The sequence below is a fragment of the Pseudomonas sp. MWU15-20650 genome (assembly GCF_023242475.1).
GTDB lineage: Bacteria > Pseudomonadota > Gammaproteobacteria > Pseudomonadales > Pseudomonadaceae > Aquipseudomonas.
On the sequence record NZ_JALJFG010000005.1, the window covers coordinates 1 to 209542 of the forward strand.

Below are 209542 nucleotides of genomic sequence, written 5' to 3' on the forward strand. Positions count from 1 at the left end.
AGGGCTTGCCCGCTCTCACATTGGATCTTGGCTGATCTTAAAGGCGCTCGAGCAACTCACGGGCGCGAGTGCCGAAGATCGCCAGCAGGTTGGCCAGCATATGCGGCGGCGGTTCATCGGCACGGGTCAGGGCGTACAGGGTGATGGGCAACGCTGGCGTGAGCGTACGGATGCAGGTGGTGGCCGTTGAGGCGCCCAGCGCCGTGAACGGATCAATCACCGTCAACCCTGCGCCCGACTCCACCATCGCCCGGGCCAGGGAATAGGTCTGCACGGAAATGGTCACCCGCGGCGGTGGCTCGACGTTTTCCAGGTAGCTGTCGAGCTTGGCTGCCAACGGGTCGGCGCTGGAAAGGCCGATCAGCGCTGCACCGGCCAGATTTGCCAAGGGCAATGGCCTGCTCAGTTCTGCCTCAGGCCAATACCCCTTCGAGGCCAAGGCGACCAGCACACCACTGGCCAGCACCTGGGTGGTCAACCCAGGGTGGCCCGAGAAATTGAGGGTCAGCGCCAGGTCGATTTCGCGCATCAACAGCTTCTGGACCAACTCACGGCTATGGTCGCTGGACAGCTCGCAGGCCATGTCGGGGTAATCGCGCTTCCATTCCAGAATCGCCGGTGGCAGCAGCGACAGCGCCAACGCGGGGATCGCGCCAATGCGTACGCTCTGCCCGGGTTCGCGACGCAAACTCTTGGCCAGGCGCCGTACGCCCTGCAGGCTCTCGGTGACTTTCTCGACTTCGCGTTCCAGCGCCAGGGCTTCCGGCGTGGGCTGCAATTTGCCGCGCACCCGTAGAAACAGCGGAAAACCGAGCTGTAATTCGGCGTGCTGCAACACCTTGGTCACCGCTGGTTGCGAGACGTGCAGCAACTGCGCGGCGGCGCTGATGGAGCCGGTCTGGCGGATGGCCTGGAAGATTTCGATATGACGCAAGCGCATGACAAGTCCATAACCTTTGTTTATAGGTGACCCATCTTTATTCATTGTCGGTGAGCTGTCACCTGGCCCTAGGCTTGGCCTCTATTAATCAACGGCGGGAGGCTGGGATGGCCACGCAGGTTTGCATCATCGGTGGTGGAGTCATCGGCTTGGCCAGCGCATACGCGTTGGTGCGGGCCGGCCATGAGGTGACCGTGATTGAAGCGCGCGATACGTTGGGCAGCGAAACCAGTTTCGCCAACGGCGGGCAGTTGTCCTACCGCTACGTCGCTCCGCTGGCGGATAAAGGCGTGCCTCTACAAGCGATTGGCTGGCTGCTGCGAGGCGATTCGCCGTTGAAACTGCGCCCACGGCTCGACCCTCAGCAATGGCGCTGGATGGCGGCCTTTATCGGCGCCTGCCGAAGTTCGGTCAACCAGCGCAATGCCGCGCATTTGCTACGCCTGGCCACCCTGAGCCAAGGCACGTTGCAGCAATGGCGCGAGGATGATCGCCTGGACGGCTTCGACTGGCGGCGCAATGGCAAGCTGGTGACGTTTCGCAATGCCAACACGTTTGAGTATGCCCGTAGCAAGGTCACGAATGTCCTGCAGCAGCAGGTGTTGACGGCGGCTGATTGCGCCCGCCTGGAGCCGGCATTGGCCACCGATGGCTTTGTGGGCGGGATCTACACACCGAACGAGGAAGTGGCCGACTGTCATGCCTTTTGCCAGCGTTTAGCGGCGCGGCTTGACGCGTCAGGGCGTTGTCGTTTTGTGCTGGGGCGCAAGGTCACCCGCATACGCCATGTCGAAGGGGCGGTGCAGGCCATCGAGTTGGGTAATGAGGTGATGCCGGTCAAGCAACTGGTACTGGCGGCGGGTCATCGCAGCACGCAACTGAGCTTGCCGGGGCTGTCGCTGCCGCTGTACCCGCTCAAGGGCTATAGCCTGAGCGTGCCGATTGGCGCGCAGCACCAGGCGCCGAATGTGAGCATCACCGATTACGACCGTAAAGTTGTCTACGCCCGTATTGGCGAGCAACTGCGGGTCGCCGCCATGGTCGACATCGTCGGTTTTGACGCTGGCCTTGAGCCTAAGCGCCTGGCGTTGATCAAGCGTCAGGCGCTGGAGACGTTTCCTCAGGCCGGCGATTACACCCACGCGCTTGAGTGGGCCGGCATGCGTCCCGCCACCCCGACTGGCGTGCCGCTGATCGGCGCCAGCCTCTATCGCAACCTGTGGCTGAATGTCGGTCACGGTGCCCTGGGCTTTACCTTGGCCTGCGGCAGCGGCCAACTGCTGGCCGAACTGATCGGCCAACACGCGCCTTCCATTGATATGCAGGGCCTGACGCCCCGCGCCGCTTGAGGATGCCCCATGACGATTACCCGAATCAGCAGCAATGAACGTCTTAGCGGTGCCGTGACTTTCAAGGACTGGGTGTTCCTCTCGGGCCAGGTACCGGGCGAGGGCCAGGACGTGGCGACCCAAACGCGCGAGGTCCTGGCCAAGATTGATGGGCTGTTGGCCGAGGCGGGCAGCGACAAGGACCACCTGCTCAATGCAACCATTTACCTGAAGGACATCGGCGCCGGTTTTGCTCCGATGAATGAAGTGTGGTCCGCCTGGCTGTCACCGGGCATGGCGCCCACCCGCACGACCCTGCAAGCGGAGCTGGCGCGGCCAAGCGTGCTGGTGGAAATCAGCGTGATTGCTGTCCGTAAATAATTTGAACACCAACGGAGAATAACAATGAAAAAAATCCTGTTGACCGGCTGCACCCTGGGGCTTTTGTTGGGCGCACAGGTTCAGGCAACTGAAACCGCGCTGGACGGCACGTTGAGCAAGATCGCGACTGCCAAATCCATCACGCTGGGCTATCGCGATGCTTCGGTGCCGTTCTCCTACGTGGGTGACCACAGTGGCAAGCCCATGGGCTATTCGGTGGACCTGGCGAACAAGATCGTCGAGCGTATCCAGCAGAAAACCGGGGTAACGAACCTCAACGTGAAGTACAACCTGGTGACTTCCCAGACGCGTATCCCGTTGGTGCAGAACGGCACCGTGGACTTGGAATGCGGTTCCACCGGGGTCACCGCCGAGCGGCAGAAGCAGGTAGCGTTTTCCTACGGGTTTATTTATGTGAAAGGCCAGTTGCTGACCGCCAAGGATAGCGGCATCCAGGGCTTTGAAGACCTCAAGGGCAAGAATGTGGTGACCACGGCGGGCACCACCAACGAGCGCTTTCTCAAGAGCTACAACGCTGAACACAAGGCCAATATGTTTGTGATCAGTGCCAAGGACCATGGCGAGGCGTTCAAGATGCTTGAGACTGGCCGTGCGGTTGCGTTCTATATGGATGACGCGTTGCTCTACGGCGAACGCGCCAAGGCCAAGGACCCGCACCACTGGGTGGTGGTGGGCAAGGAGCAGTCGCGGGAGATCTACAGCTGCATGGTGCGCAAGGACGACCCGCAGTTTCTCGCGGTGGTCAACGAAACCTTGGGCGATCTGTACCGTTCGGGTGAGATCAACGGGATTTACCAGCGCTGGTTTGAACAGCCGATTCCGCCGAAGGGCTTGAACCTGGAGTTCCCGATGACCCAGGAGTTGAAGGCGATCATTGCCAAGCCGGTGAGTGATCCGGTGGAGTGATCACCTCATCCAAATGTGGAAGGGGGCTTGCCCCCTCCCAGATTAGAAGTCGCCCCACAGTTGTTGGGCGACGGCCAACGCCACCACCGGAGCTGTCTCGGTACGCAATACCCGTGGCCCCAACCGCGCAGCATGGAAGCCAGCGCCTTGGGCGGTGTCGACTTCTCCATCCGTCAAGCCACCTTCCGGCCCGATCAGGAACGCCAGGCTCGATGGCTTGGCATGGCTGATCATCGGCTCGGCCACCGGGTGCAGCACCAGCTTCAAATCCGCCTCGGTCTGTTTCAACCAATCGGCCAGCAACAGCGGTGGGTGAATCACCGGCACCGTCGAACGCCCGCATTGCTCGCACGCGCTGATCGCCACTTGGCGCCAGTGCAGCAGGCGTTTGTCGGCGCGTTCATCCTTGAGGCGCACTTCGCAGCGCTCGCTGAAAATCGGCGTGATCTCGTTGACCCCGAGCTCAGTGGCTTTCTGGATCGCCCAATCCATGCGTTCGCCCCGGGATAAACCCTGACCGAGATGGATAGCCAGTGGCGATTCGGCCTGGCCGGCGAAGCTTTCCGTCAGTTGCACGGTGACGCGTTTTTTACCGACCTCCAGCAACGTGCCACGAAACTCCTGGCCGGAACCGTCGAACAGTTGCACGGCGTCGCCTTCGCCCATGCGTAGCACGCGGCTGATGTAATGCGCCTGGGCTTCGGGCAGTTCATGATCGCCGAGGCTCAGCGGGGTGTCGGTGAAAAAGCGGGACAGTCTCATCTCTGTTCTCTGAAGAGGTTATGTAGGCGCGAGCTTGCTCGCGAAAAGCGTACATGCGACGCAGCGATGCGCCGGGAATGCCTTCGCGAGCAAACTTGCTCCTACAAGGATTTCGGCAATCAGCCCGGGTCGCGAAAGCCTGGGTGAAAATCTTTTGGCACCGCCACACTGACGCTACTGTTGGTGGCGATATCAATGCCTTCACTGGCGACTTCGGCGAGGAAGTCGATCTGCTCCGGTGTGATCACATACGGCGGCAGGAAATACACCACGCTGCCCAGCGGCCGCAACAGCGCACCGCGCTCCAGGGCATGCTCGAATACCTTCAGGCCGCGGCGTTCCTGCCACGGGTAGGCAGTCTTGGTGGCTTTGTCCTGCACCATCTCGATGGCCAGCACCATGCCGGTCTGGCGGACTTCCGATACATGGGGGTGATCAACCAGGTGAGCAGTGGCGGTCGCCATGCGTTGGGCCAGGGCCTTATTGTTTTCGATGACGTTGTCTTCTTCGAAAATATCCAGGGTCGCCAGGGCCGCCGCGCAGGCCAGCGGGTTGCCGGTGTAGCTGTGGGAGTGCAGGAAGGCACGCAGGGTCGGGTAGTCGTCGTAGAAGGCGCTGTAGACATCTTCGGTGGTGACCACGGCCGCCAGCGGCAGGTAACCGCCGGTGAGGGCCTTGGACAGGCACAGGAAGTCCGGGCGGATGCCGGCCTGTTCGCAGGCGAACATGCTGCCGGTACGGCCGAAGCCCACGGCGATTTCGTCATGGATCAGGTGCACGCCGTAGCGGTCACAGGCTTCGCGCAGCAGCTTGAGGTAGACCGGGTGGTACATACGCATGCCGCCGGCGCCCTGGATCAGCGGCTCGACGATGACGGCGGCGACGGTGTCATGGTTTTCGGCCAGGGTCTGCTCCATGGCCAGGAACATGTTGCGCGAGTGTTCTTCCCAACTCATGCCGTCGGGGCGCAGGTAGCAATCGGGGCTTGGCACCTTGAGGGTGTCCAGCAGCAGCGCCTTGTAGGTTTCGGTAAACAGCGGTACGTCACCTACCGACATCGCGGCGATGGTTTCGCCGTGGTAGCTGTTGGTCAGGGTGACGAAGCGTTTCTTGTCGGGCAGGCCACGGTTGAGCCAGTAGTGAAAGCTCATCTTCAACGCGACTTCGATGCACGACGACCCGTTGTCGGCGTAGAAACAACGGGTCAGGCCCTCAGGCGTCATCTGCACCAGGCGCTCGGACAACTCGATCACCGGCTGGTGGCTGAAACCGGCCAGGATCACGTGCTCCAGTTGGTCGACCTGGTCCTTGATGCGCTGGTTGATGCGCGGGTTGGCGTGACCAAACACGTTGACCCACCAGGAGCTGACGGCGTCGAGGTAGCGCTTGCCTTCGAAGTCTTCCAGCCACACGCCTTCACCGCGCTTGATCGGGATCAGCGGCAGTTGCTGGTGGTCTTTCATCTGGGTGCAGGGATGCCACAGCACCGCGAGGTCGCGCTGCATCCACTGGTTATTCAAGCCCATCGTCTATCTCCTCGAAGCGGTCCTGCGGCAGGCGCAGGCGAAACAATCGCGCAAGCCTATGCAATGGGCGGCTGTGTCACAACCCATTACGGATGAATTGGCAGTAAACACAGGACGATCTGTCACGTTTCTTGGGAATAGTCCTTAATCCATTGTTAACGTACTGTGCATAACCTCTTGATCGTATTTCTCGATATTTCAAAGCGAAATTTTCCGCTTTAATTCGATAGATAAATCGCTAGTCTTGGTCACAGTTCTTACGGGATTAAGTACATGCAGCTACGTAATTCACCCGCCCGCTATGGTTGGGTCAGCATGGTTTTGCACTGGGGCGTCGCCCTGGTGGTGTTCGGTCTGTTCGCCCTGGGCTTGTGGATGGTCGGCCTCGACTACTACAGCGCCTGGCGCAAAGACGCGCCCGACCTGCACAAGAGCATTGGCATCACGCTGTTCGCCATCATGCTGGTGCGTATCGTCTGGCGCATTGTCAGCCCGCCGCCACCGCCGTTGGCCAGCTACAGTCGTTTGACCCGTATTGGCGCTGCATTCGGCCACGCGTTCCTGTATCTCGGGCTGTTTGCCGTGATGATTGCCGGTTACCTGATTTCCACCGCAGACGGTGTCGGTATCCCGGTGTTTGGTCTGTTTGAGATTCCTGCCGTGGTTTCCGGGCTACCGGACCAGGCAGACACTGCTGGCGTGGTGCATTTGTATCTCGCCTGGGTGTTGGTGGTCTTTGCCGGCTTGCACGGCGTGGCTGCGTTGAAACACCACTTTATCGATCGTGATGCGACCCTGACGAGAATGCTGGGGCGCAAAGCCTGATGTTCAACCTCGACTCACAAGGAATAGAAAGCATGTTGAAAAAGACACTCGCCGCTCTGGCAATCGGTTCTGCCCTGCTGTCCGCTGGTTCGGCGATGGCTGCGGATTACGTTGTCGACAAGGAAGGTCAACACGCCTTCGTTGACTTCAAGATCAGCCACTTGGGCTATAGCTTCATCACCGGTACTTTCAAGGACCTGGACGGCAAGTTCAGCTTCGACGCTGCCAAGCCTGAAGACAGCAAGATCGAGTTCAACGTACGTACCGCCAGCGTGTTCACCAACCACGCCGAACGTGACAAGCACATCTCCAGCAAAGACTTCCTGGATGTTGGCAAGTTTGCCGATGCCAAGTTCGTCTCCACCAGTGTTAAAACCACCGGTAAAAATGCTGCGGGCCAAGTCACTGCCGACGTGACCGGCGACCTGACCTTCCACGGCGTGACCAAGCCGATTGTCGTCAAGGCCACTTTCCTGGGCGAAGGCAAGGATCCTTGGGGCGGCTACCGTGCCGGCTTTGAAGGCACCACCAGCTTCAACCGTCAGGACTTCGGCAAGCAGATGGACCTGGGCCCAGCGTCCAACACTGTTGAGCTGTACGTGACGTTTGAAGGTGTGAAAGCGAAGTAATTTTCGCCGCGCACACAAAAATGCCCCGCATCTTTCGATGCGGGGCATTTTTTATGGCGCTTTGAAACTCAGCGGTTGCGGGTCAGCAGCGCTGGTTTTTCACCACGAGGACGGCCTGGCAGTTGGTCCAACTGCTCGGGTGTCGGGAAGCGATCAGCTTTCGACTCCTTGTGGATGATTTTCGGCGCCGGGCCACCGCGTGGGTTCTGCACGGCGGGTTCGGACAAACGTGGCTGGTCGTCACGGGCCGGGCGGCGGTTGTTGCTACGCGAATCTTCACGACGGGACTGGCCGTCACGTGGTGCGCCATTACGCGGGCCATTGCGCTTGGCAGGCGGTGTACCGGTGGTACCGCCGCTGCTGTTGCGTGGGCCATTCTGACGACCGCCCTGTGGCTGGCCGCCACGGGGTGCGCCTGAGCCCGAGCCCGCGCCTGCGCCCTGTGCCGGAGCACCTGGACGACGGCCACGGCCCTGGGCCGGCTTGGCCTGGGGCACGTAGTCGACGCGGTTGCCGAAGTTGTCCACGTCATCGTCGAGGAACTCGTCCGGGGCACGGTCAGCAGCAGCGCGTGGTGGCTGGCTCGGCTGGCGCTGTTCGCGGGCCGGGGTGCCTTCACGGGGTTTCTGCTCGCGGGCTGGGCGTTCGCCACGGCCGTTGGCAGGCGCTTTTTCCTTGCCGCCCTTGTCTTTGCCTTTGTCGCGACGACCACCGCCACCACCGCCGCCGTTCGGGCCATCGCCCTTCGGACCGCGCGGGTTGCGTGGGTTACGCACATCCGGACGCTCGCGCACTTCAGGCTTCTCAGCTTCTACGGCGCTGGCATCGAAGCCCATCAAATCGCCATCGGCGATTTTTTGCTTGGTCATGCGCTCGATGCTTTTCAGCAGTTTCTCTTCGTCCGGAGCGACCAGGGAAATGGCCTCGCCAGAGCGACCGGCGCGGCCGGTACGGCCGATACGGTGTACATAGTCTTCGTCGACGTTTGGCAGCTCGAAGTTGACCACATGGGGCAACTGGTCGATATCCAGGCCGCGGGCGGCGATATCGGTGGCTACCAGGATGCGCACCGAGCCGGCCTTGAAGTCGGCCAGGGCCTTGGTGCGCGCGTTCTGGCTCTTGTTGCCGTGGATGGCGACGGCGGTGAGGCCGTGTTTGTCCAGGTACTCGGCCAGGCGGTTGGCGCCGTGCTTGGTGCGGGTGAACACCAGCACCTGTTCCCAGGCACCGGTGGTGATCAGGTGGGCCAGCAGTGAACGCTTGTGGCTGGCGGCCAGGCGGAAGACGCGTTGCTCGATACGCTCGACCGTGGTGTTCGGCGGGGTGACTTCGATGCGTTCGGGGTTGTGCAGCAGCTTGCCGGCCAGGGCGGTGATGTCGTTGGAGAACGTTGCCGAGAACAGCAGGTTCTGACGTTTGGCCGGCAGGCGGGCGAGGACCTTTTTCACGTCATGGACAAAGCCCATGTCGAGCATGCGGTCGGCTTCGTCCAGCACGAGGATTTCCACGTGCGACAAATCGACGCTGCCTTGGCCGCACAGGTCGAGCAAACGACCGGGGCAGGCGACCAGCACGTCAACACCACGGGACATGGCCTGAACCTGTGGGTTCATGCCGACGCCGCCGAAGATGCAGGCACTGACGAACTTCAAATCGCGGGCGTACAGCTTGAAGCTGTCATGCACCTGGGCGGCGAGTTCGCGGGTTGGGGTCAGGACCAGTACGCGCGGCTGGCGCGGGCCGTGACGCTGGGATTTGTCCGGGTGACCATTGGGAAACAACCGCTCCAGAATCGGGAGGGCGAAACCGCCGGTTTTACCAGTACCTGTCTGAGCCGCAACCATGAGGTCGCGACCTTGCAACACGGCGGGAATAGCCCGCTGTTGCACCGGAGTAGGCTCGGTATAGCCCGCCGCCTCGATGGCGCGGACTAAAGCCTCGGAGAGACCGAGGGAAGCAAAGGACATGAGTAATCCTGTTTTAGTTAGGGCTTGGCCCAAAGGGATAATCTTGCCGGGCGTGAATGGCGCTTAGGGGAGCGCAATCCCGTCCGGTCCTGCTGCGTCTGGCGGGCACTCCACCGGCTCGCGCGGGCGGTAAAGCTGCGCAGTAGCTGGGTTAGGTGCCTTTTTCAAGACCTCAGCGGCCGGGCGTAAGCCTGGCGGAAAGGCCGGAGTATAACAGAGCAATCACGGCGCGCTGCTTTCCTGCTGCTCAACGGTGTGTTCGGAAGCTGTGATCGTGGTGGTTTGCGGGTGCCCCGCGCCATATTTGGCGCTCAAGGCCGCGTAGGCCGGCTCTTGCTTGAAGCGCCTGAGCTCGGCGGCAAAGCGTTGTACCAGCAGGTCCATGCCCGCGCCAGGGCGTACCGCCAGAAACTGCTGCTGGCGGCTGATCACGACCGATGCCTGGCTGACCTTGCCCTCCAGGCCCAGCTCCCTGATCACGTGTTGCCCCACACGGCGGTCAGTGACTACCAGGTCGATGCGCCCCAGCATGAGTTTGCCGAAGTTGGCCTCATGGCTGGGCGCGGGCTCACGGTTGAAGGCGTCGGACTGACTGAAGGCGTCGCCATAGAGATAGCCGGGTGAAATACCGACAGTCAGGCCGCGCAGGTCGTCCAGGGTGTGGGCGAGGTGTGGGCGTTCGTTGGCATAGAACAGCACGAACTCGACCTCCGACAACGGCTCGCTGGGGTAGAGCAGCAGGGCGTCGCGGTCGTGGCTGTGGAAGATATCCAGTGCGCCATCGGCGTGGCCTTGGTCGAGCATCGCCAGGCAACGCTTCCAGGGCAGGAGCTGCCATTGCACCTCCACTCCCAGGCGCTGGAACACGGCCATCGTGGCTTCATAATCCAGCCCGCGCAGGGTGCCGTTATCGTCATAGACATAGGGCACCCAGGGCTCGGTGACAATGCGCAATTTCTCGCCATAAGCGGCCAGGCTCAGGCAAGTAAAAAGCGCAACGGTCAACAGCTTGAAAAGGACGGGCATACCCTGAGGTTACGATGCTCCTGCGATAAAGAGAAGCTCTGGCGCGCGCATTGGCAGGGGGAGTTACTTCGCGGGTACATCCATCAGATGTGCATGGATTGCAGCGCGGCGCTCGCCGAGAATCAGGCGCACCACAGGGTTGGCGAACCAGTGTTCCAGCTGGTGGGCGTCAATCGGGTGTTTCTGGCGCTCTTCCTGATTTTGTCGAGCCTTGTCCCACCAAACCGGGCCGCATGCTTGGTCGAACTCGTTCTCGTGTTCGTAGCAGCCATAGAGGATTTCGCGGATGAACTGCTGCTGGTGCCTGGGCAGCAGCAGGGTGATCAGCTTGTACATCAGGCGTTGCAAGCGCGGCGGGCGTGGCAGGTGAGAGGAGACTTGGCGAGTGTCGGCCAGTGCCGGTGCGCTGGTGGGGGCGGCGGCATGCTTGGCGATCCACGCCTTGACCTTGGCCCGGAACAACTGCTTGCGGCTCCAGTAATGATGGATCAGGTCCGGACATTCGCGCACGTTGACGGTGCGGTAGGCGGCGATGGACAGGCAGAACTCTTCCAGGGTGTACGCGCCCTGGGCGTGGGGGAACAGCTCATCCATCAATTCGATCGAGCGATCAAGGATGTGCGCATCCTGTTGGGTCAGACCCATGACGCCGGAGTTGAGGGTCATCATGTCGTCGTCGGCCACGCCCATATCCAGCAGGCGCTGGCGCAGGGCGGTGTACAGGATGCTTTCGTGATTGTCGCCGTATTTGGTGTAGAAGGCGTTGCACAGCAGCGTACCGGGCTGGACGCGTTCGAACAGGGCCATGGGCGACTGGTGGAAAAACGTGTCGGTGTCGATCAGCAGCGCCACCGGGGACTCTTCCAGCACTTGGCGCAGTACCACGTGTTTGGTTCGGAAGTGATAGCCGTAGGGTTCACTCCAGCGTTTGCGGGTGGCCTCGTCCAATGGGCGTACGCGCACCGGCAACAGGCGATAAGGCTCGGGATTGTCAGTGAATACCTGGATGTCCACGGCCGCGTCCGGGGTGTCCTGTAGGAACGCCAGTGCGCTGGCGATGCTGAATACGGCTTCCTGGTGGTAGGTCTGGGCACCGAAGACGAGGTAGACCAGCTGTGGGCGGGAAGTCGGGGGCACTGTATTCATGGACTGCGGGATTCCGTGGGTACGTAAAACGACAAAGGCCCTCGTCTGAACGAGGGCCTTGGTACAACCGGCAAGCCTTAGCGTGGCAGCTTGAGGTTGTTCCAGATAGCAAGGCTGGGTTCAGCCTGGTTCAGGGTATAGAAGTGCAACCCTGGGGCGCCACCTTGCAATAATTGCTCACACATCTCGGTGATGACCTGCTCACCGAACGCCTGGATGCTTTTGACATCGTCGCCATAGGCTTCCAGTTGTTTGCGTACCCAGCGTGGGATCTCGGCGCCGCAGGCATCGGAGAAACGTGCCAGCTTGCTGTAATTGGTGATCGGCATGATGCCCGGCACGATTGGAATGTTCACGCCCATCGCCTGTACGCGCTCGACGAAGTAGAAGTAGCTATCGGCGTTGAAGAAGTACTGGGTGATTGCGCTGTCGGCGCCAGCGTTGGCCTTGCGTACGAAGTTCTGCAAATCATCTTCGAAATTACGCGCCTGGGGGTGCATTTCCGGATAAGCGGCCACTTCGATATGGAAGTGATCGCCGCTTTCTTCGCGGATGAAGCTCACCAGGTCGTTGGCGTGGCGCAGCTCGCCGCTGGCCATGCCCATGCCGGACGGCAGGTCACCACGCAGGGCGACGATGCGCTTGATGCCGGCTTGTTTGTACTGGGTCAGCAGGCTGCGAAGGTCGGCCTTGCTGTCGCCCACGCACGACAAGTGCGGAGCGGCGGGAACTTTGACTTCGCTTTCCAGCTGCAGCACGGTGTTGATCGTGCGATCACGGGTCGAACCGCCGGCGCCGTAGGTGCAGGAGAAGAAGTCGGGATTATAGCTGGCCAACTGCTTGGCAGTGGCCATCAGTTTTTCATGCCCAGCATCGGTCTTGGTCGGGAAGAACTCGAAGCTGTAGCGACGGTCTTGGGACATGGTCATACCCTTTGAAACCCAGAATTGCGGAGTGTGTACACCGTCGATGTGGGAGGGGGCTTGCTCCCTCCCACATTAAAGCCCGTTCCCCCACAGGAGAGTGGGCAGCAGGTGTATCAGTAGCGGTAAGCGTGCGGCTTGAACGGGCCTTCGACCGTCACGCCGATGTAGTCGGCCTGGGTCTTGGTCAGTTGAGTCACTACGCCGCCGAAGCCGCGGACCATTTCCAGGGCCACTTCTTCGTCGAGTTTCTTCGGCAGTACTTCCACGGTCAGGCGCTCGGCTTTCTGGGCTGGCGACAGGTCGGCGTATTTCTGGCCGAACAGGAAGATCTGGGCCAGTACCTGGTTGGCGAACGAGCCATCCATGATGCGGCTTGGGTGGCCCGTGGCGTTGCCCAGGTTTACCAGGCGGCCTTCGGCCAGCAGGATCAGGTAGTCATCGTTCTGTGGGTCGAAATCACCAGCGCCGGTACGGTGAACCTTGTGTACCTGCGGCTTCACTTCTTCCCATGCCCAGTTCTTGCGCATGAAAGCGGTGTCGATCTCGTTGTCGAAGTGGCCGATGTTGCATACCACTGCGCGCTTTTTCAGGGCCTTGAGCATGTTCGCGTCGCAAACATTCACGTTGCCGGTGGTGGTGACGATCAGGTCGATCTTGCCCAGCAGGGCCTTGTCGATGCTTGCTTCGGTGCCGTCGTTCTGGCCGTTGATGAATGGCGAAACCACTTCGAAGCCGTCCATGCAGGCTTGCATGGCGCAGATCGGGTCAACTTCGGAGACTTTAACGATCATGCCTTCCTGACGCAGGGACTGGGACGAGCCCTTGCCCACGTCGCCGTAACCGATCACCAGGGCTTGCTTGCCCGACAGCAGGTGGTCGGTGCCGCGCTTGATGGCATCGTTCAGGCTGTGACGGCAGCCGTACTTGTTGTCGTTCTTGCTCTTGGTCACCGAGTCATTGACGTTGATGGCCGGGATCTTCAGCTCGCCCTTGGCCAGCATGTCCAGCAGGCGGTGTACGCCGGTGGTGGTTTCTTCGGTCACGCCGTGGACGCGGTCGAGGATCTGTGGGTACTTCTTGTGCAACAGCTCGGTCAGGTCGCCGCCGTCGTCGAGGATCATGTTGGCATCCCAAGGCTTGCCATCCTTGAGGATGGTTTGCTCCAGGCACCACTCGTACTCTTCTTCGGTCTCGCCTTTCCAGGCGAATACCGGGATACCGGCGGCAGCGATCGCGGCGGCGGCCTGGTCTTGGGTCGAGAAGATGTTGCAGGACGACCAACGCACTTCGGCACCCAGGGCAACCAGGGTTTCGATCAGCACGGCAGTCTGGATGGTCATGTGGATGCAGCCGAGGATCTTCGCGCCCTTGAGCGGCTGCTCAGCGGCATACTTGCGACGCAAACCCATCAGGGCAGGCATTTCGGATTCGGCGATAAAGGTTTCGCGACGGCCCCAGGCAGCGAGGGACATGTCGGCGACTTTGTAGTCGTTGAAATCTGCAGGCGTGTTGACAGCGCTCATGAAGAGCCTCCATTCGTAGTGTGCGAATGGGCGCCGTTGTGCGTTTAGTATCCAGCCAGGTCAACCAGGCCAGACAACGCCCCATCCGAGCCTGACAGGTTGAACCTGCTGCAGCGCCCCTCGGACAGGTGGCGGGAGAACGGTATCAACTGAAGATGACCGTTTTGAAGCGGGGGCGATTATAGCCGTGTATGCGGTACTTCCCAAGCCTTTCTGTCGGCCATATGAAGATCGCTCATGGGGTTGATAGGCAATGGCTCATAGAGCTTGGGGCCGGGCTCTGCCATGATGTTTGCCATCATTGGCCAACACGCTTTGGAGTGACCATGAACTTTCACACCCGCAAATGGGTAAAACCTGAAGACCTCAACCCCAATGGCACCCTGTTCGGCGGTAGCCTGCTGCGCTGGATCGACGAAGAGGCGGCCATCTATGCGATCGTCCAGCTGGGCAACCAGCGCGTGGTGACCAAGTACATCTCTGAAATCAACTTTGTCAGCGCCTCGCGCCAGGGTGACATCATCGAACTCGGCATCACTGCCACTGAGTTTGGCCGCACCTCCATCACCTTGACCTGTGAAGTGCGGAACAAGATCACCCGTAAAAGCATCCTGACCGTGGAAAAGATGGTCTTCGTCAACCTCGGTGAAGACGGTTTGCCGGCCCCTCACGGCCGTACCGAAATCAAATACGTGAAGGACCAGTTCCAGGAAGATGGCAGCAACGAATAAACCCGTGCGGGAATGATTGTTAACCAAATCGTTCCGGCGGGATCTTATTTGGGCTCTCTCCTCACTCAAGGGTTACACCCCGGAGAGAGATCACAGATGGAACTGAAAAAACCTGCGTTGTTTGTTCCGACTTCGTTGTCTCAAGGCAACACAAATGACGTCGTTGGCAGTGGCCAGGCAGCGGCGTTGAGTACCGCCTTGGCGCCGGTTACCCCGGGTCTCTTGGCCTCTGGACCCCAGCCGCAAGGTGTGGCGACCACGCTGGTGGAGGGTGCAGGCGATCGCAAGCTGAGCCTTGCCCGCTATAGCAATGGCGTCGTGGACGTCGGGTTATCACGGCCGCCGGTTACCCAGCTTGTCCTCAGTGGCGGCGGGGGCAAAGGTGTTGCTTACCCCGGCGCGATCCAGGCGCTTGAAGATAAAAATGCATTAAAGGATATTCGGGTTATCTCCGGTTCTTCCGCAGGGGCGCTCTCTGCTGCAGTGCTGGCCAGCGGCATGGAGGCCAAGGCGTTCGACAACCTCTTGGATGGCCTTGCGCTGCCGGAACTGCTGAACAGCCAGAATGCCGTGCTGCAGTGGGTGCAGAACGTCAGTTCGTCGCTGGGTAAGGTCGCCGGCCACTTGCCTGGCCAGGTGGGTGCTTTGTCACCATTGCTGTTCACCCTGTTACCGCGGCTCCAATCCCAGGCTGAGCCTCTTGAGCAACGGGTGCGCGACGAGTCACGCAAGGCGCTGCTTGCCCGGATTGCCGACACATCCAGAGAGACCCGGCCCGCCGAGGTGATGGCCATTGCCGATAAGCTCAGCGCGGGAGCGGCGGCGACCTTTGCGGACTTGGAGGTCTTGAGCCGGCATATCCCGCACATCAAACAACTCAACATCACAGCCACCGCGATGTTTGCCGGCAGGCCACAGCTTGTGGTTTTCAATGCCAGTTCGACCCCCGACATGGACATTGCCCGTGCCGCGCGTATTTCAGGTTCGCTGCCGGTGGTGTTCCAGGTACCAACGGAGCAGGGGCATCCCTTTCAGGTAAGTGGCGAGCAAACGTCTTTCCAGGATGGCGGGCTGCTGCTCAATACCCCTGTGAGCGACGTTTATCAGCGCAGGTTTCCCACCCATGCGCTGGCTGGCATCGAACAGCTGGTGCTGATGTTTGATGAAGAGCAGCCCGCAGCCGTGCGTGGTGGTGTGGAGACCGCACTGACGGATGGGTTTCTTGGCATGGAGAGAACGGCCAATAATGAGTTGATGTTGGCCAGGCTCAAGGCGTTCAAGGACCAGACAGTGGTCCTGCCATTGAAAACGCGGATGGGCGACTTCAGTGGCCTGCTCAGCGGAACGGTTAACTTCAACCTGTCGAACGACGTAAAAAACCACCTGCAGCACCTTTCTCGCGTGGCGGTGACGAACCATCTGGAAGCGCGCGCCGAGGTGCGTGAGCATCATGCATTCGATTCGATTGAGGCCGCCGTTCTGGCCATGGACGATGACATGCTTGCCGCTGCAAGAGCCGCGCTTGAGAAGGTCGGTGAGGCGGGCGACGTGCTGCGCTTTCGTCGGGAAGCCCAGCACGGGCTGGCAGCACTGGACAAGGCGATAGCCTCAGCCAATACCGGCAGCACACTCGCGATGACGCCTGAGCTGGCCTCGGCATTGCGTAACCTGGACAGGCTCGCCAGCCGCCCGGAGCATGTTGAGTGGCTGGGCGTTCGACTCAACGAGGCCAACAGGCCCAATTTCCAGCAACTGTTGCAAGCGTCCCACCAGGCCCCTTCAAGAGTCATGCTCAGTGCCATTGCTGAAATGCAGAAACGCGACGTCGCCGTGATCGCTGACAACTTCACCCGCGAAGTGCTTTACCCAGCACTGTTCCGTCCAGGGCAGCCGGACTCCAATGTCGCCCTGTTGCGGCGGGTGGAACATAACCTGGCCCGGGCAACCACCCCGCTCCAGATTAACCAGGCCCTGGATGACCTCATCGACCACTACGTCGCGCGGAACAAACCCTGGGCTCGGCCAGCGGGTTCCACAACGATCGACAATGCCAAGGCTTGGCGTTTGCCGGCTTCGTTGCCTGGGCAGTGAACAGCCCCGAGCCCTGCGTTTCATCGCTACAGGCGCCCCCAGGACTGAGGAATACCATGGCCACTCAAACAGACGGCAAGACCCCTGGCCTGTCGCAGGAAGAGCAGCAGGATGTGGATAAAAACCGGCCGTCCCGCGCAATGCCAGTCGGTTAAGCGCTAGAACGAGCAACCGCTCGCCACAGTGATCGTGTGTCTTCGTAACTGACTGGCATTGGGCCCACCCTGGCGGGCAATTCATCGGCGGCAGCTTTATCTTTGCACTGATCAACCATGCGCAGATTCGCAGTGAAGGTAGCGTGCCTGGCAAGGCTGCTGACTCGCGTCATCCTCCGCGGGTCAGCAAGGAGCGATAAGCGGATTCGTCATAAATGGATGGCACAGTCGCTATGCGGTTTCCATTCATGAAAGAAGGATCTTTATGCGCATTTCCCCTTGTTTGCTGGCGCGTCAGTTGTGCGTGCTGGCTGTGGCTGTTGGCGTGTGCGGTATGGCACAGGCCAAGGATGACGCGGCGGATCGCGCCGTGACCATCGAGAAAGACACGCAAACGTATGTGGTCAACGCCGACGGCAGTTATGTGCTGGAAGCCGATAAGGTCGTGCGGATCAACGAAGAGCGCGCCATCAAGTTCAGTGCGCAGCGGGCGGTCAGTTACAACCGTTCCCTGGACACGCTGGAGATCGTCGAGGCGTTCACCCAGAAGCCCGATGGGCGCAAGGTGATGGTCAATGCGGACCGGATCAGGGAGCAACAGGAGCGTGCCTCGGCCGATGCCCCGATGTTTCAGAATTCGCGGGTCAAAGTGGTGATTTTTCCCGAGGTGGCGGTAGGCGATCGCCTGAGCCTGCGTTACCAGCGGATACGCAAGACCGCATTGTTCCCGGGGGAGTTTATGGACTTCTCCACCGCCAGCGTGAACCCGACCGAGCGGTACAGCCTGACCTATGACTTACCGGCCGACAAACCCTTGTATGCCGAGGCGCGTGGGTTTGCGGCATCGACACCGGCTGCTGCACCCGGCCGCAAGGTGTATCGCTGGGATTATGTGCCGGCGGATAAAACCCGACCTGAACAAAGTGCGGTGGCCTACACCGACTATGGTCAAATCCTCGCCGTATCGACGTTTGCAGACTACAAAGCCATGGCCAAGGCTTACCAGGTACGTGCCACGGTGCAGGTCACCCCCCAGATCACCCAATTGGCGCAGAAGCTGACCGCCGACCTGCCAACACCCAGGGCCAAGGCCCTGGCACTGAGTGACTGGGTACGCAAGAACATCCGCTATGTGGCCGTGTATATCGATGCCGGTGGTGTGGTGCCGCACCCGGCGCAGTCGGTGCTGGAAAATCGCTACGGCGATTGCAAGGACCATGTGGCTCTGTTGGAGGCCCTGCTCAAGGCCGTCGATATCGAAAGCTCGCCGGCGTTGATCAACTTGGGCAATGCCTACACCTTGCCTGTCGCGGCGGCGCTACGAGTGATCAACCATGTGATCACCTATGTGCCCAGCCTGGATCTGTACCTGGACTCCACCGCCAGCGCTATTGCGCCGGGCTACCTGCCACCTCAAGACCTGGACAAGCCGGTGCTGCTGACTCGTACCGGCGAGTTGGCGCGCACCCCGGCGACCCAGCCTGGCAAGCTGTCCAGTGAGCTGGTGTTCAAGATCGATGACAAAGGCGCCGCAGACTTTACCCAAATCTCACACGCCGAAGGGTGGCGTACGGAAGCGATGCGGGGTGCGATCAGGTCGCTTCAACCGATGGAGCGTGAACAGATCATCCAGAAAACCCTGCGCAGCTATGGGCAAACGGGGGGCGGTACGCTGCAAACAGATGCGTTGGAGGGGGATGCGCTTATCTTCAAGAGCACGCTGGCCGGGCGTACGGAAAATCTCGTCAACCTGCCAGGGCCGATGGGTGTGCAGGCGCTCAGCCGGCTGGGGAGCAACATCGCCCTGGATGTGCAGGCGCTGGCGGCGGAAAAGGTCCGGGCGCAGGGTTTCACCTGTTTTGCCAATGAAAATGTCGAAACGGCCCGTTTCGAGTTTCCCGCGTCGGTGAATATCTTGGCGGTTCCGAAGACGGTCTCGCTCAAAGGCGCGGACGTTACCTACGAGGCTCGCTATGAACAGGACGGGCATACCGTGCTGGTTTCCCGCACGCTCACGTTCAGCCACCCCACCGCGGTGTGCAGCCCTGACTGGTTCAAGGCGAATCAGCCGATGATCGAGGCCATGTTCAATGACCTGAAAGGTCAGATCATCGTGCAGGCTATTTAGCGACAAGCGCCGGCGGCGAAGTGAACTCGCCGCCGGTTGCCGTCAGTGGGCGTCGGTTGGGTGTGGCTGAGCCGGTTCGTCTTTGGTGACGTGCTTGACCAGCTTGCCGATGCTCAAACCTTGCAGCAGGATCGACGACAGCACCACGATGTAGGTGATACTCAGCAGCAAGTCACGCTCCGGGCCCAGCGGTAGGGCCAAGGCCAGCGCCACCGAGACGCCGCCGCGCAAACCACCCCACGTGAGGATGCGGATCGTGCCGCGCGGCACTGTACGCCAGCGCCGCAGCAGCAGGATCGCCGGGGCCACCGTCAACAGGCGCGACAGCAGGATCGCCACCGCCAGCAGGCTGGCCGCGAACACGTGCAGCCAGTTGAATGGCAACAGCAGCAGCTCCATGCCGATCAGCGCGAACAGCAGGGCATTGAGCATGTCATCAAGCAATTCCCAGAAACCGTCCAGGTAGCGCCGGGTCATGTCGTTCATCGCCAGCTTGCGCCCCAGGTTGCCGATGATCAGGCCCGCCACCACCATCGCAATCGGGGCGGAGACGTGCAGCTCGGAGGCCATGGCCGAGCCGCCAATCACCAGGGCAAGGGTCAGCATGACTTCGATCTGGTGCTGTTCGATGCTCTTGATCATCAGGTACACGAGGTAGCCGATCAGCCCGCCAAAGACCACGCCGCCAATGGCTTCGTGGGCAAACAGCATGGCGGTGGCGCCCACGGTGGGGGTCTCACCTAGCTGCGCGATACCCAACAGCACGGTAAAGACCACCACCGCTGTGCCGTCGTTGAACAGCGACTCGCCGACGATGGTGGTTTTCAACGGTTTTGACGCATTGGCGGTACGCAACACGCCGAGCACCGCGATCGGGTCGGTGGGGGAGATCAGTGCACCGAACAGCAGGCAGTAGAGAAAGCTCACGTGCCAGCCAAACAGGGCAAAGATGTAGTACGCCAGGCTGCCGATCACCACGGTGGCGATCAATACGCCCAAGGTCGCCAGCAGGCCGATGGGCCAGCGGTAGCTGCGCAGGTCGTTCAAGTTGACGTGCAAGGCGCCGGCGAACAGCAGGAACGAGAGCATCCAGTTCATCAGCAAATCGCCGAAGTCGATCTGGCCGATCAGTAGCTGGATACGCTCTTCCAGGCCCGGGTAGCCGAGCACGCTCAGCCCTTGCAGGATCAGGGAAAACAGCAGTGCGGTGACCATCACTCCGATGGTTGGCGGTAGGCCGATAAACCGGAAGTTCACATAAGTGAGCAAGGTGGTGAGGCAAATGAAGGCGGCAACAAGTTCAAGCATCCGGGGTCCTTTGGATAGAAGAGTGGAATGAGGTTGGTCGCTCCCACGCTGACTCATGTAGAAAAATGGCGTCCGGTACCGGCGTAGCGGGTGCGCCAAAGCGGTGTTTAGTATAAACAGGTGCAGTTACATGACGAATCAATTAGGGAGGTTCGGGTGGTCGCGAGAGTCCTGGTACTGATCGCAGCGCTGTTGCATGCGACGTGAAATACCTTGCTTAAGTTCAGTGGCGAGCGCCTGTTGGTGATTGCCTGCATGGACAGCGTGGCGTTGCTGTTCGTGGTATTTGCGGTGGGATTTGTGTCCTTGCCGCCACTGGAAATCTGGCCGTGGATCATCGCCTCGGCGTTGTTTGAGTTGCTCTATCGTTATGTGTTGATCTGGCGGGGCGGGGGCGGCGACCGGTTGTCCTGGTCAATGTTGCCGGTGATGTTGTTTGGCATGCGTTACCTGAAAGAACCTTTCGGCCGGCCACGGCTCATAGCCTGTGGGTGGGTGTTGATCGGCATGTTCGTGATGAAACTCTAACCGTCGGATAAAACAACAAAGGAATAGGTTATGACAGTCGCTTTCTGGTGTGTGTTGATCGCAATCTTCCTGCCTTACGTGTGTACCGCTGTGGCCAAGTTCAGCGGTGGCAAGTTCGGGCCACGGAATAACCACGACCCGCGTGCCTTCCTGGAAACCGTCGAAGGGGCCGCCAAGCGCGCCCATAATGCACAACTCAACAGTTTCGAAGTCACCCCGGCATTTGCAGCAGCGGTGATTATTGCGCACCTTGCCGGCACGGCGTCGCTGGTGACCATCAACGTACTGGCGGTGTTGTTTATCACCAGCCGCCTGCTGTACATCATTTGCTACCTGGCGGACTGGGCGATGCTGCGCTCGCTGGTATGGGCGGTGGGGATGGCGTTGATTGCGAGTTTCTTCTTTGTCTCGATCTAAGCGCTGACGCACGCCTTGTGTGGGAGGGGGCACGCTCCCTCCCACAGTTGATCTTCAGCGTCTGTCAGGTTCCAGCGGGCGCATCCGGCACGTGCGGCAATGCCGTGCCCTTGGGCCACAACATCCAGATCTGCCCCTGTTGCTTCATGTTCCCCGCCAGCTCGCCCGCGGCATCACCCGTCCCCCAGAACAAGTCTGCACGCACTTCGCCGGTGATGGCGCCGCCTGTGTCCTGGGCCGCGACCGGCCTTGCGATCGGCGAACCATCGGGTTTGGTGGTCGACAGCCACAACAGGCTACCCAGTGGTATCACCTTACGATCCACGGCGACGCTGTAGCCGGCGGTCAATGGCACGTTCAGCGAACCGCGCGGGCCTTCGTTACTGTCGGGGCGGGCGCTGAAGAATACGTAGCTGGGGTTGCTCGCCAACAGCTGCGCAATGCGCTGCGGGTGCGCCTTGGCCCAGGCGCTGATGGCGCCCATGGTCACGTCTTCTTTTTTCAACTCGCCTTGCTCCACCAGCCAACGGCCGATAGGGCGGTAGGGGTAGCCGTTCTGGTCGCCATAGCCCACGCGCAGTTGGCGCCCGCCGGCCAGTTGAATGCGCCCCGAACCCTGGATTTGCAGGAATTGCAGGTCCATCGGGTTGGTCAGCCAGGCAATCGGCTTGGCGGTCGAGCCTTGACCATTGATGGTGCTGGCATCGTCATAGGGCTTGAGCACTCGACCTTCCAGGCGCCCCCGCAGGCGCTTGCCCTTGAGTTCCGGGTAGATGCTTTCCAGGTTGACGATAATCAGGTCGTCCGGCACGCCGTACACCGGTACGTGGGCGCTGGCGGTTTCGGTCAGGCTGCCGGGGTAGACCGGTTCGTAGTAGCCGGTGATCAAGCCGTTCGGTGTGTTGTCGGCCGAACGCAGGCCGAATACATCCAGGCGCTCTTTGAGGAAACTGCGAACTGCCACGGCATCGCCTGGCACGGTGGTCGCTGCCGCGCAGGTCGTGCCCCATACAGGGTCGGCCTTGAGGCGCTGGCAGGCGCTGCGCCAGGATTCAAAACCGGCCAGCAAATCGCTGTCGGCAACAGCGGGCAAGGCTTCCCACGGTGCACTCACGTAGGTGGCGACGGCGTGAGGCTTCGAAGTTTCATGTTGGCCGGCGTCCTTGCCTGCATCGCAGCCAGCCAGCAGTGCGAACATTGGCAGAGCCCACGCCAGGCGGCGGCTCCAAGGTTTCAATGGGACATTCATACACGTTATTCCTGAAGCGATTGCCCGCACGCCAACGTATTCGGGCAACCCTTGTTATTAATAGGGCTATTGGTCTTTGTGGGCGGGGCGAGGATACTGGCCGCCGTTTCCCGTGACCTTGAAGCCATCATGATTCTAAAAAAACTGACCGTTGTATTGCTGGCCTGCCTGACCTTGTCCGCCTGCGGCGGTGTTGATCCCAATTCCCCGCTGGGCCAGCGCAAGGCGATCTTCAAGCAGATGCTCAAGACCGGCGAGGACCTGGGCGGCATGTTGCGTGGGCGTATCCCGTTCGACGGCGCCAAGTTCGCTGACGGCGCGGTCAAGCTGGATGCGTTGTCCCATGAGCCGTGGAAACACTTCCCCAGCGTGCGCGAAGAGGACCACACCAGCGCCAAGGACAATGTGTGGCAACAGCAGGCACGTTTCCAGGAGCTGGCCCGCAACCTTGAAGCGGCCACCGGTGAGTTGGTGACCGTGAGCCAGGTTCAGCCCTACAAGGCCAGTAACCTGGGGCCGGCGGTGCAGAAAGTCGAAGATGCCTGCACGGCTTGTCATAAGCAGTTTCGCGACCACTGACCGGTTTTACTGGTCGAGCTCTTCCACCGCGTCCTGCAGTTCTTTGCGGGACTGGGCGAGCTTGTCTTTACGCTTGTTGATTTTGTCTGCGTCGCCTTTTTTCATGGCCTTGTCGAGGTCTGCCTGACGGCGGCTGACTTCATGCTTGGCGTCCAACACCTTGTTCTCGCGCTCTTTGCGCAAGGATGCATCGGTGCAATGGGCGGTGACTTCACTCAGGGCTTTTTCCAGGCCGGCTTGCTGTTCGCTATTGCCATGGGCCTTGGCCTGTTCGATCTGGGTGCTGATGGCTTGGCGCTTGGCGGCGCAGCCGGTGAGTGGTTGGGCTTCTTCGGCGGCCAGCAGCGGCGTGGCCATGAAGCTTGCGATGGTCAGCAAGGCAAAGGGGGCGAGAAATTTCATATAAAGCTCCAAGGTCGCAATCAGGTGGCCGGTTCGGGTTCAAAACCCATCTATCCCTGCCTCGCGTAATGTTTCTGCCAAGGCTTGTACCTGCGGATCGCGAAAAAAAGCGCTGAGTTGCGCCGCACGTCCGGGGCCGATGCCATCTGAGGCCAGCCAGGCTTGGGTGTCTTTGGCGGCCAGCGTTTGCCAGCCGCCTTCCAGGTTGTTGCGCGCCGCAGGGGGGACGCCCAGGGCTTTAAGCCACTGTGAAAAAGGGCGTTGCCGGGCGCTTTGAATGCTGTCGAGCACGCGCGCACGGGTGCGATCACCGAAGCCGTCAATGTTAGCAAGCTCTGCCGCATCCAGGGTTAACCAATCGAGAAAGCCTGCGATTAGACCGGCCTGGATCAATACGTTCCAGGTCTCACGCCCCATGTGTGGCAGGGCCAGGCCCTGTTTGCCACTCAGCCAGGTGAGGCGGGCAAGCAGTTGATCTTCACAGCCAGGGTCCAATTGCCAGCAACTCAGGGCGTGAAAGGCCCGAGTGTCGGGTATTGCCACCTCGACTCTGGTCTCATTGCGCATGATGACCTCATCCAGCCGCGGTATAACCTGGCCTGCAAGGCTGATGGACACTTGGTCGCCGGGGCGGATGTCCAGGGTTTGCCAGCGTTTCAGGGAACTGGCGCTGACGCGGCTGATCTGCCGATCATCCAACCGCACGGGCTCCAGTCCGAGGATGGGAGTAATGCGCCCGGTGCGTCCGACGCTGAACTGCACCTTGCGTACCAGGGCCAGGGCTTTGACGGCGGGGTACTTCCAGGCAACGGCCCAGTAAGGTGCACTGGCTTGCCAGCGCTCGGCGGGTGCACGCGTGGCCTGGTGCAGCACCACGCCATCGCTGGCGAAGGGCAGGGGGGCGCTGTACCAGTGGGAGCGCCAATACGCGGCTTCGCTGATGTGCTCGATGGGTTGGCTATAACGTTGGCTGTCGGTGAAGCCCCAGCGCGCCAGCGTCGCCAGGCGTTCGGGGAAACCCTCCGGGCCATCGGGCCAGGCCCAGATGAATAATCCGATCCCGCTTGCCTCGGTGTCGTTCAATTGCAGGCGGTTCATCAACCCGGCCACTTTGCTTCGCGCATTGAGCCCACCCTTTACCGATTGCACGTGGTTTTCGAGACGCCAATAGAGCTCGCCTTGCAGCACCACATCCACGGCGTCCGGCAGTTGCTGGACGACGCCGGGGATCTTGCGCGCCGAGGCCGACCAGTCGTGACCGAGCAGGCCATCGCCGCGGCTGATGAGTTGCTCCAATCGGCCCTGGCGATACACCAGCGTGACCGCCACCCCGTCGACCTTGGGCTGAATCCAGACGTCTTGTCGGGTACTGAGCCAGTCGCGTACCGCCGACTCACCCGGCAGTTTTTCCAGGCCGGTGTGTGCGACTGGGTGGCGCAGTGTGCCTCGTGAACTGGCCAGGGGATTGTCAGCTTTCGGAGTGGGGTGCCGGGCACACTTGTGCCAATGGGCCAGGCGCTGACGGGCCTGGTCGTAGAGTTCATCGCTGATGGGCGATTGGCCTTGGCGGTGGTAACTGTCATCCCACTCGCTGATTTGCCTGGCCAGGGTGTCGAGCTGTGAACGAGCGTCATCGGGACAGGCTTCTGCCAGGGCCCCAGCTGGTAGAGCGCTGACGAGAAGAACCATTAGCCGGTGCATCATGAGCCTCCTTGCTCCGAAAAGGGGGCCCAGCCTAAGTGATTCACACGGCCACAAAAAAGCCCCGAACGAGCGGGGCTTTTTACTGGGTGTTTCTGTTTACTTGAACAGGCCACCCAAGGCTTTCACTGCATCATTGTTTTGAACCTTGGCCTGCTGCTTTTGCTGGCCGGCGTCGACTTTGGCCTGGGACTCGGCGAGTTTGTTACAGCCTTTGTTGACCTGCTCCAGCGCGGCCTCAAACGCCTTTACTTTCAAGATGTCGTTTTTGGCGTTGGCCGCATCGATCTTGGTTTGCAGGTCTTTGGCTTGTTGCTGGCAGTCGCCGGTATTGCCGCTACCCAGTTGGGAACCCAGGGCACCGCTCAGGGCGCTCAGGTCTGCGGCGTGAGCCGGCAGAGTGAACAGGCTGACCAGCAGGGCGACAGGGGCGAGCGTGGAAATGCGCATGAAAAACCTCAATGTTCGATTGCCTGCGCGTTTATCGGTCCCAGGCGGGCGCAGTGCAATATCCAAATTAAGGTGAGCGGCCCGGGAGGGCGCGGATTCTAGAGGGCCATTATTTGGCCTGCAAGGTTTGGATCCAAAAAATGTGAGCTCGCTGCAAATTTTCCGGCAATAAAAAGCCCCGCCGGGAAAACCCGGCAGGGCTTTGGGTGCTGCGAACGATTACAGGCCGGCGGCGATACGCAGGTCGTTGGCGCGGTCGGTTTTTTCCCAGGTGAAGGTGCTGAAGGTGTCGTCGCCGACAGTCTTCTGCGCAGGGGTACGACCGAAGTGACCGTAGGCTGCGGTTTCCTGGTACATCGGGTGCAGCAGGTCGAGCATGGTGGTGATCGCGTAAGGGCGCAGGTCGAAGATCTCACGCACCAGCTTGACGATCTTGTCATCACTGATCTTGCCGGTGCCGAAGGTGTTCAGAGAGATCGACGTAGGCTGGGCTACACCGATCGCGTAGGAAACCTGGATCTCGCAGCGCTCGGCCAGGCCGGCCGCAACGATGTTCTTGGCCACGTAACGACCGGCGTAGGCCGCAGAGCGGTCAACCTTGGATGGGTCTTTACCGGAAAACGCGCCACCGCCGTGACGGGCCATGCCGCCGTAGCTGTCGACGATGATCTTGCGACCGGTCAGGCCGCAGTCGCCCACCGGGCCACCGATGATGAACTGGCCGGTCGGGTTGATGTGGAACTGGGTGTCTTTGGTCAGCAGTTCGGCAGGCAGTACGTGCTTGACGATCAGTTCCATCACGCCTTCGCGCAGGTCGGCGTAGGACACGTCCGGGTTGTGCTGGGTCGACAGTACAACGGCGTCGATACCCACGACTTTGCCGCCTTCGTAACGGCAAGTCACCTGAGACTTGGCATCCGGGCGCAGCCAAGGCAGCACGCCGGATTTGCGCGCTTCGGCCTGCCTTTGCACAAGCTGGTGCGAGAAGGTGATGGGGGCTGGCATCAGCACATCGGTTTCGTTGCTGGCGTAGCCGAACATCAGGCCCTGGTCGCCGGCGCCCTGATCTTCAGGCTTGGCACGGTCAACACCCTGGTTGATGTCGGGGGACTGCTTGCCGATGATGTTCATCACGCCGCAGGTGGCGCCGTCGAAACCGACGTCGGAGCTGTTGTAGCCAATCTGGGTGATGACGTCACGAACGATCTGTTCCAGATCGACCCAGGCGGTGGTGGTGACTTCGCCGGCGATGATCGCCACGCCCGTTTTCACCAGAGTCTCGCACGCCACACGGGCGAACTTGTCTTCAGCAATGATGGCGTCCAGCACCGCGTCAGAAATCTGGTCGGCGATTTTGTCCGGATGCCCTTCAGACACGGACTCGGAGGTGAAAAGGGAGTATTCGCTCATCTCGATGTTTTCCTGATATTTACCGATGGTGAGTGTCGCCAGCCGGTCGCTGAAAATGGCGGACCTGGATCTGGAAACCATTACGTAAACCTACATAGAGGCTTTCCCCGGGAACGAGTCCCGCAGCGGTGGCCCAACGGGCCAAATCGTCCTGTTCAAAACCCAACCAGAGATCACCGCAGGCCTCCTTGGCCCAATTCTGGTTGTGGCTGCATAAATCCGTAACCAGCAGGCTACCGCCGGGGTGCAGCAACCCGGCCATTTGCTTGAGGGCGTCGGCGGGGGCGGCGAAATGGTGCAAGACCATGTTCAGCACCACGCAATCGGCCCGCAGGCTGGTGTCACTCAAGGCGTCGGCCAACTGCAGGCTGACATTGCCCAGGGCTTCGCGCTCACAGAGCTGGCGTGCCAGTTCCAGCATCGCCGGGCTGTTGTCCAGCGCCGTCACCTGCGTAAAACGCCGCGCCAGCTCCGGTAGGAAACCGCCATCGCCAGGGCCGACTTCCAAGGCCGTGGCCCCCTTACTGAAGCTCAGCTTGTCCAGCAGCGCCAGTACGCTTTCGCGGTACTGGGCCAGCCCGGCAATCAGGTCCTGTTGGGCGCGAAACTTCTCGGCGGTCCGTGAGAAAAAGTCCTGGCTGGCGGCGGCACGTTGTCCGTGTACCTGGCCGATACGCGACTGCACATCGCTGGGCAGGCCCAGGTTGTCCACTTCTTCGAGCAAGGCGGCGTGCAGCTTGCCGCCCAGCAGCTCGGTATGGGGCAGGGCGCGGCGGTAAAAAATGGCATTGCCTTCGCGACGGGTGGCCACCAGGTCGGCCTGGGCCAGCACCTTCAGATGATGGCTCATGCCGGACTGGCCGATCGCGAAGATCTGCGCCAGTTCCAGTACGCCGAACGAGTCGTTGGCCAGTGCGCGCAATACGTTCAAACGCAACGGATCACCAGCGGCCTTGCATAAGGCAGCCAGTTCATCGCCGTCGTCGGGACGCAGGGAGGGCACGGGTAGGTTCATAAGGCCAGCAGTCTAGTGACGGCTGGAAATCCCTGCAAGGTCAATATCAAAAAGTTTTGATATTGATCGATAAGTGGTGGTTATAAGGCGTTGCTATAACCTTTAGACGAACCAGTGAAAGGTTTCTGCAGGCGATTGCCGGCCAAAGCACAGGAAAAACACCCTCAAGTGACTATCTGTCATTGCCCGCAGGCGGTGGCTGAGGGAAAATGCCGGTCCTTTTTTCCGTTTCTTTTCAGCAAACTCCAGGAGATCAGCGATGCCCAGCCGTCGTGAGCGTGCCAACGCCATTCGTGCCCTCAGCATGGATGCCGTGCAAAAAGCCAACAGCGGCCATCCCGGTGCCCCGATGGGCATGGCGGATATCGCCGAGGTACTTTGGCGTGACTACCTGAAACACAACCCGAGCAACCCATCGTTCGCCGACCGTGACCGCTTCGTGCTGTCCAACGGCCACGGCTCGATGCTGATCTACTCGCTGTTGCACCTGACCGGCTACGACGTCACCATCGATGACCTCAAGAGCTTCCGCCAGCTGCACAGCCGCACCCCGGGCCACCCGGAATTCGGCTACACCCCAGGCGTAGAGACCACCACCGGCCCACTGGGCCAGGGCCTGGCCAACGCCGTGGGTTTTGCCCTGGCTGAAAAAGTCCTGGGCGCGCAGTTCAACCGCCCTGGCCACGACATCGTCGACCACCACACCTATGTGTTCCTGGGTGATGGCTGCATGATGGAAGGCATTTCCCACGAAGTCGCTTCCCTGGCCGGTACTCTGGGCCTGGGCAAGCTGATTGCCTTCTACGATGACAACGGTATCTCCATCGACGGCGAAGTCGAAGGCTGGTTCACCGATGACACCCCCAAGCGTTTCGAAGCCTACAACTGGCAGGTGATCCGCAACGTCGATGGTCACGATCCGGAAGAGATCAAGACCGCGATCGACACCGCTCGCAAGAGCGCGCAGCCGACCCTGATCTGCTGCAAGACCACCATCGGTTTCGGTTCGCCGAACAAGCAGGGTAAAGAAGACTGCCACGGCGCCCCGCTGGGTGACGCGGAAATCGCCCTGACCCGTGAAGCCTTGAAGTGGAACCACGGCCCATTTGAAATCCCGGCCGACATCTATGCCGAGTGGGATGCCAAGGAAAAAGGCCTGGCGACCGAAGCCGAGTGGGACCAGCGTTTTGCTGCCTACTCTGCTGAGTTCCCTGAGTTGGCCAACGAACTGGTACGCCGCCTGGCCGGCGACCTGCCTGCCGACTTCTCGGAAAAAGCCTCGGCCTACATCGCCGAAGTCGCGGCCAAGGGCGAGACCATCGCCAGCCGTAAAGCCAGCCAGAACACCCTGAACGCCTTTGGCCCTCTGCTGCCTGAGATCCTCGGCGGTTCGGCTGACCTGGCCGGTTCCAACCTGACCCTGTGGAAAGGTTGCAAAGGTGTCTCGGCCGAAGACGCCAGCGGCAACTACATGTACTACGGCGTGCGTGAGTTCGGCATGAGCGCCATCATGAACGGCGTGTCCCTGCACGGTGGCCTGGTGCCTTACGGCGCGACCTTCCTGATGTTCATGGAATACGCACGCAACGCCGTGCGTATGGCTGCGCTGATGAAGAAGCGTGTGATCCATGTGTACACCCACGACTCCATCGGCCTGGGCGAAGATGGCCCGACGCACCAGCCAGTCGAGCAACTGACCAGCTTGCGTACCACGCCAAACCTGGACACCTGGCGCCCAGCCGACGCGGTTGAATCCGCTGTGGCCTGGAAGCACGCCATCGAGCGCAAGGACGGCCCTTCGGCGCTGATCTTCTCGCGCCAGAACCTGCAACACCAGGTTCGCACCGACGCGCAGATCGCCGACATCAGCCGTGGCGGCTATGTGCTCAAGGACTGCATCGGCGAGCCGGAGCTGATCCTGATCTCCACCGGTTCCGAAGTGGGCCTGACCGTTCAAGCCTACGACAAGCTGACCGAGCAAGGCCGCAAGGTCCGTGTGGTATCGATGCCTTGCACCAGCGTGTTCGAAGCTCAGGACGCAGGCTACAAGCAATCGGTATTGCCGCTGCAGGTCAGCGCGCGTATCGCCATCGAAGCGGCTCACGCCGACTACTGGTACAAGTACGTGGGCCTGGAAGGCCGCGTGATCGGCATGACCACCTACGGTGAGTCGGCGCCGGCGCCAGCGTTGTTCGAAGAGTTCGGCTTCACCCTGGAAAACATCCTGGGTCAGGCTGAAGAGCTGCTGGAAGACTAAGGCTGTAGATTGGGGTGGTTGTACCGGCCTCTTCGCGAGCAAGCCCGCTCCCACATTGGAATGCAATCTAATGTGGGAGCGGGCTTGCTCGCGAAGGCGGCGGCACATTCACCCCATTATCCATTGGTAATCGAGAACCCCATGCCTCTACCGCGTCCCTACAAAGTTGCACTCAACGGCTACGGCCGCATTGGTCGTTGCGTCTTGCGTGCTCTGTTCGAGCGAGGGGCGGCGGCCGGGTTTGAAATTGTTGCGATCAACGATTTGGCCGACATGGCCAGCATCGAATACCTGACACGCTTTGACTCCACCCACGGCCGGTTCCCCGGTGAAGTGCGAGTCGACGGTGATTGTCTGCATATTAATGGCGACTGCGTGAAGGTGTTGCGCAGTTCCACCCCCGAGGGCATCGACTGGGCGGCGCTGGGCGTCGACCTGGTGTTGGAATGCTCCGGTGCCTATCACACCCGTGCCGACGGCCAGCGATTCCTCGACGCCGGCGCACCGCGTGTGTTGTTTTCCCAGCCGATGGCCAGCGAGGCGGATGTCGACGCGACCATCGTCTACGGCATCAACCAGGATTGCCTGACCGGCGATGAGCGGCTGGTGTCCAACGCTTCGTGTACCACCAACTGCAGCGTGCCGCTGTTGCGCCTGCTGGATCAGGCGATCGGCCTGGATTACGTGTCGATCACTACCATTCACTCGGCCATGAACGACCAGCCGGTGATCGACGCCTATCACCATGAAGACCTGCGCCGCACACGCTCGGCGTTCCAGTCGGTGATTCCGGTGTCCACCGGCTTGGCGCGTGGCATCGAGCGTCTGTTGCCGGAACTTGCCGGGCGAATCCAGGCCAAAGCCGTACGGGTGCCGACGGTGAACGTGTCCTGCCTGGATATCACCATGCAAACCGTCAGCGACACGGATGCGACGGAGGTCAACCGGATCTTGCGCGACGCCGCCACCAGCGGCCCGCTCAAAGGCTTGTTGGCCTACACCGAGTTGCCGCATGCCAGCTGTGATTTCAACCATGACCCACATTCGGCGATTGTCGATGCCAGCCAGACCCGCGTTTCCGGCCCGAGGCTGGTGAACATCCTGGCCTGGTTCGACAACGAATGGGGCTTTGCCAACCGCATGTTGGATGTTGCCGAACACTATCTGCACATTGCTTCTAAACAACCTCAACAGTAATTCAGGAACTGCGACCCATGACCGTGTTGAAGATGACCGACCTCGATCTGCAAGGTAAGCGCGTACTGATTCGCGAAGACCTCAATGTCCCAGTCAAGGACGGTGTTGTCACCAGCGATGCGCGAATCCTGGCCTCGCTGCCGACCATCAAGCTGGCCCTGGAAAAAGGCGCGGCCGTGATGGTCTGCTCCCACCTGGGTCGCCCGACCGAAGGTGAGTTCTGCGCCGAAAACAGCCTCAAGCCTGTGGCTGAATATCTGAGCAAGGCCCTGGGCCGTGACGTGCCATTGGTTGCAGACTACCTGGGCGGCGTGTCTGTTGCGGCCGGCGATATCGTGCTGTTCGAAAACGTGCGCTTCAACAAGGGCGAGAAAAAGAACAGCGACGAACTGGCCCAGCAATATGCGGCGCTGTGCGACGTGTTTGTGATGGACGCCTTCGGCACCGCGCACCGCGCCGAGGGTTCCACCCACGGCGTGGCCAAGTTCGCCAAGGTGGCGGCGGCTGGCCCGCTGCTGGCCGCTGAGCTGGATGCGCTGGGCAAGGCCCTGGGCGCTCCTGCGCAACCCATGGCCGCCATCGTTGCCGGTTCCAAAGTGTCCACCAAGCTGGACGTACTCAATAGCCTGAGCCAGATCTGCAACCAACTGATCGTCGGCGGTGGCATTGCCAACACCTTCCTGGCCGCCGCAGGCCACCCGGTGGGCAAGTCCCTGTACGAGCCGGACCTGCTGGACACCGCTCGCGCCATCGCCGCCAAGGTCAGCGTGCCGTTGCCGGTGGACGTGGTCGTTGCCAAAGCGTTTGCTGAAAGCGCCGCCGCCACCGTCAAGCTCGTCGCTGACGTGGCCGCTGACGACATGATCCTGGATATCGGCCCGCAAACTGCGGCCCACTTCGCGCAACTGTTGAAGTCGTCCAAGACCATTCTGTGGAACGGCCCGGTTGGCGTGTTCGAATTCGATCAGTTCGGCAACGGCACCCAGGTACTGGCCCACGCCATTGCTGAAAGCTCGGCATTCTCCATCGCTGGCGGCGGTGACACTCTGGCTGCGATCGATAAATATGGCGTTGCTGATCAGATCTCCTACATTTCTACCGGTGGTGGCGCGTTCCTTGAGTTCGTCGAAGGCAAAGTCCTGCCGGCCGTAGAAGTATTGGAAACCCGAGCCAAAGGCTAAGGCTCGTGATCCGGAAAAGGAGTATTCCCATGATCAAGTCGTTGGCACTGGTGATTGCGGCGGGCCTGTTGGCCGGTTGCGGCAGCACGCCAAGTGCGGCGCCCGAGGCCGGTAAAGCAAAGGCTGCGCTGAAAAAGAGCTGCTACCAGGCCGATTGGCAAGCCGAGACCATGCCGGTGATCAACAAGCGCATCGGCCCCGAACGGCTGGAGAAATACGACTCCGCGCCCAACGGTCAGGAACAGGGTTGCCCATGACGGGTCTGATCCATTAACCGACAGCATTGGCGGCTCTGGCCGCCCTGCGAGGATTGGCAATGAAAGGCGTTTTCGCCCTGGCAGCATTGGCCTTGTTGGCCGGCTGCAGCAGCATGAACATGTTCAATAAGGCAGAGCCTGCCGATAAGTGGACCACCTGGACCTGCGACAGCAAGGCCGAGGTCAACTGGCGCTTTGCTAATCAGGCCCGCACCGAGGTGGATGTCCGCCTCGGCGGTTCGGACCATGTTTACCGCCTCAAGCAGGACGTGGCGGCTTCGGGCGTGTTGTACAGCAACGACCAGTTGGCGTTTCACACCAAAGGTGAGGAGGGCCTGGTTTACTGGGTTGCCACCGATGATTTGATCGGGCGCGGCTGCAAAGCCCAATAAGATTTCACATTTGATGAGATCCAAATGTGGGAGGGGGCTTGCTTCCGATTGCAGAGTGTCAGCTAGCACACAGGTGTCAGGATGACCGCTATCGGGAGCAAGTCGAATCGTCGTACCGCCCCTCCCACATTGATTCGGTTTCAACTTGGAATTTGAGTCGGCTACATCAGCAATAACGATTCAGCAGTACAAGGTTCAACCCCTTGATCTGCAATAACTTGAATAGCAGCCGCCGCTACGGCAGGCTTGCACGATTAACGACCCTCGACCGGGAGAGATAACACAATGGCACTTATCAGCATGCGTCAAATGCTGGACCACGCAGCCGAGTTCGGCTACGGCGTCCCAGCCTTTAACGTCAACAACCTTGAGCAGATGCGCGCCATCATGGAAGCCGCTGACAAGACCGACTCCCCAGTGATCGTCCAGGCTTCGGCCGGTGCGCGCAAATACGCAGGTGCCCCATTCCTGCGTCACCTGATCCTTGCCGCGATCGAAGAATTCCCACATATCCCGGTGTGCATGCACCAGGACCACGGCACCAGCCCTGACGTGTGCCAGCGCTCCATCCAACTGGGCTTCAGCTCGGTGATGATGGATGGTTCCCTCGGCGAAGATGGCAAGACCCCGACCGACTACGAGTACAACGTACGCGTGACCCAGCAAACGGTAGCCATGGCTCACGCCTGTGGTGTTTCGGTTGAGGGCGAGTTGGGCTGCCTGGGTTCGCTGGAAACCGGTATGGCCGGTGAAGAAGACGGCATCGGCGCCGAAGGCGTGCTGGATCACAGCCAGATGCTGACCGACCCGGAAGAAGCCGCTGACTTCGTCAAGAAGACCCAGGTTGATGCCCTGGCCATCGCCATCGGCACCAGCCACGGCGCTTACAAGTTCACCAAGCCACCTACCGGTGACGTGCTGGCCATCGACCGTATCAAGGAAATCCACAAGCGCATCCCTAACACCCACCTGGTGATGCACGGTTCTTCCTCGGTACCGCAGGAATGGCTGGCGATCATCAACCAGTACGGCGGCGACATCAAAGAAACCTACGGCGTACCGGTTGAAGAAATCGTCGAAGGCATCAAATACGGCGTGCGCAAGGTCAACATCGACACCGACCTGCGCCTGGCGTCCACCGGCGCAATGCGTCGCCTGATGGCCACCAACCCGAGTGAATTTGACCCACGTAAATTCTTCGGCGCTACCGTGACGGCGATGCGTGATGTGTGTATCGCTCGCTATGAAGCGTTTGGCACTGCCGGTAATGCTTCGAAGATCAAACCGATCTCGTTGGAAGCGATGTACCAGCGGTATTTGAAAGGTGAGTTGAACGCTAAGGTGAACTGAGCCTCAAGCGTCTAACAAAGAAGCCCGCAGCGATGTGGGCTTTTTTGTGGGTGCCTATTTCTCCAGGCGTAAGGTAATTGAAATGTCCGTCATAAGGGACATCATCAGATTAATTTAGTTAAAAGTTCGATATAGGTGACATTTTTGCTCATCACGACCCCTCCAGCTTTTGGCGAGCGGCTCAGGCAACTACGCCGGGCGAAGCAGTACAGCCAGCAGCAACTCGCGGAAAAAGCGCGGTGCAGTCGCAAGACCATCATCGACCTTGAGGCAGGGGAAAATGTCGCGCTGTACACCGCCTTCAGGGCGATTACTGCGCTAGGCATGGCCCTGGAAGTGGTTGATCGGCGTATTGATCTCAAATCGCTTGCCGAACTGATAGAGCACGATGAGTAAGATCAAAAGGCTCAACGTCACTACTCCCCAAGGCATTAGCGGCGAACTGTCCAAAGGATCGCAATTTTCCTTCGGTGAAGGCGTACCCCGATCGTCAACAACTGATTGAGTTTGGGCGTAAGCACTGTGGTATCGCAGCCCCTGGCATCATTATTGAACGCATCGCCCAAGCCATGTCCCAGGCGCTGAGTGCGCATAGGGCGCGTATTGATACCGAGCTTTTTTCAACGATGCAGAAGGAGTGGGACGCAGGCCGTACCATGGCGCTTCACGACTCGGTGACACCGGCTATGCGACGCAGACCGGTGGTAAAACCGTTGCACTGAAGTCTGTGAAAAACCCGCACGAATGCGGGTTTTTTGTCGTTGGGATCAGACGGCGACGGGTATATCGAATCCACGGTGTTCAATCACTCGAAACACATCACTCACGTCCTGCACCAGAATGCGGGCGGTATTGGCCACGTTGTTAAGGTCGCGCTCGGCAAAGTCCGGCAGGCTGGAGCAAGCCATCAGGTTGAGGTGTTCGAGGGCGGCGTTGAGGCGTTCGCGCAGGCAGGCGTGGAGGTCGGGCAGTGGGGCTTCGCTGTCGATCAACAGCACGGGGTAGTCGGTGGCGGTTTCCGTGCAGGGGCTAAAGCGGCGGGGTGGAAGCTGTTGGGTCATGGCAAGTATTCCTCGTATCTGAAAAGGACTACCGCTATTCGCTGCGAAACGAATTGGGTGGTAGCTGTGTGCGGGTTCGCAGACCGAGGATACGAGGAACCCGGCAGACCCGAAGGTCTCCCACACACAGCCACCATAAAACAGACGACGGGCGCCGAAGCGCTCATCGTTGTATTCATGATGCTTGGTTACACACGTATCGTTAGGGCTGCGAAACCCTATCGCTGTTCAGCCAGCGACGGGGCGAACTATAAGCGGCGAATTGACTGGCCGCAACGGTCCTGTAGGACCAACACCGGCCCCTCAGGCCACACAAAACAAGTGTGGGAGCAAGCCCCCTCCCACAGGGGATTTGATCGTCTGGATCTATCGGTGAATGATCCTCGTGCTTATCGGACGTTGCCTACTCAGAATAGGCCAATCCATTTACTCGTGATCAATATCCAACTTCGCAAATGTCACCTTCGCGCCTTCCTTGCTGTCCCCCCTGTTGTCCTGTACATACGCCCCCGCCTTGAAGTACAGCGGCTTTGCCCCCCACGCTGCGCCAATGCGCTCGTTCCACTCGCCGTCTGCGGCATACACATTGAGCAGCCCGGCCTTGTTGAGGTTGATCACGTAGGTAAAGCTTTTATTGAGCGGCACATTGGAGGCGACGGTGACCGTGCGGCCTTCGCCGTCATCCGGGCGCATGCGCACTTTGGCGATGATATTGCCGGTCTGGGTCTTTTCCTTGAATTGGTATTCCAGCTTGATCAGGGGTTTCTGGCTGTCATAGGCGTGAATCTGGCCGATGACCACTTTGCCGCTGGAGGGCACCTGGTTAACCGCCACGGTGGCGCGCAGGAAGTTGTTGGCTTCGGCGTAAGTCCAGTTGCGCAGGCGACCGTCAGCATAGGTTTCGCGCAGTTCGCTGCGCGGGTAGATGGCGTTTTCGGTGCGGGTGCCGGTCACGGGTGTCCAGAATTGCACGTTGCTGCCTTCGGCCTGGAAGTATTGGTCGTTAAAGCCGCTCAGCAGCTTTGGGGTGTCGATGGTGGTGGGCGGAGAACCGACCGGAATGCTCAGGTTCCAGGTGGAAAGGTCGATCATGGTGTTGGCCTTTTACAGAGGGTGAAGGCTTTAGCCCGAGGGCTGTACAGGTTCTTTATAGGCGGTACACCGCCTGATGTTAAACGGGGATTGGCAAATTATTGGCGCCAGAGGAATGCCAAAAAGCCATGTTTCCCGTGGGCCGTGGCCTCTGGCGCTAGACCGTTAGTCGGCTACCTGGGCTTTGGTGCTTGGATGGCATTCACGTCACTTCTGCTTTTTTAGAACCGGGGCTAGAGTGAGCCCTCAGTGTTTGTCCGGTTTTAGTATTAGAGGTGACCGGTGCAGCCCCTCAAGGAAGAGACGTAGCATGGATTGCGCTCCACAACCCGGTGATGGAAGTTCGATTCTTTTGGTGGTCGATGACTACCCGGAAAACCTCGTCAGCATGCGTGCGCTGTTGCAGCGCGAAGACTGGCGCGTGATAACCGCTGCTTCCGGCCTGGAAGCCCTGGAATTACTGCTGGCTCATGAGGTCGACCTGGTCTTGCTGGACGTGCGCATGCCGGGCATGGACGGCTTTGAGGTCGCGCGCCTGATGCGTGGCAGCCAGCGTACGCGCATGACGCCGATTATCTTTCTCACGGCCAACGCCCAGTCGCCCGCCGCCGTGCTCGAAGGGTATGCCAGTGGCGCGATCGATTACCTGTTCAAGCCCTTTGACCCGCATATCCTCAAGCCCAAGGTGCAGGCGTTGCTGGAGCATCAGCGCAATCGCCGCGCCTTGCAGCGTTTGAGCCACGACCTGGAGCTGGCCCGCGCCTTTAATGCTTCGGTGCTGGACAACGCCGCCGAGGGCATTCTGGTGGTAGGCGAGGCCAGCGTGATCCAGTACGCCAACCCGGCCATGACACGGCTGCTCAACGCCACGATGGCGGAATTGCAGGGTGAGAGCTTCTTGAGTTTCCTGCAGAAACCTCATGTGCCTGCGTGGCTGGGGTTCCCGATGTACGAGGCGTATCGCAGGGGTGATACCTGGCGCCAGCATGACGCCATTCTACGTACGGGTCGCGGCCAACAGGTGCCTGTGGCTTTGTCTTGCGCACCTTTGCCCGCCGAGCAGAAGGCGATGGTGGTGACCGTGCTGGACATGTCCGAGGTGCGCCACCTGCACCAGCAACTGGAGTTCCAGGCGGTTACCGACCCATTGACCGGGCTGCTCAACCGGCGTGGTTTTTACCAGGCCGTGGAGAACACCCTGCTGCGCAGTGAACGTAATGAGCAGTCGCTGGTGTTGTTGTACTTGGACCTCGATGGCTTCAAACGGGTCAATGACACCTTGGGCCACGATGCCGGCGACCGTGTGTTGCGTTGGGTGTCCGAGCAAATGCAGGCGTGTTTGCGTTCCTACGATATTCTCGGGCGCATGGGCGGGGACGAGTTCACCGCCTTGCTGGCGCTGGAGTTTCCGGAGCAGGCCGCGAAGATCTCGGAAAAGCTGATCGAGCGGGTGTCTGTGTGCCAACAGGTGGACGGTTTGGATGTGATGCTGGGGGCCAGCATCGGCATTGCGACGTTTCCCGATTGTGGTTCCGACCTGAGTGGCCTGTTGCGCGCGGCGGACATCGCCATGTACGAGGCCAAGCGCGCGGGCCGTCAGCAGTATCGCTATTACGATCAGGAAATGAACGGCCGTGCCCGCTCGCGCCTGATGCTTGAAGACAGCGTGCGCACGGCAATTCACAACAAGGATTTCACGTTGGTGTTCCAGCCCCAGGTATCGCTGGAGGATGGGCGTTTGCGGGGCGTCGAGGCGCTATTGCGCTGGCAGCATCCGAGTGTCGGCGATGTGCCGCCGGGTTTGTTTTTGCCACTGCTTGAAGAGGCGCGGCTGATCAGCCAGTTGAGTACATGGATCTACCAGCAAGTCGCTGCCCAGCTTCAAGCTTGGCAAGCCCCGTTCGATAATGCGCTGGTGTTGAGCGTGAGCCTGAGCAGCAGCCAGTTCAATATGCCCAACTTGGCGAGTCAGTTGCAGCAGGTACTTGAACGACATGGCTTGCAGGGGCGGCAGTTGGAGGTCGAAGTCAGTGAAGACTGCCTGATGAGTAACCTTGTGGAGTCCACCAAACAGCTCAAGCTACTGCGTCAGATTGGGGTGCGTATTGCGCTGGATGACTTTGGCTCAGGCCACTGTTCCCTGGCCCATTTGCGCGACCTGGAGTTCGACACCCTCAAGCTGGACCCGCAACTGGTGGCCCGTCTGCCAGGTTCGACGCGGGATGCGGCGATGGCGCGGAGCATTATTCAACTGTGCGGGCATTTTGATGTGCTGGTGATTGCCGAGGGCGTGGAAACCCTTGAACAATCAAAGTGGCTCAAGGCCAATGGCTGCTCGTTTATCCAGGGCGCGTGGGCGGCGGCGCCGTTGATGGCCGAGGACGTCGTCGGCTGGTCGTACCCTCGGGTGCTGTGAATTCGCTACACTGGCGTCCGTCCGAATTGCGTTGCAGCCCCCATGACCGCGTTGAAATACCTCCAGGCTTATCCCGCTACGCTCCAGGAGCAAGTACGCCAGCTGATCGCCAAGGACCAGTTGGGTGCGTACCTGGAGCAGCGTTACCCCGAACGCCACGCCGTGCAGAGCGACAAGGCCCTGTACAGTTATGCCCTGGCGTTGAAGCAGGAACACCTGCGTAACGCACCGTCTATCGACAAAGTGCTGTTCGATAACCGGTTGGACCTGACCCATCGCGCGCTCGGTTTGCACACCACGATTTCCCGCGTGCAGGGCGGCAATCTCAAGTCCAAGAAAGAGATTCGCATCGCTTCGCTGTTCAAGGAGGCTGCGCCCGAGTTCCTGCGCATGATCGTGGTGCACGAGCTGGCACACTTCAAGGAGTCGGACCACAACAAGGCGTTCTACAAACTCTGCCAATACATGATGCCGGGCTACCATCAGGTGGAATTCGACCTGCGGGTCTACCTCACCTATCGCGATTTGCAGGGCAAGCCCTAACCACAAGGCGACTGACCATGGATGTGAGCAAGACCAAAAGCAGTTTCTACCGCCGCCTGTACGTGGCGTATTTGATTGATAGCCAATTGGCCAGCAGCGTCCCGGCGCTCACCGAGGCGACCGGCATGCCTCGGCGCACCGCGCAGGACACAATTGCGGCGTTGGCCGACCTGGACATCGTGTGCGAGTTCGAACAGGAAGACGGTGCCCGCAACCACGCCGGGCATTATCGAATTCGTGACTGGGGGGCGATTGATCGCGGGTGGATCGCGGCCCATCTTGCGTCGATCAAGCAAGTGTTGGGTTACCCCTGAAACAGGGGGTGGCTGGACTGGCGCCATCGGGGACAAGCCCCCTCCCACATTTGATCTGTGAATACATTCAAGTGTGGGAGGGGGCTTGCTCCCGATGAGGCCCTCAAGCTCGGCGCATACCAATATGGGGAATATCGTCTTCCAGGTATTCCTCCCCGGCCACCACAAACCCGTACCGACCGTAATAGCCCTGCAAATGCGCCTGGGCCGACAGAAAGATCGGCATTTGCGGCCAGATATCTTCAATACGCTTGAGCGCCTCGATCATCATCTGGTGTCCCAGTCCGGTACCCCGTGCCGTTGGTGCAACGATCACGCGGCCGATCACCACATCACCGCCCTGGGACTCCGGGTCCAGTAATCGCAGGTAGGCCACCAGGGCATCGTCTTTCCAAGCCATCAGGTGGTGGGTATCACCTGCCAGGTCCTGCCCATCAATGTCTTGGTAAGCGCATTTTTGCTCGACGACGAACACTTCGCTGCGCAGCTGCAGGATGGCGTATAGCTGTTCCTTGCCCAAGTCGTCGTGGTGTTTGCAGACCCAATCAACCGTCATGATGTGTGCTCTTAAAAAGACTGGTCATGGATAGTAAGCGCGGCGGGCGCTGCTGTCTAAAAACCGGATTTTTGTGAATGGCGTCAATTTGCCATCATTCTATGCATGCGCCACTGGCTTCTTTGTGTAATCTGCAATGCAAGCTCATTGATGAGCTACTGTTATCAGGCCATCGCCTGCCCGCCAAGGACTTTGAGCATGCCGCGATTTTCTCGTGCCGTTGCTTTGATCGCAGTGTTGTTGCTGGCCCAGCCGGCGTTAGCACAACGTCTGCGTCTGGTGGCGGATGCCTGGCCACCGTTTACCGATGCCACGTTGATGAATGGCGGGCTGGCCACTGATATCGTCAGCACGGCCTTGGCTCGTGCGGGGTACGCCAGTGACTTCGAACAGGTGCCCTGGGCCCGTGCGCTGATGGGCGTGGGCGATGGGCGCTACGACGTGTTGATCAATGCCTGGTACGACGATGCGCGCACGCAGCTGGGGCAGTTTTCTGGCGAATACCTGCTTAACCGCGTGCGCTTTATCAAGCGCCGCGACGATCCCATCGACTATCAGAACCTGGAGCAACTGCGCGACGAATCCATCGCCGTGGTGCGTGGCTATGCCTATTCGGCGGCATTTGACCAAGACACGCAGTTGCAGAAAGTGCCTGTGCATAACTTCGCCATGGCCGTGCGCATGCTGGCGGCGCAGCGCGTACGGCTGACGCTGGAGGATGAATATGTGGCGCGTTATTACCTGGCGCGCGAGTCGCCCCGGGTGCGCAATGCCGTGGAGTTCTTGGACAAGCCGCTGAGCGAGAACAGCCTGCATATCCTGGTCAGCTTGAAGAACCCTGATCACGCGCAGATCGTCGCCGGCTTTGATCGCGAGATTGCCAAGATGAAGGCCGACGGCAGTTATGCGCAGTTAATGAAAGAGCATGGGATGTAGTGATCCTGCGGGCCTCTTCGGGGGCAAGCCCCCTCCCACAGTTGAGTGCATTTTCATGTGGAGCTTGCTCCCGATAGCGGTCTACGCCGCGCGGGTGTCTTTGATCAGATGCGCCGCCAACGTGCGCAACGGTCCCAACTGGCGACAGATCAACGCCAATTGCGTCTGCACCAATCGTTGCCCCTCATCGATCTCATCCGGCATTTGCTCCAGCTCTGCCGCCAAGGCTTCTTCGGCATCACTCTGAATCGCAATCGGTTGTTTGTTGGCCAGTCCGGTGGCGATCTCGTCGATGCTCGCCGCCAGGGTGTTGCCGGCACCGTCGATCAGATGCTCACGCACTTCGGCGGGCAACAGGGTTTCGCGATGCGCGCCCAGCCCCGACAAATAGCTGAGCAGGGTATGCGACAGCACCAGGAAGCGGAAACCCACATCGGCTTCCTTACGGAAGTGCCCCGGCTCCATCAGCATGTTGGCCAGGGTAGTGGACAGCGCTGCATCGGCGTTGTGCGCGTTGCGCCGGGCCAGGCGGTACGCCAGGTCGTCGCGCTTGCCGGCGGCGTATTGCTGCATGATCTGGCGCAGGTAGATGCTGTTGCAGGTCAAGGTGTTGGCCAGCACTTTGTTCAGGCGACGGCCCTGCCAGTCCGGCAGGAACAGGAACACCGTCAGGCCCGCGATCAAGCTGCCGAGCAAGGTATCGAACAAGCGTGGCAGGAACAGCCCATAACCATCACCCACCTGGTTGAAGCAGAACAGCACCATCAAGGTGATAGCCGCCGTGGCCAGGGTGTAGCGGGTGGTGCGGTTGATAAAGAACACCAGGCCCGCGGCAATGGCGAACATCGATTGCACCAGTGGGCTTGGGAACAGGTCGAACAGTGCCCAGGCCACGGTGAGCCCGATGGCGGTACCGACGATTCGCTGGCCGAGCTTGCGCCGGGTGGCGCCATAGTTCGGTTGGCAGACGAACAGCGTCGTCAGGATGATCCAGTAGCCCTGGGACGGGTGAATCAAGTGCAGCATGCCGTAGCCGATACTCAGCGCCAGAGGCAGGCGCAGGGCATGGCGAAACAGCAGTGAGGTCGGCGTGAGCTGAGTGCGCAGGCGCGTCCACATTTCCTTGAGGTTGCGGGGCGAGCGGTCCAGCAGGCTGCTGTCGGTGGCGTCGGCCAGGGCGTCAGGGTTGCTGGCGTCGCTGAGCAGGCGGTCGAGGGTGGACAGGTTGGCCGCCAACGCGCGCAACGAACGCAGCAGGCCGCGCCAGGCCGGGTTGCTTTGGATGCGCAGGTGTTCCAGGGACGCGTTCAGGTCGCCCAAGGCTTCGGCGAAGCTGTCGTCATAAATGAACGGCTGGCGCAGTTGGATCGATTCGGCGAGGGTCTGGCACGCCTTGCCTTGCTGGCGCAGCAGGCGCTGGCAGCGGAACAGCACATCGCTGTGGAAGAAGGCTTCGGCCAGGGCGTTGTAGGGGTAGTGGGAGGAGCTGGCACGCTCGTGGATGTCCTGGGCCAGGAAGTACAGCTTCAAGTAGCGGCTGACCTTCGAACCCGGCCGACCATTGCCGACGCGGTGCAGGATGATTTCCTTCGCGGCGTTCAAGGCGGCGACGACCCGGCCGTTCTGCTGGGCCAATTCCAGGCGCCGTGCTTCCACATCCAACTGGCGAATCGGTTCGAATAATGACGACTTGAGCTTGAGGTAACGCCCCAGCTCGCGGAACAACCGCGCCAGGCTCTGTTGCACCGGCTGGTTGGAGAACAGCGCCTGCCACAGCACTGACAGCGCGCCATACCAGGCAGCACCGGCTACCAGCAGCAGTGGCTCATGCCAGAAGTCAGTAACGGCGCCGCCGCGCTGGTCCACGCCGATCATGGTGTAGACCGACAGAATCAAGGTCGCCGAGGCAATCGCACCATAGCGCTCGCCCAAGGCGCCGAGCATGGTCAGGCCGAAACTGGCCAGGGCCAGGGCGATCGCAAAGATCCACGGGTAGGGAAAGAGCAGCTCCACCGACAGCGCGGCAATGCTGAAACACACCAGCGTCACTGCCAGGGCATTGAGCCGGCCTTGCCAACTGTCATCGGTCTCGGCCAGCGCACTGGCGATAATCCCCAGGAACAGCGGGATCAGCAGCGTCATTTCATCCTGATACCAGCACAGCGCCATGCTGCCGGTGAGGGCGATGAATACCCGTACGCTGTAGCTGAATTTATCCAGCGCCCACAGGCGCCGCATGGACTGCTTGAACGAGGTCGATGACATGAAGTCTGGAGTCTTCCGGGACGATGCCGCTAAATTGAGCCAGTAATGACGTCACGGCAAGCGTGGCGATCACATCGGTGCGCGAAAATATTGCGCATACACCACAAATCAAATGTGGGAGGGGGCTTGCTCCCGATGGCCGTGTGTCAGTCAGAACATCTGTTACTGATACACCGTCATCGGGAGCAAGCGCCCTCCCACATTGTTTACTGTATTGGGTCAGACAAACTGTGCGGCTGCGTAGCCCGACGCCCAGGCCCACTGGAAATTGAACCCGCCCAGGTGGCCGGTCACATCCAACACTTCACCAATGAAGTACAAGCCCGGGCTTTTCAGCGATTCCATGGTCTTGGACGACACTTCCCGTGTATCCACTCCGCCCAACGTCACCTCGGCCGTGCGGTAGCCTTCCGTGCCTGCCGGTACCAGTTGCCAGCTTCCCAGCTTCTGGGCGATATCGGCTATTTCGGCGTGGGTGTACTGCTTCATGGGCTTGGACACAAACCAGGTTTCCGCCAGCAGGTTGGCCATCTTCTTGGTGAAGATCTCCCCTAGCAGGGTTTTCAGCTCGCTGTTGGGGCGCTCGGCCTGCTGCTGTTGCAGCCAGGTGTGGGCGTCATGGTCGGGCAGCAGGTTGATTTCAACGGTGTCGCCGGGTTCCCAGTACGAGGAAATCTGCAAGATCGCCGGCCCGCTCAGGCCCCGATGGGTAAACAGAAGGTTCTCGCGAAAGCTCTGGTCGTTGCAGCTGACCAGGCAATCGACCGAGGTTCCGGACAACTCGCCGCACAGGTCCTTGAGTTGGTCGGTGATGGTGAACGGCACCAGCCCGGCGCGGGTCGGCAACAGTTCATGGCCGAATTGCCTGGCCACTTGATAACCGAAACCGGTGGCGCCCAGGGTCGGAATCGACAGACCGCCAGTGGCGATCACCAGGGATTCGCAGCGCAGCTCACCCAAGGTGGTCTGGAGTTGATAGCCGCCGTCGACTTTGGCGATTTCTACGATCGAGGTGTCCAGGTGCAAACTCACGCCGGCCTGGATGCATTCATCCAGCAACATGCCGAGAATGTCGCTGGATTTGTTATCGCAGAACAGTTGGCCAAGCTTCTTCTCGTGATACGGCACGCCATGCTTGGCCACCAGCCCGATAAAGTCCCACTGGGTATAGCGGGCCAGGGCGGACTTGCAGAAGTGTGCATTGTGCGAGAGGAAGTTGGCCGGCTCCGTGTACATATTGGTGAAGTTGCAGCGGCCACCGCCGGACATCAGGATCTTTTTGCCGGCCTTGTTCGCATGGTCGATCAACATCACCTTGCGCCCACGCCCGGCGGCGGTCAGCGCGCACATCAAGCCTGCGGCGCCGGCGCCAATGATCACAACTTCGGTCGAGCGCACAGCCACGTCCTCATACAAATTCTGAATTGAAATACAGTCAAATGGATTAACGGTCGTGTTACAGGATCCGCACGCGCAGCGATCGGCCCTTGATCTTGCCATCATTCAAACGCTGCAACGCCTGCTTGGCGATCCCGCGCTCCACGGCCACGAACGCCTGGAAATCAAAGATCGCGATCTTGCCGACCTGGGCGCCCGGGATGCCGGCCTCACCGGTCAGCGCGCCAAGGATGTCGCCCGGACGGACTTTATCTTTACGCCCGGCGGCGATGCACAGGGTGCTCATCTGCGGCAGCAGCGGGCCACCGCTTTGCGGCTTGAGGTTGTCCAACTGGTCCCAATTCAATGGCGACTTTTGCAGTTGCTCGATGGCTTGGGCGCGGTGGGCTTCGGACGGCGCCACCAGGCTGATCGCGATGCCGGTCTCACCCGCGCGGCCCGTACGGCCTACGCGGTGGATGTGGATTTCCGAATCGCGGGCCAGCTCGACGTTGATCACCATGTCCAGCGAGTCGATGTCCAGGCCACGGGCGGCAACGTCGGTGGCCACCAGTACCGAGGTGCTGCGGTTGGCGAACATCGCCAGTACCTGGTCACGGTCGCGCTGTTCCAGGTCGCCATGCAGGCCGACCGCGGAAATGCCCTTGGCGGTCAGGTGATCGACCGTTTCCTGCACTTGCTGCTTGGTAAAGCAGAACGCTACGCAGGAGGCCGGGCGGAAGTGCGCCAGTACCTTGGTCACGGCGTCCATACGCTCTTCCGGCGAGATCTCGTAGAAGCGTTGCTCGATCTGGTCATCGGAGTGGAACGCCTCGGCTTTCACTTGCTGCGGCGCACGCATGAACTTGGAGGCCAACTGCTTGATGCTCACCGGGTAAGTGGCCGAGAACAGCAGGGTCTGGCGGCGGGCCGGGGTCTTGCTGATGATGTCTTCGATGGCGTCGTAGAAGCCCATGTCGAGCATGCGGTCGGCTTCGTCGAGGATCAGCGTGTTCAAACCGTCCAGCACCAGCGAGCCCTTGCGCAAGTGCTGTTGGATGCGACCCGGGGTGCCGACGATCACGTGGGCGCCATGTTCCAGGGAGGCGATCTGCGGGCCGAGGGACACGCCACCGCACAGGGTCAGCACCTTGATGTTGTCTTCGGCCCGGGCCAGGCGACGGATTTCCTTGGCGACCTGGTCGGCCAGCTCACGGGTCGGGCACATCACCAGGGCCTGGCAGCCGAAGTAACGCGGGTTGATCGGGTTCAACAGGCCGATGCCGAATGCAGCGGTCTTGCCGCTGCCGGTCTTGGCCTGGGCAATCAGGTCCAGCCCTTTGAGGATCACCGGCAAGCTTTGCGCCTGGATCTGCGTCATCTCGACATAACCCAGCGAGTCGAGGTTAGCCAGCATGGCGGCGGACAGGGGCAAAGTATTAAAAGCGGTGGCGATGGTAGTCACGGGACTGGCTCTGCAAAACAAAATGTCGCGCAGTGTACCAGTCTCGTGGGATTTTCCCTGCAAGTTCTAGACGAGACGCTTGTTAATGCTCAAGGTCGTGCTCGCGGCTGACCGTCCGTTTACCGTCGGTTGGCGACAATTGGAGGAAGATCGCTGCAGCCAGCATGGCCATGACGCCAACCGTGAGGAAGGTCAACTGGAACGCGCCGAGCACGGTACTCACGCCGTCGTTGCCTGCCTCGGCGGTAAAACCGCCAAGCAGTGCGCCGGCACAGGCAACCCCCAGGCTCAGGGACAATTGCGCCACCACCGATAACAAGCTGTTGCCGCTGCTGGCCTGGGCGTCGTCGAGGTCAATCAGGGTCACGGTGTTCATCGCGGTAAATTGCAGGGAGTTGATCGCTCCCAGCACTGCCAGCATGCACAGCAGCAGCGGGTAGGGCGTGTGTTCGCTGACCAGGCCCATGCTGGCGAGCATGATGCCAAGCAACAGCGTATTGCCGGTCAGCACGACGCGATAGCCCAGGCGCTCGATCAACGTACGGGCGATGGATTTGGCAAACATCGCCGCCGCCGCCAGCGGCAGCATGCTCATCCCGGCTTCCGACGGTGAATAACCCAGCGCCACCTGCAACAGCAGCGGCACCAGGAACGGCAAGGCGCCGCTGCCCAGCCGTGCAAACAGGTTCCCGAGAATGCCCACGGCAAAGGTGCGCGTCTTGAACAGTACCGGCGAAAACAAGGGACTATCGATATGCCCGGCCCGCAGCCAATACGCCGCCAGGCAGGCCAGGCCACCGAACAGCAGCAGCATGACGCGCAGGTGCGGCAGGTGCAGTTCGCCCAAGCCTTCCATCGCGATGGTGATCAGCACCATCGCCGCGCCAAACAGCACAAACCCCATGCTGTCAAAGCGCGTGCGCTCGCTGCCACGCAGGTCGGGAATCAGCTTCCACACGGCATAGCAGCCGATCATGCCCACCGGCAGGTTGATCAGGAAGATCCAGTGCCAGGTCAGGTATTGCACCATCCAGCCGCCCATGGTCGGGCCAAGCAGCGGGCCGAGCAGGCCGGGAATGGTAATGAAGCCCATGATTCGCACCAGCTCGGAGCGAGGGTAGGCACGCAGTACGACTAAACGCCCGACCGGCAGCATCAATGCGCCGCCCAACCCCTGGATCACCCGGGCGCCGACCAACATGGTCAAGCTGCTGGACAGGGCGCAGAGCAGTGAGCCGATGCTGAATAGCATGATCGCGCCAAAGAAGATTTTTTTGGTGCCGAAGCGGTCGGCGACCCAGCCCGAGGCTGGGATCAGCAAGGCGACGGTGAGCATGTAGGCGATGATCACGCCTTGCATGCGCAGTGGGTTTTCCGCGAGGTCCCGGGCCATGGCCGGTAGTGCTGTGTTGAGAATCGTCCCATCCAGCGACTGCATGAAGAAGGCAATCGCCACCACCCAGGGGAGCCAGCGGGCGGTCTTGGCATCGAGAGGGGCGCGAGTTGGCATGGGAACCCTTTTGTTAGCAGGCTATGTGTCGCGATTATGCGCCATTCGTCGCTCCTTTTCCCACTGGCTGTTCGTCTAAATCTGATAACGCTGCGTGCTTTCCTACCAAGAAATCCAGTAGCGCACGGTGCACCGCCAACGCCGCCTCGCGGGACTCCAAGTCCAACAAATGGCCGGTATGTTCGGCGACGGCAAAGCTGCTGCGGCCCACGTTGTGTTTGAACAGCCGGGCCTCGGCGGCCGGCGTGTACTCATCCAGTGCGCCGTTGAGGAAATGCACCGGCGTTTCGATTTGGGTGAGCGCCGGCAGGTAGTTGCCATCCCCCAGTGCCAGTACCTGATGGATATGGAAACGCGCCTGGCGGTATTCGGTAGTGGCCATTGTCGACAGGTGCCGATGGTTATTGCGCTTGAGGCGCGGTGACAAGTATTTGCCGACCGTCTCGTTGAGCAAATGGCCGACGGCAGATTTGTCGTCGGCCTCGATCAGCACGCGCACACGTTCCACGTAGTCGAGCATTGCCTGGTTGAGGTTGGGCGCCAGGGCCATTACCACCGAGCTTTCGATGGAGGGCGGGTTGTGGGCCAGGGTCAGCAGCGTGGAGATGCCGCCCCAGGAGGCCGACACCAGATGGTTGACCTCAAAGCGCTCCACCAGCGCGCGGAGCATTTGCACCTCGTCGTCCTTGGTCACCAGGTCGAGGTCGGTGTTGTGCTCGCGTGAATAGCCGGAGAACGGCAGGTCGAACAGCAGCACATTGAAATGCTCGGCCAGGCATTTGCTGGTACGGGCGAATGAACGCGTGGTGGACAGTGCCCCATTGACCATCAAGAGGGTCTTCTTTTCCGAATCCTTTCCTAGTTGCTCAACATGAACGTTGTAGTGCTTGAACAGCCTTTCAATGACAAAACTTCCATGGTTCATGTCAACGCTCCAGCTTGCCTTTCCCGGGCAAGGTCATGCTCTCGTGGGTGAGGTGGCGTGGTGCCACTAACCGTTATAACGAGGTTTTTTGCAGACGACAACAGGCTGCCCGTGCAGACTGGGAGGAAGAGAATTTACGGTAGGGCGGGTCGAAACCGAGATGTCTGAAATCAGCACAAGACAATGTGGGAGGGGCAAGCCCCCTCCCACAGGGGGGTATTTACAACGTCAGGGTCAGGCGTTTAACCAGGGCGCCCGGCAACAGGTTGGATGCGGTGTTGCGCTGGCTGTAGGTGCTGGCCGACAACAGCAGTTCACGCTCGGCGGTCAGGGCTTCGAGCTGCGAACCGAGCAAGTTGTAGACGCTGTCATCAAAGCGCATGGTGCTCACCGGCGCCTTGATCTCACCGTCTTGCACCCAGAACGTGGCGAAGCGTGTCATGCCCGTCAGGCGCGCAGCGGGCAGGTCGGAGTAGTTCAAGTACCACAGGTTGCTGATGTACAGCCCGGTGCCCAATTGCTTGAGGATATCGGCCTGGGCGAGGTCGCCGGCCGCCATCTGCAAAGCGCTGGGTGACTCGTCGCTGCTGGCACCGTTGGTGCTCAGCCCGTATTCGGCTGCGCTGCGTGAGTTGATCAACTGGCCGCAGGCGGTGCCTGCACTGATCAGCGTGACATCACCACGCGGGTAGCCTTCGGTGGAAAACGCCTGGCTCAGGGAGCCGCTGATCTGCTCATCGATCGTCACCAGCGGGCTCAACGATTGTTCACCGGCATAGAGCTTTTGCAGCGAACTGCCTTTGCTGGCTATCGCTTGGGCAGAAAACCCACCCCAGGTAATGATGCCGATGATTTCTTCCAGCGCTGCCGGCGCAAGGTAGGCGCGGTATTGGCCGGGCGCCAGGGGGTGTAACGGGCGACCGAGAAACGCCAGTTGCTCGCGCGCCTGCTGAAAACGCGCAGCGAACTCGGCGCTGTTCCAGGTGTGCCCGGCGTAGCTGGCTTTTACCGCTTCCCCATTGGCGTGGAACAGGCTGAAATCGAAGTTGAAGCTATTGGCCTGGTGCCAGCCGAACGCACCGTCCGAACTGGCAAAGCCACGGCTGATCGGGCCGGCGGCGTAGAAACCGACCAGGTCCACGCCTTCTGCGGCCTGGCTGATGTCTTCCAGCACGTGCGCCAGTTCCGGCAGCGGGCGCAGTTGTTCGTTGTGGTTTTGCCAGGCTGTGTGGTTGAGCAGCAAGTACGGGTCTTGCGGCAGCAAGGGCAGGGTCTGGCGTAACTGGTGCAGGCCATCGGCGAGGCGCTGGCGGTCCAGTTCCGGTTCGCCGGCCAGGGTGATGCCAAGGTCGGCGTGGCGGCCATCATTGATCAACTTGAGGCTCAGGCTGGCCTGTTGTACCTGGCCGGCCTGGCGTACCCGTGCGTGGTTGAAGCGCACGAACTCGGACGATTCAGCAGCAAAGCCGAGATGAAATTGTTCCTTGTCGGTGATGGCCTGCTTGAGCCAGTCCACCAGTGCCTTGAAGTCGTTCATCAGGCATCTCCCCCAAAAACGTCGACATCACTGAACACGCACGCGGGTGAGGCATGGCCCACGCGAATCACCTGGTTGGGCTCGCCTTTGCCGCAGTTCGGCGTACCCAGGACCTTGAAGGTGCTGGCGTCGCCGACGGCGCTGAGCTTGCGCCAGAACTGCGCGGAAACGGCGCGGTAGTTGGGGTTCTTCACCACGCCCTTGAGCTCGCCGTTTTCGATCAGTTGGCCCCACTCGCAGCCGAACTGGAATTTATTGCGCGCATCGTCGATGGACCAGGAGCGGTTGGTGCTCATCAGGATGCCGTGTTCGATACCGCCGATCAGCTCGGCCTGGGTCTTGTCTGCGGCTTCGATATTCAGGTTGGCCATGCGGTCGATGGGCGGGCGGTTCCAGCCGCAGGCACGGCTGTTGGCGACGCCTTGCAAGTTGGCGCGAAATTGCGACAACGCACCGCCCAATGGCTTGAGCAGCAGGCCGTTGCGGATCAGGAACTGTTTGCTGGCGCGCGTGCCGTCATCATCATGCCCGTAGCTGGCGAGCTGTTCGGGTATCTCTGGGTCGAAGGTCACGTTGAGCAAGGGCGAGCCGTATTGCAGGTGGCCGAAGTCGCTGGCCTTCACAAAGCTGGTGCCGGCGTAGTTGCGCTCATCGCCCAGGATACGGTCCAGCTCCAGAGGGTGGCCGATGGATTCATGGATTTGCAGGATCATCTGGTCCGGCATCAGCAGCAGATCGCGCGGGCCCTGGGGCGTGTTTGGCGCCAGCAGCAGTTGCAGGGCCTCATCGGCCACCTTGCTGGCGGCGCCCACCAGGCCAAAGCGGCGAATCACGTTCGCGCTGCCTTGTTGGCCGAAGTTGGTGCCGCCCAGGGTGCGGGTCTGGCTGTCGTTGCCGTCGAAGGCGGTGACGCTCAGGCCGGGGTAGACAAAGCGCTGGGCCTGACGCAATTGCGCGCCGGCACTGTTGAGGTAGATCTGTTCCACGCGGGTGGTGCCAAGGCTGACTTCCCAGGTTGCCAGGCGCTCGTCCTTGGGCACGGCGGCGGATTCGTCACCGAGCAATTGGTAGCAGTCGCTCAGGGACGGGAAGGGCTGGTCGAGGTCGGGCGACAGGTAGTCGGCGACGTCGCTGGACACCGGTTGCTGGCGCAGGTCGAGCAGGGCGTGGGGCAAAATCCGCCGGGCTTGCTGCTCGGCGCGCTCGAGGGCGGCTTGCAGGCCGGACAGCGAAATATCGTGGGTCGCGGCATAAGCTTCCACGCCGTTGAGACGCACGGTGAGCATAGCGCCTTCGTCATGGCCCAGGTGCGGCGGCTCGGCGACGTTCTTGCGTACCGACAGGTATTGGCCGGATTCGCGTACGTAACGCAGGGAGAAAAACTCGGCGGTGGTGCGCAGGGCACTGAAGTGCTTTTTGAGTGTGGCGTGGTGTTCGAACATGGGGCCTTCCTTGTGGGCGGCTCAGCGCGGGCAGGCAAACAGAGTAGGCCCGGGCTGGGGAGCTGATCAAGGAGAGGCGATTCTTTGTGGCACGTGCCCCGTTGTGGCGAGCGGGCTTGCCCCGCGCAGCGGCCCCAAAAATCTTGGGAGCGCTACGCACTCCAACGCGGGGCAAGCCCGCTCGCCACGTACAGGGATGGGTTATTGCGCAGTCGGGCCCACTTCACGCAACGGCTTGCCACGCACCGGCGCATCGCCTGCCACGTAGTAATCCGCAGTGCTGCGCGGCAATGGCTTGCGGCCACGGATCTTGTCGGCGATTTTCTCGGCGATCATGATCGTCGGCGCGTTCAGGTTGCCGGTGGTGATGATCGGCATGATCGACGCATCGACCACACGCAGACCCTGCATGCCATGTACGCGGCCTTCGCCATCCACGACCGCCATGTCATCGGTGCCCATCTTGCACGAGCAGGACGGGTGGAACGCGGTTTCGGCGTGCTCGCGGATGAACTTGTCCAGTTGCTCATCGGTTTGCACGTCGATGCCCGGGCTGATTTCGCGGCCACGGTATTTGTCCAGTGCCGGCTGTTGCATGATTTCACGGGTCAGGCGGATGCCGTCGCGAAATTCCTGCCAGTCCTGCTCGGTGGCCATGTAGTTGAAGAGGATGCTCGGGTAGTCCCGTGGGTTCTTCGACTTCAGTTGAATGCGACCACGGCTCGGCGAACGCATGGAACCCATGTGTGCCTGGAAACCGTGCTCTTTCACGCCATTGCTGCCGTTGTAGTTAATCGCCACCGGCAGGAAGTGGTACTGGATGTTCGGCCAATCGAATTCTTCGCGGGTGCGGATGAAACCGCCGGCTTCGAACTGGTTGCTGGCGCCGATGCCGGTGCCGTTGAACAGCCACTCGGCACCGATGGCCGGCTGGTTGTACCAGAGCAGCGATGGGTACAGCGACACTGGTTGGGTGCAGGCGTATTGCAGGTACAGCTCAAGGTGGTCCTGCAGGTTTTCGCCGACGCCGGGCAGGTCGTGGACCACCGGGATGTCGAGGCTTTCCAGCAGTTTGGCCGGGCCGACCCCGGAGCGTTGCAGCAGTTGCGGCGAAGCGATTGCGCCGCTGCACACCAGCACTTCTTTACGGGCGCGGGCTTCAACACGTTCTTCGGCCGCGCCGATCAGGTAACGCACGCCGACCGCACGTTTGCCTTCGAACAGCACTTTGTCGGTGAGGGCGTGAGTGACGATGGTCAGCGTCGAACGCTTCTTGGCGGTGTCCAGGTAACCGCGAGCGGTACTGGCGCGACGGCCTTTGGGCGTGACGGTACGGTCCATCGGGCCGAAGCCTTCTTGCTGGTAGCCGTTCAAGTCGTCGGTACGCGGGTAACCGGCCTGTACGCCAGCTTCAACCATGGCGTGGAACAGTGGGTTGTTGCCGGCTTTGGGGGTGGTCACGCTGACCGGGCCGTCGCCACCGTGGTAGTCGTTCGGGCCGATATCGCGGGTTTCGGCTTTACGGAAATACGGCAGGCAGTCGAGGTAGGTCCAGTCTTCAAGACCTGGCAGCTTCGACCAGTTGTCGTAGTCCATCGCGTTGCCACGGATGTAGCACATGCCGTTGATCAGGGAAGAACCACCCAGGCCCTTGCCGCGACCGCATTCCATCCGGCGGCCATCCATGTGTGGCTCTGGGTCGGTTTCGTACGCCCAGTTGTAGCGGCGGCCTTGCAGCGGGAACGCCAGGGCGGCCGGCATTTGGGTACGGAAGTCAAAACGGTAGTCCGGGCCACCGGCTTCCAGCAGCAGGACGGTGACGCCTTCGTCTTCGGTCAGACGGGTCGCTAATGTGTTGCCCGCAGAACCTGCGCCAACAATGATGTAGTCGTATTCTTGAGTCATGGGGGCTCCTTGAGAGCTGCAAGCTTTAAGCTTCAAGCTGCAAGAAAAGGCAGCGAGCGGTGTATCTGGGAGGTGCGGCAAACCAAGCTGCTTTTACTTACAGCTTGAAGCTTGCCGCTTGGGGCTCATCAGAACACTGATGCGTAGTCGCCCAGCTCAACCTGTACCGATTTGATGCGGGTGAAGTTGTTCAGCGAGCTGATGCCGTTCTCACGGCCTACACCGGATTGCTTGTAGCCACCGACCGGCATCTTCGCGTCGGACTCGCCCCAGGCGTTGATCCAGCAGATACCCGCTTCCAGCTGATGAATCACGCGGTGGGCGCGGTTCAGGTCGCGGGTCACCAGGCCAGCGGCCAGGCCGAAGTCGGTGTCGTTGGCACGACGGATCACTTCTTCTTCGGTCTCATAGGTGAGGATGCTCATCACTGGGCCGAAGATTTCTTCGCGCACGATGGTCATCTCGTCGGTGCAGTCGGTGAACACGGTCGGGGCAACAAAGGCGCCTTTGGCGAAGTCGCCATCGGTCAGGCGGGCGCCGCCGCACAGTACGCGGGCGCCTTCTTCCTTACCTTTGGCGATGTAGCCGAGCACGCTTTCCATGTGGGCAAAGCTGACGAGCGGGCCGAAGTTGGTGTTGTCGTCTTGTGGGTTGCCAACGCGAATACGCGCAACACGCTCAACGATCTTGGCTTCGAAGGCCGCTTGCAGGTGCTTGGGCACGAACACGCGAGTGCCGTTGGTGCAGACCTGGCCGGAGCTGTAGAAGTTGGCCATCATCGCGATGTCGGCCGCGCGATCCAGGTCGGCGTCTTCGAACACGATCAATGGCGACTTGCCGCCCAGTTCCATGGTCACTTCCTTGAGCGAGGAGCTCGAAGCGCTGGCCATGACTTTCTTGCCGGTGTCGGTGCCGCCGGTGAACGAAACTTTCTCGATGCGCGGGTGCTCGGTCAGCCAGGTGCCGACTTCACGGCCGCTGCCGGTCAGTACGTTGAACACGCCCGCTGGAACGCCGGCTTCGGTGTAGATCTCGGCCAGTTTCAGGGTGGTCAGCGAGGTGACTTCGCTTGGCTTGAAGATCATCGCGTTACCGGCAGCCAGGGCCGGTGCGGATTTCCACAAGGCGATCTGGATCGGGTAGTTCCACGCGCCGATGCCGGCGACTACGCCCAGCGGCTCGCGGCGGGTGTAGACGAACGAGGTGTCGCGCAGGGGGATCTGCTCGCCTTCGATAGCAGGCACCAGGCCGGCGTAGTATTCCAGCACGTCAGCGCCAGTGACGATGTCGACGTACTTGGTTTCGGAGAAGGCTTTACCAGTGTCCAGGGTTTCCAGGGCGGCCAGATCGTCGTTGCGCTCGCGCAGAATGTCGACGGCACGACGCAGGATGCGCGAACGCTCCATGGCGGTCATCGCGGCCCAGATTTTCTGGCCTTTCTCGGCGCTGACCACAGCACGTTCAACGTCTTCTTTCGTGGCACGTTGCACTTGGGCGAGAACTTCACCGTTAGCCGGGTTGATGGCTTCGAAGGTGGCATCGCTGCCAGCGTCGCTGTAGCCGCCGTCAATGTAGAGTTTTTGCAGGTCGAAACGGGCCATAAAGTCCTCGCAAGTGCATAAGTGGTTGGCGTTACCTGCCGCAAAGTGGGCCATAAGGGGGTGGCAACACTGAGCGACAGACGTTCAGGGGTTGAGCGTTTATAAGGGCTCTAACTCACCTGCTTGGCCAATTGGAAATCCATGTATTCGTAAGCGATCCGTTGCGCTTGCGCCGTGTCGAAAGCGTCTCCCGACAGGGCACCGCGCAACCACAAACCGTCGATCAAAGCCGCCAGCCCCCGTGCCGCGCTGCGCGCTTCAGGCAGCGGCAGCTCCCGGCGGAACTGGCAGCACAGGTTGGAATACAGACGTTGATCGTTGATCCGCTGCAACCTGTGCAAAGACGGGTGGTGCATGCTGGCGGCCCAGAAGGCCAGCCAGGTTTTCATTGCCGGTCCATTGACCTGGCTGGCATCGAAGTTACCTCCGATGATCACCTGAATGTGTGCCCGTGGGCTGTCATCCTTCAGCGCCAGCCTGCGTTCATGGACGTTCTCGATCAGCGCATTCATCAGGTAGCGCATCGTCGCTGCGATCAGGCCGTTCTTGTCCTGAAAGTAGTGACTGATGATGCCGTTCGAGACGCCGGCCAAACGGGCGATCAGCGCAATGCTGGCATCTCCCATTCCAACCTGATCGATGGCCGTTAGCGTGGCTTCGATCAACTGCTGGCGGCGTATGGGTTGCATACCGACCTTGGGCATGTAGCACCTCTCCTTAGGCCTGCCGACTGGCGATAAACGTCCGTCGGCTTGAGGGCCAGTCTATTTTGTTTTGATTGAACGTTCAATCAACAAAGAATAAGATCTGCGACAAATGGTCGCTGCCTACAGATATTTCCTACCTGTGAGCCTCGGCACATGACACCTGCAAAAACCCTTGAAACAGGCCGTATCAGGGCCTGGCCAGCGCTTCGGCGCGGCTCAAGCATTTTCGGGGTGTCTTTATAACACCCGTCCGTCGACTGCCGAAAAATCGATGTCCCGGGATAACCGCTGCCTTGTGTTTCTCTCTCGCACTGCCTGGAGCATCTGCGCCATGAGTTCTGCCTCTCTTATAAAGACCCCGCCAGAAAAGGTCCGGGTCAACGGTTGGGTGTTCTACACCTCCACCGCGCTGATTCTGTTGTTGACCGCCATTCTGATCATCGCCCCGCAGGAGGCCGGGCGCTTGCTCGGCGTCGCCCAAGCCTGGCTTTCGAAAAGCTTTGGCTGGTACTACATGGTGGTCATCGCCGCCTACCTCGTGTTTGTGGTGGGCCTGGCGTTTTCCTCCTACGGCAAGTTGAAACTGGGCAGCAAGGACGACACCCCGGACTTCAGCTACGGCGCCTGGGCCGGCATGTTGTTCTCGTCGGGCATCGGCATCTCGCTGCTGTATTTCGGCGCCTCGGAACCTCTGGACCACTACTTCAACCCGCCGGAAGGCGCCGCCGCCAGCAACGGCGCGGCACGCCAGGCGCTGCAACTGACCTTCCTGCACTGGGGCCTGCATGGCTGGGCGATCTACGCGCTCGTCGGCCTGGCCGTGGCGTACTTCGCGTACCGTCATAACCAGCCGCTGGCCTTGCGTTCGGCGCTGTATCCGCTGGTTGGCGAGCGCTGGGTCAAAGGCGCGGCCGGCCACGCAGTGGACGGTTTCGGCATGTTCGTGACCTTGCTGGGCCTGGTCACGAACCTGGGGATTGGTTCGATGCAGGTGTCGTCCGGGTTGGAAAACCTGTTTGGCATGGAGCACAGCAACACCAACCTGCTGATCGTGATCATCGTGATGAGCACTGTGGCGACCATCGCCGCCGTGTCGGGTGTGGAAAACGGCATTCGTCGCCTGTCCAACCTCAACATCGTGTTGTTCAGCGGTTTGCTGATCTTTGTGCTGCTGTTTGGCCCGACCCTGCACCTGCTCAATGGCTTGGTGCAGAACACCGGTGACTACCTGAACGGGATCGTGCTGAAAACCTTCGACCTGTATGTGTACGAAGGCGATGCTAACAAGACCGAGCGCTGGATGGGCCTGTGGACGCTGTTCTATTGGGCGTGGTGGATTTCCTGGGCGCCATTCGTGGGCATGTTCATCGCGCGTATTTCCCGTGGTCGTACGGTGCGTGAACTGGTGGCCGGCGTGTTGTTGATCCCGCTGGGCTTTACGCTGGCGTGGCTGTCGATCTTCGGTAACTCGGCCCTGGACCTGGTGCTGAACCACGGTGCGGTGGAGTTGGGCAAGACGGCACTGGAACAACCTTCCATGGCCATCTACCAACTGCTTGAGCATTACCCCGCGTCGAAAATTGTGATCGGTGTGTCGATCTTTGTGGGTTTTGTGCTGTTCCTGACCCCGGCGGACTCCGGCGCGGTGATGATGGCCAACCTTTCCTGCAAAGGCGGCAACGTGGACGAAGATGCACCGCACTGGCTGCGCATCTTCTGGTCGGCGGTGATCACGCTGGTGACCATCGGCCTGCTGTTCGCCGGTAACTTCGAAGCCATGCAAACCATGGTGGTACTGGCGGGGCTGCCGTTTTCGGTGGTGCTGATTTTCTTCATGTTCGGCTTGCACAAGGCCATGCGCCAGGATGTGGCGATCGAGCAGGAACAGGCGCAATTGGCTGAGCGTGGCCGCCGTGGTTTCAGCGAGCGTTTGACCGCCCTGGACCTGCAGCCGAGCCAGGCGACCGTGCAACGTTTTATGGACAAGCACGTTACGCCGGCGCTGGAAGAAGCGGCGACGGCATTGCGTGATCAAGGGCTGCAAGTGCAGACCTTGCTGGGCAAATCCAAGCGCTGTATCGGTGTACGTATCGAGATGGAAGAGGGCAACCCGTTTGTCTATGAAGTGAGCCTGGATGCTTACTCGTCGGCATCGAACGACTTGCCCGAGGAAGAGCGCACGCGTTACTACCGGGCCGAGGTTTACCTGCACAACGGGCCTCAAGAGTACGACCTGATGGGCTTTGCCCAGGAGCAGATTACCCGGGATGTGCTCGATCAGTTTGAAAGCCATCGGCAGCTCCTTGGCCGTGTCTATAGCTGATAGTTGAAGCCCAGGGGGTGTCCGCACCGACACCACTGGGACCAAAATGTGGGAGGGGGCAAGCCCCTTCCCACATTTTGACCCCGTTCCTACAGTTGGTTTTGCGGTGTTGGCTAGCCGAGGTTTTTGCCTAGCAGGGCATGGTAGAGCTCACTGTCGCCCAAGATCCCCACCACCTTGTTGTTGTCATGCAACACCAGCTTGTTCCCCGTCTGATAACGAATCTGCAACGCATCGCGCATGCCGATGTTCGAGTCCACCAGCGTCGGTACCCGGCCCAAACCTTCCACGGCTTGCCCCGGTGCCCAGTTCTGCAGGTTCATCACCGCGCCATTCTGGCGAGCGCCCTTGATGGTATTGCCCTCGGCCAAGTCCAGCCATGAGTCGCCACCTGGGTCCAGGCACACAGAGCCGTTAATGCGCTTGCAGTTGTCCAGGGTGCGCATCAGGCTGCGGCCGCACAGTACGTTCAGCGGGTTGGTGTGGGCGACGAAGGTGCGCACATAGTCGTCCGCCGGGTTCAGCACGATCTCTTCCGGCACGCTGTACTGGATGATCTTGCCGTCTTTCATGATCGCGATACGGCTACCCAGCTTGAGCGCCTCGTCCAGGTCATGGCTGACGAACACGATGGTCTTGCTCAACTTGCGTTGCAGTTCCAGCAGCTCATCCTGCAGGCCCTGGCGAATCAAGGGGTCGAGGGCCGAGAAGGGTTCGTCCATCAGCAGGATATCGGCGTCCATCGCCAGTGCGCGGGCCAGGCCGACACGCTGCTGCATGCCGCCGGACAGCTCGTCGGGCTTCTTGTTGCGCCATTGGCTCAGGCCCACCAGTTCGAGCTTTTCATCAACCAACGTACGCCGCTCTTTCTCCGGCCGGCCCTGCATTTCCAGGCCAAAGCTGATGTTCTCGCGCACGGTCAGCCAGGGCATCAAGGCGAACTTCTGGAACACCATGGCGATGCGCTTGGTGCGCATCATTTTCAGCTCGGCGGGCGTGCAGGACGCGATGTCGATCTGGCGCCCTTCATGCTCCACAAACAGTTGGCCACGGCTCACGGTGTTGAGGCCGTTGATGCAGCGCAGCAGGCTGGATTTGCCGGAGCCGGACAGGCCCATCAACACGCAGATCTCGCCTTTCTCGATATCCAGGCTGGCCTTTTCAACGCCGACAATCTGCCCGGTCTTTTTCAGGATCTCGTTACGGCTCATGCCCTGGTCCAGCAGCTTGAGCGCTTCGCGTGGGTCTTTGGAGAAGATCACGTCGACTTTGTCGAATCGGATAATGCTCATGCATCACCCCCTACTTTAGCGTCGGGTTGTTTGCAAATACGGTCGAGCATGATGGCCAGCAACACGATTGCCAGGCCCGCTTCAAAGCCCAGGGCGATGTCGGCGGTGTTGAGTGCGTTGACCACGGGCTTGCCGAGGCCGTCGGCACCCACCAGGGCGGCAATCACCACCATCGACAACGACAGCATGATGCATTGGGTAATACCGGCAGCAATGCTCGGCATGGCGTGTGGCAGTTCAATCCGCGAGAGCAACTGACGGCGTGAGCAGCCAAAGGCTTTGCCTGCATCCATCAACTCTTGGGGAACATCGCGGATACCCAGGTAGGTCAGGCGGATAGGCGCGGCAATCGCGAACACCACCGTGGAAATCAGGCCGGGTACCACGCCCAGCCCGAAGAGGGTCAGGGTAGGGATGAGGTAGACGAAGGTCGGTACGGTCTGCATCAGATCGAGCACCGGCCGCATCAGGGTGTAGAACATCGGTTTGTGCGCGGCAACAATGCCCAGCGGCACGCCGATGACCACGCAGACCAGGGTGGCGAACAGCACCTGCGCGAGGGTTTCCATGGTTTCCTGCCAGTACCCCAGGTTCAGGATCAGCAGGAAGGAGGCGATGACAAAAACGGTCAGGCCCCATTTGCGTTGAATAAAGTGAGCGAGTAGCGCAATCAGACCGATCAATGCCAGCGGATTGAACCAGGTCAGCGCAAACGTCACACCGTGGATCATCGTTTCCAGGGTCGATGCGATTGCGTCGAAGTAGTTGGCACCGTGTTTGGTCAACCATTCGACGAAGGCAGCGATGTACTGGCCTAGTGGGATTTTCTGTTCAGTCAGCATGGTAGTGAATGTCCACATGCGAAGGGGAAAACATCCCGGGGCAGCGTACCGCCCCGGGGTCAGCAGTTACTTGTCGAGGTAAGCTTTGACGGCCTCCAGGCCAGGTTTGCCATCAACCGTGGTGACACCGGCCAGCCAGGTATCGAGCACTTGCGGGTTCTTCTTCAGCCACGCCTTGGCAGCGGCGTCCGGCTTCATCTTGTCGTCCAGCACGTTACCCATCAGCGAGCTTTCCATGTTCAGGGTGAACGACAAGTTCTTCAGCAACTGGCCCACGTTGCTGCATTCCTGGGTGTAGCCCTTGCGGGTGTTGGTATAGATGGTGGCCTGGCCGTAGTTGGGGCCGAACGAGTCGTCACCCCCGGTCAGGTACTTGATCTTGAAACGGGTGTTCATTGGGTGCGGTTCCCAGCCAAGGAACACAATGGCCTGGCCGCGCTTGGTGGCACGTTCTACCTGCGAGAGCATCCCGGCTTCGCTGGATTCCACCACTTTGAAGCCCGCGTCTTTCAGACCGAACTGGTTCTTGTCGATCACGGTCTGGATGGTGCGGTTGCCGTCGTTACCCGGCTCGATACCGTAGATCTTGCCGCCCAGCTCATCCTTGAACTTGGCAATGTCGGCGAAGTCTTTCAAGCCCTTGTTATACAACTCCTCCGGTACCGCCAGGGTGTACTTGGCGTTCTCAAGGTTGGCGCGCACGGTTTCCACGGTGCCGGCATCACGGTACTGCTTGATGTCGTTTTCCATGGTCGGCATCCAGTTGCCGAGGAAGATGTCCATGTTCTTGCCATCGGCCAGGGACTTGTAGGTCACCGGTACCGAAATCATCGTGGTGCGTGGCTTGTAGCCCAGGCCCTTGAGAATCTCGCTGGTGGTGGCGGTGGTGACGGTGATGTCGGTCCAGCCGACGTCGGAGAAGTTGACGGTCTGACATTGTGCCGGTTCTGCAGCGTGCGCCAGGACTGGCAGACTCAGCATGGCGGCCAACAACAACGAGGGTGAACCTTTCATGGGGCTAGACTCCTGTGTTTTTTCTGGCGGCATTCGCCGCGCTTTATAAGGGTTGCGGTTGGAGCGTGCTTTGAGGCGGCGGCACGGTGCCTTGTAAGCGAGTCGAGACTGATCATGTACCAGTGAAAATCTGACGCCTACAGGGGGCGTCGTATCCAGTACAGGGATGGTCGTATCCAGTGTCGGTGACGTCGCTTACAGATTTTTCCAGCGGCAAAACTGCAGTTTTTATCCATCTGCACCGCTAAAAACGGCCAAAACGCCTGATCGCTCGTGCGCGACGCTCGTGAGCATGGGTGCGTCGGTGTGAGACGCCGTGAGGGGCAACAAAAGCTTGATGATGCCCCTATTCGGGCGGATTGAGCGTAGCAGCTGGCCCGTGTTTATCTAGGAGTTTCACGGCAATGGCTATCAGTGTTTTCGACCTGTTCAAGATCGGCATCGGGCCTTCGAGCTCTCACACCGTCGGCCCCATGCGCGCCGCGGCGTTGTTCGTACAAACGTTGCGTGAGCGTGAACTGTTGGAACAGGTTCGGCGCGTTGAAGTGCAGCTGTACGGTTCGCTGTCGGCCACCGGCATCGGCCACGGCAGCGACACCGCCACCCTCATGGGGCTGATGGGCGAGTGGCCGGACGCGATCGACCCGTCGCAAATTGGCCTGCGCATTCATACCTTGCGCGAGACCGACACGCTATTGCTCGACGGTCGCCTGCCGGTGCCCTTCGTCTGGGCTCGGGACATGCGCCTGCTCGACGAAAACCTGCCGTTCCACCCCAATGCCATGACTCTGGTGGTGTATGGCGATGACGGCGAGTTGCATCGTGACACCTACTATTCCGTCGGTGGCGGTTTCGTGGTCGATGAGGCCCAGGCCCGAAGCGGCGTAGCCGACATGGATCGCACTGAGCTCCCTTATGATTTTTCCAGTGCGGTGGAGTTGTTGCAGTTGTGCAAGACCCACAACCTGCGTGTCGCCGAGTTGATGCTCGCCAATGAGAAAGTCTGGCGCAGCGAAGCAGACATCCGCAGCGGCCTGATGAAACTCTGGCGTGCCATGCAAGATTGCGTGGAGCAGGGCCTCAAGCACGAAGGCATCCTGCCCGGTGGCCTGAACGTGCGCCGTCGTGCCGCCAAGTTGCACCGCAGCTTGCAGGAATTGAACAAACCCAATGTGATCGGTTCGACCTTGAGTGCCATGGAGTGGGTCAACCTGTTCGCCTTGGCGGTCAACGAAGAAAACGCCGCAGGTGGGCGCATGGTGACGGCGCCGACCAATGGCGCGGCGGGGATCATTCCGGCGGTGTTGCACTACTTCATGAAGTTCAGCGACGACGTGACCGAAGCCAACGTGGTCGACTACCTGCTCAGCGCGGCAGCGGTGGGGATATTGTGCAAGAAGAACGCATCGATCTCCGGGGCTGAGGTGGGCTGCCAGGGGGAGGTGGGTTCCGCGTGCGCGATGGCTGCCGCCGGGTTGGCGGAGATCCTGGGCGCCACGCCCGAGCAATTGTGCAACGCGGCGGAAATTGGCCTGGAGCACAACCTCGGCCTGACCTGCGACCCGGTGGGCGGGTTGGTGCAAGTGCCGTGCATCGAACGCAACGCGATTGCAGCGGTGAAGGCGATCAACGCTGCGCAGATGGCCCTGCGGGGTGACGGCCAGCACTTCATCTCCCTGGACCGGGTGATCCGCACCATGCGCGATACCGGGGCCGATATGCACGACAAGTACAAAGAGACATCGCGCGGTGGGTTGGCGGTCAGCGCGGTTGAGTGCTGACCTGCTTTTGTGGCGAGGGAGCAAGCGCCCTCGCCACAAAGGATCGACACTGCTCATAAAGTGAACACTCGGATCCCAGCGCGCCACCTTTTAGCGCGTCGCAAACAGATAAGTAGCTCCCAAACGATTTTTTGCCCCACGGACCCTTCCCCGTGCTTTGGGTGACAGACTTTCCCTACGCTCTCAAAGCGCCTTCCCACAAGTGCTACCGATCTGCTCACACCCCCTTGAGCGGGCTTGTTCCTACATCCTTTTAGGGTATATCCCGCACTTACCGCGCGGGCTTATATAGACGCGTCATCAGGTCGTTTTCAGGAGTTATTGAATAGCCATTCAATTTTAGGCATGGCATTTGCTCTATCAATTCAAAGCCTCTCTCCTCGCTGGAGCGGAGCGCAATAACAAGAGCCTCGCCTGAGGCCATCACCCGCTTTGTGTGAGGAGATACCGCGATGACGTCGTTCAACTCCGGGGCCCAACCCCAGAACCGTGCGCCTCAATCCATCGGCTTTTTGCTGCTGGACAATTTCACGCTGATTTCCCTGGCGTCAGCAGTCGAACCCCTGCGCATGGCCAACCAGCTGTCCGGTCGCGAGCTGTATCGCTGGACAACCCTGAGTGTCGACGGCAACCAGGTATGGGCCAGCGATGGCCTGCAAATCACTCCCGATGCTTCCATGCACAAAGCCCCGGCCCTGGACACGGTGATTGTCTGTGGCGGCGTGGGTATCCAGCGTACGGTCACCCGTGAACACGTGTCGTGGCTGCAAAGCCAGGCGCGCCAGTCTCGCCGCCTCGGCGCCGTGTGCACCGGCAGTTGGGCACTGGCCTGCGCCGGTTTGCTCGATGGTTTCGATTGCAGCGTGCACTGGGAATGCCTGGCGTCGATGCAGGAAGCTTTCCCGCGTGTGTCGATGAGCACCCGACTGTTCACCCTCGACCGCAACCGCTTTACCAGCTCCGGCGGCACCGCGCCGCTGGACATGATGCTGCACCTGATCAGCCGCGACCACGGCCGTGAATTGTCGGCGGCGATCTCCGAAATGTTTGTGTACGAACGCATCCGCAACGAACAGGATCACCAGCGTGTGCCGCTCAAGCACATGCTCGGCACCAACCAGCCGAAGCTGCAGGAAATTGTTGCGTTGATGGAAGCCAACCTGGAAGAGCCGATCGACCTGGATGAACTGGCGGTCTACGTCGCCGTGTCTCGTCGCCAGCTGGAGCGGCTGTTCCAGAAATACCTGCACTGCTCGCCGTCGCGCTACTACCTCAAGCTGCGCCTGATCCGTGCACGGCAGTTGCTCAAGCAAACGCCGATGTCGATCATCGAAGTGGCGTCGGTGTGTGGGTTTGTCTCCACGCCTCACTTCTCCAAGTGCTACCGCGAATACTTCGGCATTCCGCCGCGGGATGAGCGCGTAGGCTCCAACACCACCCAGCAAGTGGCGATGATGCCGATTCCTCAGGCGCTGGTGTTGTCACCATTGTCGGGGCCGATGTCGGCGTTGAGCCAGGCTCGGAATGAGTCGACTTTTGCCAGTGTAAGGCTCTAAGCCGAAGTGCTGCTATCGGGAGCAAGCCCCCTCCCGCATTGACTGTGTTCACACGTTCAAATGTGCGAATACAGTCAATGCGGGAGGGGGCTTGCTCCCGATCAGCGGCGCCTCAGGCGCCAGAGTTCTGCTTGAACTGCACCAGGGCCGGTAACAGCTGCTTGTCGATCGCCTGGCGAACGGCCGGCAGAATCGTCGCACTACCGGAGTACATCTGCTCAACCATGCCCTTGAGTGCCTTGGCCCGGATAGCGCTCAAACCACGCACCGCACATTCGCACGCCTGCTCGGCGCTGGCGCCGCTGGACACTTCAAAGCCCAGCGAGCGCAGTTGGCCCAGCAGGTCATCCTGGTCAATCAAATCCGCGTGCATCATGACGTTTATCCTGGTGTAGGGAACGGAGATCGACTTGGATTCTGGTAGGCCCTCGGTCGGTCGGCAAGGGCAGAATCAACGAATGGCTCAGATGGCTATGAACAGGTCGTTTTCGGGTCATTTACCGATAGCAGTAATAGGCACACTGAAGGCCAGGCAAGCAACTTGAAGGTTTGGTCACCCTCGGGATGTGATGCTTACACAAAGCGCTCTGCCCCGATCCAGTCACGGCTGGACCGGGGCTTTTTTTGCCCGAGATTGTGGGTGGCCACACCGTGGTCTAGCGCTGCAACACCAGAATCCGCGAGAGCAGCTCATCCCGGTCGATGTAGCACCCCTGGAAATGCCGCGCGCCGGAGGCGGGATCAAACGCATTGCGCGCATGCAAGGTGCGGCGGTTATCGAAGCACCACAGTTCACCCGGGTTCAGGCGCCTGACCAGGCGAAAACGCGCCTCGCGTGTCATGGCGATAAAACGTCGATAAGCGCGATACAGCAACGGCATCTGCTCGACCGGCGCATCAAACGGCCCGCGTAAGAAGTTGGCCATGCGAATTTCCGCCACGTCCCCCGAGGCATCCAGCGCAATGATCGGTGCAAGGCGGCGGTAGTCGCTGTGCCGATCCTTGTTGCGAAACTCCACCGGGATCTCACACAGGGCGTCGAACGCCTCAGGGTCTTCGGCACGCAGCACGTTGGCGATGGCAAACCCGTCGACAAAAATACTTTCGCCGCCGTCAGCCTCATTCACCAGGCAATGCAGAAACTGCAGCCCCGGTTGCAGCTCTCGTGTGGGTAAGTCGCTGTGCAGCGGCAGGTTGAAAGCGGTATAGGCATTGCTGTCGGCATCGGCCTTGGATTGCACATTGAACAGCACACCGAAATTGCTCTCACGAATAAAGGCAATGCGTTTGGCGACCAACGCCAGGGAGCCCGGCTCGGTGGGCACCCCACGGATTTGCGTCAGCCCCACGTCACGCAAGGCCAGCAGCCATTGCAGCAGGGCATTGGGGTCTTCCATCACCGCCGCGTAGTCGAAGACCGGCAGCTTGAGCGTGTGATTCCACAACTGCGGCTTGGGCTTTTTGGCGTGGCGTTCGTGACGGGATGCATCGTCGTAGGCGTGGGCCCGCAACCAGCCGGGATCGTACTGGCTGCGATGGCCACCGCTCCATTCCACACTCAGAAAACCCTGATCAATACGGGCGGCGATGGCGCTGAGGTTTTCATCCACATCAACGATCTCCAGCACCTGCTCGCGGGTCACGCTGTACACACATTCCGCGCACGGGCAGTTGTCCCGCAACCACGGGTGATGGAATGGGCTGATGCGACCATCGGCCCATTCCACGCGAATATGATCGTTCAGTACCTGCACATCGGCGAGGTCGCAGGTCTTCGGGTACGTACGGAAGTCGGCAACAGCGGCGGCGGTTTGCATGGCGATTCCTTATGGTTTTTGGGGCGGCAGTCCAATCACTCGGCCAAGCAGGGCGGGTCTTGGCAGGTCCGTCTGTTCAGCGCTGATGGCGGCAAGTTTTTCCAGCGTGGCCTCGGTGAACGGTGCCGAGTGCGGGCCGGCGAGATCGACATGCAACAGCATCTGTTCGTTACCGGCCAGCGCTCGCTCTTCGCCCACACGATGCAGGCTGTGATAGAGGTGCAGGCGCTTGGCGTCGTAGGCGATGAGTTGGGTGTGTACCTGGACCTCGGCGCCGAGCTTTACTTCATGCAGGTAGTTCAGGTGCAGTTCCAGAGTGAACAGCGAATGGCCGCTGGCTTCGCGGTTTTCGCTGTCCAGGCCGAGGGTGTCCATCAGCGCATCGGTGGCGTAGCTGAAGATCAGCAGGTAGAACGCGTCGCGCAGGTGGCCGTTGTAATCCACCCAGCCCGGCAGGACTTGGGTGGTGTAGGTGGTCAGTGCAGGCATGGTGGGGTTCCTGTTATTCGGCAAAGGCCATGCCGTGCTTTTGCTTGGTGGTTTTCACCGCCTCCAGCACCGCCAGCAGGCAATCATCACGATAGCGCTCCAGCGCCGAGATGCTGTGTGTGCCCAGCTGATCGCGGGTGCCATCGACCACATCATCGATCAGCTTGTCGGTCAGTTCCGGTGCCGGCAGGTAGGTCCACGGCAACTGCAACGCCGGGCCGAACTGCGCCATGAAGTGCCGCATCCCGGCATCGCCGCCCGCGAGGGTGTAGGTCAGGAATGTGCCCATGAACGACCAGCGCAAACCAGCGCCAAACCGAATGGCGTCGTCGATTTCACCGGTCGTTGCCACACCGTCATTGACCAGGTGCAACGCCTCCCGCCACAACGCTTCGAGCAAACGGTCGGCGATAAAGCCGGGCACTTCCTTGCGCACATGCAGCGGGCGCATGCCCAGGGATTCATACACCTTGATCGCCGCCTGGATCGCTTGCGGCGCGGTGTTTTTGCCGCCCACCACTTCCACCAGCGGCAGCAGGTAAACCGGGTTGAACGGGTGGCCGACCACGCAGCGTTCCGGGTGGGTCGAACCTTCGTAGAACTCACTTGGCAACAGGCCCGACGTGCTCGAACCAATCAACGCGTTGGGCTTGGCCGCCGCGCTGATCTTACTGTGCAGCTCCAGCTTCAACGCCAGGCGCTCGGGGGCGCTTTCCTGGATGAAGTCGGCGTCTTTTACGCATTCTTCGATGGTGGCGACAAAGCGCAGGCGGTCCTGGGAGGCACCGGGCGCCAGGCCCTGTTTCTCAAGGGCTCCCCAGGCATTGGCGACGCGTTTGCGCAGCGCTGCTTCGGCACCGGGCGCCGGGTCCCAGGCGACCACATCCAGGCCGTGGGCCAGGGCGCGGGACACCCAACCGCTGCCGATAACACCGCTGCCGAGGGCGGCGAAGGTTTTGATCTCAGTGATAAAGCTCATGTCGACAATCCTGAATAATGTGAAGAACCCTGTGGGAGCGAGCAAGCCCGCTCCCACATTTTTGATCCGGTTTCGGCAGGAGGGTTAGCCGCGCTTGGTGAGGCCCATCTTGATTCGGCCTTCGGCCGGGGTCATGACCCGTGCACCCAGGCGGCTGAGGATTTCACTGGCGCGTTCAACCAGTTGGCCGTTGGTGGCGAGCACGCCTTTATCCAGCCACAAGTTGTCTTCCAGGCCGACGCGCACGTTGCCGCCCAGCAGCACCGCTTGTGCGGCCATTGGCATCTGCATGCGGCCGATCCCGAAACCGGCCCACACCGCGTCGGCGGGCAGGTTGTCGACCATGGCTTTCATGGTGGTGGTATCGGCCGGCGCGCCCCATGGAATGCCCAGGCACAGTTGGAACAGCGGGTTATCGAGCAGTCCCTCCTTGATCATTTGCTTGGCGAACCACAGGTGGCCGGTGTCGAAAATTTCCAGCTCGGCCTTTACCCCCAACTCTTGAATACGCTTGGCTCCCGCACGCAGTTGCGCCGGGGTGGACACGTAAATGGTGTCGCCATCGCCGAAGTTCAGGGTGCCGCAATCGAGGGTGCAGATTTCCGGCAGCAGTGCCTCGACGTGGGCCAGGCGAGTCAGTGGGCCGACCAGGTCGGTATTGGGGCCGAACTCCATCGGGTTCTCGCCGCCACCGATCTCCAGGTCGCCACCCATGCCGGCGGTGAGGTTGACGATGATGTCGATATCGGCCTCGCGGATGCGCTCCATCACCTCGCGATACAGCGCGACGTCACGGCTGAACTTGCCGGTCTGCGGGTTACGCACATGGCAGTGCACCACGGTGGCGCCGGCCTTGGCGGCTTCTACGGCCGCCGCGGCGATTTGTTTGGGGGTGACCGGCACGTGCGGGCTTTTGGCGGTCGTGTCGCCAGCACCGGTGAGTGCGCAGGTGATGATGACGTCATGGTTCATGAGGCAGGTTCCTTGCAGGCGTGGTGATGCCGTTCGCGATCGGAAATGACCGCGAAACGGTGATTCGAAACAGGTTATTTGCTCGTCAATTGCAGGTTGGCCGCAGCCGGTTTGCCGTCGACGGTCGTCACACCTTCCAGCCAGCGGGCCTGGTCTTGCGGGTGATCCTTGAGCCACTGCCTGGCCGACTCGATGGCGTCTTTGTGATCCAGCAACGGCTGCATCATCCGGCTCTCGTCGGCGGCGGTGAAGGTCAGGTTGGTCAACAGTTTGTGCACGTTGGGGCACTGTTCGGCGTAGTTCGGCGAAGTGACGCTCCACACCGTGGCCATGCCTTCGTTCGGCCCCAGCGCGTCATCGCTGCCGGTGAGGTAGGTCATCGCAACGTTGACGTTCATCGGGTGCGGCGCCCAGCCGAAGAACACCACGGCCTCCTTGCGGCGCACGGCGCGGTCCACGGCGGCCAGCATGCCGGCCTCGCTGGACTCCACGAGCTGGAATTTACCCAGGCCGAACTGGTTCTTGGCGATCATCGCCTTGATCTGGGTATTGGCGCCGGAGCCCGGTTCGATGCCGTAGATCTTGCCGCCCAGTTCTTTTTCGAACTTGGCGATATCGGCGAAGGTTTTCAGGCCCTTGTCCGCCAGGTAAGTCGGCACGGCCAGGGTCGCGCGGGCGTCTTCCAGGCTCGGTTTCTCAAGGACCTTGACCTGCTTGGCATCGATGAACGGGGTGATGGTCTGGGTCATCAGCGGGTTCCAGTAACCGAGGAACAGGTCCAGGCGCTGGTCGCGGATGCCGGCGAAGATGATTTGCTGGGAGGCACTGGTCTGTTTGGTCTTGTAGCCGAGGCCATCGAGCAATACCTGGGTCATGGCGCTGGTGGCGATCACGTCGGTCCAGTTCACCACGCCCATGCGTACGTTCTGGCAAGACGCCGCGTCGGCCGCCAGTACATTCGTGCTCAAGATGGCGCTGGCGCTGAGTGCAAGCACACAGCGGCTGATCAGTCGGTTCATGGTGGATCCCTCGGCAGGTCGTTATTGTGGGAGCCGGCGTCTTTATGCGCCGTGCGATCAAGTTACGCAGCTTGCGGGGCAACAAAACGCACGGCGGCGACTCGCTCTTGCACTGCAGCGACCTGTGCTCTTGAATGGCCCGTAGAACTGGCGTATCACAGTGACCACGCTGCCCGTCCGACGAGAGCGCCACCATGTCCCAGGATTTCTACTTTTTGCTGATGCCGGGGTTCTCGGCCATTGGCTTTATCTCTGCGCTGGAGCCGCTGCGGGTGGCCAACCGCTTTCGTGGCGAGCTGTACCGCTGGCACATATTGAGTGCCGACGGCGGCGCGGTGCTGGCGAGCAATGGCATGTCGGTCAACGCCGACGCCGCGCTGGAGCCGTTGAAGAAAGGCGCGACCTTGATGGTGGTGGCCGGCTTCGAGCCGTTGCAGTCCGCCACGCCGGCCCTGGAGCACTGGCTGCGCCGTCTCGACCACGACGGCGTGACCCTCGGCGCCATCGACACCGGTGCCTGTGTGCTGGCCGAGGCGGGCCTGCTCGACGGCTACCGCCTGACCCTGCATTGGGAAGCCATCGACGCCTTCAAGGAGTCGTACCCGCACCTGAGCGTGACCCAGGAATTGTTCGAAATCGACCGCCGTCGCATCACCTGCGCCGGCGGTACCGCCTCCATCGACCTGATGCTCGACCTGATTGCCCAGGCCCATGGCCCTGAGTTGGCTATCCAGGTGTCCGAGCAATTTGTGCTCGGGCGCATCCGTCCGCGCAAAGACCACCAGCGCATGCAGATCGCCACGCGCTACGGCATCAACAACAAAAAGCTGGTGCAAGTGATCGGTGAAATGGAACAACACACCGAACCGCCGCTGACCACCCTGGCACTGGCCGAGGCGATCAAAGTCACCCGGCGCCAGTTGGAGCGGTTGTTTCGTCTGCATTTGAACGACACGCCAAGCAACTTCTACCTCGGCCTGCGCCTGGAGAAAGCCCGGCAGCTATTGCGTCAGAGCGACATGAGCGTGCTGGAGGTGAGTATTGCGTGCGGGTTTGAGTCGCCTTCTTACTTCACGCGCAGCTATCGGGCGCGGTTTGCCAAGTGCCCAAGGGAGGATCGGCGACGAGAGGTGGTTTGACGGGCAATTATAGTTAATTATACTAGCTACTATAATTTATAGTCATTTCCATAATTGAGTATAAAAGCATGTCGAAGAACAGCGGCTTCGTGTTTCGCCGCCCCGCCCTGGCAAGCAGTATCGCCGATGGTTTGGTGGGGGCCGGTATTCAGGATTTTACCTCTGGCCTGTTTCTCGCGGCGCCGCGCCGCACCGGCAAAAGCACCTTTTTGCGTGAAGACCTGATCCCCGAGTGTCAGCTGCGGGGTTGGCTGGCGGTGTATGTCGATCTCTGGGCCGATAAAGAGAAAGATCCGGCGGAATTGATCGCCAGCGCCATTGCCGCTGCGCTGGTTCCCTTTGAGAAGGGCATTCGCAAATTGGCCAAGAACATCGGCATCGAGAAACTAAGCTTTCTGCGCACCCTGTCCTGGGACTTCACCAAGCCACAATTGCCCGTCGGTGCCACACTGACCCAAGCCCTGGAGTTGCTGCACAGCGCGGCGGAAAAACCTGTGGTGCTGGTGATTGACGAAGCCCAGCATGCTTTAACCACCGAGTCCGGTATCAACGCGATGTTCGCGTTGAAGGCCGCCCGGGATCAGCTCAACCAAGGCCGTGACGAGGAGGGCAGCGGCTTGCATCTCGTGTTCACCGGTTCTAATCGTGACAAGCTTGCGCATTTGGTGTTGGGCAAAAGCCAGCCGTTCTTCGGCTCCAGCATCACGCCGTTCCCCTTGCTCGGCAAAGCGTTCACCCAGGCTTACACCGCGCACCTCAACGCGCACTTGGCCGAAACCAATCAATTCAACGCTGCAGATATCGATGAGGCGTTTGAGTTGGTAGGGCGTCGTCCCGAGATGCTGCGCACCATCATCGGTGAAGTGGCGTTGGAACTGGGTGAGGCCAGCAACCTGGGCCAATTGCTGCACAGTCGCGCCGAATTCCTGCGCGCGGGCGTATGGACGGAGTTCGAAAGTGCCTGGAACAACCTCACCGTCCCCCAGCGCGCTGTGCTGGAGGTGATGGTGGCGCGTTCACAAAACAATGAACCCTTCGCGCCCTTTACCGACAGCACACTCACGGCGGTCAGCAAGGCGCTGGAAGACATGGGCAGCGATGTGGTGCCGGGCACCCAGACCATACAGGCGTGCATTGATGCGCTGCGCGACAAGGAGCTGGTGTGGAAGTCGAGCCGTGGCGGGTATGCCCTGGAAGACAAGTCATTCGGGGATTGGCTGCTGCACAAGCGCTGAAGCGCACCACAAAACCAATGTGGGAGGGGGCTTGCCCCCGATAGCGGTGGGTCAGCAGCCTATCAGTGACTGACACCCCGACATCGGGGGCAAGCCCCCTCCCATATTTGATATGCGTCGTGGTTTATTTCTTTACCAGCGCCGAGCACGCCGCTTTGTAAGCCTCGTGCTGATACTTGTTCAGCGAAGCCGGCAACTCAACGTTGTGCTTCTTGTTCTGCGCATTGATGGTCTGCGGCGACAGCAGTGTCACCTCAACCCCCTCCAGCAACTGAAACACGCCTTCAATCTTGAACGTGGTCGGGCCACCGGCAAATTCGCCTTTCTTGCTGCGCTTCTTGATCGCGATGCGGGTGATGGCGTTTGCCTGCACAAACGCCTTCACCTGGGCGGCGAAGGCTTTGACGTTCGCCGCTTCATCGTCATCTCCAAGCGCGATTTTCTTGGTGGCCAGGGCGACGTGGGTCAGCGCCTGGTTGTCCTGAGAGGCGACAGCAATGATGGCTTCGCTGCCTTTGATTTCGATGCCGCAGATAGTCATTCAATGGCCTATTAAAATGGGGCTGAGTGGCGAGTATCAGTAATGCCGGTCTTCTTCTTGATGTTGATAGATCTGATGCGCCGTCCAGAACATCAGTATCGAGAACACCACCATCAGGCCGGCGCTTACGCTCATAATGTAGAAGTTAGGCGAACTCGATTTAAAGTTCGCCTTGATGTTATGCACCGTCGGAAACCATTTTGAGTACACCACGGGGACCGGGCCGCCCACTTCGTAGCCAGGGTCGTCGACGTAGCTGCTGTTGTTCACCATGCCTTCCATGCGTTGGCCTTCATGCTCGAAGGCGTAATACACGTTGATGCTGGAGGCCCAGGCGCTGAGGCGTTCCAGTTGGGTGATGTGCCCGATGGTTTCGATGGGCGCCGCCTTTATCAGTGCAAAAGGTGCGCCCCGGCTCACCGACAAACTCAGCATCAGCGACAGTATCAGCATGGCTAAAAACAGCAGGGCGGCGCGCGTGTAGAGGAAATCCCTCTGCGCTTCGCGTGGGTAATACATGTGAATTCCTTTTCAATAATCCTTGGCGCTTGCAACCGGCTTATTCCTGGCCGATCGACTCCAAAAACTCCGACCGCTCATCACTCATCCGCGCCAGGCAGTCATTCTGCTGGATCGCATAGTCTTTGCTGCCGTTCACCGCCGGGAAGGTGTCCACCGCGCAATCGGCGTCACGCAACTTCTCCCATTTCTGCTGGGCGTCCTTCAGACGAGCGGTAATGTCGGCCAACTGCGACTTGTTGCTGCCATAGGTCGACCCCATGCGTTCGAGCAGCCCCTGGTAGTTGTCCTTGAGCAATTGCTCGGCAGTGGTCTTGTTGAACGTGGCGCATTCCAGGGTTTGCTTGTCGTTCTCGATGCCATCGCAGGGCGTGTTGTCGGTGTCTTCCGCCGCGTGGACGCCGGTTGCGATGAGTGCCAAAGCCAGGAAAATTGATTTCATTGCGCCGTCTCATATCAAGTGATGGGGCAAATTCTGGCTCAAGCGTGGGACAAAGAACAGACGTCAGCCAGAGATGTCATGTTGGCCTTTGTCGTGGATTGACGCTTTCGGCAATTCCCCTGTCGTTTTTGCACCCGGCTCCGTCGGCCCCTGGGCATATGCTGGCCCCAAAGCGCCGGCAGACGATTCGGCGCATGAATCGCCAATAAGGGGACGCCTGATGAGCCCAGCGCAATTGCACGCCGACAGCATCGTTATCGACGGGCTGATCATTGCCAAGTGGAACCGCGAGCTGTTCGAGGACATGCGCAAAGGCGGCCTGACCGCCGCTAACTGCACCGTGTCGGTGTGGGAAGGGTTCCAGGCCACCATTAACAATATTGCCGCCAGCCAGAAACTGATCCGCGAGAACAGCGACCTGGTGATCCCGGTGAAAACCACCGCCGATATCCACCGCGCCAAGGAGCAGGGCAAGACCGGCATCATCTTCGGCTTCCAGAACGCGCATGCGTTTGAAGACCAGCTCGGCTATGTCGAGATCTTCAAGCAGCTTGGCGTGGGTGTGGTGCAGATGTGCTACAACACCCAGAACCTGGTGGGCACCGGTTGCTATGAGCGGGATGGCGGCCTGTCGGGCTTCGGGCGCGAGATCGTCGCCGAAATGAACCGTGTCGGCATCATGTGCGACTTGTCCCACGTTGGCTCCAAAACCTCCGAAGAAGTCATCCTCGAATCGAAAAAGCCGGTGTGTTACTCCCACTGCCTGCCCTCGGGGCTTAAAGAACACCCGCGCAACAAGTCCGATGAAGAACTCAAGTTCATCGCCGACCACGGCGGTTTTGTCGGCGTGACCATGTTCGCGCCGTTCCTGGCCAAGGGCATCGATTCAACCATCGACGACTACGCCGAAGCCATCGAATACACCATGAACATCGTCGGCGAAGACGCCATCGGTATCGGCACCGACTTCACCCAGGGCCATGGCCAGGATTTCTTCGAAATGCTGACCCATGACAAGGGCTACGCCCGCCGCCTGACCAGCTTCGGCAAGATCATCAACCCGCTGGGCATCCGCACCGTGGGCGAGTTCCCCAACCTCACCGAGACCCTGCTCAAGCGCGGCCACAGCGAGCGCGTGGTGCGCAAGATCATGGGCGAGAACTGGGTCAACGTGCTCAAGGACGTCTGGGGCGAATAAGCCAGCGCTGACACTTCTTTTCCTCCGGTCATCCGTACCGGGGGCATCAAAACGAATTTTCCGGAGTTAAGTTTCCATGGCCAAGATCGCCCCGCAATTGCCTATCGAAGTTGACAGTGAAACCGGTGTCTGGACCTCCGACGCCCTGCCGATGCTGTACGTGCCACGCCATTTCTTCGTCAACAACCACATGGGTATCGAAGAAGTGCTGGGCGCAGACGCCTATGCCGAGATCCTCTACAAGGCCGGCTACAAATCTGCCTGGCACTGGTGTGAGAAGGAGGCCGAGTGCCACGGCCTGGAAGGCGTCGCGGTATTCGAACACTACATGAAGCGTCTGTCGCAGCGCGGCTGGGGCCTGTTCAAGATCCAGGACATCGACCTCGACAAGGGCACCGCCAGCGTCAAGCTTGCGCACTCGGCGTTTGTCTATGTGTACGGCAAGGTCGGGCGCAAAGTGGACTACATGTTCACCGGTTGGTTTGCCGGCGCCATGGACCAGATTCTGGCCGCGCGCGGCAGCAAGGTTCGCACCGTGGCCGAACAAGTCTACGGTGGCTCCGAAGAGGGCCATGACGACGGCCTGTTCACCGTCAAGCCGTTGTAAGCCGAGGACCCAGCCATGGCTTTCGAAGCAATGTTCCAGCCGATCCAGATCGGCAAACTGACCATCCGCAACCGCGTGCTCAGCACCGCCCACGCCGAGGTGTATGCCACCGACGGCGGCATGACCACCGACCGCTATGTGAAGTACTACGAAGAGAAAGCCAAGGGCGGCATTGGCCTGGCGATCTGCGGCGGCTCCTCGGTGGTGGCGATCGACAGCCCCCAGGAGTGGTGGAGTTCGGTGAACCTGTCCACCGACCGTATCATCCCGCACTTCCAGAACCTGGCTGACGCCATGCACAAGCATGGCGCCAAGATCATGATCCAGATTACCCACATGGGTCGCCGCTCGCGGTGGGACGGCTTTAACTGGCCCACCCTGATGTCGCCGTCCGGTGTGCGTGAGCCGGTGCACCGCGCCACGTGCAAGACCATCGAGCCGGAAGAGATCTGGCGTGTGATCGGCAATTACGCCAGCGCCGCCAAGCGCGCCAAGGCCGGTGGCCTGGATGGCGTGGAACTGTCCGCCGTGCACCAGCACATGATCGACCAGTTCTGGAGCCCGCGGGTCAACAAGCGTACCGACGAATGGGGCGGCACCTTCGAAGGCCGCATGAAGTTCGGCCTGGAAGTCCTGAAAGCCGTGCGCGCCGAGGTCGGTGATGACTTCTGTGTGGGCATGCGCCTGTGTGGCGACGAATTCCACCCGGACGGCCTGTCCCACGAGGACATGAAGCAGATCGCCAAGTACTACGACGACACCGGCATGCTCGATTTCATCGGCGTGGTGGGCTCGGGTTGCGACACCCACAACACCTTGGCCAACGTGATCCCCAACATGAGTTACCCACCGGAGCCGTTCCTGCACTTGGCGGCCGGTATCAAGGAAGTGGTCAAGGTTCCGGTGCTGCACGCGCAGAACATCAAGGACCCGAACCAGGCCACGCGCATTCTCGAAGGCGGCTATGTGGACATGGTCGGCATGACCCGTGCGCATATCGCCGACCCGCACCTGATCGCCAAGATCAAGATGGGCCAGATCGACCAGATCAAACAGTGCGTCGGCGCCAACTATTGCATCGACCGCCAGTACCAGGGCCTCGATGTCCTGTGTATCCAGAATGCCGCGACTTCCCGTGAATACATGGGCGTGCCGCACATCATCGAGAAATCCACCGGGCCCAAACGCAAGGTGGTCGTGGTGGGCGCCGGCCCTGCCGGGATGGAAGCTGCGCGCGTCGCCGCCGAACGTGGGCACGACGTGACCCTGCTGGAAAAGAAAGCGTTTATCGGTGGGCAGATCACCACGGCCTCCAAAGCACCGCAACGCGACCAGATCGCCGGGATCACCCGTTGGTTCCAGTTGGAGCTGGCGCGTTTGAAAGTCGACTTGCGCCTGGGTGTGGCCGCCGATGCCGAGACCATCCTGGACCTGCGTCCGGACGTGGTGGTGCTGGCGGTCGGCGGGCATCCGAATGTCGAGCAAAACGAGCACTGGGGCGCTGCCGAAGGCCTGGTGGTCAGCAGTTGGGACGTGCTCGACGGCAAAGTGGCACCGGGCAAGAACGTGCTGGTGTACGACACCATCTGTGAGTTTACCGGCATGTCGGTGGCCGACTTCCTGGCCGACAAAGGCAGCCAGGTGGAGATCGTCACCGATGACATCAAGCCTGGGGTGGCCATCGGCGGTACGTCGTTCCCGACTTACTACCGCAGCATGTACCCCAAGGAAGTGATCATGACCGGCGACATGATGCTGGAAAAGGTCTACCGCGAGGGCGACAAACTGGTGGCGGTGCTGGAGAACGAATACACCGGCGCCAAAGAGGAGCGGGTGGTGGATCAGGTGGTGGTGGAAAACGGCGTACGCCCGGATGAAGCCATTTACTACGCGCTCAAGGAAGGCTCGCGCAACAAGGGCCAGATCGACGTTGAAGCGCTGTTCGCGATCAAGCCGCAGCCGTGCCTGAGCGAGCCGGGCGAGGGGTACTTGTTGTTCCGCATTGGTGACTGTGTGGCCCAGCGTAATACCCACGCTGCGATCTATGACGCCCTGCGCTTGTGCAAGGATTTCTGATACCGCAGGGCCAAAAATGTGGGAGGGGGCTTGCTCCCGATAGCGGTGGGTCAGCCAAAGCTGCATGAACTGACAGCCCGCCATCGGAGGCAAGCCCCCTCCCACATTCAAGGCCAGTTTCACAGTAGACCTGTGTGGTCTGTGGGAGCTTCACCATGTTGAACACCTTGCTGCCAATTCTCCTGTTTGCCGCCCTGGGCCTTGCGCTTCTTGGCGCACTGCGGCGTGTCGCAATGTGGCGCCGTGGCCGTGCCGCCAAAGTCGACCTGCTGGGTGGCCTGCTGGCCATGCCCAAGCGCTACATGGTCGACTTGCACCACGTGGTCGCCCGTGACAAATACATCGCCAACACCCACGTAGCGACTGCGCTGGGCTTTGTGCTGTCGGCGTTGCTGGCGATCCTGGTGCACGGCTTCGGCCTGCATAACCGCATCCTCGGCTACGCCTTGCTGCTGGCCTCGGTGCTGATGTTTGTCGGCGCCACCTTCGTCTACCTGCGTCGGCGCAATCCGCCATCGCGCCTGTCAAAAGGCCCGTGGATGCGCCTGCCGAAAAGCCTGATGGCCTTCTCGGTGAGCTTCTTCCTGGTGACCTTGCCGGTGGCCGGGATTTTGCCCGCCGACTTCGGCGGTTGGTTGCTTGCAGCATTGCTGAGCGTGGGCGTGTTGTGGGGCGTGTCCGAGATGTTTTTCGGCATGACCTGGGGCGGGCCGATGAAACACGCCTTCGCCGGTGCCCTGCACCTGGCCTGGCACCGCCGCGCCGAACGCTTTGGTGGCGGCCGCTCCACCGGTTTGAAACCGCTGGACTTGAGCGACAAAACCGCACCGTTGGGGGTAGAAAAACCCAAGGATTTCACCTGGAACCAACTGCTCGGCTTCGACGCCTGCGTGCAGTGCGGCAAGTGTGAAGCGGCATGCCCGGCGTTCGCTGCCGGGCAACCGCTGAACCCGAAAAAACTCATCCAGGACATGGTGGTCGGCCTGGCCGGTGGCACCGACGCCACGTTCGCCGGTAGCCCCTATCCCGGTAAACCGATTGGCGAACATGCTGGCAACCCGCATCAGCCCATCGTCAACGGCCTGGTGGACGCCGACACTCTGTGGTCGTGCACCACCTGCCGGGCCTGCGTGGAAGAGTGCCCGATGATGATCGAGCACGTGGACGCTATCGTCGACATGCGCCGCCACCTCACCCTGGAAAAAGGCGCCACCCCGAACAAGGGCGCCGAAGTCCTGGAAAACCTGATCGCCACCGACAACCCCGGCGGCTTTGCCCCGGGTGGCCGCCTGAACTGGGCGGCGGATTTGAACCTGCCGTTGCTCAGCGACAAGGGCAACTGCGAAGTGTTGTTCTGGGTCGGCGACGGCGCCTTCGATATGCGCAACCAGCGCACACTGCGCGCGTTCGTCAAAGTGCTGAAAGCGGCCAAGGTCGACTTCGCGGTGCTAGGCCTTGAGGAGCGCGACAGCGGTGACGTGGCGCGACGCCTGGGTGATGAAGCCACCTTCCAGTTGCTGGCTACGCGCAATATCCAGACCTTGGCCAAGTACACCTTCAAACGTATCGTCACCTGCGACCCGCACAGCTTCCACGTGCTGAAAAACGAGTACGGCGCCTTCAACGGTCACTATGCCGTGCAGCACCACAGCACCTTCATGGCCGAGTTGATCGGCGAGGGCGTGCTGAACCTGGGCCAGCACAAGGGCAACAGCGTGACCTATCACGATCCGTGCTATCTGGGCCGCTACAACGGCGAATACGAGGCACCGCGCCAAGTGCTGCGCGCGCTGGGTATCGAGGTCAAGGAAATGCAACGCTCCGGTTTCCGTTCACGCTGCTGCGGCGGGGGGGGCGGCGCGCCGATTACCGACATTCCAGGCAAGCAACGGATCCCGGATATGCGCATGGATGACATCCGTGAAACCGGTGCCGAACTGGTGGCTGTGGGTTGCCCCCAGTGCACGGCGATGCTTGAAGGCGTGGTCGAACCGCGGCCCTTGATCAAAGACATTGCCGAGCTGGTGGCCGATGCGTTGCTTGAAGACGCCACGCCGGCCAAAGCGCCTAAACGTGAACCTGCGGAGGTGCACTGATGAGCGACATTATCCGCCGCGACCCACGGGCTGAATGGATCGCCCGTAACCGCCTGCACCCGCTGCATGCGGCGATGCAGCCGGTGCAACACAGTTGGATGGGACCTAACGGGGTCCTGCGCAAGAACGTGCATGGCGTCGGCTTTATTGGCCCCAACGGCATCAAGCGTATCGACCGCAGCGGCGCCCAGCAAGGCGGTACGGCCAAGCGCACGGCGGCGGTGGAGGTGCAACTGCCGTTGCATCAAGTGCCGGCGCCTGCGTTCTACATCAACGTGGTACCGGACATGGTCGGTGGCCGCTTGAGCAGCCACGACCGCGATTTGCTCGGCCTGGCGCGGCAACTGGCGGGCAGCAATGGGGCCGTGCTGGCCGTGGTGTTCGGCGAGCACAAGGAAAGTGCGTTTGCCACGGCGGGTGTCGATCGCTTGTTAGTGCTGCAAGGACCTGAGTTCGACGGTTATTCACCGGAGCAACGCGTCCAGGGCCTGCGGGCTGTGGATAACCAGTTCAACCCACGCCATTGGCTGCTGCCGGACAGCCGCAGTGGCGGTGGTGAGCTGGGCCGGCGTTTTGCCGCCAGCCTCAAGGAGCGCCCGGCTACGCGGGTGTGGCAGATCAAGGGCAGTGAATGCATCGGCCGCGCGGGTGCCGGCCAGGAAGACTTGGCCCGGCCATTGCCGCGCCTGATTCTCGCCGCTGCCGAATGTGCCGACCCGGTCAGTGACACGCGCCATGAAGTGTTGCCTGTGGAGTTATCCACACCCTTGGCTCGCAGCTTGCCGCGCATCGAAGACCTCGGCGCGGTGGCGGTGGACCCGGCGGCGATTCCCATGGCCGAAGCAGAGTTTATTTTCTCCGGCGGCAACGGCGTGAAGGACTGGACCCTGTTCCACCAGACTGCCGCGGCCCTGGGCGCCACCGAAGGCGCGTCGCGGGTGGCGGTGGACGATGGCTTTATGGCGCGTGATCGCCAGGTCGGCGCCAGTGGCACTTGGGTCACGGCGCGGGTGTACGTGGCCGTGGGGATCTCCGGGGCGATCCAGCACCTGCAAGGCATCGGCGCCTGCGACAAGGTGGTGGCAATCAACCTCGACCCGGGCTGCGACATGATCAAGCGTGCCGACCTGTCGGTGATCGGCGAAAGCGCTGCGATCCTGCAAGCCCTGATCGCGGCGGTCGAGACTTACCGCAACGGCGCCAAGCGCGATGCAGCTTAAGGAAATGGCCATGACCATCAATGTAATCAGCCTGGTGTCCATCGGCGCCCACCCTACCTCCGGGCGCCCGCGCCGTGCCGAGCAGGATGCCCGCGCCGTCGAGCTGGGCCTGCAACTGGCTGGGGATAAGTTGCAGGTGCTGCACGCCGGCAACATCGCCGAACCCACCCTGCGCAGCTACCTGGGCATGGGCCTGCCACAACTGCAGGTACTGGAACAGCCGGCCGGCGCGGATGCCTTGCCGGTACTCAGTGACTATCTGCGCGACGCCGGCGCCCACGTGGTGCTCACCGGCAGCCAGGCGGAAACCGGTGAAGGCTCGGGTATGTTGCCGTTCCTGTTGGCCGAGCAACTGGGCTGGCCGCTGATTGTCGGGCTGGCGCACGTGGAGTCTGTCGAGGGCGGTGTGGCCCATGTGCTGCAAGCCCTGCCACGTGGGCAGCGGCGGCGCTTGAAGGTGCGCCTGCCGTTTGTGGCCACGGTGGATAACGCTGCGCCCAAGCCCCGCCAGAGTGCCTATGGCCCGGCGCAGCGGGGTGAGCTGGCGGCCCATGAGGTCGAGGTTGAACAGGACGAGTTATTCACAGGCGCCTTGCTGCAACCGGCCAAGCCTCGCCCCAAACGCCTCAAGGTGATCAAGGCCAAGAGCGGAGCCGACCGCATGAAGGCTGCAACGGCCAAGGCCAGTGGCGGCGGTGGGCAAGTGCTCAAGGGCCTCACTCCCGAGGCGGGCGCTGAAGCTATTCTCAAGCTGCTCGTAGAAGAAGGCGTGGTGCGCTAACCAATGTGGGAGGGTGCTTGCTCCCGATGGCGATGGTTCAGTTGTTGATAGGCTGACCGACACACTGCTATCGGGGGCAAGCCCCTTCCCACATTGTCATGCACTGCCAGCGGCTTACCCACAATCCCTGTTGACCCGTCTGTGGATAACCTGTTCGCGCTTGTCCACACCCCATGTAAATCAAGCCCTACAGCGCCCTGTACGAAAAACAACCAAGCTAAGCGACGGTTTTTGCTTGGTTTTTTCCGTGGGCGTGGGCCTTTTCCTGTGCAGACTTGCCCCCAAAGTCTGTTGGCGCTTCTGTGGATAAGATGTTTGCTATCAGCTACAGCCCATATAAACCAAGGCTTTCATGGGTTTGGTCGAAATTTGATCAATCTCGGCGTTTTGCCGTCTGAAACGCCTGGATAGCCCGATTTATGACGCTTTGGCGGCCTTTTCCACAGCCCGGGAAAAGTTGCCCCCAAAGTCTGTTGGTGTATCTGTGGATAAGGTGTTCGCGTAGTGCTACAGGGCACGTGTTTCATGGTCTGCAAGCAATTGATCAATAAATGATCGGTGGTGTGTAAATCCCGTCGACTTGAATAAGTCACGGAATTTCTTCATTTATTTATAGGCTGGGCGCGCACTTGCCCACAATTGCTGTGGGTGGCTTTGTGGATAAGTTGTTGGGTGATGGCTGGAGGGCAGGCTGGCAGTGGGCTGCGAGAGATTCGATCAACTATTAAGCAGTGTGAGGTTCAAGTGTGGGAGGGGGCTTGCTCTAACAGGCCGTCAGTTAAGGGTGAGCGCTGTCTTTGTCGCCTTTCACCTTCTTAACTGACGGGCATTAGAGCAAGCCCCCTCCCCCCTGTTTGAGCTGTGGGTATCGGTTATTCGTGTGCAGCCACGCCTTTGAGGTAGGGGGCTGGGGCTGCGCCGAGGTTGTTCAACATGCGCTCGCTGTACCAATCCACAAAGTTCACCACGCCGAACTCATAGGTCTTGGAATATGGCCCAGGCTGGTAAGCGGTGGAGTTGATCCCGCGCTGGTTTTCTTCGGCCAGGCGACGGTCCTGGTCGTTGGTGGCATCCCACACCTGGCGCATGCGCTCCACGTCGTAGTCCACACCTTCCACGGCGTCCTTGTGCACGATCCACTTGGTGGTGACCATGGTTTCCTGGGCGCTGATCGGCCACACGGTGAACACGATGATGTGGTCGCCCATGCAGTGGTTCCAGGAGTGGGGCAGGTGCAGGATGCGCATCGAGCCCAGGTCCGGGTTTTTGATACGGCCCATCAGCTTGGCACAGCCTTGTTTGCCGTCCAGGGTCATCGACACGGTGCCCTTGAGCAGCGGCATGCGCACGATGCGGTTACGCAGGCCGAAGCTGGCGTGGGCGTAAGGGATTTTTTCGGCATCCCAGGCGGCGGCGGAAGCCGCCACATGGTCCTTGAACGCCTGGTCGGCGCGCGGGTCGGTGACGTCGTCCCATTCCAGCAGGGTTTTGAGCAACTCGGGGTGCGACGCGTTGCAGTGGTAGCATTCGCGGTTGTTTTCCAGCACCAGTTTCCAGTTGGCTTTTTCGAACAAGGTGGTCTGGATCGCCACCTTGGTGTTCTCCATGTCGTAGGGTTCCATGTAATGGTTCAGGGTCGACAGGAAATCATCGATGGCCGGCGGGTTCTCGGCCAGGCTGATGAAGATGTAGCCGCCAGCGGTCTTAACATTGACTGGCTTGAGGCCGTATTGCTTCATATCGAAATCGGCGCCCATCTCGGTGCCGGCAAACAACAGGCGACCGTCCAGCTCATAAGTCCACTGGTGGTAATGGCACACCAGCTTGGCAACCTTGCCCTTGTCGCTGGTGCACAGGCGCGAACCACGGTGGCGGCACACGTTGTGGAACGCATGCACCACGCCGTCGGCACCCCGGATCACGATGATCGGGTTCTTGCCCACTTGCAGGGTCAGGTAGTTGCCTTTAGTGGGGATTTCGCAGGTCATGCCGGCGATCAACCACTCTTTCTGGAAGATCTCCTGCATGTCGATATCAAACAACCGCTCATCAGAGTAAAACGGCTGCGGCAGCGAAAAGGTGCGCTCGCGCTCTTGCAGCATCTGCGCGGTGGCCTTGCGTGCGGGTTCCAGCGGATCGCCCAAGCTTAAGGTTGCGGTGACGTCCATCGTGTGTGTCCTCATGGCCATTCAGTGTGGCCGGCGAAAGTGACTAATCAGGTTTTGCAGCAAGGCGTAAAGAAAGCGTCGTTGTTGGGAGCGAGTGTGGGCCCGCCGATGCGCCGAACCTTGTCCATTAGCGACACGGCCCACTCTGTTCCCGACGCGCAACCCCCGTGGTATGGGGGCTGGTCGCGATAAGTATGTGAATGTCGCAGATAGGTAAATGGGTGGTTCTCGCGTTACGCAGAATCGCCACCATAAGGCCGACGTCGGCGGTGGAGAACAACATGTCCAATAATTTCCTGAATCCGGTAACCACCCAGACCTGGGCCAATGGTCGGCACATCGTCCGTTGCGTCAAAGTCATCCAGGAAACCTGGGATGTGCGCACCTTCTGCTTCATGGCCGATCAGCCAATCCTGTTCTTTTTCAAGCCTGGGCAATTCGTCACCCTGGAGCTGGAAATCGAAGGCCAGCCGATCATGCGCTCCTACACTATTTCCAGTTCGCCGTCGGTGCCCTATAGTTTTTCGGTGACGATCAAGCGCGTGCCGGGCGGGCGGGTTTCCAACTGGCTGCACGACACGTTGCACGAAGGCCAGGAGTTGGCAGTGCACGGCCCGGTCGGGCTGTTCAACGCCATCGATTTCCCCAGCCCGAAAGTGCTGTACCTCAGCGGCGGCGTCGGCATCACGCCGGTCATGTCCATGGCGCGTTGGTTCTACGACACCAATGCCAACGTCGACATGACGTTTATCCACAGCGCCCGCTCACCCAAGGACATCATCTACCACCGCGAGCTTGAGCATATGGCGTCGCGGATCGACAACTTCAGCCTGCACCTGATTTGCGAAAAACACGGCCTGGGCGAACCCTGGGCCGGGTATCGCGGCTATCTGAACCACAAGATGCTGGAATTGATGGTGCCCGACTTCCTTGAGCGCGAAGTGTTCTGCTGCGGCCCGACGCCCTACATGAATGCGGTGAAGCGCCTGCTGGAAGCGTCGGGTTTCGACATGGCGCGTTACCACGAGGAATCCTTTGGCGCGACGCCACCGGAAGCGCGTGCCGACGCGGTGGAACAGGCCGAACAAGCCGCCGAGGCACCGGAAATCGACCTGGCGGACCTGCATCAGGTGGAATTTATCGCGTCCGGCAAGAGCATTCGCGTGGCCCCTGGGGAAACGGTGCACGCTGCGGCCGCCAAGCTTGGCCTGCTGATCCCCAAAGCCTGCGGCATGGGTATTTGTGGCACGTGCAAGGTGATGAAGCTGGGCGGGGAGGTCGAGATGGAGCACAACGGTGGGATCACCGAGGAAGACGAAGCCGAGGGCTACATCCTGTCGTGCTGCAGTGTACCGAAGGGGGATGTGCGGATTGAGTTCTGACCCCTCACCCTGATCGTTCCCACGCTCCGCGTCCCGCTGTGTGACGCAGAGCGTGGGAGCGATCAGTTAGAGGTTATTGGGCGTAGATATGCACGACGAAGTGCTGACCTGAAGCTGTCAATTCGTAGGCTTTATCGTAGATCCTCAGCGTCCTCGATGGCTCGCGGATGGTATCCCCGACTTTGGCGTACTTCCTGAACTCATCCCAGTCAATCACTGTGGTGCTGACAGTGCCATCGCTTTGCAGGGTGTTGCCGTTGCTTTGATATTCCATGGTTTTTGCTCTCTTCTGGATGTCCGTTTCCAGCCGACTGTTCGGCAGGCGGTTATCCCGAAAGGGGAAGTCTCTGCAGCGGCTTTTCCTTCCGGGTTCCAAGAGGCTAGTCAATGAAAACCCAGTGTGCTGCTGTCAGAAATATCAAATGACAGACTCGGCAATCAGCCAGTATTCGCTACGTTCAGGCACCCATCACTGTCCGAATATCCGCAGCCAATTCTCTTACACGTTCTTCCTCGGTATCCCACGCACACATGAAGCGCGCACCGCCTTTGCCGATGAAGGTGTAGAAGCGCCAGCCCTTGGCTGTCAGTGCGGCGATGGCCGGTTCAGAGAGTTGCAGGAACACGCCGTTGGCCTGGACCGGGAACATCAATTCCACGCCGGGAATATCCGCTACCAGGCTGCTCAGCAGTTGTGCGCAGTGGTTGGCGTGGCGTGCGTGTTTGAGCCAGGCGTCATTTTCCAGCAAGCCCACCCAGGGCGCAGACAGGAAGCGCATTTTCGACGCCAGCTGACCGGCCTGTTTGCAGCGGTAGTCGAAGTCTTCGGCCAGCTTGTGGTTGAAGAACAGGATCGCCTCACCCACGGCCATGCCGTTCTTGGTGCCGCCAAAGCACAGCACGTCCACGCCGGCTTTCCAGGTCAGGTCGGCCGGTGAACAGCCGAGGAACGCGCAGGCGTTGGAGAAGCGCGCGCCGTCCATGTGCAGGTTCAGGCCCAGCTCTTTGCACGTGGCGCTGATGGCGCGGATTTCCTCGGGGGTGTACACGCTGCCGACTTCAGTGGCCTGGGTCAGGGTCACGACGCGGGGTTTGGGGTAGTGGATATCCTGGCGCTTGAGGGCGATCTCGCGGATCGACTCCGGGGTCAGCTTGCCGTTTTCGGTGCGGGCAGTGAGTAGCTTGGAACCGTTGGAGAAAAATTCCGGCGCGCCACACTCGTCGGTTTCGACGTGGGCGGTTTCCGAGCAAATCACGCTATGGTAGCTCTGGCACAGCGAAGACAGCGCCAGGGAGTTGGCTGCGGTACCGTTGAAGGCGAAAAACACTTCGCAGTCGGTTTCGAACAGGTTGCGGAAACCGTCGGCGGCGCGGTGGGTCCATTCATCATCGCCATAGGCGCGTTGATGGCCCTGGTTGGCGAGTTCCATGGCGGCCCAGGCTTCCGGGCAGATGCCGGAATAGTTGTCGCTGGCGAATTGTTGGCTCTTGTCGGTCATGGCCCATTCCTGTGGTCGATGTTGGTGCGCACTTTAACCAAGATTGTCGGGCGCGCGCACGCACTGAAAATGCAAAGTCACTGGGGAATTATGCACAGTACTGAAACGATTCCTGTCAGCCCCTTCCGAGATGGCGCTTTGGATCTGCTCAAGTGGCTGGCGCTGTTGAGCATGGTGCTCGATCACCTGCGCTATGTGGGGTTAAGCCTGGATGGGTTGTATGTGCCTGGGCGCCTGGCGTTTCCGTGGTTTTGCCTGGCGATTGCGGCGAATTTGCATCGCGTGCGAAACACACCCGTGACAGGCCAATGGCGCTATCTGGGCTGGTTGCTGCTGTTCAGCGTGATCAGTGAGGTGCCGTATCGGATGTTCATCGAAGATGCCGATACCTTGAACGTGCTGCCGACCCTGGCGCTGGGCCTGCTGGTTGCCCGAGGTTGGCAGCAGAAGGCGTTGGTTGATCGAGGATTGGCGCTGATCGCCGTCGCAATAGCGGCCGTGTTCTCAACCCAGTTGATGTTCGGTTTCTTTGGTGTGTTGCTGCCCCTGGCAATGCTGCTGGTGTTTCGCCAGCCCTGGTATTTCAGCGTGCTGCCGGGTTTGGTCTGCGTCGCCGCCAATCAATGGCAGATTCTGCTCAATAGCGGCACGTTTGTGGCGCTGTTGGGATTAGTCGCATGTCTGATTGCGCCGCTGGCCGGGTTGGTCTTATTGCGACATGGCAAAAACGCTGCCTCGCCAGCCATGCGCCGCTGGGCTTATGCCCTTTATCCAGCGCACTTCTTCCTGCTGCTACTCGTCCGCAAGCTCCTCGCCTAACCCCTGTGGGAGAGGGCTTGCCCCCGATTGCGGTATATCAGCCACTGCATAGGCAAGCTGATCCACCCCATCGGGGGCAAGCTGCCTCCCACATTTGTTCTGCGTCGCTGAGGAATGTCGTAAACGCACCTTTGCGTGGCGTGCGCAGGCATTTGACCTGGCAGCGCCAGCCCTACCATCGCATCAAAGGGCCCTGCACGGGCCTCAACAATACGAAAGGCTGGGAGAGACGCGATGTTCAGCAAAAAAGACCAGATCCAGGGATATGACGACGCACTGCTGGCGGCGATGAATGCCGAGGAACAGCGTCAGGAAGATCATATCGAGCTGATCGCGTCGGAGAACTACACCAGCAAGCGCGTAATGCAAGCCCAGGGCAGCGGCCTGACCAACAAATACGCCGAAGGCTACCCGGGCAAGCGCTACTACGGTGGCTGCGAGCATGTGGACAAAGTTGAAGCCCTGGCCATCGAACGCGCCAAGCAACTGTTCGGCGCCGATTACGCCAACGTGCAGCCGCACTCCGGTTCATCGGCCAACAGCGCCGTGTACCTGGCGCTGTTGAACGCCGGTGACACCATCCTCGGCATGAGCCTGGCCCATGGCGGCCACCTGACCCACGGCGCCAAAGTGTCGTCCTCGGGCAAGCTGTACAACGCGGTGCAGTACGGCATCAACACCGACACCGGCCTGATCGACTACGACGAAGTCGAGCGCCTGGCCGTGGAGCACAAACCCAAGATGGTGGTGGCCGGTTTCTCCGCCTACTCCAAGACCCTGGATTTCCCACGCTTTCGTGCGATCGCCGACAAGGTTGGCGCGCTGCTGTTCGTCGACATGGCTCACGTCGCCGGCCTGGTCGCCGCCGGCCTGTACCCGAACCCGCTGCCCTACGCCGATGTGGTCACCACCACCACCCACAAGACCCTGCGTGGTCCCCGTGGTGGCCTGATCCTGGCCAAGGCCAACGAAGAAATTGAGAAGAAACTCAACGCCGCCGTTTTCCCCGGTGCCCAGGGCGGTCCGCTGATGCACGTCATCGCCGGCAAGGCCGTGTGCTTCAAGGAAGCCCAGGAGCCCGGCTTCAGGGCCTACCAGCAGCAAGTGATCGACAACGCCCAGGCCATGGCCGGCGTGTTTATCAAACGCGGCTACGATGTAGTGTCCGGCGGCACCGACAATCACCTGTTCCTGGTCAGCCTGATCCGTCAGGGCCTCACCGGCAAAGAGGCGGACGCTGCCCTCGGCCGCGCCCATATCACCGTCAACAAAAATGCCGTGCCGAATGACCCGCAGTCGCCGTTCGTGACGTCGGGCCTGCGCATCGGTACCCCGGCGGTGACCACGCGTGGTTTCAAGGTGCCGCAATGCATCGAGTTGGCGGGTTGGATCTGCGACATCCTTGACAACCTCGGCGACGCCGATGTCGAGGCCAACGTGGCCAAGCACGTGTCTGCCCTGTGCGCTGATTTCCCGGTTTATCGCTGAGCGCGGTTTTGGAGTAATGACTATGCAACGCTACTCGGGCTTCGGCCTCTTCAAGCACTCACTCAGCCATCACGAAAACTGGCAGAAGATGTGGCGCACGCCCACCCCTAAAAAGGTGTACGACGTGGTCATCGTCGGCGGCGGCGGGCATGGCCTGGCGACGGCCTACTACCTGGCCAAAGAGCACGGCATCACCAATGTGGCCGTGGTCGAGAAGGGGTGGTTGGGTGGTGGTAACACCGCGCGCAACACCACCATCGTGCGTTCCAACTACCTGTGGGACGAGTCGGCGCACTTGTATGAACACGCGATGAAACTCTGGGAAGGCTTGTCCCAGGACCTGAACTACAACGTGATGTTCTCCCAGCGTGGCGTCTACAACCTGTGCCACACCTTGCAGGACATCCGTGACTCCGAGCGCCGCGTCAGCGCCAACCGCCTCAACGGCGTGGACGGCGAACTGCTCAACGCCAAGCAAGTGGCCGACGAGATCCCGTACCTGGATTGCTCGAAAAACACCCGCTACCCGGTGCTCGGCGCCACCGTGCAACGGCGCGGTGGCGTGGCCCGTCACGACGCCGTGGCCTGGGGCTTTGCCCGTGCCGCCGACGCCTTGGGCGTAGACCTGATCCAGCAAACCGAGGTCATTGGTTTCCGTAAGGAAAACGGCGTGTGCATCGGTGTGGAAACCAACAAAGGCTTTATCGGCGCCAAGCGCGTCGGTGTGGTCACCGCCGGTAACTCCGGGCACATGGCTTCGCTGGCGGGCTTTCGCCTGCCGATCGAATCCCACCCGTTGCAGGCGTTGGTTTCGGAACCGATCAAGCCGATTATCGACAGCGTGATCATGTCCAACGCCGTGCACGGCTACATCAGCCAGTCAGACAAGGGCGACCTGGTGATCGGCGCTGGTATCGACGGCTATAACGGCTATGGCCAGCGTGGCTCGTACCCAGTGATCGAACACACCATCCAGGCCATCGTCGAGATGTTCCCGGTGCTGTCGCGCGTACGCATGAACCGCCAGTGGGGCGGCATCGTCGACACCACGCCGGACGCTTGCCCGATCATTTCCAAGACGCCGGTACCGAACATGTTCTTCAACTGCGGTTGGGGTACCGGTGGCTTCAAGGCCACACCGGGCTCAGGCAACGTGTTTGCTGCCAGCCTGGCCAAGGGTGAAATGCACCCGTTGGCGGCACCTTTCTCCATCGACCGTTTCCACAACGGTGCGCTGATCGACGAACACGGCGCTGCGGCCGTCGCCCACTAACAGGAGAAATTCCCTATGTTGCATATCTTCTGTCCTCACTGTGGCGAACTGCGCTCCGAAGAGGAATTCCACGCGTCCGGCCAAGCGCACATCCCGCGCCCGCTGGACCCGAATGCCTGCACCGATGAAGAGTGGGGCGACTACATGTTCTTTCGCGATAACCCCCGTGGCCTGCACCACGAGTTGTGGATTCACGCCGCCGGTTGCCGCCAGTATTTCAACGCCACCCGCGACACCGTGACCTACGAAATTTTTGAAACCTACAAGATCGGTGAGAAACCGCAATTCACCGCCAAGGCCTCTGGAGAGAAGGTATGAGCCAGATCAATCGCCTGTCCAACGGTGGCCGGATCGACCGTAATAAAGTCCTGACCTTCAGCTTCAACGGCCAGAGCTACAAAGGCTTCGAAGGCGACACCCTGGCGGCCGCCTTGCTGGCCAACGGCGTTGACATCATCGGTCGCAGCTTCAAGTACTCGCGCCCACGGGGCATCTTTGCCGCAGGCGCCGAAGAGCCGAACGCGGTGTTGCAGATCGGCGCCACCGAAGCCACCCAGATTCCCAACGTGCGTGCCACGCAACAGGCGCTGTACCAGGGCCTCGTCGCCACCAGCACCAACGGCTGGCCGAACGTCAACAACGACGTGATGGGTATTCTCGGCAAGGTCGGCGGCAAGCTGATGCCGCCGGGTTTCTACTACAAAACCTTCATGTACCCGCAGTCGTTCTGGATGACCTACGAGAAGTACATCCGCAAGGCGGCCGGCCTGGGTCGCTCGCCGACCGAGAACGACCCGGACACCTACGACAACTTCAACCGTCACTGCGACGTGCTGGTGGTGGGCGCGGGCCCTGCCGGCCTCGCTGCAGCATTGGCCGCCGCCCGCAGTGGCGCTCGCGTGATCATCGCCGATGAGCAGGAAGAGTTCGGCGGTTCGCTGCTCGACTCCCGCGAAAGCCTCGACGGCAAGCCGGCCACAGAGTGGGTCGCCAGCGTCATCGCCGAATTGAAAGCCTTGCCGGACGTGGTGCTGTTGCCCCGCGCCACCGTCAACGGTTATCACGACCACAACTTCCTGACCATTCACGAACGCCTCACCGACCACCTCGGTGATCGTGCGCCGATTGGCGTTGTGCGCCAGCGTATCCACCGTGTCCGCGCCAAGCGCGTAGTGCTGGCAACGGGTGCCTGTGAGCGTCCGCTGGTGTATGGCAACAACGACGTGCCGGGCAACATGCTGGCCGGTGCGGTCTCTACCTACGTACGCCGTTACGGCGTGGCGCCGGGTAAAAAGCTGGTGCTGTCGACCAACAACGACCACGCCTACCGCGTTGCCCTGGACTGGCTGGATGCCGGCCTGCAAGTGGTGGCCGTGGCCGATGTACGCCATAACCCACGCGGCGCGCTGGTAGAAGAGGCCCGCGCCAAAGGCATTCGGATCCTCACCGGCAGTGCCGTGATCGAAGCCCGTGGCAGCAAGCACGTGACCGGCGCCCGCGTCGCCGCGATTGATGTGAAGGCCCATAAGGTCACCAGCCCCGGCGAGTGGCTGGACTGTGACCTGGTGGCCAGCTCCGGTGGCTACAGCCCGGTGGTTCACTTGGCTTCGCACCTGGGCGGCAAGCCGACCTGGCGTGAAGACATCCTCGGTTTTGTACCGGGTGAAGCCCCGCAGAAACGCGTGTGCGTCGGTGGCATCAACGGCGTCTACGGTCTTGGCGATTCCCTGGCCGATGGCTTTGAAGGCGGCGTGCGCGCGGCCAGCGAAGCCGGTTTTGCGCCAGTGGAAGGCACCCTGCCAAAGGCCCTGAGCCGCTTGGAAGAGCCCACCCTGGCGCTGTTCCAAGTGCCTCACGAAAAAGCCACTGCACGGGCGCCGAAGCAATTTGTCGACCTGCAGAACGACGTCACCGCCGCTGCCATCGAACTGGCGACCCGCGAAGGCTTCGAGTCGGTCGAGCACGTCAAACGCTACACCGCGCTGGGCTTCGGCACCGACCAGGGCAAGCTGGGTAACGTCAACGGCCTGGCCATCGCTGCGCGTTCGCTGAACGTGACCATCCCGCAGATGGGCACCACGATGTTCCGTCCCAACTACACGCCGGTGACCTTCGGCGCGGTAGCGGGCCGTCACTGCGGGCACATCTTCGAGCCGGTTCGCTACACCGCGCTGCAAGCCTGGCACGTGAAAAACGGCGCCGAGTTCGAAGACGTCGGCCAATGGAAACGCCCGTGGTACTTCCCTCGTAACGGTGAAGACCTGCATGCCGCGGTAAAACGCGAATGCCTGGCCGTGCGCGACAGCGTCGGCCTGCTGGACGCGTCCACCCTCGGCAAGATCGACATCCAGGGCCCGGATGCCCGCGAGTTCCTCAACCGTATCTACAGCAACGCCTGGACCAAGCTCGACGTGGGCAAGGCCCGCTACGGCCTGATGTGCAAGGAAGACGGGATGGTCTTCGACGACGGCGTCACCGCCTGCCTGGCCGATAACCACTTCCTGATGACCACCACCACCGGCGGCGCCGCCCGCGTATTGCAGTGGCTGGAAATCTACCAACAGACCGAATGGCCGGACCTCAAGGTGTACTTCACCTCGGTCACCGACCATTGGGCGACCATGACCCTGTCCGGCCCCAACAGCCGCAAGCTGCTGGCAGAAGTCACCGACATCGACCTGGACAAGGACGGCTTCCCGTTCATGACCTGGAAAGAAGGTTTGGTCGGCGGCGTACCGGCGCGGGTGTTCCGTATCTCGTTTACCGGTGAGCTGTCGTACGAAGTCAACGTGCAAGCCGACTACGCCATGGGCGTACTGGAAAAAATCGTCGAGGCCGGCAAAAAGTACAACCTGACCCCGTACGGCACCGAGACCATGCACGTGCTGCGCGCCGAGAAGGGCTTCATCATCGTCGGCCAAGACACCGACGGCTCGATGACCCCGGACGACCTGAACATGGGCTGGTGCGTGGGCCGTACCAAACCGTTCTCGTGGATCGGCTGGCGCGGGATGAACCGTGAAGACTGCGTGCGCGAAGAGCGCAAGCAACTGGTGGGCTTGAAGCCGATCGACCCGACCGTGTGGCTGCCGGAAGGCGCGCAATTGGTGTTCGATCCGAAGCAGACGATCCCGATGAAGATGGTCGGACACGTCACCTCAAGCTATGCGCACAACTCCCTGGGCTATTCGTTTGCCATGGGCGTGGTGAAGGGCGGCTTGAAGCGCCTCGGCGAGCGGGTATTCTCACCGCAGGCCGATGGCAGCGTGATCGAAGCGGAGATTGTGTCTTCGGTGTTCTTTGACCCGAAAGGCGATCGCCAGAACATCTGATAGACCGAGTCGCTCCCATCGGGAGCAAGCCCCCTCCCACAGGGGAATGCATTCCAAATGTGGGAGGGGGCTTGCCCCCGATGAGGGCAGAACAGTCACCACAGAATTCAGACAGGTGCTTTATGACAGCCGCCAATGTTTACCAACAACGCCCCACCACCGGTGCCAAGGCCGAGTCGTCGCTACACCATGCCGACCTCGCCAGCCTGGTGGGCAAGGGCCGCAAGAACGCCGGTGTGACCGTGCGTGAAAAGAAACTCCTCGGCCACCTGACCATTCGTGGCGATGGCCACGATGCCGCATTCGCCGCCGGCGTGCACAAGGCCCTGGGCATTGAATTGCCTGGCGCCCTGAGCGTGATCGTCAAAGGCGAAACCAGCCTGCAATGGCTCGGCCCGGACGAGTGGCTGCTCATCGTCCCAAGCGGTGAAGAGTTCGCTGCCGAACAGAATCTGCGCGCGGCCCTGGGTGACTTGCATATCCAGATCGTCAACGTCAGCGGCGGCCAGCAAATCCTCGAACTGAGCGGCCCGAATGTGCGCGATGTGCTGATGAAGTCCACTAGCTACGACGTCCACCCCAACAACTTCCCGGTGGGCAAGGCGGTGGGCACGGTGTTCGCCAAGTCGCAACTGGTGATCCGTCATACGGCTGAAGACACCTGGGAGCTGCTGATTCGTCGCAGCTTCTCGGATTACTGGTGGCTGTGGTTGCAGGATGCCTCGGCCGAATTCGGTCTGAGCGTCCAAGCCTGAGGAACGACCCATGAGCCGCGCACCCGATACATGGATTTTGACCGCCGACTGCCCCAGCGTGCTCGGCACGGTGGACGCGGTCACTCGCTATCTGTTCGAGCAGGGCTGCTACGTCACCGAGCATCACTCGTTCGATGATCGCCTCTCGGGCCGTTTTTTTATCCGCGTGGAATTCCGCCAGCCGGAAGGTTTTGATGAGCAGGCTTTTCGCGATGGCCTGGCCACCCGCGGCGAAGCCTTTGGCATGATCTTCGAGCTGACGGCGCCGAACTATCGGCCAAAAGTGGTGATCATGGTCTCCAAGGCCGATCACTGCCTCAACGACCTGCTGTACCGCCAGCGTATCGGGCAACTGTCGATGGATGTGGTCGCGGTGGTGTCCAACCACCCCGACCTCAAGCCGTTGGCCGACTGGCACCAGATTCCCTACTACCATTTCCCCCTTGACCCTAACGACAAGCCCTCCCAGGAGCGTCAGGTGTGGCAAGTGGTGGAAGACACCGGCGCCGAACTGGTGATTCTTGCGCGCTATATGCAAGTGCTGTCGCCGGAGCTGTGCCGCAAGCTCGATGGTAAAGCCATCAATATCCACCACTCGTTGCTGCCGGGGTTCAAGGGCGCCAAGCCGTATCACCAAGCGTACAACAAGGGTGTGAAGCTGGTGGGCGCCACGGCGCATTACATCAACAACGATCTGGACGAAGGCCCGATCATTGCCCAGGGGGTGGAAGTGGTGGATCACAGCCACTACCCGGAAGACCTGATTGCCAAGGGGCGGGATATCGAAGGGCTCACATTGGCGCGGGCGGTGGGGTATCACATCGAAAGACGTGTGTTCTTGAACGCTAACAGGACGGTCGTTCTTTAGTGGCAAGTTGCAAGCTTCAAGCCGCAAGACAAAGCGGTACTGCACACTTCTTGCGGCTTGTAGCTTGCCGCTTGAAGCTCATTCCACTCTCTCAACAACGATAAATATAGAGGTGACTGACATGTCTGATAATCGTGGTGTCGTGTATCTCGGCAACGGCAAGGTCGAAGTACAGAAAATCGACTATCCCAAAATGCAGGACCCCCGTGGCAGGAAGATTGAGCACGGCGTCATCCTGCGCGTGGTCTCCACCAACATCTGCGGCTCCGACCAACATATGGTACGCGGCCGCACCACTGCCCAGACCGGCCTGGTGCTCGGTCATGAAATTACCGGCGAAGTGATCGAGAAGGGCAGCGACGTCGAGAACCTGAAGCTTGGCGACCTGGTCTCCGTGCCCTTCAACGTTGCCTGCGGCCGCTGCCGCTCGTGCAAAGAACAACATACCGGCGTGTGCCTGACCGTCAACCCGGCCCGTGCCGGTGGCGCTTACGGCTATGTCGATATGGGCGACTGGACCGGCGGCCAGGCCGAGTACGTGCTGGTGCCATACGCCGACTTCAACCTGCTCAAACTGCCGGACCGCGACAAAGCCATGGAGAAAATCCGTGACCTGACGTGCCTCTCCGACATCCTGCCGACCGGTTACCACGGGGCTGTGACGGCCGGCGTTGGCCCTGGCAGCACCGTGTATATCGCCGGTGCGGGCCCTGTCGGCCTGGCGGCGGCTGCGTCGGCACGTTTGCTCGGCGCGGCGGTAGTGATCATTGGCGACGTCAACCCGATCCGCCTGGCCCATGCCAAGGCCCAGGGTTTTGAAGTCGTCGACCTGTCCACCGACACCCCTCTGCACGAACAGATTGCCGCGTTGCTCGGCGAGCCCGAAGTGGACTGCGCCGTTGACTGCGTGGGCTTCGAAGCACGCGGCCACGGTCACGACGGCGTCAAGGCCGAAGCCCCGGCGACGGTGCTCAACTCGTTGATGGGCGTGGTGCGCGTGGCCGGCAAGATCGGTATTCCGGGCCTGTACGTCACCGAAGATCCAGGCGCTGTCGATGCCGCTGCCAAAATGGGCAGCCTGAGCATCCGCTTTGGCCTGGGCTGGGCCAAATCCCACAGCTTCCACACTGGGCAAACGCCGGTGATGAAATACAACCGCCAATTGATGCAGGCGATCATGTGGGACCGTATCAACATTGCTGAAATTGTTGGCGTGCAGGTCATCAGCCTGGATGATGCGCCACGTGGGTACGGTGAGTTCGATGCGGGTGTGCCGAAGAAGTTTGTGATTGACCCGCATAAGTTGTTCAGCGCGGCGTAAAAGCGCAGGGCAATAAAAAGGGCGACCTGTGCAGGCTGTGTGAAAACACAGCCTGTTGAAGTCGCCCTTTTTGCCTTGATCAAGCCACTCAGGCGCAGAAGATCAAATGTGGGAGGGGGCTTGCTCCCGATGGCGGTAGGTCGGTCACAACAGTACTGACTGAACCACTGCTATCGGGAGCAAGCCCCACTCCCACAGGCGTTTTGTGGTGTTTGCAGGTCAGCGGTTAGCCAATGCGCCTTGATAGACGGTCGGCCCGGTTGGCTGCTTGCTCAGCGAACCGCCCTTGGTTTCCGAACTCACCATCAACTCCACCGGCTTGCTGATCGATTCCTGTTGGCGGGGGTTCAAGCCGATGATGCCTTTGCCGTCTTCCGGCAACAGGCCAAGGGAAACCGGCGTGCCGCCTTCGGGGATTGCCCAGAGTTCCAGGCTCTGGTCTGGCGCGGGCGCCGTGGCAGCGATCGGCTGCACTTCAAGGTAGTCCTTGTGGGCCATGATCTGCGCGGCAGGCTGTTGCTCGGCGGTCACCAGTGTGGCCGCGGATTTGACGCTGTCGTGGGTGTAGAGGGCGCCGCCGATACCGGCAACTACCACGGCGCAGGCGCCGATGAACAGGCGAGGGCCGCTCCAGAATGAGGGTTTGTGCTCAATGACTTGGGGTTGGGTCGCGCTCATGGGTCTCTTCCTGACAAATTTTGTAGTCAGTTCATGGACCTTGCCAAGGGCAATGGGTTCCTGGGCCCATCGCCAGTGAGCGTCGCTAAAGTGATGCCAATTGGCCTTGATACAGCACGGGCCCCGTAGGTTGGCCGGTTGGCGAACCCCCTTGGGGTTCCAGGCTGACGGCGAGGGTCAGCGGTGTGTTGAGCAAGGTTTGCTGAGCTTTACTCAACGAAATTCGACCCTTGCCAGTGGTCGGTAGCAACCCCAGGGAAACGGGTTTTCCGCCGGTCGGAATGGCCCATAATTCCAAGGCACGCGTCGGCGCCACTGCTGCCAAGGCCAATGGCTCGACTTGCAGGTGATCAGCGAAGGCTTTGATCTGCAGCGCCGGTTGCTGGCTGGCGCTGACCAATGTGGCGTTGTATTCCACCCCGATATCACGCTGGTACAGCACGCCGACAAACAACGCGACCACCACCGCACACGCGGCGGCCAACACTCGCACGTTCATCCAGAACGGTTTCTTCGCCGGCACATGCAGCACCTGCGGCTCGATCCGCGCCTTGATGCCTGCCCACACGGGCTCCGGCACTGGGCGTTCAGGCACGGTGCCGGTCAGGCTGGCGAGCGCATCTTGCCACTGGCCGAGTTCGGCACGTAGCGCGGCATCCTCCAGCAACAGGCTTTCAAAACGCCGACGGGCGGTAGCCGGCATCATCCCGATGGCATAGTCGGCGGCGAGGGCACGGCGCAGGGCGGTGGTTTGGTAATTCATGATTCAAGGCACCTGCGCAGGCGCTCCATGCCCCGACGAATCCAGGATTTGACCGAGCCCAGGGGCGCGGCCAGGTGGTCGGCCAACTCCGAGCACGACAGGCCCTGGAAGTAAGCCACGGTGATCGATTGACGTTGCATGCCGTCGAGGGTATCCAGGCAGCGGTTGAGCGCTTGGGCTTCGCGCTCGCTGCCGAGTTGGTCATGGGCGCTGGGGCTGTCGTCGAGCAGGGCCTCTTGCTGGCCGTCGGCCAAGGGCTGTTCACGATGTTTGCGTAACTGGTCTATGGCCAGGTTGCGCGTGATGTTCACCATCCAGGTCATTGGCGCGGCCAGGTGCGCTTCGTAGCGCGATGCGTTGTACCAGATGCGTACAAAGGCTTCCTGGAGGACTTCTTCGGCCAAGTCCGCACGCCCCATGAATCGGTATGCAACACCGTGCAGCCGCGGTGAGACGCTGCGGTAGAGGGTTTCGAACGCCTGGCGGTTACCCAGGGCGCACTGGGCCAGCAAGGGCCGCAACGGGTCAGCATCGTGGATGGAAATAGGGCTTCTCCAAGCGCTCGGACGAGGGCGACGGGATTGCGCACGGTAGGCAGAGGGTAGACCAGCTTGGGCATTCATTCCATCCAACTCCGGGCGGTGCATGGGAGAGATACGTTCGCGCAGGGCATTTGGATGCGGCATTATCTGAACTAATCTGTAGGTGGGAACATTCCTTAGGGACTGTCAGTCAAACGTCCGCTTTTAGCTCCTACATTTCAGAGGTTGTCTTGATGAAGATTTCACGCGGTTTCGCCCTTTCCTGCCTGATGACCCTGGTGGCCGGCCCGGTATTCGCTGCCGGTTTCAGCCTTGGTGACGTGACCAACGCCGTTAACGCGGCCCAAGGCAACAAGGCGGCGGCTGCTGCGCCGAGTTCCCAGACCGCCGGCCTGCTGGGCGCCTTGACCTCGCAACTGAACGTCACCCCGGAGCAAGCCGTTGGCGGTACCGGCGCTATGCTTGGCCTGGCCAAGAACCAACTGAGCAGCACCGACTATTCGCAACTGGGCAAAAGTGTGCCTGGCCTGGATCAGCTGTCGGGCAGCAACTCCCTGGGCAGCCTCGGTGCCTTGAGCGGGATGCTCGGCCAGAGCGGCGGCAGCAAGACCAGCGGCCTGGACAGCGTGCTGGGTAATGTGAAGAACACCAGCGACTTGAACACCGCGTTCAGCGCGCTGGGCATGGACAGCGGCATGGTCGGCAAGTTTGCGCCGGTGATCCTGCAATACCTGGGCGGCCAGGGCGCCAGCAACTCCGTACTGGGTAAACTGGCTCAGGCCTGGGGCACCGGCAGCTAGTTGCCTGTGCAAAACCGGACGCAAACCCTGGCAGCGCTGAAAGCAAGATGCGGGTGGCCCATGAAGGGAATGATATTTTCAGCCTTCTTCCTAAAGAGCATCAACCGACGGACTGCGGTATGGGTGGCGGCTAAGCCCGTGGCCTGATGCGTCGCTTGCCGTATCCCTTTTTTGCAACAGGGAATACGGCAACCGCGACGCGCCGTAGGCAGGGGGCCTGGCCCTCATCGTTGGCCCTCCTGCCGCCCCCCGACGTTTTCCAGCAGTTCGTGGATTCGACGGTCCTTTTCCGTCCAGAGCTGGTTCACCCAGTTCTGGACGGTCTGGCGAAACGCCGGATCATTCTCGTAGTCTCCCTGCCACAGCGCCGGGTCCAGTTCTCGGGTGCGGATATCCACGATCACTTTCGGCACCGCGCCGCTGATCAAGTCCCAGAACCCCGGAATTTTTTGCTGCGGATAGACCACGGTCACGTCGAGGATCGCGTCCAACTGTTCGCCCATCGCCGCCAGCACAAATGCCACGCCGCCCGCCTTGGGCTTGAGCAACCGGGTAAACGGTGAAGCTTGTTGCTTGCGCTTGGCCTCGTTGAACCGCGTGCCCTCCAGATAATTGACCACCGTGACCGGCTGGCGCTTGAACAGCTCACAGGCTTCTTTGGTGATCTTCAAGTCCTGCCCCGCGAGCTCCGGATGCTTGGCCAGGAACGCCTGGGTGTAGCGCTTCATGAACGGGTAATCCAGCGCCCACCAGGCCAAGCCGAGGAAGGGCACCCAGATCAGTTCTTTTTTCAGGAAGAACTTGAAGAACGGCGTGCGCCGGTTGAACGCCTGGATCAGGGCGGGAATATCGACCCAGGATTGGTGGTTGCTGATGACCAGGTAGGAGGTATCGCCTCGCAGGTCGTCGCCGCCGCGAATGTCCCATTGGGTCGGGATGCACAGCGAGAAGATCAATTTGTCGATTTCGGCCCAGGTTTCGGCGATCCACATCACCGCCCACGAGGCATAGTCGCGGTAGCGACCGGGGGCGACCAGCTTGAGCAGGGCGAACACCATCAGTGGCCCGAACAGCACCAGTGTGTTGAGTAATAACAGCAGTGTGACCAAACAGCCGGTGAGCAGGCGGCGCATAAGTAACTCTTGGAATCCTGTGGGCGGGCCATGATAAGCAAGCCGAGGCTAGAGGCCAAATCGCAAATCACCGTACGAATGTTTCACAATGTGCCGGTTATGCTCGGTCATCCAACTAAGTGTTGTGTTTGCGGTCTAGAATCCGCCCACTTCTTTTGAGGAAATCACGCCGTGAAATTGCTCCTTGCCGCATTCGCCCTGGTAGCCCTGCCCGTCATGGCCGCCGAACCGACCCTTTACGGTCGCTACGAATACATCCAGTTGCCGGAGATCGGCCAGACCTTCAAGGCCAAGATGGACACCGGCGCACTGACGGCGTCGCTCTCGGCCCGTAACATCGAAACCTTCCAGCGTGACGGCGATGACTGGGTCCGCTTCCGCCTCGGTGGCAAGGATGCGAGCGACAAGGTCTACGAGCACAAAGTCTCACGTATCAGCAAGATCAAGAGCCGTGCCGATGAAGACGAAGACAAGGACGAAGCCACTGTGGCCAAGCGCCCGGTCATCGACCTGGAAATGTGCCTGGGCAGCGTCAAGCGCACCGTCGAGGTCAACCTCACCGACCGCAGCAGCTTCAACTACCCGCTGCTGATTGGCGCCAAGGCCCTGCGTGAGTTTGGTGCAGCGGTGAACCCGGCGCGTCGCTACACTGCCGACAAACCTGACTGCTGATTGAGCTCATGCCGCACATCCTGATTGTCGAAGACGAAGCGGCGATAGCCGACACGCTGATCTTTGCGCTGCAAGGCGAAGGCTTTACCACCACCTGGCTGAGCCTCGGCCAGGAGGCGTTGGCCCATCAGCGCCAGACGCCGGCCGACCTGATCATCCTCGACATCGGCCTGCCGGACATCACCGGTTTTGAAACCTGCAAGCAACTGCGCCGGTTCAGCGAAGTGCCGGTGATGTTCCTCAGTGCCCGGGATGCCGAGATCGACCGCGTGGTGGGGCTGGAGATCGGCGCCGACGATTATGTGGTCAAGCCGTTCAGCCCTCGGGAAGTGGCGGCGCGGGTCAGGGCGATTCTCAAGCGGGTGGGCCCAGGTGTTGCGCCGGCGGTGTTCCAGGTGGACCTGGAGCGCATGCAGATCAGTTATCGCGGCCAACCCTTGAGCCTCACACGCCACGAGTTCCGACTGCTGCAGAGCCTGCTGGAACAGCCCGAGCGGGTGTTCAGCCGCGAGCAGCTGCTGGACGCCGTCGGTGTCGCGGCCGATGCCGGCTACGAGCGCAATATCGACAGCCACATCAAAAGCCTGCGCAGCAAACTGCGTAGCGTGATGGCGCAGGCCGAACCGATCCAGACCCATCGCGGCCTGGGCTACAGCTACAGCCCGAGCCATAGCTGATGCGTCTGGGGCTGCGGATTTTCCTCGTGTACGCGCTGTTTATCGGCCTGACCGGCTACTTCGTGCTCAGTACGGTGATGAAGGAAATCCGCCCCGGCGTGCGCCAGTCCACCGAGGAAACCCTGGTGGACACCGCCAACCTGCTGGCCGAGATCCTGCGCGAGGATGTGAAGAACGGCACCCTCGGGCAGAGTCATTGGCCGCAGTTGCTCAAGGCTTATGGCAACCGCCAGCCGGGCGCGACGATCTGGGGCCTGCCGAAAAACCAGGTCAACCACCGTATCTACGTCACTGATGCCAACGGCACGGTGCTGCTTGACTCAACAGGCGAGGCGGTGGGCCTGGACTATTCGAAATGGAACGATGTGTACCTGACCTTGCGCGGTGAATACGGCGCACGCTCCACCCGCAGCGAGCCGAATGACCCCGCCTCGTCGGTGATGCACGTCGGTGCGCCGATTCGCGACAACGGCCAGATCATCGGTGTGGTCACCGTGGCCAAGCCCAACAGTTCACTGCAGCCTTACGTCGACCGAACCGAGCGCCGCTTGCTGTGGTATGGCGCGGGGCTGGTGGTCCTCGGTTTGCTCCTGGGGGCCGTGTTGTCATGGTGGTTGAGTGTTGCGCTACGCCGGCTGACGGCATATGCCGAGGCCGTCAGCGAAGGACGACGGGCCGAGTTGCCGCATTACCGTGGCGGCGAGTTGAAGCAGTTATCCACCGCCGTGGAACACATGCGCACGCAATTGGAGGGCAAGGCTTACGTCGAGCATTATGTGCACACCCTGACCCACGAACTGAAAAGCCCGTTGGCGGCGATTCGCGGCGCGGCGGAGTTGTTGCAGGGCGACATGAGCCGTGAGCAACAGCAGCGCTTCGTCGGCAATATCGACAGTGAAAGCGCACGGTTGCAGCAGTTGATCGAGCGTTTGCTGAACCTGGCTCAGGTGGAGCAACGCCAGGGGCTTGAGGAACAATCGAGCATCCCACTGGCGGCCTTGGTCGATGATGTCCTCAAGGCCCAGTGTGCGCGCATCGAAGGTGCCGGGCTGCATGTCGAACAGGCCATTGCCGCAGATGTGAAGGTATTTGGCGAACCGTTCCTGCTGCGCCAGGCCCTGGGTAACCTGCTGGACAATGCCCTGGATTTCACCCCGCCCGGTGGCGTGTTGCGCTTGCGTGCACAGGTGCGGCATAACGATGTGCACGTCAGCCTGTTCAACCAGGCGGCACCCATTCCCGACTACGCGTTGCCGCGTCTGAGCGAGCGCTTCTATTCGCTGCCACGCCCCTCCAGTGGGCGCAAAAGCACCGGCCTTGGCCTCAACTTTGTCGAAGAGGTGATGAAGCTGCACGGTGGCTCGCTGCAGATCGGCAACGTGCCCGGCGGGGTGCAAGCGGTGCTGCATCTCCACACAGTCTCCACATTGCCCACATAAATCCCCCACACGGGCTGCGCAGACTCTCCTTATCAAAACAGGGAGAGACCCATGAACCGCAGCCTGCTTTTCAAACTTGGCGCGATTGCGCTGCTGATCCTGCTGTTGCTGATTCCGTTGCTGATGATCAACGGCATCATCAGCGACCGTCAGCAACTGCGCGACGGCGTCTTGATGGACATCGCCCGCAGTTCCAGCTACGCCCAGCGGCTCACCGGCCCGGTGATGGTGGTGCCGTATCGCAAGACCGTGCGTGAGTGGAAACTCAATGAAAAGCTCAACAAGCGCTACGAGGTCACCCGTGAAGAACGGGGGCGTCTGTATTTCCTGCCGTACCGCTTTGAACTCGGCGGCAAGGTACAAACCGAGCTGCGCGCACGGGGCATTTACCAGGCGCGGTTGTTCCACGCCGACAACCGTATCAGTGGGCGTTTTGAGCTGCCTGCACAACTGGGTATCACGGAAGATTTTGCCGATTACCGTTTTGAACCGGCGTTTCTGGCAGTGGGTATCAGCGATATTCGCGGCATTGAAAACGCGCTGAACCTGGAAGTGGGCAGCCAGCGACTGGAGTTTGCACCGGGCTCCCAGGTGGACTGGCTGGGTCAAGGCGTGCATGTGATGCTGCCGGAGCGGGACAGCAAAAAGCCCAGTGTGCTGGATTTCGCCTTCGACCTGCGCCTGCAGGGCACCGAGCAGTTGCAAGTGGTACCGGTGGGCAAGGCCAGCCAGGTTTCACTCACCTCCAACTGGCCGCACCCAAGCTTTATCGGTAACTTCCTGCCGGTTCAACGGGAAGTCACCGATAAGGGATTTACCGCCAGCTGGCAGACCTCATTTTTTTCCACCAACCTCGAACAAGCCCTGCAAACCTGCCTGGACGAGCAGGGCTGTGAAGAGTTCACCCATCGCAGCTTCGGCGTGAACTTCATCGACCCGGTGGATCAGTACCTCAAGAGTGACCGCGCGATCAAATACGCACTGCTGTTTATCGCCCTGACCTTTGCTGGCTTCTTTCTGTTCGAGGTGCTCAAGAGCCTGGCGGTGCACCCCATCCAGTACGCACTGGTAGGCGTCGCGCTGGCGTTCTTTTACCTGCTGCTGTTGTCGTTGTCGGAGCACATTGGTTTTGCCTTGGCGTACCTGATATCGGCCAGCGGCTGTGTGCTGTTGATCGGCTTCTACGTGTGCCATGTGCTGCGCAGCGTTGCCCATGGCCTGGGTTTTTCCGCGGGGTTGGCGGCGTTGTATGCCTTGTTGTACGGGCTGCTGAGTGCCGAGGATTACGCGTTGTTGATGGGCTCGTTGTTGCTGTTCGGGCTGCTGGGCACGGTGATGGTGCTGACACGCAAACTGGATTGGTATGGCGTGGGTAAGCGCAAGGTGGAGGCGGTGCAATGATTGGGTTACGCGAAGATCAGCAAATGAAGGCGAGGATGGTCGACTTCCTCAATCACACCGCTGCTCGCTGTAGGAGCGAGCTTGCTCGCGAAGAACGCAAGGACACCGTTAACCAGGTGACCCGCGTCATCGTTGACGATTTTCGCGAGCAAGCTCGCGCCTACAGAGGACTCGTCAAACCGGTGGTTGGGTCTGCTGCATCGAAGGCCGCTGGCTGACCTCGGCGTACCAATCGGCAAGCTTGGGGTTTGCGGTGCGCCATTGCAGGTCGGGGTGGCGGAAGTCGAGGTACCCCAGGGCACAGGCCACGCTGATCGAGGCGATGTCGAAGTGGCTGGTCAATTCGGCAATGGCGTCCTGTTCCAGCTCGGCGAGGCTACGACGGATTTTGTTGCGTTGCTCATCCAGCCACGGGGCCCAGTGCTTGTCTGCTGGACGCATGGCGGTCTCGTAACGCACCAGGACGGCGGCATCCATGATGCCATCGGCCAGCGAGGCCAGGGTCAGGCGTCGCCAGCGGGCCGAGCCATCACGGGGAATGAGCGGGTTGCCGACGTGCTGGTGGTCGAAGTAGTCGAGGATCACCCGGCTGTCGTGCAATACCGACCCGTCGGCCAGGCGCAGGGCCGGGATCTTGCCCACGGGGTTGTCCTGCACCAGTTGTGCATCGGGGTTGACCGGTGTCGGCATGCAGCCGTGCAGGGCTACGCGGTCCTGCTGACCCGTTTCGGCCAGCAGCACGCGGACTTTGCGAACAAAGGGCGAAGCGGGGTTATGGAACAAGGTCATGCTGGGGGTGGACATGGGCATTCCTCCAAAAAGGCAGTGGTTAGCCTAGAAGGTTACGGCGTGGCTGGCGAGGGAGTTTGTGGGGGGGCCTCATCGGGAGCAAGCCCCCTGCCACATTTTGAGAGGTGAATGCCATCCGCTGTGGGAGGGGGCTTGCTCCCGAAAGGGCCCTTAGCCGCGCCGCTTGAACAACGCCCAAGTTCCGATTACCGCAGGGATGCCCAACCCGACCCAACTCAACGAATCCCACAGCCCATCCCCCAGCAACGCCGCAAACAATCCGACGGCACTGAGCACACCAATCCCCAGCGGAATGCCAAACACTCTCCAGAAATTCGACTGACGTGGCTTCATGCTTTGGCCGCCTTGCGCTTGACGATCCACAGGTAAACGCCGCTGCCCAACACGACGATGGTCAGCACATCCAGCACTGCCCACAGGATCTTCATCGGCATGCCGCCGTAATCGCCGAAATGCAGCGGTTGTGACATGCCCATGGCGTCCATGTACCACGGCCGCTCGGCAGTCGCGGTGACGGCCAGGGTGCTGGCGTCGATCAACACTGGCGTCAGCAGGTGGGCGGTCAGGTGGGTGCCGCCCTTCATGAACACCGCGTAGTGATGCTCACTGGAGAAGCGTGTGCCGGGGAAGGCGATAAAGTCCGGTTGCATGCCGGGCGCGGCCTTGGCGGCAATCGTCAGCAGCTCGGTCGCCGGTGCGCGATGGGTCAGCGGTGGCGCGTCTTTGTAGGGTTCGATCATGGCGCTGAGGCTGTCTTGGCGCCAGGCGGCGATGATCAGGTCGGCACAGGCGCTGATCACGCCGGTGACGCCCACCACCAGCGCCCAGGTCAGGGTGACCACGCCAATCAGGTTGTGCAGGTCGAGCCAACGCAGGCGGTCGGACTTGTCCTGGCGCACGGTGGCGAACTTCAAGCGGCGCATGAACGGCAAGTAGAGGACCGTACCCGAGACAAGCGCCAGCACAAACAAAATACCCATGAACGCCAGCAGCAACTTGCCTGGCAGGCCAGCGAACATATCCACATGCAGGCGCAGCAGGAATAACGTCAGCCCGCCATTGGCCGCCGGGGTTTCCACGGCTTCGCCGGTGCGCGCATCGAGCATGAAGGTGTGGGACGCGTTGGGTTCGGTGCCGGCGGTGGCGGCCATGATCGCGATTACACCGTTCTGGTCGTCTTTGTCCCAGGCCAGGTATTGCATGGCGTCGCCGGGGCGATGGGCCTGGGCTTTGGCCACCAGTTGCTCAAGGTTCAGCTGGGGCGTGTCGGCGGGCATCTGCGCAAGTTCAGGCTCGTTGCCCAGCAGATGATCGATTTCATGGTGGAAGATCAGCGGCAGGCCGGTGAGGGCAAGCAGCAGCAGGAATACCGTGCAGACCAGGCTGGTCCAGGTGTGGATAAAGGACCAGCGGCGGATGGTTTTGCTTTTCATTTTCTAGCCTTCAGGCACGCCAAAGCCGCCCACAGGGGCGGCTCGGTTGCTAACTCAGCGGGTTACCACTGGTAGGTGGCGCTGGCGACGACGCTGCGTTGGTCGCCGAAGTAGCAGTAGGAACCATCACAGGTGGACAGGTAGTCCTTGTTGAACAGGTTGGTGGCGTTCAACTTCACCGACGCACCCTTCAGGCTGTTGTCCAGGCGGCCCAGGTCGTAATGCACTGCGCCATCGAACACGGTGTAGGCGTTGGCCTTGCCGGTCCAGGTATTGGCCTGGTCGCCGTAGGTATTGCCGGTGTAGCGGGCGCCGAAGCCGATGCCGAAACCGTCGAGCACGCCGGAGTGCCAGGTGTAGTCGGTCCACAGGGAGGCTTGTTGGTTCGGCATCAGCTGCAGGCGGTTGCCTTGGTATTGGCCTTTTTGCACCTCGGACTTGGCCAGGGTGTAGGCCGCGATGACCTTGAGGTTTTCGGTCACGTCAGACACGGCTTCCAATTCCAGGCCCTTGACCTTCACCTCGCCGGTCTGGTCGGTGACTGCGACACCGCCAGACTGGAAGCTGGTAACCAATACGTTTTTCTGGGTCAGGTCATAGACCGCTGCACTGAGCAGCGTGTTGGAGCCCGGTGGCTGGTACTTGATCCCCAGTTCCCATTGTTTGCCTTCGGTTGGCTTATACGACTTGAGCGGGCCCACGCTGGCGTTGCTCGCCGGTTGGAACGATTCGGCGTAGGACAGGTACGGCACGAAGCCTGAGTCGAACACATAGCTCAGTGCCGCGTTGCCACTGAAGTTCTTGCTGCGGTCGGTGTTGGTGGCGTCGTTCTTGTTGAAGTACGTGGTGCCCTGGTGCACCCAGTCTTCACGACCGCCCAGGGTCAGGCGCCATTGGTCCAAGGCCATTTGGTCCTGGACGTAGAGGCCGGTCTGGACGGTTTTCTGGTTGTAGTCGTAATAGGCCGTCGAGCGCGCCGGACGCAGGACTGGCTGGGTGTTGATCGGGTTGAAGATGTTGACCGTGCCGGCGTCACCGAAGATTGAGAGGTACGAGGTATCGGTGCGCTGATGATCCAGGCCAAGCAGCAGGGTGTGGGTGACGTCACCGGTGGCGAAGTCCGCCTGGAAGTTGTTGTCGACCGCGAACTGGCCGATGTTCTCGTTCACATTGGTGGACGAGCGGCTGATGTTGCCGTCAGCGTCAGCCGGGGAGTAGGCATAGGAACCCACGGTCAGTTGCTGGAAGGCCAGTTCCGACTTGGTGTAACGCAGGTTCTGCTTGAACTGCCAGGTATCGTTGAAACGATGTTCGAAGGCATAACCCAATGCGTAGTAGGTGCGGTCGTAGTACTCGTAGTCCGGGTCGCCCAGGTTTTTGTGATGGGACACGTTGCCCAGGGGCGATTTGATCTTGGTGCCCTGAATGGGCATGAACTGACTCGTGGCACCGGTATCGTCACGGGTGAACTGCGACAGCAAGGTCAGCTTGGTATCCGTGTCGATATTCCACGTCAAACTCGGCGCAATGTTGTAGCGCTTGTTATCGATGTGATCGACCTGAGTTCCAGCATCGCGCAGCACGCCGCTGATGCCATACAGGAACTGGCCTTCATCATCGATCTTGCCGGTGCTGGCGAAGTTGATCTGGCGGTAGTTGTCACTGCCGTATTGCACTTGGAGGGCATTGCTCGATTCGGCGCTGGGACGGCGGCTGACCATGTCCAGCAGACCACCCGGTGGCGTCTGCCCGTAGACCGAAGAGGCTGGGCCGCGCAGTAGGGCCAGACGATCAAGGTTCCAGGTTTCCGCTTTCGGGTTGGCATAAACGCCGCGCGGCAGCGGCAAGCCGTCGAGGAACTGGGTGGGTTCAAAACCGCGCACGCGCATCCAATCGTAACGGGTGTCGCTGCCATAGCTGGCGGACACAATGCCGGGCATGTATTTGACGGCGTCGTCGAGGTTCTGGACGTTGCGGTCTTGCATCTGCTCGCGGGTGGCCACCGAGATCGAGCGCGGTGCCTCGACCAACGCGGTATCGGTCTTGGTGCCGGCGGCGGTGCGCGTTGCCAGGTAGCCGTCCACCGGGCCCCAGGCACTTTCATAACTGCCTTGGGCAATGATGCTGGTCTGCGGCAACGCCACGACCCCCTCGGGAATCGCCACCAGTGTGTAGGTGCCCGCGCTGCCCTGTTCCAGTTGCAACCCCGTGCCACGCAAGGCTTCACGCAATGCGCCTTGGGCATCGAACTGGCCCTTGACCGGTGCCGAGGTTTTGCCCGAAGCGAGCGAGGGGTTGAGCGTCAGCGCCAGGCCGGCCTGGCTGGCGATCTGGTTCAGGGTGCTCGCCAGCGGCGCGGCCGGCAGGTTGTAGGCGCGCACGCTGGAGGCTTGTTCAGCGGCCACCAGCGCGGTGCTGGCCAGCGGGGCGCTGAGGGCGATGGCCATGGCTAACAGGCTGGGGCGCAACAAGGTGTCTAGCGTGCGGGACATAAGGGCGGCTCCTGAATGGAAATATTTCTCAATTGCCTAGGTGCCGAGCGAGAATCAAAAAGTGATAGGGCAGGCTGAGAATATTTTTAGGGGGACGCTGGAGCCTTGGCGGCCACGGTCACCCACCACGGGGTGTGTTGTTCGATCTGCACGGGCAAGGTCGGCAGCAGCGCATTGAGCGCCAGGGTGGTGTCGTGCAGTGGGAAGCTGCCGGTGATGCGCAGGTCGGCGACGTTTTTATCCACACCCAGATAGCCGCTGCGGTAGCGGCCCAGTTCTTCGACCACATCGCCCAGGCGGGCGTTGTCGACCACCAGCATGCCGCGGGTCCAGGCATCGGTGGCCGCGGTGACGGCGAGCAGAGGGCCGAGGCCGTCGCTGCGCATCAGCACTTGTTGGCCTTCCTTGAAGACCTGTTCCAAGTGCGACGCCTTTGGCTGGGCGGCCACGGCCGATTGCAGCACACTCAGGCGTGTGGCGCCGTCTTCGCGCTTGACGATAAACCGCGTCCCCAATGCCCGCAGGCTGCCGTCGCGGGTTTGCACATAGAATGGGCGGGCATCGTTGTGGCCGGTTTCGACGAGTATTTCACCGGCTTGCAACACGATCAGCCGGCGTTTTTCGTCGAAGCGCACATCAATGGCGCTATGGGTATTGAGGTTGATCAACGTACCGTCCGCCAGCTTCAGCGTGCGTTGCTCGCCGGTAGCGGTGCGTTGGTCGGCCAGCCAATAGTGGATCGGCACATAACGCTCGCCGGCAAACAACACCAGCCCACACACCAGGGCGAGACTTGCCAAGCCGCTGCCCAGCTTGCGTACACGCCGGGCAATGCCTGCGCGCGACTGCAGCAACGCCGCCCGCGCCGGGCCCGAGGCCACGCTGAAGCGCTGGTCGAGCATGCCCAGTTGGCGCCAGGCCCGTGCGTGCTCTTCATCACTGGCCAGCCATTTGGCGAATTCTTCCCGGGCCACGAAGTTGCCGTCGCCTGAATCGAGGGACAGTTGCCAGGCAATCGCGGCATCCAGCACGCGGGCCGACACCGGTTTTGAGCTGATCGCGCTCACAGTGGCTCGCCATACAGCGCGATATAGCACTGGCGAATACCCTGGGCCAGGTACTGACGCACGCGCGGCACCGACACGCCAAGGCACTGGGCAATTTGTGCGTGGCCCAGGCCGTCGAGGCGGTTATAGAGGAAGGCCGCACGTGCCTTGCTCGACAGCTTGCCGAGCAGGCGGTCGATGGCCTTGAGGTCTTCGAGGATCAGTTGCTGCTCTTCCGGCGAGGGGTGTTCGCTTTCCGGGATCAGCATCAATTCGGTGAGGTAAGCCTGCTCCAGGGCGGCGCGACGGAAATAGTCGAACAGCAAGCCCTTGGCGATGGCGACCAGGAACGCCCTGGGTTCACGGGGTTCGCGCAACTCGTCACGGCCCAGCAGGCGCATGAAGGTGTCCTGGCTCAAGTCTTCGGCGCGGCTTGGGCAGGCCACGTTACGTCGCAGCCACGCCAACAGCCAGACGCGATGGTCGCGATACAACGCGCCAACCAGCTCACTGTGTGGGTTTGGGACCGACGACAAGGCATCACCGAATAAATAAGTTGTTTAAACTAACGAGAATTATTCGCGATTGTGTCAGAGGCGTCGGGTGGGCGCAATTGGCGTCTGTCGGGTGGTGGCCGAATAATATCCACGGTGACCGCGCACCTACAGGGAAGGGGATTGTTTGCGGCGTTTCCATTGTGCCAAACGCTCTTGCAAGGCGTGGGGCGTGTCGATCTGCTGCTGTCGGGCACGGCTGAGCAGGATCAGCATCAGCTCCGCCGTGGCCAGCGCGTCGGCGCTGGCATGATGGCGCTCACCGACGTGCAGCTTGAAGTGGTTGACCCAGTCGTCAAGCCCGGCTTCGCGCAGAGTGGCGTCTGGGTACAACATCGGCGCCAGGTCGGCGACATCGAGAAACGGATGGGCCAGGCGATAGCCCAGGGTCTCTTTGAGCGCCCGGCCCAGCATGTGTTGATCGAACGGCGCATGAAACGCCAGCAACGGGCTGTCACCGACAAACGCCATGAAATCCAGCAGCGCTTCAGCCGGGTCGCTGCCGGCGGCGATCGCGCTGGGCCCCAGGCCATGGATCAGCACGCTGGGGCTGAGTTTGGTGTCGGTGCGTTGCAGGGTGCGTTCGAACAGTTGGGAAAAGTCCACCGCGCCATCCTCGATCACCACGGCGCCGATGGACAGCACTTGATCGCGATGGAGGTTCAGGCCGCTGGTTTCCAGGTCGACCACTACCCAGCGTTGGTCGCGCAAAGCGCCATCGCCCAGCACGGCGGGCTTGGGCAATCGTGCCAGTTGCTGCTGTTGCGCCACATCCAGGCCGGGTTTTGTCTGGCGCAGCCAGCCGAGCAGGTTCACAGCTGGTACCGCAAGGTCAGGCTGCTTTGCAGGCGCTGGGCCTGGCGCAGGGACTCACGCAGGATGCGCCGGTCCAGGTGGTTGAGGCTGTCGGGGTCGACTCGATTGGAGTACGGCTGGTTTTCCCGGGTCTGCAACTGGTGCTGCTGCATGCGGGTTTGCTGGATAAAGTGGTACGCCTCTTCATAGGCCGCGCCGTCCAGCGGTTGGATCACTTCCTTGGCCACCAATTGGCGCAGGCGTTCCAGGGTGTTGTTGGCGTGGATGCCGTTGGCCAGGGCCAGCAGGCGTGCACCGTCGACAAACGGCGTGAGGCCCTGCACCTTGAGGTCGAGGGTGGCCTTTTCGCCGCCTTTGCGGGTCAGCACGAATTCGCGCAAGCGCCCGACGGGCGGACGCTGGCGCAACGCATTTTCGGCCAACATGCGCTGGAACAACCGGTTATCCGCCACCTGGTCCAGAATGCCCTGGCGCAGTTGCTCGCAGCCTTGTTCATCACCCCACACCACACGCAAGTCGAAATAGATGCTCGAGCCCAGCAGGTTCTGCGGTGTCGCTTCGCGAATAAACGCAGCAAACCGGCGCGCCCATTCGGCCCGGGACAGGCACAGTTGCGGGTTGCCCGCCATGATATTGCCCTTGCACAGGCTGAACCCGCACAGCGCCAGGCTCTGGTTGATCTGCTGTGCCAGCGGCAACAGGCGGCCACGAATCTCGGCCGCCTCAACGGCGTCCTTGGCCTCGAACAGGATGCCGTTGTCCTGGTCGGTAAACAGCGTTTGCTCACGGCGGCCTTCGCTGCCGAAGCACAGCCAACTGAATGGCACGCCGGGGTCGCCTTTTTCGGCGAGGGTCAACTCGATTACCCGGCACACGGTGTGGTCGTTGAGCAGCGTAATAATGTGGGTGATCTGGGTGGACGACGCCCCGTGGGCCAGCATGCGCTCCACCAACTGGCCGATCTCGCCGCGAATCGCCACCAGGTTTTCGATGCGGGGCGCGTTACGGATGGTGCGGGCCAGGTGCACGAGGTCGACCCGTTGCAAGGAAAACAAGTCGCGCTCGGACACCACGCCGCACAGGCGCTGATCTTTCACCAGGCACACATGGGCGATATGCCGCTCGGTCATGGCGATGGCGGCGTCGAACGCACTGTGATCCGGGGTCAGGAAAAACGGCGCCTGGGTCATATGGCGGTCGATGACCTGATTGAAATCACTGGTACCGTCGGCCACCACTTGGCGCAGGTCGCGCAGGGTGAAGATCCCTAGAGGTGCCTTGTGCTCGTTGACGATCACGATACTGCCGACCTGCTGCTCATGCATCAGCGTCACCGCCTCACGCAGGGGCGTGTTCGGGCTACAGGTGACCGGGTGGCGCATGGCCAACTCCCCCAGCCGGGTGTTCAAGGAATATTGAGTGCCGAGGGTTTCCACGGCTTTTTGCTGCACCTGCTGGTTGATCTGGTCGAGCAGGCTGCTGACACCGCGCAGGGCAAAATCACGAAATGGGCTGGACAGCGCGAACAGCTTGATAAACGCCGGTTTGTTCAGTTGCAGGCAGAACGTGTCTTCGGCGGCCTTGTGTTCGGTGCGGGTGGCGCGCTCACCCAGCAGCGCAGCCAGCGGAAAGCACTCGCCGGTGGTGATTTCGAAGGTGGTTTCAGTCGAGTCCGGTCGTTCGCCGACCACACGGCCCTGCTTGACGATATAAAAGTGCTCAACCGGCCCGCCCGACGGCTTGAGGATGCTCTCGCCGGGTGCGTAGAAACGTAATTGGCACTGTTCCACCAGAAACGCCAGGTGCGCATTTTCCATCTGGTTGAACGGTGGGAAGCGTTGCAGGAATTGCAGGGTGCCGTGGATGTTCTGCAATACGGCGTTTTTACCCGCCTGGGTGAAAGCATCAGCTTTACTCATAACAGTGACCGCAGTTTTTTTGTCGTTATCGTGCTGCATGGTCGACTCCTGCGCCGCGGGTGCCCATTGGACGTAAGTCTAGGTCGATAAACGCAGCGCAAAACTAGGGAAAAACCTTACATGACAACCGTCCAAACCCCGTAGAACGCCCACTAGGCAAACTTTCCGACGAAGTGCACATTGTTCGCCCTTGCGCAGATGTCTGACGAGTGTGCTGGGAGATTGATTTAGAACTGCTGAGAAACGTATGTCCGACCACGATATTTTGAGTGATGCCGAGCGCGAGGCGCTGAGCGCCGTGATGCTGGAGCCCGACTTACCGCCACAACGGGTGTTGATTGTCGACGATGACAAAGATGCGCGTGAACTGCTGGCAGAGATCCTGGGGCTGGACGGTATTCGCTGCATGACTGCCGACAGTGGTGAGGCGGCGTGGGATTTGTTGAAGTCGAGCAGTTCGATCGGTCTGCTGATCACCGACCTGCGCATGGCGCCGAGCAATGGCTTGGAGTTGATTCGCCAAGTACGAGAGTCGACCCGGGCGGCGTTGCCGATCATCGTCATGTCAGGGGACGCGGAAGCGCCGGATGTGATTGAAGCGATGCATTTGAGCGTGGTGGATTTCCTGCTCAAGCCGATTGATATCGAGAAGCTGGCGAAGTTGGTGAAACGGGAATTGGGAATTGGGGATGGTGCCCTGAGTGTGGGGTGACGGTCCTGGCCTCATCGCGGGCAAGCCCGGCTCCCACATTCAAGCGCATTCAGTCAGGTGAAGCGCGGTCGAATGTGGGAGGGGGAGTCAATGATGCTGTAACTGACCCCGCGCCATCGGGAGCAAGTCGAATCGTCGCACCGCCCCTCCCACAGGTTGTTCTCGGTTGATTTCAGGCCCAGAGATGCTCGTAGAGAATAGTCGCCCCCACCAGCGTCAACGCCACGCTACCTGAAAATACCCTCAGACCCATGTGGGAGGGGGCTTGCTCCCGATATCAGTGGACCAGTCAATGATGCTGTAACTGACCCGGCGCCATCGGGAGCAAGTCGAATCGTCGCACCGCCCCTCCCACAGGTTGTTCTCGGTTGATTTCAGGCCCAGAGATGATCGTAGAGAATAGTCGCCCCCACCAGCATCAACGCCACGCTACCTGAAAATACCCTCAGACCCATGTGGGAGGGGGCTTGCTCCCGATATCAATGGACCAGTCAATGATGCTGCTACTGACCCGGCGCCATCGGGAGCAAGTCGAATCGTCGCACCGCCCCTCCCACAGGTTGTTCTCGGTTGACTTCAGGCCCAGAGATGATCGTAGAGAATAGTCGTTCCGATCTGAAGACCGTTTTTAGCCTTGAACGCCCAGGCGTGTTAGCCGAGCCATTGATACCTTGGCGGCGCCGGGCCTCACTTGGTTTTAGGGTGCGTTGCAAACGCAGTTCCAGATTAGATATCGCCAACCCTTAAATCCTGGCCATTACGCACTCGATGCATCGGACCTGATTTTGGCTCTTCTTTGTAGAGACAATAGACAGCAGCTTTACGCGCGCGATGAAGGGGCCAAAGGTAAAGCCCACGTGTGGGTCGAGCGTACGGGTATAAATTGGGTTTATAAGGGCGGCCTGGATATAACGTTCCCTTGTCCTGAACCAGTAATTCAGGTAAATGGCAACTTTGATGTTTCGTTTGTATATGAATAGCATTGACTCACAAAAAAGCCCTGATCTTGCGATCAGGGCTTTTTCATTTACAGGCCGTTCTTAGCCTTGAACTCCCGACGCCTGCGGTGCAATACCGGCTCGGTATACCCATTAGGCTGCTTGGTCCCTTCAATCACCAACTCCACCGCCGCCTGGAACGCGATGTTGCTGTCGAAATCCGGCGCCAGTGGGCGGTACAACACATCCCCGGCATTCTGGCGGTCTACCACGGGCGCCATGCGCTTGAGGCTTTCCATTACCTGGTCTTGGTTGACGATGCCGTGGCGCAACCAGTTGGCGATGTGCTGGCTGGAAATACGCAGGGTGGCGCGGTCTTCCATCAGGCCGACATCGTTGATGTCCGGCACTTTCGAGCAGCCGACGCCTTGGTCGATCCAGCGGACCACGTAGCCGAGAATCCCCTGGGCGTTGTTGTCCAGCTCGTTACGGATCTCTTCCTCGGACCAATCGGTGTTGCTGGCCAAAGGAATGGTCAGGATGTCGTCCACCGACGCTCGCTCGCGTTTGGCCAGTTCGGCCTGGCGCGCGAATACGTCGACCTTGTGGTAGTGCAAGGCGTGCAGCGCAGCAGCGGTAGGCGAAGGCACCCACGCGGTGTTCGCGCCAGCCAGTGGGTGCGCGATTTTCTGTTCAAGCATCGCGGCCATCAGGTCGGGCATTGCCCACATGCCTTTACCGATTTGTGCACGACCTTGTAGGCCGGTGCTCAAGCCGATATCGACGTTCCAGTTCTCATACGCGGCGATCCATTTCTCGGCTTTCATGGCCGCCTTGCGCACCATCGCGCCGGCTTCCATGGAGGTGTGGATTTCATCGCCCGTACGGTCGAGGAAACCGGTGTTGATAAACACCACGCGCTCGCTGGCCGCCTTGATGCAGGCTTTGAGGTTGACCGTGGTGCGGCGCTCCTCGTCCATGATCCCGACCTTGAGAGTGAAGCGCGGCAGGTTCAGGACGTCTTCGATGCGGCCGAACAGCTCGTTGGTGAACGCCGCTTCTTCCGGGCCGTGCATCTTCGGTTTCACGATATACACGGAACCGGTGCGGCTGTTCTTGCGCGTGCTGTTGCCATTGAGGCTATGAATCGCCGCCAGGCTGGTGAGCAGGCCGTCGAGAATGCCTTCCGGCACTTCGTTGCCCTCTTTATCGAGGATGGCGTCGATGGTCATCAAGTGGCCAACGTTACGCACGAATAGCAGCGAGCGGCCGTGCAACGTCACGTCCTGGCCATCTACGCCGGTGTAGACGCGGTCGGCGTTCATGGTGCGGGTAAAGGTCTTGCCGCCCTTGGCCACTTCTTCGGCCAGGTCGCCCTTCATCAGGCCGAGCCAGTTGCGGTAGATCACCACTTTGTCATCGGCATCCACAGCGGCGACGGAGTCTTCGCAGTCCATGATGGTGGTCAGCGCAGCTTCCATCAGCACGTCTTTGACGCCGGCGGCATCGGTCTGGCCGACCGGGGTGCTGGCGTCGATCTGGATTTCGAAGTGCAGGCCGTTGTGTTTCAGCAGGATCGCAATCGGCTGCGCCGCGGGGCCCTGGAAACCGATCAACTGGGCATCGTCACGCAGGCCGCTGTTGCTGCCACCTTTAAGGCTGACGATCAACTTGCCATCGACGATCTTGTAGCCGGTGGAATCGACGTGGCTGCCGGCGCTCAGCGGTGCGGCTTCGTCGAGGAACGCTCGGGCGAAGGCGATGACCTTGTCGCCACGCACTTTGTTGTAGCCCTTGCCCTTTTCGGCGCCGCCGGCTTCGCTGATGGCGTCGGTGCCATACAACGCGTCATACAGCGAGCCCCAACGGGCATTGGAGGCGTTGAGGGCGAAACGGGCGTTCATGACCGGCACCACCAACTGTGGGCCGGCCATGCGCGCGATTTCGTCGTCGACGTTTTGGGTCGAGGCTTGGAAGTCTGCGGCTTCTGGCAGCAGGTATCCGATGTCTTGCAGGAAGGCTTTGTAGGCCACCGGGTCATGGGCCTGGCCGGCGTGCGTCTGGTGCCAGGTGTCGATCCGCGCTTGGAAATCGTCGCGTTTGGCGAGTAGGGCTTTGTTCTTCGGTGCCAGGTCATGGATGACCTTGTCGGCACCGGCCCAGAACTGGTCGGCCGTAATGCCGGTACCGGGAATGGCTTCGTTGTTCACGAAGTCGAACAGGACTTTGGCGACCTGCAGGCCACCGACTTGAACGTGTTCAGTCATTGCTTGCCTCACTCTGCGGAGCTTATGCGCTTTTTCAGATTTTCATTATGTAGTGCACGGTTGGGCATACTACATGATGACTTGCGGTTGTGAAAATTAGACTAAATACGTCGTTTAGCGACCCACTTTGGTCGTACGGTCACAGCGGAGAACGAGATGTTCTCAAAAAACTATTGGATTGTTCCAGATAAATATAAAAATGGTACACGATTTGTTTTCGCGGGCTACCGAGTCCACCTTGTAGATTGAATTCCAGAGGGCTTCGCCATGGACCATCTTGTACTCACTATTATCGCTGCCGACAAACCCGGCCTGGTTGAACGCATCGCGCAGAGCATTGCCACCCACGGTGGCAACTGGCTGGAAAGCCGAATGGCGCATATGGCCGGGCAGTTTGCCGGGATACTGCGGGTCAGCGTTCCGACTGAGAGTCGTCAGGCTTTGGTGGGGGCTCTGGAGGATTTATCCACACACGGTATTCGCGTGCTGGTGGGCGAGGGCAGCACCGGGCAGGCATTGGCGTCCAAACCGATCCTGATGACGCTGGTGGGCAATGATCGCTCGGGCATCGTGCGAGAGATCACCGCGTTGTTGAGCAAGCAGGGCGTCAACCTGGAGCGCTTGAGCACGGATGTGAACCCGGCCCCCATGAGTGGTGATCCGCTGTTTAAGGCCGAGGCGCTATTGCAGGTGCCGGCGAACGTGTCGCTGGAGCGCTTGCAGGAATCCCTGGAAACCCTGGCGGACGATTTGATGGTGGAACTGCGTCACGAGGACTGATCTGTCCACAAGGTTATGCATGGAAATCTTGCATGGGCCTGTGGATAACCTGTAGAGACCCGGCCCCAGGCCACGTCGGCCGGGACTCTCCGTCAGCTGAGCAAAAAACGAGCAGTTTCAACGGCTTGTGCACAAATGGCGGGGATCAGGTTGTGGATAACCTTGGGGTGGATCGCTGCAAGCCACGAAACGAGTGGCTTGCAGGGGGTTGTATGTTATTTGATCAGCGTCTGCGGATAGTCAGCCAGGCGTCCAGGCTGTACACCACCAGGCCGGCCCAGATAAAGGCGAAGGCGATCAGTGTGCTCGGCGCCAGATGTTCGCCAAACAGCAGGACTGCTTCCAGCAGCACCAAAGTCGGTGCCACGTACTGCAAAAAGCCCAAGGCGGTGTAGGGCAAATGCCGTGCGGCGGCGTTGAAGCACACCAAGGGGATCAATGTCACCGGGCCTGCCGCTACCAGCCACCAGGCTTCGGAGGTGCTCCAGAAGGCGAGCTGCGCACTGTGGGCTGTGGGGTTGAACAGCAACCAGGCGATGGCAATCGGCACCAGCATCCAGGTTTCCACCACCAGCCCCGGCAATGCCTTGACCGGCGCCTGTTTGCGGATCAGGCCATAGAAGCCGAAGGTCAACGCCAATACCAGCGACACCCATGGCAAACTGCCCACCTGCCAGACCTGTTGCGCCACACCTACCGCTGCCAGCCCCACGGCGACCCATTGCAGGCGGCGCAGGCGTTCGCCAAGGATCAGCATGCCCAGCAGCACATTCACCAGCGGGTTGATGTAGTAACCCAGGCTTGCCTCAAGCATGCGACCGCTGTTCACCGACCACACGTAGGTCAGCCAGTTAGCCGCGATCAGCGAGCCGCTCAGTGCCAGGATCGCCAGGCGCTTGGGGTTGTCGCGCAACTCACGGAACCAGCCTGGGTGTTTCCACACCATCAGCAACACGCCACCGAACAACGCCGACCACAAGACGCGGTGCACGATGATCTCGGCGGCAGGCACGCTGGCGATGGCTTTGAAGTAGAGCGGGAACAGACCCCAAATGACGTAGGCACTCAGGCCCAGGATGTACCCCTTGCGAGGGTTGGCGGCTTGCATTGCAGAATCCTTGCTTAGGCAGCTAACAAAGCGCAATTGTAAGGACATTTGTCAAACAATGGGGACCTGCTTTGCACCATGTGGGTGTGTTCAGAACAGCTTCAGGGGTTCTTCGTTGAGCGCCGACAACTGCTCACGCAACGCCAGTACCTGATCGCCCCAATACCGCTCGCTGCCAAACCACGGGAAGCTATGGGGGAACGCCGGGTCATCCCAACGGCGTGCCAGCCAGGCGCTGTAGTGCATCAGGCGCAAGGCGCGCAGAGGTTCGATCAGGGCCAGTTCGCGGGGGTCGAAGTCGTGGAATTCCTGATAGCCATCCATCAGTTCCGAGAGTTGGCCAAGGCATTCCTGCCGGTCACCGGCGAGCATCATCCACAGGTCTTGTACCGCCGGGCCCATGCGGCAGTCGTCGAGGTCGACGATATGGAACATCTCATCGCGGCACATCATGTTGCCGGGGTGGCAATCGCCATGCATGCGGATGTTCGTGTGCGGGGTGGCTTTGTACACCTCTTCCACGCGCTTGAGCAGGTCGCGTGCTACGGACTCGTAGGCCGGCAACAGGCTTTTGGGAATGAAGTTGCCTTCGAGCAGCGTGGTGAGGGAGTCGTGGCCGAAGTTCTTCACGCCCAAGGCTTCGCGATGTTCGAACGGGCGGGTGGAGCCCACGGCATGCAAACGGCCGAGCAGTTGCCCAAGGCGATAGAGTTGGTCGAGATTGCCCGGCTCCGGCGCACGGCCGCCACGGCGGGGAAACAGGGCGAAACGAAAGCCCGCGTGTTCGAACAGGCTTTCGCCGTTGTGGATCAACGGGGCAACCACCGGCACATCACACTCAGCCAGTTCGAAGGTAAAGCGGTGCTCTTCGAGGATGGCCTCGTTGGTCCAGCGCTGGGGGCGATAGAACTTGGCGATCAGTGGCTCGCCGTCTTCGATGCCCACCTGATACACGCGGTTTTCGTAGCTGTTGAGCGCCAGCACACGGGCGTCGCTGAGGAAACCGATGCTTTCGACTGCGTCGAGGACCAGGTCAGGGGTGAGTGTTTCAAACGGGTGGGCCATGCGAGCTCCTGCGCGCAGCAGGGCGCCGCGTCCGGCCGGGTATGGTAACGCACCAGGCTTGAGATAGGGGGCGGCTGTGTCATTGCTATCGGGAGCAAGCCCCCTCCCACCACGCATCAACATGTGGGAGGGGGCTTGCCCTGATGGCGGCCTGTCAGGCGCCGACGATGCCGCCGTCATCCCTCTGAATGGCGATCACAGACGAGCGCGGCTTGCCGTTGGGCAGATGCTCCGGCCAGGTCGAGCCTCCGGTTTCGCCGGGGTGTTGAATACCCACGAACAGCGTCTTCTGGTCCGGCGAAAAGCTGATCCCGGTGACTTCACACGCCACCGGCCCGACCATGAACCGGCGGATTTCGCCGGTGCTCGGGTCGGCACACAGCATCTGGTTATTGCCCATGCCCGCGAAGTCGCCGGCATTGCTGTAGTCGCCGTCGGTCAGGATCCACAAGCGCCCGGCTTTGTCGAAACCCAGGCCGTCGGGGCTGTTGAACATGTTCTGCGGGTTGATGTTGGACGAGCCGCCCTTGGGTGTACCGGCGTGCACGCCCGGGTTACCGGCCACCACGAACAGGTCCCAACTGAAGTCCGATGCGCCATGGTCGGAGGCGTTGGCCTTCCAGCGCAGGATCTGGCCGTAGACGTTTTTCTCCCGTGGGTTGGGCCCACCCACCGGCTGGCCGTCTTCGCCGCGCTTGGCGTTGTTGGTCAGGGTGCAATAGACCTGGCCGTCGGTCGGGCTGACCACGATCCATTCCGGGCGATCCATGCGCGTGGCTTTTACCACGCTGGCGGCCAGGCGTGCGTGAATCAATACCTCGGCCTGGCTGGCGAAACCGCTGCTGGCGTCAATGCCGTTCTTGCCGTGGGTGAGCTCAACCCATTGGCCTTTGCCCTTGGGGTGGTCGGCGTTACCGTCGCCCGCGTCGAAGACCGCGACATACAAGGTGCCGTGGTCGAGCAGGTGTTTGTTGGCCTTGGCATTGTGGTGGTTGATCTGATCGCGGCTGACGAATTTGTAGATGAATTCACCGCGCTCGTCGTCGCCCATGTACACCACGGCACGACCGTCACGGGTTTCAGCGAGGGCGGCGTTTTCGTGTTTGAAGCGGCCCAGGGCGGTGCGTTTGACCGGGGTGGATTGCGGGTCGAACGGATCGATTTCCACCACCCAGCCATGGCGATTGAGCTCGTTGGGGTTCTTGGCGATGTCGAAGCGTGGGTCGTGCGGGTGCCAGTTGATGTCTTTGCTGGCGGCCACCACCCCGTAGCGTTTCTGCCCGGCGTCGAAACTGTGCTGCGGGTTGCTGCTGCCGAAGCAGTCGGTGAAGTTTTCTTCGCAGGTCAGGTAAGTGCCCCACGGGGTCTTGCCATTGGCGCAGTTCTGGAACGTACCGAGGGCTTTTTTGCCGGTTTTATCGGCACTGGTTTTCAGCCAGTCATGGCCGGCGGCGGGGCCGCTCAGGCGGATTGGCGAATTGCCGTGGATACGTCGGTTGTAGCGCGAGTCCTGGACGAACTGCCAAGTGGTGCCCTTACGCCGTACTTCGATCACCGACACGCCTTCGCTGGCTTGGGCCTTGCGCACATCTTCGGCCGATTGCGGCGCGCCACCGTGTGGGTAGAGGTAGCGGTAGTTGGTGTACTCGTTGTTGATCGCCATCAGCGCGCGGTTATTGTCGCCGGGGAAAGGGAACAGGCTCATGCCGTCGTTGTTGTCGCCGAACTGTTGTTCCTGGGCCTTGGCGGTGCCGTTGCCGGACGGGTCGAAGGCCGGGGCGTTCTTGTGCAGCGGTTGCCCCCAACTGATCAGCACCGAGGCGGTGTAGCCGGGCGGCAGAGTAATGCTGTCGCTGGTGGCGGCGGCGATGCTGGAGAAACCCAGCAGTGGGCTGGCGCTGGCGGCGCTCACGGCCAGGGCGCTGCGGCTCAGCAGGTTGCCGCCGAGGAACATGGCGGCACCGCACAGGGCGCCAGCACCGATAAAACGACGGCGGGTGAGGCCAACCATCTGTTCAAGGTCGGTGGCTTGGTTGTCTTCTAATAGGCTCATTTCAGGCTCCCTGCGGTTTTTGCAGACACCTTAAGGAGCGCGGGTGACGAATTTGTTGCAGTTTGAATAGGCCGGCCCGCTACACCGGCGTGCCGAGCAACACATGGCTGGGCGCGAACTGCACCTGGATCGGTTGGCCTTCGGCAGCGTTCAGGGCTGTAAGCGCGGCGGGCTGCGCCAGGGCGCATAAAACCTGGCCGTTGGGCAGGGTGACGCGCACCTCGCTGGGGCCGTCTTCGGCGTCGAGAATCGTCTCGATTATGCCGCGTACACAATTGTGTCCGGGTGTTGCGGCTTGCTCGGTCGCCAACAACTCCAGCCATCCGGCCTTGATCAGGGCAACCACCTCCACACCGGTTTCGAGCTCCAGACGCTGGGTGCTGTCGTGGGTAATCTGCGCATCCAGGCCAAGGCCACCCGACAGCTGCAGGCGGATCAGGTCATTGCGGCCATGGCGGTCAATGGCAATGACCTGGCCATGCAACTGGTTGCGCGCGCTGGTACGCAGCATCAAACGGCCCAGGAGGCTGAAGTCGCGGGCGTCTTCATCCGAACCGAGTATTTCGGCTTGCAACACTTGCAGGCGCTGGTAAAGGCGCAGCACGCGTTCACCTTCGGCGGTCAGCTTGGCGCCGCCGCCGCCCTTGCCGCCGATGCTGCGTTCAACCAATGGTTTTTGCGCCAGATTGTTCAGTTCATCGATGGCGTCCCAGGCGGCCTTGTAACTCAAGCCGGCGCTTTTGGCGGCGCGGGTGATGGAACCCTGCTCGGCGATATGCCCCAGCAAGGCAATGCGCTGGGGGCGGCGGATGATGTGTTGGCTGAGGGAGGTGGGCAGAGACATGTTGATACGCTTCGATGAGATGAGTGGACGTTGCAGCCCTGGCGCATGGGAGTCAAGTCAGTCGCCGGGTTTGGGCGTGCGTGCCAGGCAGTACACATCGACTTGGCGCGCCCCGGCGCCCATCAATAGACGCGCCAGGCTATGGGCCGTTGCGCCGGTGGTGAGTACGTCGTCCACCAATGCGAAATGCTGGCCTTGCACCTGTGCACCGGGGGCCAGGCGAAAAGCGCTGAGCAGGTTGTGTTTGCGGGACTTGGCGTCGAGTGCCTGTTGCGCCACGGTTTCATGGGGGCGTAATAACAGTTGTTCATCGTGGGTGATGTCGAGGTCGTTGCTGAGCCAGCGGGCCAGCATCAACGCTTGGTTAAAGCCCCGCTCACGCAGGCGCTTGGGAGCCATAGGCACCGGTAGCAGGCAGTCAGGGCGTATGAGTTCGGCGTTGTCGAAGCGGTGTTGCAGGTGCTGCCCCAGCAGGCGCGCGAGCATTTGCCCCAGTGGCCAGCGCGCCTGATGCTTGAAACGGCTGATCAAGGTGTCGACGGGAAAGTGGTAGGTCCAGGGGGCAATGACCTGTTTAAACGCGGGTGGAAATTTCTGGCATTGGCCGCAGATCAGGCCCTCCATCGGCAAGGGCAAGGCGCATACACCGCATTGCTCCATCAGCCACGGCAGCTCGGTTTCGCACGCGTTGCACACACAATCGGCCGACTCGGTGCATTCATCGCAGATTAAACAGTTCTGTGTGTTTTTTAGCCAGATGTAAACTTGGCGATTGTACTCAGGTTGACAGTGCATGAATCTTCCTTAAATATGCCGAGCATCCGTGTCGTGCCTGTGGGTATTGCCCTTCCCACAGCGCTTGCCAAAGCATAATCAAGGAATCGCCCATGAGCGCCAGCACCTCTGCCACCCTGCGTCACGATTGGTCCTTAGCCGAAGTCAAAGCACTGTTCGTGCAGCCGTTCAATGACCTGTTGTTCCAGGCGCAGACCGTGCACCGCGCGCATTTCGACGCCAATCGCGTACAGGTGTCGACCCTGTTGTCGATCAAGACCGGTGCCTGCCCGGAAGATTGCAAATATTGTCCGCAGTCGGGCCACTACAACACTGGCCTGGAAAAAGAAAAGCTGATGGAGGTGCAGAAGGTCCTCGAAGAGGCCGCTCGTGCCAAAGCGATCGGCTCGACGCGTTTCTGCATGGGCGCCGCCTGGAAACACCCGTCGGCCAAAGATATGCCCTATGTGCTGGAGATGGTCAAAGGCGTGAAGGCCATGGGCCTGGAAACCTGCATGACCCTCGGCCGTCTCGACCAGGACCAGACCCAAGCCCTGGCCCAGGCGGGCCTGGACTACTACAACCACAACCTGGATACGTCGCCGGAGTTCTACGGCAGCATCATCACCACCCGTACCTACAGCGAGCGCCTGCAAACCCTGGCCTACGTGCGTGATTCGGGGATGAAGATCTGCTCGGGCGGTATCCTCGGCATGGGGGAGTCCCTCGATGACCGTGCCAACCTGCTGATCCAACTGGCCAACCTGCCGGAACACCCGGAGTCGGTGCCGATCAACATGCTGGTAAAGGTTGTCGGTACGCCGCTGGAAAACGCCGATGACATCGACCCGTTCGATTTCATCCGCATGCTGGCCGTGGCGCGCATTCTGATGCCGCAATCCCATGTGCGCCTGTCCGCCGGGCGTGAAGCCATGAACGAGCAAATGCAGGCCCTGGCGTTCTTCGCCGGTGCCAACTCGATCTTCTACGGTGACAAACTGCTGACCACCGCCAACCCGCAGGCTGACAAGGACATGCAACTGTTCTCACGCCTGGGCATCCTGCCGGAAGCGCGCGAAGAGCACGCTGATGAAGTGCACCAGGCGGCGATTGAGCAGGCATTGGTGGAGCAGAAGAGTAGCGCGCAGTTCTATAACGCCGTGGTTTGACGCCCCTTTCCACATTTGGAGTGCAATTTAAATGTGGGAGCGGGCTTGCTCGCGAAAGCGGTGGTTCAGTGACGGATATGTTTGCTGACACACCGCATTCGCGAGCAAGCCCGCTCTCACAGTTGATCGCATTCAGTCTCAAGTTCTTTGATCTGCCGAGGCCAGCATGTCTTTCGATCTCGCCGCGCGCCTCGCTGCCCGCCGTGCCGAACACCTTTACCGCCAACGCCCCTTGCTGCAAGGCCCCCAAGGCCCGGACGTGGTGGTGGACGGCCAACCGTTGCTGGCGTTCTGCAATAACGACTACCTGGGCCTGGCCAACCACCCGCAGGTGATCGAAGCCTGGCGCGCCGGTGCTTCTCGTTGGGGCGTGGGCGGTGGTGCTTCACACCTGGTGGTCGGCCATGCCACGCCACACCATGAGCTGGAAGAAGCCCTGGCCGACCTCACCGGTCGCCCGCGTGCCTTGCTGTTTACCACCGGCTACATGGCCAACCTGGGGGCGGTCACGGCGTTGGTGGGGCAGGGCGATACGGTGCTGGAGGACCGCCTCAACCATGCGTCGTTGCTGGACGCCGGTTTGCTGTCCGGTGCACGTTTCAACCGCTACTTGCATAACGATGCCGACAGTCTGGCCAAGCGCCTGGAGAAGGCGACCGGCAATACGCTGGTGGTCACCGATGGGGTGTTCAGCATGGACGGCGACCTGGCCGATTTGCCCGCCTTGGCCCGCGAAACCAAGGCCCGAGGTGCCTGGTTGATGGTGGATGATGCCCATGGTTTCGGCCCGTTGGGCGCCAACGGCGGTGGCATCGTTGAACATTTCGGCCTGAGCCAGGAAGACGTGCCGGTGCTGGTCGGCACCTTGGGCAAAGCCTTTGGCACCGCCGGGGCGTTTGTGGCAGGCAGTGAAGACCTGGTCGAAAGCCTGATCCAATTTGCCCGGCCGTATATCTACACCACCAGCCAACCACCGGCACTGGCCTGTGCCACCCTCAAAAGCCTGGAGCTGTTGCGCACTGAACATTGGCGGCGTGAGCACCTTAACGGTTTGATCCGTCAGTTGCGCAGCGGGGCCGAGCAGATTGGCCTGGCGTTGATGGACAGCTTCACGCCGATCCAGCCGATCCTGATTGGCGATAGCGCCCGGGCAGTGCGCCTGTCGCAAATGCTGCGCGAGCGCGGCCTGATGGTGACGGCCATCCGCCCCCCAACCGTACCCGCCGGCAGCGCGCGTTTGCGCGTGACGTTGACGGCGGCCCACAGCGAGGCGCAGGTACAGCTATTGTTAAACGCGTTGGAGGAGTGTTTCCGCTTGTTAGGCGCCACGGAGCCCGACCATGCGTGATCGACTGATATTGCTGCCCGGCTGGGGCCTTGGCGTGTCGCCGCTGGAGCCTCTGGTTGCCGCCTTGCACGGCCTGAACGAACACCTGCACGTACAGGTCGAGCCCCTGCCGGCGCTAAGCAGCAGTGACCTCGATGAATGGCTCGACGAACTTGACGCAACGCTGCCGGACAACGCCTGGCTGGGTGGCTGGTCCTTGGGTGGCATGCTCGCTTCAGAGCTGGCTGCACGGCGCGGCGAGCGTTGTTGCGGTTTGCTGACCCTGGCGAGCAACCCGTGTTTCGTCGCCCATGACGGCTGGCCGAACGCGATGCCTGCCGAGACGTTCGATGCGTTCCTGGCCGGATGCCACGCCGATTCTCACGTCACCCTCAAGCGTTTTGGCCTGCTGTGTGCCAAGGGCGCCGAAGACCCTCGTGGCCTGTCGCGGTTGCTGGTCAGCGGTGCGCCGAACACTTCCCCCAGCGTATTGATGCCTGGCCTGGAGCTGCTTGCCCAATTGGATACCCGAGCTGCGCTGCAGGCGTTCCGTGGGCCCCAGTTGCACCTGTTCGCGGGCCTCGATGGGCTGGTGCCTGCCGAAGCTGCCGCTGACCTGCTGGCGTTACTTCCCGATGTAGAAATCGGCCTGATTGAACAGGCCGGTCACGCGTTTCTTCTGGAAGACCCCCACGGTGTGGCGGGGGCCATCCAGGCTTTTTTGCATGAGTGTGTCGATGACTGATTTATCCCATCCTCCCGTGCCGGGCGCCTTGCCGGACAAGCGCCAGGTGGCGGCGTCGTTTTCTCGTGCGGCCGCCAGTTACGACAGCGTGGCCGAGTTGCAGCGGGCGGTGGGGCATGAATTGCTCAGCCGCTTGCCGGCCACCCTGGCGCCACCGCGATGGTTGGACATGGGCTGTGGCACGGGCTATTTCAGCCGTGTATTGACCGAACGTTTGCCCGCCAGCCAAGGGGTGGCGCTGGATATCGCCGAAGGCATGCTCAAGCATGCTCGGCCATTGGGCGGCGCCGAGCATTTCATTGCCGGCGATGCCGAGCGCCTGCCATTGCAGGCGAACAGTTGCGGGCTGATCTTTTCCAGTCTGGCGGTGCAGTGGTGTGCACATTTCGAGGCAGTGCTCAGCGAAGCCCGTCGTGTGCTGCAACCGGGTGGCGTATTGGCGTTCGCAAGCTTGTGTGTGGGCACCCTGGATGAGCTGCGCGAAAGCTGGCGCGCAGCGGATGGCATGGTTCACGTCAATCGCTTCCGCCCGTTCGAGGTGTATCAGCAGTTATGCGCGAACAGCGGCCTGCGGGTGGTGAGCCTGGAGCGGCAACCCCACAGGCTGTATTACCCGGACGTGCGCAGCCTGACCCACGAACTCAAGGCACTGGGCGCGCATAACCTCAACCCAGGCCGTCCAGGAGGGTTGACGGGGCGCGCGCGGATTGTTGCACTGATAGACGCCTACGAGCAGTTCCGTCAGGCTCAGGGCCTGCCCGCCACTTATCAAGTGGTGTACGCCGTACTGGAGAAACCGCTATGAGCGCCGCCTACTTCATCACCGGCACTGACACCGATGTTGGCAAAACCACCATTGCTGCCGGCCTATTGCATGCCGCCAGGCTCGCGGGCAAAAGCACGGCAGCCGGCAAACCGGTGGCGTCGGGTTGCCAGGTGACGCCCAAAGGTTTGCGCAACGCCGATGCCCTGGCATTGCTGGCTGAATGCTCATTGCCACTGAGTTATGCCGAGGTCAACCCGGTTGCCTTCGAACCGGCTATCGCACCGCATCTGGCGGCACGCGAGGCGGGTGTCGCATTGACTGTGCAATCGCTGCTCAAGCCGATGCAGCAGATTCTGGCGCGTAAAGCCGATTTCACGTTGATCGAGGGCGCGGGCGGTTGGCGCGTACCCCTGGCCGACCAGGCCAACCTGTCGGACCTGGCCAAGGCGCTCAAGCTGCCAGTGATCCTGGTGGTCGGCGTACGCCTGGGCTGCATCAGCCATGCGTTGCTCACCGCCGAAGCTATCGCCCGGGACGGCTTGCCGCTGGCAGGCTGGGTGGCGAATATCCTCGACCCCAAGACCTCTCGTCTGGAAGAGAACCTCGCTACCCTGGCCGAACGCTTGCCGGCACCTTGCCTGGGGCGGGTGCCGAAACTCAAGCACGCCGGGGCCGAAGCGGTGGCCGAGTACCTTGAATTGGACCTGCTTGACTGATTTTGGCTATCACTAAGGCAATATGCCATTAGCGTTTTTGACGGGTCTTTTGCCAGGATGTCTGCTTCAATTCAACTTCACGATTCTCTAAAGGCAGGCTTACGCCATGGAAATCTCTGGAAGCAGCGCGTTTTATTCGGGCCTGAGCACGATCCAGGCCGGGCAGAACCGCGTCGACCAGGCCGCCGGCAAGATCGCCAGCGCTGCGACGACCCAGCCATCGGACGCGCAAAGCGACCGTCTGCAAGCCAATGATCGCGCCCAGCCGTCCAACTCGGCGAGCAATATGGTCGAAATGGCCCAAGGCAAGTTTCAAGTGGAGCTGGGGGTAAAAGTTGCCAAGGCTTCGAATGAAATGCTCGGCACGTTGATCGACACTTACGCTTAATTTCTCTGCACACCGGCCTCTTCCCGAGGTCGGTCGCGCGTGCGCAATGCTTAATCCTTCCCTGAACGCCTTGTGGCATCACGCCGCAGGCTTTGCCGTGCGCGCCATTGATCCGCGTCATGACAAATGGCGTCTGGACGATGCTTGACAACCCTAGGTCGTAAACGTATGTTTCAAACACCTGTTTGACCGCCACAATACATCCACGCGGTTGTTCATCCCAGATACATCAGCAGAGGTTTATCGCTATGCCTGACTACAAGGCCCCCTTGCGTGATATTCGCTTCGTTCGTGACGAACTGCTCGGTTATGAAGCGCACTATCAGAGCCTGCCGGCTTGCCAGGACGCTACCCCGGACATGGTTGACGCCATTCTCGAAGAAGGCGCCAAGTTCTGTGAGCAAGTGCTGGCACCGTTGAACCGTGTGGGTGACATCGAAGGGTGTACCTGGAGCGAGTCAGGCGTTAAGACCCCTACCGGTTTCAAAGAAGCCTACAAACAGTTTGTTGAAGGCGGCTGGCCAAGCCTGGCCCACGATGTGGCGCACGGTGGCCAGGGCCTGCCGGAGTCCCTGGGCCTGGCAGTCAGCGAAATGGTCGGTGAAGCCAACTGGTCGTGGGGCATGTACCCAGGTTTGTCCCATGGCGCGATGAACACCATCTCCGAGCATGGCACTCCTGAGCAGCAAGACGCTTACCTGACCAAACTGGTGTCGGGCGAGTGGACCGGCACCATGTGCCTGACCGAGCCGCACTGCGGTACCGACCTGGGCATGCTGCGCACCAAGGCCGAGCCTCAGGCTGACGGTTCCTACAAAGTCTCCGGCACCAAGATCTTCATCTCGGCCGGCGAACACGATATGGCCGACAACATCGTCCACATCGTATTGGCCCGCCTGCCGGATGCACCGGCCGGTACCAAAGGCATCTCGCTGTTCATCGTACCCAAGTTCCTGCCGAACGCCGACGGTTCGATCGGCGAGCGCAACGCGGTGACCTGTGGTTCCCTGGAACACAAGATGGGTATCCACGGTAACGCCACCTGCGTGATGAACTTCGACGCGGCCACCGGCTTCCTGATCGGCCCGGCGAACAAAGGCCTGAACTGCATGTTCACCTTCATGAACACCGCTCGCCTGGGCACTGCGCTGCAAGGCTTGTCCCACGCTGAAATCGGCTTCCAGGGCGGCCTGAAATACGCCCGTGATCGCCTGCAAATGCGCTCCCTGACCGGCCCGAAAGCACCGGACAAAGCGGCTGACCCGATCATCGTGCACCCTGATGTACGCCGCATGCTGTTGACCATGAAAGCCTTCGCTGAAGGTAACCGTGCGATGGTGTACTTCACCGCCAAGCAAGTGGACATCGTCAAGTACGGCACCGATGACGAAGCCAAGAAACAGGCCGATGCCCTGCTGGCATTCATGACGCCGATCGCCAAGGCGTTCATGACCGAAGTCGGTTTTGAATCCGCCAACCACGGCGTGCAGATCTACGGTGGCCACGGCTTCATCGCCGAGTGGGGCATGGAGCAGAACGTTCGCGACAGCCGCATTTCGATGCTGTACGAAGGCACCACCGGCATCCAGGCGCTGGACTTGCTCGGCCGTAAAGTGCTGATGACCCAGGGCGAAGCGCTCAAGGGCTTCACCAAGATCGTGCACAAGTTCTGCCAGGCCAACGAAGGTAACGAAGCCGTTAAAGAGTTCGTTGCACCGTTGGCGGCGCTGAACAAAGAGTGGGGCGAGTTGACCATGAAGGTCGGCATGGCGGCGATGAAAGACCGTGAAGAAGTCGGTGCCGCTTCGGTGGATTACCTGATGTACTCCGGCTACGCCTGCCTGGCTTACTTCTGGGCCGACATGGCACGCCTGGCAGCCGAGAAATTGGCCGCCGGTACCACCGAAGAGGCGTTCTACACTGCCAAACTGCAGACGGCACGCTTCTACTTCCAGCGTATCCTGCCGCGTACCCGTACCCATGTGGCAACCATGTTGTCGGGCGCCGGCAACCTGATGGACATGAAAGAAGAAGACTTCGGCCTGGCTTACTAAGCCTTACCGGTAGTACTTGAAAACCGCCGCGCCCATTGGGGAGCGGCGGTTTTTTTTGGACGAATAAAAAACACAGCACAGCGCTCAGGGATTGCGACTGGCTGCCGTTACAGTGATGGCAATGTGATACAGGTCACATTGAATGTGCTTAACTGTGTGCAGTGAAGGCACTGTGCCATCTTTCTCGGCGGGTCGGAGCTTTACCCTTGTCACGCGTGTCCGCTGTACGTTTCAGCCATTTTCTCCCTTCATTGCTGCTATTGCTGGCCGGGCTCTCGGCTGCGTACGTCAAAGATCTCAACGTCTTCTTCACCTCGCTGTTCAATGTGCTGCCGACCTTGGTGTTGCTGCTGGGTGGTTCGTATTGCGCGGTATATCGGCGCCAGCGTGAGCTGTTCTTGATGGTCACGGTGTATGTCGTCTACTTCCTGCTGGACACCCAGACCGACTACTACCGCGACAACGGCCGTGTTCGCGAAGATGCGGCCGTGGTTTTTCATTTGTGCTGCCTGTTGCTGCCGCTGCTGTTCAGCATCTATGCGCTGTGGCAGGAAAAAACCCATCTGTTCCGAGACTTCGTTGCCCGCTGCGCCGTGCTCTTTGCTGTTGGCAGCGTGGCGCTGGCGCTTGAGCAAAGTTTCCCCCTGGCCGTGTTGAACTGGCTGGCGGAAATTCGTTGGCCTTCCTTGCATGGCCACTGGATGAGCCTGATCCAGCTGTCATACCCCATGTTCCTGATCGGTTTTGTCACCCTGGCGGCGCAGTACTGGTACCAGCCGCGGCCGTTGCACGCGGCACAATTGGTGGGGCTTTTGGGGTTGTTCTGGATGTTGCCGAAAACCTTCATCTTGCCGTTCACCCTGAACATCATGTGCAGCCAGGTCATGCTGATGATTGCTGCCGGTGTGGCCCACGAAGCCTATCAAATGGCGTTCCGTGACGAGCTGACCGGCTTGCCGGGGCGTCGCGCCCTGAACGAGCGCATGCAGCGGCTGGGGCGCAACTATGTGCTGGCGATGAGCGACGTTGATCACTTCAAGCGTTTCAACGACACCCATGGCCACGACGTGGGTGACCAGGTGCTGCGTCTGGTGGCGAGCAAGCTGTCCAAGGTCAACGGTGGTGGCCGCGCTTACCGTTACGGCGGTGAAGAGTTCGCCGTGGTGTTCGCCGGCAAGACCCTGGACGAATGCATGCCGCACTTGGAAGAAATTCGCGAGATCATCGCCAGCTACGACATCAAACTGCGTAACCCGGACCGTCCCCATGACGATCAGCAGGGCCGCCAACGCCGTGCGGGCAGCGGCGCGTCCAGCGTGTCGGTGACCATCAGCATCGGTGTGGCCGAGCGCCAGGCCGAACAGCGCAGCCCTGAAGAAGTACTCAAGTCCGCCGACCAGGCGCTATACGCCGCGAAGGGCGCAGGGCGAAACTGCGTGGTCGCCTCCGGGCAAACCCGGCGTGGCGCCGTGCGCATGGAGAGCGCTGCCGGTTGAGTAATGGCGGTGTATTCAGCAGCGCTACAGTGATTGTCCGAGGGTGTGGCCGGCAGTAGGTTGAAACCATCTGCTGCCGGAGACATTGCCATGCCTGAGTACAAAGCTCCCCTGCGCGACATGCGCTTTCTGATCGATAACGTGTTCGACTTCCATGGCCACTACGCGGCTCTGGGGGCGACGGATGCCAGCCCGGACATGGTCAGCGCGATCCTCGAAGAAGGCGCGAAGTTCTGCGAGAACGTGCTCGCGCCGCTCAACCGCAGCGGCGATGAAGAAGGCTGCCATTTCGATCAAGGCGTGGTGACCACGCCCAAGGGCTTCAAAGAAGCCTTCGCCCAGTATGTGCAAGGCGGTTGGCACGGTGTGGCAGCCGACCCGGCCTACGGTGGCCAAGGCTTGCCGCACTCTTTGGGGTTGGTGCTGAGCGAGATGATCGGTTCCAGCAATACCTCCTGGGGCATGTACCCGGGCTTGACCCACGGCGCGATGTCCGCGATCCACGCCCACGGTACTGACGAGCAGAAAGCCACCTACCTGAGCAAACTCACGGCCGGCGAGTGGACCGGCACCATGTGCCTGACCGAAGCCCACTGCGGCACCGACCTGGGGTTGATCAAGACCCGTGCCTTGCCTCAGGCGGATGGCAGCTATGCGGTCACCGGCAGCAAGATCTTCATCTCGGCCGGCGAGCACGACATGAGCGCCAATATCATCCACTTGGTGCTGGCCAAGTTGCCGGATGCGCCGGCCGGCACCAAGGGCATCTCGCTGTTCATCGTGCCTAAGTTCCATGCGGACTCGGGCGAGCGCAACGCGGTGCACTGCGGCTCCATCGAGCACAAGATGGGTATCAAGGCTTCGGCCACGTGTGTGCTGAACTTCGACGGCGCCAAGGGCTTTTTGATTGGCGAGGCGAACAAAGGCCTGAACTGCATGTTCACCATGATGAATCACGCGCGGCTTGGTACCGGCATGCAGGGCTTGTGCAATGGTGAAGCGAGCTTTCAAGGGGCGATCAAATACGCCAACGACCGCCTGCAAATGCGCTCGTTGACGGGCGCGAAGGCTCCGGAGAAAGCCGCCGACCCGATCATCGTGCACCCCGATGTACGCCGCATGTTGCTGACCATGAAGGCTTTCAACGAGGGCAACCGCGCGCTGACTTACTTCACCGCGCAACTGCTCGATACCGCGCACCTGAGCAACGACCCCGGCCAGCGCCAGGAGGCCGAGGACCTGTTGGCCTTCCTCACACCGATCTGCAAAGCCTTCATGACTGAAACCGGTCTGGAGGTGACCAACCACGGCATGCAGGTATTTGGCGGCCATGGCTACATTCGTGAGTGGGGGATGGAGCAGTTGGTACGCGACTGCCGGATTGCGCCGATTTATGAAGGCACCAACGGCATCCAGGCACTCGACTTGCTGGGCCGTAAAGTGCTTGGCAGCCAAGGCAAGCTGCTGCGTGGGTTTACCAGGATTGTGCACACGTTCTGCGCCACCAACGCCGAGCATCCGCAACTCAGCGCCTATGTGGCCCAGCTCAACCGGCTGAATCAGCAATGGGGCGAGCTGACGCTCAGCGTGGGCACTGCGGCGATGAAGAACCCCGACGAAGTAGGCGCTGCGGCGATGGATTACTTGATGTACAGCGGTTACATCATCCTGGCCTACCTGTGGCTGCGCATGGCGATTGCGGCCCAGGCCCAGGACGACGCGGCGTTTGCCAAGGCCAAGCTGGCCACCTGCGAATTCTATTTCAAGCGCTTGCTACCGCGCACCGCGACCCATCGGGCTGCGGTGGAAGCGGGCAGCGAGTGCCTGATGAGTCTGCCTGGGGCGGCATTTGCCTTTTGATGACCTAAAAATACCAGCCAGTCACAAGTGGACCCTATGTGTCTTAAAAGTTGTTCGGTTACACTCGGGGCCTGTAAAACCGATCCTATCGAATCACTTTTCACGTTCTCACGAGGTTTGCCATGGCTGATTACAAAGCGCCGTTGCGTGATATGCGCTTCGTCCTCAACGAAGTGTTTGAGGTCGCCAAGACTTGGGCCCAATTACCGGCATTGGCAGACACTGTCGACGCCGAAACCGTTGAGGCGATCCTCGAAGAGGCCGGCAAAGTGACCGCCAAGTCCATCGCCCCGCTCAGCCGTGGCGGTGATGAACAAGGGTGCCATTGGGCGGACAACGCGGTCAGCACGCCGGAGGGTTTTCCACAGGCGTACCAAACCTACGCCGAAGGCGGCTGGGTGGGCGTCGGCGGTGACCCGACCTATGGTGGCATGGGCATGCCCAAGGCGGTGTCGGCCCAGGTCGAGGAAATGATCAACTCGTCGAGCCTGGCGTTCGGTTTGTACCCGATGTTGACCTCCGGCGCCTGTGTGTCGATCAACACCCACGCCAGTGAAGCACTCAAGGCGACCTACCTGCCGAATATGTACGCCGGTAGCTGGGCAGGCTCCATGTGCCTGACCGAAGCGCACGCGGGCACCGACCTGGGAATGATCCGCACCAAGGCCGAGCCTCAGGCGGACGGTTCCTACAAGGTCAGCGGCACCAAGATCTTCATCACGGGTGGCGAACACGACCTGACCGAAAACATCATCCACCTGGTGCTGGCCAAGCTGCCGGATGCGCCGGCAGGTCCCAAGGGCATCTCGTTGTTCCTGGTGCCGAAGTTCATGGTGAATGCCGACGGTAGCCTGGGCGCGCGTAACCCGGTGACCTGTGGCTCGATTGAACACAAGATGGGTATCCAGGCGTCCGCTACCTGCGTGATGAACTTTGACGAGGCCGTGGGTTTCCTGGTGGGTGAGCCTAACCGTGGTCTGGCGGCGATGTTCACCATGATGAACTACGAGCGCCTGGGGGTGGGTATCCAGGGCCTGGCATCCGGTGAGCGCTCCTATCAGAACGCGATTGAATATGCCCGCGACCGCCTGCAGAGCCGCTCCCCATTGGGCGCACAGGCCAAGGACAAAGTGGCAGATCCGATCATCGTGCATCCGGACGTGCGCCGCATGCTGCTGACCATGAAGGCGGCGAACGAAGGCGGTCGTGCGTTCTCCACGTACGTGGCCACGCAACTGGACATTGCCAAGTTCAGTGAAGACCCTGCCGCCCGCGAGCGTGCAGATAACCTGGTGGCGCTGCTGACCCCGGTCGCCAAGGCGTTCCTCACGGACCTGGGCCTGGAAACCACGGTGCTCGGCCAACAAATATTCGGCGGCCACGGCTACATCCGCGAGTGGGGCCAGGAGCAGTTGGTGCGTGACGTGCGCATCACCCAGATCTACGAAGGCACCAACGGCATCCAGGCACTGGATTTGATGGGGCGCAAGATCGTTGGCAGTGGCGGTGCGTTCTACACCCTGTTCGCTGATGAAATCCGTCAGTTCATCGCCACGGCAGATGCGTCACTGGCTGAATTCACCCGCCCGCTCAGCGCAGCGGTGGATGACCTGGATGAGTTGACGGCCTGGGTACTGGACCGGGCCAAGACCAACCCGAATGAAATCGGCGCGGCGTCGGTAGAGTACCTGCATGCGTTTGGCTATATGGCCTACGCCTATATGTGGGCGCGCATGGCCAAGGCGGCGTTGGGCAAAGAGGCGCAGGATGACTTCTACGCCAGCAAACTGGGGACTGCACGCTTCTACTTTGCGCGTCTGTTGCCGCGTATCCACTCGTTGAGTGCATCGGTAAAAGCCGGTAGCGAATCCTTGTTCCTGATGGATGAAGCACTGTTTTAAGGACGAGGCGGGCGTGTAAGCATTCTCTTACATGACGTGCTGCTATTCGTCCTCTATCGCCAAATTGGATCCACGGATAATCTACTTCACATGGACGTCGCGCAGGAAGCGCAAAGCAACAACACGGACACGTAGGATTCTGCCAGGACGGCGGAGTGAAATGGATGTCAGGGAAACAGTCTGCAAAGCCCCGCTTCGGCGGGGTTTTCTTTTGCCCGCGAAAAAGTCAGGCCACTGACGTTCAGGGCTGCGCCTGTGGCGCATTCATTACGTCCTCCAGCAAGGTACGCAGCAACGCCATCGTCGCTTGCTGGCGTTGCACATCGCGGCAGACCAAGCCTACTTTCAGCGGCACCCGGGGCTCACTCAAGGGTTTCCACAACAATGCCTTGCTGTTGTGTTCGTCCTGGGAGCGCCCTGGCAGCACGGTTGCCAGCTTGGTATGGGGCAGGCTGTCGAGAATCCCGACCATCGTGTTGAGTTCGGCCTGCACCTGCGGCCGCCGCCCGAGGTTGGACAGTTGCCCCTGCCAGATCTGTCGAACCTGAAACTCCTCCCCCAGCAGCAACATCGGCAGCTCTGCCGCCTGTTTCAGCGAGACTTTCTTGAATGCGCGCAAGGGGTGGTCTTCGGGGATCACCACCTTCAATTCATCTTCATACAGCAGCACGCCGTTCAGCCCCGGCTGGCGTGGCGGCAGGTAGCTGATGCCAATGTCCAGTGAGCCGTTGAGCAGCCGTCGCTCAATCTCAAGCCCCGTCAATTCGTAGATCTGCACCACCAAGTGTGGCTGGGCCTTGCGCACCCGTTCCAGCATTTGCGGCACCAGGCTGGTGTGCACGGTTTGCAGCACGCCGATAGCCAAGGTTCGCATTGCCTGGCCCTTGAAGTTGCGCAGCGACTCTACGGCTTGCTGCAGGCCATCAATCAATGGCAACGCATGGTTATAGAGCGTATGTGCCGCCAGGGTCGGTAGTAGCCGCTTGCTGCTACGTTCGAACAGGCTCACATCCAGGTTCTGTTCCAGTTGGCGAATCTGTTGCGACAAGGCCGGCTGAGAGATCGACAGACGCTCCGCCGCGCGGCCTACGTGGCCTTCCTCATACACCGCGACGAAATAACGCAGTTGCTTGAAATCCATAAGACATACTTATCGAAAAAGCTGGAAAATCGAAATGGCCGATGGCCCGCGAGACGCCTAGTCTAGCGCCTATTCGCAGGGCTTACAGGGCCGGATCGGGCAATGAATAACGTTTATATTTATAGCGTTTACATAGGCAAGACAAAAAATCTCAAAGCGGTGTTTGCACCGGGCACCGACCAAGGTCAGGTTGCTATTGGGGGTGAGCTGTGAACCTGTTTCGTCGCCCTGCGCCGAGCCTGGACGATCTGATCCTGGCGACGCCGCATGATCTGTCCAGTGAATGCCTGATGCCCACGGTGGCGCGACCCGCGCAGGTCTTCGTGCGTGGCCAGGGCTCCTGGCTCTGGGACAGCGACGACCGGGCCTACCTCGATTTCAGCCAGGGCAGTGCCGCCAATAGCCTCGGCCATAGCCCACAGGTGTTGATCAAGGCCCTGGCCGATCAGGCTCAGGCGTTGATCAACCCTGGCAACGGCCTGCATAACCGCGTGCAACTGAACCTCGTCGATCGGCTGTGCCATCACACCGGCAGCGAGCAGGGTTACCTGCTCAACAGTGGTTCGCAAGCGTGTGAAGCGGCGATCAAGTTGGCGCGCAAATGGGGGCAACTGTATCGCGGTGGCGCCTATCACATCATTAGTGCCAGTAACGCTTGCCATGGCCGCAGCTTTGCGGCGCTGGCGGCCTCGCCCGGCGCGGGGGGCAACCGTTTTGAGCCGCAATTGCCAGGCTTCAGCCATGTGCCCTTCAACGACCTGCCGGCCCTGCATGCCGCCGTAGATGCACAGACCGTGGCCATCCTGTTGGAGCCGATCCAGGGCGATGCCGGCGTGATCCCGGCCACGGAACATTACCTCAAAGGTGTTGAACGGCTGTGCCGGGAGTTGGGAATCCTGCTGATCCTCGATGAAGTACACACCGGTATCGGCCGTTGCGGTAGCTTGCTCGTTGAACAGCAGTACGGCGTGCGTGCCGACATCATCACCCTCGGCAAGGGCTTGGGTGGCGGCGTGCCGTTGGCGGCGCTGCTGGCGCGAGGCAAGGCTTGCTGCTTTGAAGTGGGCGAGCTGGAAGGCACCCATCATGGCAATGCGTTGATGGCGTCGGCCGGGGTGGCGGTGCTCGATACGGTGCTGGAGAGCGGCTTTCTTGAACAGGTCCGAGAGTCTGGCCTTTACTTGGGCGAAGGTCTCGCCCGCCTGGCTTATCGCTACGACCACGGCCAGTTGCGCGGTCATGGCCTGATGTGGGGCCTGGTGCTATCGGATGATTCAGCAGATGCCGTTGTAAAAGCTGCCCTGCACGAAGGCTTGATCCTCACCGCCCCGCAACCCAATTGCTTGCGCTTCACGCCGGCGCTTACGGTCAGCCAAGGCGACATTGACGAAATGCTCCTGCGCCTGGCTCGCGCCTTTTCCCGCGTGCGCACCGCCCAACTGCAATGCCGCAAAGGCATCGCCGTTTAATCCTGTATTCCTGAACCGTCTCGCGGCATACGCGGCGCCTCCAGCCTGATTTGTTTGGCTGGGGGCGTTTTTTTGTCTGTTCATTAAAGGGTGGCCCAGTGCCAGATCCCACTGAACCCTTACCCCCTCCAAAAGGTCGATTAGCTACACGGCTCGCACGAGCCGACTTTCTGGAGCTGACCTATGGATATCATTCGTATCATCATCGCCATTCTGCTGCCGCCACTGGGTGTGTTCCTGCAAGTGGGCTTCGCTGGCGCGTTCTGGCTGAATATTCTGCTGACTTTGTGCGGTTACTTCCCCGGCATCATTCACGCGGTGTACATCATCGCCAAGCGTTGAGAGCCTCAGCCTTTTGCGATGAGCCGTGAGTTGCGCTCGTTGCGAAAGGCCAGTTGCTCAATGGTCTGGGTGGCCTGTTCGGCCTCTTCTCGCGCTTGCAGGATGATGCCGTGTTGCTCGGACTTGCTGCACACCGGGTCGGCATTGCTGGCGTCACCCGTCAGCATGAACGCCTGGCAACGGCAGCCGCCGAAGTCCTTTTCCTTTTCATCACATGAACGGCACGGCTCGGGCATCCAGTCATAGCCGCGAAAGCGGTTGAAGCCAAAGGAGTCATACCAGATGTGTTGCATGCTGTGGTCGCGCACATTGGGAAACTGCACCGGCATTTGTCGGGCGCCGTGGCAGGGCAGGGCAGTACCGTCCGGGGTGACGGTGAGAAAGAGGCTGCCCCAGCCATTCATGCAGGCTTTCGGGCGCTCTTCGTAGTAATCCGGGGTCACGAAGATCAGCTTGCACGGGTGGCCTTCGGCTTCGAGTTTGGCGCGGTATTCATTGGTGATGCGTTCGGCGCGCACCAACTGTTCCCGGGTCGGCAGCAACCCCACACGATTGAGCTGCGCCCAGCCGTAGAACTGGCAGGTGGCGAGTTCGACGAAGTCCGCTTCCAACGCGATGCACAGCTCGATGATGCGGTCGATCTTGTCGATATTGTGCCGATGGGTGACGAAGTTCAGCACCATCGGGTAGCCGTGTGCCTTCACCGCGCGGGCCATTTCGAGCTTCTGCGCAAAGGCTTTTTTCGAGCCGGCCAGCAGGTTGTTCACTTGCTCGTCGCTGGCTTGGAAGCTGATCTGGATATGGTCCAGGCCGGCTTTCTTGAAGTCGCTGATCTTCTGCTCGGTCAGGCCGATGCCTGAGGTGATCAGGTTGGTGTAGAACCCCAGCTTGCGCGCCTCGGCGATCAGCTCGGCGAGGTCCTGGCGCACCAGCGGTTCGCCGCCGGAAAAACCCAGCTGCGCGGCGCCCATCTCGCGGGCTTCGCGAAATACCTTGAACCACTGCTCGGTGCTCAGCTCTTTGCCCTGCTCGGCGAAATCCAGCGGGTTGGAGCAATACGGGCACTGCAGAGGGCAGCGATAGGTCAGCTCGGCCAGCAGCCACAGTGGCAAGCCGATGGCGGGCTTTTCAGGCAAGGGTGATCCAGTGCTGAGCACGGGCGACCTCCATGAATTGCTCGATGTCGTCACCCAGCTCAGGTACGCCGGGGAATTGCTTATCCAGCTCGGCGATGATCGCCGCTACGTTGCGCTCGCCGTCGATCAAGCCACCAATCAACGCCGCACTGTCGTTGAGCTTGATCATGCCCTCGGGGTAGAGCAACACATGGCCTTTTTGCGCGGGCTCATACTGGTAGCGATAGCCCTGGCGCCAGGTCGGTTTTCTGCTGCGATCAAAGCTCATAGTGTGATCCCTTTATGCCAGACCCGCCGCTCGGTCACGCTGTGATAGGGCGGGCGGTTCAGTTCATAGGCCATGCTCATGGCATCCAGCATGCTCCACAGGATGTCCAGTTTGAACTGGAGAATTTCCAGCATGCGCTCCTGGCCTTCGCGGGTGGTGTAGTGCTGCAAAGTGATTGCCAGGCCGTGCTCCACATCACGACGGGCTTGGCCCAGGCGGGTGCGGAAGTATTCGTAGCCAGACGGGTCGATCCACGGGTAATGCTGTGGCCAGCTGTCGAGGCGCGACTGGTGGATGTGTGGCGCGAACAGCTCGGTCAGTGAACTGCTGGCAGCCTCTTGCCAGCTGGCGCGACGGGCGAAGTTGACGTAGGCGTCTACTGCGAAGCGCACGCCAGGCAGTACCAGCTCCTGGGAGCGCAGTTGGTCCGGGTCGAGGCCGACCGCTTGGCCCAGGCGCAGCCAGGCTTCGATGCCGCCGTCTTCACCTGGCGCGCCATCGTGGTCGAGCAGGCGCTGGATCCACTCGCGGCGAATTTCGCGGTCCGGGCAGTTGGCCAGGATCGCGGCGTCTTTCAGCGGAATATTGACCTGGTAGTAGAAACGGTTGGCGACCCAGCCCTGGATCTGCTCGCGGGTGGCGCGGCCTTCGTACATCGCCACGTGGTACGGGTGATGGATATGGTAGAAGGCGCCTTTGGCCCGCAGGGCGGCTTCGAATTCGGCGGTGGTCAAGGGCGTATCAGTCATGTCGTCAGCTCCTACAATTCAATGCTCATGCCGTCGTAAGCCACTTCAACATTACGCCGCACCAGCTCCGCCCGCTCGGGGGAGTCTTCATCGAGGATCGGGTTGGTGTTGTTGATGTGGATAAGCACTTTGCGCTGTTTGGGCAGGTGTTCCAGCACTTCGAGCATGCCGCCGGGGCCATTCTGTGCCAGGTGCCCCATCTCGCGCCCGGTGCGCGTGCCGACGCCACGGCGTTGCATTTCATCGTCGTCCCACATCGTGCCATCCACCAGCAGGCAGTCGCTGCCGGCCATGATCTCCAGCAACGGCGCGTCGACCTTGCCCAGGCCCGGGGCGTAAAACAATTTGCCGCCGGTGCGCAGGTCTTCGACGATCAGACCGATGTTGTCGCCCGGGTGTGGGTCGAAACGGTGCGGTGAGTAGGGCGGTGCGGCACTGCGCAGCGGTAGCGGCGTGAAGCGAAGGTTGGGACACGCCGGGATGGTGAAGCTGGCATCCAGTTCGATGCGGTTCCAGGCCAGGCCGCCGTTCCAGTGGGTCAGCATGGTGAACAGCGGGAACCCGGTGCTCAGGTCTTCATGGACCATGTCAGTGCACCACACCTGGTGCGGGCAGCCTTCGCGCAGGCTCAGCAGGCCAGTGGTATGGTCGATCTGGCTGTCCATCAGGATGATTGCACTGATGCCGGTATCGCGTAGGGCCCGGCCGGGTTGCATGGGCGCGAAGCCCTGAAGTTGCGCACGGATGTCGGGGGAAGCATTGCACAGCACCCAGTTCACGCCATCGTCGGAAATCGCGATGGACGACTGAGTACGCGCCTGGGCCCGCAGGCTACCGTCGCGAAAGCCTGCGCAATTCACGCAGTTGCAGTTCCACTGCGGAAAACCACCGCCGGCGGCGGAACCTAGAATCTGGACAAACATGGTCGCTCCATCAAGCAAAGCTCAAAACAAAAACGCCCCGGGCGAACCGAGGCGTTGTATTACCCAGCAGATTAACGACTGGCGAAGTACATGGTGACTTCGAAACCGATGCGCAGATCAGTGTAAGCAGGTTTGGACCAGGTCATATTCATACTCCTACCGAGGGATGGGACTTTCACTACCGAGTAATACATATAGTCCACCTCCAATTGGAGATGTTCAGATATTGCTAGGGAATATTACTCAATTCTTTCCAAGTTAGCGCTGTCTTGATGGAAAAAGGCTGTTGCAGGGTTGGCAATGATCAGCGCGCCGTTTGCCAGGAATCGCTGATGCGTGGGCCATTGGCTACACAGTGCCAACCGCCTGCCGCGTCGTTCAGTTGCTGGGCCGCGTGCTGCAAGTCCTCGCGTGTGCGGGTTTGAATCAGGTGTTGCAGTTGATCCAGATAATCCGACGGGTGGCCAGACAGCCGGGCGTGCCAGAGCAGGTCGGCCGCTTGGGCGATGGGCAATGCCTGGACCGTGAATTGCTGCGCCAGGGCCTGGCTGCCCAAGTCTGGGCTGCTCTCGATCAGGGACGGCAGTTGTCCCAGGAAGGTTTGCACCTGCTCGACGATGCCGTCCAGAGCCAGGCTGGGCGATTGCACGCCAAACAGCAGGCCGGTTCTTCCGTTGATTTGTCGGATGCCGCTGAACACGGCGTAGCCGATTTGCAGTTCGACTCGCAGGCGCTGGTAGAACGGGCCCTGAAGTACATGCCCGAGCAACCGCCACCTGGCTTCATCGACCAGGGATTGACTCGGCGTCGGGCAAAACAGCAGCAGGGCGGCTTCGCTGGACTCGGTTTTTACCGCGTGCCAGCGCTTCTGGCCGTGGAGGTTTTGAGAGGTGTAGGGCATGTCTGCCGGTTGCCCTGGCAACCGGGCGGCTGTGGCTTTGATCGCGGCTTCACACGCAGCGGGCAGGCCAGCGCCCAGCCCCTGCCAGCGTGCGGTAGCCCATGATGCTTTCGTTTCTTGGGGCTCGAGCTGAATACCGGCACAGCAAACAGGCAACGCCTTGAGCAATGCCCGGATGGCGATCATCGGCGCTGGTGCGGGGGGTGACAGCTGTTCATCCAAGCGGCTCAGGCAACGCGCCAGTTCTTCGAGCACGGCCGGCATGGGTTGGTGAAGGCCGTGAATGTTCACCAGCCAATCATGGGCGATGGCCTCGCAAGACAACTCGACACCCGCTTGATGAGCCTGTTCGCGCAACGGCTGCAATGCACTTTCAAGGCCGACGGGTACGGCGGTGTCAAACCGCCAATGCAGGTACAGGGCGCCTTCGTCGGTATCTTCCCCCAATGCCTGGCTGAAGGTCAGCGCCGATAGCTCCCGTCGACCCCGTGAGCGATCTTGGGCAAAGGTGCGCAAGCCGCGGTGGGCGCTGGTCTGGCCGCGGATCAGACCGGCGCGTTCTTCCTTGGCGGGTGGGCGAAGAAAGGGGTTGCTCGGTGGGAGCTGCCAGGTGAGCCCGGGGGTGGGCAGATGCAGTGAATCGAGCATGGCCTTGAGGGCTGCGGCGCCTTGCTCCGACAGGTCTTCGGCGTCGTTGCGCGCCAAGGCCAGGGCGCCTTGGACCTGCTGCTGACGAGCGTTGAGCAAGGCGAACTCTTCGCGTAATAGCGTCCAATCGCTGTGTGCGAAAAAACTCAGCCAGTCGTACAACAATGCTTCGATCTGCGTCGCCGGTTCATCCAGGCTATCGAGGGTGAAGTCGATATCCAGCACCGCTTGCCCGGCGAAGTGATACAGCACGGACGCCTGCACCTCTGTGGCCAGTTGTCGTGCTTTCAGTTCCGCGAGCAACCCGCCTGGCGCCGAAGCGTTGAGCCAGGTGCAGAGAAATTCCAGCGCTTGGCGAGGGGCCTCACAGGTAATGACCTGATGCAGGTGGTGATTGGCGGCGTGTTGATAGCTGCGTATTTGGCCCTGCATCAAGGCCGGTGGTGCGGCCTGCGGGTGCAGTGGTCCCGGAATCAGTGCGTCGCTGAACTGCTGGGCCAAGGCTTGCAGGTCTGTCAGCGATTGTGGGCCGGCAAGGCTCAAGGTCATCTGCCCGCTTTGATAAAAGTGCCCGTAATACTCCCGCAAGGCGTGCTGAAACGCCTCACGTTCTACCGGCAGGCTGTCGCGATGACCGGCATGGAACCCTCGCAGCGGATGATCAGCGGCCACGCCTTCCAGCAACGCAACGTACTGCTGCGCCTTGGCATCTCGGGACCAGGCCACATACTCCGCGTGCAACACTTCGCGTTCGCGCAGTTGATCGTCGAGTGTCAGGCGTGGGTGGGTCAGCATGTCCGCCAGGCGCGTTAGCCCATGGGCAAAGGCCGCCTCAGGGAGCTCGAAGAAGTAGTCCGTGGTGCGTTCCCGGGTACTGGCGTTGACTTGCCCGCCGTGACGTTGCACGTAGGGCATCAGCCCTTGGTCTGACGGAAAACGCTCGGTACCGAGAAACAACAAGTGCTCAAGAAAATGCGCCAGCCCCGGCCACGCCAATGGCACATCATGACTGCCGGCAGCCACCCGTAAAACGGCGGCGCAACGCTTCAAGCGCGGCGCATGGCGCAGGGAAACCCGCAGGCCGTTGGCCAGGGTCAGGTGAAGGTGGTGAGGGTGAACCGGCGCAGGCATGGGCACTTCCGAAGCGTGGGAAGTGCCTATGCTAGCAAACCCGCTGGATCAGGGCTTGTGCAGTGAACCGTAGAGCTCAGGGCGACGGTCTTGCAGGTAATGATTCGCGGCGCGGGCGTCGAGGATCAATTGACGATCCAGCGTGCCGACGATCAACGCTTCATCCAGGCCGGCCTTGGCGATTCGATGACCGTTAGGTGCAGCAATGCTGCTTTGCCCGCAGTAGTGAATCTCGCCTTCGTGCCCGCAGTAGTTGGCATACGCCACGAAACATTGGTTCTCGAACGCCCTGGCTCGCACGGTGACATCGGCCACAAAGTCGAACGGCACCATGTTAGCGGTGGGTACCAGGATCAGTTCGGCACCGGCCAGGGCCAGGCGACGGGTATTTTCCGGGAACTCCAGGTCGTAGCAGATCAGGAAGCCCAGCTTCCATCCGTTCAGCTCCACCAGCGGGAAATCATCCTCCCCGGCACTGAACATCGAGTGATCCAGGTCGCCAAACAGGTGGGTCTTGCGGTAGTTGCACAAGCGCTGGCCATGGTTGTCGATCAACTGTACGGCGTTGTAGACCTGGCCATCTGCGGCCCGCTCCGGGTAACCGTACAGGATCGCCAGGCCGGTGCTCTGGGCCAATTCGGCAATCGCCTGCGCCGACGGCCCATCCTGTGCCTCGGCCAGGGCGCCCACAGCTTCGGCGCCGATGTTATAGCCGGTAAGGAACATCTCCGGCAGCACCAGTACATCGGCGCCGGACGCTTCATGCGCCAGTTGGTGCAAGCGCTTGAGGTTGCCGGCCACATCCAGCGGGTGGGGCGGGCATTGATACAGGGCGACACGCATGGTCAACTCCTTACTCGGCGAGGGCAATCGGCCCGATTTCATCGAATACATCGCCCGGGCCCGGGTTCTCTGGGTGGGTGCTGCCACCGAAGTGGGTCATGATGCCCCACACCGCGTTGAGCGAGGTTTGCACTGCGCCCTCGACCCAGGCCGGGGTCCAGGAGACGTCGTCACCAGCAATGAAAATCCCACGCTGTTCGGCAGGCATGTCCTTCTGCATGAAGTGTGCATACATCCGCTGGTTGTAGCGATAGTGGCCGGGCAATGCACCTTTGAAGGCCCCGAGGAAATGCGGGTCGGCTTCCCACGAGACGGTGATCGGATCGCCGATGATGCGCGCCTTGATGTCGACTTTCGGGTAGATTTTCTTCAGCGCGTCGAGGGCCAGTTTTACCCGTTTGTCGATAGGCTGCGGCAGCATTTTCAGCGCGTCGCTCATCCATGAGTAAGACAGGCAGATAACCCCGGGCTTGTCGTCGCCGTTGTCGAACAGATAGGTGCCGCGGGTCAAGCGGTCAGTGAGGGTCATGCTCATCAGGTCGCGGCCGGTTTGCGGGTCTTTGTCTTTCCAGAACGGACGGTCGACCATCACGAAGGTTTTCGATGACTGCATGTAGCGCGTGCGGTCCAGGGCCATCCACATTTTCTGTGAGAACAGGGTTTCGTCGCATTCGATCTGGGTGGTCAGCAGCCAGCTTTGGCAGGTGGTCAGTACGGCGGCGTATTCGCGGGTGTCACCGTAGTTATCGGTGACCGCGAAACGACCCTCGGCGGCGTGGGCAATGCGCTTCACGCCAGCGCGTGGCGCGCCTCTATGCAATGAACTGAGGCTGGTACCGGCCGGCCAGTGCGCGCAGCGTTCCGGCACGTGACGCCAAATGCCCATGGGCACCTGCGCCACGCCGCCGACAACCAGGTGCTGATGGTCATCGCAGTTGGTCATCACCACGCGGAAGATTTCCAGCATGGAGTTGGGGAAGTCCGAGTCCCAGCCGCCGGTACCGAAACCGACTTGGCCGAACACTTCGCGGTGCAGGAACGACAACTTGGCGAAAGCTTTGGAGCTGGCGACGAAATCGTAGAAGGTGCGGTCGTCCCACAGCGGTACCAGCTTATTCCACAGCTCTTTGAGGCGGGGGACGTCGCGGTCGCGGATCGCTTGCTGGATATCACCGAACTGCGAGCCGGCTTCCAGGGCATCGGCCCAGGCATCGGCCACTTCCTGGAACAGTACGGGCAAGTCGGAGAGTTTTTGCGCGTAGTGGGTCTGGCCTTCCAGATCGATCACGGTACTGCCGGATGCCGGGGTCAGCGGGTTGGGGAAGGGTTTGGTTTCCAGGCCCAGCTTGTCCACATAGTGGTAGAACGCGGTGGACGACACCGGGAAACGCATGCCGCCCAACTCGGCGATGATGCCCTCGGCGCCTTCAAACGCTTGGGAGCGCAAGCGCCCACCCATTTTCGAGGCTTCATACACCACGGGCTTGAGGCCCAGCTTCATCAGCTCATAGGCCGCGACCAGGCCGGCGATACCCGCACCGACGATCGCCACTTCGGCGCCATGGTGGACGGCGGGGATGCTGCCCAGACCAGCGGGGTGTTCGATCCAGTCATCAAAGGCAAACGGGAAGTCCGGGCCGAAGATGGTGATGGGTTTTTTACCGTCTGCAGGGTGGCGATTGTTTTTGTTAAATGTGTTCATGGCTGACCTGGCTGGCAACTCGGCGGGGTAAGACCCACTGAGTATAGGAAAAGATGGCAGCCAGTTTAGGGAGCATGGTGCTCGTTAATAAGACGCAAAGTGTCGTCGAATTGAATTGTTTTTAGTCAAAGTGACGAGCTGCGTGGTCAGATTGGTTGGCCGCGGTCCAGCTTGTTGCTGAGAATGATCGACGTGGTGGTTTTTTCCACGCCATCGACACTGCCGATCTGGTCCAGCAGTTGGTCCAGCTGTTCCGGCGAATCGGTGCGTAGCCAGGCGACGTAATCGAACTCACCGCTGACGGCACAGAGCTGTTGTACCTGGGCCATGGCACTCAGCCTGCGCAGCACTTCCTTGCCCGAACGCGGTTGTACCTTGATGCCCACATAAGCCTGCAAACCACCCCCCGCGACGCGTTGACCCAAGCGTACGCCATAACCGGTGATCACTTGGGTTTTCTCCAGGCGTGCCAGGCGCGACGTCACCGTGGTACGTGCGATGCCTAGCTGCCGAGCCAGCATCGCCACGCTTTCGCGGGCATTGATCTGCAGGGCAGCGATCAGTTGGCGATCGATTTCATCTAGGGCGGGCAAGGGGAGCTCCAGTGCGGATGGCAGTGGGCAAGCATGTTACAGGCTTGGTCCTGCGGACAAAACCGCTACGCCAGACACGCAAAAGCCGCGCAATGCGCGGCTTTCTTGTTTGGTGGGCCCAGCAGGACTCGAACCTGCGACCAAGAGATCATGAGTTGCTGGGCGAGCTGATATGCCTAGAGAAATCGTTCGTAGGTGAACGTAGGTTGGCATAGCGGGAGGCCCCGTAGTACGTGGTGTTAAGCGTGATTTTGAGAGAGTTACGCAAGCTGAGTACTGTACTGTGGTTGTACTGATTTTGAAGCCTTTGAGGCTCGCTCAACTATGCAGTCACCCGAAACCAAGGGGAAGCAGCTGGACTGATCGATCCCGATGCTCCGGCTCTTAAGCCGGAGCATTCCCCTGAGGCCAACCGTGTCCCTTGGCAGACGTAAGCACATGTTCAATGAAGCGCGCGGTTCACGGAGTGCTGGAGGGCACCACCTGTGGCATATGTGCATACCCCGCTGCTGCCACGAACTGCGGAAGTCGCCACAACTGACCGTTCGCGCCCCACGTCCCATCCTCTACGTCGCTGACGATGATGGAGGTCACCAGCCGCTGTGCTTCAGGTACCGGCGCGATGTCCACGATCGCCTGATGCACTGCTGCGGCATAACGCGCACGATGCGCGTCATCCAGCACACCGGCTGGGGCCAGGATCTGCACCAGGCATGGTACAAACTGGCTGAAGTCGTCGCTGCCGCCACAGCGCCACAGGCCCGCCGGAATCTCCTCGGCGATGACCCAGCATAGACGGCGCTGACGCGGGTCCGGTCCCAGCCCACTGCACTGTGTGGCTGCCGCGTCGACGGCGGTGAGCATCCGTTCACGCTGCTGCGCACTCAGTGCGCCGGCAGGGGTCTTGATGAAAATAGTCGGCATTGATCACAGCTCCTGTGGGAAAGAACCTCCATTAAAGAGCACGACCACCGCGAGCAACAGTGGCCGATTTGCCGTAAATCATGCACTATCAGCCAATGTACGATTTTACTCTGGTGGTGCCCCAAGGCGCCTTCGCTTCTAGCGTCACCCTGACCCTGGATCTACTGGCCACCGCCGCCAAGCTTGCGTCCCGGGTAGGTGTGGTCGCGCCACGCTGGCGCGTGTGTGGCATTAGCGCCGGTACCCTAGAGTTGGCCGGCGGCCTGCAACTACAGGTCGCAAACCTGCCCCTCCAAACGAACAAGCACGACTGCTGGATCCTGCCTGGGCTGGATGTAGACGACGCCGCGCAACTTAGAGTACGCATGGCCCAACCGGACGTTGCACCACTGGCTGCAGCCCTGCGTCGTCACGCCGAGGCTGGCGGCAAGATTGCTGCTTCGTGCTCGTCCGTGTTCTTGCTCAACGCCGCCGGACTGCTGAATGGGCGCTGCGTCACCACCACCTGGTGGCTGGCATCCGCGTTGCGTCACGCGGCTCCTCAGGCACGCGTGGAACCGGACCGCATGGTGCACGCCGATGGTCCGCTGATCACCGCAGGCGCAGCGCTGGCCCACGTGGACCTGCTGCTGTATGTACTGCGCCAGAGCTTCGGTGAGCGGCTGGCCGCGATGATCGGTCAGGCACTCCTGGTGGAGCGTCGACGCCTGCAGTCGCCCTATATGTCCCCGACGATGATGGCGCCCGAGAACGGTCTGATTGCCCAACTGACCGCGCATATTGCGCAGACAATTCCAGCGCCGGTGACAGTGGGCGCGCTGGCTCTCAAGGCGAACGTATCCACGCGCACGCTCAACCGGCAAGTCACCAAAGTGCTAGGCTACGGGCCGCAGCACCTGATCCAGTCGGTGCGATTGAACAAGGCGCGGGTGCTATTGGAAGGTAGCGGACTTTCGGTAGAGGAAGTGGCTGCCGAGGTGGGTTTAGGCGATGCGGCGACCCTACGACGGTTGCTGCGCAGGTGGCTGAATGTGATGCCGAGTCAGATTCGTGGGGAGGGGATTGCCGTTGGCAGTTCCAGGCCTTTGTCGCGTCAGTGAACAGCCGAGGAGATCCTGGAAACCAGTCTCGCAGTCATAGACAAGCAGCCCTGGCCGACCAGCAGTCGTAGCTGGAAGAAGCCGAACACTGAGAGGGAGCAGAGAACCAGCACTGTACCTAATTTGTCCCCTTGGACCATAGGACTGTATCTGCGGTGGTCCATCCAGATACACGAAAGCCGCGCAGTGCGCGGCTTTGAGTGTGGTGGGCCCAGTAGGACTCGAACCTACGACCAAGGGATTATGAGTCCCCTGCTCTAACCAACTGAGCTATAGGCCCTCAGTAGGTCGCGGATTATAGCGATGGTTTCTCCGCTGTGCTATCCGAAAAATCCTCCAGACGCGTATGAAGGAAGGTTGCGGCAAAAAGCTCCGGCGGCAGCGGCAGGCTGACGATGTAGCCTTGCATCTGCTCACACCCTTCGGCGGCGAGGAATGCTTGCTGTGCCGCGTTCTCCACGCCTTCGGCGATGATAGTGAACTGCATGCTGTGGCCGAGGGCGATGATCGCGCGCACGATCGCTGCATCGTGGGGGTCGTCGGGCAGGCCACGGACGAAGGACTGGTCGATTTTGAGGAAGTCCAGCGGCAGGCGCTTGAGGTAGCTGAGGGACGAATAGCCGGTGCCGAAATCGTCGATCGCCAGTTGTACACCGAGTTGCTTGAGTTGGTGCAGCACCTCCAGCGCCTCTTCGGCCTGGCTCATGATGAAGTTCTCGGTGATCTCCAGTTGCAGGCAGCCGGGGTCGAGACGGTAATCGCGCAGCAGTTGTTCGATGCGTGACAGCAGGTTGGGATGGCGCAATTGCGCACCAGCGAGATTGACCGACAGGGGGCCGAAATCATCGAAAGCGCCTTGCCAGGTGTGCATCTGCCGGCAAGCCCGTTCCAGTACCCAGTCACCAATCTGCAGAATCATGCCGTTCTCTTCGGCCAGGGCGATGAAGTGTTCGGGGGGCACTTCGCCAAAGGTCGGGTGGTGCCAGCGGATCAAGGCTTCTGCACCGATCAGTTGTTGGGTCACCAAGCTTCGCTTGGGTTGGTAATACAGGCTCAATTCATCACGTTCGATGGCGCGCCGCAACTCGTGCTCCAGCGCCACGCGTTCGTTGGCCTGGGCCGTCAGATCGCGGGTATAGCTTTCGACCCGGTTGCGCCCCTTGGCTTTGGAGCGGTACATCGCGGCGTCGGCATTTTTGACCAGCGTGGCAACGTCGTTGCCGTCCTGTGGGTAGAGGCTGGTGCCGATGCTGGCGCTGATAAAGAACTCGTGTTCACCGGCTTGGAACGGTGGGGTGAAACAGTCGAGCAGTTTATTGGCCAGGTATTGGGCATCGCTGGCGTGTTGCAGGCCGGGCAGCAGGATGATGAATTCATCACCGCCCAGGCGGGCCACGGTGTCGACGTCACGCAGTTGTTCCTTGAGGCGCACGGCGATGTCTTTGAGCAACAGGTCGCCGATCGGGTGGCCGAGGCTGTCATTGATGTGTTTGAAGCGGTCCAGGTCGAGAAACAACACCGCGCCCTGTTTGCCGCTTTCTTGTTGGCCGTTGAGGGCCGCCTGCAGTCGGCTTTCAAACAGGGTACGGTTGGGCAGGCCGGTCAACGGGTCGTGATGCGCCTGATAGTCGAGGCGTGCCTGGGCCAGCTTGAGGCTGGAGATGTCGGCAAACACAGCCACGAAGTGTGTGATCAATTGGTCATGATTGCGTACGGCGCTGATGGTTAGCCAACTGGGGTAAAGCTCGCCGTTTTTGCGGCGGTTGGAAATCTCGCCCTGCCAGTGACCGTGGGCCGTCAATTGGTGCCACATCGCGGCGTAGAACGCGCTGTCATGCAGGCCAGAGGCAAGCAGACGCGGGGTATGGCCCAGCGCTTCGGCCTCGCTGTAGCCGGTAATCTCACTGAAGGCGCGGTTGACGGCGCTAATGTTCTGCCGAATATCAGTGATCAATACACCTTCGGCGGTGCTTTCGAATACGGTGGCAGCCTGTTGCAGTTTTTCCTGCATTAACTGGCGTTCGGTGATATCTCGGGCGATGGTCAGCATGCAGTTTTCTTCGCCGATGGGCAGCGGGCGGCTGGACACTTCGCACAGACGAATCTGGCCATCGGCACGGCGTATATGGCAGACGAAATCACGGACAAAACCGTCGCGCTGCATCAACTCCAGCAGGTGCTTGCGTTCGTTGAGATCGACCCAGATGCCGAGGTCGAGGGTTGATTGGTCAAGCGATATTGCGCTGGTGAAGCCGGTCAGGCGGGTGAAGCCTTCGTTCACCTCGATCAGTAGACCATCACTTTGGCGACTCAGCAGCAAGCCGTCGGGGGAGGCATGGAACGCCTTGGCAAACTTCTCTTCAGAGGTTTGCAGCCGCTGCTGGGTTTCTTTGAGTTGGGTGATATCCCGCACGACCACCACCAAGGCTTCGGTGGTATCGAGTTGGAACGGCTCAGCTGAGATAAGCCCGATAAACGCTTGGCCATTGCTGCGCAGAAAGGGCATCTCCAGGTTGCGGACGCTCGTGGTCTGTATGCGTTGCAGCAAATCCGGACCGACGCCTTGAATGCCCCAGATATTCAGCTCGGTGGCCGTTTTGCCAACCACCTCGTCGGCTCGGAGGCCAATCTGGTCCTCAAATGCCTTGTTGACTTCAAGCAGGCAGCCATCGGACATGCGGGCAATCACCAGGATGTCCGGGCATTGCTGGAACACTGAAGCAAACTTTTGTTCGGAAAGTTGCAGTGCTTCTTCAGTGCGTTTGGCTTCGCTGATGTCGATCATCAAGCCGCGCAGCACCGGCTCATGGCCGTGTTCGATCAGGCTGACAATGTCGCGTACCCACAGGCAGCGGCCGTCAGCCGTGATAACCCGGTAGTCGAGGCTGTGATCGCGGTTGGCACGGGTTTCCCGGTAGCAAAAAGCTTCGGCGCGTGTCAGGTCGGCGGGGTGGATGATGTTTCGCCAGAAGCCCGGAATCAGCCAATGGGCACGGGGATAGCCGAGTAACTCTTCGGCGTGGGGCGATACATAGCTATAGGTGAAATCGCTGATGCTGGCTTCCCAGGCGATGGCGGATAGGCTCTCCACCAAGCCGCGATAGTGGTACTCACTGCTACGCAGTTCTTGCTCAAGGGCGACTCGGCGCGAGATTTCTGAACTGAGCCGGCGATTGATCCGAATCACAATGGCCAGCACGGTGCTCAGCAGTAACACCGCTGGCAGGCCGTACTTCAGTAGGTCTACCCAGAACGTACGGTGATCGGTGAGGCTGCCGACCCAGTGTTGCTGGATGGCATCGGTTTCGTCCGGGCTGAGGTCAGCGATGACTTTGTCCAGGATGCCCACCAGCATCTTTTCGTCCCGTGGTACGCCCATTGCCAACTGATAGCGGTAGGGCGTTTCGCCGCTGACGTATAACCCATCGAGCTTGAGTTGGCGCAGGCTCCAGACGCTGGAGGCCAGGTCCCCGACGACCGCATCGACTTCATCGGTGGCCAGGGCTTGTAGTGTCGAACTGACGTTGGGCATCGCCACAAGATTGAGATCTGGATGGTGGGTACGCAGCAACTCATGGGGCGCGTAATTTTCCACCACAGCAATTTTCAACCCGTACAAGTCCTGGAGGTTGCGCGGTTTCGCGCCACCTTCGTGGGCAAGTATGACGATGGGAAAGTCGAGATAGGGGCGTGTGAAGGCGAGGAAACCCTGGCGCTCCGGTGTGGACATGATGCCGGGTAGCAGGTCGAGTTGGTTAGTTTTGGCCTGTTCGAGCACGGCGGTCCAGTTGGCCGGCTCGATCAGCTTGATCTTGACGCCCAGGCGGTCCTGGATCAGGCGTACATAATCGGCTGCCAGGCCCTGGTAACGGCCATTTTCATCACGGTATTCGAAGGGTGGCCAAGAGGCGTCCACCCCCAGGCGCAGCTCCTGATGGTCCGCCAGCCAGCTACGCTCATCATCAGTAAGAGTCAACGCGCCAGCCGTTGCGGTCCAGGTCAGCAGCGACAGCAGTATCACGGTCGGCAATCTGGGCATAACGGTCTCGTTATGGCACGGGGAATGTCTCGAGTGTAGACGGGCATTGCGGGGGAGGGAGATTGCGGGGCAGTTAATCTATAGAAAGTGATCTACGGAAAGCAAAACCCCCGGCCTGGGCCGGGGGTTCTGGTATCACTCGTCGAGGAAGGAGCGCAGATGCTCGCTTCGCGTCGGGTGGCGCAACTTGCGCAGCGCCTTGGCTTCGATCTGACGGATCCGCTCACGGGTCACGTCAAACTGCTTACCAACTTCCTCAAGGGTATGGTCGGTATTCATGTCGATGCCGAAACGCATGCGCAGTACCTTGGCTTCACGGGCAGTGAGGCCGGACAGTACGTCGCGAGTCGCTTCTTTAAGGCTCTCAACGGTGGCGACATCGATTGGCGACTGCATGGTCGAGTCTTCGATGAAGTCACCCAGATGGGAGTCTTCGTCATCACCAATCGGCGTTTCCATGGAGATCGGCTCTTTAGCGATCTTCAATACCTTGCGGATTTTATCCTCAGGCATTTCCATGCGTTCGCCCAGCTCTTCCGGGGTCGGTTCGCGACCCATTTCCTGCAACATCTGCCGGGAAATACGGTTGAGCTTGTTGATGGTCTCGATCATGTGCACCGGAATACGGATGGTGCGGGCCTGGTCGGCGATCGAGCGAGTGATCGCTTGGCGGATCCACCAGGTGGCATAAGTCGAGAACTTGTAGCCGCGACGGTATTCGAACTTGTCCACAGCCTTCATCAAACCGATGTTGCCTTCCTGGATCAAGTCAAGGAATTGCAGGCCACGGTTGGTGTACTTCTTGGCGATGGAGATCACCAGACGCAAGTTCGCTTCAACCATCTCTTTCTTCGCACGGCGGGCCTTGGCCTCACCGATCGACATGCGACGGTTGATGTCCTTGATTTCGGCAATCGTCAGGCCGGTTTCGGTCTCAAGCGCAGTCAGCTTCTGCTGGCAACGAATGATATCGGGCTGCAGGCGACCAATGGCTTCAGCGTATTTCGCCTTGCCTTTGGCCAGTGCATCACTCCAGCTTTCGTCAACTTCGTTGCCCGGGAACTGGCGCAGGAAGTCGGCACGCGGCATGCGCGCATCACGCACACACAGCTGCATGATTGCACGCTCTTGGGCGCGCAGACGCTCAAGGGCACTGCGAACGCGTTCAACCAGGCCTTCGAATTGCTTCGGCACCAGCTTGATCGGCATGAACAGCTCGGCCAGGGCAACCAGTTCGGCAATGGTCTGCTTGTTGGTGCGACCGTGCTTCTTCAGGGCCTTGCGGGTGATTTCCATTTGATCGGAAACCGCACCGAAACGCTGGGCTGCGATGATCGGGTCGGGACCGCTTTCGACTTCATCTTCGTCATCGCCGCTGGCTTCAGCGTCGTCGTCTTCGGAATCGTCGTCGGCTTTCGCGGCTTTCGCATCGACTGGCGGCGGTACTTCGGCAGCAGGGGGCGCAATGCCGTCGTCCGGGTCGATATAACCGCTCAGAACGTCGGACAGGCGACCACCTTCGGTGGTAACGCGGGTGTACTCGGAGAGAATGTGGTCAACCGTGCCTGGGAAGTGCGCAATAGCGCCCATCACTTCACGGATACCCTCTTCGATACGCTTGGCGATTTCGATTTCGCCTTCACGTGTCAGCAGCTCGACGGTACCCATTTCACGCATATACATGCGCACAGGGTCGGTGGTACGACCGATATCGGTCTCCACAGCAGCCAGCGCGGCAGCAGCTTCTTCAGCGGCGGCCTCGTCGGTATCGGCGTCCGCCAGCATAAGGGAATCCTTATCTGGCGCAGCTTCGAATACGTTGATCCCCATGTCGTTAATCATGCGGATGATGTCTTCCACCTGCTCTGGATCTGAAATATCCTCAGGCAGGTGGTCGTTGACCTCCGCGTAAGTCAGGTAACCCTGCTCACGACCGAGAACGATCAACTCTTTGATACGAGACTGCTGTTGCGCTTTTCCGGACATAACACCCTATCCACTGAAGGTCTTGGCGGGCAAAAAACAAGCCGAGGATTATACCCGAGCTATGACCTCACACGCCAGCTGAGGTCGGGTTTGATGCGGAAACATTCTGTTTTAAGAGGTCGCGCATCTGTTTTGCTATCTGAATTTGCTCTTCAGCCGATAATCCCGGCTGTCTTGCTCTCTTGATGAGCTCGTCAAGGGTCTGCGTGTGCTGACCCGCAGATAACCTTGTAATGGTGTCTAAAAATTGTTGTTCAAGGTTTTCACCGTCAATTAGCCACTCCTTTTCTGCGAGTGCTTTCAATAAGCGGCCCTGTTCGGTGCCATGCCAGCGAGCCATCAGCTGAATTGAGTTTAGCTTAGGATTTTTCTGCACCGCCTCGATCAGGGCGATCAGCACCTGAGCGTAGGTGTTGCTCTCGTTGGCAAAATGATCGGCACTCTCGACCTTGCCCGCCAATTGCGGGTGGTGGATGAGCGTGCGCAGGGCAATCAGGGTCGGCGCTTCGACGGCAACCGGTGTGCGTGGGGCATAGGCTTCATCGCGATCACCGCGCTTGCCATTCTTGCTCCATGGCTTCTTGTCCCATTTCTTGCCGCCGGCACCGGGCTTCTTCGCTGTCCATTCCTGCTGGGGCGCATAGGCCTCCTGCGCTGGGTGGAAGTCGGAATAGTCCGGCATGGCGTCGTAATCCATGCCTGGATCGTAAGCCGGTGGCGCATCCTGTGGTGCGCTGTGTACCAGCTGGCTGACGGCTTCACCGCTCAGTCCGGTGATTTCCAGCAGGCGCTGACGCATCAAGGTGCGCAAATTCGCGCCTGGAACCTTGTCGATCAGCGGTGCTGCAAGAGTGGCCATATGGGCCTTGCCTTCGAGGGAGCGTGGGTCGGCTTCTTCGGTCAGCTGTTGGAAGAAATAATCTGCCAATGGTTGTGCGTGTTGATTGATTCGCGCGCGAAACGCATCGGTGCCTTCGGAGCGGACCAGTGTGTCCGGGTCTTCGCCTTCGGGCAGGAACAGGAAGCGTGCACGGCGCCCATCCTGCAGGCTCGGCAGCGTGGCTTCGAGTGCGCGCCAGGCCGCGTTGCGACCGGCTTGGTCACCGTCGAAGCAGAACAGCACGCTGGGCACGACGCGGAACAGGCGCTTCAAATGTTCTTCGCTGGTGGCCGTGCCGAGGGTGGCCACGGCATTGCGCAGGCCCTGCTGGGCGAGGGCGATCACGTCCATATAGCCTTCAACCACGATGATTTCGTCGAGGTTGCGGTTGTTCTTGCGCGCTTCGAACAGGCCGTACAGCTCCTGGCCCTTGTGGAACACCGGCGTTTCCGGCGAGTTCAGGTACTTGGGCTTGTCGTCCCCTAGCACTCGGCCACCAAAGGCGATGATGCGGCCACGGCTATCGCGGATCGGAAACATCACGCGGTCGCGAAAGCGGTCGTAGCGCTTGCCGGTCTCGGCGTTTTCCACCAGCAGGCCGGCATCGATCATGGCTTTTTGCTGCAGGGTGTCGCTGCTCAGGTGCTTGTACAGATTGTCCCAGCCGGGTGGCGCGAAGCCGAGGCCAAAGTCACGGGCGATTTCACCGGTGAGGCCACGCCCCTTGAGGTAATCGACGGCCGCTTTACGCTGCGGATGGCTTTTCAGGGCCTGGCGATAAAAGTCGGCAGCGGCCGTCAGCAGCGGGTACAGCGGCGAATCGGTGGGTTGGCGTGGCTTGTGCGGCCGGCCGTTCTCTTCGCGGGGGATTTCCATGCCGGCGGCTTTGGCCAGTTCTTCGACGGCCTGGGGGAAGTCCAGGTTGTCGTGGTCCATGATGAAGCCGAGGGCATTGCCACCCGCGCCGCAGCCGAAGCAGTAGTAGAACTGTTTGTCGGGGCTGACGCTGAACGACGGGGTTTTTTCTTTGTGGAACGGGCAGCAGGCGGTGTAGTTCTTGCCCGCCTTCTTCATTTGCAGGCGCGAGCTGACAACATCGACGATGTCGGTGCGGTTCAGAAGGTCGTCAATAAAGCTCTGGGGAATCAGCCCGGCCATGGCGTTCTCGTCATCACTGCGTGTAAATGAGGGCCCGTGAAGTGCTCAAGCGTACGTATTGAGTCGTTCGATCATCAATCGTCTGCTTGGGCTGTCAGGAAGTGTATCTGCCGAACATTTACTGACGTTAGTTTCTATCAGTGTTCGGCGAAGAAAAGTTGCCCTGGCGTCCGGTCTTGGCCTACGGGTGGCCTCGGAAACGCATCGATGGGCACAGCCGACACAGTTGATCGCCTGTTTGTAGAAATAGGTGTGCTCGTCAGTAGCCTTGTTAGGCTCGTCAGAAGAGACGTGCACCGCTGGCAGAAGAGCCAGTCCTGACGTTTGAAGCAGTGTCTCGGTCGCGTGTGCGGCGTCGACGATGAAGCATCAAGCGATATCCGCAAATGCCAACAGCCCGGCTGAGGGCCGGGCTTGGCAGAAGCTTGCTACGAACGTCTGTGTATTAGTACAGACGAACGGCGCGGCGCTGTTCGCGCTGAACTTTCTTGGCGTGACGCTTAACAGCGGCTGCTGCTTTGCGCTTACGCTCAGAAGTTGGCTTCTCATAAAATTCGCGGCTACGAACTTCAGCCAGAACACCGGCTTTTTCGCAGGAGCGCTTGAAACGACGCAGAGCTACGTCGAAGGGTTCGTTCTCTTTTACTTTGACGGCTGGCATCCAGAGCTACCTTCTTTCATTACCGGGAATCAACGTTCTCGTCGCAAAAAATTCGCGGCTGAGGTCGTCGGTTTTTAAGGGTTGCGGATGTTAACCCCTCATTGCCCGGAATGCAAAGCCTCTGATCGAAAACCGCTAGTCGGGAGGGGGAGTGGCGACTATTATGCGCGCCTTCGAATTCAGCCTCTACAAGGCGCAAACCCATGCTAGTACTGGGACTTGAAACCTCCTGCGACGAAACCGGTGTCGCACTTTACGACAGTGAACGCGGGCTTTTGGCCGATGCACTGTTCAGTCAGATCGACCTGCATCGTGCCTATGGTGGCGTGGTGCCGGAGCTTGCCAGCCGCGATCACGTCAAGCGCATGCTGCCATTGATTCGCCAGGTGTTGGATGAGGCCGGCTGCGTGCCGACCGAGATCGATGCCATTGCCTACACGGCAGGTCCTGGATTGGTCGGAGCCCTGCTGGTTGGGGCTTCTTGCGCTCAGGCGCTGGCGTTTGCCTGGGGTATTCCAGCCCTTGGTGTGCATCATATGGAAGGCCATTTATTGGCGCCCATGCTGGAAAAAACGCCACCAGCGTTCCCGTTCGTCGCTTTGTTGGTTTCTGGCGGTCACACACAGCTGGTTCAGGTCGATGGGATCGGTCAATACACCCTGTTGGGAGAGTCACTGGACGATGCCGCCGGCGAAGCGTTCGACAAGACCGCGAAGATGATGGGCCTCAACTACCCAGGTGGTCCGGAAATCGCTCGTCTTGCCGAAAAGGGCGTTCCTGGCCGCTACACCTTCCCGCGCCCAATGTGTGATCGTCCTGGCCTGATGTTCAGCTTCAGTGGCTTGAAAACCTCTGCGTTGAATACCTGGCAGCAGAGCGTCAGCGCCGGGGACGACGGCGAACAAGCCCGTTGCGACATCGCGCTGGCGTTCCAGCAGGCCGTGGTAGAGACTTTGACTATCAAGTGCAAGCGCGCCCTCAAGCAGGCCGGTATGAAGCGGCTGGTGATTGCAGGCGGCGTCAGTGCCAACAAGGCCCTGCGCAGCTCTTTGGAAAAAATGCTCGGTGACATGAAGGGCGATGTGTTCTATGCGCGCCCTGAGTTCTGCACCGATAACGGCGCAATGATCGCTTATGCCGGTTGCCAGCGCCTGCAGGCCGGGCAGCACGAAAGCCTGGCGATCAGCGTGCAGGCACGTTGGCCGATGGAGCAGTTGCCACCGTTGTAAGGCCCCAGGTGAGCCGGGCGTGTCGAGCGCATTTAAAAATGCCGTTCGCGCCCGGCAAAGAGGTCGCGTAAATTGCCGCGGTGGCGCCAGACGATCAGCAGCGTCAGTACGGTCATTGGCAGCAATGCTGCAGGTTCCTGCCAAGCCAGCAATGGCAGGGTCAGCGGAGTGGCAATCAGCGCAGCCAGCGAGCTTGTGCGAGTCAGGTAGAAGGTCAGCAGCCAGGCCAGCATGGCCAGAAGCGCTGCCGGTGGGTAAACCGCCAGCAGCATCCCGGCCGCCGTGGCGACACCTTTGCCCCCGCGAAAGCGGAAGTACAGCGGGAACAGATGGCCCAGGACGGCACACACGCCCACCCAGGCCTGCTGTTGCAGGGAAAGGCCGAGGAGGCTGGCGATCAGCACGGGCAGCAGGCCCTTGCAGACGTCGCCCAGCAGCGTCAGTACGGCAAGTTTCTTGCCGGCCAGGCGCAGCATATTGGTGGCGCCGGCATTGCCTGAACCACTCATTCGCGGGTCGGGATTTCCCGTCAAGCGGCTGAGCAAAATGGCGAAGGACAGCGAGCCGAGCAGGTAGGCGAGAATCGCCAGTGACCAAAACATGCTAACTATTCCGGGCGAGGACGCCCTGATTCTAACGGGGCATCGCGCCCTTGTCGTGCAGCGGAGAAGAGTGCTTGGACAGAGTGTTTATCGAAGGCCTGGAAGTCGACACCGTGATCGGGGCCTACGACTGGGAGCGCGGCATCAAGCAATGCTTGCGCCTGGACCTGAGCTTCGCCTGGGATAATCGCCCGGCTGCTGCCGGTGATGACCTCACCCTGGCGCTCGATTACGCCAGTGTGTCCGTGCGTATCCAGGCATTTGCCGAACAGTCCCAGTACCAGTTGGTGGAAACCTTTGCCGAGCGTTTGGCTGAAGTGCTGATGAGTGAATTTCAGATTCCTTGGCTGCATCTCAAGTTGACCAAGCCAGGTGCCGTGCCGGCTGCCAAGGGCGTGGGCGTGGAGATCGAGCGCGGATGTCGCTAACTCAGATTTACCTCGGCCTTGGCAGCAATATCGAGCGCGAAACGCATTTGCGCGCGGGTCTTGACGCGTTGGCAAGCTTGCTGACGCAAGTACGGTGTTCGGCTGTATTCGAAAGCCAGCCGGTGGGGATCAAGAGTGGGCCGTTTTTCAATCTGGTGGTGTCGGCTTATACCGACCTGCCGTTGATGGAGCTGGATCGCCGCTTGAAATCCATCGAGGCCGACAACGGCCGTTATGCGCCGGACCGCAAAGGCTTGCCGCTGGATATCGATGTGCTGTTGTATGGCGATCTGGTGGGCAATTTCGATGGATTGATCCTGCCGCGAGCCGAAATTCTGAAAAATGCCTTTGTATTGTGGCCGCTGTCGATGATGGCGCCGGACCGTAGGCATCCGGAGGCGGGCAAGACAATGGCCGAGCTGTGGCGAGACTCGCAGATTGATCAGGTGCTGGCGCCTGTCGGTTTTGAATGGCAGGGCCGGCAACTCACGCCACAAGCTCTTCTGTAGGCGCCGAGCTTGCTCGCGAAAAACCTGAGGGCGCTGCGTCATCGTTGAGGTTCTTCGCGAGCAAGTTCGCGCCTACAATGGTTTTTGTTGTTCCTTGTAGGCGTTCAGCGCACTGAGCCGTTCGCGCTTGAGTGCCTCGCCCAGTTCGGGGCCTTTGAAGCCTTTCTCCAGCAATGGCGCCACCGCGACCGAGCGGGCTACCTTTGCCGCTCCACGCAAATACTGCGCCTGTGGATAACTGCGTTGCTCAAAACCTTGGCGGCCACGAGCGTCCATTTCGCAGGCCACCACAAACTCTTCAAAGCGTTGCGGCCGACGGTACACGTCGAAGTTTTGCAGCAACTCCAGCAATGTCGAGGCCTTGAGCTCCAGCGCACGATGACCATGGGTGTGATATTGGCCCACCAGCAAGGCCAACTCCTGGCAATCCCTTGGCACCTTGAAGCGCTCGTTCACCGCCTTGATCAGCTTCAGGCCGCGATGCTCGTGTGCAATGTGCTGCGGCAACTTATCCACAGGCGTGAGGCCTTTGCCCAAATCGTGCAGTAGGCATGCCCAGCGCACGGTCAGCGGTTGTGTGTGCAAGGCTGCCTGTTCCAGCACGCTCAAGGTGTGCACGCCGGTATCGATTTCGGGGTGGTGGGCCTCGGGTTGCGGTACGCCGAACAGTGCGTCCACTTCCGGTATCAGGGTTTTCAGTGCGTCGCAGTCGCGCAGCACCTGGATAAACACCTGGGGCTGGTCTTCCATCAGCGCTCGTGAGATTTCCTTCCAGCTGCGTTCCGGCGTCAAGGCTTTCAATTCGCCGGATTCGCTGAGCTGGCGCATCAGTTCAAGTGTTTGCGGCGCCACGGTAAAACCCAGGTGCGCGTAACGCGCAGCAAAGCGCGCAACACGGAGTACGCGCAGGGGATCTTCGGCGAACGCGGGGGAAACGTGACGCAAAATGCGGGCTTCAAGATCGCTCTGGCCGCCATAGGGGTCGGTCAAATTGCCGTGGTCGTCCTCGGCGATGGCGTTGATGGTCAGGTCGCGACGGATCAGGTCTTCTTCCAGCGTCACCTCGGGGCTTGCGTGAAACACAAAGCCGCCGTAACCCCGGCCGCTCTTTCGTTCGGTACGGGCGAGGGCATATTCATCGCCATTTTTCGGGTCGAGGAATACCGGGAAATCAGCGCCCACCGGCTTATAGCCTTTGGCAAGCATCTCTTGGGTGGTTGCACCCACGACGACGCGGTCGATATCAGTGACCTTGATGCCCAGAAGGCGATCACGCACCGCACCGCCAACTTTGTAGATTTTCATGAAAAAGCCTCCATTAGCGGCACAGGATAACGCCTGAGCCTGGCCAATGGAGGCTTTGCTGGTTCAGAGATGAACGACGGCCAGGTCCAGGCGGCCGTAGTCGTTGTCGTTATGGTCGGTGCGCGGTGGCACATGGTGGGTTTTCATCACTTGGTCGCCCTGCAGGGTTTCCAGGTGGATATCGAAGCCCCATAGCCGGTGCAGGTGCTTGAGCACCTCCTCGGTGGATTCGCCCAGCGGCTTGCGGTCATGTTGCTGGTGACGCAAGGTCAGCGAGCGGTCGCCGCGCATATCGATGCTGTAGATCTGCACGTTAGGTTCGCGATTACCCAGGTTGTACTGGGCGGCCAGGGTTTCGCGAATGACCCGGTACCCGGGTTCATCGTGGATAGCCGGTACCACCAGGTCGTCCTTGAGGTCGTCGTCCAGGATGCTGAACAGCTTGAGGTCGCGAATCACCTGGGGGGACAGGTACTGCAGGATAAAACTCTCATCCTTGAAGCTGCTCATGGCGAACTTGATGGTGGACAGCCAGTCACTGCCGGCAATCTCCGGAAACCAGCGACGGTCCTCTTCGGTGGGGTTTTCGCACATGCGTCGGATATCGCGGTACATGGCAAAGCCCAGGGCATAGGGGTTGATACCGTTGTAATACGGGCTGTCGAAGCCGGGTTGGAATACTACGCTGGTGTGTGAGGTCAGGAACTCCATCATGAAGCCGTCAGTCACCAGGCCCTCGTCGTACAGGTCGTTCATCAGGGTGTAATGCCAGAACGTCGCCCAGCCTTCGTTCATCACCTGGGTTTGGCGCTGTGGATAAAAATACTGGGCGATCTTGCGCACAATGCGCACGATTTCCCGCTGCCATGGCTCCAGGAGCGGTGCGTGTTTTTCCAGGAAATACAGGATGTTTTCCTGAGGTTCGGCGGGGAAGCGGGCATTATCCTTATCGCTGTTTTTGCCGGCGCGCTTTGGAATGGTGCGCCACAGGTCGTTGATCTGCTTCTGCAGGTGTTCCTCGCGTTCCTTCTGACGCAGGCGTTCCTCCTCGGCCGAAATCGGGTACGGGCGCTTGTAGCGGTCAACGCCGTAGTTCATCAGGGCATGGCAGGAGTCGAGCAGGTCTTCCACCGCATCGATGCCATGACGTTCTTCGCACTGCATGATGTACTGCTTGGCGAACACCAGGTAATCGATGATCGAACTGGCATCAGTCCAGGTGCGAAACAGGTAGTTGCCTTTGAAAAAGCTGTTGTGCCCGTAGCAGGCGTGGGCGACGACCAGCGCCTGCATGCAGATGGTGTTCTCCTCCATCAGGTAGGCGATGCACGGGTCTGAGTTGATGACGATCTCGTAGGCCAGGCCCATCTGTCCTCGGGTGTAGGATTTTTCAGTGCTGAGGAAGTGTTTACCGTAGGACCAATGGTGATAACCCAACGGCATGCCCACCGAGGCATAGGCATCCATCATCTGTTCGGCGGTGATGACTTCGATCTGGTTGGGGTAGGTGTCCAGGGCATAACCCGCCGCGATACGGCTGATTTCCCGGTCATAGGCCTGGATCAGTTCAAAGGTCCACTCGGACCCCGTGGATATGGGTTGGCGCTTATGCTCTTTTTTGGCGGTCATGTCACTAACCTGCGCTGGAAGAGTTCACGGAAGACCGGGTAGATATCGCCGGCCGAGACCAGTTGCTGCTGGGCGAATGTGTCGGCAAAGGCTTCGCCGATGCGCTCATATTCGAACCACAGTGCCTGATGCTCACGGGGGGTGATCTCGACGTAAGTGTAGTACTGCACGAACGGCATGATCTGGTTGATCAGGATGTCGCGGCAGATCGGCGAATCGTCGTTCCAGTTGTCACCGTCGGATGCCTGGGCGGCGTAGATATTCCAGTCGTTGGCTGGATAACGTTCGGCCATGATCTCCTGCATCAGCTTCAAGGCGCTGGACACGATGGTGCCGCCGGTTTCCCGCGAGTAGAAGAACTCCTCTTCGTCCACTTCCCGGGCGCTGGTGTGATGGCGGATGAACACCACATCGATCTTGTCGTAGTTGCGCTTCAGAAACAGGTACAGCAGGATGAAGAATCGCTTGGCGATATCCTTGGTCGCCTGGGTCATGGATCCGGACACATCCATCAGGCAGAACATCACGGCCTTGGAGCTGGGGTTGGGTTGCTTGACCAGCAGGTTGTATTTCAAGTCGAAAGTATCGAGGAAGGGCACGCGATGAATACGCGCGCTGAGTTTTTCTATTTCAGCCTCTATTTTCTGGATATCACCGAAGTTGTCCGGTTCTTCGCGCTTTAAGCGCGCCAACTCTTCCTTGGCTTCCTTCAGCTTGGCGCGGCTGCTGCCTGAGAGGGCGATGCGTCGGGCGTGCGCCGAGCGCAGGGTGCGGATGATATTGATCCGGGAAGGGTTGCCTTCGTTGCTGATCCCCGCACGTACGGTCTTGAACGTGTCGGTGCCGGTCAGGTTGCGCTTGACCAGGTTGGGCAGTTCCAGGTCCTCGAACATGAATTCGAGGAATTCTTCCTGGGTAATCTGGAAGACGAACTCATCCATGCCTTCGCCGGAGTTACCTGCCTTGCCCGGGCCTTTGCCACCGCCACCGCCCTGGGGGCGCTGGATGTGCTCGCCGGTGGTGAACTCCTTGTTTCCGGGGTGCACGACAGTTTGCTTGCCGCCTCGGCCGTGGTGCAGCACCGGTTCGTCGATGTCCCTTCCCGGTATGCTGATTTGTTCGCCATGCTCCATGTCGGTGATGGAGCGGCGGCTGACGGCCTCTTCTACGGCCTTTTTGATGTGGTCACGGTAACGCCGCAGGAAACGCTGACGGTTTACCGTGCTCTTGTTCTTGCCATTGAGGCGTCGGTCGATCACATAGCTCATAGGCCCCTCCGGGGAGCTTCAAGTCGTAAGCTGCAAGCTACAAGAAAGAGCCCGTACGTGCCGGGCTCACTGGCTTTTCTCTTGCGGCTTGTAGCTAGAAGCTTGCAGCTGCTTCTCTCACTGCGATTTCCGGACCCGTAGGTACCATTCCGAAAGAAGGCGTACCTGTTTGTCGGTGTAGCCGCGCTCGACCATTCGAGTAACGAAGTCGTTGTGTTTTTGCTGATCCTCTTTGCTGGCCTTGGCGTTGAAGCTGATGACCGGCAGCAAATCCTCTGTGTTCGAGAACATTTTCTTCTCGATGACCACCCGCAACTTCTCATAGCTGAGCCAGGTGGGGTTCTTGCCGTTGTTGTTGGCGCGGGCGCGAAGCACGAAGTTGACGATTTCGTTGCGGAAATCCTTCGGATTGCTGATACCCGCCGGTTTCTCGATCTTTTCCAGTTCCTCGTTGAGGGCAACACGGTTGAGGATCTCGCCGGTTTCCGGATCGCGATATTCCTGATCCTGGATCCAGAAGTCGGCGTACAGCACATAGCGGTCGAAGATGTTCTGGCCGTACTCGCTGTAGGACTCCAGGTACGCGGTCTGGATTTCCTTGCCGATAAACTCGATGTAGCGCGGTGCCAGGTATTCCTTGAGGAAGCGCAGGTAGCGTTCGCGGGTTTCGGCCTGGAATTGCTCCTGTTCGATCTGTTGTTCCAGCACGTAGAGCAGGTGCACCGGGTTGGCGGCGATCTCGTGGGGGTCGAAGTTGAACACCTTGGAGAGGATCTTGAACGCGAAGCGCGTCGACAGCCCATTCATGCCCTCATCAACGCCGGCTGTGTCGCGGTACTCCTGGATCGATTTGGCCTTGGGGTCGGTGTCCTTGAGATTTTCGCCGTCGTACACGCGCATTTTCGAGTAGATGTTCGAGTTTTCCGGCTCTTTGAGGCGCGACAGCACGGTGAACTGGGCGAGCATCTTCAAGGTGTCGGGTGCACAGTGGGCCTTGGCCAGGGAGCTGTTGAACAGAAGCTTGTCGTAAATCTTGATTTCATCGCTGACCCGCAGGCAGTACGGCACCTTGACGATATAGATCCGGTCAATGAAGGCTTCGTTGTTCTTATTGTTGCGGAAGGTGTGCCATTCCGATTCGTTGGAGTGCGCCAGCAGGATCCCGGTGAACGGAATCGCGCCGAGCCCTTCGGTACTGTTGTAGTTACCTTCCTGGGTGGCAGTGAGCAGTGGGTGCAGCACCTTGATCGGCGCCTTGAACATCTCCACAAATTCCATCAGGCCCTGGTTGGCCCGGCACAGCGCGCCCGAATAGCTGTAGGCGTCGGCGTCGTTCTGCGGGAATTCCTCCAGTTTGCGAATGTCGACCTTGCCGACCAGTGCCGAGATGTCCTGGTTGTTTTCGTCGCCCGGTTCGGTTTTTGCCACGCCGATCTGGTTGAGGATCGAGGGGTAGAGTTTCACCACGCGGAACTGGCTGATATCTCCGCCAAACTCGGCCAGGCGCTTGGTGGCCCACGGCGACATGATGGTGTTGAGGTAGCGGCGTGGGATGCCGAAGTCTTCTTCGAGGATTGCGCCATCTTCCGTGGCGTTGAACAGGCCCAGGGGCGACTCGAAGACTGGAGAGCCCTTGATCGCGTAGAAGGGCACCTTCTCGATCAATTGTTTGAGCTTTTCGGCCAGGGACGATTTGCCACCACCGACCGGGCCGAGCAGGTAGAGGATCTGTTTCTTCTCTTCCAGGCCCTGGGCGGCATGGCGGAAGTAGGAGACGATCTGGTCGATGCATTCTTCCATGCCATGGAAGTCTTCAAAGGCCGGGTAGCGGCGGATCACCTTATTGGAGAATATTCGCGACAGGCGCGAATTGTTGGCGGTTTCCACCAGCTCCGGCTCGCCGATCGCCAATAGCAGGCGTTCAGCGGCAGAGGCATAGGTGCTACGGTCCTGCTTGCACAGCTCGAGATACTCTTGCAGCGTGAGTTCTTCCTGCTGTGTGGACGCGAAGCGTTGTTGGAAGTGGCTGAAAATACTCATGACGTCGTCACCTCGCTCGATACGTGGAGCCGACGCCGGATCAGTCAGTCGATGCTGGCAGTCATTGACGGACGCCAATGGCTGTTTTCCCCCCAGAACACCCTCAAACGCTACCGATGACCCGTACGCCGGTGTACCGGCTCTCCCCTGATTCGGATGGCCTGCGCTTAAGGATAGTTCGGAATCCGGGAGTTCAAGGTGCGATGCGCAATTAGTTGGCCTGCGCCGTTCGTCAGAAACGGCGCGAACCCAAGCATCACGCGGGGTAGCGGGGTGTGAAAAAAATTATTACGGCTTGCTTGGGGAAATTTCATCGGGATAGGTCGTACGCCACAGCTCGAAGCCACCGTCCAGGCTGTAGACGTCGGAGAAACCCTGGCTGATCAGGTAGGCGGCCGCGCTCTGGCTGGAGTTGCCGTGGTAGCAGGCCACGATTAACGGCGCGTCGAGGTCGGCTTGGCGGATGAAATCGGCGATGTTGACGTTGTCCAGGTGCTGGGCGCCGGTGATGTGGGCAACGGCGTAAGTAGGCTGCTCACGGATATCGACAACCACGGCACCGCTTTTGCGCAGGGCCTGGGCTTGTTCGGGAGGGATACGTTTGAATTCGCTCATGGCGGGCTCCTATGGCTTGGCGGCCGGCAGTGTCACAGAAAGGGGAGATTCGCACTGGCAGCTCAGGCGCTCGCCAGTGTCGATGTTCATCAGGGTCATGGTGCCACCCCACACGCAGCCGGTGTCGAGGGCGAATACGCCGGGCTCATCGCACTTGCCTTCGAGGGCTGCCCAATGACCGAAGATGATCTTCGTGTCACGGGTCTTGCGTTCCTTGTGGGCAAACCACGGTTTGTAGCCAGGCAGTGCCGTGTCGGCGCCTTCCTTGCTCTTGAGGTCCAGTTTGCCTTCGGCGGTACAGAAGCGCATGCGCGTGAAGTAGTTGGTGATCACGCGCAGGCGGGTCACACCGCTGAGGTCGTTGTCCCACTTCACGGGTTCGTTGCCGTACATCCCGTCGAGGTAGGCGGTGTACAGGTTGTCATCGGTCAGTGCATTTTCAACTTCGGCGGCGCACTTGAGGGCTTTTTTCAGCGTCCACTGTGGTGGGATGCCTGCATGGACAAGTGCCATGTCGCGGCTTTCGTCGTAATGCATGAGCTTTTGCTGGCGTAGCCAATCGAGCAGTTCGGCGCGATCCGGCGCTTCGAGGATTTCCCGCAGCGTGTCGCCCTTTTTCAGACGCTCGATGTTATTGCCCGCCGCCAGCAGGTGCAGGTCATGGTTGCCGAGCACGCACACCAGCGAGTCCCGCAAGTGATAGAGATAGCGCAGGGTTTCCAGGGACTGCGGGCCGCGGTTGACCAAGTCGCCCACCAGCCAAAGGCGGTCGTGCGATGGGTCGAACGCCACGCGCTCCAACAGGCACTTGAGAGGCTCCAGGCAGCCTTGCAGGTCGCCGACCGCGTAGGTTGCCATCAGTGCAGGGCTCCGGGCACCGCGAGGCGGAAGGGCGCGATGATTGCGTCGAACAGTTGACCGTCGGTTGCCTTCATCTGATACGAGCCTTGCATGGTGCCAACCTTGGAGGTCATTACCGTGCCGCTGCTGTAGGTGTGGCTGGCGCCGATGTCGATCAACGGTTGCTGGCCGACAACACCGGCGCCGCGTACTTCCTCGACCTGGCCGTCACCGTCGGTGATGACCCAGTGGCGCGACAGCAGCTTGGCCGGCACCTGCCCGTTGTTTTTCACCGTGATGGTGTAGGCAAAGGCAAAACGATTCTGTTCAGGTTGCGATTGTTCCGCCAGGAAGCGGGTGACGACGCTGACGTCGATCTGGTAGCGAGGATCGGACATGCAAGAGGCCTTAAGAGCAAAAGCGGAGGACAGCAGATGCGGATCAGTCTAGGCCAAGAGGTGGGCACTAGGCCAGACATGCTGTCTGGCCTGGCACAGCAGGTTTCACTGCGCAGCGGGCGCCGGCTGGATAGCCAGTTGGTCGGCCAGGCGTACGAAGGCGGCCAGGTCCAGTTGCTCGGGGCGCAGGCTGCCATCAACGCCGGCAGCTTCGATTTCGGCGTTGCTCAGCAGGGCCTTGAGCGTGTTGCGCAGGGTTTTGCGGCGTTGGTTGAACGCTTCGCGTACCACGCGTTCCAGCAATTTATGATCCTTGGCCGGGTGTGGCAGTACGGCGTGAGGTACCAGTCGCACGATGGCCGAGTCGACCTTCGGTGGCGGGTTGAACGCACCCGGGCCAACGTTGAACAGGTGTTCGACGCGGCAGTGGTACTGAACCATGATCGACAAGCGACCCCAATCGCCGCCGCCCGGGCCGGCAGCCAGGCGCTCTACCACTTCTTTTTGCAGCATGAAGTGCATGTCGCGGATGATCCCGGCGTTGTTCAGCAGGTGGAAAATCAGCGGTGTGGAGATGTTGTACGGCAGGTTACCCACAACGCGCAGGCTGTTGGGCGCGGCATTGAGGCTGTTGAAGTCGAACTTCAGCGCGTCGCCCTGGTGCAGGTTGAAGTTGGGCTTGTCGGCGAACTGCTGGTTGAGGATCGGGATCAGGTCCTTGTCTAGCTCCACCACGTCCAATTGGCCGCCGCTGGCCAGCAGGCCTTGGGTCAGAGCGCCCTGGCCCGGGCCGATTTCCAGCAGACGATCTTCAGGCTTGGCATGGATGGAGCGCAGGATACGATCGATCACGCCAGCGTCGTGCAGGAAGTTTTGCCCGAAGCGCTTGCGCGCCCGGTGTTGGTAATGCTCGGTCATATACGGGTCTCGGCCATCTGATAGGCGGTTTCCAGGGCGACGTGCAGGCTGCCGGTATCGATCTTGCCACTGCCTGCCAGGTCCAGGGCGGTGCCATGGTCGACGGAGGTGCGGATGATCGGCAGGCCCAGTGTCACGTTGACTGCGGCGCCGAAACCTTTGTATTTCAGCACGGGCAGCCCCTGGTCGTGGTACATCGCCAGCACTGCGTCGCAGTGCTCCAGATATTTGGGGGTAAACAGAGTGTCTGCTGGCAATGGGCCGCGTAGGTCCATGCCTTCTTGGCGCAGGCGCTCTAATGTCGGTTCAATGATGTCGATTTCTTCACGGCCCAAGTGTCCGCCTTCACCGGCATGAGGGTTGAGCCCACACACCAGGATTCGCGGTTGGGCAATGCCGAATTTTTGTTGCAGGTCGGTGTGCAGGATGCGCGTGACGCGCTCAATGCGCTCGGCGGTGATGGCATCGGCGATTTCACGCAGCGGCAGGTGCGTGGTCACCAGGGCTACGCGCAGTCCGCGGGTGGCCAGCATCATCACGACTTGGGCGGTGTGAGTCAGCTCGGCCAGGAATTCGGTATGGCCGGAAAAGGCGATGCCGGATTCGTTGATGACGCCTTTGTGCACGGGGGCCGTGATCATGCCGGCGAAGTCGCCGCTGATGCAGCCTTGGCCTGCGCGGGTCAAGGTTTCCAGCACAAATGCTGCATTGGCCGTGTTCAGTTGCCCTGCAACGACCTTGGCCTGCAGCGGGGTATCCCACACATACAGGCTACCCGCTGGCGCCGGCAGGTCGGGCCAACGGCCCGGTGCCACGTCCAGCAGGTTGACAGCCACGCCCAGCTGCGCGGCCCGCTCAAGGAGCAGGTCGCGGCTGGTAATAGCAATCAGGGGGTGTGGCTGGGGTTGCGAGGCGAGCAGCAGGCACAGGTCTGGACCAATGCCGGCCGGCTCGCCGGGTGTCACCGCAAAACGCTGGGGTTTCACTTGGGTGCCTGGTCGGTGCCTGTTTGCTCGGCGCCTGGCAGCTTGTTTTCCACATAGGCTTCGTCACGGATCTGACGCAACCAAGTCTGCAGCTCTTCGTCGTATTTGCGGTTACGCAGTACGGTCAGAGCTTGTTGCTCGCGGGCCTGGGTGGTGTTGTCGGTGGCGCGACGGCCAAGGACTTCCAGGACATGCCAGCCATATTGGGTCTTGAACGGTTTGGACAGGACGCCTTGCGGGGTCTTGGCCATTACGTCCTGGAACTCCGGCACCAGTGCTTTCGGGTCGATCCAGTTCAGGTCACCGCCGTTGAGGGCCGAGCCAGGGTCTTCCGAGAAGCTCTTGGCCAAGGTGGCGAAATCTTCACCGCCTTCGATACGGTCATAGATCTTCTGGGCCAGCTCTTTGGTTTGTGCCTCGGTGCGGATTTCGCTCGGTTTAACCAGGATGTGACGAACGTGTACTTCGTCTTTCAACGAGGTCTCGCCACCGCGCTTGCCCAGCAGCTTGAGGATGATAAAGCCGCCCGGTGTGCGTGCAGGCTGGGTGATATCACCCACGCTCATGGCACTCAGTTCGCGGTCGAACGGAGGAGGTAATTGCGCGGCTTTACGCCAGCCCATATCACCACCGTCCAGTGCGTTATCGCTACCGGATACGGCGATGGCGGTCTGAGCAAAGTCAGCCCCGGCCTTCAGGCGATCGTAGACTGCTTGAGTCTTGGCGGCGGCTGCATTGAGCTGTTCGGCGCTGGCGCTGTCAGGCGTCGGGATCAGGATATTGGCCAGGTGCAGTTCTTCGGAGAGCTGCATCTTGCCAAGGTCCGAGGCCAGGAAGTTCTTCACTTCCTGTTCGGACACCTGAACCCGCTCGGCCACACGACGCTGGCGCACACGGCTGATGATCATTTCACGCTTGATCTGGTCGCGGGCGTCCTCATAGGACAGGCCATCGTGAGCCAGGGCGGCGCGGAACTGATCAATGCTCATGTTGTTGCGCTGAGCAATAGTGCCTACGGCCTGGTTCAGCTCTTCGTCCGAGATACGGATGCCGGAGCGTTCGCCGATCTGCAGCTGCAGGTTTTCGACAATCAGGCGTTCCAGCACTTGAGGTTCCAGGACGCTGGTCGGCGGTACACCACCGCCACGCTTGGCGATGGTTTGCTGAACTTCCTTGACCCGTTGGTCCAGCTGGCTCTGCATGATCACGTCGTTATCGACGATGGCCGCTACTTTATCCAGCTGTTGAACGGCAGCGTGTGCCGATACGGTGCCCAGGAACAGCGCGCCCAGCACTAGCGGGCGCAGACAATCAGAAAGCTTGATCTTCACGTTCACGATAACCTTGAATGCCTTTGTCGAGGAAGCTCTCTACCTTGGCGCCGGTCAGGCCGCCGAGTCCTTTGAGGACGATCTGGAAGAAGAGCCCGTGGTCACCCTTTTCGTTCAGTGGGGCGAGCTGAGTGTATTCGTCGTTGGAGACCCAATAACGGTTGATCACGCGCAGTTTCCAGCAGCAGTTGTCGTACTCGAAACCACCAAAAGCTTCCAGGGTGCGGTTGCGGGCGTAGTCATACTGCCAGCGGGTGATCACGTTCCACTGGGGAACGATCGGCCACATCATCGAGAAGTCGTGTTGCTGGATTTTGTAGTAATCCTTGATGAAGGTGTCAGTGCCAGGGGTGCCGTAGTCGCCGCCGAACTGCCACTTGCCGGTCAACTGGTTGTAGACCACCTGGTCGTTGCGATAGCGGTAACCGACGTTGATAACCTTGTTCGGGTTATCTTCCGGCTGGTAGTGGAACATCGCGCTGCCGGAACGTGGGGAATGGCTTTCAGTGTCCCAGTTGTAATCAGCAGTTGCACGCCAGTCGCGGTTGAAGCGGAACTCGTAGTCCAGGGCGATAGGCGATACGCTCGACTGTGCATCGGCACGGTCGGCAGCCACGATACCTGGCAATTGCACCTGGCGATCCTTGAAGTACAGCGCCTGGCCCACGGCTACACGCTGACGTTCGAAGCCGTTGTCTTCGATCCAGCGGCTGGTCACGCCCAGGGACAGCTTGTTCTCGTCGCCGATCCGGTCGCTACCACTGAAGCGGTTGTCGCGAAACAGAGAGGCATAGCTGAACGTGTATTCACTGGTATCGAATACTGGAATATCGCTTTGGTCCTTGTTAGGGACATAAAGGTAGAACGCGCGCGGCTCGAGGGTTTGGCGATAGTCTTTGCCGAACCAGTTGGTATTGCGGTCGAAGTACAGGCCGCTGTCAACGCTGGCGATAGGCACAGCGCGATCTTGCGAGCTTTTAAATGTCTGGCCTGCGGCCAGTTGCGACTTGCCTGTACCATCCAGATCCAAATCGTATTTGGTGTAGACGTACTTCAACTTCGGCGTGATAAAACCGTAGGACCAGTTCATCGGGTAATCGACTGCCGGTGCTGCATTCAGGCGGGTACCGTTTGCACGTGTCAAACCTGTGACGTTAGTGTCCAAGCGAGGCGATACGAGACCGTTCTCATCAGTAAACGTGCCATTTTCCAAGCTACGCTCAAATCGAACCGCTTCAGTCTCATAGGTGAAGTTCAAACCACCCGGATGGTACGGTAGCGTCCCGTTGAAGGTGATTTGCGGCAGTCGGTCGTACGGGGTGATCTGGGAAATCGTCGCCAGTTGAAAGGCCTGTACGTTCAGACCGGCGGTGTAGGAGTCGCCCCGGTACGTCAAGGAACCTTGCTGGTTAAGGAAGTCACGACTCTGAATACCTTCTTCGTAGGACTTCAAATCCTGGAAGTAGTAAGGGTCACTGATCTTGGTGTAGTCCACCTTGGTCGACAGGCGCGAATCCAGCCCGCCCTTATGCTGCCAATTGAGCATATAGCGAGTTTTTTCGTAATCGGTCTGCTTGGTACGCTCGTTGCTGTCATCGTTAAGATACGCCCCCCCAAACTGCCCTTCACTGGACTTGGTGAGGTAGCGGAATTCGCCTTCCATCAACAAGCCGCGCTTGGTCATGTATTGCGGGTACAACGTGGCGTCGTAGTTCGGTGCCAGGTTGAAGTAGTACGGCGTTACCAGCGTGAAGCCCGTTTCGCTGCCGGTGCTGAAGCTCGGCGGCAGGAAGCCGGATTGACGACGGTTGTCGATCGGGAAGTAGATGTAAGGGGTGTAGAGGATCGGGATGTTCTTGATCCGCAACGTCGCGTTGGTGGCTGTACCGAAACCGGTGGCCGGGTTCAACGTGATGTTGTTGCCCTTGAGCTGCCAGGCATTGCTGTCTGGCTCGCACGTGGTGTACGTACCGTCCTTGAGGCGGATGATCGCGTTCTCGGCACGCTTGGCGTACAGCGCGTTACCGCGCACACGTGACTTGTGCATCACGTATTCGGCGTTGTCGATCTGGGCGGCGCCGGTATCGAGCTGGACCTGGGCATGGTCACCCACGATCAGGGCGCCGTTGTCGCGCAGACGCACGTTGCCGTTCAGCTCGCCACGGTTCTCGGCCTGATACAGGCTGGCTTCCTGGGCTTCCATCTGCATGCTGCCCTGGCGCATGACAACGTCACCGGCCAGGGTCGCAATCTGTTTTTCCTGCTCATAACGAGAAGCTTTGGCGCCGATGAAGGTCGGTGCATCGCTCTTGTCCGTCTTGTCATTCATGCCAGGACGAATCGGCTCGATATATGCGCCGGAGCAATAAGGGCCGGTTTCGGCCAGCTGGGCTGCGGTCAGCTTCTCGCGAGGCACCCAGTCCAGGTGGCTGTAGTCGGCGCTGCGCGAGCGCAGGCCGCGGCCCTTGGCTTCGGTGACCAGCATGGTCTTGGGTTCGGCGTCGGCGCTGCCACCGGCTTCGCCTTGCGGCGTAGCATTGGCGGAGCTGACAGCAGAGCCGTCATGCACTGGGCGCGGTGGTAACGGGGCAGCGGCGGTTTTCGGCGCGCAATCCCAGGCACCCGAAGCAGAGACTGAGCAGTCATACTGTTCCGCGGCGACCACGAATGAGGTGGCGAAAGGTTGCATGGCCAGCAGACTGCCGGTTACCAGCAACGGAAATTTTCTACGAAACGCGGGGGATTTCAATGCCATCTTATTAGTCCGGGCTTCCTGCGTGCCATCTGCCCGCGGTGTGGGCCGCACGCCTCTCGATGGTCTGAAAAAGATGCGTGATAATAAAGCATGACCCGCTTGACGGCTAGCGCCGTCGGAGACCCTTGTAATGCCCGAGCAAGATCTACGTTTACAACAGCTGAAAGTCTGGTTGGATGAGCAGTTGCCGATCCTTTTCAACGCCCGGGACTGGGGCGCCGTCCCCCCGGCCACATTGACTGCGGCCAGCAGCGACGCGAGTTTCAGGCGTTATTTTCGATGGGAAGGTGGTACGCATACGTTCATCGTGATGGACGCGCCACCCCCCCAGGAAAACTGCAAACCATTCGTCGATATCGCTGATTTACTCGCGAAATCGGGAATAAATGTGCCAAAAATTTATGCAGAAGATTTGCCGCGAGGCTTTCTTTTGCTTAATGACCTGGGCAGGAAAACTTATCTGGACGTGATTGACGACAAAAACGCCGATCAATTGTTTGCCGATGCCATCGACGCGCTGCTGGCTTTCCAGCAGTTGCCGATGGATGCGCCACTGCCCAGTTACGATGTCGCCTTGTTGCGTCGCGAGCTCGAATTGTTTCCGGAGTGGTACGTACGCCGTCACTTGGGTATCGAGTTTGACACCCGGCAACAGGGCCTCTGGCAGCGCGTCAGCGCACAGCTGATCGACAGCGCCCTGGCGCAGCCCAAGGTGTTGGTGCACCGCGACTACATGCCGCGCAACCTGATGATCAGCGAACCTAACCCCGGCGTGCTGGATTTCCAGGACGCGGTCTATGGCCCGGTCACCTACGACATCACGTGCTTGTTCAAGGACGCGTTCCTCAGCTGGCCCAAGGCCCGCGTGCAGGAATGGCAGCGCGGCTATTGGGCGCGTGCCGGGCAGTTGGGGATTACGGTACAGGACGACTTTGAGGATTTCCTGCGGGCCAGCGACCTGATGGGTGTACAGCGTCACCTCAAGGTGATCGGCATCTTTGCGCGCATTTGCCACCGTGACGGCAAGCCACGCTACCTGGCGGACGTACCGCGCTTCTTTGCCTATATAGAGGCGGTGCTCGCAGATCGGCCTGAACTGAGCGAGTTGGGCGAACTGTTCGCCAGCCTGCGCCAACCCGTTGAGGCGAGCGTATGAAGGCCATGATCCTGGCGGCGGGCAAAGGCGAGCGCATGCGCCCGCTGACGTTGCACACGCCCAAACCGTTGGTGCAGGCGGGCAGTAAACGGTTGATCGAGTATCACCTTGAAGCGCTGGCGAAGGCCGGCTTCACCGAGATCGTGATCAACCATGCCTGGCTCGGCCAGCAGATCGAAAGCTACTTGGGCGACGGTGCTCAGTTTGGCCTGCGGATACGATACTCGGCCGAAGGTGAGCCCCTGGAGACCGGCGGCGGGATCTTCAAGGCGTTGCCGCTGCTGGGGGACGAACCCTTCCTGTTGGTCAATGGCGACATTTGGACGGACTTTGACTTTGCCAGCCTCCTCGACAAGCCGTTGCAAGGGCTCGCCCACTTGGTCATGGTCGACATGCCCGAGCATGCCCCGACCGGTGGCGACTTCTATCTGGAGCAGGGGTTGCTTCATGATGCCGCGCCCGGTGCCGATAACTTGACCTTCAGTGGTATCTCGGTGCTCGACCCCCAGTTGTTTGCGGGTTGCAGTGCGGGAGCCTTCAAGCTGGCGCCGTTGTTGCGAGCGGCCATGGCCAAAGGTCTGGTAACGGGGGAGCACATGACGGGACGCTGGATTGATGTGGGTACGCTGGAGCGACTGGCGCAGGTCGAAACCTTGCTGACTGCGGAGCAATAAGATGTTGTGGCCAGGGACACTGATAGGTGCCGGGGCTGGCTTTGCCATTGCCAGTATTCCGGGGGCCTTGTTGGGGGCATTGCTGGGGCAGGCGCTGGATCGACGCCTGCAATTACACAGTTGGGCACAGTTGCGCGAACGCCTTGGCGGGCGCCCTGCATTGCGCAATGACGAGTTGCTATTCGTGCTGCTGGGGCGGCTGGCCAAAAGCAATGGCCGGATTGTGGATGGGCATATCCAGCAGGCCCGCCAGGAAATGCGCGCGCTGGACATGAGCGAGCCGGCCCGGCGTCGGGCCATCACGGCGTTTAACCGTGGCAAGTCCGGGGCCGATCGAATGCGCAGTTATCTGCGCGTACTCAAGGCACAGCCCCATGCGGCAGAAGGCGTCTTGCGCGCCTGTTGGCGCATGGCCTGGGCGGACGGCAGGGCGGATGACGCCGAGCGCGATCTGATCGATCTCTGGGGTAAATGGCTGGGCTGGACCCCGCAACAGCTCCAGGCGCTGGCGTCCGATTACGCGCCGGAGCGCAAGCCGTTGGCGAATCGTGGCGGCGCCTATCAGGAAGCGTTGCGAATTCTGGGCGTGACGGCGACCACTGAGCCTTCCGTGATCAAGCGTGCCTATCGCCGCCTGCTCAGCCGCCACCACCCAGACAAGATCGCCGGCAGTGGCGCCACCCCTGCGCAAGTGCGTGACGCGACCGAGCGGACGCGCGAATTGCACAACGCTTATGCATTGATTCGCGAACGGCGGGATTTCAGATAGCCCTCACCCTTTGGAAGTGAGCCCCCAATCCACTGTGGGAGCGGGCTTGCTCGCGAATGCGGTGGATCAGCCGATGAATTTGTAGACTGACACACCCTATTCGCGAGCAAGCCGGCTCCCACATTAGGTCTGCGGCGCTTTTGAGATAGGCGGTCAGCCCTCTTTCGGCTGCGGGCTCAGCCACCCGCGTACCCGACGATACAACTGCTCTTGCTCGGCCGAGCTATTGCCGGGCAGGGTTTTGAGTGACACCTGTTTGTAGCTGTCATTCTTCGCACGCTTGGCGGCTTGCATGCGCTCCAGTGCGTTTTTGCGTTCTTGGGCGCCGTCCTGGTAGAAGACATCCGCCGTAGGCACTTTCAGCGCTGGGGCCAGTTGTTGCAGATTCGGCTGCCGACCCGTAGGCGTCTTGCCAGCCACCATCACCCACTTTTGCACTTGGGACGGCTGCTTCTCGCTCAGGTAACGCGCGGCCCACCAGGCGCCAGTGCCATGGCCGAGCAGCACCACGCTGCGCGCGCTCTGGGTTTGGGCGAAGGCGACGGCGGCGTCGATACGATCAAAGATGCGCTTGGCGTCGGTCTTGTCCTGTTGCTCCGCACCGGGCACCACCGCCGGGTCTGTCCCTTCAGCTTCGGCGCTGGCGGCTTGTTCGATGGGTTTGGCGGCGGTGCTGCCTTCTTTGCTGCTGGTGTCGACCGCCGCCTTGGGTGCTTCCATGACCCGTGGCGGCAAGGTGTCCATGTTCACGTCCGGCAATGACAGGCTCAGGGTACCCCAGGCTGCGTCCGGTAACTTGCGCCGCAAAGGCGCGATTGCTTGCGGCCAGTCAGCACTTTCCCCGGCGCCAGGCACGATAATCACCACACCTTGGGGCTCGGCGCTGTTGGCCGGTTTCCACAGGGCCAGGAAGGCATCGCTGCCGGCCTGCAACTGTTGCTGTTCTTGTTGCGGAAGTTGCCGCTCAAGGGTGTGGGCCTCTTCCTGGCTGCGCTCGGGCAGGGGTTGGCGCTCAACCGGTTTTTCGGCGGTGGGCGCAGGCGCGTCGGCGGCCTGCACAGAAAAGGCGCTGGTAAATAGCAGCGACAGGCACAATGCTGGCAGTGCCGAACGGTGGAGAAAGAGCATCGTTAATTCCCGGCAAGAAGTCATTCCAGCAGCCTAATGGGTTGGTCAGTAATTGTCAGTGATGTGAGACGTGGATCATGGTTTTTCGCTGTCTGCTGGTTATCGGCTGTTGGTGCTTTGCCTTGATGGCAAGTGCCGCGCCTGCGCCTGCTGCACCACAGGCGCAACTGAATGCACAGCAGCGGGAGTGGCTGGCCCAGCATCCGCAGTTGCGCGTGGGCCTGGTATTGCAGGCGCCTTACGCGCAATACGACCGGCGCTTGCAGCGGTTGTCCGGGGCCAATGTCGAGTTGATGCATTGGTTGGCCAAGGCGCTGAACATTGAGCTGACTTGGCGCAACTTTCCCACCCAGGAGCAATTGGAAGCCGCCGTGCGTGATGGCGAAGTGGATATCGCCCCCGGCCTGCAGCAAACCCCCGCCGGCCTGCGCCTGTGGTTATTCACCGACCCGTACATGCGCGTGCCCCAGCATATCGTCGGGGTCCGCGAAGGCGGCGCCGCCGTGGAGCTGGAAAAACTCGATGAGCAGTCTCGCGTTGCCGTGCGCATGCCCAGTGCCGTGGCGGATTACCTGCGCAGTAATTATCCCAACCTGAATGTGCAAGGCGTGCCTATGGAGCGTCAGGCCTTGCAGTTGCTGGTCAGCCAGCAGGCGCGTTATGCCGTGGTGGATGAGGCGCAGTTGAGTCGGTTGTCCGGCGAGGCGGAGTTTGCCGGGTTGGCGGTGGTGGGGGATATCGGCTTGCCGCAATTGCTGCGTGTGGCCACCCGCCGTGAATGGCCTGAACTGGCGGCCATCATGCAAAGCGCCTTGCGTGTGATACCCGCCCGCGATCTGGATCAACTGCATAGTCGCTGGTTGCAACCCAAGTACCCGCGTCTGTCGGAGTCACCCGCCTTCTGGAAAAACCTCAGCCTGCTCTTGGGGTTGTTCCTGATCGCCAGTCTCGCCGTGGTGGTCTGGCAACGTCGCCAGCAACGTGGGCTGGAACAGCGCCTGCTGGCGGCTCGGGAAGAAAGTGCCGCGCGCGCCGCCAGTGCCGAAGCCTTGCGGTTGACGCAGTTTTCCATCGATCAAAGTACGGTCGGTATCCTGTGGGTCAATTGGGACAGCCATGTGCGCTACGCCAACCTCGCCGCCGAAACCATGCTCGGTTATGGCGCCGGTGCATTGATCGAGCGACCGCTGATCGATTTTGACCCGACGTTGAACATGGACCGCTGGCTCAACCTGTGGAAGCGCGCCCGCGCCAGCGAAGAAGGCCCGCAAAACTTTGCTACCGATTGTGTGCGCGCAGACGGCACGATCCTCCCCGCTGATGTGTCCTTGAGCTTTCTGCGCTTTGCCGATGGCGAATACCTGGTCGTGTATCTCAATGACGTGACCGAACGCCGCCGTTATGTGGCCGCCTTGCTGCAAAGCGAGACACAGTTGCGCGAATTGTCCGCCCACCTGGAAACCGTGCGCGAAGAAGAGAAGGCCCGTATCGCCCGCGAGGTGCACGACGAACTCGGGCAGATGCTCACGGTGCTCAAGCTGGAAACCTCGATGTGCGAGCTGGCCTATGCGCAATTGGACCCGGGCTTGAACGAGCGCCTGAACAGCATGAAGCGCCTGATCGCCCAGCTGTTCCAACTGGTGCGCGACGTGGCAACCGCATTGCGCCCGCCGATTCTCGACGCGGGCATCGCCTCGGCCATCGAGTGGCAAGCCCGCCGCTTTGAAGCCCGCACGCAAATCCCCTGCCTGGTACAAGTCCCGGACAACCTGCCCGCCCTGAGCGACGCCAAGGCCATCGGCCTGTTCCGCATCCTGCAGGAGGCGTTGACCAATGTGATGCGCCATGCCCAGGCGCATACTGTCGAGCTGACCCTGGTGGTTGAGGGCGGCGACCTGCAGTTGACCATCAGCGATGACGGTGTCGGTTTCGTTGAGTCCCAGGGCCGGCCCGTCTCCTTTGGTGTAGTGGGTATGCGCGAGCGGGTGTTGATGATGGGCGGACAACTGGGCCTGCACAGCGAGCCGGGGGAGGGCACCACCTTGAGTGTCAGGGTGCCGTTGGATACATAACTATAAGAGGAAACCCCTGTGATCCGCGTATTGGTAGCCGAAGACCACACCATCGTCCGTGAAGGCATCAAGCAATTGATCGGCCTGGCCAAAGACCTGCAAGTGGTGGGCGAGGCGAGTAACGGCGAGCAGTTGCTGGAGACCTTGCGCCACGTGGCGTGCGAGGTTGTGTTGCTGGATATCTCGATGCCGGGTGTGAACGGGCTGGAAGCCATTGCGCGCATCCGTGCTCTGAATAACCCGCCGGCGATCCTGGTGTTGTCCATGCACGATGAGGCGCAAATGGCCGCCCGGGCCTTGAAAGTCGGTGCGGCGGGGTATGCGACCAAGGACAGCGACCCAGCCCTGTTGTTGACGGCGATTCGCAAAGTCGCGGCGGGCGGGCGCTATATCGACCCGGACCTGGCTGACCGCATGGTGTTTGAAGTTGGCTTGACGGATGCGCGGCCGCTGCATTCGTTGCTCTCGGAGCGCGAGTTTTCGGTGTTCGAGCGCCTGGCCCAGGGCGCCAACGTCAATGACATCGCCCAGCAACTGGCGCTGAGCAGCAAGACCATCAGCACGCACAAGGCGCGCCTGATGCAAAAGCTGAACATTACGTCCCTGGCCGAGTTGGTGAAGTACGCCATGGAACATAAGCTGTTGTGACGACATGCCTGTTTACGACCTCCCGTAAGTTCTGCTGGGGCCATTCCCCGCGTGCAGAGCCCTGACACTGTTCCATCCCCGCCATCGTTGTAGGGCAATCCTTACCCCCAGGCTTCCATCCGGCTGATGCAATTCTCTCCTGGCCCCCGATTTCCGCGGTCTCGCGCCTGGACTACGCTTGTGCCACAGCAGTCCAAAATACAAAGGTGCGGGTATGAGCGAGGTGGATTCAAATGATGTGCTGGTCAGCTTTCGTGGCGTGCAGAAGAGCTACGACGGCGAGAACCTGATCGTCAAAGACCTCAACCTGGAAATTCGCAAGGGCGAGTTTCTCACCCTGCTCGGGCCATCCGGTTCGGGCAAGACCACCAGCCTGATGATGCTCGCCGGTTTCGAGACGCCAACCGCCGGTGAAATCCTGCTGGCCGGACGCGCGATCAACAACGTGCCGCCGCACAAGCGCGACATCGGCATGGTGTTTCAGAACTATGCGTTGTTCCCGCACATGACCGTCGCCGAAAACCTGGCGTTCCCATTGTCGGTGCGAGGCTTGAGCAGAACCGATGTCAGCGAGCGGGTCAAACGTGTGTTGAGCATGGTCCAGCTCGATGCCTTCGCCCAGCGCTATCCGGCGCAACTCTCCGGGGGGCAGCAACAGCGCGTGGCCCTGGCCCGTGCACTGGTGTTCGAACCGCAGCTGGTGCTGATGGACGAACCCCTTGGCGCACTCGACAAACAATTGCGCGAACACATGCAGATGGAGATCAAGCACCTGCACCAGCGTCTCGGTGTGACGGTGGTGTACGTGACCCACGACCAGGGCGAAGCCTTGACCATGTCCGACCGCGTGGCGGTGTTCCACCAAGGCGAAATCCAGCAGATTGCCGCGCCGCGCACCTTGTACGAAGAACCTAAAAACACCTTTGTCGCCAACTTCATCGGTGAGAACAACCGCCTTAACGGGCGTTTGCACAGCCACAGCGGCGAGCGCTGCGTGGTGGAGCTGGCGCGCGGCGAAAAGGTCGAGGCGCTGGCGGTGAATGTCGGCCAGATCGGTGGCCCGGTGACCCTGTCGGTGCGCCCGGAGCGCGTGAGTCTCAACGGCTCCAGCGAAAGCTGCGTCAACCGTTTCTCCGGCCGCGTGGCGGAGTTTATCTACCTGGGCGACCACGTGCGTGTGCGCCTGGAGGTTTGCGGCAAGGCCGATTTTTTTGTGAAACAACCGATTGCCGAGCTGGACCCGGCCCTGGCGGTCGGCGACGTGGTACCGATTGGCTGGCAAGTCGAGCACGTTCGCGCACTCGACCCACTTCTAGAGGCGAACTAATCGCCCCATGGCTTCACCAACCCTGCATGTGGAGAGAACAACAATGTTGAGATCCCTTAAATATTCCGCCCTGGTTTTAGGCCTGATGGGCGCGACACAAGCCATGGCAGGCCCGGACCTGACGGTCGTGTCCTTTGGCGGCGCGAACAAGGCGGCCCAGGTCAAGGCGTTCTACGCACCGTGGGAAAGCGCGGGCAACGGCAAGATCGTCGCCGGCGAGTACAACGGTGAAATGGCCAAGGTCAAAGCCATGGTCGACACCAAGAGCGTGTCCTGGGACCTGGTGGAAGTGGAGTCGCCGGAACTGTCCCGTGGCTGTGACGAAGACATGTTCGAGCCGCTCGACCCCAAACTGTTCGGCAATACCGCGGACTACGTGAAGGGCGCGATTCAGCCCTGCGGCGTGGGCTTCTTTGTGTGGTCCACCGTGCTGGCCTACAACGCCGACAAATTGACCAGTGCACCGACCAGTTGGGCGGATTTCTGGGACACCAAGAAATTCCCCGGAAAGCGCGGCCTGCGCAAGGGCGCCAAGTACACCCTGGAATTCGCCTTGATGGCCGACGGCGTGGCACCCAAGGACGTGTACAAAGTGCTGGCCGGCAAAGATGGCCAGGACCGTGCATTCAAGAAGCTGGATGAACTCAAACCGTCGATCCAATGGTGGGAAGCTGGCGCACAACCACCGCAGTACCTTGCTTCTGGCGACGTGGTAATGAGCTCTGCCTACAACGGTCGCATCGCCGCTGTGCAAAAAGAAAGCAACCTGAAAGTGGTCTGGAACGGCGGCATCTACGACTTCGACGCGTGGGCCATCCCTAAAGGCTTGGCCAAGGACCGCGCGGAAGCGGCGAAGAAGTTCATCGCCTTCTCGGTGCAGCCGCAACAGCAGAAGACCTATTCGCAAAACATCGCCTACGGCCCGGCCAACACCCAGGCTGTGCCGCTACTGGCCAAGGATGTGTTGAAGGATATGCCGACCACTCCGGAAAACATTGCCAACCAGGTGCAGATCGACGTGAGTTTCTGGGCGGACAACGGTGAGCAATTGGAGCAGCGCTTCAATTCGTGGGCTGCCAAGTAACCAGCAACGCAGCTCGACCTTTGTGGGAACCGGTAAGTGTGGGAGCACGCCTGCTCCCACATGGGGTCTGCTTTGTTAGGCCGATTGCATTCATTTTCAAGTTCCGGAGTCAGTCATGGCCATCGCCGTTCCCTCGAACGAGGTCAACAGCCCCACCCTTAAGCAGCGCCTGGCGCGTGCCGAGCGGCTCAACCGCTGGAAGGCCCAAGCTTTGATTGCGCCATTGGTGCTGTTTTTGCTGCTGGTGTTCCTGGTGCCGATTGTTGCGCTGCTTTACAAAAGCGTCGGCAACCCGGAAGTGGTGGGTGGTTTACCGCGTACCGTGGTGGCGGTAAAGACCTGGGATGGTCGTGGTCTGCCGGGTGAACCGGTGTATCAGGCCCTCAGCGACGACCTTGGCGAAGCGCGTAAAAACCAGACACTGGGCGATCTGTCCAAACGTTTGAACATGGAACTGGCCGGCTATCGTAGCCTGCTGACCAAAACCGCGCGGGCGCTGCCGTTTACCGAAGCGCCTGCCTCTTATAAACAGGCGCTGGAAACCCTCGACGAGCGCTGGGGCGACCCGGCGTACTGGCAGGCAATCCGGCGCAATACCAGCAGCCTTACGCCTTACTACCTGTTGGCGGCCGTCGATCACCGCATCGATGACCTCGGCGAAGTGGCCCCGGCAACGCCGGACCAGGCGATCTACCTGGACATCTTCGCCCGCACGTTCTGGATGGGTCTGGTGATTACCTTCATCTGCCTGCTGCTGGCGTACCCGTTGGCCTACTTGCTGGCCAACCTGCCAGCACGTAAAAGTAACTTGCTGATGATCCTGGTGTTGCTGCCGTTCTGGACCTCGATCCTGGTGCGCGTGGCAGCGTGGATTGTGCTGCTGCAATCCGGTGGGCTGATCAACAGCGCGCTGATGAGTGTGGGCCTGATCGATAAGCCGTTGGAATTGGTGTTCAACCGCACCGGGGTGTACATCTCCATGGTGCATATCCTGCTGCCGTTCATGATCCTGCCGATCTACAGCGTGATGAAAGGCATCTCGCCCACGTATATGCGGGCGGCGATCTCCCTGGGATGCCACCCGTTCGCCAGCTTCTGGCGTGTGTACTTTCCGCAGACCTATGCGGGTGTGGGTGCCGGTTGCCTGCTGGTGTTCATCCTGGCGATTGGTTACTACATCACGCCGGCGCTGCTGGGCAGCCCGAACGACCAGATGGTCAGCTATTTCGTGGCCTTCTACACCAACACCAGCATCAACTGGGGCATGGCCACGGCGTTGGGCGGCTTACTGCTGCTGGCGACCGTGCTGCTGTACCTGATCTACAACCGGCTGGTAGGCGCCAGTCGCCTGCGCCTGAGCTGAGGAGGCCATGCGATGCTGAGCCCTTATATGTCACCGGTAGAACGGGTGTGGTTCTACAGCTTGCGGATCTTGTGCGGCTTGATCCTGCTGTTCCTGATATTGCCGGTGCTGGTGATTATCCCGCTGTCGTTCAACAGTGGCAGTTTCCTGGTGTACCCGCTGCAAGGTTTCTCGCTGCATTGGTACCAGGACTTCTTCGCCTCGGCCGAATGGATGCGCGCACTGAAGAACAGCATCATCGTTGCCCCGGCGGCCACCGTGCTGGCGATGGTGTTCGGCACCCTGGCAGCGATTGGCCTGACCCGCGGCAACTTCCCCGGCAAGGCGCTGGTGATGGCGCTGGTCATTTCGCCGATGGTGGTGCCGGTGGTGATTATCGGCGTGGCCAGTTACCTGTTCTTCGCGCCGTTGGGGTTGGGCAACAGTTTCTTCTCGCTGATCGTGGTGCATGCGGTGCTGGGCGTGCCGTTTGTGATTATCACGGTGTCGGCGACCTTGCAGGGCTTCAACCATAACCTGGTGCGAGCTGCCGCCAGCCTGGGCGCCTCGCCGTTGACTGCGTTTCGTCGGGTGACCTTGCCGTTGATCGCGCCGGGGGTGATTTCTGGGGCACTGTTTGCGTTCTCCACGTCATTCGATGAAGTGGTCGTGACGCTGTTTCTCGCCGGCCCTGAGCAAGCGACCTTGCCTCGCCAGATGTTCAGCGGCATCCGTGAAAACCTCAGCCCGACGATTGCTGCAGCGGCGACCTTGCTGATTGCCTTCTCGGTGCTGTTGTTGCTGACCCTGGAATGGCTAAGAGGCCGCAGCGAAAAACTGCGCACCACGCAGGTCTGAAGCCAAACCGAGATCAAAAGGTGGGGGCAAGCCCGCTCTCACATGGGGGTGTGTTTATTCAGATAATGACCATTCAGCCGCTGAATGGCAGACAACCCCTTTGCCTCAGCTACTCTTGTGCAAGCCCATTATTAACAAGAGGCCGCGCACATGAGCACTTCCTCATTCAAGATCGCCCACAAACTGCTGACCGGCGCTGGTGCCATCGAGCAGTTGGCCGCCGAGCTCACGCGTCTGGATGTGGATAACCCACTGATCGTGACGGACGCCGCGCTGGTCAAGTCCGGCACCGTGGCGCTGGCGCTTGAGCATTTGGGTGAGCGCACCTACGAAATTTTTGACCGCGTGCTGCCCGACCCGGAAATTGCCATCGTGGAAGACTGCATGCGTGCGTACCGTGAAGGCGGGCATGACGGCCTGATTGGCCTGGGCGGCGGCAGCGCTATCGACATTGCCAAAAGCGTCGCGGCCTATGCCGGTTACCACGGCGCCCTGGCGGATTTGTTCGGCGTCGACCAGGTGCCGCGTAAAGGCCCACCGCTGATCGCTATCCCGACCACGGCCGGTACCGGTTCGGAAGTGACCAATGTGGCGATACTCTCCGACAAGGTGGCACAGCTGAAAAAAGGTATCGTCAGCGACTACTTGCTGCCGGATGTTGCTCTGATCAGCCCGCAAATGACCCTGACGTGCCCGCGCAGTGTCACCGCCGCCAGTGGCGTGGACGCGTTGGTGCATGCCATCGAATCCTATCTGTCGCTGAATGCCTCGCCTGTCACTGACGCCTTGGCCATCGGCGCGATCAAGCTGATTGCCAGTGCGTTGCCCAAAGCCTACGCCAACCCGGCCAACCTGCAGGCCCGTGACGACATGGCGACGGCGAGCCTGATGGCCGGCATGGCCTTTGGTAATGCGGGGGTAGGCGCGGTGCATGCGTTGGCGTACCCGCTGGGCGGACGTTTCAATATTGGCCACGGTGTGAGCAATGCGCTGTTGCTGCCCTATGTGATGCATTGGAACAAGCTCGCCTGCGTCGAGCGCATGCGCGACATCGCCCAGGCCATGGGCGTGAATGTCGCCGGTGTCAGTGTCAATGATGCAGCCGACCAAGCCGTTGATGCGATGACGCGACTGTGTGCCGCAGTGGAGATCCCATCCGGCCTGCGCAGCTTCGGGGTTCCCGAGGACGCCATCCCCGCCATGGCCACGGAGGCGGCGGGCATTGAGCGCTTGATGCGCAATAACCCGCGTCAGCTCAGTGCCGCCGATATCGAGAAAATTTACCGGGCGGCTTACTAGCGGTTGAGTCAGGTCACGGTGCGCGGGGCAAAGCATGAGGTATACAATGCGCACCATCGTGATTTAGCTCAAAAAGGTGCGTCATGCAGCCCTTCGTCATTGCTCCATCGATTCTCTCCGCCGACTTTGCCCGCCTGGGTGAGGAAGTGGACAAGGTGTTAGCCGCCGGTGCCGACTTCGTGCACTTCGACGTCATGGATAACCACTACGTGCCCAACCTGACCATCGGCCCGATGGTGTGCGCTGCGCTGCGCAAGTACGGCGTCACCGCCCCGATCGATGCGCACCTGATGGTCAGCCCGGTAGACCGCATCATCGGCGACTTCGTGGAAGCCGGCGCGACCTACGTCACCTTCCATCCGGAAGCCTCGCTGCACGTCGACCGCACCCTGCAATTGATCCGTGAAGGCGGCTGCAAGGCGGGCCTGGTGTTCAACCCGGCGACTCCGTTGAGCGTGCTCGAGTACGTGATGGACAAGGTCGACATGATCCTGCTGATGAGCGTCAACCCAGGCTTTGGCGGGCAGAAGTTCATCCCCGGCACCCTGAACAAGCTGCGCGAAGCGCGCGCGCTGATCGACGCGTCTGGCCGTGATATCCGCCTGGAGATCGACGGTGGGGTCAATGTCAACAATATCCGTGAGATTGCCGCTGCGGGTGCCGACACGTTCGTGGCCGGCTCGGCGATCTTCAATGCCCCGGACTATCAGGCCGTCATCGACACGATGCGCGCCGAACTGGCGCTGGCGCGTCCATGAGCGGCTTTGAGCAGCTGTTCCCCGGCAAATTGCCACGGCTGGTGATGTTCGATCTGGACGGTACCTTGATCGACTCGGTGCCAGACCTGGCGGCGGCGGTGGACGAGATGCTGCTCAAGTTGGGGCGCAAACCGGTCGGGATCGAGTCGGTGCGTGAATGGGTGGGGAATGGCGCGCCGATGTTGGTGCGGCGGGCCCTGGCCAACAGCATCGACGCCGACGGTGTCGATGAGGTCGAGGCCGAACACGCCCTGGAATTGTTCAACGCCGCCTATGAAGACGGCCACGAACTGACCGTGGTGTACCCAGGCGTGCGCGACACCCTCAAGTGGCTGCACAAACAAGGTGTGGAAATGGCCTTGATCACCAACAAGCCGGAGCGTTTTGTCGCGCCGCTGTTGGACCAGATGAAGATCGGCCGTTACTTCCGCTGGATCATCGGCGGCGATACGCTACCGCAGAAGAAACCCGACCCTGCGGCGCTGTTTTTCGTGATGAAGATGGCCAATATTCCCGCCTCTCAATCATTGTTCGTCGGCGACTCACGCAGTGATGTGCTGGCCGCGAAAGCGGCGGGCGTGCAGTGCGTGGCCCTGAGTTATGGTTATAACCACGGTCGGCCGATTGCAGAGGAATCGCCGGCATTGGTGATTGATGACCTGCGGCTGCTAATCCCCGGTTGCTTGGGAGCGGGTGCTGAGATAACGTTGCCCGACATTGATCCGTCCCCTTCTGGAAATTCCATCGTGGTGGTCACTCGCAAACTCTGGATGAAAGTCATCAAGGCCCTGGCCCGCTGGCGTTGGCGCGCCTGACTGATCCTGGCCGCGTAGCGGCACGTTTGCTTACCTGACCGTTTGACCCTCAAGCCACGAGGCACCTCATGATCCGCGAAGAATTCCTGCGTTTGGCCGCTGCCGGCTATAACCGTATTCCCCTGGCCTGCGAAACCCTGGCCGACTTTGACACGCCGCTGTCGATCTATCTGAAATTGGCTGATGAGCCCAACTCCTATCTGCTCGAATCCGTACAGGGCGGTGAGAAGTGGGGCCGTTACTCGATCATCGGCCTGCCGTGTCGTACGGTGCTGCGCGTGCACGACCATCATGTGAGCATCACCCATGACGGCGTCGAGATCGAAAGCCATGAGGTAGAAGACCCGCTGGCGTTCGTCGAAACCTTCAAGGCGCGCTATAACGTGCCGACCATTGCTGGCTTGCCGCGCTTCAATGGTGGCCTGGTGGGGTATTTCGGCTACGACTGCGTGCGTTATGTAGAAAAACGCCTGGGCAAGTGCCCGAATCCGGACCCTTTGGGCGTGCCCGACATTTTGCTGATGGTCTCCGATGCGGTGGTGGTGTTCGACAACCTCGCCGGCAAGATGCATGCGATTGTCCTCGCCGACCCAGCCCAGGCGGATGCCTTCGAGCAAGGCCAGGCCAGCCTCGAAGCCTTGCTGGAAAAGCTGCGCGAGCCCATCACCCCGCGTCGTGGCCTGGACCTCAGCCGTCCACCTGCCGCCGACCCGGTGTTCCGCTCCAGCTTTACCCAGGATGACTACGAGCGCGCGGTCGATACCATCAAGCAATACATCCTTGCCGGTGACTGCATGCAAGTGGTGCCGTCGCAACGCATGTCCATCGACTTCAAGGCCGCGCCGATTGACCTTTACCGTGCGCTGCGTTGCTTCAACCCGACGCCCTACATGTACTTCTTCAACTTTGGCGACTTCCACGTGGTGGGCAGTTCACCGGAAGTGCTGGTGCGCGTCGAAGACAACCTGATCACCGTGCGGCCGATCGCCGGTACTCGCCCACGTGGCGCGACTGAAGAAGCGGATCTGGCGCTGGAAGAAGACCTGCTGAGCGACGACAAGGAAATCGCCGAGCACTTGATGCTCATCGACCTGGGGCGCAACGATACCGGGCGTGTCTCGGAGATCGGCTCGGTGAAACTCACTGAAAAGATGGTCATCGAGCGCTATTCCAACGTGATGCACATCGTCTCCAACGTCACCGGCGAGTTGAAGGCCGGTTTGACTGCGATGGATGCACTGCGCGCGATTTTGCCGGCGGGCACTTTGTCGGGGGCGCCGAAGATCCGGGCGATGGAAATCATCGACGAGCTCGAGCCGGTCAAGCGTGGCGTCTATGGCGGTGCCGTGGGCTATTTCGCCTGGAACGGCAATATGGACACCGCGATTGCGATCCGCACGGCGGTGATCAAGGACGGCGAGCTGCACGTGCAGGCGGGGGGTGGGATTGTGGCTGACTCGGTGCCGGCCCTTGAATGGGAAGAAACCTTGAACAAGCGCCGCGCGATGTTCCGTGCCGTGGCCTTGGCTGAACAAACACCGCGGGGCTGACGGTCGATCCAGGTCCAGGAGCGGGCTCGCTGTGGCGAGCCCGCTCCCAGGGCTGTGCGTGACTGTCACGATCCGATCAGAAATCCAGGCTCACCCCGACACTGACCCCTTGCTGGGTAAAGCTGTCATCTTTCCTCACGTTATATGCCGCGTTCAGCGCCAGGTCCTTGGTCACTTTGTGGGTAACCCCCAGGTTCAGGCGGTCGGAATTGGTGCGCAGCGTGTAGCCCTCCAGTTTGAAATTGATCCCTGGCACGCTGTTGAGTGACATGCGCACCTGCTGCGTATCGTTTTCAAACTCATATTCGTGGGCCACTTCGCCGAACATCAGAGTTTGGGGGGTGAAGCGGTAATTGGCTTGCAGGCCGAGGCCAAGGCGCTTGGAGTCGCGCTGCTGGTCATCAAAGGTCAAGGCCGTGGAGCGGGCATCTTTCTCTGAGTAGCCGTTCACGTTGACCCGTGAATAGTCGGCGCTGATAAATGGCGAGAAGTGCCATTCGCTGTTCGGTTCGGCGATGTCATAGCCCACGCGTGCGCTCAAGGCCCACAGCCAGCCGTCAGTGTCACCCTTCTCGGCGCCTTCGCTCACGCCCAGGGCGAACTTGCGCTTGAGGCTGTCGAAGTCCAGTTTGCCGCCGGTCAACGCGGCGTCTGCCCACCAGTGGTCCTCCTGATATTGAGCGAAGGCAGTGCCCATGTAGCTGTTGAGTTTGTAGTCCGAATCCCGTTCGCCTAACTCAAGGGTCTGCCGATAGAGACCGGCCGCCAGGCCGACACGCCATTCATCGCTGAGACGGTAGCTGCCACCGATGTTGAGGTTGTAGCCACTGCCGTCACCGCCGGCCGAACGGGTTTGATCATCGAAGTTCAGGTGCTGGCCACCGGCGGCAACAATCGCTCGCCATTGACCCACGGCCTGCCAGTTACCGGAGTCGGCTTGCCACTGGTTGCGCAATTCATCCTGGTGGGCGCGCAAGGTGCCTTGGGCCATTTCCGGGAGTAAGGTCAGTTCCCAAGGGGCGGACAACAGTGAGTAGGCATAGTCGGCGATCAACCGTTGCCCGGTTTCGGTCGGGTGGACCGAGTCGTTGTAGACCAGTTTGGTCGGGTCCGGGTTGGTGCCACCGATGCCGTATACGGGGTTTGCCGTGCAGTTGTTGCCGCTGAAGCAGGTCTGGTTGAGGTTCTGGTCGGTGGCCAGTCCGAAACGGCCCGGGTTCGCGAAGGTTTCCTTGAGTAGTAACGGTATGTTCAGCGGGATGACTTGGGCATCGATCTGCGACAGGCGCTGTACCAGGGCTTGGTTGAAAACCGTGCTCAACTGACTGACGGGCCCCTGCAGAGGCGTACCATTCAGGGCGGGCGTCAGACCCAGGTCCGGTAGCATCCAGACCATGACATAGCGTGCTCCAGCCTGTTGCAGGGCTTGAACGCCATCGGCCAGGCGCCCGGCGGAAGCGGCCGCCTGGCCGGGGTTGGTCACCAAACCGTCGAGGAAGTCATTGCCGCCGCCCGACAGAAAATACAGCGCCTTGGGGTCGGCGCGCCCGCCTGTCGCCGCCAGGTAGCCCGGGCGGCTGCGTAGCACGGCATTGGTGTCGGCGTCGGTAACGGTGGAGGTCGATGTGATTGAATCCAGGATTTGGTCGGTACGATAACCGCCCACTGCCCAGTTATTGCCATCGGCCTGACCCAGCGCAGCGCGCTCCGGCGAGGTGGATGCATTCAGGTCACCGGCGGCGACACCCAATTTGCCGCCCAGCAGTGTTGACGAGACCAGGGAGGTACTTTCGGTGCCGTTGCTCAGGTAGGTCGGCCCGGTACGGTTGGTGAAACGATAGGTTGAGCCTGGAGGGCCGCCGGGGTCGGCAAATGTACCGGCATCGGCCAGGCTGTCGCCAAAAACCACCATCGTTGAATAAGGTGAAGGTGCTGCAACCGCCTGTGCGCAGGCCAGAGACAAGAGATAGCCGGCAAGGGGTACGAAAAGCGCTGGTCTGAGCATGCAGAATTCCATTTGGTTGTTTTTGTTTCGAAAATGAAACACTAGCAAAGTATTTAACTTTCGCTGTAGGAAACGGCCGCCCCCCCCTGTCAGCCTTCCCGTATTTGCGGCGCCATATTGCACCGTTGGCGAGGCTACGTTACTGTGCCTGAACGTATGAATGAGACCCTCCCCGTGTTGATCATCAGCAAACTCTTGATGCGAGTAGTCAAGGCACACGCCCGTTGGCGTTGGCGCGCCTGACATTTTTCTCTGCCGGCCTGGCCGGACCTGTACCGATTTGCCTTCTTCACCCGTTGTTCGACGCCCCTTGCCGGCTCACCCTGGCAACCGGAACGTGCGTCTGCAGCGGGTCACTCTCTGGGAAGGCGGTCATTCGAAATCAGTGAATTCAAGAGGTTTGAACCCACATGTTGCTGATGATTGATAACTACGATTCCTTTACCTACAACGTTGTGCAATACCTGGGCGAGCTCGGTGCCGAGGTCAAGGTCGTGCGCAACGATGAGCTGACAGTCGCCGAAATCGCTGCCCTGAACCCGGAGCGCATCGTGGTTTCGCCAGGCCCGTGCACGCCGACTGAAGCAGGTATCTCCCTCGAAGCCATCCAGTATTTCGCCGGCAAGTTGCCGATACTGGGCGTGTGCCTGGGCCACCAGTCCATCGGCCAGGCCTTTGGCGGTGATGTGGTGCGTGCGCGTCAAGTGATGCATGGCAAGACCAGCCCGGTGTTCCATAAAGACCTCGGTGTATTTCACGGTTTGAACCTGCCGGTGACGGTGACCCGTTACCACTCGTTGGTCGTCAAGCGCGAAACCCTGCCCGAGTGCCTGGAACTGACGGCCTGGACTCAGTTGGAGGACGGCTCGGTCGACGAGATCATGGGCTTGCGTCACAAGACACTGAACATCGAAGGGGTGCAGTTCCACCCCGAATCGATCCTGACCGAGCAGGGCTATGAGCTGTTCGCCAACTTTCTGAAACAGAGCGGCGGCACGCGCTAAGGACTTTTCATGGATATCAAGACTGCCCTGAGCCGTATCGTCGGCCATCTGGACCTGAGCACCGCCGAGATGAGCGATGTGATGCGCGAGATCATGACCGGTCAATGCTCCGACGCACAGATCGGTGCCTTCATGATGGCAATGCGCATGAAGAGCGAAAGCATCGACGAAATCGTCGGCGCCGTGTCAGTGATGCGTGAGCTGGCGGACAAGGTTGAGCTCAAGACCCTCGACGGCGTCGTCGATGTCGTCGGTACCGGCGGTGACGGTGCGAATATCTTCAACGTGTCGACGGCCTCCTCCTTTGTGGTCGCCGCCGCTGGCTGCACCGTGGCCAAGCACGGTAACCGTGCGGTTTCCGGCAAGAGCGGCAGTGCCGACTTGCTGGAAGCGGCCGGTATCTACCTGAACCTTACCCCAGTGCAAGTGGCGCGCTGCATCGACAGCGTCGGTATCGGCTTCATGTTTGCCCAATCCCATCACGGCGCGATGAAATACGCTGCCGGCCCCCGCAAAGACCTTGGTCTGCGTACCCTTTTCAATATGCTCGGCCCGCTTACGAATCCGGCCGGCGTGAAGCATCAGGTGGTGGGCGTATTCAGCCAGGCGCTGTGCCGGCCATTGGCCGAAGTCTTGCAGCGCCTGGGTAGCAAGCATGTGCTGGTGGTGCATTCCAAAGATGGCCTGGATGAATTCAGCCTGGCGGCGCCGACCTTCGTGGCGGAGCTGAAGAATGACCAGGTCACCGAATATTGGGTCGAGCCCGAAGACCTCGGCATGAAGAGCCAGAGTTTGCACGGCCTGTCGGTGGAAAGCCCGGCGGCGTCCTTGGAGTTGATTCGTGATGCGTTGGGTCGCCGTAAGACCGAAAATGGTCAGAAAGCTGCGGAAATGATTGTTCTGAATGCTGGCGCGGCGCTTTATGCGGCCGACCACGCCTATAGTCTTAAGGAAGGTGTCGCCTTGGCCCACGATGCGTTGCACACCGGTCTGGCTCGAGAGAAACTCGAAGAGCTGGGAGCATTCACCGCAGTATTCAAGATGGAGAATGAAGGATGAGCGTGCCAACCGTTCTGGAGAAGATCCTGGCCCGCAAGGCCGAAGAAGTGGCCGAGCGCCGTGCCCGCGTGAGCCTGGCCGAGTTGGAAGCGCAGGCGAAAATCGCCGACGCGCCACGTGGCTTTGCCAAAGCCTTGATCGCTCAAGCCAAGCTCAAGCAACCAGCCGTGATTGCCGAGGTCAAAAAAGCCTCGCCGAGCAAAGGTGTCATCCGCGAAAACTTTGTACCGGCCGACATCGCCGCCAGCTACGAGAAGGGTGGGGCGACTTGCCTGTCCGTGCTGACCGATATCGACTACTTCCAGGGTAGTGACCTGTTCCTGCAACAGGCCCGCGCCGCATGCAAGTTACCGGTGATCCGCAAGGACTTCATGGTTGATCCGTACCAGATCGTCGAAGCCCGTGCGCTGGGCGCCGACTGCGTGCTGCTGATCGTCTCCGCACTGGATGATGTGAAAATGGCCGAGCTGGCCGCTGTGGCCAAGAGCGTCGGCCTGGATGTGTTGGTCGAAGTGCACGATGGCAATGAGCTGGAGCGCGCACTGAAAACCCTCGACACGCCGCTGGTGGGGGTCAACAACCGTAACCTGCACACCTTCGAAGTCAGCCTGGAAAACACCCTTGATCTGTTGCCGCGTATTCCGCGTGATCGCTTGGTGATTACTGAGAGCGGCATCGTCAATCGCGCTGATGTAGAGCTGATGGAAATCAGCGGGGTGTACTCGTTCCTGGTGGGCGAGACCTTCATGCGCGCTGAAAATCCGGGTGCAGAACTGCAGCGTCTGTTCTTCCCGGAGCGTGGCGTGACGGTCAGCGGTTCGACATTAGATTGATTGAAGTGCAGTAAAAATGTGGGAGGGGGCTTGCTCCCGATAGCGGAGCATCAGTCGAGTTATTCATCAACTGAATGAATGCTATCGGGAGTTCAAGCCCCCTCCCGCATTGGGTTTTGTGTTTATTCAGATAAGTAGGTGTTCGATGACTCAGCCCGTGATGATGACTGTAGAAGCAGGGCTTGCCGCTGAGCAGGACTTGCTGGCAGCCGTATGTACGGGTAAGCAGGCGTTCGGGTTACTGTTCTGGCAGCCTAGCGACCAAGCCCTGGTGATGCCACGTCGTTTGAGCCGATTGCCGACGTTCGAGGCGGCCAGCCGGGTGTCGGCGGATGCTGGGTGGCCGGTGCTGCTGCGGGAAACGGGCGGTGAGCCGGTGCCGCAGTCCGGCGCCACGGTCAATATCGCCTTGGTGTATGCGCCGCCGCGTAGCGAAGGTGATCAGGGGCGGATCGAAACCGGTTACCAGCGCTTGTGCCAGCCGATCTGCGATTTTTTGATCGAGTTGGGTGGTGATGCTAGCGTCGGTGAAATCGACGGCGCGTTCTGTGACGGTCGCTATAACGTCAACCTGAACGGTCGCAAGATGGTGGGCACGGCCCAGCGCTGGCGGCAAAGTGGTGGCCGCCCGGTGGGCTTGGTGCACGGTGCTTTGTTGTTGGATAACGACCGCGAAGAATTGATTGCGGCGGTCAACCGCTTCAATGAAGCCTGTGGCCTCGACCAACGAGTGCGTGCCGACAGCCATATTGCGTTGCACGAAACCTTCCCCGCGCCGGATGCGTTCACCCGCTTGGATGCGCTGTACCGTCGGATGCTGGCGGAGTTCCTACCGGTTTAACGCGTTCCGAATACCACCATCGTCTTGCCTTTGACGTGCACCAGGTTGCGCTCCTCCAGATCCTTGAGTACGCGGCCGACCATCTCGCGCGAGCAACCGACAATGCGCCCGATCTCCTGGCGCGTGACTTTTATCTGCATACCATCGGGATGGGTCATGGCATCGGGTTGCTTGCACAGTTCCAGTAGGCAGCGAGCCACTCGGCCCGTGACGTCGAAGAACGCCAGGTCACCGACCTTGCGCGTGGTGTCTCGCAGGCGCTGGGCGATTTGCCCGCTCAAGGCGTACAGGATGTCTGGGTCATGCTGGGCCAATTCGCGAAATTTCGTATAGCTGATCTCGGCGACTTCGCACTCAACCTTGGTCCGAACCCAGGCGCTACGTTCCTGCTCTTTGCCTGCTTGTTCAAACAGCCCCAACTCACCAAAGAAGTCCCCAGTGTTCAGGTATGCAATGATCATTTCGCGGCCGTCTTCATCCTCGATCAGGATGGTGACCGAACCCTTGATAATGAAGAACAGTGTTTCGGAGCGCTCGCCAGCGCAGATGATGTTGTGTTTGGCCGGATGGCGTCGGCGCTGGCAATGCATCAATAGCTTGTCGAGATTCTTGATCTTGGGTGTGGGAGTAAGAGCAACCATGGTTGGATCCCGAAAAAACTGCGCGGTGTGGTTGGAGTTGTTTTAATCCAGCGGTACCAGCATTGATACACGCTATACAAAGGATGGCAATGCGCCATTGATTTGGCGCCAGCTTACCAGACACATTCTGCCTCGATTAGCGAATTTACCTGGTAAGCGCTGTCATTGATCAACTTCGTGTCGGGCGCTGCTGTTTCAGACGCTGTGCTAAGCTGACGACCCTTTTTTAGCAGTGGAGTCTGGGTGATGAAGGCACGCATCCAATGGGCGGGCGAGGCCCTGTTCCTCGGTGAGTCGGGCAGTGGCCATGTAGTGGTCATGGACGGTCCGCCAGAAGCCGGTGGCCGTAACCTGGGGGTACGCCCGATGGAAATGCTGCTGCTGGGTGTCGGTGGTTGCAGCAATTTCGACGTGGTCAGCATCCTGAAAAAGTCCCGCCAGGCCGTGGAAAGCTGCGAAGCCTTCCTGGAAGCCGAGCGCGCCACAGAAGATCCCAAGGTGTTTACCAAGATCCACATGCGTTTCGTGGTGAAGGGGAGGGCGCTGAAGGAAGCACAGGTCAAACGTGCCGTCGAACTGTCGGCCGAGAAGTATTGCTCGGCGTCGATCATGCTGGGCGCGGCAGGTGTAGCGATTACCCATGAATACGAAATCGTTGAGCTAGGCGACCAATAAAACGGCCGGCAAAAAGAATGGGCGCTTTGAGAGCGCCCTTTTTAACGGCTTAGATTCGGTAGGTGCTTTTGGTCATGACCTTGGCCAGCAGGCTCATGCCGAACCTTACCGGTGCAGGGAAGCGGAAGCCGCCGGCATCCAGCGCACTTTCTGCGTGGTGTTCTTCATCAATGCGCATTTGCTCAAGAATGGCCCGGGACTTTTCGTCTTCGGCCGGCAGTTGCTCCAGATGTTCATCCAGGTGCTTGCAGACCTGATGCTCGGTTGCGGCGACAAAACCGAGGCTGACTTTGTCGCTGATCAAGCCGGCAGCGGCGCCGATACCGAATGATAAACCGTAGAACAGAGGGTTCAGCACGCTGGGATGGCTACCCAACTGGCGAATGCGTTGCTCGCACCAGGCCAGATGGTCGATCTCTTCTTCAGCCGCATGCTCCATTGCTGCGCGTACATGCGGCAACTTGGCGGTCAGCGCTTGGCCTTGGTACAGCGCCTGCGCGCAGACTTCACCGGTATGGTTGATGCGCATCAGGCCGGCGACGTGGCGGGTGTCGGTCTCGTTCATCTGCGCATCGGGTTGCACAATGGCGGGTGATGGGCGATACGGTTGGCCGCTGAATGGCAACAACGTGCGCATGGCCATATCGGCTTGCAGCAACAGGCGGTCAATCGGCGAGTAGTGACGTTGGGTAGTCATGCTGACCTCCGGGAAGAATCTCGGCGGCCAGTTTACCGCAAGAGAGGACGAAGCGTTTGCGCTGAGTCAAGGGCATGGGGTCGCATCCCTGGGGCGCGACTCCGGTTGCCGGGGTGATCAGCCCGGTGGCCAGTTCATCTGACGCTGACCCAACACGTGCATATGAATGTGATAAACGGTCTGCCCGCCATCTTCATTGCAGTTCATGACGACGCGAAACCCCTTCTCGCAGCCCTGTTCCACCGCCAGCCGTTGAGCGGTGAACAGAATGTGGCCAGCCAGGGCTTTGTCCTCTTCGGTGAGATCGTTGAGGGTGCGAATCGGCTTTTTCGGAATGACCAGGAAATGCACGGGGGCCATTGGGGCGATATCGTGGAAGGCGAGGACCTGGTCATCTTCATAGATGATCTTCGCAGGTATTTCTCTGTTGATGATCTTGGTGAACAGAGTATCCACAGCTGTTTCTCCATTGTGAAAGTGCAGGGTGAGTGTACCCAGGCGATCAACGTGGGCAATAGGCCTTGTTGATGGCGCCGGCGATCTTGCGGGTCAGCCAGCGTGGGCTGAAACGCGGGCTGAACGCCAGCCAGCGATTGCGGCGCCCAGGAATAATGATGGCTTTGTTTTTTTCCAAGGCTCGCACGGTGTAGAGCGCGACTTCTTCCGGGCTCATCAACTGCCGGCTATGCTCGAGCTTTACCGTGTCCATCTGCGCCGTGCCAAAAAAAGCGGTGCGCGTAGGGCCGGGGCACAGTACCGAAACCTTGATGCCACAGGTCTTCAGCTCTTCGCGCAAACCTTCGGAAAAGTGCAGCACATAGGCTTTGCTGGCGTAGTAGCTGCTCATCCAGGGGCCCGGTTGGAAGGCGGCAACTGAGGCAACGTTGAGAATCTGCCCGCCACCCTGCAGTGCCATGGCATTGCCAAGGGCGTGGCACATACGAGTCAGGGCCAGGATGTTGACCTCGATCAGGTCCTGCTCGGTCATCCAGTCCTGAGCCAGGAACGGTCCGCTGGTGCCGATACCGGCGCAGTTGACCAGCAGGTCGATCTGCCGCTCACCTTCTTCGAGCTCCAGCAAAAAGCCGGACAGACGTAGTGGCTCGCCCAGGTCGCAGGCACGAAACAACACCTCGACGCCGAAGCGTTGAGTCAGTTCGATTGCAATGCTTTCCAACTGATCACGCTGGCGGGCCACCAGAATCAAGCTGCGGCCACGTCGGGCCAGTGCTTCGGCCAAAGCCAGGCCGATGCCGCTGGAAGCACCGGTGATCAGAGCGTAACGGGTCATGCCTTTCTCCATCGCAACGCCGCCGGGCCTGTGACAGAGGCATCACAGGCGGGCGGGCGTTTCTTCACTGTTCCGGAGAGTCTACAGGTTCGGCCGTGTCGTCAGCACTTTGCGCGCCTTCTTCTTCATCAACGATGACGCTTTGATCGGCGGCGTCATCGGAGGTGATGGAGCTGCTTTCGTAGCTGCTGTCCATGTTGGCTTCAAGTTGGTTCAGGTAGCCGTTCATGCCCAGCGTCACCACGATGGCGAGCATCACCGGGATAAACGCCAGCCACAGAGTGGCCAGTACTTTTACGGCTGTGGAGTTGCGCGGTGGTGGCGCACCATATTGGTTGGCGCCTGCATTGCCCGGTGCGACCATCAGTACGATCGGGAAGACGCTGTTCACCAGCGGCACAAGGTTGAGGAAGTACAGCCAGCCTGACCACCCGATGTCGTGCAGGCGCTGCACACCGATTTGCACGCTGACCCAGACAATCGCAACAACCAGCGCCAAGCCCAGCAGCACCCCGAGGAGAGTGCCGGCTGTCGGCGAGGCGGTGGCCACGGCAAAGCTGACGGTGCTGATGATGCCACCAGCCACCAGCATTGCGAGGGTCAAAACCAGCGTCCAGGCCAGATACCGCAGACGGCCGATGCGCCCGTGGACGGTGAAAATCTTGAGATTGGCGTACTCCGGCAAGTCATCCCCCACGGCAGCTCGCGGCGGGGCGTAAGGCGAGGCGGCCTGGCTAGAGAAGTCAGCGGCGGTGGAATCTGTTTCGTGAGTTTCTGCGAGGTTGAAGGCTACGGGCTGCTCGGCTTCGATACGCGCATCGATCCCGGCGTTTTTCAGCGCTGTGAGGTAGGTTTGCGCGTCCGAAGAGGATAGGTCGCGTTTCAGGGCAACCGGGCGACCGGTGAAGAGTTTTTCGACGGCCGCCACGTCGCTCTTGAACAGCTCGGCGAGGTTCAGTTTGGCGGTGGTGCTATCGACGCCTGGGAGTAAAGTTCCGTCAAACACAATCTTGAAACGGTTGTCGCTCATGCGGGCATCCTTGTCACTTAGTCAGGAAGGGGGCGTGCAGGCCCGTCCAATCGACGGGCCAGGCAGTGGGTCAGCGTGGCCAGCGCAGTTGCGCTGCGTGCTCGCGTGCTTGGCGGTATTCGCTATCCAGGCGGGCAACGAGTTCATCGACGCTAGGCAAATCATCAATCTCTCCGACGCCTTGGCCGGCAGACCATACAGTTTTCCATGCCTTGGCCTCATCGCTCAATGGCTTTAGCTTGGAACCGAAGTTGACTTCACCCTTGCCTTGAAGGGCGGCGAGGTCAAAACCGGCATTTTCCAGGCTCTGGCGCATAAAGCTTGCGGGTACTCCCGAGACTGCGGGAGTGTGCACGATGTCGGCGGCGTGGGATGTGAGCAGCATCTCTTTATAGGCATCTGGCGCATGGCTTTCGGTAGTGCCGATAAAGCGCGTACCGAAATAGGCGAGGTCCGCACCGAGCAGTTGGGCTGCGAGAATCTCGTGCCCGTGATTGAGGCAGCCGGCCAGCAGCAGGGTTTTGTCGAAGAACTGGCGAATTTCGGCGATCAGCGAGAAGGGGCTCCAAGTACCTGCGTGGCCACCGGCGCCGGCGGCTACGGCAATCAGGCCATCGACGCCTGCTTCGGCGGCCTTCTCGGCATGGCGTCGGGTAGTGACGTCATGAAACACCAGGCCGCCGTAGCTGTGAACGGCATCGACCAACTCCTTCACTGCCCCCAGGCTGGTGATGACGATGGGTACCTTGTGCTCGACGCAGATTGCCAAGTCGGCCTGTAGCCGTGGATTACTGTTGTGCACGATCAGGTTGACGGCATAGGGCGCGGGATTATCCAGCTTCGCCAGGCCCGCTTCGATTTCTTCCAACCATGCCTTGAAACCGCTGCTTTCGCGTTGGTTGAGCGCCGGGAAACTCCCGACTATTCCGTTGCGGCAGCACGCCAGGACCAACTGTGGGTTGGAGATCAGAAACATCGGTGCCGCCACGACGGGCAGGCGCAGACGTTGTTCAAGCAAAGCAGGCAGCGACATTGGAGGTTCCCCGAGCAATTGAGGTTAGAACGGTTTGACGACGACCAAAATTACGATAGCCAGCAATATCAGAACGGGCACCTCATTGAACCAGCGATAAAAGACATGGCTGCGGGTGTTTTCGCCACGCGCGAAACGTTTTACCTGTGCGCCGCACATATGGTGGTAGCCGATCAGCAGCACCACCAGCGTCAGCTTGGCGTGGATCCACGCGCCGGATTGAAAGATGGCGGGGTTGAGGTAGATCAGCCAGCCGCCGAATATCAGCGTGGCAATCATCGCCGGCCCCATGATGCCGCGGTACAGCTTGCGCTCCATGACACTGAAGCGTTCTTTGCTGACGGTATCCTCACTTTGCGCGTGATAGACAAACAAACGTGGCAGGTAGAACAGCCCGGCAAACCAGCAAACGATACTGACGATATGGAAGGCTTTGACCCATAGATAGAGCATTTTTAGTTATTCCCAGGTTCACGGTAGCGAAGATAGTAGTGGCTCATGCCTCCGTACGTCACGTTGGCGGTTGTCGCAGGACGATACGGCCCCTATTATCGACGGCTTTCCAGTGGGTTCGTTGAGGGCAGGTTTATGGTCAAGGTCGGTATCGTCGGCGGCACGGGTTACACCGGTGTCGAATTGCTGCGTCTATTGGCTCAGCATCCGCAAGCTGAGGTGGTGGTCATCACTTCCCGATCCGAGGCTGGGCTGGCTGTGGCCGATATGTACCCGAACCTGCGAGGCCACTATGACGGCCTGGCGTTCAGTGTGCCGGACATCAAGACCCTTGGCGCCTGCGACGTGGTGTTCTTCGCCACGCCTCACGGGGTTGCCCATGCGCTGGCCGGTGAGTTGTTGGCGGCCGGAACCAAGGTCATCGACCTCTCGGCCGATTTCCGCCTGCAAGATGCTGATGAGTGGGCCAAGTGGTACGGCCAGCCCCATGGTGCGCCGCAGTTGTTGGAAGAAGCGGTCTACGGCCTGCCGGAAGTCAATCGTGAGCAGATCAAGCAAGCACGCCTGATTGCCGTGCCGGGCTGCTATCCGACAGCAACGCAGCTGGGCTTCTTGCCATTGCTGGAAGCTGGCTTGGCGGATACTTCGCGCCTGATCGCCGACTGCAAGTCGGGCGTCAGCGGTGCCGGTCGTGGTGCGGCGGTAGGTTCTTTGTACTCCGAGACATCGGAAAGCATGAAGGCTTATGCGGTTAAAGGGCATCGCCACCTGCCGGAAATCCGCCAGGGACTGCGTCGGGCCGCGGGCAAGGACGTGGGCCTGACCTTTGTACCTCACCTGACGCCAATGATCCGTGGCATTCACTCGACCCTGTACGCCAATGTTGTCGATCGCTCGGTAGATCTTCAGGCGCTGTTTGAAAAGCGTTATGCCAACGAACCATTCGTCGATGTGATGCCGGCAGGCAGTCACCCGGAAACCCGCAGCGTGCGTGGCGCCAACGTGTGTCGGATAGCGGTGCATCGTCCGCAGGATGGCGATTTGGTAGTGGTGTTGTCGGTGATCGATAACCTGGTCAAGGGCGCCTCGGGTCAGGCGGTACAGAACATGAATATCTTGTTCGGTCTGGATGAGAAGCTGGGCCTGTCCCACGCGGGCATGCTGCCTTAACGGCGACGAGCTGCTATGCAAAAGGCCCGTTAAGCGGGCCTTTTGTTTTTTTAAGCGTGACTGCGCAGATTGATATACCGTAACAATAGTTGACCGCTTTTCTAGGAGAAGCGGATAATGCCCGCCATTACGCATATGGCGGCGCTACGCCGGGAGATTATCAGCATGAGCGTTGAATCCTTCACCCCCACGGCTTTGCAATTCACCCACGGTGCTGCGCACAAGGTGAAGAGCCTGGTCGATGAAGAGGGTAATGATCGCTTGAAGCTGCGCGTATTCGTTACGGGCGGCGGTTGTTCAGGGTTTCAGTACGGTTTTACCTTCGATGAAGATGTGGCCGATGACGACACCATCGTCGAGCGCGAGGGCGTCAGCCTGGTCGTGGATCCGATGAGCTTCCAATACTTGGCGGGTGCCGAGGTGGACTACCAGGAAGGTCTGGAAGGTTCGCGTTTCGTGATCAAGAACCCTAATGCCACCACTACGTGTGGTTGTGGGTCTTCGTTCTCGATCTGATCGGTAGCGGATGCAAAAACGCCGCTTGGCCTTGATCGGCCAAGCGGCGTTTTGCTGTCTGCGGGTCCTGGTTGTGGTCAGGCCGGGTAGATCGCCCCCAGAATCCGAAGCCCGCGCGCACCGGTTACGCTGGGGCGATTGGCGGTGATGCCTTCCAGGCAGCAATGGGCCAGCCAGGCAAAGGCCATGGCTTCGACCCAGTCTGGATCTACGCCATAGGTGGCGGTGCTGCTGACTTGGGTGGAGGGCAGCAGTGCTGTCAGTCGACTCATCAACGTCGTGTTATGGGCGCCGCCACCGCAAATCAGCAAGGTCTCTGTGCGCGGCTGGGCGCTTTGCAGGGACTCGACGATGGTGAGGGCGGTCAGTTCCAGCAGGGTGGCCTGCACGTCCTCAGGTCGAAACTCTGGCAGGCGAGCAAGGTGTCGTTGTAGCCATGCCAGATTGAATACTTCGCGACCGGTGCTTTTAGGGCCTTTAGCCAAGAAGAAAGGATCGCTGAGCAATGCATTGAGTAGTTGCGGCTGGACCTGGCCACTGGCGGCCCACTGGCCGTCGCGATCAAAGTGTTCATTACGCTGCAGGTGAATCCAGGCATCCAGCAAGACGTTTCCCGGGCCGCAATCGAAGCCGGCTACAGGCTTGCCTGTCTCGATCAGGCTGAGGTTGCTGAAGCCCCCGACATTCAACACCGCGCGGTTGCCGGTATGCTCGCCGAACAAGGCCTCATGAAATGCGGGTACCAGGGGTGCGCCTTGCCCACCGGCAGCCACGTCACGGCTGCGGAAGTCGCTGACCACAGTGATACCTGTCAGCTCGGTGAGCAGGGCAGGGTTGCCGATCTGCACGGTAAAGCCTCGGCCGGGTTCATGGCGAATGGTCTGCCCATGACTGCCAACCGCTCGAACGTCCTGAGGTTTGATGTTGTGCTGATTCAGTAGCGCGTGAATGCCTTGGGCTGCGAGCGCCACCCACTGTTGCTGGGCAATCGCCGAGCGGGCGATTTCATCCGGGCCGCTGGCACATAGGCTAAGCAGTTCGGTACGCAAAGTGTCGGGCATGGGGATGTAATGGGTGGCGATCAGGTTGATCGCCGGGCCTTGTTCGATGAGCGCGATATCCAGGCCATCGAGGCTGGTCCCGGACATCACACCGATATAGAGCGGCATACCTTAGCGCTTCGCCGAGGCTAGCAAGGTGGAGCGCTCTTGATCCATGCGTGCCATCAATGGTTGGCTCTGTTGCATGAAGCGCGCGCGCTCGGCCTTGGCGATCGGATCGGCCATTGGCAGCTTCTGGCCCAATGGGTCAACGTGTACGCCATTGACCTGGAACTCATAGTGCAGGTGCGGTCCGGTAGACAGGCCGGTGGTGCCGATGTAGCCGATTACTTGGCCCTGCTTCACGTTGCCGCCTGTCTTGACGCCCTTGGCGAACCCTTGCATGTGACCATACAGCGTGCGGTAGGTGTTGCCGTGCTGGATGATCACTGTGTTGCCGTAACCACCGCGACGTCCTGCCAGTAACACCTTGCCGTCGCCGGCAGCCTTGATTGGCGTACCACGAGGGGCTGCATAGTCGACACCTTTGTGGGCGCGAATTTTGTTCAGAATTGGATGCTTGCGACCCATGGAGAAACGCGAGCTAATACGAGCGAAGTCCACTGGGGTGCGGATGAACGCCTTGCGCATGCTATTGCCGTCGGCTGTGTAATAGCTGCTATTGCCTTGTTTATTGGTATATCGCACGGCGGTGTAGGTTTTGCCGCGGTTGGTGAAGCGCGCAGAGAGAATGTTGCCGGTGCCTACTACTTTGCCATTGGCGACTTTCTGCTCGTAGATCACGTCGAATTCGTCACCCTGGCGGATGTCTTGGGCAAAGTCGATGTCATAGCCAAATACTTTGGCCATGTCCATGGTCATGCTGTGAGACAAGCCGGCACGAGCGGCCGATTGTGACAGGGAACTGTTGATCACGCCGTGTACGTAGGCGGATCGCATAACCGGCTTGGCGGTGATGCGGTTGAAGGCAAAGCCCTTGGAACCCTTGCTCAGGCTGATGCTTTCCAAGTCGCTGATGCTGGTGTGCAGGTTCTTCAACTGGCCATCGGGCGTCAGTTCAAACTCGAGCTTTTGGCCGTGTTTGAGCTGGGTAAATTGCTTGGCTTGTTTGTCGCTGGCCAGTACTTCATTTACTGCGGTGGCAGGCAATCCAACCTTTTCGAACAGGGTAGACAGTGTGTCGCCTTTGGCCACGATCACTTCGCGGTGTTGGGGGTTCTTGGCCGCGGCTGGCGCGGGGTGTTCCTGGGTGGTTTGTTGAGTCTCTTCGGGAGTGCTTTCTATCTGTGCGAAGGGGGATTCAATTGGAGCATTTGTGGCTTGTTGGGCGTCGGAAGCGTCTTGATCTTGTGTCAGTTGTTCTGCTGGGCTTTCCAGGTCAAGGCTCAGGGATGTTCTTTTGGCTTCTACGTCACTGGAAGGGAACACCAGGAGTGCCAGGCTGAGTAGGGCGGCGATGCCACTTGCGGCGAGCAGGTGGGTCTTCGGGTAAAGCGGCGGCGCTTTAGACGGTTCAGTGGTCATAAGTAATTTTGACTTTGAAGATGAAATGGAAAAGATGAATGACATGATGAAGATGAAATAACTGTATAAAATATAACCAAATCATCTGTGGCGCAAGCTCGCGAACGCTGGGCTTGCTGAACGGTGCCTGTGTGCAGGGCAAAACTTGTAATTAGTCCCTGATCTTGTATGGTTGGTTCCCTTTTGAGTCTGAGCCTTGCGGGTCTGTTATGAAGTCGGTTGAAGAGCAGCTAGCGCTGATAAAACGTGGTGCGGAAGAATTGTTGGTCGAGGCCGAGCTGATCGAAAAGCTCAAGCGTGGCCAACCCCTGCGTATCAAGGCTGGCTTTGATCCGACTGCGCCGGATCTGCACCTGGGCCATACCGTGCTTATTAATAAGCTTCGTCAGTTCCAGGAGCTGGGGCATCAGGTTATCTTTCTTATCGGTGACTTCACTGGGATGATCGGCGATCCGAGCGGCAAGAGCGCAACGCGTCCGCCGCTGACTCGCGAGCAGGTTCTCGATAATGCCGAGACCTACAAGACCCAGGTGTTCAAGATTCTCGATCCTGCTAAGACCGAGGTGGCATTCAACTCCACCTGGATGGACCAGATGGGGCCGGCAGACTTCATTCGTCTGACTTCCCAGTACACCGTAGCGCGCATGCTTGAGCGTGATGACTTCGACAAGCGCTACTCCACCAATCAGCCCATTGCGATCCATGAGTTCCTTTACCCATTGGTTCAGGGGTATGACTCGGTGGCATTGCGCGCGGATGTTGAGCTGGGTGGTACCGACCAGAAGTTCAACCTGCTGATGGGGCGCGAGTTGCAACGTGCGTACGGGCAGGAGGCTCAGTGCATTTTGACCATGCCGTTGCTGGAGGGGTTGGATGGCGTCAAGAAGATGTCCAAGTCCTTGGGTAACTATGTGGGTATCCAGGAGGCGCCGGGCGTGATGTACGGCAAGCTGGTTTCTATCCCGGATGCATTGATGTGGCGTTATTTCGAACTGTTGAGCTTTCGCTCGATGGACGAGATCAATGCGCTGCGTGCTGATGTTGAGGCTGGCGCGAATCCGCGTGACGTGAAGATCAAGCTGGCGGAAGAGATAGTCGCGCGCTTCCATGGTGAAGAGGCGGCAGCCAGTGCTCATCGCGCAGCGGGTAATCGGATGAAGGATGGCGAGCTGCCTGACGACTTGCCGGAGATTGAACTGGTTGCGGCGGAGGCGATGCCGATCGCGGCTGTTCTTAATAAGGCGGGCCTGGTGAAGAACTCGGCGGTTGCACGCGATCTTCTGGGTTCTGGTGGTGTGCGTATAGATGGTGAGGTTGTAGATCGCACCTTTATATACGAGCTGGGTGCTACCCATGTTTGCCAGGCTGGTAAGAAGGCGTTTGCGCGTATTACGCTCAAATCCGAATAAGCCTGAAATTAAGTGTTGACGGCGAATTATATCTGT

The 209542-nt window shown here is 60.3% G+C and carries 185 protein-coding genes, 1 tRNA gene and 1 riboswitch; of the genes, 86 read left to right on the plus strand and 100 right to left on the minus strand.

The window, feature by feature from the left end; all coding sequences use genetic code 11:
* Positions 1–37: 37 nt before the first annotated feature.
* Positions 38–940, minus strand: coding sequence for a LysR substrate-binding domain-containing protein (locus M5B43_RS06665; RefSeq protein WP_248749348.1), 903 nt, complete (start codon positions 938–940; stop codon positions 38–40).
* 83 nt (positions 941–1023) lie between these two features.
* Between M5B43_RS06665 and M5B43_RS06670 the strand changes: the two genes are divergently transcribed.
* From M5B43_RS06670 to M5B43_RS06680, 3 genes are read left to right on the plus strand one after another with little or no spacing between them, the layout of a single operon-like run.
* Positions 1024–2289, plus strand: a complete 1266-nt coding sequence (locus tag M5B43_RS06670; protein WP_349292360.1) for a D-amino acid dehydrogenase — start codon at positions 1024–1026, stop codon at positions 2287–2289.
* A gap of 9 nt (positions 2290–2298) precedes the next feature.
* A complete protein-coding gene (locus M5B43_RS06675) occupies positions 2299–2649 on the plus strand; it encodes a RidA family protein (protein ID WP_248749350.1) in 351 nt (116 codons plus the stop codon).
* A gap of 24 nt (positions 2650–2673) precedes the next feature.
* Positions 2674–3576 carry a transporter substrate-binding domain-containing protein gene (locus tag M5B43_RS06680; protein ID WP_248749351.1) on the plus strand — a complete coding sequence of 301 codons (903 nt, stop codon included), beginning with the start codon at positions 2674–2676 and terminating at the stop codon, positions 3574–3576.
* Positions 3577–3618: 42 nt separating this feature from the next.
* Here the strand turns inward: M5B43_RS06680 and M5B43_RS06685 are convergent, their stop codons facing one another.
* Complete coding sequence (locus M5B43_RS06685) at positions 3619–4338, minus strand: 16S rRNA (uracil(1498)-N(3))-methyltransferase (RefSeq protein WP_248749352.1); 720 nt, start codon at positions 4336–4338, stop codon at positions 3619–3621.
* A 119-nt stretch (positions 4339–4457) separates the two neighbouring features.
* Positions 4458–5864, minus strand: coding sequence for an adenosylmethionine--8-amino-7-oxononanoate transaminase (locus M5B43_RS06690; protein WP_248749353.1), 1407 nt, complete (start codon positions 5862–5864; stop codon positions 4458–4460).
* Positions 5865–6137: 273 nt separating this feature from the next.
* Between M5B43_RS06690 and M5B43_RS06695 the strand changes: the two genes are divergently transcribed.
* Both M5B43_RS06695 and M5B43_RS06700 read left to right on the plus strand, forming a co-directional pair.
* Positions 6138–6689, plus strand: a complete 552-nt coding sequence (locus M5B43_RS06695; RefSeq protein WP_248749354.1) for a cytochrome b — start codon at positions 6138–6140, stop codon at positions 6687–6689.
* Between the two features lie 32 nt (positions 6690–6721).
* Complete coding sequence (locus tag M5B43_RS06700; RefSeq protein ID WP_248749355.1) at positions 6722–7318, plus strand: YceI family protein; 597 nt, start codon at positions 6722–6724, stop codon at positions 7316–7318.
* A gap of 68 nt (positions 7319–7386) precedes the next feature.
* Here the strand turns inward: M5B43_RS06700 and M5B43_RS06705 are convergent, their stop codons facing one another.
* The 5 genes from M5B43_RS06705 to ahcY form a co-directional block, all read right to left on the minus strand.
* Entirely contained in the window at positions 7387–9285 is a 1899-nt protein-coding gene (locus M5B43_RS06705; protein WP_248749356.1) for a DEAD/DEAH box helicase, read from the minus strand.
* Positions 9286–9507: 222 nt separating this feature from the next.
* Positions 9508–10311, minus strand: a complete 804-nt coding sequence (locus M5B43_RS06710) for a transporter substrate-binding domain-containing protein (RefSeq protein ID WP_248749357.1) — start codon at positions 10309–10311, stop codon at positions 9508–9510.
* 63 nt (positions 10312–10374) lie between these two features.
* Positions 10375–11457 (minus strand): hypothetical protein, encoded by a 1083-nt coding sequence (locus M5B43_RS06715; protein WP_248749358.1) that lies wholly within the window; start codon positions 11455–11457, stop codon positions 10375–10377.
* A gap of 77 nt (positions 11458–11534) precedes the next feature.
* Complete coding sequence (gene metF, locus M5B43_RS06720) at positions 11535–12380, minus strand: methylenetetrahydrofolate reductase [NAD(P)H] (protein WP_248749359.1); 846 nt, start codon at positions 12378–12380, stop codon at positions 11535–11537.
* 116 nt (positions 12381–12496) lie between these two features.
* On the minus strand, positions 12497–13906 hold the full coding sequence (gene ahcY, locus M5B43_RS06725) for an adenosylhomocysteinase (protein WP_248749360.1): 1410 nt from the start codon (positions 13904–13906) through the stop codon (positions 12497–12499).
* A gap of 21 nt (positions 13907–13927) precedes the next feature.
* Positions 13928–14034: riboswitch (S-adenosyl-L-homocysteine riboswitch) on the minus strand.
* A gap of 198 nt (positions 14035–14232) precedes the next feature.
* Here ahcY and M5B43_RS06730 point away from each other — a divergent pair.
* From M5B43_RS06730 to M5B43_RS06740, 3 genes are all read left to right on the plus strand, one after another.
* On the plus strand, positions 14233–14637 hold the full coding sequence (locus M5B43_RS06730; RefSeq protein WP_283099392.1) for a hotdog domain-containing protein: 405 nt from the start codon (positions 14233–14235) through the stop codon (positions 14635–14637).
* Between the two features lie 12 nt (positions 14638–14649).
* Positions 14650–16728: a patatin-like phospholipase family protein gene (locus M5B43_RS06735; RefSeq protein WP_248749361.1), complete on the plus strand. Its 2079-nt coding sequence runs from the start codon at positions 14650–14652 to the stop codon at positions 16726–16728.
* Between the two features lie 420 nt (positions 16729–17148).
* Positions 17149–19011 (plus strand): DUF3857 and transglutaminase domain-containing protein, encoded by a 1863-nt coding sequence (locus M5B43_RS06740; RefSeq protein ID WP_248749362.1) that lies wholly within the window; start codon positions 17149–17151, stop codon positions 19009–19011.
* A 42-nt stretch (positions 19012–19053) separates the two neighbouring features.
* On the opposite strand, the gene M5B43_RS06745 is transcribed toward M5B43_RS06740, so the two are convergent.
* Positions 19054–20319, minus strand: coding sequence for a sodium:proton antiporter (locus M5B43_RS06745; protein ID WP_248749363.1), 1266 nt, complete (start codon positions 20317–20319; stop codon positions 19054–19056).
* Positions 20320–20532: 213 nt separating this feature from the next.
* On the opposite strand from M5B43_RS06745, the gene M5B43_RS06750 reads away from it, so the two are divergent.
* Both M5B43_RS06750 and M5B43_RS06755 read left to right on the plus strand, forming a co-directional pair.
* The gene (locus tag M5B43_RS06750) at positions 20533–20847 is read left to right on the plus strand and encodes a hypothetical protein (RefSeq protein ID WP_248749364.1); all 315 of its coding nucleotides are present in this window, start codon (positions 20533–20535) and stop codon (positions 20845–20847) included.
* A gap of 30 nt (positions 20848–20877) precedes the next feature.
* A complete protein-coding gene (locus M5B43_RS06755) occupies positions 20878–21264 on the plus strand; it encodes an MAPEG family protein (protein WP_248749365.1) in 387 nt (128 codons plus the stop codon).
* A 64-nt stretch (positions 21265–21328) separates the two neighbouring features.
* On the opposite strand, the gene M5B43_RS06760 is transcribed toward M5B43_RS06755, so the two are convergent.
* Positions 21329–22513, minus strand: coding sequence for a murein transglycosylase A (locus M5B43_RS06760; RefSeq protein WP_248749366.1), 1185 nt, complete (start codon positions 22511–22513; stop codon positions 21329–21331).
* 129 nt (positions 22514–22642) lie between these two features.
* Here M5B43_RS06760 and M5B43_RS06765 point away from each other — a divergent pair, with 129 nt between their 5' ends.
* Positions 22643–23092 (plus strand): cytochrome c, encoded by a 450-nt coding sequence (locus M5B43_RS06765; protein ID WP_248749367.1) that lies wholly within the window; start codon positions 22643–22645, stop codon positions 23090–23092.
* Positions 23093–23098: 6 nt separating this feature from the next.
* Here M5B43_RS06765 and M5B43_RS06770 read toward each other — a convergent pair whose 3' ends face one another.
* The 5 genes from M5B43_RS06770 to M5B43_RS06790 form a co-directional block, all read right to left on the minus strand.
* Complete coding sequence (locus M5B43_RS06770; protein WP_248749368.1) at positions 23099–23494, minus strand: DUF1090 domain-containing protein; 396 nt, start codon at positions 23492–23494, stop codon at positions 23099–23101.
* A 39-nt stretch (positions 23495–23533) separates the two neighbouring features.
* Positions 23534–25198 carry an NAD-dependent DNA ligase LigB gene (gene ligB / locus M5B43_RS06775; RefSeq protein ID WP_248749369.1) on the minus strand — a complete coding sequence of 555 codons (1665 nt, stop codon included), beginning with the start codon at positions 25196–25198 and terminating at the stop codon, positions 23534–23536.
* 96 nt (positions 25199–25294) lie between these two features.
* Entirely contained in the window at positions 25295–25645 is a 351-nt protein-coding gene (locus M5B43_RS06780) for a DUF1090 family protein (protein ID WP_248749370.1), read from the minus strand.
* 219 nt (positions 25646–25864) lie between these two features.
* Positions 25865–27055 carry a methionine adenosyltransferase gene (gene metK, locus M5B43_RS06785; protein WP_248749371.1) on the minus strand — a complete coding sequence of 397 codons (1191 nt, stop codon included), beginning with the start codon at positions 27053–27055 and terminating at the stop codon, positions 25865–25867.
* Positions 27056–27074: 19 nt separating this feature from the next.
* A complete protein-coding gene (locus M5B43_RS06790) occupies positions 27075–28070 on the minus strand; it encodes a metalloregulator ArsR/SmtB family transcription factor (protein ID WP_248749372.1) in 996 nt (331 codons plus the stop codon).
* A 259-nt stretch (positions 28071–28329) separates the two neighbouring features.
* Between M5B43_RS06790 and tkt the strand changes: the two genes are divergently transcribed.
* The 7 genes from tkt to M5B43_RS06825 all read left to right on the plus strand — a co-directional run bounded on the left by tkt (position 28330) and on the right by M5B43_RS06825 (position 35100).
* Positions 28330–30327 (plus strand): transketolase, encoded by a 1998-nt coding sequence (tkt, locus tag M5B43_RS06795; protein ID WP_248749373.1) that lies wholly within the window; start codon positions 28330–28332, stop codon positions 30325–30327.
* Between the two features lie 141 nt (positions 30328–30468).
* The gene (epd, locus tag M5B43_RS06800) at positions 30469–31524 is read left to right on the plus strand and encodes an erythrose-4-phosphate dehydrogenase (RefSeq protein WP_248749374.1); all 1056 of its coding nucleotides are present in this window, start codon (positions 30469–30471) and stop codon (positions 31522–31524) included.
* A gap of 17 nt (positions 31525–31541) precedes the next feature.
* A complete protein-coding gene (locus M5B43_RS06805; protein WP_248749375.1) occupies positions 31542–32705 on the plus strand; it encodes a phosphoglycerate kinase in 1164 nt (387 codons plus the stop codon).
* A gap of 29 nt (positions 32706–32734) precedes the next feature.
* Entirely contained in the window at positions 32735–32962 is a 228-nt protein-coding gene (locus tag M5B43_RS06810) for a hypothetical protein (RefSeq protein ID WP_248749376.1), read from the plus strand.
* Positions 32963–33021: 59 nt separating this feature from the next.
* Positions 33022–33354, plus strand: a complete 333-nt coding sequence (locus M5B43_RS06815) for an MliC family protein (protein WP_248749377.1) — start codon at positions 33022–33024, stop codon at positions 33352–33354.
* A gap of 285 nt (positions 33355–33639) precedes the next feature.
* The gene (fba, locus tag M5B43_RS06820) at positions 33640–34704 is read left to right on the plus strand and encodes a class II fructose-bisphosphate aldolase (protein ID WP_003177554.1); all 1065 of its coding nucleotides are present in this window, start codon (positions 33640–33642) and stop codon (positions 34702–34704) included.
* Between the two features lie 135 nt (positions 34705–34839).
* Positions 34840–35100 (plus strand): helix-turn-helix transcriptional regulator, encoded by a 261-nt coding sequence (locus tag M5B43_RS06825; RefSeq protein WP_248749378.1) that lies wholly within the window; start codon positions 34840–34842, stop codon positions 35098–35100.
* Between the two features lie 371 nt (positions 35101–35471).
* Here M5B43_RS06825 and M5B43_RS06830 read toward each other — a convergent pair whose 3' ends face one another.
* Positions 35472–35765 (minus strand): fructose-bisphosphate aldolase, encoded by a 294-nt coding sequence (locus M5B43_RS06830; RefSeq protein ID WP_248749379.1) that lies wholly within the window; start codon positions 35763–35765, stop codon positions 35472–35474.
* Between the two features lie 426 nt (positions 35766–36191).
* Positions 36192–36857, minus strand: a complete 666-nt coding sequence (locus M5B43_RS06835; protein ID WP_248749380.1) for a polysaccharide lyase family 7 protein — start codon at positions 36855–36857, stop codon at positions 36192–36194.
* Between the two features lie 310 nt (positions 36858–37167).
* On the opposite strand from M5B43_RS06835, the gene M5B43_RS06840 reads away from it, so the two are divergent.
* The 3 genes from M5B43_RS06840 to M5B43_RS06850 are packed head-to-tail and all read left to right on the plus strand — an operon-like array spanning position 37168 to position 40130.
* Positions 37168–39273 (plus strand): EAL domain-containing protein, encoded by a 2106-nt coding sequence (locus M5B43_RS06840; RefSeq protein ID WP_248749381.1) that lies wholly within the window; start codon positions 37168–37170, stop codon positions 39271–39273.
* A 42-nt stretch (positions 39274–39315) separates the two neighbouring features.
* Positions 39316–39816: a M48 family metallopeptidase gene (locus tag M5B43_RS06845; RefSeq protein ID WP_248749382.1), complete on the plus strand. Its 501-nt coding sequence runs from the start codon at positions 39316–39318 to the stop codon at positions 39814–39816.
* Between the two features lie 17 nt (positions 39817–39833).
* Entirely contained in the window at positions 39834–40130 is a 297-nt protein-coding gene (locus M5B43_RS06850) for a winged helix-turn-helix domain-containing protein (RefSeq protein ID WP_248749383.1), read from the plus strand.
* A gap of 103 nt (positions 40131–40233) precedes the next feature.
* Here M5B43_RS06850 and M5B43_RS06855 read toward each other — a convergent pair whose 3' ends face one another.
* On the minus strand, positions 40234–40686 hold the full coding sequence (locus M5B43_RS06855) for a GNAT family N-acetyltransferase (RefSeq protein WP_248749384.1): 453 nt from the start codon (positions 40684–40686) through the stop codon (positions 40234–40236).
* Between the two features lie 198 nt (positions 40687–40884).
* Here M5B43_RS06855 and M5B43_RS06860 point away from each other — a divergent pair, with 198 nt between their 5' ends.
* Complete coding sequence (locus tag M5B43_RS06860; protein ID WP_248749385.1) at positions 40885–41622, plus strand: transporter substrate-binding domain-containing protein; 738 nt, start codon at positions 40885–40887, stop codon at positions 41620–41622.
* Positions 41623–41703: 81 nt separating this feature from the next.
* On the opposite strand, the gene yccS is transcribed toward M5B43_RS06860, so the two are convergent.
* The 10 genes from yccS to betI form a co-directional block, all read right to left on the minus strand.
* A complete protein-coding gene (yccS, locus tag M5B43_RS06865) occupies positions 41704–43887 on the minus strand; it encodes a YccS family putative transporter (RefSeq protein WP_248749386.1) in 2184 nt (727 codons plus the stop codon).
* A 219-nt stretch (positions 43888–44106) separates the two neighbouring features.
* Positions 44107–45285 (minus strand): NAD(P)/FAD-dependent oxidoreductase, encoded by a 1179-nt coding sequence (locus M5B43_RS06870; protein ID WP_248749387.1) that lies wholly within the window; start codon positions 45283–45285, stop codon positions 44107–44109.
* 58 nt (positions 45286–45343) lie between these two features.
* Positions 45344–46681: an ATP-dependent RNA helicase DbpA gene (gene dbpA / locus M5B43_RS06875; protein ID WP_232005461.1), complete on the minus strand. Its 1338-nt coding sequence runs from the start codon at positions 46679–46681 to the stop codon at positions 45344–45346.
* A 130-nt stretch (positions 46682–46811) separates the two neighbouring features.
* Positions 46812–48239, minus strand: a complete 1428-nt coding sequence (gene mdtD / locus M5B43_RS06880; protein ID WP_248749388.1) for a multidrug transporter subunit MdtD — start codon at positions 48237–48239, stop codon at positions 46812–46814.
* A 34-nt stretch (positions 48240–48273) separates the two neighbouring features.
* Complete coding sequence (locus tag M5B43_RS06885) at positions 48274–49164, minus strand: alpha/beta hydrolase (protein ID WP_248749389.1); 891 nt, start codon at positions 49162–49164, stop codon at positions 48274–48276.
* Between the two features lie 220 nt (positions 49165–49384).
* Positions 49385–50701: a TldD/PmbA family protein gene (locus M5B43_RS06890; RefSeq protein WP_248749390.1), complete on the minus strand. Its 1317-nt coding sequence runs from the start codon at positions 50699–50701 to the stop codon at positions 49385–49387.
* Positions 50701–52143 carry a TldD/PmbA family protein gene (locus M5B43_RS06895; protein WP_248749391.1) on the minus strand — a complete coding sequence of 481 codons (1443 nt, stop codon included), beginning with the start codon at positions 52141–52143 and terminating at the stop codon, positions 50701–50703. Before M5B43_RS06895 ends, M5B43_RS06890 begins: the two co-directional genes overlap by 1 nt.
* 201 nt (positions 52144–52344) lie before the next feature.
* Positions 52345–54048 carry a choline dehydrogenase gene (gene betA, locus M5B43_RS06900; RefSeq protein WP_248749392.1) on the minus strand — a complete coding sequence of 568 codons (1704 nt, stop codon included), beginning with the start codon at positions 54046–54048 and terminating at the stop codon, positions 52345–52347.
* 128 nt (positions 54049–54176) lie between these two features.
* Positions 54177–55649, minus strand: a complete 1473-nt coding sequence (gene betB, locus M5B43_RS06905) for a betaine-aldehyde dehydrogenase (protein WP_248749393.1) — start codon at positions 55647–55649, stop codon at positions 54177–54179.
* 110 nt (positions 55650–55759) lie between these two features.
* Complete coding sequence (betI, locus tag M5B43_RS06910) at positions 55760–56353, minus strand: transcriptional regulator BetI (RefSeq protein WP_248749394.1); 594 nt, start codon at positions 56351–56353, stop codon at positions 55760–55762.
* A gap of 391 nt (positions 56354–56744) precedes the next feature.
* Between betI and M5B43_RS06915 the strand changes: the two genes are divergently transcribed.
* Entirely contained in the window at positions 56745–58679 is a 1935-nt protein-coding gene (locus tag M5B43_RS06915) for a BCCT family transporter (RefSeq protein WP_248749513.1), read from the plus strand.
* A gap of 113 nt (positions 58680–58792) precedes the next feature.
* Here M5B43_RS06915 and choV read toward each other — a convergent pair whose 3' ends face one another.
* The 3 genes from choV to M5B43_RS06930 form a co-directional block, all read right to left on the minus strand.
* Positions 58793–59971 (minus strand): choline ABC transporter ATP-binding protein, encoded by a 1179-nt coding sequence (gene choV, locus M5B43_RS06920; RefSeq protein ID WP_248749395.1) that lies wholly within the window; start codon positions 59969–59971, stop codon positions 58793–58795.
* Complete coding sequence (choW, locus tag M5B43_RS06925) at positions 59968–60813, minus strand: choline ABC transporter permease subunit (protein WP_150295675.1); 846 nt, start codon at positions 60811–60813, stop codon at positions 59968–59970. Before choW ends, choV begins: the two co-directional genes overlap by 4 nt.
* A gap of 66 nt (positions 60814–60879) precedes the next feature.
* Positions 60880–61827 (minus strand): choline ABC transporter substrate-binding protein, encoded by a 948-nt coding sequence (locus M5B43_RS06930; protein WP_248749396.1) that lies wholly within the window; start codon positions 61825–61827, stop codon positions 60880–60882.
* Between the two features lie 404 nt (positions 61828–62231).
* On the opposite strand from M5B43_RS06930, the gene M5B43_RS06935 reads away from it, so the two are divergent.
* Both M5B43_RS06935 and M5B43_RS06940 read left to right on the plus strand, forming a co-directional pair.
* On the plus strand, positions 62232–63608 hold the full coding sequence (locus M5B43_RS06935) for an L-serine ammonia-lyase (RefSeq protein WP_248749397.1): 1377 nt from the start codon (positions 62232–62234) through the stop codon (positions 63606–63608).
* A gap of 452 nt (positions 63609–64060) precedes the next feature.
* Entirely contained in the window at positions 64061–65164 is a 1104-nt protein-coding gene (locus tag M5B43_RS06940) for a GlxA family transcriptional regulator (protein ID WP_065938176.1), read from the plus strand.
* A gap of 112 nt (positions 65165–65276) precedes the next feature.
* Here M5B43_RS06940 and M5B43_RS06945 read toward each other — a convergent pair whose 3' ends face one another.
* The 6 genes from M5B43_RS06945 to M5B43_RS06970 form a co-directional block, all read right to left on the minus strand.
* Positions 65277–65540 carry a hypothetical protein gene (locus M5B43_RS06945; RefSeq protein ID WP_248749398.1) on the minus strand — a complete coding sequence of 88 codons (264 nt, stop codon included), beginning with the start codon at positions 65538–65540 and terminating at the stop codon, positions 65277–65279.
* Positions 65541–65820: 280 nt separating this feature from the next.
* The gene (locus M5B43_RS06950) at positions 65821–66981 is read right to left on the minus strand and encodes a gamma-butyrobetaine dioxygenase (protein WP_248749399.1); all 1161 of its coding nucleotides are present in this window, start codon (positions 66979–66981) and stop codon (positions 65821–65823) included.
* A 9-nt stretch (positions 66982–66990) separates the two neighbouring features.
* On the minus strand, positions 66991–67470 hold the full coding sequence (locus M5B43_RS06955; RefSeq protein ID WP_248749400.1) for a thioesterase family protein: 480 nt from the start codon (positions 67468–67470) through the stop codon (positions 66991–66993).
* 13 nt (positions 67471–67483) lie between these two features.
* On the minus strand, positions 67484–68449 hold the full coding sequence (locus M5B43_RS06960) for an L-carnitine dehydrogenase (RefSeq protein WP_248749401.1): 966 nt from the start codon (positions 68447–68449) through the stop codon (positions 67484–67486).
* A gap of 84 nt (positions 68450–68533) precedes the next feature.
* Positions 68534–69421 (minus strand): 3-keto-5-aminohexanoate cleavage protein, encoded by an 888-nt coding sequence (locus M5B43_RS06965; RefSeq protein WP_248749402.1) that lies wholly within the window; start codon positions 69419–69421, stop codon positions 68534–68536.
* Between the two features lie 74 nt (positions 69422–69495).
* Entirely contained in the window at positions 69496–70440 is a 945-nt protein-coding gene (locus M5B43_RS06970) for a choline ABC transporter substrate-binding protein (protein ID WP_248749403.1), read from the minus strand.
* A 194-nt stretch (positions 70441–70634) separates the two neighbouring features.
* Between M5B43_RS06970 and M5B43_RS06975 the strand changes: the two genes are divergently transcribed.
* Positions 70635–71579, plus strand: a complete 945-nt coding sequence (locus tag M5B43_RS06975) for a GlxA family transcriptional regulator (protein ID WP_248749404.1) — start codon at positions 70635–70637, stop codon at positions 71577–71579.
* Positions 71580–71647: 68 nt separating this feature from the next.
* Entirely contained in the window at positions 71648–72814 is a 1167-nt protein-coding gene (locus M5B43_RS06980; protein WP_248749405.1) for an AAA family ATPase, read from the plus strand.
* A gap of 124 nt (positions 72815–72938) precedes the next feature.
* On the opposite strand, the gene M5B43_RS06985 is transcribed toward M5B43_RS06980, so the two are convergent.
* Genes M5B43_RS06985 through M5B43_RS06995 form a run of 3 tightly spaced genes read right to left on the minus strand, consistent with a single transcriptional unit; the run spans position 72939 to position 74316 of the window.
* Complete coding sequence (locus M5B43_RS06985) at positions 72939–73355, minus strand: DUF3010 family protein (protein ID WP_248749406.1); 417 nt, start codon at positions 73353–73355, stop codon at positions 72939–72941.
* A 36-nt stretch (positions 73356–73391) separates the two neighbouring features.
* Complete coding sequence (locus M5B43_RS06990; RefSeq protein ID WP_248749407.1) at positions 73392–73874, minus strand: hypothetical protein; 483 nt, start codon at positions 73872–73874, stop codon at positions 73392–73394.
* A gap of 40 nt (positions 73875–73914) precedes the next feature.
* On the minus strand, positions 73915–74316 hold the full coding sequence (locus tag M5B43_RS06995; RefSeq protein WP_064454459.1) for a lysozyme inhibitor LprI family protein: 402 nt from the start codon (positions 74314–74316) through the stop codon (positions 73915–73917).
* A 220-nt stretch (positions 74317–74536) separates the two neighbouring features.
* Here M5B43_RS06995 and M5B43_RS07000 point away from each other — a divergent pair, with 220 nt between their 5' ends.
* The 6 genes from M5B43_RS07000 to M5B43_RS07025 all read left to right on the plus strand — a co-directional run bounded on the left by M5B43_RS07000 (position 74537) and on the right by M5B43_RS07025 (position 82294).
* Positions 74537–75514: a dipeptidase gene (locus M5B43_RS07000; RefSeq protein ID WP_248749408.1), complete on the plus strand. Its 978-nt coding sequence runs from the start codon at positions 74537–74539 to the stop codon at positions 75512–75514.
* A gap of 76 nt (positions 75515–75590) precedes the next feature.
* Positions 75591–76121, plus strand: a complete 531-nt coding sequence (locus M5B43_RS07005) for a DUF5943 domain-containing protein (RefSeq protein ID WP_248749409.1) — start codon at positions 75591–75593, stop codon at positions 76119–76121.
* Positions 76122–76136: 15 nt separating this feature from the next.
* Positions 76137–78197: a dimethylglycine demethylation protein DgcA gene (dgcA, locus tag M5B43_RS07010; protein ID WP_248749410.1), complete on the plus strand. Its 2061-nt coding sequence runs from the start codon at positions 76137–76139 to the stop codon at positions 78195–78197.
* A gap of 155 nt (positions 78198–78352) precedes the next feature.
* Entirely contained in the window at positions 78353–80293 is a 1941-nt protein-coding gene (gene dgcB, locus M5B43_RS07015) for a dimethylglycine demethylation protein DgcB (RefSeq protein WP_248749411.1), read from the plus strand.
* On the plus strand, positions 80293–81513 hold the full coding sequence (locus M5B43_RS07020) for an electron transfer flavoprotein subunit alpha/FixB family protein (RefSeq protein WP_248749412.1): 1221 nt from the start codon (positions 80293–80295) through the stop codon (positions 81511–81513). Before dgcB ends, M5B43_RS07020 begins: the two co-directional genes overlap by 1 nt.
* 10 nt (positions 81514–81523) lie before the next feature.
* On the plus strand, positions 81524–82294 hold the full coding sequence (locus M5B43_RS07025) for an electron transfer flavoprotein subunit beta (protein WP_248749413.1): 771 nt from the start codon (positions 81524–81526) through the stop codon (positions 82292–82294).
* 872 nt (positions 82295–83166) lie between these two features.
* Here the strand turns inward: M5B43_RS07025 and gbcA are convergent.
* Positions 83167–84462 carry a glycine-betaine demethylase subunit GbcA gene (gene gbcA / locus M5B43_RS07030; protein WP_089041451.1) on the minus strand — a complete coding sequence of 432 codons (1296 nt, stop codon included), beginning with the start codon at positions 84460–84462 and terminating at the stop codon, positions 83167–83169.
* A gap of 281 nt (positions 84463–84743) precedes the next feature.
* On the opposite strand from gbcA, the gene gbcB reads away from it, so the two are divergent.
* The gene (gene gbcB, locus M5B43_RS07035; protein WP_248749414.1) at positions 84744–85844 is read left to right on the plus strand and encodes a glycine-betaine demethylase subunit GbcB; all 1101 of its coding nucleotides are present in this window, start codon (positions 84744–84746) and stop codon (positions 85842–85844) included.
* 73 nt (positions 85845–85917) lie between these two features.
* Here the strand turns inward: gbcB and M5B43_RS07040 are convergent, their stop codons facing one another.
* Both M5B43_RS07040 and M5B43_RS07045 read right to left on the minus strand, forming a co-directional pair.
* Entirely contained in the window at positions 85918–86118 is a 201-nt protein-coding gene (locus M5B43_RS07040) for a hypothetical protein (RefSeq protein WP_248749415.1), read from the minus strand.
* A 184-nt stretch (positions 86119–86302) separates the two neighbouring features.
* Positions 86303–87343 carry a low specificity L-threonine aldolase gene (locus M5B43_RS07045; RefSeq protein WP_248749416.1) on the minus strand — a complete coding sequence of 347 codons (1041 nt, stop codon included), beginning with the start codon at positions 87341–87343 and terminating at the stop codon, positions 86303–86305.
* A gap of 90 nt (positions 87344–87433) precedes the next feature.
* Here M5B43_RS07045 and M5B43_RS07050 point away from each other — a divergent pair, with 90 nt between their 5' ends.
* The 8 genes from M5B43_RS07050 (at position 87434) to fdhA (ending at position 97199) form a co-directional block, all read left to right on the plus strand.
* Entirely contained in the window at positions 87434–88162 is a 729-nt protein-coding gene (locus M5B43_RS07050; protein WP_248749417.1) for a TraX family protein, read from the plus strand.
* A 234-nt stretch (positions 88163–88396) separates the two neighbouring features.
* Positions 88397–89650 (plus strand): serine hydroxymethyltransferase, encoded by a 1254-nt coding sequence (glyA, locus tag M5B43_RS07055; RefSeq protein ID WP_248749418.1) that lies wholly within the window; start codon positions 88397–88399, stop codon positions 89648–89650.
* Positions 89651–89672: 22 nt separating this feature from the next.
* Complete coding sequence (locus tag M5B43_RS07060) at positions 89673–90923, plus strand: sarcosine oxidase subunit beta (protein ID WP_010207084.1); 1251 nt, start codon at positions 89673–89675, stop codon at positions 90921–90923.
* A gap of 15 nt (positions 90924–90938) precedes the next feature.
* Positions 90939–91241: a sarcosine oxidase subunit delta gene (locus M5B43_RS07065; RefSeq protein WP_248749419.1), complete on the plus strand. Its 303-nt coding sequence runs from the start codon at positions 90939–90941 to the stop codon at positions 91239–91241.
* On the plus strand, positions 91238–94255 hold the full coding sequence (locus M5B43_RS07070; protein ID WP_248749420.1) for a sarcosine oxidase subunit alpha: 3018 nt from the start codon (positions 91238–91240) through the stop codon (positions 94253–94255). The genes M5B43_RS07065 and M5B43_RS07070 overlap by 4 nt, the downstream gene beginning before the upstream one ends.
* 122 nt (positions 94256–94377) lie before the next feature.
* Positions 94378–95010 carry a sarcosine oxidase subunit gamma family protein gene (gene soxG, locus M5B43_RS07075; RefSeq protein ID WP_003176543.1) on the plus strand — a complete coding sequence of 211 codons (633 nt, stop codon included), beginning with the start codon at positions 94378–94380 and terminating at the stop codon, positions 95008–95010.
* A 10-nt stretch (positions 95011–95020) separates the two neighbouring features.
* The gene (gene purU, locus M5B43_RS07080) at positions 95021–95878 is read left to right on the plus strand and encodes a formyltetrahydrofolate deformylase (protein WP_099493074.1); all 858 of its coding nucleotides are present in this window, start codon (positions 95021–95023) and stop codon (positions 95876–95878) included.
* 121 nt (positions 95879–95999) lie between these two features.
* Entirely contained in the window at positions 96000–97199 is a 1200-nt protein-coding gene (gene fdhA / locus M5B43_RS07085) for a formaldehyde dehydrogenase, glutathione-independent (RefSeq protein ID WP_248749421.1), read from the plus strand.
* 219 nt (positions 97200–97418) lie between these two features.
* Here fdhA and M5B43_RS07090 read toward each other — a convergent pair whose 3' ends face one another.
* From M5B43_RS07090 to M5B43_RS07100, 3 genes are all read right to left on the minus strand, one after another.
* Entirely contained in the window at positions 97419–97877 is a 459-nt protein-coding gene (locus tag M5B43_RS07090; RefSeq protein WP_248749422.1) for an anti-sigma factor, read from the minus strand.
* An 85-nt stretch (positions 97878–97962) separates the two neighbouring features.
* Positions 97963–98640 (minus strand): anti-sigma factor, encoded by a 678-nt coding sequence (locus tag M5B43_RS07095; RefSeq protein WP_248749423.1) that lies wholly within the window; start codon positions 98638–98640, stop codon positions 97963–97965.
* Entirely contained in the window at positions 98637–99263 is a 627-nt protein-coding gene (locus M5B43_RS07100) for a sigma-70 family RNA polymerase sigma factor (RefSeq protein ID WP_248749424.1), read from the minus strand. Before M5B43_RS07100 ends, M5B43_RS07095 begins: the two co-directional genes overlap by 4 nt.
* 152 nt (positions 99264–99415) lie before the next feature.
* Between M5B43_RS07100 and M5B43_RS07105 the strand changes: the two genes are divergently transcribed.
* Positions 99416–99982, plus strand: a complete 567-nt coding sequence (locus M5B43_RS07105; protein WP_248749425.1) for a DUF2780 domain-containing protein — start codon at positions 99416–99418, stop codon at positions 99980–99982.
* Positions 99983–100206: 224 nt separating this feature from the next.
* On the opposite strand, the gene M5B43_RS07110 is transcribed toward M5B43_RS07105, so the two are convergent.
* A complete protein-coding gene (locus tag M5B43_RS07110) occupies positions 100207–101115 on the minus strand; it encodes an acyltransferase (protein ID WP_248749426.1) in 909 nt (302 codons plus the stop codon).
* Positions 101116–101286: 171 nt separating this feature from the next.
* On the opposite strand from M5B43_RS07110, the gene M5B43_RS07115 reads away from it, so the two are divergent.
* From M5B43_RS07115 to creD, 4 genes are read left to right on the plus strand one after another with little or no spacing between them, the layout of a single operon-like run.
* Complete coding sequence (locus M5B43_RS07115; protein WP_248749427.1) at positions 101287–101787, plus strand: ATP-dependent zinc protease; 501 nt, start codon at positions 101287–101289, stop codon at positions 101785–101787.
* 8 nt (positions 101788–101795) lie between these two features.
* A complete protein-coding gene (gene creB, locus M5B43_RS07120) occupies positions 101796–102464 on the plus strand; it encodes a two-component system response regulator CreB (protein ID WP_248749428.1) in 669 nt (222 codons plus the stop codon).
* Positions 102464–103903, plus strand: coding sequence for a two-component system sensor histidine kinase CreC (gene creC / locus M5B43_RS07125; protein ID WP_248749429.1), 1440 nt, complete (start codon positions 102464–102466; stop codon positions 103901–103903). Before creB ends, creC begins: the two co-directional genes overlap by 1 nt.
* A gap of 51 nt (positions 103904–103954) precedes the next feature.
* Positions 103955–105304: a cell envelope integrity protein CreD gene (gene creD, locus M5B43_RS07130; RefSeq protein ID WP_248749430.1), complete on the plus strand. Its 1350-nt coding sequence runs from the start codon at positions 103955–103957 to the stop codon at positions 105302–105304.
* 174 nt (positions 105305–105478) lie between these two features.
* Here the strand turns inward: creD and M5B43_RS07140 are convergent, their stop codons facing one another.
* The 8 genes from M5B43_RS07140 to M5B43_RS07175 form a co-directional block, all read right to left on the minus strand.
* Entirely contained in the window at positions 105479–106108 is a 630-nt protein-coding gene (locus tag M5B43_RS07140; RefSeq protein WP_248749431.1) for a glutathione S-transferase, read from the minus strand.
* Between the two features lie 156 nt (positions 106109–106264).
* Positions 106265–106447, minus strand: coding sequence for a hypothetical protein (locus M5B43_RS07145; protein WP_248749432.1), 183 nt, complete (start codon positions 106445–106447; stop codon positions 106265–106267).
* Positions 106444–107547, minus strand: coding sequence for a PepSY-associated TM helix domain-containing protein (locus tag M5B43_RS07150; RefSeq protein ID WP_248749433.1), 1104 nt, complete (start codon positions 107545–107547; stop codon positions 106444–106446). Before M5B43_RS07150 ends, M5B43_RS07145 begins: the two co-directional genes overlap by 4 nt.
* A 62-nt stretch (positions 107548–107609) precedes the next feature.
* Positions 107610–110039 (minus strand): TonB-dependent siderophore receptor, encoded by a 2430-nt coding sequence (locus M5B43_RS07155; RefSeq protein WP_248749434.1) that lies wholly within the window; start codon positions 110037–110039, stop codon positions 107610–107612.
* A gap of 86 nt (positions 110040–110125) precedes the next feature.
* Positions 110126–111106, minus strand: a complete 981-nt coding sequence (locus M5B43_RS07160; protein ID WP_248749435.1) for a FecR family protein — start codon at positions 111104–111106, stop codon at positions 110126–110128.
* A complete protein-coding gene (locus M5B43_RS07165; protein ID WP_248749436.1) occupies positions 111103–111621 on the minus strand; it encodes an RNA polymerase sigma factor in 519 nt (172 codons plus the stop codon). The genes M5B43_RS07160 and M5B43_RS07165 overlap by 4 nt, the downstream gene beginning before the upstream one ends.
* Positions 111622–111747: 126 nt before the next feature.
* A complete protein-coding gene (locus M5B43_RS07170) occupies positions 111748–112455 on the minus strand; it encodes a 3'-5' exonuclease (RefSeq protein WP_248749437.1) in 708 nt (235 codons plus the stop codon).
* On the minus strand, positions 112452–114374 hold the full coding sequence (locus tag M5B43_RS07175; RefSeq protein WP_248749438.1) for a putative nucleotidyltransferase substrate binding domain-containing protein: 1923 nt from the start codon (positions 114372–114374) through the stop codon (positions 112452–112454). The genes M5B43_RS07170 and M5B43_RS07175 overlap by 4 nt, the downstream gene beginning before the upstream one ends.
* 247 nt (positions 114375–114621) lie before the next feature.
* Between M5B43_RS07175 and M5B43_RS07180 the strand changes: the two genes are divergently transcribed.
* Positions 114622–115086, plus strand: coding sequence for a response regulator (locus M5B43_RS07180; protein WP_248749439.1), 465 nt, complete (start codon positions 114622–114624; stop codon positions 115084–115086).
* Between the two features lie 1027 nt (positions 115087–116113).
* Here the strand turns inward: M5B43_RS07180 and M5B43_RS07185 are convergent.
* Entirely contained in the window at positions 116114–118291 is a 2178-nt protein-coding gene (locus M5B43_RS07185) for a malate synthase G (protein WP_248749440.1), read from the minus strand.
* Between the two features lie 267 nt (positions 118292–118558).
* Between M5B43_RS07185 and M5B43_RS07190 the strand changes: the two genes are divergently transcribed.
* Positions 118559–119071, plus strand: coding sequence for an ACT domain-containing protein (locus M5B43_RS07190; RefSeq protein ID WP_248749441.1), 513 nt, complete (start codon positions 118559–118561; stop codon positions 119069–119071).
* Positions 119072–119294: 223 nt separating this feature from the next.
* On the opposite strand, the gene rarD is transcribed toward M5B43_RS07190, so the two are convergent.
* The 5 genes from rarD to M5B43_RS07215 all read right to left on the minus strand — a co-directional run bounded on the left by rarD (position 119295) and on the right by M5B43_RS07215 (position 124936).
* Positions 119295–120179, minus strand: coding sequence for an EamA family transporter RarD (rarD, locus tag M5B43_RS07195; protein ID WP_248749442.1), 885 nt, complete (start codon positions 120177–120179; stop codon positions 119295–119297).
* Positions 120180–120269: 90 nt separating this feature from the next.
* On the minus strand, positions 120270–121244 hold the full coding sequence (locus M5B43_RS07200; protein ID WP_248749443.1) for a serine/threonine protein kinase: 975 nt from the start codon (positions 121242–121244) through the stop codon (positions 120270–120272).
* 154 nt (positions 121245–121398) lie between these two features.
* Positions 121399–123297: a PhoX family phosphatase gene (locus M5B43_RS07205; RefSeq protein WP_248749444.1), complete on the minus strand. Its 1899-nt coding sequence runs from the start codon at positions 123295–123297 to the stop codon at positions 121399–121401.
* A gap of 79 nt (positions 123298–123376) precedes the next feature.
* Positions 123377–124141 (minus strand): TOBE domain-containing protein, encoded by a 765-nt coding sequence (locus M5B43_RS07210; RefSeq protein ID WP_248749445.1) that lies wholly within the window; start codon positions 124139–124141, stop codon positions 123377–123379.
* 57 nt (positions 124142–124198) lie between these two features.
* Positions 124199–124936, minus strand: coding sequence for a ComF family protein (locus tag M5B43_RS07215; RefSeq protein WP_248749446.1), 738 nt, complete (start codon positions 124934–124936; stop codon positions 124199–124201).
* 92 nt (positions 124937–125028) lie between these two features.
* Here M5B43_RS07215 and bioB point away from each other — a divergent pair, with 92 nt between their 5' ends.
* The 10 genes from bioB to M5B43_RS07265 all read left to right on the plus strand — a co-directional run bounded on the left by bioB (position 125029) and on the right by M5B43_RS07265 (position 137337).
* Positions 125029–126084 (plus strand): biotin synthase BioB, encoded by a 1056-nt coding sequence (gene bioB, locus M5B43_RS07220; protein ID WP_248749447.1) that lies wholly within the window; start codon positions 125029–125031, stop codon positions 126082–126084.
* A gap of 166 nt (positions 126085–126250) precedes the next feature.
* Positions 126251–127432, plus strand: coding sequence for an 8-amino-7-oxononanoate synthase (bioF, locus tag M5B43_RS07225; protein ID WP_248749448.1), 1182 nt, complete (start codon positions 126251–126253; stop codon positions 127430–127432).
* Positions 127425–128156: an alpha/beta fold hydrolase gene (locus tag M5B43_RS07230; RefSeq protein ID WP_248749449.1), complete on the plus strand. Its 732-nt coding sequence runs from the start codon at positions 127425–127427 to the stop codon at positions 128154–128156. The genes bioF and M5B43_RS07230 overlap by 8 nt, the downstream gene beginning before the upstream one ends.
* Positions 128149–128961, plus strand: a complete 813-nt coding sequence (gene bioC, locus M5B43_RS07235; RefSeq protein ID WP_248749450.1) for a malonyl-ACP O-methyltransferase BioC — start codon at positions 128149–128151, stop codon at positions 128959–128961. The genes M5B43_RS07230 and bioC overlap by 8 nt, the downstream gene beginning before the upstream one ends.
* On the plus strand, positions 128958–129638 hold the full coding sequence (bioD, locus tag M5B43_RS07240) for a dethiobiotin synthase (RefSeq protein WP_248749451.1): 681 nt from the start codon (positions 128958–128960) through the stop codon (positions 129636–129638). Before bioC ends, bioD begins: the two co-directional genes overlap by 4 nt.
* A gap of 106 nt (positions 129639–129744) precedes the next feature.
* Entirely contained in the window at positions 129745–130026 is a 282-nt protein-coding gene (locus M5B43_RS07245; RefSeq protein ID WP_248749452.1) for a pyrroloquinoline quinone biosynthesis protein PqqE, read from the plus strand.
* 248 nt (positions 130027–130274) lie between these two features.
* Complete coding sequence (locus M5B43_RS07250; protein ID WP_248749453.1) at positions 130275–132080, plus strand: phenylacyl-CoA dehydrogenase; 1806 nt, start codon at positions 130275–130277, stop codon at positions 132078–132080.
* A 206-nt stretch (positions 132081–132286) separates the two neighbouring features.
* On the plus strand, positions 132287–133576 hold the full coding sequence (locus M5B43_RS07255; RefSeq protein ID WP_248749454.1) for a GGDEF domain-containing protein: 1290 nt from the start codon (positions 132287–132289) through the stop codon (positions 133574–133576).
* Positions 133577–133666: 90 nt separating this feature from the next.
* Entirely contained in the window at positions 133667–135436 is a 1770-nt protein-coding gene (locus M5B43_RS07260; protein ID WP_248749455.1) for an acyl-CoA dehydrogenase C-terminal domain-containing protein, read from the plus strand.
* 122 nt (positions 135437–135558) lie between these two features.
* Positions 135559–137337, plus strand: a complete 1779-nt coding sequence (locus M5B43_RS07265; protein WP_248749456.1) for an acyl-CoA dehydrogenase C-terminal domain-containing protein — start codon at positions 135559–135561, stop codon at positions 137335–137337.
* A 241-nt stretch (positions 137338–137578) separates the two neighbouring features.
* On the opposite strand, the gene M5B43_RS07270 is transcribed toward M5B43_RS07265, so the two are convergent.
* Positions 137579–138478: a LysR family transcriptional regulator gene (locus M5B43_RS07270; protein ID WP_248749457.1), complete on the minus strand. Its 900-nt coding sequence runs from the start codon at positions 138476–138478 to the stop codon at positions 137579–137581.
* Positions 138479–138687: 209 nt separating this feature from the next.
* Here M5B43_RS07270 and M5B43_RS07275 point away from each other — a divergent pair, with 209 nt between their 5' ends.
* Positions 138688–139947: an aminotransferase class III-fold pyridoxal phosphate-dependent enzyme gene (locus M5B43_RS07275; RefSeq protein ID WP_248749458.1), complete on the plus strand. Its 1260-nt coding sequence runs from the start codon at positions 138688–138690 to the stop codon at positions 139945–139947.
* A gap of 183 nt (positions 139948–140130) precedes the next feature.
* Positions 140131–140289: a YqaE/Pmp3 family membrane protein gene (locus M5B43_RS07280; RefSeq protein WP_010207008.1), complete on the plus strand. Its 159-nt coding sequence runs from the start codon at positions 140131–140133 to the stop codon at positions 140287–140289.
* A gap of 5 nt (positions 140290–140294) precedes the next feature.
* Here the strand turns inward: M5B43_RS07280 and pqqE are convergent, their stop codons facing one another.
* From pqqE to M5B43_RS07330, 10 genes are all read right to left on the minus strand, one after another.
* Entirely contained in the window at positions 140295–141446 is a 1152-nt protein-coding gene (gene pqqE, locus M5B43_RS07285; RefSeq protein ID WP_248749459.1) for a pyrroloquinoline quinone biosynthesis protein PqqE, read from the minus strand.
* Positions 141418–141693 (minus strand): pyrroloquinoline quinone biosynthesis peptide chaperone PqqD, encoded by a 276-nt coding sequence (gene pqqD / locus M5B43_RS07290; protein WP_248749460.1) that lies wholly within the window; start codon positions 141691–141693, stop codon positions 141418–141420. Before pqqD ends, pqqE begins: the two co-directional genes overlap by 29 nt.
* On the minus strand, positions 141690–142442 hold the full coding sequence (pqqC, locus tag M5B43_RS07295) for a pyrroloquinoline-quinone synthase PqqC (protein ID WP_248749461.1): 753 nt from the start codon (positions 142440–142442) through the stop codon (positions 141690–141692). The genes pqqD and pqqC overlap by 4 nt, the downstream gene beginning before the upstream one ends.
* Before the next feature lie 11 nt (positions 142443–142453).
* Positions 142454–143365: a pyrroloquinoline quinone biosynthesis protein PqqB gene (gene pqqB / locus M5B43_RS07300; protein WP_248749462.1), complete on the minus strand. Its 912-nt coding sequence runs from the start codon at positions 143363–143365 to the stop codon at positions 142454–142456.
* Positions 143366–143436: 71 nt separating this feature from the next.
* Complete coding sequence (gene pqqA / locus M5B43_RS07305; protein ID WP_003194766.1) at positions 143437–143511, minus strand: pyrroloquinoline quinone precursor peptide PqqA; 75 nt, start codon at positions 143509–143511, stop codon at positions 143437–143439.
* Between the two features lie 158 nt (positions 143512–143669).
* A complete protein-coding gene (gene pqqF, locus M5B43_RS07310; protein WP_248749463.1) occupies positions 143670–146045 on the minus strand; it encodes a pyrroloquinoline quinone biosynthesis protein PqqF in 2376 nt (791 codons plus the stop codon).
* 48 nt (positions 146046–146093) lie between these two features.
* On the minus strand, positions 146094–146888 hold the full coding sequence (locus tag M5B43_RS07315) for a carbon-nitrogen hydrolase family protein (RefSeq protein WP_248749464.1): 795 nt from the start codon (positions 146886–146888) through the stop codon (positions 146094–146096).
* 10 nt (positions 146889–146898) lie between these two features.
* Entirely contained in the window at positions 146899–148590 is a 1692-nt protein-coding gene (locus M5B43_RS07320) for an NAD(P)/FAD-dependent oxidoreductase (RefSeq protein ID WP_248749465.1), read from the minus strand.
* Between the two features lie 146 nt (positions 148591–148736).
* Positions 148737–149183 (minus strand): Lrp/AsnC family transcriptional regulator, encoded by a 447-nt coding sequence (locus M5B43_RS07325; protein WP_248749466.1) that lies wholly within the window; start codon positions 149181–149183, stop codon positions 148737–148739.
* Positions 149184–149642: 459 nt separating this feature from the next.
* On the minus strand, positions 149643–150107 hold the full coding sequence (locus M5B43_RS07330; protein WP_248749467.1) for a tautomerase: 465 nt from the start codon (positions 150105–150107) through the stop codon (positions 149643–149645).
* 95 nt (positions 150108–150202) lie between these two features.
* On the opposite strand from M5B43_RS07330, the gene M5B43_RS07335 reads away from it, so the two are divergent.
* On the plus strand, positions 150203–151207 hold the full coding sequence (locus M5B43_RS07335; protein WP_248749468.1) for a helix-turn-helix domain-containing protein: 1005 nt from the start codon (positions 150203–150205) through the stop codon (positions 151205–151207).
* A 203-nt stretch (positions 151208–151410) separates the two neighbouring features.
* Here the strand turns inward: M5B43_RS07335 and M5B43_RS07340 are convergent.
* From M5B43_RS07340 to rpsU, 5 genes are all read right to left on the minus strand, one after another.
* A tRNA-Ile gene (locus M5B43_RS07340) sits at positions 151411–151487 on the minus strand.
* A 15-nt stretch (positions 151488–151502) separates the two neighbouring features.
* Complete coding sequence (locus M5B43_RS07345; RefSeq protein WP_248749469.1) at positions 151503–155246, minus strand: EAL domain-containing protein; 3744 nt, start codon at positions 155244–155246, stop codon at positions 151503–151505.
* Positions 155247–155381: 135 nt separating this feature from the next.
* Positions 155382–157232, minus strand: coding sequence for an RNA polymerase sigma factor RpoD (gene rpoD / locus M5B43_RS07350; protein ID WP_248749470.1), 1851 nt, complete (start codon positions 157230–157232; stop codon positions 155382–155384).
* Between the two features lie 67 nt (positions 157233–157299).
* Positions 157300–159270 carry a DNA primase gene (dnaG, locus tag M5B43_RS07355; RefSeq protein ID WP_248749471.1) on the minus strand — a complete coding sequence of 657 codons (1971 nt, stop codon included), beginning with the start codon at positions 159268–159270 and terminating at the stop codon, positions 157300–157302.
* 445 nt (positions 159271–159715) lie between these two features.
* Positions 159716–159931: a 30S ribosomal protein S21 gene (rpsU, locus tag M5B43_RS07360; RefSeq protein WP_002551877.1), complete on the minus strand. Its 216-nt coding sequence runs from the start codon at positions 159929–159931 to the stop codon at positions 159716–159718.
* Between the two features lie 203 nt (positions 159932–160134).
* Here rpsU and tsaD point away from each other — a divergent pair, with 203 nt between their 5' ends.
* Positions 160135–161160 (plus strand): tRNA (adenosine(37)-N6)-threonylcarbamoyltransferase complex transferase subunit TsaD, encoded by a 1026-nt coding sequence (gene tsaD, locus M5B43_RS07365; protein ID WP_248749472.1) that lies wholly within the window; start codon positions 160135–160137, stop codon positions 161158–161160.
* A 32-nt stretch (positions 161161–161192) separates the two neighbouring features.
* Here tsaD and plsY read toward each other — a convergent pair whose 3' ends face one another.
* On the minus strand, positions 161193–161762 hold the full coding sequence (gene plsY, locus M5B43_RS07370; RefSeq protein ID WP_248749473.1) for a glycerol-3-phosphate 1-O-acyltransferase PlsY: 570 nt from the start codon (positions 161760–161762) through the stop codon (positions 161193–161195).
* A 74-nt stretch (positions 161763–161836) separates the two neighbouring features.
* Here plsY and folB point away from each other — a divergent pair, with 74 nt between their 5' ends.
* Together folB and folK are read left to right on the plus strand one after the other, a co-directional pair.
* On the plus strand, positions 161837–162190 hold the full coding sequence (gene folB / locus M5B43_RS07375; protein ID WP_248749474.1) for a dihydroneopterin aldolase: 354 nt from the start codon (positions 161837–161839) through the stop codon (positions 162188–162190).
* Positions 162181–162699: a 2-amino-4-hydroxy-6-hydroxymethyldihydropteridine diphosphokinase gene (folK, locus tag M5B43_RS07380; RefSeq protein ID WP_248749475.1), complete on the plus strand. Its 519-nt coding sequence runs from the start codon at positions 162181–162183 to the stop codon at positions 162697–162699. Before folB ends, folK begins: the two co-directional genes overlap by 10 nt.
* 72 nt (positions 162700–162771) lie before the next feature.
* On the opposite strand, the gene M5B43_RS07385 is transcribed toward folK, so the two are convergent.
* From M5B43_RS07385 to M5B43_RS07435, 11 genes are all read right to left on the minus strand, one after another.
* Positions 162772–164004, minus strand: coding sequence for a multifunctional CCA addition/repair protein (locus tag M5B43_RS07385; protein ID WP_248749476.1), 1233 nt, complete (start codon positions 164002–164004; stop codon positions 162772–162774).
* Positions 164005–164067: 63 nt separating this feature from the next.
* Positions 164068–165633 carry a SpoVR family protein gene (locus M5B43_RS07390; RefSeq protein ID WP_248749477.1) on the minus strand — a complete coding sequence of 522 codons (1566 nt, stop codon included), beginning with the start codon at positions 165631–165633 and terminating at the stop codon, positions 164068–164070.
* Positions 165630–166901 carry a YeaH/YhbH family protein gene (locus M5B43_RS07395; protein ID WP_248749478.1) on the minus strand — a complete coding sequence of 424 codons (1272 nt, stop codon included), beginning with the start codon at positions 166899–166901 and terminating at the stop codon, positions 165630–165632. Before M5B43_RS07395 ends, M5B43_RS07390 begins: the two co-directional genes overlap by 4 nt.
* A gap of 117 nt (positions 166902–167018) precedes the next feature.
* Complete coding sequence (locus M5B43_RS07400) at positions 167019–168941, minus strand: PrkA family serine protein kinase (protein WP_003194732.1); 1923 nt, start codon at positions 168939–168941, stop codon at positions 167019–167021.
* A gap of 288 nt (positions 168942–169229) precedes the next feature.
* Positions 169230–169556: a thiosulfate sulfurtransferase GlpE gene (gene glpE, locus M5B43_RS07405; protein WP_248749479.1), complete on the minus strand. Its 327-nt coding sequence runs from the start codon at positions 169554–169556 to the stop codon at positions 169230–169232.
* Between the two features lie 9 nt (positions 169557–169565).
* Positions 169566–170414 carry a symmetrical bis(5'-nucleosyl)-tetraphosphatase gene (locus M5B43_RS07410; protein ID WP_248749480.1) on the minus strand — a complete coding sequence of 283 codons (849 nt, stop codon included), beginning with the start codon at positions 170412–170414 and terminating at the stop codon, positions 169566–169568.
* Entirely contained in the window at positions 170414–170794 is a 381-nt protein-coding gene (apaG, locus tag M5B43_RS07415; RefSeq protein ID WP_248749481.1) for a Co2+/Mg2+ efflux protein ApaG, read from the minus strand. Before apaG ends, M5B43_RS07410 begins: the two co-directional genes overlap by 1 nt.
* Before the next feature lie 105 nt (positions 170795–170899).
* A complete protein-coding gene (gene rsmA, locus M5B43_RS07420; RefSeq protein WP_248749482.1) occupies positions 170900–171712 on the minus strand; it encodes a 16S rRNA (adenine(1518)-N(6)/adenine(1519)-N(6))-dimethyltransferase RsmA in 813 nt (270 codons plus the stop codon).
* Positions 171709–172698: a 4-hydroxythreonine-4-phosphate dehydrogenase PdxA gene (gene pdxA, locus M5B43_RS07425; RefSeq protein WP_248749483.1), complete on the minus strand. Its 990-nt coding sequence runs from the start codon at positions 172696–172698 to the stop codon at positions 171709–171711. Before pdxA ends, rsmA begins: the two co-directional genes overlap by 4 nt.
* Complete coding sequence (locus M5B43_RS07430) at positions 172695–174035, minus strand: peptidylprolyl isomerase (RefSeq protein ID WP_248749484.1); 1341 nt, start codon at positions 174033–174035, stop codon at positions 172695–172697. Before M5B43_RS07430 ends, pdxA begins: the two co-directional genes overlap by 4 nt.
* Positions 174010–176784 (minus strand): LPS-assembly protein LptD, encoded by a 2775-nt coding sequence (locus M5B43_RS07435; RefSeq protein ID WP_248749485.1) that lies wholly within the window; start codon positions 176782–176784, stop codon positions 174010–174012. Before M5B43_RS07435 ends, M5B43_RS07430 begins: the two co-directional genes overlap by 26 nt.
* Positions 176785–176914: 130 nt before the next feature.
* Between M5B43_RS07435 and M5B43_RS07440 the strand changes: the two genes are divergently transcribed.
* Genes M5B43_RS07440 through M5B43_RS07450 form a run of 3 tightly spaced genes read left to right on the plus strand, consistent with a single transcriptional unit; the run spans position 176915 to position 179383 of the window.
* Positions 176915–177940, plus strand: coding sequence for a phosphotransferase (locus tag M5B43_RS07440; protein ID WP_248749486.1), 1026 nt, complete (start codon positions 176915–176917; stop codon positions 177938–177940).
* Positions 177937–178614, plus strand: coding sequence for an N-acetylmuramate alpha-1-phosphate uridylyltransferase MurU (murU, locus tag M5B43_RS07445; RefSeq protein ID WP_248749487.1), 678 nt, complete (start codon positions 177937–177939; stop codon positions 178612–178614). Before M5B43_RS07440 ends, murU begins: the two co-directional genes overlap by 4 nt.
* A gap of 1 nt (position 178615) precedes the next feature.
* Positions 178616–179383, plus strand: a complete 768-nt coding sequence (locus M5B43_RS07450; protein WP_248749488.1) for a TerB family tellurite resistance protein — start codon at positions 178616–178618, stop codon at positions 179381–179383.
* 153 nt (positions 179384–179536) lie between these two features.
* Here the strand turns inward: M5B43_RS07450 and M5B43_RS07455 are convergent, their stop codons facing one another.
* Positions 179537–180511 carry an alpha/beta hydrolase family protein gene (locus tag M5B43_RS07455; protein WP_248749489.1) on the minus strand — a complete coding sequence of 325 codons (975 nt, stop codon included), beginning with the start codon at positions 180509–180511 and terminating at the stop codon, positions 179537–179539.
* 77 nt (positions 180512–180588) lie between these two features.
* On the opposite strand from M5B43_RS07455, the gene M5B43_RS07460 reads away from it, so the two are divergent.
* From M5B43_RS07460 to trpE, 10 genes are all read left to right on the plus strand, one after another.
* Positions 180589–182583 carry a transporter substrate-binding domain-containing protein gene (locus M5B43_RS07460; RefSeq protein WP_248749490.1) on the plus strand — a complete coding sequence of 665 codons (1995 nt, stop codon included), beginning with the start codon at positions 180589–180591 and terminating at the stop codon, positions 182581–182583.
* Positions 182584–182601: 18 nt separating this feature from the next.
* A complete protein-coding gene (locus M5B43_RS07465; protein WP_053258309.1) occupies positions 182602–183231 on the plus strand; it encodes a response regulator transcription factor in 630 nt (209 codons plus the stop codon).
* A 214-nt stretch (positions 183232–183445) separates the two neighbouring features.
* On the plus strand, positions 183446–184558 hold the full coding sequence (locus tag M5B43_RS07470) for an ABC transporter ATP-binding protein (RefSeq protein WP_248749491.1): 1113 nt from the start codon (positions 183446–183448) through the stop codon (positions 184556–184558).
* A 43-nt stretch (positions 184559–184601) separates the two neighbouring features.
* Positions 184602–185642, plus strand: coding sequence for an ABC transporter substrate-binding protein (locus tag M5B43_RS07475; RefSeq protein WP_248749492.1), 1041 nt, complete (start codon positions 184602–184604; stop codon positions 185640–185642).
* Positions 185643–185757: 115 nt separating this feature from the next.
* The gene (locus M5B43_RS07480) at positions 185758–187005 is read left to right on the plus strand and encodes an ABC transporter permease (protein ID WP_248749493.1); all 1248 of its coding nucleotides are present in this window, start codon (positions 185758–185760) and stop codon (positions 187003–187005) included.
* A gap of 12 nt (positions 187006–187017) precedes the next feature.
* Entirely contained in the window at positions 187018–187842 is an 825-nt protein-coding gene (locus M5B43_RS07485; protein ID WP_248749494.1) for an ABC transporter permease, read from the plus strand.
* A 150-nt stretch (positions 187843–187992) separates the two neighbouring features.
* Positions 187993–189141, plus strand: coding sequence for an iron-containing alcohol dehydrogenase (locus tag M5B43_RS07490; RefSeq protein ID WP_248749495.1), 1149 nt, complete (start codon positions 187993–187995; stop codon positions 189139–189141).
* 83 nt (positions 189142–189224) lie between these two features.
* Positions 189225–189899, plus strand: a complete 675-nt coding sequence (gene rpe, locus M5B43_RS07495; RefSeq protein WP_248749496.1) for a ribulose-phosphate 3-epimerase — start codon at positions 189225–189227, stop codon at positions 189897–189899.
* Positions 189896–190714 carry a phosphoglycolate phosphatase gene (locus M5B43_RS07500; RefSeq protein WP_248749497.1) on the plus strand — a complete coding sequence of 273 codons (819 nt, stop codon included), beginning with the start codon at positions 189896–189898 and terminating at the stop codon, positions 190712–190714. Before rpe ends, M5B43_RS07500 begins: the two co-directional genes overlap by 4 nt.
* A 68-nt stretch (positions 190715–190782) precedes the next feature.
* On the plus strand, positions 190783–192264 hold the full coding sequence (gene trpE, locus M5B43_RS07505; protein WP_248749498.1) for an anthranilate synthase component I: 1482 nt from the start codon (positions 190783–190785) through the stop codon (positions 192262–192264).
* A 76-nt stretch (positions 192265–192340) separates the two neighbouring features.
* On the opposite strand, the gene estP is transcribed toward trpE, so the two are convergent.
* Positions 192341–194269, minus strand: coding sequence for an esterase EstP (gene estP / locus M5B43_RS07510; RefSeq protein WP_248749499.1), 1929 nt, complete (start codon positions 194267–194269; stop codon positions 192341–192343).
* A gap of 410 nt (positions 194270–194679) precedes the next feature.
* Here estP and M5B43_RS07515 point away from each other — a divergent pair, with 410 nt between their 5' ends.
* From M5B43_RS07515 to M5B43_RS07530, 4 genes are all read left to right on the plus strand, one after another.
* Positions 194680–195273 carry an aminodeoxychorismate/anthranilate synthase component II gene (locus M5B43_RS07515; protein WP_053258301.1) on the plus strand — a complete coding sequence of 198 codons (594 nt, stop codon included), beginning with the start codon at positions 194680–194682 and terminating at the stop codon, positions 195271–195273.
* A gap of 9 nt (positions 195274–195282) precedes the next feature.
* Positions 195283–196332 carry an anthranilate phosphoribosyltransferase gene (trpD, locus tag M5B43_RS07520; protein ID WP_248749500.1) on the plus strand — a complete coding sequence of 350 codons (1050 nt, stop codon included), beginning with the start codon at positions 195283–195285 and terminating at the stop codon, positions 196330–196332.
* Positions 196329–197165: an indole-3-glycerol phosphate synthase TrpC gene (gene trpC / locus M5B43_RS07525; RefSeq protein WP_248749501.1), complete on the plus strand. Its 837-nt coding sequence runs from the start codon at positions 196329–196331 to the stop codon at positions 197163–197165. The genes trpD and trpC overlap by 4 nt, the downstream gene beginning before the upstream one ends.
* Positions 197166–197310: 145 nt before the next feature.
* The gene (locus M5B43_RS07530; protein WP_248749502.1) at positions 197311–198006 is read left to right on the plus strand and encodes a lipoate--protein ligase family protein; all 696 of its coding nucleotides are present in this window, start codon (positions 197311–197313) and stop codon (positions 198004–198006) included.
* On the opposite strand, the gene crp is transcribed toward M5B43_RS07530, so the two are convergent.
* Positions 198003–198647, minus strand: a complete 645-nt coding sequence (crp, locus tag M5B43_RS07535) for a cAMP-activated global transcriptional regulator CRP (RefSeq protein WP_043051169.1) — start codon at positions 198645–198647, stop codon at positions 198003–198005. The genes M5B43_RS07530 and crp overlap by 4 nt on opposite strands.
* 246 nt (positions 198648–198893) lie before the next feature.
* On the opposite strand from crp, the gene M5B43_RS07540 reads away from it, so the two are divergent.
* Positions 198894–199322 (plus strand): OsmC family protein, encoded by a 429-nt coding sequence (locus tag M5B43_RS07540; protein ID WP_248749503.1) that lies wholly within the window; start codon positions 198894–198896, stop codon positions 199320–199322.
* A gap of 49 nt (positions 199323–199371) precedes the next feature.
* Here the strand turns inward: M5B43_RS07540 and coq7 are convergent, their stop codons facing one another.
* The 6 genes from coq7 to hemJ all read right to left on the minus strand — a co-directional run bounded on the left by coq7 (position 199372) and on the right by hemJ (position 203826).
* Complete coding sequence (gene coq7, locus M5B43_RS07545; RefSeq protein WP_248749504.1) at positions 199372–200019, minus strand: 2-polyprenyl-3-methyl-6-methoxy-1,4-benzoquinone monooxygenase; 648 nt, start codon at positions 200017–200019, stop codon at positions 199372–199374.
* Positions 200020–200136: 117 nt separating this feature from the next.
* On the minus strand, positions 200137–200475 hold the full coding sequence (locus tag M5B43_RS07550; RefSeq protein WP_003210943.1) for a histidine triad nucleotide-binding protein: 339 nt from the start codon (positions 200473–200475) through the stop codon (positions 200137–200139).
* Between the two features lie 46 nt (positions 200476–200521).
* The gene (locus tag M5B43_RS07555) at positions 200522–201310 is read right to left on the minus strand and encodes an SDR family oxidoreductase (protein ID WP_248749505.1); all 789 of its coding nucleotides are present in this window, start codon (positions 201308–201310) and stop codon (positions 200522–200524) included.
* 64 nt (positions 201311–201374) lie between these two features.
* Entirely contained in the window at positions 201375–202340 is a 966-nt protein-coding gene (locus M5B43_RS07560; RefSeq protein WP_248749506.1) for a DUF805 domain-containing protein, read from the minus strand.
* 70 nt (positions 202341–202410) lie between these two features.
* Complete coding sequence (locus M5B43_RS07565; RefSeq protein ID WP_248749507.1) at positions 202411–203373, minus strand: nitronate monooxygenase family protein; 963 nt, start codon at positions 203371–203373, stop codon at positions 202411–202413.
* Between the two features lie 24 nt (positions 203374–203397).
* Positions 203398–203826 (minus strand): protoporphyrinogen oxidase HemJ, encoded by a 429-nt coding sequence (hemJ, locus tag M5B43_RS07570; protein ID WP_248749508.1) that lies wholly within the window; start codon positions 203824–203826, stop codon positions 203398–203400.
* Between the two features lie 135 nt (positions 203827–203961).
* Between hemJ and argC the strand changes: the two genes are divergently transcribed.
* Both argC and erpA read left to right on the plus strand, forming a co-directional pair.
* The gene (gene argC, locus M5B43_RS07575; RefSeq protein WP_248749509.1) at positions 203962–204996 is read left to right on the plus strand and encodes an N-acetyl-gamma-glutamyl-phosphate reductase; all 1035 of its coding nucleotides are present in this window, start codon (positions 203962–203964) and stop codon (positions 204994–204996) included.
* A 165-nt stretch (positions 204997–205161) separates the two neighbouring features.
* Positions 205162–205512, plus strand: coding sequence for an iron-sulfur cluster insertion protein ErpA (gene erpA, locus M5B43_RS07580; RefSeq protein WP_003176443.1), 351 nt, complete (start codon positions 205162–205164; stop codon positions 205510–205512).
* 77 nt (positions 205513–205589) lie between these two features.
* Here the strand turns inward: erpA and M5B43_RS07585 are convergent, their stop codons facing one another.
* Both M5B43_RS07585 and M5B43_RS07590 read right to left on the minus strand, forming a co-directional pair.
* Positions 205590–206681, minus strand: a complete 1092-nt coding sequence (locus M5B43_RS07585) for an anhydro-N-acetylmuramic acid kinase (protein ID WP_248749510.1) — start codon at positions 206679–206681, stop codon at positions 205590–205592.
* Between the two features lie 3 nt (positions 206682–206684).
* Positions 206685–208097, minus strand: a complete 1413-nt coding sequence (locus M5B43_RS07590) for a peptidoglycan DD-metalloendopeptidase family protein (protein WP_248749511.1) — start codon at positions 208095–208097, stop codon at positions 206685–206687.
* Positions 208098–208306: 209 nt separating this feature from the next.
* Here M5B43_RS07590 and tyrS point away from each other — a divergent pair, with 209 nt between their 5' ends.
* Complete coding sequence (tyrS, locus tag M5B43_RS07595) at positions 208307–209506, plus strand: tyrosine--tRNA ligase (RefSeq protein WP_248749512.1); 1200 nt, start codon at positions 208307–208309, stop codon at positions 209504–209506.
* The last annotated feature ends 36 nt before the right edge of the window (positions 209507–209542 follow it).

What these genes read in the sequence shown, in the direction of transcription:
- M5B43_RS07270 (WP_248749457.1), bottom strand. Translation starts at nt 138,478, where the DNA reads ATGGATTTCAAGCAACTGCGTTATTTCGTCGCGGTGTATGAGGAAGGC.
- coq7 (WP_248749504.1), bottom strand. Translation starts at nt 200,019, where the DNA reads ATGACTACCCAACGTCACTACTCGCCGATTGACCGCCTGTTGCTGCAA.
- M5B43_RS07000 (WP_248749408.1), top strand. Translation starts at nt 74,537, where the DNA reads ATGAGCCCAGCGCAATTGCACGCCGACAGCATCGTTATCGACGGGCTG.
- M5B43_RS06810 (WP_248749376.1), top strand. Translation starts at nt 32,735, where the DNA reads ATGATCAAGTCGTTGGCACTGGTGATTGCGGCGGGCCTGTTGGCCGGT.
- tkt (WP_248749373.1), top strand. Translation starts at nt 28,330, where the DNA reads ATGCCCAGCCGTCGTGAGCGTGCCAACGCCATTCGTGCCCTCAGCATG.
- pqqB (WP_248749462.1), bottom strand. Translation starts at nt 143,365, where the DNA reads ATGTTTGTCCAGATTCTAGGTTCCGCCGCCGGCGGTGGTTTTCCGCAG.
- choV (WP_248749395.1), bottom strand. Translation starts at nt 59,971, where the DNA reads ATGAGCATTATCCGATTCGACAAAGTCGACGTGATCTTCTCCAAAGAC.
- M5B43_RS06745 (WP_248749363.1), bottom strand. Translation starts at nt 20,319, where the DNA reads ATGCTTGAACTTGTTGCCGCCTTCATTTGCCTCACCACCTTGCTCACT.
- M5B43_RS07005 (WP_248749409.1), top strand. Translation starts at nt 75,591, where the DNA reads ATGGCCAAGATCGCCCCGCAATTGCCTATCGAAGTTGACAGTGAAACC.
- apaG (WP_248749481.1), bottom strand. Translation starts at nt 170,794, where the DNA reads ATGTCCGATCCTCGCTACCAGATCGACGTCAGCGTCGTCACCCGCTTC.
- M5B43_RS06675 (WP_248749350.1), top strand. Translation starts at nt 2,299, where the DNA reads ATGACGATTACCCGAATCAGCAGCAATGAACGTCTTAGCGGTGCCGTG.
- M5B43_RS06695 (WP_248749354.1), top strand. Translation starts at nt 6,138, where the DNA reads ATGCAGCTACGTAATTCACCCGCCCGCTATGGTTGGGTCAGCATGGTT.
- M5B43_RS06995 (WP_064454459.1), bottom strand. Translation starts at nt 74,316, where the DNA reads ATGAAATCAATTTTCCTGGCTTTGGCACTCATCGCAACCGGCGTCCAC.
- M5B43_RS07095 (WP_248749423.1), bottom strand. Translation starts at nt 98,640, where the DNA reads ATGAATTACCAAACCACCGCCCTGCGCCGTGCCCTCGCCGCCGACTAT.
- M5B43_RS06710 (WP_248749357.1), bottom strand. Translation starts at nt 10,311, where the DNA reads ATGCCCGTCCTTTTCAAGCTGTTGACCGTTGCGCTTTTTACTTGCCTG.
- M5B43_RS07020 (WP_248749412.1), top strand. Translation starts at nt 80,293, where the DNA reads ATGAGCGACATTATCCGCCGCGACCCACGGGCTGAATGGATCGCCCGT.
- M5B43_RS06665 (WP_248749348.1), bottom strand. Translation starts at nt 940, where the DNA reads ATGCGCTTGCGTCATATCGAAATCTTCCAGGCCATCCGCCAGACCGGC.
- M5B43_RS06860 (WP_248749385.1), top strand. Translation starts at nt 40,885, where the DNA reads ATGCCGCGATTTTCTCGTGCCGTTGCTTTGATCGCAGTGTTGTTGCTG.
- M5B43_RS07560 (WP_248749506.1), bottom strand. Translation starts at nt 202,340, where the DNA reads ATGAGCGACAACCGTTTCAAGATTGTGTTTGACGGAACTTTACTCCCA.
- M5B43_RS07230 (WP_248749449.1), top strand. Translation starts at nt 127,425, where the DNA reads ATGCGTGATCGACTGATATTGCTGCCCGGCTGGGGCCTTGGCGTGTCG.
- M5B43_RS06990 (WP_248749407.1), bottom strand. Translation starts at nt 73,874, where the DNA reads ATGTATTACCCACGCGAAGCGCAGAGGGATTTCCTCTACACGCGCGCC.
- crp (WP_043051169.1), bottom strand. Translation starts at nt 198,647, where the DNA reads ATGGTTGCTCTTACTCCCACACCCAAGATCAAGAATCTCGACAAGCTA.
- rarD (WP_248749442.1), bottom strand. Translation starts at nt 120,179, where the DNA reads ATGCAAGCCGCCAACCCTCGCAAGGGGTACATCCTGGGCCTGAGTGCC.
- bioF (WP_248749448.1), top strand. Translation starts at nt 126,251, where the DNA reads ATGTCTTTCGATCTCGCCGCGCGCCTCGCTGCCCGCCGTGCCGAACAC.
- M5B43_RS07315 (WP_248749464.1), bottom strand. Translation starts at nt 146,888, where the DNA reads ATGCGTGTCGCCCTGTATCAATGCCCGCCCCACCCGCTGGATGTGGCC.
- trpD (WP_248749500.1), top strand. Translation starts at nt 195,283, where the DNA reads ATGGATATCAAGACTGCCCTGAGCCGTATCGTCGGCCATCTGGACCTG.
- M5B43_RS07455 (WP_248749489.1), bottom strand. Translation starts at nt 180,511, where the DNA reads ATGCTCTTTCTCCACCGTTCGGCACTGCCAGCATTGTGCCTGTCGCTG.
- dnaG (WP_248749471.1), bottom strand. Translation starts at nt 159,270, where the DNA reads ATGGCCGGGCTGATTCCCCAGAGCTTTATTGACGACCTTCTGAACCGC.
- yccS (WP_248749386.1), bottom strand. Translation starts at nt 43,887, where the DNA reads ATGTCATCGACCTCGTTCAAGCAGTCCATGCGGCGCCTGTGGGCGCTG.
- M5B43_RS06855 (WP_248749384.1), bottom strand. Translation starts at nt 40,686, where the DNA reads ATGACGGTTGATTGGGTCTGCAAACACCACGACGACTTGGGCAAGGAA.
- M5B43_RS07585 (WP_248749510.1), bottom strand. Translation starts at nt 206,681, where the DNA reads ATGCCGCTCTATATCGGTGTGATGTCCGGGACCAGCCTCGATGGCCTG.
- M5B43_RS07345 (WP_248749469.1), bottom strand. Translation starts at nt 155,246, where the DNA reads ATGCCCAGATTGCCGACCGTGATACTGCTGTCGCTGCTGACCTGGACC.
- M5B43_RS06850 (WP_248749383.1), top strand. Translation starts at nt 39,834, where the DNA reads ATGGATGTGAGCAAGACCAAAAGCAGTTTCTACCGCCGCCTGTACGTG.
- rpe (WP_248749496.1), top strand. Translation starts at nt 189,225, where the DNA reads ATGCAGCCCTTCGTCATTGCTCCATCGATTCTCTCCGCCGACTTTGCC.
- M5B43_RS07515 (WP_053258301.1), top strand. Translation starts at nt 194,680, where the DNA reads ATGTTGCTGATGATTGATAACTACGATTCCTTTACCTACAACGTTGTG.
- M5B43_RS06845 (WP_248749382.1), top strand. Translation starts at nt 39,316, where the DNA reads ATGACCGCGTTGAAATACCTCCAGGCTTATCCCGCTACGCTCCAGGAG.
- plsY (WP_248749473.1), bottom strand. Translation starts at nt 161,762, where the DNA reads ATGTTTTGGTCACTGGCGATTCTCGCCTACCTGCTCGGCTCGCTGTCC.
- M5B43_RS06840 (WP_248749381.1), top strand. Translation starts at nt 37,168, where the DNA reads ATGGATTGCGCTCCACAACCCGGTGATGGAAGTTCGATTCTTTTGGTG.
- metF (WP_248749359.1), bottom strand. Translation starts at nt 12,380, where the DNA reads ATGTCCCAAGACCGTCGCTACAGCTTCGAGTTCTTCCCGACCAAGACC.
- purU (WP_099493074.1), top strand. Translation starts at nt 95,021, where the DNA reads ATGAGCCGCGCACCCGATACATGGATTTTGACCGCCGACTGCCCCAGC.
- tyrS (WP_248749512.1), top strand. Translation starts at nt 208,307, where the DNA reads ATGAAGTCGGTTGAAGAGCAGCTAGCGCTGATAAAACGTGGTGCGGAA.
- fdhA (WP_248749421.1), top strand. Translation starts at nt 96,000, where the DNA reads ATGTCTGATAATCGTGGTGTCGTGTATCTCGGCAACGGCAAGGTCGAA.
- M5B43_RS06830 (WP_248749379.1), bottom strand. Translation starts at nt 35,765, where the DNA reads ATGACCCAACAGCTTCCACCCCGCCGCTTTAGCCCCTGCACGGAAACC.
- M5B43_RS07065 (WP_248749419.1), top strand. Translation starts at nt 90,939, where the DNA reads ATGTTGCATATCTTCTGTCCTCACTGTGGCGAACTGCGCTCCGAAGAG.
- M5B43_RS07040 (WP_248749415.1), bottom strand. Translation starts at nt 86,118, where the DNA reads ATGGAATATCAAAGCAACGGCAACACCCTGCAAAGCGATGGCACTGTC.
- M5B43_RS07145 (WP_248749432.1), bottom strand. Translation starts at nt 106,447, where the DNA reads ATGAAGCCACGTCAGTCGAATTTCTGGAGAGTGTTTGGCATTCCGCTG.
- M5B43_RS07190 (WP_248749441.1), top strand. Translation starts at nt 118,559, where the DNA reads ATGGACCATCTTGTACTCACTATTATCGCTGCCGACAAACCCGGCCTG.
- dgcB (WP_248749411.1), top strand. Translation starts at nt 78,353, where the DNA reads ATGTTGAACACCTTGCTGCCAATTCTCCTGTTTGCCGCCCTGGGCCTT.
- M5B43_RS07110 (WP_248749426.1), bottom strand. Translation starts at nt 101,115, where the DNA reads ATGCGCCGCCTGCTCACCGGCTGTTTGGTCACACTGCTGTTATTACTC.
- murU (WP_248749487.1), top strand. Translation starts at nt 177,937, where the DNA reads ATGAAGGCCATGATCCTGGCGGCGGGCAAAGGCGAGCGCATGCGCCCG.
- M5B43_RS07530 (WP_248749502.1), top strand. Translation starts at nt 197,311, where the DNA reads ATGACTCAGCCCGTGATGATGACTGTAGAAGCAGGGCTTGCCGCTGAG.
- M5B43_RS07150 (WP_248749433.1), bottom strand. Translation starts at nt 107,547, where the DNA reads ATGAAAAGCAAAACCATCCGCCGCTGGTCCTTTATCCACACCTGGACC.
- M5B43_RS07205 (WP_248749444.1), bottom strand. Translation starts at nt 123,297, where the DNA reads ATGAGCCTATTAGAAGACAACCAAGCCACCGACCTTGAACAGATGGTT.
- M5B43_RS07140 (WP_248749431.1), bottom strand. Translation starts at nt 106,108, where the DNA reads ATGTCCACCCCCAGCATGACCTTGTTCCATAACCCCGCTTCGCCCTTT.
- M5B43_RS07335 (WP_248749468.1), top strand. Translation starts at nt 150,203, where the DNA reads ATGTACGATTTTACTCTGGTGGTGCCCCAAGGCGCCTTCGCTTCTAGC.
- M5B43_RS06985 (WP_248749406.1), bottom strand. Translation starts at nt 73,355, where the DNA reads ATGACTATCTGCGGCATCGAAATCAAAGGCAGCGAAGCCATCATTGCT.
- dgcA (WP_248749410.1), top strand. Translation starts at nt 76,137, where the DNA reads ATGGCTTTCGAAGCAATGTTCCAGCCGATCCAGATCGGCAAACTGACC.
- M5B43_RS07590 (WP_248749511.1), bottom strand. Translation starts at nt 208,097, where the DNA reads ATGACCACTGAACCGTCTAAAGCGCCGCCGCTTTACCCGAAGACCCAC.
- M5B43_RS07435 (WP_248749485.1), bottom strand. Translation starts at nt 176,784, where the DNA reads ATGGCATTGAAATCCCCCGCGTTTCGTAGAAAATTTCCGTTGCTGGTA.
- M5B43_RS07410 (WP_248749480.1), bottom strand. Translation starts at nt 170,414, where the DNA reads ATGGCAACCTACGCGGTCGGCGACCTGCAAGGCTGCCTGGAGCCTCTC.
- pqqC (WP_248749461.1), bottom strand. Translation starts at nt 142,442, where the DNA reads ATGACTGATACGCCCTTGACCACCGCCGAATTCGAAGCCGCCCTGCGG.
- M5B43_RS07385 (WP_248749476.1), bottom strand. Translation starts at nt 164,004, where the DNA reads ATGAAAATCTACAAAGTTGGCGGTGCGGTGCGTGATCGCCTTCTGGGC.
- M5B43_RS06730 (WP_283099392.1), top strand. Translation starts at nt 14,233, where the DNA reads ATGAACTTTCACACCCGCAAATGGGTAAAACCTGAAGACCTCAACCCC.
- argC (WP_248749509.1), top strand. Translation starts at nt 203,962, where the DNA reads ATGGTCAAGGTCGGTATCGTCGGCGGCACGGGTTACACCGGTGTCGAA.
- M5B43_RS06690 (WP_248749353.1), bottom strand. Translation starts at nt 5,864, where the DNA reads ATGGGCTTGAATAACCAGTGGATGCAGCGCGACCTCGCGGTGCTGTGG.
- M5B43_RS07215 (WP_248749446.1), bottom strand. Translation starts at nt 124,936, where the DNA reads ATGCACTGTCAACCTGAGTACAATCGCCAAGTTTACATCTGGCTAAAA.
- glyA (WP_248749418.1), top strand. Translation starts at nt 88,397, where the DNA reads ATGTTCAGCAAAAAAGACCAGATCCAGGGATATGACGACGCACTGCTG.
- M5B43_RS07185 (WP_248749440.1), bottom strand. Translation starts at nt 118,291, where the DNA reads ATGACTGAACACGTTCAAGTCGGTGGCCTGCAGGTCGCCAAAGTCCTG.
- glpE (WP_248749479.1), bottom strand. Translation starts at nt 169,556, where the DNA reads ATGAGCGAATTCAAACGTATCCCTCCCGAACAAGCCCAGGCCCTGCGC.
- M5B43_RS07475 (WP_248749492.1), top strand. Translation starts at nt 184,602, where the DNA reads ATGTTGAGATCCCTTAAATATTCCGCCCTGGTTTTAGGCCTGATGGGC.
- M5B43_RS07395 (WP_248749478.1), bottom strand. Translation starts at nt 166,901, where the DNA reads ATGAGCTATGTGATCGACCGACGCCTCAATGGCAAGAACAAGAGCACG.
- dbpA (WP_232005461.1), bottom strand. Translation starts at nt 46,681, where the DNA reads ATGCTGGCTAACCTCGACTCGCTGGGTTATGTCGAGATGACGCAGATC.
- M5B43_RS06815 (WP_248749377.1), top strand. Translation starts at nt 33,022, where the DNA reads ATGAAAGGCGTTTTCGCCCTGGCAGCATTGGCCTTGTTGGCCGGCTGC.
- M5B43_RS07260 (WP_248749455.1), top strand. Translation starts at nt 133,667, where the DNA reads ATGCCTGAGTACAAAGCTCCCCTGCGCGACATGCGCTTTCTGATCGAT.
- M5B43_RS07100 (WP_248749424.1), bottom strand. Translation starts at nt 99,263, where the DNA reads ATGAATGCCCAAGCTGGTCTACCCTCTGCCTACCGTGCGCAATCCCGT.
- pqqF (WP_248749463.1), bottom strand. Translation starts at nt 146,045, where the DNA reads ATGCCTGCGCCGGTTCACCCTCACCACCTTCACCTGACCCTGGCCAAC.
- M5B43_RS07555 (WP_248749505.1), bottom strand. Translation starts at nt 201,310, where the DNA reads ATGACCCGTTACGCTCTGATCACCGGTGCTTCCAGCGGCATCGGCCTG.
- bioB (WP_248749447.1), top strand. Translation starts at nt 125,029, where the DNA reads ATGAGCGCCAGCACCTCTGCCACCCTGCGTCACGATTGGTCCTTAGCC.
- M5B43_RS06975 (WP_248749404.1), top strand. Translation starts at nt 70,635, where the DNA reads ATGTCCCAGGATTTCTACTTTTTGCTGATGCCGGGGTTCTCGGCCATT.
- M5B43_RS06770 (WP_248749368.1), bottom strand. Translation starts at nt 23,494, where the DNA reads ATGAAATTTCTCGCCCCCTTTGCCTTGCTGACCATCGCAAGCTTCATG.
- M5B43_RS06970 (WP_248749403.1), bottom strand. Translation starts at nt 70,440, where the DNA reads ATGAACCGACTGATCAGCCGCTGTGTGCTTGCACTCAGCGCCAGCGCC.
- M5B43_RS07320 (WP_248749465.1), bottom strand. Translation starts at nt 148,590, where the DNA reads ATGAACACATTTAACAAAAACAATCGCCACCCTGCAGACGGTAAAAAA.
- M5B43_RS07155 (WP_248749434.1), bottom strand. Translation starts at nt 110,039, where the DNA reads ATGTCCCGCACGCTAGACACCTTGTTGCGCCCCAGCCTGTTAGCCATG.
- M5B43_RS07245 (WP_248749452.1), top strand. Translation starts at nt 129,745, where the DNA reads ATGGAAATCTCTGGAAGCAGCGCGTTTTATTCGGGCCTGAGCACGATC.
- mdtD (WP_248749388.1), bottom strand. Translation starts at nt 48,239, where the DNA reads ATGCCAACTCGCGCCCCTCTCGATGCCAAGACCGCCCGCTGGCTCCCC.
- M5B43_RS06930 (WP_248749396.1), bottom strand. Translation starts at nt 61,827, where the DNA reads ATGAAAGGTTCACCCTCGTTGTTGTTGGCCGCCATGCTGAGTCTGCCA.
- estP (WP_248749499.1), bottom strand. Translation starts at nt 194,269, where the DNA reads ATGCTCAGACCAGCGCTTTTCGTACCCCTTGCCGGCTATCTCTTGTCT.
- M5B43_RS06885 (WP_248749389.1), bottom strand. Translation starts at nt 49,164, where the DNA reads ATGAACCATGGAAGTTTTGTCATTGAAAGGCTGTTCAAGCACTACAAC.
- ahcY (WP_248749360.1), bottom strand. Translation starts at nt 13,906, where the DNA reads ATGAGCGCTGTCAACACGCCTGCAGATTTCAACGACTACAAAGTCGCC.
- hemJ (WP_248749508.1), bottom strand. Translation starts at nt 203,826, where the DNA reads ATGCTCTATCTATGGGTCAAAGCCTTCCATATCGTCAGTATCGTTTGC.
- M5B43_RS06740 (WP_248749362.1), top strand. Translation starts at nt 17,149, where the DNA reads ATGCGCATTTCCCCTTGTTTGCTGGCGCGTCAGTTGTGCGTGCTGGCT.
- pqqD (WP_248749460.1), bottom strand. Translation starts at nt 141,693, where the DNA reads ATGAGCTTTGATCGCAGCAGAAAACCGACCTGGCGCCAGGGCTATCGC.
- betI (WP_248749394.1), bottom strand. Translation starts at nt 56,353, where the DNA reads ATGCCCAAGGTCGGTATGCAACCCATACGCCGCCAGCAGTTGATCGAA.
- M5B43_RS06805 (WP_248749375.1), top strand. Translation starts at nt 31,542, where the DNA reads ATGACCGTGTTGAAGATGACCGACCTCGATCTGCAAGGTAAGCGCGTA.
- M5B43_RS07490 (WP_248749495.1), top strand. Translation starts at nt 187,993, where the DNA reads ATGAGCACTTCCTCATTCAAGATCGCCCACAAACTGCTGACCGGCGCT.
- M5B43_RS07070 (WP_248749420.1), top strand. Translation starts at nt 91,238, where the DNA reads ATGAGCCAGATCAATCGCCTGTCCAACGGTGGCCGGATCGACCGTAAT.
- M5B43_RS06790 (WP_248749372.1), bottom strand. Translation starts at nt 28,070, where the DNA reads ATGAACCTACCCGTGCCCTCCCTGCGTCCCGACGACGGCGATGAACTG.
- trpE (WP_248749498.1), top strand. Translation starts at nt 190,783, where the DNA reads ATGATCCGCGAAGAATTCCTGCGTTTGGCCGCTGCCGGCTATAACCGT.
- M5B43_RS06935 (WP_248749397.1), top strand. Translation starts at nt 62,232, where the DNA reads ATGGCTATCAGTGTTTTCGACCTGTTCAAGATCGGCATCGGGCCTTCG.
- M5B43_RS06980 (WP_248749405.1), top strand. Translation starts at nt 71,648, where the DNA reads ATGTCGAAGAACAGCGGCTTCGTGTTTCGCCGCCCCGCCCTGGCAAGC.
- soxG (WP_003176543.1), top strand. Translation starts at nt 94,378, where the DNA reads ATGACAGCCGCCAATGTTTACCAACAACGCCCCACCACCGGTGCCAAG.
- M5B43_RS07200 (WP_248749443.1), bottom strand. Translation starts at nt 121,244, where the DNA reads ATGGCCCACCCGTTTGAAACACTCACCCCTGACCTGGTCCTCGACGCA.
- M5B43_RS07480 (WP_248749493.1), top strand. Translation starts at nt 185,758, where the DNA reads ATGGCCATCGCCGTTCCCTCGAACGAGGTCAACAGCCCCACCCTTAAG.
- M5B43_RS06760 (WP_248749366.1), bottom strand. Translation starts at nt 22,513, where the DNA reads ATGAATGTCCCATTGAAACCTTGGAGCCGCCGCCTGGCGTGGGCTCTG.
- creB (WP_248749428.1), top strand. Translation starts at nt 101,796, where the DNA reads ATGCCGCACATCCTGATTGTCGAAGACGAAGCGGCGATAGCCGACACG.
- M5B43_RS06895 (WP_248749391.1), bottom strand. Translation starts at nt 52,143, where the DNA reads ATGTTCGAACACCACGCCACACTCAAAAAGCACTTCAGTGCCCTGCGC.
- M5B43_RS06780 (WP_248749370.1), bottom strand. Translation starts at nt 25,645, where the DNA reads ATGCGCATTTCCACGCTCGCCCCTGTCGCCCTGCTGGTCAGCCTGTTC.
- M5B43_RS06940 (WP_065938176.1), top strand. Translation starts at nt 64,061, where the DNA reads ATGACGTCGTTCAACTCCGGGGCCCAACCCCAGAACCGTGCGCCTCAA.
- M5B43_RS07460 (WP_248749490.1), top strand. Translation starts at nt 180,589, where the DNA reads ATGGTTTTTCGCTGTCTGCTGGTTATCGGCTGTTGGTGCTTTGCCTTG.
- M5B43_RS07450 (WP_248749488.1), top strand. Translation starts at nt 178,616, where the DNA reads ATGTTGTGGCCAGGGACACTGATAGGTGCCGGGGCTGGCTTTGCCATT.
- tsaD (WP_248749472.1), top strand. Translation starts at nt 160,135, where the DNA reads ATGCTAGTACTGGGACTTGAAACCTCCTGCGACGAAACCGGTGTCGCA.
- M5B43_RS07265 (WP_248749456.1), top strand. Translation starts at nt 135,559, where the DNA reads ATGGCTGATTACAAAGCGCCGTTGCGTGATATGCGCTTCGTCCTCAAC.
- M5B43_RS07330 (WP_248749467.1), bottom strand. Translation starts at nt 150,107, where the DNA reads ATGCCGACTATTTTCATCAAGACCCCTGCCGGCGCACTGAGTGCGCAG.
- M5B43_RS06705 (WP_248749356.1), bottom strand. Translation starts at nt 9,285, where the DNA reads ATGTCCTTTGCTTCCCTCGGTCTCTCCGAGGCTTTAGTCCGCGCCATC.
- M5B43_RS06955 (WP_248749400.1), bottom strand. Translation starts at nt 67,470, where the DNA reads ATGCCTGCACTGACCACCTACACCACCCAAGTCCTGCCGGGCTGGGTG.
- M5B43_RS07280 (WP_010207008.1), top strand. Translation starts at nt 140,131, where the DNA reads ATGGATATCATTCGTATCATCATCGCCATTCTGCTGCCGCCACTGGGT.
- epd (WP_248749374.1), top strand. Translation starts at nt 30,469, where the DNA reads ATGCCTCTACCGCGTCCCTACAAAGTTGCACTCAACGGCTACGGCCGC.
- M5B43_RS07390 (WP_248749477.1), bottom strand. Translation starts at nt 165,633, where the DNA reads ATGACCGCCAAAAAAGAGCATAAGCGCCAACCCATATCCACGGGGTCC.
- M5B43_RS07045 (WP_248749416.1), bottom strand. Translation starts at nt 87,343, where the DNA reads ATGACCGACAAGAGCCAACAATTCGCCAGCGACAACTATTCCGGCATC.
- betB (WP_248749393.1), bottom strand. Translation starts at nt 55,649, where the DNA reads ATGGCCCGTTTCGACCTGCAAAAACTCTACATTGACGGCGGCTACAGC.
- erpA (WP_003176443.1), top strand. Translation starts at nt 205,162, where the DNA reads ATGAGCGTTGAATCCTTCACCCCCACGGCTTTGCAATTCACCCACGGT.
- M5B43_RS07400 (WP_003194732.1), bottom strand. Translation starts at nt 168,941, where the DNA reads ATGAGTATTTTCAGCCACTTCCAACAACGCTTCGCGTCCACACAGCAG.
- M5B43_RS06680 (WP_248749351.1), top strand. Translation starts at nt 2,674, where the DNA reads ATGAAAAAAATCCTGTTGACCGGCTGCACCCTGGGGCTTTTGTTGGGC.
- M5B43_RS06755 (WP_248749365.1), top strand. Translation starts at nt 20,878, where the DNA reads ATGACAGTCGCTTTCTGGTGTGTGTTGATCGCAATCTTCCTGCCTTAC.
- M5B43_RS07050 (WP_248749417.1), top strand. Translation starts at nt 87,434, where the DNA reads ATGCACAGTACTGAAACGATTCCTGTCAGCCCCTTCCGAGATGGCGCT.
- M5B43_RS06765 (WP_248749367.1), top strand. Translation starts at nt 22,643, where the DNA reads ATGATTCTAAAAAAACTGACCGTTGTATTGCTGGCCTGCCTGACCTTG.
- M5B43_RS06700 (WP_248749355.1), top strand. Translation starts at nt 6,722, where the DNA reads ATGTTGAAAAAGACACTCGCCGCTCTGGCAATCGGTTCTGCCCTGCTG.
- M5B43_RS06950 (WP_248749399.1), bottom strand. Translation starts at nt 66,981, where the DNA reads ATGCAAACCGCCGCCGCTGTTGCCGACTTCCGTACGTACCCGAAGACC.
- M5B43_RS07025 (WP_248749413.1), top strand. Translation starts at nt 81,524, where the DNA reads ATGACCATCAATGTAATCAGCCTGGTGTCCATCGGCGCCCACCCTACC.
- rsmA (WP_248749482.1), bottom strand. Translation starts at nt 171,712, where the DNA reads ATGACCGAGCATTACCAACACCGGGCGCGCAAGCGCTTCGGGCAAAAC.
- fba (WP_003177554.1), top strand. Translation starts at nt 33,640, where the DNA reads ATGGCACTTATCAGCATGCGTCAAATGCTGGACCACGCAGCCGAGTTC.
- ligB (WP_248749369.1), bottom strand. Translation starts at nt 25,198, where the DNA reads ATGATGCACCGGCTAATGGTTCTTCTCGTCAGCGCTCTACCAGCTGGG.
- M5B43_RS07090 (WP_248749422.1), bottom strand. Translation starts at nt 97,877, where the DNA reads ATGAGCGCGACCCAACCCCAAGTCATTGAGCACAAACCCTCATTCTGG.
- gbcB (WP_248749414.1), top strand. Translation starts at nt 84,744, where the DNA reads ATGTCCAATAATTTCCTGAATCCGGTAACCACCCAGACCTGGGCCAAT.
- M5B43_RS07540 (WP_248749503.1), top strand. Translation starts at nt 198,894, where the DNA reads ATGAAGGCACGCATCCAATGGGCGGGCGAGGCCCTGTTCCTCGGTGAG.
- M5B43_RS06965 (WP_248749402.1), bottom strand. Translation starts at nt 69,421, where the DNA reads ATGAACCATGACGTCATCATCACCTGCGCACTCACCGGTGCTGGCGAC.
- M5B43_RS07180 (WP_248749439.1), top strand. Translation starts at nt 114,622, where the DNA reads ATGTCCGACCACGATATTTTGAGTGATGCCGAGCGCGAGGCGCTGAGC.
- gbcA (WP_089041451.1), bottom strand. Translation starts at nt 84,462, where the DNA reads ATGGACGTCACCGCAACCTTAAGCTTGGGCGATCCGCTGGAACCCGCA.
- M5B43_RS07060 (WP_010207084.1), top strand. Translation starts at nt 89,673, where the DNA reads ATGCAACGCTACTCGGGCTTCGGCCTCTTCAAGCACTCACTCAGCCAT.
- choW (WP_150295675.1), bottom strand. Translation starts at nt 60,813, where the DNA reads ATGCTGACTGAACAGAAAATCCCACTAGGCCAGTACATCGCTGCCTTC.
- bioC (WP_248749450.1), top strand. Translation starts at nt 128,149, where the DNA reads ATGACTGATTTATCCCATCCTCCCGTGCCGGGCGCCTTGCCGGACAAG.
- betA (WP_248749392.1), bottom strand. Translation starts at nt 54,048, where the DNA reads ATGACTCAAGAATACGACTACATCATTGTTGGCGCAGGTTCTGCGGGC.
- metK (WP_248749371.1), bottom strand. Translation starts at nt 27,055, where the DNA reads ATGAGCGAATACTCCCTTTTCACCTCCGAGTCCGTGTCTGAAGGGCAT.
- creD (WP_248749430.1), top strand. Translation starts at nt 103,955, where the DNA reads ATGAACCGCAGCCTGCTTTTCAAACTTGGCGCGATTGCGCTGCTGATC.
- M5B43_RS07175 (WP_248749438.1), bottom strand. Translation starts at nt 114,374, where the DNA reads ATGAGTAAAGCTGATGCTTTCACCCAGGCGGGTAAAAACGCCGTATTG.
- M5B43_RS07250 (WP_248749453.1), top strand. Translation starts at nt 130,275, where the DNA reads ATGCCTGACTACAAGGCCCCCTTGCGTGATATTCGCTTCGTTCGTGAC.
- M5B43_RS06685 (WP_248749352.1), bottom strand. Translation starts at nt 4,338, where the DNA reads ATGAGACTGTCCCGCTTTTTCACCGACACCCCGCTGAGCCTCGGCGAT.
- M5B43_RS07565 (WP_248749507.1), bottom strand. Translation starts at nt 203,373, where the DNA reads ATGTCGCTGCCTGCTTTGCTTGAACAACGTCTGCGCCTGCCCGTCGTG.
- M5B43_RS07105 (WP_248749425.1), top strand. Translation starts at nt 99,416, where the DNA reads ATGAAGATTTCACGCGGTTTCGCCCTTTCCTGCCTGATGACCCTGGTG.
- creC (WP_248749429.1), top strand. Translation starts at nt 102,464, where the DNA reads ATGCGTCTGGGGCTGCGGATTTTCCTCGTGTACGCGCTGTTTATCGGC.
- M5B43_RS07485 (WP_248749494.1), top strand. Translation starts at nt 187,018, where the DNA reads ATGCTGAGCCCTTATATGTCACCGGTAGAACGGGTGTGGTTCTACAGC.
- M5B43_RS07470 (WP_248749491.1), top strand. Translation starts at nt 183,446, where the DNA reads ATGAGCGAGGTGGATTCAAATGATGTGCTGGTCAGCTTTCGTGGCGTG.
- M5B43_RS06715 (WP_248749358.1), bottom strand. Translation starts at nt 11,457, where the DNA reads ATGAATACAGTGCCCCCGACTTCCCGCCCACAGCTGGTCTACCTCGTC.
- M5B43_RS06945 (WP_248749398.1), bottom strand. Translation starts at nt 65,540, where the DNA reads ATGATGCACGCGGATTTGATTGACCAGGATGACCTGCTGGGCCAACTG.
- bioD (WP_248749451.1), top strand. Translation starts at nt 128,958, where the DNA reads ATGAGCGCCGCCTACTTCATCACCGGCACTGACACCGATGTTGGCAAA.
- M5B43_RS06735 (WP_248749361.1), top strand. Translation starts at nt 14,650, where the DNA reads ATGATTGTTAACCAAATCGTTCCGGCGGGATCTTATTTGGGCTCTCTC.
- M5B43_RS07210 (WP_248749445.1), bottom strand. Translation starts at nt 124,141, where the DNA reads ATGTCTCTGCCCACCTCCCTCAGCCAACACATCATCCGCCGCCCCCAG.
- M5B43_RS06835 (WP_248749380.1), bottom strand. Translation starts at nt 36,857, where the DNA reads ATGATCGACCTTTCCACCTGGAACCTGAGCATTCCGGTCGGTTCTCCG.
- folK (WP_248749475.1), top strand. Translation starts at nt 162,181, where the DNA reads ATGTCGCTAACTCAGATTTACCTCGGCCTTGGCAGCAATATCGAGCGC.
- rpsU (WP_002551877.1), bottom strand. Translation starts at nt 159,931, where the DNA reads ATGCCAGCCGTCAAAGTAAAAGAGAACGAACCCTTCGACGTAGCTCTG.
- M5B43_RS07500 (WP_248749497.1), top strand. Translation starts at nt 189,896, where the DNA reads ATGAGCGGCTTTGAGCAGCTGTTCCCCGGCAAATTGCCACGGCTGGTG.
- M5B43_RS07440 (WP_248749486.1), top strand. Translation starts at nt 176,915, where the DNA reads ATGCCCGAGCAAGATCTACGTTTACAACAGCTGAAAGTCTGGTTGGAT.
- trpC (WP_248749501.1), top strand. Translation starts at nt 196,329, where the DNA reads ATGAGCGTGCCAACCGTTCTGGAGAAGATCCTGGCCCGCAAGGCCGAA.
- M5B43_RS06890 (WP_248749390.1), bottom strand. Translation starts at nt 50,701, where the DNA reads ATGAACGACTTCAAGGCACTGGTGGACTGGCTCAAGCAGGCCATCACC.
- rpoD (WP_248749470.1), bottom strand. Translation starts at nt 157,232, where the DNA reads ATGTCCGGAAAAGCGCAACAGCAGTCTCGTATCAAAGAGTTGATCGTT.
- M5B43_RS06960 (WP_248749401.1), bottom strand. Translation starts at nt 68,449, where the DNA reads ATGAGCTTTATCACTGAGATCAAAACCTTCGCCGCCCTCGGCAGCGGT.